The organism is Streptomyces sp. SudanB52_2052 (assembly GCF_964272415.1).
In the GTDB taxonomy this organism is placed as follows: domain Bacteria; phylum Actinomycetota; class Actinomycetes; order Streptomycetales; family Streptomycetaceae; genus Streptomyces; species Streptomyces olindensis.
Map to the genome: position 1 here is coordinate 8,234,803 of NZ_OZ186796.1, position 230,686 is coordinate 8,465,488.

The 230,686-nt window shown below is 71.5% G+C and carries 182 protein-coding genes and 5 pseudogenes (2 of these 187 running past the window's edge); 117 read left to right on the top strand and 70 right to left on the bottom strand.

The annotated features are described in order from the left end of the window. The 5 genes from ACSUPV_RS37090 to ACSUPV_RS37110 form a co-directional block, all read right to left on the bottom strand. Positions 1–69: the 5' end (the start) of a CBM35 domain-containing protein gene (locus ACSUPV_RS37090; RefSeq protein ID WP_436949448.1), read on the bottom strand. 2,397 nt of this gene lie to the left of the window's left edge; 69 of the gene's 2,466 nt are visible here — the first part of the coding sequence; it begins with the start codon at positions 67–69; the stop codon falls past the left edge of the window. A 100-nt stretch (positions 70–169) separates the two neighbouring features. Continuing rightward, positions 170–994, bottom strand: a complete 825-nt coding sequence (locus tag ACSUPV_RS37095) for a carbohydrate ABC transporter permease (protein WP_359794288.1) — start codon at positions 992–994, stop codon at positions 170–172. Then, complete coding sequence (locus tag ACSUPV_RS37100) at positions 991–1,911, bottom strand: carbohydrate ABC transporter permease (protein WP_382611814.1); 921 nt, start codon at positions 1,909–1,911, stop codon at positions 991–993. The genes ACSUPV_RS37095 and ACSUPV_RS37100 overlap by 4 nt, the downstream gene beginning before the upstream one ends. Positions 1,912–1,913: 2 nt before the next feature. Next, a complete protein-coding gene (locus tag ACSUPV_RS37105) occupies positions 1,914–3,239 on the bottom strand; it encodes an ABC transporter substrate-binding protein (protein ID WP_436949449.1) in 1,326 nt (441 codons plus the stop codon). Positions 3,240–3,311: 72 nt separating this feature from the next. Beyond that, a complete protein-coding gene (locus ACSUPV_RS37110; protein WP_382611808.1) occupies positions 3,312–4,349 on the bottom strand; it encodes a LacI family DNA-binding transcriptional regulator in 1,038 nt (345 codons plus the stop codon). A 105-nt stretch (positions 4,350–4,454) separates the two neighbouring features. On the opposite strand from ACSUPV_RS37110, the gene ACSUPV_RS37115 reads away from it, so the two are divergent. Together ACSUPV_RS37115 and ACSUPV_RS37120 are read left to right on the top strand one after the other, a co-directional pair. Next, positions 4,455–6,587 (top strand): alpha-galactosidase, encoded by a 2,133-nt coding sequence (locus tag ACSUPV_RS37115; protein WP_436949450.1) that lies wholly within the window; start codon positions 4,455–4,457, stop codon positions 6,585–6,587. A gap of 447 nt (positions 6,588–7,034) precedes the next feature. Next, positions 7,035–7,277 carry a hypothetical protein gene (locus tag ACSUPV_RS37120; protein WP_436949451.1) on the top strand — a complete coding sequence of 81 codons (243 nt, stop codon included), beginning with the start codon at positions 7,035–7,037 and terminating at the stop codon, positions 7,275–7,277. Between the two features lie 22 nt (positions 7,278–7,299). Here the strand turns inward: ACSUPV_RS37120 and ACSUPV_RS37125 are convergent, their stop codons facing one another. After that, positions 7,300–8,280, bottom strand: a complete 981-nt coding sequence (locus tag ACSUPV_RS37125) for an NADPH:quinone reductase (protein WP_436949452.1) — start codon at positions 8,278–8,280, stop codon at positions 7,300–7,302. Positions 8,281–8,300: 20 nt separating this feature from the next. Beyond that, entirely contained in the window at positions 8,301–8,861 is a 561-nt protein-coding gene (locus tag ACSUPV_RS37130; RefSeq protein WP_436949453.1) for a PadR family transcriptional regulator, read from the bottom strand. A 91-nt stretch (positions 8,862–8,952) separates the two neighbouring features. Between ACSUPV_RS37130 and ACSUPV_RS37135 the strand changes: the two genes are divergently transcribed. The 3 genes from ACSUPV_RS37135 (at position 8,953) to ACSUPV_RS37145 (ending at position 11,617) form a co-directional block, all read left to right on the top strand. Beyond that, positions 8,953–9,372, top strand: a complete 420-nt coding sequence (locus ACSUPV_RS37135) for an ester cyclase (protein ID WP_382611798.1) — start codon at positions 8,953–8,955, stop codon at positions 9,370–9,372. Next, positions 9,369–9,548, top strand: coding sequence for a hypothetical protein (locus ACSUPV_RS37140; RefSeq protein WP_436949454.1), 180 nt, complete (start codon positions 9,369–9,371; stop codon positions 9,546–9,548). The genes ACSUPV_RS37135 and ACSUPV_RS37140 overlap by 4 nt, the downstream gene beginning before the upstream one ends. An 830-nt stretch (positions 9,549–10,378) precedes the next feature. After that, complete coding sequence (locus tag ACSUPV_RS37145; protein ID WP_037762208.1) at positions 10,379–11,617, top strand: PP2C family protein-serine/threonine phosphatase; 1,239 nt, start codon at positions 10,379–10,381, stop codon at positions 11,615–11,617. Here ACSUPV_RS37145 and ACSUPV_RS37150 read toward each other — a convergent pair. The 3 genes from ACSUPV_RS37150 to ACSUPV_RS37160 all read right to left on the bottom strand — a co-directional run bounded on the left by ACSUPV_RS37150 (position 11,604) and on the right by ACSUPV_RS37160 (position 15,820). Beyond that, positions 11,604–12,770: an acyltransferase family protein gene (locus ACSUPV_RS37150; RefSeq protein WP_436949455.1), complete on the bottom strand. Its 1,167-nt coding sequence runs from the start codon at positions 12,768–12,770 to the stop codon at positions 11,604–11,606. The genes ACSUPV_RS37145 and ACSUPV_RS37150 overlap by 14 nt on opposite strands. 218 nt (positions 12,771–12,988) lie before the next feature. Beyond that, a complete protein-coding gene (locus ACSUPV_RS37155) occupies positions 12,989–14,626 on the bottom strand; it encodes a cellulase family glycosylhydrolase (RefSeq protein WP_436949456.1) in 1,638 nt (545 codons plus the stop codon). A gap of 93 nt (positions 14,627–14,719) precedes the next feature. Then, a complete protein-coding gene (locus tag ACSUPV_RS37160) occupies positions 14,720–15,820 on the bottom strand; it encodes a GDSL-type esterase/lipase family protein (protein WP_436949457.1) in 1,101 nt (366 codons plus the stop codon). A 246-nt stretch (positions 15,821–16,066) separates the two neighbouring features. Here ACSUPV_RS37160 and efeU point away from each other — a divergent pair, with 246 nt between their 5' ends. The 7 genes from efeU (at position 16,067) to ACSUPV_RS37195 (ending at position 26,493) form a co-directional block, all read left to right on the top strand. Continuing rightward, complete coding sequence (efeU, locus tag ACSUPV_RS37165) at positions 16,067–18,445, top strand: iron uptake transporter permease EfeU (protein ID WP_436949458.1); 2,379 nt, start codon at positions 16,067–16,069, stop codon at positions 18,443–18,445. 95 nt (positions 18,446–18,540) lie between these two features. Continuing rightward, positions 18,541–19,815 carry an iron uptake transporter deferrochelatase/peroxidase subunit gene (gene efeB, locus ACSUPV_RS37170; protein ID WP_031120660.1) on the top strand — a complete coding sequence of 425 codons (1,275 nt, stop codon included), beginning with the start codon at positions 18,541–18,543 and terminating at the stop codon, positions 19,813–19,815. A gap of 222 nt (positions 19,816–20,037) precedes the next feature. Next, complete coding sequence (locus ACSUPV_RS37175; protein WP_037762214.1) at positions 20,038–20,892, top strand: ABC transporter permease; 855 nt, start codon at positions 20,038–20,040, stop codon at positions 20,890–20,892. Beyond that, on the top strand, positions 20,889–21,776 hold the full coding sequence (locus ACSUPV_RS37180) for a carbohydrate ABC transporter permease (protein WP_037762217.1): 888 nt from the start codon (positions 20,889–20,891) through the stop codon (positions 21,774–21,776). Before ACSUPV_RS37175 ends, ACSUPV_RS37180 begins: the two co-directional genes overlap by 4 nt. 17 nt (positions 21,777–21,793) lie before the next feature. Beyond that, on the top strand, positions 21,794–23,443 hold the full coding sequence (locus ACSUPV_RS37185; protein WP_436949459.1) for an extracellular solute-binding protein: 1,650 nt from the start codon (positions 21,794–21,796) through the stop codon (positions 23,441–23,443). Between the two features lie 31 nt (positions 23,444–23,474). After that, complete coding sequence (locus ACSUPV_RS37190; protein WP_436949460.1) at positions 23,475–24,542, top strand: LacI family DNA-binding transcriptional regulator; 1,068 nt, start codon at positions 23,475–23,477, stop codon at positions 24,540–24,542. Positions 24,543–24,564: 22 nt separating this feature from the next. Then, the gene (locus ACSUPV_RS37195; RefSeq protein ID WP_436949461.1) at positions 24,565–26,493 is read left to right on the top strand and encodes a DUF2264 domain-containing protein; all 1,929 of its coding nucleotides are present in this window, start codon (positions 24,565–24,567) and stop codon (positions 26,491–26,493) included. A 5-nt stretch (positions 26,494–26,498) separates the two neighbouring features. On the opposite strand, the gene ACSUPV_RS37200 is transcribed toward ACSUPV_RS37195, so the two are convergent. From ACSUPV_RS37200 to ACSUPV_RS37210, 3 genes are read right to left on the bottom strand one after another with little or no spacing between them, the layout of a single operon-like run. Continuing rightward, on the bottom strand, positions 26,499–27,992 hold the full coding sequence (locus ACSUPV_RS37200) for a tripartite tricarboxylate transporter permease (RefSeq protein ID WP_031120668.1): 1,494 nt from the start codon (positions 27,990–27,992) through the stop codon (positions 26,499–26,501). A 1-nt stretch (position 27,993) separates the two neighbouring features. Then, on the bottom strand, positions 27,994–28,533 hold the full coding sequence (locus ACSUPV_RS37205; protein WP_031120669.1) for a tripartite tricarboxylate transporter TctB family protein: 540 nt from the start codon (positions 28,531–28,533) through the stop codon (positions 27,994–27,996). Beyond that, positions 28,530–29,513, bottom strand: a complete 984-nt coding sequence (locus ACSUPV_RS37210) for a Bug family tripartite tricarboxylate transporter substrate binding protein (RefSeq protein WP_037762332.1) — start codon at positions 29,511–29,513, stop codon at positions 28,530–28,532. The genes ACSUPV_RS37205 and ACSUPV_RS37210 overlap by 4 nt, the downstream gene beginning before the upstream one ends. A gap of 251 nt (positions 29,514–29,764) precedes the next feature. Between ACSUPV_RS37210 and ACSUPV_RS37215 the strand changes: the two genes are divergently transcribed. Beyond that, positions 29,765–30,505, top strand: a complete 741-nt coding sequence (locus ACSUPV_RS37215) for a response regulator (protein WP_436949462.1) — start codon at positions 29,765–29,767, stop codon at positions 30,503–30,505. A 204-nt stretch (positions 30,506–30,709) separates the two neighbouring features. On the opposite strand, the gene ACSUPV_RS37220 is transcribed toward ACSUPV_RS37215, so the two are convergent. Continuing rightward, positions 30,710–30,910 carry a hypothetical protein gene (locus ACSUPV_RS37220; RefSeq protein WP_436949463.1) on the bottom strand — a complete coding sequence of 67 codons (201 nt, stop codon included), beginning with the start codon at positions 30,908–30,910 and terminating at the stop codon, positions 30,710–30,712. 341 nt (positions 30,911–31,251) lie between these two features. Here ACSUPV_RS37220 and ACSUPV_RS37225 point away from each other — a divergent pair, with 341 nt between their 5' ends. The 8 genes from ACSUPV_RS37225 (at position 31,252) to ACSUPV_RS37260 (ending at position 38,454) form a co-directional block, all read left to right on the top strand. Continuing rightward, positions 31,252–32,376 carry a Gfo/Idh/MocA family protein gene (locus tag ACSUPV_RS37225; RefSeq protein ID WP_359792958.1) on the top strand — a complete coding sequence of 375 codons (1,125 nt, stop codon included), beginning with the start codon at positions 31,252–31,254 and terminating at the stop codon, positions 32,374–32,376. Then, complete coding sequence (locus ACSUPV_RS37230; protein WP_359792956.1) at positions 32,373–33,299, top strand: PmoA family protein; 927 nt, start codon at positions 32,373–32,375, stop codon at positions 33,297–33,299. Before ACSUPV_RS37225 ends, ACSUPV_RS37230 begins: the two co-directional genes overlap by 4 nt. Beyond that, positions 33,293–34,054 (top strand): cupin, encoded by a 762-nt coding sequence (locus ACSUPV_RS37235; RefSeq protein ID WP_436949464.1) that lies wholly within the window; start codon positions 33,293–33,295, stop codon positions 34,052–34,054. Before ACSUPV_RS37230 ends, ACSUPV_RS37235 begins: the two co-directional genes overlap by 7 nt. Before the next feature lie 69 nt (positions 34,055–34,123). Then, a complete protein-coding gene (locus ACSUPV_RS37240; protein ID WP_436949465.1) occupies positions 34,124–35,407 on the top strand; it encodes an ABC transporter substrate-binding protein in 1,284 nt (427 codons plus the stop codon). Then, positions 35,404–36,342 carry a carbohydrate ABC transporter permease gene (locus ACSUPV_RS37245; protein WP_037762232.1) on the top strand — a complete coding sequence of 313 codons (939 nt, stop codon included), beginning with the start codon at positions 35,404–35,406 and terminating at the stop codon, positions 36,340–36,342. Before ACSUPV_RS37240 ends, ACSUPV_RS37245 begins: the two co-directional genes overlap by 4 nt. Continuing rightward, a complete protein-coding gene (locus tag ACSUPV_RS37250; RefSeq protein ID WP_037762235.1) occupies positions 36,339–37,205 on the top strand; it encodes a carbohydrate ABC transporter permease in 867 nt (288 codons plus the stop codon). The genes ACSUPV_RS37245 and ACSUPV_RS37250 overlap by 4 nt, the downstream gene beginning before the upstream one ends. Before the next feature lie 5 nt (positions 37,206–37,210). After that, complete coding sequence (locus tag ACSUPV_RS37255) at positions 37,211–37,804, top strand: hypothetical protein (RefSeq protein ID WP_436949466.1); 594 nt, start codon at positions 37,211–37,213, stop codon at positions 37,802–37,804. A 197-nt stretch (positions 37,805–38,001) separates the two neighbouring features. Further along, complete coding sequence (locus ACSUPV_RS37260) at positions 38,002–38,454, top strand: phospholipase (RefSeq protein ID WP_359792947.1); 453 nt, start codon at positions 38,002–38,004, stop codon at positions 38,452–38,454. A gap of 67 nt (positions 38,455–38,521) precedes the next feature. Here ACSUPV_RS37260 and ACSUPV_RS37265 read toward each other — a convergent pair whose 3' ends face one another. The 4 genes from ACSUPV_RS37265 to ACSUPV_RS37280 all read right to left on the bottom strand — a co-directional run bounded on the left by ACSUPV_RS37265 (position 38,522) and on the right by ACSUPV_RS37280 (position 43,113). Further along, on the bottom strand, positions 38,522–39,223 hold the full coding sequence (locus ACSUPV_RS37265) for a phosphatase PAP2 family protein (protein ID WP_037762240.1): 702 nt from the start codon (positions 39,221–39,223) through the stop codon (positions 38,522–38,524). A 134-nt stretch (positions 39,224–39,357) separates the two neighbouring features. Continuing rightward, positions 39,358–40,431 carry a FecCD family ABC transporter permease gene (locus ACSUPV_RS37270; RefSeq protein ID WP_037762242.1) on the bottom strand — a complete coding sequence of 358 codons (1,074 nt, stop codon included), beginning with the start codon at positions 40,429–40,431 and terminating at the stop codon, positions 39,358–39,360. Beyond that, positions 40,428–41,489, bottom strand: coding sequence for an iron ABC transporter permease (locus ACSUPV_RS37275; protein ID WP_051851589.1), 1,062 nt, complete (start codon positions 41,487–41,489; stop codon positions 40,428–40,430). Before ACSUPV_RS37275 ends, ACSUPV_RS37270 begins: the two co-directional genes overlap by 4 nt. Then, a complete protein-coding gene (locus ACSUPV_RS37280; protein ID WP_037762244.1) occupies positions 41,479–43,113 on the bottom strand; it encodes a (2,3-dihydroxybenzoyl)adenylate synthase in 1,635 nt (544 codons plus the stop codon). The genes ACSUPV_RS37275 and ACSUPV_RS37280 overlap by 11 nt, the downstream gene beginning before the upstream one ends. A 130-nt stretch (positions 43,114–43,243) precedes the next feature. Here ACSUPV_RS37280 and ACSUPV_RS37285 point away from each other — a divergent pair, with 130 nt between their 5' ends. The 10 genes and pseudogenes from ACSUPV_RS37285 (at position 43,244) to ACSUPV_RS37330 (ending at position 66,697) form a co-directional block, all read left to right on the top strand. After that, positions 43,244–44,587 (top strand): salicylate synthase, encoded by a 1,344-nt coding sequence (locus ACSUPV_RS37285; protein WP_031120686.1) that lies wholly within the window; start codon positions 43,244–43,246, stop codon positions 44,585–44,587. A gap of 8 nt (positions 44,588–44,595) precedes the next feature. Then, on the top strand, positions 44,596–45,885 hold the full coding sequence (gene entS / locus ACSUPV_RS37290) for an enterobactin transporter EntS (protein ID WP_436949467.1): 1,290 nt from the start codon (positions 44,596–44,598) through the stop codon (positions 45,883–45,885). A 23-nt stretch (positions 45,886–45,908) separates the two neighbouring features. Beyond that, positions 45,909–46,721 carry an alpha/beta fold hydrolase gene (locus ACSUPV_RS37295; protein WP_382611760.1) on the top strand — a complete coding sequence of 271 codons (813 nt, stop codon included), beginning with the start codon at positions 45,909–45,911 and terminating at the stop codon, positions 46,719–46,721. A 67-nt stretch (positions 46,722–46,788) separates the two neighbouring features. Beyond that, positions 46,789–47,220, top strand: a complete 432-nt coding sequence (gene panD, locus ACSUPV_RS37300; protein WP_382611758.1) for an aspartate 1-decarboxylase — start codon at positions 46,789–46,791, stop codon at positions 47,218–47,220. A 3-nt stretch (positions 47,221–47,223) separates the two neighbouring features. Further along, positions 47,224–47,442: an MbtH family protein gene (locus ACSUPV_RS37305; RefSeq protein WP_031120690.1), complete on the top strand. Its 219-nt coding sequence runs from the start codon at positions 47,224–47,226 to the stop codon at positions 47,440–47,442. After that, on the top strand, positions 47,442–50,720 hold the full coding sequence (locus ACSUPV_RS37310) for an amino acid adenylation domain-containing protein (RefSeq protein ID WP_436949468.1): 3,279 nt from the start codon (positions 47,442–47,444) through the stop codon (positions 50,718–50,720). The genes ACSUPV_RS37305 and ACSUPV_RS37310 overlap by 1 nt, the downstream gene beginning before the upstream one ends. Next, positions 50,717–53,820: pseudogene (locus ACSUPV_RS37315) on the top strand (amino acid adenylation domain-containing protein); the annotation flags it as partial. The gene ACSUPV_RS37310 and the pseudogene ACSUPV_RS37315, both read left to right, overlap by 4 nt. 132 nt (positions 53,821–53,952) lie before the next feature. Further along, positions 53,953–55,269 (top strand): condensation domain-containing protein, encoded by a 1,317-nt coding sequence (locus ACSUPV_RS37320; protein WP_436949979.1) that lies wholly within the window; start codon positions 53,953–53,955, stop codon positions 55,267–55,269. Continuing rightward, positions 55,266–63,113 carry an amino acid adenylation domain-containing protein gene (locus ACSUPV_RS37325; RefSeq protein WP_436949469.1) on the top strand — a complete coding sequence of 2,616 codons (7,848 nt, stop codon included), beginning with the start codon at positions 55,266–55,268 and terminating at the stop codon, positions 63,111–63,113. The genes ACSUPV_RS37320 and ACSUPV_RS37325 overlap by 4 nt, the downstream gene beginning before the upstream one ends. A 110-nt stretch (positions 63,114–63,223) precedes the next feature. Next, on the top strand, positions 63,224–66,697 hold the full coding sequence (locus tag ACSUPV_RS37330; RefSeq protein ID WP_436949470.1) for an amino acid adenylation domain-containing protein: 3,474 nt from the start codon (positions 63,224–63,226) through the stop codon (positions 66,695–66,697). Between the two features lie 70 nt (positions 66,698–66,767). Here ACSUPV_RS37330 and ACSUPV_RS37335 read toward each other — a convergent pair whose 3' ends face one another. Together ACSUPV_RS37335 and ACSUPV_RS37340 are read right to left on the bottom strand one after the other, a co-directional pair. Continuing rightward, entirely contained in the window at positions 66,768–67,778 is a 1,011-nt protein-coding gene (locus ACSUPV_RS37335; protein ID WP_031120701.1) for an iron-siderophore ABC transporter substrate-binding protein, read from the bottom strand. A gap of 126 nt (positions 67,779–67,904) precedes the next feature. Then, positions 67,905–68,857 (bottom strand): annotated as a pseudogene (locus ACSUPV_RS37340) (methionyl-tRNA formyltransferase). Positions 68,858–68,941: 84 nt separating this feature from the next. On the opposite strand from ACSUPV_RS37340, the gene ACSUPV_RS37345 reads away from it, so the two are divergent. Next, positions 68,942–70,273 (top strand): lysine N(6)-hydroxylase/L-ornithine N(5)-oxygenase family protein, encoded by a 1,332-nt coding sequence (locus tag ACSUPV_RS37345; protein WP_436949471.1) that lies wholly within the window; start codon positions 68,942–68,944, stop codon positions 70,271–70,273. Positions 70,274–70,282: 9 nt separating this feature from the next. Next, positions 70,283–70,939 (top strand): class I SAM-dependent methyltransferase, encoded by a 657-nt coding sequence (locus ACSUPV_RS37350; protein WP_436949472.1) that lies wholly within the window; start codon positions 70,283–70,285, stop codon positions 70,937–70,939. Between the two features lie 12 nt (positions 70,940–70,951). Here ACSUPV_RS37350 and ACSUPV_RS37355 read toward each other — a convergent pair whose 3' ends face one another. Together ACSUPV_RS37355 and ACSUPV_RS37360 are read right to left on the bottom strand one after the other, a co-directional pair. After that, a complete protein-coding gene (locus ACSUPV_RS37355) occupies positions 70,952–73,201 on the bottom strand; it encodes a heavy metal translocating P-type ATPase (protein WP_436949473.1) in 2,250 nt (749 codons plus the stop codon). Between the two features lie 2 nt (positions 73,202–73,203). After that, the gene (locus tag ACSUPV_RS37360) at positions 73,204–73,416 is read right to left on the bottom strand and encodes a heavy-metal-associated domain-containing protein (protein WP_031120706.1); all 213 of its coding nucleotides are present in this window, start codon (positions 73,414–73,416) and stop codon (positions 73,204–73,206) included. 191 nt (positions 73,417–73,607) lie between these two features. Between ACSUPV_RS37360 and ACSUPV_RS37365 the strand changes: the two genes are divergently transcribed. Beyond that, positions 73,608–74,567, top strand: a complete 960-nt coding sequence (locus ACSUPV_RS37365; protein ID WP_436949474.1) for a hypothetical protein — start codon at positions 73,608–73,610, stop codon at positions 74,565–74,567. Between the two features lie 20 nt (positions 74,568–74,587). Here ACSUPV_RS37365 and ACSUPV_RS37370 read toward each other — a convergent pair whose 3' ends face one another. Both ACSUPV_RS37370 and ACSUPV_RS37375 read right to left on the bottom strand, forming a co-directional pair. Next, positions 74,588–76,405, bottom strand: coding sequence for a glycoside hydrolase family 15 protein (locus ACSUPV_RS37370; RefSeq protein WP_359792918.1), 1,818 nt, complete (start codon positions 76,403–76,405; stop codon positions 74,588–74,590). 75 nt (positions 76,406–76,480) lie between these two features. Continuing rightward, positions 76,481–77,260, bottom strand: a complete 780-nt coding sequence (locus ACSUPV_RS37375) for a DeoR/GlpR family DNA-binding transcription regulator (protein ID WP_359792916.1) — start codon at positions 77,258–77,260, stop codon at positions 76,481–76,483. A gap of 118 nt (positions 77,261–77,378) precedes the next feature. Between ACSUPV_RS37375 and ACSUPV_RS37380 the strand changes: the two genes are divergently transcribed. Then, positions 77,379–78,260, top strand: a complete 882-nt coding sequence (locus ACSUPV_RS37380) for an SIS domain-containing protein (RefSeq protein ID WP_359792914.1) — start codon at positions 77,379–77,381, stop codon at positions 78,258–78,260. A 270-nt stretch (positions 78,261–78,530) separates the two neighbouring features. Next, positions 78,531–79,389: pseudogene (locus tag ACSUPV_RS37385) on the top strand (class II fructose-bisphosphate aldolase). On the opposite strand, the gene ACSUPV_RS37390 reads toward ACSUPV_RS37385, so the two are convergent. Beyond that, on the bottom strand, positions 79,379–80,509 hold the full coding sequence (locus ACSUPV_RS37390) for a methyltransferase (protein WP_436949980.1): 1,131 nt from the start codon (positions 80,507–80,509) through the stop codon (positions 79,379–79,381). The pseudogene ACSUPV_RS37385 and the gene ACSUPV_RS37390 sit on opposite strands and share 11 nt — an antisense overlap. 87 nt (positions 80,510–80,596) lie before the next feature. Between ACSUPV_RS37390 and ACSUPV_RS37395 the strand changes: the two genes are divergently transcribed. Then, positions 80,597–81,238 carry an alpha-ketoglutarate-dependent dioxygenase AlkB family protein gene (locus tag ACSUPV_RS37395; RefSeq protein WP_436949475.1) on the top strand — a complete coding sequence of 214 codons (642 nt, stop codon included), beginning with the start codon at positions 80,597–80,599 and terminating at the stop codon, positions 81,236–81,238. 36 nt (positions 81,239–81,274) lie between these two features. Then, positions 81,275–82,510 carry an ROK family protein gene (locus ACSUPV_RS37400; protein WP_436949476.1) on the top strand — a complete coding sequence of 412 codons (1,236 nt, stop codon included), beginning with the start codon at positions 81,275–81,277 and terminating at the stop codon, positions 82,508–82,510. 15 nt (positions 82,511–82,525) lie between these two features. On the opposite strand, the gene ilvY is transcribed toward ACSUPV_RS37400, so the two are convergent. Further along, the gene (gene ilvY, locus ACSUPV_RS37405) at positions 82,526–83,425 is read right to left on the bottom strand and encodes an HTH-type transcriptional activator IlvY (RefSeq protein ID WP_436949477.1); all 900 of its coding nucleotides are present in this window, start codon (positions 83,423–83,425) and stop codon (positions 82,526–82,528) included. A gap of 83 nt (positions 83,426–83,508) precedes the next feature. Between ilvY and ACSUPV_RS37410 the strand changes: the two genes are divergently transcribed. The 3 genes from ACSUPV_RS37410 to ACSUPV_RS37420 all read left to right on the top strand — a co-directional run bounded on the left by ACSUPV_RS37410 (position 83,509) and on the right by ACSUPV_RS37420 (position 86,430). Beyond that, the gene (locus tag ACSUPV_RS37410) at positions 83,509–84,981 is read left to right on the top strand and encodes a ketol-acid reductoisomerase (protein WP_436949478.1); all 1,473 of its coding nucleotides are present in this window, start codon (positions 83,509–83,511) and stop codon (positions 84,979–84,981) included. A gap of 117 nt (positions 84,982–85,098) precedes the next feature. Next, entirely contained in the window at positions 85,099–85,989 is an 891-nt protein-coding gene (locus tag ACSUPV_RS37415) for an NAD(P)-dependent oxidoreductase (RefSeq protein WP_359791744.1), read from the top strand. 18 nt (positions 85,990–86,007) lie between these two features. Continuing rightward, positions 86,008–86,430, top strand: a complete 423-nt coding sequence (locus tag ACSUPV_RS37420) for a PPOX class F420-dependent oxidoreductase (RefSeq protein ID WP_031120719.1) — start codon at positions 86,008–86,010, stop codon at positions 86,428–86,430. Between the two features lies 1 nt (position 86,431). Here the strand turns inward: ACSUPV_RS37420 and ACSUPV_RS37425 are convergent, their stop codons facing one another. From ACSUPV_RS37425 to ACSUPV_RS37435, 3 genes are read right to left on the bottom strand one after another with little or no spacing between them, the layout of a single operon-like run. After that, entirely contained in the window at positions 86,432–87,343 is a 912-nt protein-coding gene (locus ACSUPV_RS37425) for a phosphotriesterase family protein (RefSeq protein WP_436949479.1), read from the bottom strand. Next, positions 87,340–87,918: a DUF4865 family protein gene (locus ACSUPV_RS37430; RefSeq protein WP_436949480.1), complete on the bottom strand. Its 579-nt coding sequence runs from the start codon at positions 87,916–87,918 to the stop codon at positions 87,340–87,342. The genes ACSUPV_RS37425 and ACSUPV_RS37430 overlap by 4 nt, the downstream gene beginning before the upstream one ends. 10 nt (positions 87,919–87,928) lie before the next feature. Further along, positions 87,929–88,492 (bottom strand): TetR/AcrR family transcriptional regulator, encoded by a 564-nt coding sequence (locus tag ACSUPV_RS37435; protein ID WP_359791736.1) that lies wholly within the window; start codon positions 88,490–88,492, stop codon positions 87,929–87,931. Between the two features lie 180 nt (positions 88,493–88,672). Between ACSUPV_RS37435 and ACSUPV_RS37440 the strand changes: the two genes are divergently transcribed. The 4 genes from ACSUPV_RS37440 (at position 88,673) to ACSUPV_RS37455 (ending at position 92,674) form a co-directional block, all read left to right on the top strand. Beyond that, entirely contained in the window at positions 88,673–88,960 is a 288-nt protein-coding gene (locus ACSUPV_RS37440; protein WP_436949481.1) for an SHOCT domain-containing protein, read from the top strand. Between the two features lie 286 nt (positions 88,961–89,246). Further along, positions 89,247–91,625: a glycoside hydrolase domain-containing protein gene (locus ACSUPV_RS37445; RefSeq protein WP_382611714.1), complete on the top strand. Its 2,379-nt coding sequence runs from the start codon at positions 89,247–89,249 to the stop codon at positions 91,623–91,625. A gap of 9 nt (positions 91,626–91,634) precedes the next feature. Continuing rightward, entirely contained in the window at positions 91,635–92,009 is a 375-nt protein-coding gene (locus ACSUPV_RS37450) for a hypothetical protein (protein WP_031120726.1), read from the top strand. Beyond that, positions 92,006–92,674 (top strand): hypothetical protein, encoded by a 669-nt coding sequence (locus tag ACSUPV_RS37455; protein WP_436949482.1) that lies wholly within the window; start codon positions 92,006–92,008, stop codon positions 92,672–92,674. The genes ACSUPV_RS37450 and ACSUPV_RS37455 overlap by 4 nt, the downstream gene beginning before the upstream one ends. A 77-nt stretch (positions 92,675–92,751) precedes the next feature. Here the strand turns inward: ACSUPV_RS37455 and ACSUPV_RS37460 are convergent, their stop codons facing one another. Continuing rightward, entirely contained in the window at positions 92,752–93,285 is a 534-nt protein-coding gene (locus ACSUPV_RS37460; RefSeq protein WP_359791725.1) for an ATP-binding protein, read from the bottom strand. 183 nt (positions 93,286–93,468) lie between these two features. Beyond that, a complete protein-coding gene (locus ACSUPV_RS37465) occupies positions 93,469–93,792 on the bottom strand; it encodes a hypothetical protein (protein WP_031120729.1) in 324 nt (107 codons plus the stop codon). 482 nt (positions 93,793–94,274) lie between these two features. Between ACSUPV_RS37465 and ACSUPV_RS37470 the strand changes: the two genes are divergently transcribed. Further along, positions 94,275–95,399 carry a PLP-dependent cysteine synthase family protein gene (locus tag ACSUPV_RS37470; protein ID WP_436949483.1) on the top strand — a complete coding sequence of 375 codons (1,125 nt, stop codon included), beginning with the start codon at positions 94,275–94,277 and terminating at the stop codon, positions 95,397–95,399. A gap of 78 nt (positions 95,400–95,477) precedes the next feature. On the opposite strand, the gene ACSUPV_RS37475 is transcribed toward ACSUPV_RS37470, so the two are convergent. Further along, positions 95,478–95,945, bottom strand: coding sequence for an SRPBCC family protein (locus ACSUPV_RS37475; protein ID WP_436949484.1), 468 nt, complete (start codon positions 95,943–95,945; stop codon positions 95,478–95,480). Positions 95,946–96,007: 62 nt separating this feature from the next. Further along, positions 96,008–96,844, bottom strand: a complete 837-nt coding sequence (locus ACSUPV_RS37480) for a DeoR/GlpR family DNA-binding transcription regulator (protein WP_031120732.1) — start codon at positions 96,842–96,844, stop codon at positions 96,008–96,010. A 290-nt stretch (positions 96,845–97,134) separates the two neighbouring features. Between ACSUPV_RS37480 and ACSUPV_RS37485 the strand changes: the two genes are divergently transcribed. Next, a complete protein-coding gene (locus ACSUPV_RS37485; protein ID WP_436949485.1) occupies positions 97,135–99,471 on the top strand; it encodes a hypothetical protein in 2,337 nt (778 codons plus the stop codon). A gap of 8 nt (positions 99,472–99,479) precedes the next feature. On the opposite strand, the gene ACSUPV_RS37490 is transcribed toward ACSUPV_RS37485, so the two are convergent. The 4 genes from ACSUPV_RS37490 to ACSUPV_RS37505 all read right to left on the bottom strand — a co-directional run bounded on the left by ACSUPV_RS37490 (position 99,480) and on the right by ACSUPV_RS37505 (position 104,230). After that, positions 99,480–101,915: a right-handed parallel beta-helix repeat-containing protein gene (locus ACSUPV_RS37490; RefSeq protein WP_037757924.1), complete on the bottom strand. Its 2,436-nt coding sequence runs from the start codon at positions 101,913–101,915 to the stop codon at positions 99,480–99,482. Positions 101,916–102,144: 229 nt separating this feature from the next. Beyond that, positions 102,145–102,750, bottom strand: coding sequence for an Rv1733c family protein (locus tag ACSUPV_RS37495; RefSeq protein ID WP_031120739.1), 606 nt, complete (start codon positions 102,748–102,750; stop codon positions 102,145–102,147). A 174-nt stretch (positions 102,751–102,924) separates the two neighbouring features. Beyond that, a complete protein-coding gene (locus ACSUPV_RS37500) occupies positions 102,925–103,752 on the bottom strand; it encodes an MOSC domain-containing protein (protein WP_436949486.1) in 828 nt (275 codons plus the stop codon). Positions 103,753–103,798: 46 nt separating this feature from the next. Beyond that, positions 103,799–104,230, bottom strand: a complete 432-nt coding sequence (locus tag ACSUPV_RS37505) for a DUF6643 family protein (protein ID WP_359791713.1) — start codon at positions 104,228–104,230, stop codon at positions 103,799–103,801. 296 nt (positions 104,231–104,526) lie between these two features. Between ACSUPV_RS37505 and ACSUPV_RS37510 the strand changes: the two genes are divergently transcribed. Then, on the top strand, positions 104,527–105,798 hold the full coding sequence (locus ACSUPV_RS37510; RefSeq protein WP_051851598.1) for a TerD domain-containing protein: 1,272 nt from the start codon (positions 104,527–104,529) through the stop codon (positions 105,796–105,798). A 16-nt stretch (positions 105,799–105,814) separates the two neighbouring features. Here ACSUPV_RS37510 and ACSUPV_RS37515 read toward each other — a convergent pair whose 3' ends face one another. Continuing rightward, a complete protein-coding gene (locus tag ACSUPV_RS37515) occupies positions 105,815–107,008 on the bottom strand; it encodes a glycosyltransferase (RefSeq protein ID WP_436949487.1) in 1,194 nt (397 codons plus the stop codon). 39 nt (positions 107,009–107,047) lie between these two features. Between ACSUPV_RS37515 and ACSUPV_RS37520 the strand changes: the two genes are divergently transcribed. Together ACSUPV_RS37520 and ACSUPV_RS37525 are read left to right on the top strand one after the other, a co-directional pair. Then, positions 107,048–107,833, top strand: a complete 786-nt coding sequence (locus tag ACSUPV_RS37520; RefSeq protein ID WP_031121193.1) for a glutamate racemase — start codon at positions 107,048–107,050, stop codon at positions 107,831–107,833. Between the two features lie 111 nt (positions 107,834–107,944). Next, positions 107,945–108,514: a hypothetical protein gene (locus tag ACSUPV_RS37525; protein WP_037757931.1), complete on the top strand. Its 570-nt coding sequence runs from the start codon at positions 107,945–107,947 to the stop codon at positions 108,512–108,514. An 80-nt stretch (positions 108,515–108,594) separates the two neighbouring features. On the opposite strand, the gene ACSUPV_RS37530 is transcribed toward ACSUPV_RS37525, so the two are convergent. After that, positions 108,595–109,668: an O-antigen ligase family protein gene (locus ACSUPV_RS37530; RefSeq protein WP_436949488.1), complete on the bottom strand. Its 1,074-nt coding sequence runs from the start codon at positions 109,666–109,668 to the stop codon at positions 108,595–108,597. A gap of 275 nt (positions 109,669–109,943) precedes the next feature. Here ACSUPV_RS37530 and lnt point away from each other — a divergent pair, with 275 nt between their 5' ends. The 4 genes from lnt (at position 109,944) to ACSUPV_RS37550 (ending at position 115,092) form a co-directional block, all read left to right on the top strand. Beyond that, complete coding sequence (gene lnt / locus ACSUPV_RS37535) at positions 109,944–111,563, top strand: apolipoprotein N-acyltransferase (RefSeq protein WP_436949489.1); 1,620 nt, start codon at positions 109,944–109,946, stop codon at positions 111,561–111,563. A gap of 68 nt (positions 111,564–111,631) precedes the next feature. Further along, positions 111,632–112,111, top strand: a complete 480-nt coding sequence (locus ACSUPV_RS37540; protein WP_436949490.1) for an NUDIX hydrolase — start codon at positions 111,632–111,634, stop codon at positions 112,109–112,111. Between the two features lie 54 nt (positions 112,112–112,165). Then, positions 112,166–112,966, top strand: a complete 801-nt coding sequence (locus tag ACSUPV_RS37545; protein ID WP_436949491.1) for a 3-hydroxybutyrate dehydrogenase — start codon at positions 112,166–112,168, stop codon at positions 112,964–112,966. A 74-nt stretch (positions 112,967–113,040) separates the two neighbouring features. After that, positions 113,041–115,092, top strand: a complete 2,052-nt coding sequence (locus ACSUPV_RS37550) for a helix-turn-helix domain-containing protein (protein WP_436949492.1) — start codon at positions 113,041–113,043, stop codon at positions 115,090–115,092. A gap of 46 nt (positions 115,093–115,138) precedes the next feature. Here ACSUPV_RS37550 and ACSUPV_RS37555 read toward each other — a convergent pair whose 3' ends face one another. Beyond that, a complete protein-coding gene (locus tag ACSUPV_RS37555) occupies positions 115,139–116,524 on the bottom strand; it encodes an MFS transporter (RefSeq protein WP_037757939.1) in 1,386 nt (461 codons plus the stop codon). Positions 116,525–117,053: 529 nt separating this feature from the next. Between ACSUPV_RS37555 and ACSUPV_RS37560 the strand changes: the two genes are divergently transcribed. Further along, positions 117,054–119,894 (top strand): carbohydrate-binding protein, encoded by a 2,841-nt coding sequence (locus ACSUPV_RS37560; protein WP_436949493.1) that lies wholly within the window; start codon positions 117,054–117,056, stop codon positions 119,892–119,894. Between the two features lie 29 nt (positions 119,895–119,923). Further along, positions 119,924–121,636 (top strand): ThuA domain-containing protein, encoded by a 1,713-nt coding sequence (locus tag ACSUPV_RS37565; protein WP_436949494.1) that lies wholly within the window; start codon positions 119,924–119,926, stop codon positions 121,634–121,636. A gap of 75 nt (positions 121,637–121,711) precedes the next feature. Here the strand turns inward: ACSUPV_RS37565 and ACSUPV_RS37570 are convergent, their stop codons facing one another. Together ACSUPV_RS37570 and ACSUPV_RS37575 are read right to left on the bottom strand one after the other, a co-directional pair. Next, entirely contained in the window at positions 121,712–123,205 is a 1,494-nt protein-coding gene (locus ACSUPV_RS37570; protein WP_037757942.1) for an arabinofuranosidase catalytic domain-containing protein, read from the bottom strand. A gap of 71 nt (positions 123,206–123,276) precedes the next feature. Beyond that, a complete protein-coding gene (locus ACSUPV_RS37575) occupies positions 123,277–126,831 on the bottom strand; it encodes a ThuA domain-containing protein (RefSeq protein WP_436949495.1) in 3,555 nt (1,184 codons plus the stop codon). A gap of 533 nt (positions 126,832–127,364) precedes the next feature. On the opposite strand from ACSUPV_RS37575, the gene ACSUPV_RS37580 reads away from it, so the two are divergent. The 6 genes from ACSUPV_RS37580 to ACSUPV_RS37605 all read left to right on the top strand — a co-directional run bounded on the left by ACSUPV_RS37580 (position 127,365) and on the right by ACSUPV_RS37605 (position 135,367). Beyond that, on the top strand, positions 127,365–128,885 hold the full coding sequence (locus tag ACSUPV_RS37580; protein ID WP_436949496.1) for a sugar ABC transporter ATP-binding protein: 1,521 nt from the start codon (positions 127,365–127,367) through the stop codon (positions 128,883–128,885). After that, on the top strand, positions 128,882–129,853 hold the full coding sequence (locus tag ACSUPV_RS37585) for an ABC transporter permease (protein WP_037757947.1): 972 nt from the start codon (positions 128,882–128,884) through the stop codon (positions 129,851–129,853). Before ACSUPV_RS37580 ends, ACSUPV_RS37585 begins: the two co-directional genes overlap by 4 nt. Position 129,854: 1 nt before the next feature. Then, positions 129,855–130,826, top strand: a complete 972-nt coding sequence (locus tag ACSUPV_RS37590; protein ID WP_436949497.1) for an ABC transporter permease — start codon at positions 129,855–129,857, stop codon at positions 130,824–130,826. A gap of 22 nt (positions 130,827–130,848) precedes the next feature. Next, a complete protein-coding gene (locus tag ACSUPV_RS37595; RefSeq protein ID WP_436949498.1) occupies positions 130,849–132,045 on the top strand; it encodes a substrate-binding domain-containing protein in 1,197 nt (398 codons plus the stop codon). A gap of 4 nt (positions 132,046–132,049) precedes the next feature. Beyond that, positions 132,050–132,928 carry a sugar phosphate isomerase/epimerase family protein gene (locus ACSUPV_RS37600; RefSeq protein ID WP_436949499.1) on the top strand — a complete coding sequence of 293 codons (879 nt, stop codon included), beginning with the start codon at positions 132,050–132,052 and terminating at the stop codon, positions 132,926–132,928. Between the two features lie 138 nt (positions 132,929–133,066). Further along, positions 133,067–135,367 (top strand): RICIN domain-containing protein, encoded by a 2,301-nt coding sequence (locus ACSUPV_RS37605; RefSeq protein WP_436949981.1) that lies wholly within the window; start codon positions 133,067–133,069, stop codon positions 135,365–135,367. A 57-nt stretch (positions 135,368–135,424) separates the two neighbouring features. Here the strand turns inward: ACSUPV_RS37605 and ACSUPV_RS37610 are convergent, their stop codons facing one another. Further along, complete coding sequence (locus ACSUPV_RS37610) at positions 135,425–136,195, bottom strand: FadR/GntR family transcriptional regulator (protein WP_078650618.1); 771 nt, start codon at positions 136,193–136,195, stop codon at positions 135,425–135,427. Between the two features lie 158 nt (positions 136,196–136,353). Between ACSUPV_RS37610 and ACSUPV_RS37615 the strand changes: the two genes are divergently transcribed. The 9 genes from ACSUPV_RS37615 to ACSUPV_RS37655 all read left to right on the top strand — a co-directional run bounded on the left by ACSUPV_RS37615 (position 136,354) and on the right by ACSUPV_RS37655 (position 148,174). Next, entirely contained in the window at positions 136,354–137,625 is a 1,272-nt protein-coding gene (locus tag ACSUPV_RS37615; RefSeq protein WP_436949500.1) for an ABC transporter substrate-binding protein, read from the top strand. A gap of 187 nt (positions 137,626–137,812) precedes the next feature. Next, complete coding sequence (locus tag ACSUPV_RS37620; RefSeq protein ID WP_436949982.1) at positions 137,813–138,613, top strand: carbohydrate ABC transporter permease; 801 nt, start codon at positions 137,813–137,815, stop codon at positions 138,611–138,613. Further along, positions 138,613–139,440 carry a carbohydrate ABC transporter permease gene (locus ACSUPV_RS37625; protein WP_359791674.1) on the top strand — a complete coding sequence of 276 codons (828 nt, stop codon included), beginning with the start codon at positions 138,613–138,615 and terminating at the stop codon, positions 139,438–139,440. Before ACSUPV_RS37620 ends, ACSUPV_RS37625 begins: the two co-directional genes overlap by 1 nt. Positions 139,441–139,443: 3 nt before the next feature. Beyond that, on the top strand, positions 139,444–140,646 hold the full coding sequence (locus ACSUPV_RS37630; protein WP_436949501.1) for a mandelate racemase/muconate lactonizing enzyme family protein: 1,203 nt from the start codon (positions 139,444–139,446) through the stop codon (positions 140,644–140,646). After that, positions 140,643–140,954: an SDR family oxidoreductase gene (locus ACSUPV_RS37635; RefSeq protein ID WP_436949502.1), complete on the top strand. Its 312-nt coding sequence runs from the start codon at positions 140,643–140,645 to the stop codon at positions 140,952–140,954. Before ACSUPV_RS37630 ends, ACSUPV_RS37635 begins: the two co-directional genes overlap by 4 nt. Positions 140,955–141,022: 68 nt before the next feature. After that, positions 141,023–141,904, top strand: coding sequence for an RNA polymerase sigma factor (locus ACSUPV_RS37640; RefSeq protein ID WP_382611653.1), 882 nt, complete (start codon positions 141,023–141,025; stop codon positions 141,902–141,904). 413 nt (positions 141,905–142,317) lie between these two features. Then, positions 142,318–143,766, top strand: a complete 1,449-nt coding sequence (locus ACSUPV_RS37645) for an RICIN domain-containing protein (RefSeq protein ID WP_436949503.1) — start codon at positions 142,318–142,320, stop codon at positions 143,764–143,766. A 170-nt stretch (positions 143,767–143,936) separates the two neighbouring features. Beyond that, positions 143,937–146,858 carry a glycosyl hydrolase family 95 catalytic domain-containing protein gene (locus ACSUPV_RS37650; RefSeq protein WP_436949504.1) on the top strand — a complete coding sequence of 974 codons (2,922 nt, stop codon included), beginning with the start codon at positions 143,937–143,939 and terminating at the stop codon, positions 146,856–146,858. Then, complete coding sequence (locus ACSUPV_RS37655) at positions 146,855–148,174, top strand: ricin-type beta-trefoil lectin domain protein (protein WP_436949505.1); 1,320 nt, start codon at positions 146,855–146,857, stop codon at positions 148,172–148,174. Before ACSUPV_RS37650 ends, ACSUPV_RS37655 begins: the two co-directional genes overlap by 4 nt. 242 nt (positions 148,175–148,416) lie before the next feature. Here ACSUPV_RS37655 and ACSUPV_RS37660 read toward each other — a convergent pair whose 3' ends face one another. Together ACSUPV_RS37660 and ACSUPV_RS37665 are read right to left on the bottom strand one after the other, a co-directional pair. After that, the gene (locus tag ACSUPV_RS37660) at positions 148,417–149,925 is read right to left on the bottom strand and encodes an MFS transporter (RefSeq protein ID WP_436949506.1); all 1,509 of its coding nucleotides are present in this window, start codon (positions 149,923–149,925) and stop codon (positions 148,417–148,419) included. A 22-nt stretch (positions 149,926–149,947) separates the two neighbouring features. Then, a complete protein-coding gene (locus ACSUPV_RS37665) occupies positions 149,948–151,252 on the bottom strand; it encodes an oxygenase MpaB family protein (protein ID WP_436949507.1) in 1,305 nt (434 codons plus the stop codon). A 211-nt stretch (positions 151,253–151,463) separates the two neighbouring features. Between ACSUPV_RS37665 and ACSUPV_RS37670 the strand changes: the two genes are divergently transcribed. After that, positions 151,464–152,129: a TetR/AcrR family transcriptional regulator gene (locus ACSUPV_RS37670; RefSeq protein WP_436949508.1), complete on the top strand. Its 666-nt coding sequence runs from the start codon at positions 151,464–151,466 to the stop codon at positions 152,127–152,129. 131 nt (positions 152,130–152,260) lie between these two features. On the opposite strand, the gene ACSUPV_RS37675 is transcribed toward ACSUPV_RS37670, so the two are convergent. From ACSUPV_RS37675 to ACSUPV_RS37690, 4 genes are read right to left on the bottom strand one after another with little or no spacing between them, the layout of a single operon-like run. Beyond that, positions 152,261–152,929: a response regulator gene (locus ACSUPV_RS37675; RefSeq protein ID WP_389622262.1), complete on the bottom strand. Its 669-nt coding sequence runs from the start codon at positions 152,927–152,929 to the stop codon at positions 152,261–152,263. Further along, the gene (locus ACSUPV_RS37680) at positions 152,926–154,245 is read right to left on the bottom strand and encodes a sensor histidine kinase (protein ID WP_436949509.1); all 1,320 of its coding nucleotides are present in this window, start codon (positions 154,243–154,245) and stop codon (positions 152,926–152,928) included. Before ACSUPV_RS37680 ends, ACSUPV_RS37675 begins: the two co-directional genes overlap by 4 nt. Positions 154,246–154,269: 24 nt before the next feature. Next, complete coding sequence (locus ACSUPV_RS37685; protein ID WP_436949510.1) at positions 154,270–155,103, bottom strand: ABC transporter permease; 834 nt, start codon at positions 155,101–155,103, stop codon at positions 154,270–154,272. Continuing rightward, entirely contained in the window at positions 155,103–156,032 is a 930-nt protein-coding gene (locus ACSUPV_RS37690) for an ABC transporter ATP-binding protein (RefSeq protein WP_436949511.1), read from the bottom strand. The genes ACSUPV_RS37685 and ACSUPV_RS37690 overlap by 1 nt, the downstream gene beginning before the upstream one ends. 327 nt (positions 156,033–156,359) lie before the next feature. Between ACSUPV_RS37690 and ACSUPV_RS37695 the strand changes: the two genes are divergently transcribed. The 6 genes and pseudogenes from ACSUPV_RS37695 (at position 156,360) to ACSUPV_RS37720 (ending at position 162,041) form a co-directional block, all read left to right on the top strand. Continuing rightward, the gene (locus ACSUPV_RS37695; RefSeq protein ID WP_436949512.1) at positions 156,360–156,893 is read left to right on the top strand and encodes a 2,4'-dihydroxyacetophenone dioxygenase family protein; all 534 of its coding nucleotides are present in this window, start codon (positions 156,360–156,362) and stop codon (positions 156,891–156,893) included. Positions 156,894–156,923: 30 nt separating this feature from the next. After that, on the top strand, positions 156,924–158,273 hold the full coding sequence (locus ACSUPV_RS37700) for an MFS transporter (protein WP_436949513.1): 1,350 nt from the start codon (positions 156,924–156,926) through the stop codon (positions 158,271–158,273). Continuing rightward, positions 158,270–159,433 (top strand): 2,3-butanediol dehydrogenase, encoded by a 1,164-nt coding sequence (locus tag ACSUPV_RS37705; RefSeq protein WP_436949514.1) that lies wholly within the window; start codon positions 158,270–158,272, stop codon positions 159,431–159,433. The genes ACSUPV_RS37700 and ACSUPV_RS37705 overlap by 4 nt, the downstream gene beginning before the upstream one ends. A 238-nt stretch (positions 159,434–159,671) precedes the next feature. Then, positions 159,672–160,628, top strand: coding sequence for a helix-turn-helix domain-containing protein (locus tag ACSUPV_RS37710; protein WP_436949515.1), 957 nt, complete (start codon positions 159,672–159,674; stop codon positions 160,626–160,628). A gap of 135 nt (positions 160,629–160,763) precedes the next feature. Beyond that, a pseudogene (locus tag ACSUPV_RS37715) lies at positions 160,764–161,264 on the top strand (D-arabinono-1,4-lactone oxidase); the annotation flags it as partial. A gap of 150 nt (positions 161,265–161,414) precedes the next feature. Continuing rightward, the gene (locus ACSUPV_RS37720) at positions 161,415–162,041 is read left to right on the top strand and encodes a TetR/AcrR family transcriptional regulator (protein WP_436949983.1); all 627 of its coding nucleotides are present in this window, start codon (positions 161,415–161,417) and stop codon (positions 162,039–162,041) included. A gap of 16 nt (positions 162,042–162,057) precedes the next feature. Here ACSUPV_RS37720 and ACSUPV_RS37725 read toward each other — a convergent pair whose 3' ends face one another. From ACSUPV_RS37725 to ACSUPV_RS37735, 3 genes are all read right to left on the bottom strand, one after another. Beyond that, on the bottom strand, positions 162,058–162,975 hold the full coding sequence (locus ACSUPV_RS37725; protein ID WP_436949516.1) for a LysR family transcriptional regulator: 918 nt from the start codon (positions 162,973–162,975) through the stop codon (positions 162,058–162,060). A gap of 102 nt (positions 162,976–163,077) precedes the next feature. Continuing rightward, complete coding sequence (locus tag ACSUPV_RS37730; RefSeq protein ID WP_436949517.1) at positions 163,078–164,013, bottom strand: dihydrodipicolinate synthase family protein; 936 nt, start codon at positions 164,011–164,013, stop codon at positions 163,078–163,080. 30 nt (positions 164,014–164,043) lie between these two features. Then, positions 164,044–164,829, bottom strand: coding sequence for an SDR family oxidoreductase (locus ACSUPV_RS37735; RefSeq protein WP_436949518.1), 786 nt, complete (start codon positions 164,827–164,829; stop codon positions 164,044–164,046). A 248-nt stretch (positions 164,830–165,077) separates the two neighbouring features. Here ACSUPV_RS37735 and ACSUPV_RS37740 point away from each other — a divergent pair, with 248 nt between their 5' ends. After that, positions 165,078–166,181 (top strand): zinc-dependent alcohol dehydrogenase, encoded by a 1,104-nt coding sequence (locus ACSUPV_RS37740; protein WP_436949519.1) that lies wholly within the window; start codon positions 165,078–165,080, stop codon positions 166,179–166,181. Beyond that, positions 166,171–167,349, top strand: a complete 1,179-nt coding sequence (locus ACSUPV_RS37745; RefSeq protein WP_436949520.1) for a DUF3500 domain-containing protein — start codon at positions 166,171–166,173, stop codon at positions 167,347–167,349. Before ACSUPV_RS37740 ends, ACSUPV_RS37745 begins: the two co-directional genes overlap by 11 nt. Positions 167,350–167,517: 168 nt before the next feature. On the opposite strand, the gene ACSUPV_RS37750 is transcribed toward ACSUPV_RS37745, so the two are convergent. Further along, positions 167,518–168,540, bottom strand: a complete 1,023-nt coding sequence (locus ACSUPV_RS37750) for a LacI family DNA-binding transcriptional regulator (RefSeq protein ID WP_436949521.1) — start codon at positions 168,538–168,540, stop codon at positions 167,518–167,520. 144 nt (positions 168,541–168,684) lie between these two features. Between ACSUPV_RS37750 and ACSUPV_RS37755 the strand changes: the two genes are divergently transcribed. Then, on the top strand, positions 168,685–169,506 hold the full coding sequence (locus ACSUPV_RS37755) for a hypothetical protein (protein ID WP_436949522.1): 822 nt from the start codon (positions 168,685–168,687) through the stop codon (positions 169,504–169,506). Between the two features lie 75 nt (positions 169,507–169,581). Here ACSUPV_RS37755 and ACSUPV_RS37760 read toward each other — a convergent pair whose 3' ends face one another. Both ACSUPV_RS37760 and ACSUPV_RS37765 read right to left on the bottom strand, forming a co-directional pair. After that, complete coding sequence (locus tag ACSUPV_RS37760) at positions 169,582–170,730, bottom strand: GH12 family glycosyl hydrolase domain-containing protein (RefSeq protein ID WP_436949523.1); 1,149 nt, start codon at positions 170,728–170,730, stop codon at positions 169,582–169,584. Between the two features lie 374 nt (positions 170,731–171,104). Then, positions 171,105–173,972 (bottom strand): glycoside hydrolase family 48 protein, encoded by a 2,868-nt coding sequence (locus ACSUPV_RS37765; RefSeq protein ID WP_436949524.1) that lies wholly within the window; start codon positions 173,970–173,972, stop codon positions 171,105–171,107. Between the two features lie 809 nt (positions 173,973–174,781). Between ACSUPV_RS37765 and ACSUPV_RS37770 the strand changes: the two genes are divergently transcribed. Continuing rightward, the gene (locus ACSUPV_RS37770; RefSeq protein ID WP_436949525.1) at positions 174,782–176,509 is read left to right on the top strand and encodes a glycoside hydrolase family 6 protein; all 1,728 of its coding nucleotides are present in this window, start codon (positions 174,782–174,784) and stop codon (positions 176,507–176,509) included. Between the two features lie 268 nt (positions 176,510–176,777). On the opposite strand, the gene ACSUPV_RS37775 is transcribed toward ACSUPV_RS37770, so the two are convergent. The 4 genes from ACSUPV_RS37775 to ACSUPV_RS37790 are packed head-to-tail and all read right to left on the bottom strand — an operon-like array spanning position 176,778 to position 181,447. Further along, complete coding sequence (locus ACSUPV_RS37775) at positions 176,778–178,103, bottom strand: amidohydrolase family protein (RefSeq protein WP_436949526.1); 1,326 nt, start codon at positions 178,101–178,103, stop codon at positions 176,778–176,780. After that, positions 178,100–179,692, bottom strand: coding sequence for an FAD-dependent oxidoreductase (locus tag ACSUPV_RS37780; protein ID WP_436949527.1), 1,593 nt, complete (start codon positions 179,690–179,692; stop codon positions 178,100–178,102). Before ACSUPV_RS37780 ends, ACSUPV_RS37775 begins: the two co-directional genes overlap by 4 nt. Next, entirely contained in the window at positions 179,689–180,594 is a 906-nt protein-coding gene (locus tag ACSUPV_RS37785) for an alpha/beta fold hydrolase (RefSeq protein ID WP_436949528.1), read from the bottom strand. The genes ACSUPV_RS37780 and ACSUPV_RS37785 overlap by 4 nt, the downstream gene beginning before the upstream one ends. Before the next feature lie 19 nt (positions 180,595–180,613). Next, a complete protein-coding gene (locus ACSUPV_RS37790) occupies positions 180,614–181,447 on the bottom strand; it encodes an alpha/beta fold hydrolase (RefSeq protein WP_436949529.1) in 834 nt (277 codons plus the stop codon). A gap of 500 nt (positions 181,448–181,947) precedes the next feature. On the opposite strand from ACSUPV_RS37790, the gene ACSUPV_RS37795 reads away from it, so the two are divergent. After that, positions 181,948–182,556, top strand: a complete 609-nt coding sequence (locus tag ACSUPV_RS37795; protein WP_436949530.1) for an FAD-dependent oxidoreductase — start codon at positions 181,948–181,950, stop codon at positions 182,554–182,556. Positions 182,557–182,631: 75 nt separating this feature from the next. Here ACSUPV_RS37795 and ACSUPV_RS37800 read toward each other — a convergent pair whose 3' ends face one another. Continuing rightward, complete coding sequence (locus tag ACSUPV_RS37800) at positions 182,632–184,425, bottom strand: helix-turn-helix domain-containing protein (protein ID WP_359785218.1); 1,794 nt, start codon at positions 184,423–184,425, stop codon at positions 182,632–182,634. A gap of 159 nt (positions 184,426–184,584) precedes the next feature. On the opposite strand from ACSUPV_RS37800, the gene ACSUPV_RS37805 reads away from it, so the two are divergent. The 9 genes from ACSUPV_RS37805 to ACSUPV_RS37845 all read left to right on the top strand — a co-directional run bounded on the left by ACSUPV_RS37805 (position 184,585) and on the right by ACSUPV_RS37845 (position 194,368). Further along, complete coding sequence (locus ACSUPV_RS37805) at positions 184,585–185,667, top strand: sugar ABC transporter substrate-binding protein (protein ID WP_359785215.1); 1,083 nt, start codon at positions 184,585–184,587, stop codon at positions 185,665–185,667. A 38-nt stretch (positions 185,668–185,705) separates the two neighbouring features. After that, on the top strand, positions 185,706–187,199 hold the full coding sequence (locus tag ACSUPV_RS37810; protein ID WP_436949531.1) for a sugar ABC transporter ATP-binding protein: 1,494 nt from the start codon (positions 185,706–185,708) through the stop codon (positions 187,197–187,199). Further along, positions 187,196–188,176: an ABC transporter permease gene (locus tag ACSUPV_RS37815; RefSeq protein ID WP_436949532.1), complete on the top strand. Its 981-nt coding sequence runs from the start codon at positions 187,196–187,198 to the stop codon at positions 188,174–188,176. The genes ACSUPV_RS37810 and ACSUPV_RS37815 overlap by 4 nt, the downstream gene beginning before the upstream one ends. Next, positions 188,176–189,216, top strand: coding sequence for an ABC transporter permease (locus ACSUPV_RS37820; protein ID WP_436949533.1), 1,041 nt, complete (start codon positions 188,176–188,178; stop codon positions 189,214–189,216). The genes ACSUPV_RS37815 and ACSUPV_RS37820 overlap by 1 nt, the downstream gene beginning before the upstream one ends. Next, on the top strand, positions 189,213–190,061 hold the full coding sequence (locus ACSUPV_RS37825) for an SMP-30/gluconolactonase/LRE family protein (protein WP_436949534.1): 849 nt from the start codon (positions 189,213–189,215) through the stop codon (positions 190,059–190,061). Before ACSUPV_RS37820 ends, ACSUPV_RS37825 begins: the two co-directional genes overlap by 4 nt. Positions 190,062–190,145: 84 nt before the next feature. Then, complete coding sequence (fabG, locus tag ACSUPV_RS37830) at positions 190,146–190,904, top strand: 3-oxoacyl-ACP reductase FabG (protein ID WP_359785200.1); 759 nt, start codon at positions 190,146–190,148, stop codon at positions 190,902–190,904. Further along, on the top strand, positions 190,898–192,550 hold the full coding sequence (locus tag ACSUPV_RS37835; protein ID WP_436949535.1) for a long-chain fatty acid--CoA ligase: 1,653 nt from the start codon (positions 190,898–190,900) through the stop codon (positions 192,548–192,550). Before fabG ends, ACSUPV_RS37835 begins: the two co-directional genes overlap by 7 nt. Positions 192,551–192,579: 29 nt before the next feature. After that, positions 192,580–193,758, top strand: coding sequence for a thiolase family protein (locus tag ACSUPV_RS37840; RefSeq protein WP_436949536.1), 1,179 nt, complete (start codon positions 192,580–192,582; stop codon positions 193,756–193,758). 34 nt (positions 193,759–193,792) lie between these two features. Continuing rightward, on the top strand, positions 193,793–194,368 hold the full coding sequence (locus ACSUPV_RS37845; protein ID WP_436949537.1) for an ATP-binding protein: 576 nt from the start codon (positions 193,793–193,795) through the stop codon (positions 194,366–194,368). Here the strand turns inward: ACSUPV_RS37845 and ACSUPV_RS37850 are convergent. The 3 genes from ACSUPV_RS37850 to ACSUPV_RS37860 all read right to left on the bottom strand — a co-directional run bounded on the left by ACSUPV_RS37850 (position 194,305) and on the right by ACSUPV_RS37860 (position 197,786). Then, positions 194,305–195,051 carry an EthD domain-containing protein gene (locus tag ACSUPV_RS37850; RefSeq protein ID WP_436949538.1) on the bottom strand — a complete coding sequence of 249 codons (747 nt, stop codon included), beginning with the start codon at positions 195,049–195,051 and terminating at the stop codon, positions 194,305–194,307. The two genes, ACSUPV_RS37845 and ACSUPV_RS37850, sit on opposite strands and share 64 nt — an antisense overlap. Before the next feature lie 35 nt (positions 195,052–195,086). After that, entirely contained in the window at positions 195,087–196,373 is a 1,287-nt protein-coding gene (locus ACSUPV_RS37855; protein WP_436949539.1) for an MFS transporter, read from the bottom strand. 459 nt (positions 196,374–196,832) lie between these two features. Then, the gene (locus ACSUPV_RS37860) at positions 196,833–197,786 is read right to left on the bottom strand and encodes a LysR family transcriptional regulator (protein WP_359785182.1); all 954 of its coding nucleotides are present in this window, start codon (positions 197,784–197,786) and stop codon (positions 196,833–196,835) included. A 196-nt stretch (positions 197,787–197,982) separates the two neighbouring features. Between ACSUPV_RS37860 and ACSUPV_RS37865 the strand changes: the two genes are divergently transcribed. Genes ACSUPV_RS37865 through ACSUPV_RS37905 form a run of 9 tightly spaced genes read left to right on the top strand, consistent with a single transcriptional unit; the run spans position 197,983 to position 206,082 of the window. Further along, entirely contained in the window at positions 197,983–199,518 is a 1,536-nt protein-coding gene (locus tag ACSUPV_RS37865) for a carotenoid oxygenase family protein (protein ID WP_436949540.1), read from the top strand. An 8-nt stretch (positions 199,519–199,526) separates the two neighbouring features. Beyond that, positions 199,527–200,183 carry an MBL fold metallo-hydrolase gene (locus ACSUPV_RS37870; RefSeq protein ID WP_436949541.1) on the top strand — a complete coding sequence of 219 codons (657 nt, stop codon included), beginning with the start codon at positions 199,527–199,529 and terminating at the stop codon, positions 200,181–200,183. Continuing rightward, a complete protein-coding gene (locus ACSUPV_RS37875) occupies positions 200,183–200,971 on the top strand; it encodes an SDR family NAD(P)-dependent oxidoreductase (protein WP_436949542.1) in 789 nt (262 codons plus the stop codon). Before ACSUPV_RS37870 ends, ACSUPV_RS37875 begins: the two co-directional genes overlap by 1 nt. A 33-nt stretch (positions 200,972–201,004) precedes the next feature. Beyond that, entirely contained in the window at positions 201,005–201,613 is a 609-nt protein-coding gene (locus ACSUPV_RS37880) for a carboxymuconolactone decarboxylase family protein (protein WP_436949543.1), read from the top strand. Next, positions 201,610–202,482, top strand: a complete 873-nt coding sequence (locus ACSUPV_RS37885) for a fumarylacetoacetate hydrolase family protein (protein ID WP_436949544.1) — start codon at positions 201,610–201,612, stop codon at positions 202,480–202,482. Before ACSUPV_RS37880 ends, ACSUPV_RS37885 begins: the two co-directional genes overlap by 4 nt. Beyond that, on the top strand, positions 202,479–203,327 hold the full coding sequence (locus tag ACSUPV_RS37890) for a fumarylacetoacetate hydrolase family protein (RefSeq protein ID WP_436949545.1): 849 nt from the start codon (positions 202,479–202,481) through the stop codon (positions 203,325–203,327). Before ACSUPV_RS37885 ends, ACSUPV_RS37890 begins: the two co-directional genes overlap by 4 nt. A gap of 11 nt (positions 203,328–203,338) precedes the next feature. After that, the gene (locus ACSUPV_RS37895; RefSeq protein ID WP_436949546.1) at positions 203,339–204,124 is read left to right on the top strand and encodes an SDR family NAD(P)-dependent oxidoreductase; all 786 of its coding nucleotides are present in this window, start codon (positions 203,339–203,341) and stop codon (positions 204,122–204,124) included. A gap of 45 nt (positions 204,125–204,169) precedes the next feature. Next, positions 204,170–205,630 (top strand): aldehyde dehydrogenase family protein, encoded by a 1,461-nt coding sequence (locus ACSUPV_RS37900; RefSeq protein WP_436949547.1) that lies wholly within the window; start codon positions 204,170–204,172, stop codon positions 205,628–205,630. A 56-nt stretch (positions 205,631–205,686) separates the two neighbouring features. Further along, the gene (locus ACSUPV_RS37905) at positions 205,687–206,082 is read left to right on the top strand and encodes an SRPBCC family protein (RefSeq protein WP_436949548.1); all 396 of its coding nucleotides are present in this window, start codon (positions 205,687–205,689) and stop codon (positions 206,080–206,082) included. A 246-nt stretch (positions 206,083–206,328) separates the two neighbouring features. On the opposite strand, the gene ACSUPV_RS37910 is transcribed toward ACSUPV_RS37905, so the two are convergent. Continuing rightward, the gene (locus tag ACSUPV_RS37910) at positions 206,329–206,985 is read right to left on the bottom strand and encodes a TetR/AcrR family transcriptional regulator (RefSeq protein WP_436949549.1); all 657 of its coding nucleotides are present in this window, start codon (positions 206,983–206,985) and stop codon (positions 206,329–206,331) included. Positions 206,986–207,118: 133 nt separating this feature from the next. Here ACSUPV_RS37910 and ACSUPV_RS37915 point away from each other — a divergent pair, with 133 nt between their 5' ends. From ACSUPV_RS37915 to msrA, 14 genes and pseudogenes are all read left to right on the top strand, one after another. Further along, positions 207,119–208,264: a VOC family protein gene (locus ACSUPV_RS37915; protein ID WP_436949550.1), complete on the top strand. Its 1,146-nt coding sequence runs from the start codon at positions 207,119–207,121 to the stop codon at positions 208,262–208,264. A gap of 35 nt (positions 208,265–208,299) precedes the next feature. Continuing rightward, the gene (locus ACSUPV_RS37920) at positions 208,300–209,238 is read left to right on the top strand and encodes a fumarylacetoacetate hydrolase family protein (RefSeq protein ID WP_436949551.1); all 939 of its coding nucleotides are present in this window, start codon (positions 208,300–208,302) and stop codon (positions 209,236–209,238) included. Positions 209,239–209,250: 12 nt separating this feature from the next. Continuing rightward, a complete protein-coding gene (locus ACSUPV_RS37925) occupies positions 209,251–210,834 on the top strand; it encodes a bifunctional 3-(3-hydroxy-phenyl)propionate/3-hydroxycinnamic acid hydroxylase (protein ID WP_436949552.1) in 1,584 nt (527 codons plus the stop codon). Next, positions 210,834–212,801: an acetoacetate--CoA ligase gene (locus ACSUPV_RS37930; RefSeq protein ID WP_436949553.1), complete on the top strand. Its 1,968-nt coding sequence runs from the start codon at positions 210,834–210,836 to the stop codon at positions 212,799–212,801. The genes ACSUPV_RS37925 and ACSUPV_RS37930 overlap by 1 nt, the downstream gene beginning before the upstream one ends. Continuing rightward, complete coding sequence (locus ACSUPV_RS37935) at positions 212,798–213,151, top strand: DoxX family protein (RefSeq protein ID WP_359785144.1); 354 nt, start codon at positions 212,798–212,800, stop codon at positions 213,149–213,151. Before ACSUPV_RS37930 ends, ACSUPV_RS37935 begins: the two co-directional genes overlap by 4 nt. Positions 213,152–213,236: 85 nt before the next feature. Next, the gene (locus ACSUPV_RS37940; protein ID WP_436949554.1) at positions 213,237–215,390 is read left to right on the top strand and encodes a SpoIIE family protein phosphatase; all 2,154 of its coding nucleotides are present in this window, start codon (positions 213,237–213,239) and stop codon (positions 215,388–215,390) included. 261 nt (positions 215,391–215,651) lie between these two features. Then, a complete protein-coding gene (locus ACSUPV_RS37945) occupies positions 215,652–216,836 on the top strand; it encodes a cytochrome P450 (RefSeq protein WP_436949555.1) in 1,185 nt (394 codons plus the stop codon). Between the two features lie 42 nt (positions 216,837–216,878). Then, the gene (locus ACSUPV_RS37950) at positions 216,879–217,076 is read left to right on the top strand and encodes a ferredoxin (protein WP_359785136.1); all 198 of its coding nucleotides are present in this window, start codon (positions 216,879–216,881) and stop codon (positions 217,074–217,076) included. After that, a complete protein-coding gene (locus ACSUPV_RS37955) occupies positions 217,073–218,230 on the top strand; it encodes an NAD(P)/FAD-dependent oxidoreductase (RefSeq protein ID WP_436949556.1) in 1,158 nt (385 codons plus the stop codon). Before ACSUPV_RS37950 ends, ACSUPV_RS37955 begins: the two co-directional genes overlap by 4 nt. A gap of 398 nt (positions 218,231–218,628) precedes the next feature. Beyond that, a pseudogene (locus ACSUPV_RS37960) lies at positions 218,629–219,039 on the top strand (fumarylacetoacetate hydrolase family protein); the annotation flags it as partial. Beyond that, positions 219,036–219,785 (top strand): SDR family NAD(P)-dependent oxidoreductase, encoded by a 750-nt coding sequence (locus ACSUPV_RS37965; protein ID WP_359785131.1) that lies wholly within the window; start codon positions 219,036–219,038, stop codon positions 219,783–219,785. The pseudogene ACSUPV_RS37960 and the gene ACSUPV_RS37965, both read left to right, overlap by 4 nt. A 72-nt stretch (positions 219,786–219,857) precedes the next feature. Further along, the gene (locus ACSUPV_RS37970; protein ID WP_031119290.1) at positions 219,858–220,475 is read left to right on the top strand and encodes a TOPRIM nucleotidyl transferase/hydrolase domain-containing protein; all 618 of its coding nucleotides are present in this window, start codon (positions 219,858–219,860) and stop codon (positions 220,473–220,475) included. 101 nt (positions 220,476–220,576) lie between these two features. Continuing rightward, positions 220,577–221,368 carry a GNAT family N-acetyltransferase gene (locus tag ACSUPV_RS37975; RefSeq protein WP_435850349.1) on the top strand — a complete coding sequence of 264 codons (792 nt, stop codon included), beginning with the start codon at positions 220,577–220,579 and terminating at the stop codon, positions 221,366–221,368. A gap of 142 nt (positions 221,369–221,510) precedes the next feature. Continuing rightward, entirely contained in the window at positions 221,511–222,026 is a 516-nt protein-coding gene (msrA, locus tag ACSUPV_RS37980; protein WP_359766535.1) for a peptide-methionine (S)-S-oxide reductase MsrA, read from the top strand. A gap of 57 nt (positions 222,027–222,083) precedes the next feature. Here msrA and ACSUPV_RS37985 read toward each other — a convergent pair whose 3' ends face one another. The 4 genes from ACSUPV_RS37985 to ACSUPV_RS38000 all read right to left on the bottom strand — a co-directional run bounded on the left by ACSUPV_RS37985 (position 222,084) and on the right by ACSUPV_RS38000 (position 227,586). Next, entirely contained in the window at positions 222,084–222,647 is a 564-nt protein-coding gene (locus ACSUPV_RS37985) for a CGNR zinc finger domain-containing protein (protein WP_436949557.1), read from the bottom strand. Positions 222,648–222,660: 13 nt separating this feature from the next. After that, the gene (locus tag ACSUPV_RS37990) at positions 222,661–224,385 is read right to left on the bottom strand and encodes an ABC-F family ATP-binding cassette domain-containing protein (RefSeq protein ID WP_436949558.1); all 1,725 of its coding nucleotides are present in this window, start codon (positions 224,383–224,385) and stop codon (positions 222,661–222,663) included. Positions 224,386–224,464: 79 nt separating this feature from the next. Next, positions 224,465–226,099 (bottom strand): ABC-F family ATP-binding cassette domain-containing protein, encoded by a 1,635-nt coding sequence (locus ACSUPV_RS37995; RefSeq protein WP_436949559.1) that lies wholly within the window; start codon positions 226,097–226,099, stop codon positions 224,465–224,467. 254 nt (positions 226,100–226,353) lie between these two features. Further along, the gene (locus ACSUPV_RS38000) at positions 226,354–227,586 is read right to left on the bottom strand and encodes a cytochrome P450 family protein (RefSeq protein ID WP_436949560.1); all 1,233 of its coding nucleotides are present in this window, start codon (positions 227,584–227,586) and stop codon (positions 226,354–226,356) included. A 282-nt stretch (positions 227,587–227,868) separates the two neighbouring features. Between ACSUPV_RS38000 and ACSUPV_RS38005 the strand changes: the two genes are divergently transcribed. Beyond that, positions 227,869–228,408 carry an AAA family ATPase gene (locus ACSUPV_RS38005; protein ID WP_436949561.1) on the top strand — a complete coding sequence of 180 codons (540 nt, stop codon included), beginning with the start codon at positions 227,869–227,871 and terminating at the stop codon, positions 228,406–228,408. 72 nt (positions 228,409–228,480) lie between these two features. Here the strand turns inward: ACSUPV_RS38005 and ACSUPV_RS38010 are convergent, their stop codons facing one another. Both ACSUPV_RS38010 and ACSUPV_RS38015 read right to left on the bottom strand, forming a co-directional pair. Next, on the bottom strand, positions 228,481–229,026 hold the full coding sequence (locus ACSUPV_RS38010; RefSeq protein ID WP_436949984.1) for an AAA family ATPase: 546 nt from the start codon (positions 229,024–229,026) through the stop codon (positions 228,481–228,483). Positions 229,027–229,194: 168 nt separating this feature from the next. Continuing rightward, on the bottom strand, positions 229,195–229,974 hold the full coding sequence (locus ACSUPV_RS38015; RefSeq protein ID WP_436949562.1) for a LysR substrate-binding domain-containing protein: 780 nt from the start codon (positions 229,972–229,974) through the stop codon (positions 229,195–229,197). Here ACSUPV_RS38015 and ACSUPV_RS38020 point away from each other — a divergent pair. Continuing rightward, positions 229,964–230,686 carry the 5' portion of an aminotransferase class V-fold PLP-dependent enzyme gene (locus ACSUPV_RS38020; protein ID WP_436949563.1) on the top strand. 372 nt of this gene lie beyond the right edge of the window, so 723 of the gene's 1,095 nt are visible here — the first part of the coding sequence; its start codon is at positions 229,964–229,966; its stop codon lies off the right edge, out of view. The genes ACSUPV_RS38015 and ACSUPV_RS38020 overlap by 11 nt on opposite strands.

A 230,686-nucleotide genomic window follows, 5' to 3' on the forward strand; every position in this document is an offset into this window, starting at 1 on the left:
GAGGTCGACGGTGAGGCGCTGGGGACCGGCCGCGGCGGCGGGACCGGCCGCGGGAAGGGTGCCTGCCATGGCGGCTGCTCCAAGGAGTGCTGTGATCAGGGCGGTTCTGGTTCGGGATCTCGTGCGGACTCTCGTGCGGGCGGGGGTGATCACGCTGCTGGACCTCCAGTCACTTGACGGCTCCACTGGTGATTCCGGACACGATCTTTCGCTGGCCGACGAGGAACACGGCGACCATGGGCAGGCTCATCACCACGACGTACGCGAAGACGAGGTGCCAGTTGTTCAGGTAGAGCTGGGCGCTGGCGACCTGGTAGAGGTTGAGCGGCAGGGTCGCCCGGTCTCCGCCGCCGAGGACGAAGAACGCGTAGAAGACGTCGCTCCAGGCGTAGAGCATCACCATGATCGTCGCGGTGGCGATCACCGGCCGGAGCAGGGGCAGCACGATCCGCCAGAAGATCCGTGACGGTGACGCCCCGTCCATCCGGGCGGCCTCCTCCAGTTCCATGGGGATGGCCCGGATGAACCCCGTCATGAAGAAGATCGACGTGGACAGGTACATGCCGGTGTACACGGCGATCATGCCGGGGCGCGTGTTCGCCAGGCCCAGCTGCCGCAGCTCCATCACGATGGTGATGACGGCGGGCGGCAGCAGCAGCCCGCTGATGCAGAGCGCGTACGCCGCCGATACCAGCTTCGACGTGCGGCGCGCGAACACCCAGGCGGCGCCCGCGCCCAGGAGCAGCACCAGGACCACCGACGGCACCACGACCAGCAGCGAGTTGAGGAAGCCGCGCAGCATCTCGCCCTCGCCGACGGCGTCCGCGTAGTTCGTCGCGGGCTGCCAGTGCCGGGGCAGGTCCAGGTTCGGCTTGATCGCCTCCGCCTGCGGTTTGGCCGAGGTGACGGCCACCAGCCACAGCGGCACGCCCACGGCCAGCGCGGCAAGCAGGACGACGAGGGAGGGGCGGCCGTACCGCCACACCGCGGTCACAGCAGCTGCTCCCTTCGTCGCAGCCCCACGACCAGCGGGATCGCCACCGCGACCACGACCAGGAACAGCACGAGGCTCATCGCGGAGGCCTGGGCGTACAGGCCCTGCCCGAAGATGCGGAACATGTAGATGTTGAAGACCTCGGTGGAGGCGGCGGGGCCGCCGCCCGTCGTGGCCTGCACGATGTCGAAGGTGTTCATCGAACCGATCAGCGCCGTGGTGACGTTGAAGGTGACGGCGGGCGCGAGCATCGGCCAGCGCACCGACCAGAAGGTCCGCCACGGCCCGGCGCCGTCCATCCGGGCGGCCTCCAGCATGTCGCCGGGGATGCCCTTGAGCCCCGCCAGATAGATCAGCATCGACAGGCCCATCCACTTCCAGCCGTGGATGAGCGTGACGATCACCAGCGTCCAGGTCGTCGACCCCAGCCACGGGACGTCCGTGCCGAGCACGGCGTTGAGGGCCCCGTCCTGGTCCAGCAGCGCCTGGAAGACATAGCCGGTGGCCAGCGCCGATATCAGCACCGGCAGGAAGAAGACGGCTCGGAAGAACCGGTTGAAGCGGCTGTCGTCCTCCAGCAGCAGCGCCAGCGCCAGCCCGAAGCCGTTCTGGAACAGCGCCGCCAGCAGCGCGTACACCAGGGTCGTCCGGATCGCCCGCAGCAGCGAGCCGTCGTCGGCGATGGTCCGGAAGTTGTCCAGGCCCGTGAAGGCGATGTCCGCGTGGTACGAGGACCAGTCGGTGAACGGGTAGTAGAAGTTCAGCAGGTTCGGCACCAGGAAGAAGCCCGCGAAGACGACGATCGCGGGCAGCGCGAACCACCAGGGGTGGTGCACGGCCGCGCGTGGCAGCCGCCCCACCTTCTTCGGCGCGCCCCTCACCGGCGCGGGCTCGGTACGTACGGCCGTGTCCGCCATCGTCAGAACCCGGGTGCGCCCTGGGCCTTGGCCACCTGCGCGAACTGGTCCTGGATCGCCTGCGCGACCTGCTGCGGGGTCTTCTTGCCGAAGATCATGTCGGCCAGGTACAGGTGCGTGTCGGGGGCGACGATCGCCTTGGCCTGGAAGACGCCGATGGCCTTCGGCAGGGCCGAGACCTGGGCCTTGGACGTCTCCGGCAGGCCCTCGGGGGTGGGCACGGACGGCTGCACCGACGGGATCTTCATCGTCTTGATGTAGTCCGGGTAGTCCGGCCCGAGCCAGAAGGCGAGGAACTGCCGGGCCGCGTTCTGCCGCTTCTCGTCACCGGTTTTGAAGGCGACGACCCCGTTGGTCTGGTCGGGGGAGTACAGGCCGGTGGCCGAGGAGTTGGCGACGGGGAACCAGCCGATCTTCTCGTCGATCTCGGCGGTGGAGTACTTGGCCTGCAACTGGCTCTGGAAGGAGGTGACGTTGAGGACCATCCCGGCCTCGCCCTTCCACAGCGCGTCGGCCTGCCCGGTGAACGTGCCCGTCCGGTAGTTCTTCTGGGCGAGCCCGGCGTCGAGCAGCTTCTCCTTGTACTTCTTGATGGCGCCGACGACGACCGGATCGGTCCACCTCTTCTTGTTCTGGTTCAGGTCGGCCCACCACTGCCGGTCGAGGTCGGTGAGCTGGACCTGCATCTGCCACTGCAGGGGCCACTTGTCGCCGCCGGCCTCGTAGAAGGCGGCCGCGTCGGTCTTGTCGACCACCTTGTGGCCGAGGGCGAGCAGGTCGTCGTAGGACTTCGGGAAGTCCTTCTCGGTCAGCCCGGCCTGCCTGAAGACGTCCTTGTTGTAGTAGACGCCGAGCATGGCGGGGCTGGTGACGATCGCCGCGTACCGCTTGCCGTCGATGACGCCGAGGGACTTCTCGGTGTCGCCGAGCTCGGACACCCACGGCTCGCCGTCCAGGGTGAGCAGGTTCTGCTTCGGCTGGACGAACGGCAGCGTGGAGATGGACGGCTGCCAGAACATCAGATCGGGGCGGTCGCCGGAGGCCAGCTTCGTCGGCACGTTCTGCTCGTAGAGGTCCGGGATCGCCTGGGTGTCGACCGTGGCGCCGGTGGCCTTCTCGAAGGCGTCGATGACCTGCCGCGGCGCGTTGACCGTGTTCTGCGCGGTCCACATGGTCAGCTTCACGCCGTCGAGGCGGGCGGTCGGGTCCACCGCCGTCTGCTTGGCGTCGTCCGAACCGGAGTCCCCGGCGGTCGGGTCACTGCACGCGGTGGCGGCCAGGCCGGCGGCGCATATCAGCGCCAGGGCGGGGAGAGCTCTTCTCTTCATCACGTGCCTTTCCGAAAGCAGGCGGTTCGATCAGGGAGCGGGACTCACAACTGCTGGGCTGACCAAGGGCGTTCAGCGACCGGCGGGCGGCGGGCCCGAGCTCTCCCGCACCACCAGTTCCGGGACGGACACCGGGTGCGGGGCGACCGGCGCCGACTCCTCCAGCACCCCGTGCAGCAGGCCGAACGCGGCCCGCCCGAGGCCGGTGAAGTCCAGGCGTACGGTCGTCAGGGACGGGGTGAGGAACGCGGCGTGCGGGGCGTCGTCGAAACCGGCCACGCTCACCTCGCCCGGCACCGGACGGCCAACCTCGTGCAGGGCCCGGAGCACACCGAGCGCGAGATCGTCGTTGCCGCACAGGATCGCGCTGACGGACGGGTCCCGCGCGAGCTTCAGGCCCGCGGCGTGCCCGCCCGCCGGGCCCCAACTGCCCTGCACGGGCCGGGGCTCGGGTGCGCCGGCCTCCTTCAGTGCCTGCCGCCAGCCGCTGGTGCGGGCGCTGGTGCGGCGGGTGCTGGACGGGATGGCGACGTAGTGCACGGTCTCGTGGCCGAGGGCGAGCAGATGGCGGGTCGCCTGGTAGGCGGCCTCGCGGTCGTCGGCCCAGACCCAGGGGCTCCCGCCGGCGGGCGGGCTCGCCGGGGTCTCGACCACGCCGACGACCGGCAGCCCCGCGGGCACGGCGCCCAGCGCCCGCACACCGGCCGGATCGTAGGCGATCACGATCAGTCCGCCGCCCGCGTCCGCCGCACGCTGCACCTCCGCGGCGACGGCCGCGTCCTCGGCGGACTCCAGGACCCCGATCCCCACCGCGTACGACGCGGCGCGGGCCGCCTCCTCGATGCCTTGCAAGATCGAGGCGTAGCCGTAGTGGGTGGTGTTCGCGGTGAGCACGGTCACGGCCCGGCTGCGGCCGCTGGCCAGGGCGAGGGCGGTCGCGTTGCGGCGGAAGCCCAGTTCGTCGATGGCGGCGAGCACTCGCTCCCGGGTGGACGGCCGGACGCTGGGATGGCCGTTGATCACCCGCGAGACGGTCTGGTACGAGACGCCCGCGGCGGTCGCGACGTCCCTGATGCTTGCCGGGCGCCTTGTGTGACCGGTCACATTCATGCGAGGATTGTGACCGGTCACACTTGGGTCGTCAAGAGACCGTAACGAGGGATTCACGCGGACCGCCGCTCCCGGGAACGGGGCGGGGTCAGGAGGGGGAGCACCTTGACCGGCACGGCGGATGCGGCACACAGGGACTCCGACCAGCGGCAGGACGAGTTCACTTGGGGACACGAGGCGCTCGGCGCCCGGTTCGCCGTGGCCGCCGACGGGACCCTCCGGCTGGTCCGGCTCGCCCGCCCCGGCGACGAGCGGCCCGCCGACCCGGCCGCCGCCCTCCCGCTCGTGGAACTCACCGCCCTCGGCCACGGCAGCGGCTGGTCCGGCCCCCGCTTCACCGGCACGGCCTTCGGGTCGCGGCTCGCCCACCGGACCCACAGCAGAGGCAGACGGGACGGCTGGGAGTGGCTGACCGTCGAACTCCACGACCCGGACAGCGGGTTGACGGCGTTCACCGAGCTCACGTCACCGGCCGGGCTGCCCGTCCTCCGCTCCCGCGTCCGGCTGCGCAACGACGGCCCCGAGCCCCTGGTCGTCCAGTCCGTCAGCAGTCTCCTGCTCGGCGGACTGCCCGCTGCCGATGCCCTCGACGTCCACCGGGCCCGCAACGACTGGCTCGCCGAGTGCCGTTGGTCCACCGAGCCGCTGCGCGCGTCCGTCGCCGACATCAACACCGCCGTCCACGAGCACGACAGCCGGGCCGCCCTCGTCCTCACCGGGCGCGGCAGCTGGCCCACCGACGGCCATCTGGCCATGGGCGCCCTGACGGAGCGGCAGGGCGGCCGGGCCTGGGTCTGGCAGGTGGAGTCCCCGGCCGGCTGGCGCTGGGACCTCGGCGAACGCGCCCACGGCAGCTACCTGGCGCTGAACGGACCGACGGACGCGGAACACCAGTGGCGGGTCCGGCTCGACCCCGGCGAGGAGTTCACAACCGTGCCCGGCGCCCTGGCCCTCGGCCCGGACCTCGACGCCGCGATGGGCGCCCTGACCTCCTACCGCCGGGCGATCCGCCGCCCGCACCCGGACCACACCGCCCTCCCCGTCGTCTTCAACGACTACATGAACACCCTGATGGGCGACCCGACCACGGCCAAGCTGCTGCCGCTGATCGACGCCGCCGCCGACGCCGGAGCCGAGTACTTCTGCATCGACTCGGGCTGGTACGACGACGACACCCGGGGCTGGTGGGACAGCGTCGGCACCTGGCAGCCCTCGCCGCGCCGCTTCCCCGACGGCGGCATCCAGGCGGTCCTGGACCGGATCCGGGAGCGCGGGATGGTGCCCGGGCTGTGGCTGGAGCCCGAGGTCGTCGGGGTGCGCAGCCCCGTCGCGGCCGAGCTGCCCGCCGAGGCGTTCTTCCAGCGCGACGGAGTGCGCCTCACCGAGCAGGGCCGCCACCAGCTCGACCTGCGGCACCCGGCCGCCCGCGCCCACCTCGACAAGACGGTCGACCGGATCGTCGGCGACTGGGGCGTGGGCTACCTCAAACTGGACTACAACATCGTCGTCGACCCCGGCACCCAGGCCCCCGGCGACCTCGCGCCGGGAGCGGGCCTCCTCGGCCACGCCCACGCCTACCTCGACTGGCTCTCCGGCGTCCTGGACCGCCACCCCGGGCTGGTCGTCGAGAACTGCGCCTCGGGCGGCATGCGCATGGACGGCGCCACGCTCGCCGTCGCCCAGCTCCAGTCCACCAGCGACCAGCAGGACCCGCTGCGCTACCCGCCCATCGCGGCCGCCGCGCCGACCGCGGTCCCGCCGGAACAGGGCGCCGTCTGGGCCTACCCGCAGCCCGGGTTCGACGACGACCTCATCTCGTGGACCCTCGGCGGGGCACTGCTCGGCCGCATCCACCTCTCCGGCCACCTCAACCGCATGGCGGACCACCAACTGGCACTCGTACGGGACGCGGTGGAGGTCTACAAGTCGATCCGCGGGGACCTCGCGCGGGCCCTGCCGTTCTGGCCGCTCGGCCTGCCCGGCTGGACGGACGAGTGGCTGGCTCTTGGCCTGCGGGTCCCCGGTGACGGGGTGACGTACCTGTCGGTGTGGCGGCGCGGCGGGCCGTCCGGGCTGCGCCTGCCGGTCCGGCACCTCGCGGGCGGGGCCGCCCGCGCGGACGTCCTGCACCCCTGCGCCGCCCTGGCCGACCAGGCCGTGTGGGACGGCGAGGCCCTGACGGTGAACGTGCCGGGCACACCCGGCGTGCTGCTCGTCCGGCTCACGTCGGAGGCGTAGGCCGGGTGCCTCGACCGGTTCTCCGGCCCTGGGGTGTCCGGCCTTCGGTTACGGCTCCCGGTCCTCCGGTCTCCGGTCGCGCGGTCGGCTCGACCGGCGGGCGTGCCGGGAATTCGTTCGCCGGCGCTCGGGGCCTTGGCCGGCTTCCCGCGCGTGGGCACCACCGATCCCAAGGACCTGGTCCGGCGGGTACGACGCGGTCTCCCGGCGCTACGACGAGGTGGAACGTGTCCTGCTGGTCAGCCCCGAACTCGCCGACGTCCTGAGCGCCATCGTCACCCGCATCCGCGACCCACGTATTCGGAGCCGTCCCCCGCGTCGTCGCTTACGACTACAACGAGCGCGTGTGGAACCCGCCGGTGCCGCTGCTGTTCCAGTACGACCGCAGCGGCCTGCGCACCCCGCATCGCCCAGGTCATCGCCGGACACGCCGACATCGACACCACCATGGGCTACAACGCGGTCTACCCGGTCGAAGCCATCGCAGCCCATCGCGCGTTCATCGCCCGCCGCCGCTCCCTGCGGCCCAGCGAGGAACACCGCACCCCCGCCGCAGAGGGATGGGATGCCTTCCTCAGCCACTTCGAGCGCCGCAAGCTCTCCATCGGCATCTGCGCTCGCGCGTTCGGTACCTCGTGTGCCGGAGCCCGGGACGAGCTCGCTCAGCTGGATGCCCCGCGGCCCGAGTGATCAGCCCTCGTGCCGGCACAGTTCAGTTGGGAATGGTCACCAGGACGCGACCTCGGCCGCCGGTATCGACACGGTCTTGCGCTTGAGCGATCTTCTCCAGCGGATACAGGTCGCCGATGGCGACGGTCAGCATGCCGACCGCGGCTGCGGCGGTGAGGTCGCGGGCCGCCTGCCGTTTCGCCGTTTCGGCGAAGTCGTCGCTGCCGAGCATGCGCAGCGTGACGTTGTTGAACAGCATGGGCCAAAAGGGAAGTAGGGGCCGGTCGTCCCGGGTGGCGTAGGCGGCGATCACCGCGCCGTTCGCGGCGACGGCGTTGTCCAGGTCCGCATTGTCGGACAGGGCCACCTCGATGATTCGGTGCACGCCGTCGGGAGCGTGCGCGCGGATCGCGGCGGCGGGGTCGTCCCCGTCGAGCGCCACGGCGTGGGAGACCACGGCGGGGTCGAGGCGGTTCAGGTCGCTGCCATGGCGCACGGTCCCGATCACGGTCGCGCCGCCCCACCGGGCGAGCTGCGCGGCCAGGGAGCCGACGCCGCCGAGCACTCCATGCACGAGCACGAGCTGTCCGTCGACGGGGCCGTCGCTGAACACGGTGCGGTGGGCGGTGACCCCAGGGATGCCCAGGCCTGCACCGAGTTCGTCGCTGAGGTGGTCGGGTAGCGGGACGGCCAGATCCGCAGGCACGACGGTGTACTGGGCTGCGGTGCCGAAGGGGCGGTAGGACTGGGCGCCGTACACCCATACCCGTTGTCCCACGCGGTGGGCGTCGACTCCGTCGCCCACCGCGTCGATGACTCCGGCGGCATCACTGTGCGGGATCACCCGCGGGTAGGGCATCGAGGAGCCGAGCCAGCCGCGCCGCTTCTTGGTGTCGCCGGGGTTGACGCCCGACACGGTGACGCGGACGCGGACCTCGCCGGGGCCGGCGGTGGGGTCGGGTAGTTCGCCGACGTGCAGGACATCGGCGGCAGGGCCCTGTTCGTCGTACCAGGACGCAAGCATGGATGTACCTCCAGGGCCGGTCAGCTCGCGGGTTCGTCGAGCGGGAAGGGAGTGCTCTTGGTGGGCTCGTCACCGTCCAGAACAGCGTGTAGCCAGGCGCGTTCGGCGCTGCTGATGGCACGGGCGGTGAGCAGCATGCCGCGCCGGTAGGGGTCGGCCACCTCCTCGGCCCGCAGCGGCCTGTCACCGTCGTAGAAGAAGCTCGCCGGCTCCTCCAGGAACTCAAGCCGTCTGCGCAGCACCGCGTGCTGTTCGGACACCTCGGGCAGGTGCGAGAGGAACGCCAGGATAGTGAAGAAGCGGGTGAAGTCGGTGATCTCGTGGTCGGCCGGCTTGCGCAGCCGCTTCAACAGTTCGGTGCGCCCGGCGCCGGTCAGGCTCAGTACGTACCGCGCTGGGCCCGCAGCCGGGTCGGCGCGCCGCTCCAGCAGGCCCGCCCTGGTGAGCCGGTTGATCGCCGGATACAGACTGCCGTCGCTGACCGGCCGCGTGTACCCGGTCAGCTGCGAAACCCGCCGGCGCAGCTCGTGCCCGGGCAGAGCACCCCCGGCCAGGAAGCCCAGTATCGCTAGTTCCAGCATGCCCTCAGCATCCCACAATCACATCGAAACGATGTACACATCGAATCGATGTTACCTTGAGGCGGAACACCATCGCTATGAGGAGAGGAACATGCCGCCCGAAGCCGTGAAGTCGCTGATGAACCGCTTCGTCGAGTTCATCAACACAGCCGATGAGGATCTTGGCCGCGAGGTCATCTCTCCCGACGCGGTGTTCCACGCACCGAGTCATCCGGAGCCGCTTCGAGGTCCCGAGGGCTACATGGAGGTCATCGGCATGATGCGCAGTGGATTCCCGGACGTGCAGTGGAGCCTGGAGGAGATGATCGGGGAAGGCGACACGGTGGCTGCACGGTTCACCATGCGCGGCACGCACGACGGTGAGTTCTTCGGCATCCCGGCAAGCGGCAACAAGGTCTCGGTGCAGGCCATGAACTTCTACTACCTGGCCGACGGCCGGATTGTCGGCGAACGAGGTCAACCCGACCTCCTTGGAGTCATGCAACAGATCGGTGCGGTACCGGCACCATGAAGCAGCAAGGAATATCCGGCCTCGAACTGGTCGAGCGACGAGGGGGCAAGTGCGCTCGCTGCTCGGAGCCGTGCAAGAAGTACGGCTCCAAGGCCAACCCGCTGTGCCGGAACTGCTTCGCTGCGGTCGCCGCAGAGCGGGGGCCGGGCGTGCGGCAGAAGGGCTGCAACGCCTGAGACCGTCTCGTGCTGGGCGAGCAACCCGACTGGTACACCCTTCTGCTCGGCGTATGCGACCACGTCCGCTGTCGGCCCACGAGGATCTCACTGCCGGCCTGGTGTGCCTCGGAGGTGGACTCGGTCATGCCGGTTTCGTGGACATCGGCGGCGCTGCTGTACAGCCCGTCGTAGACGGGGTGGTGCCACTCCGGGAGGCTCTCGCGGTACTTGGAGGGGGGCAGGGCCACTTCAAGCCGCCCGCCGCGGCTCGGGGAGCCGACCGGGCCGGGCTGGCATCTGCCCGTCTGACCACGGCAGACGAGGTGGCCCCGGTCTCGGGGAGAAGACGTCGGCCTGCTGACGACGGCCGGCCGCCGGCCGTCGTCGTGCCCCCTGGGCCCTCGGAGCGATGGCGGCGAACGCATCCGGGGTGTGGCCCCTCTCGCCGCCGCAGTCGCGGAGGCTGTCGACGGGATCAGCGGGAAGGACCGCCGGCCCGGGTCTGAGGACCTGGCGGAATGGAGCACACGTCCCTTCGTGTCAGCGCGTCGGACATGCGGGTGCAGGACGGCCGACGGGCCGTGAGGCGTGGCGGCGCCTGTTGCGCCGGCCCCCCGGTTGATCACCCGGGCCGGTCTCGTGATCGAGCGTGAGGAGTTCCTCCCGGAGGGCGTGGGCGGTCACGCCCTGTGCTGGGCCCACCGCCCCGACGGCCCGCGCTGACCGCGTCCGACGCGGGGAGCGGCCCCGGCGTCCGGCCGGAGCGGTCGACGACGGGCCCGGACGGCGGATCGCTCGTAGATTGGTAGGGGCGGGCAGCCGCGCTCGCGGACCGAAGAGAGCGCGCCATGGCAGCGGACATCGACTTCACGGCCTTCTTCGACGCCACCCCGAGCCCGTACCTGGTGCTGGACCCGGACCTGGTGATCCGCTACGCCAACCAGGCCTACCTGGAGGCCACGAACCGGACCAGGCCGGAACTGATCGGGAAGTACTTCTTCGACGCCCTGCCCGCGAACCCCGGCATCGCCGCCGACGCGGAACGCAACCTCAAGGCGTCCCTGCGCCGGGTACTGGACACCGGGGCCCCGGACACCCTGGTCCTGCAGCGGTACGACATCGCCGCCCCCGGCCTGCCTAGCGGGTTCGAGGAGCGGTGGTGGTCCAACATCCACACCCCGATCCCGGCCCCGGACGGCACGGTGGCCTGGATCGTCCAGCGCTCCGAGGACGTCACCGCCTTCATCCGGTCGGGCCGGGCCCGCCGGCTCACGGAGGAGTTCACCGAACGGGAGAAGGGCATGGCGGCCGAGCTCTACGTGCGCGCCCGCGAGCTGCACCGGCTGAACCAGGAACTGCGCGAGGCCCACGACCGCGAACGCCAGGTCGCGGTCGCCCTGCAGGAAGCCATGCTCCAGGACCGCGACCTGACCCGGCACGACGACAACATCGCCGTGCGCTACCTGCCCGCGACGCGCTCGCTCAACGTGTGCGGCGACTGGTACGACGTCGTCGACCTGCCACCCGACCGCTACGCCGCGGCGGTCGGCGACGTCGTCGGCCACGGCCTGCAGGCCGCGGCCGTGATGGGCATGCTCCGCAGTGCCCTGAGCGCGGCCATCCGGGCCATCCCCAGCCCCGCCCAGGCCCTGGAGGTCCTCGGCCTCTACGCCCGGTCCGTCGACGGTGCGATGGCGGCGACCGCGGTCAAGGTGCTCATCGACACCCGCAGCCGGCTGATCATCTACAGCAACGCCGGCCACCTGCCCCCGGTCCTGCTCCACGCCGACGGGTCCTGCGAGCTGCTGGACCAGGCCACCGACCCGCCGCTCGGCGCCCGCCCGTACCACGTCCCCCGACCCCAGGCCGGCCTGCCCTACACGCCCGGCGACATCCTCGTGCTCTACACCGACGGACTCGTCGAGCGCCGCGACGAGGACATCGACGTCGGCCTGGAACGCCTGACCGCGGCCCTCTCCCAGCACGGCGGCCTCGCCCCGGACCCCCTGGCCGACGCCGTGCTGGAGCGGCTGGGTGTCACCAGCGGAGCGCCGGACGACATCGCCCTGATCGTCATCCGGCTGTGACGCCGGGGGACCTCCGGCCGGCACTCCGCTCCCGGGCCTGCTCCCGGGCCCGCTCGCGCGCGTCCCGGCGGAACGCCCACGCCGCCTCGGGCTCCACCACCCAGCGCAGCGGCCGCCGCACCGGCGGGGTGCACAGTGCCGTCACGAGCACGGCGGCGACGACCGTCACGACGATGACGCCCACCGGCCGGTGCACCCACGCCGGGTCGTACCAGCCCCCGTACTTGGACCCCTGGGCGACGAAACCGTGCAGCAGGTAGCCGTACAGCGTGCCCGCGCCCAGCACGGTGAACCAGGCCCGGCGCCCCGGCACCCAGGCCAGGAAGCAGGCCACCAGGACCAGCGAGCAGCCGAAGGTCACCAGTGTCATGACGGGCCCGTACCAGGACGGCGCGGCGAGTTCCTCGGCGCTGTCGCGGTGGTAGAACCAGGCGCCGGTCATCCGCGGCACCGCCCAGTAGGCCACGGCGACCGCGCAGGCGAACACCGGCACGGCGAGGACCCGCACCGCGCGGCGGCGCACCAGCTGGAAGTGCTCCGGCCTCAGCAGCAGGCCGAGCACGAAGTACGGCAGGAACTGCAGCGTGCGCTGCAGGTCGAGGTCGTTGCCGATGGACGGGGAGAGCGTCGCCAGCATCGCGATGACGAGGGCGAGCGGCAGCGGCCACCGCACCTGCCGCCACACCGGCGTGGTCAGGCGCCAGATGAACAGTGCGGCCAGGAACCAGGTCAGGTACAGCGGGTCCAGCAGGCTGACCGGGCGGTCGGGCTCCTGGTCCGTCCACCGGGTGAACAGGGTGTACGCCGTCTCGAACACGACGTACGGAACGGCGAGCCCGGTGACCAGACGCCTGATCCGCCCCGGGCCGGCGTCGAAGGAGCGTGAGAAGTAGCCGGAGACGATGATGAACGCCGGCATGTGGAAGGCGTACACGACCATGTAGAGCGCGCTGACCGCGCGGCTGCCGTCCCGCAACGGCTCCCAGGCGTGCCCGACGGCCACCAGCACGATCGCCAGGTACTTGGCGTTGTCGAAGAAGGCGTCCCGCTGCCCGGACGGCTCCCTCGCGGGCTGCTCCGTCCGTTCCGCCGCGGAGGCGGAGCCGGAAGCGGAAGCGGTGGCGGGGCGCATGCGCAGGGTGTCCTCGCTCATCGGGCCCCCTGAGCGGTGTGCGGGGAACCCGGGCGGGTGGACACGCGTCTTGCCGGAGATACGGCTGCGGGGTGCCGGTGCGACATCCCCGCCGCCTGACCACTGCGGGGCGGTGTAAACCGCTCACCGGGGTGGGTGTAGCGCGGATCACACGGATGGCGGGGGTGCCGCCGGGTGGGGAGCGGGCAGGGCCCGGCGGCACCGTCGCAGGTGCGGTGTCAGCTCACGGAGCAGTCGGCGCCGTTCAGGGTGAAGGCCGTCGGGCTGGGGTTCGCGGTCGCCCGGGTGGCCGTGAAGCCGAGGGTGACCGAGCCCCCCGCGGGGATCGTCGCCGTGTACGAGGCGGCCGCGACGCTCACCTCGGAGCCGCTCTGCGTGGCCATGCCGCCCCAGAGGTTGGTGATGCGCTGGCTGTCGGGGAAGGTCCAGCGCAGCGTCCAGCCGTTGATCGCCGACGTGCCGGTGTTGCGCAGGGTGATCTCGCCCTGGAAACCACCGGGCCAACTGCTCGTCACCCGATAACCGACGCCGCAGGCCGACGGGGAGCCGCCGGGCGAGGTCGTGACCGTCACCGTGCCCGAGCGGGGCGAGCGGTTGCCGGCGGCGTCGCGGGCGTAGACGGCGAAGGTGTGCGCGGTGGCGGGGGACAGGCCGGTGACGGTCGCCGTGGTCGTCGCCGTGGTGGTGGCGGCCGTCTCCGTGCCGCCGCTGATCCGGACGACGTCGTAGCCGGTGACGCCCGTCGCGTCGGTGGCGGCCGCCCAGGTCAGGGTGACGGACGAGGACGTCACGCCGGAGGCCCTCGGGGTGCCGGGGGCCGTCGGGGGAGTGGTGTCGCCTCCGCCGGAGGAGTAGATCGCGGCCTCCTTGGCGGTGGCGGCGATGCCGTTCGCGCCGTTGAAGAGCCGCTGACCCCAGGGCGTGAGCTGGTTCGGGTCGAAGTTCGTGACCATGTCCAGGTACTCGACCCCGCCGCCGTTGCCGCTCCACGACCAGCCGAGATAGCCGAGGCGGAGCTGCTGGGCGACGGCCAGGATGGTGTCCTCGTCCGGGTTGCCGTCCGAGTGGTCGTGCCCGAACTCGCCCACGACGATGGGGAGTTTCGCGGTGACGAAGCGGTTCAGGTAGTCGGTGATCTCGGCGGCGGTGTCGAAGACGCCGTACATGTGGATCGAGAACACGGTGTTCGCGTCCGGGTCGGCGGCGAAGACCGAGGCGGCGTTGTCACGCATGGTGAAAGCCCAGTCCTGACCCCAGTTGGGCGCGTCGACCATGATCGTGTGGTCGAAGCCGGCGCCCCGCAGCTTCTGGATCGCCGCCTTGGTGTCGGCCGTCCACGCCGCGTAGTTGGTGTTGCCGTAGGGCTCGTTGCCGATGTTGACGATGACGTAGTCCTCCTGACCGGTCAGCGCGCTCCGCACGCTGATCCAGTAGTCGGCGGCCCGGGAGAGCGTGACGGCTCCGCTCTGCTCTCCGTATCCGGTGGTGTCGTGCACCTCCAGCACGCAGATCAGCCGGTTCTGCTTGCACTGGGAGACCACGTTCGCCACGTCGGCGGTGTCGTTGCGGGTCCAGCGGTCACCGCTGGAGAGGACCACGCGGACCGTGTTGGCGCCCTTGGCCTTGATGTGGGCGAGGGAGCTGATCCGGTCCGCGTACCAGGTGTGCGCGTGGTTGACGCCGCGCATCACGAAGTCGTTCCCGGAGGCCTCCAGCAACCGGCCGTTCTCGACGCGGAAGCCGGTGCGGGCCGCCTGCGCCGGGGTGCCGAGGGAGAGGAAGGAGAGGAGCAGGGCGAGGAGCGAGACGGCGACGGCGGCCGTTCGCCGGGCGGAGGGTGCGGTCTGGCGTCTCATGGCGGCTCCGGGTGTGGGGTCGGTGGGGCCTGAGTTGTGATGGCCGGCCGGGTTGTTTGCCGGCTTGCCGGGTGCGATCGGTCCGGGCCGGTGTCAGGCGGCCGGGGTCTTCGCCGTGCACGTGACGGTCGCCGCCGGGGTCCCGGCCGTTGCCGGGGCGGTGGCGACGAAACCGAACGTGGCGCTCGCGCCGGGGGCCAGCGCTCCGTTCCACGCCGCGTTCGTGACGGTGGCCGTGCCGTCGGCGGCCGTCGTGAGGCTGCCGTTCCAGGCCTGGCCGAGGCGCGCGCCGCCCGCCGGTACGACGGTCACCGTCCAGCCCGAGACGGCGGTGGCGGACGTGTTCGTCACCGTCACCTCGCCCTGGTAACCGCCCTGCCAGGAGGAGACGGCCCGGAACCGCGCGGTGCAGGCGGCGGGGTTCTCGCCGGGGCCGCCCGGGTCCTGCGGGACGCCCGCGTCGAGGACGGCCGCCAGGGCCGGGAACCAGCGGGCGGCGATCTTCGCGTCGCCCGAGGCGTTGGGGTGCACGCCGTCGTAGGTGTCGGTGGCCGTGCTGAAGCCCGTCCACTGGTCGACGACGGTGACGGGGGAGCGGTCGGTGGCCGTCGCCCGGGCCCAGTCGGGAATCCGCGCGTTGAAGTCGACGACCCGCTGCGCGCAGGCCGCGCAACTGCTCGGGTTCATCGGGATGAGCTGGGCGACGAGGATCCGCATGTCCGGGTTGGACGCCCTCATCTGCGCGACGAGCTTGGTGTAGGCGGTGAGAATGCGGTCGGGGGCGATGCTGCTCCACACGTCGTTCGTGCCGAAGTGCATGACAACGATGTCCGAGCGGGTGGCCGCCAGCCGGCCGGGCAGCAGGTTCTGGTCGGCGACGTTGGTCACCAGCTCGCCGCCGTGCCCCTCGTTGTCACCGTCGTGCGCCTGTCCGCAGCCCTGCGGCGGGAGCGTGCCGACGAAGTCGAGGTTCTTGTAACCGCTGTCGACGAGCCGGTTCCACAACACCGCCCGCCAGCAGCCCGGCGAGCCGGTGATCGAGTCGCCGAGCGGCATGACCCGGACGGGGTCCGCGGCGGGGGCGGCCGTGGCGTGCGGGGCGAGCGTCAGGCCGAGGGGGAGGAGCAGGGCGGCCAGGAGGCCGAGGAGCGGGACGAGCCGTAAGCGCGAGGACGAGCGGCGGGTTCTGTGCATGGTGGTCCCTTCCCTGGGTGAGGTGGGAGCGCTCCCATCACATCAAGCCATTGTTGTCATTGACGCGTCAAGAGGGATGGGGGTGGAACCGATGTCAGGCGGCGTCGCGGACTTTTGCCGGGCCATGAGGCATTCATGACCGGATGCCCAGAGTTCCGAGGTCATGATGGTCCGCGTCAGTAAGGCATGCCTTGGCTAAGTCATCTGAGGGTGGGTCGGGGCTCGGGGCCTGGAGGGTCGCGGTTCATGTGGGACGACGCGTTTCCGAGTTTCCTGATCGGGCTCCGGGAAGGACTGGAAGCCGGCCTCGTCGTCTCGGTGCTGGTCGCCACCCTCGTGCGGGCGGGCGCCAAGTCCCGGCTGCCGCAGGTGTGGACCGGGGTGCTGGCCGCGATCGCGTTCTCCCTGAGCTTCGGCGCGGTCCTCACCTTCACCGCCGCGTCCCTCTCCACCACCGCCCAGGAGGCCTTCGGCGGCACGCTGAGCGTCGTGGCCGTCGCCTTCGTCACCGCGATGGTGTTCTGGATGCGCCGCTCGGCGCGCAACCTCGCCGGCGAGATCAAGGAGAAGGTCACCGAGGCGCTGGCCATGGGCGCGGGTGTCCTGGTGCTCACCTCCTTCCTGGCGGTGGGGCGCGAAGGCCTGGAAACCGCGCTGTTCCTGTGGACCACGGCCCGTGCGGCGAACGAGTCGGCCGGGCCGATGACCGGCGCGGGCGTCGGCCTCGTCCTGGCGGGCGGCCTGTGCTGGGCGTTGTACCGGCGGGTGCTGCGCATCAACCTCACCCGCTTCTTCACCGTCACCGGCGCCGTGCTCGTCGTCATCGCCGCCGGCGTGCTCGGCTACGGGCTCCGTGACCTCCAGGAGGGTGGCGTCCTGCCCGGCGGGACGGCCTACGCCTTCGACCTGAGCGGCAGTGTGGACGCGGGGTCCTGGTACAGCACCCTGCTCCAGGGCGTGCTCAACCTGACGCCGACGATGACGTGGCTTCAGGTGGCCGGGTACGGCGGGTATCTCGCCGTGGTGATGACGCTGTTCGTGCGGGGAGTGGCGGGGGTGCGGGCGGCCCGCGGCGCGGGGGAAGCGGCGGGTGCGGGGGATGTGCCCGGAGGGCGGGCGGGGGTCGCGACACCGGCTGGGGCCGATGGCGGGGCGCGGGCCGGGGCCGGGTCCGTCGCGCTGGGGCCTGCCGGGTCCGCCGCGCCAGGCCCTGCCGAGGGCGCCGCGCCGGCTGCTGCCGAGGCCGCCCGGCTCCGGTCTCGGGGCGCTGTTCCTCGGACCGACGCCCGGGCGGCGCCGGTTCGGCCGCAGGCTGTCGCGTCCGTGGGGAGCGGAGGTGGCGAGCCGCTCGCGGCCCGGGGCGCCGAGTCGGGGGAGAGCGAGGCCGCCGAGTCGCCCGAGTCACGGTCCGCTGTGTCGGCGGGAGACGGAGTCGGCGAGCCGCTCCCGCGCCGAACCCCCGCCCGCCGTCGCCCCGCCTGGCTCCTGCCCGTCGCCGTCGTCGTCGTGCCCGCCGTGCTGGCCGGGGCCGTCGTCGCCCTGGCGCGGCCGAAGCCCGGTGGCGGCGAGACCGTCGCCGTCTCCGAGAGCGACTGCGGTCAGGGGTTCACCGCTCCCCGGCCGGGGCGGCAGACCTTCCGGATGCACAACACGGGGGCCGAAACGGCCGAGGTGTACCTCATCGACCCCGCCACCCACGCGGTCTACGGCGAGGTCGAGGGCCTCGCCCCGGGCACCACCCGGGAGCTCGTCGCCACCGTGGCGGGCGGCAGCTACGCCTGGCGCTGCGTGCCCACGGACGGCCACGCCGTCACCTCCAAGGCGGTGCGGGTCGGCGGTGCCGCCGGCGACACGGCCGTCGTCCCCGTCTCCGAGCGGGACCTCGCCGCGCCGCTCACGGCCTACCGGGCCTACGTGGACCGGGGGTTGGCCACCCTCGTGCGGCAGACGCGCAGGCTCGACGACGACATCCGCTCCGGCCACCTGGACTCCGCCCGCACCGACTGGCTCACCGCCCACCGCACCTACGCCTCCCTGGGCGCCGCCTACGGCACCTTCGAGGAGTTCGACCAGAGGATCGACGGCCGGCCCGACGGCCTGCCGGGCGGGGTGCGCGACAAGGACTTCACCGGTTTCCACCGGGTCGAGTACGGGCTGTGGCACGGCCGGTCGGCGGCCTGGCTCAAGGGCCCGGCCCAGCAGCTCGCCGACAGCGCCGAGGGGCTCCGGAAGGCCTTCCCGCACCAGGACTTCGACCCCTCCGACCTGCCCCTGCGCGCCCACGAGATCCTGGAGAACACCCTCCAGTTCGAGCTGACCGGCGACACCGACCAGGGCAGCGGTACCGGACTGGCGACCGCCGACGCCAACCTCGCCGGCACGCGTGAACTGCTCACCGTCCTCAGGCCGTTGCTCACCACCCGCGCCCCGCACCTGCTCCCCACCGCCGACGCGGACATCGCGCGCCTGCAGGCCCTGCTCGACGCCGAGCACCGCGCGGGCCGCTGGACCCCCGTCGCACGGCTCGACCGGACCGCGAAGGCCCGGATCGACGGGGCCACCGGTCAGCTCCTCGAAGACCTCTCCCCGGTACCGGACCTGCTCGAGATCAGGAAGTCCGCGTGAGCACCGACCGCCGTCCTCACCGCCCCGCACACCCCGCACACCACGAACATCCCGAACACTGCCAACGCCCTGAACACCCCGAAGGGAACGTCCCCATGCCGTCCGCCGACACGCCTCCGCCGGGCTGCCCCGCCCACACCGGCCGCCGTTCCTTCGTGAGGACGGCCCTCGGCGCCGGGGCCGCCGGGGCCGTGCTGGCCGGGGGCGGGTTCGCGCTCGCCGGGAGCGGCGGCGGTACGGCCCGGGCCGCCGACGGGGCGGACGCCGGTCCCGTGGCCTTCCACGGGTCCCACCAGGCGGGGATCCTCACCCCTCCACAGGCGGCCGCAGCCTTCGTCTCCTTCGACGTCATCTCCGACGACCGCGAGGAACTCGCCGAGCTGCTGCGGACGGTGACGCAACGGGCCCGTTTCCTCACCTCCGGCGGCACCCCCGTCGACCTCGGCGTCGGCTCCCCGCCGTCGGACAACGGCATCCTCGGCCCGGTCGTCCCCGCCGACGCGCTCACGGTCACGGTCGGCGTCGGCGCCTCCCTGTTCGACGACCGCTACGGACTCGCCAAGGCCAGACCCCGCCGGCTCACGCCCATGCGGACCTTCCCCAACGACAACCTGAACCCCGCCGAGTGCCACGGCGACCTGTCGCTGCAGATCTGCGCGGCCCGGCAGGACACCGTCCTGCACGCGCTGCGCGACATCGCCAAGCACACCCGCGGCGCGATGCAGATCCGGTGGCGGGTCGACGGCTTCCAGAACGCGCCCCGGCCCAGCGGAACCCAGCGCAACCTGCTGGGCTTCAAGGACGGCATAGCCAATCCGGACGTCGCCTCGGCCCGGGAGATGGACCACCTCGTGTGGGTCGGCGAGGGGCAGGGCGAACCCGGCTGGGCGACCGGCGGAAGCTACCAGGTCGTCCGGATCATCCGGATGCTCGTCGAGTTCTGGGACCGGGTCTCGCTGAACGAGCAGGAGCTGATGTTCGGCCGGCGCAAGGACACCGGCGCCCCGCTGGACGGCGCCCAGGAGACCGACACCCCCGACTACGCCAAGGACCCGCACGGCACCGCCATCCCGCTCGACGCGCACATCCGCCTCGCCAACCCGCGCACCGCGGCGACCGACGACTCCCGCATCCTGCGCCGCGGCTACAACTACGACCGGGGCGTCGACAACGTCGGCAACCTCGACATGGGCCTGGTCTTCTGCTGCTACCAGCAGGACGTACGGCGCCAGTTCGAAGCGACCCAGACCCGGCTGATCGACGAACCCCTCGTCGACTACATCTCCCCGACCGGCGGCGGCTACTTCTTCGCCCTGCCCGGCGTCCGGGACTCCTCCGACTGGCTGGGCAGAGGGCTGTTCTCGGCCTGACCCCACGTCACCCGCGGCGAATCCCCGTGTGTGTCAGAAGTGTTGACCACACAGTGAAAGCGTTTTAACTTCCCCTCACCGGACACGCCGAGGTGAGGGGGAGCCGTGGCAACTGCCTTACGGAAACCAGCAGGTGTGAAGGGGGTGGACCCGGATCGCCGTCGCCCCGCACGGACGAAGCGCTCGCGTAAAGGTTTTCAGAGCCGGACCCTGTTCCTGCTCATGGTGCCCGGACTCGCCTACTTCCTGCTCTTCCACTACGGCGCCCTCGTCGGCAACGTCATCGCGTTCAAGGAGTACGTGCCGTTCGACGGCCTGTGGGGCAGCCCCTGGGTGGGGCTCGGCAACTTCCAGCGCATGGTCGAGGACGGCGCCTTCTGGGACGCGGTCCTCAACACCCTCTGGATCGCGGTCCTCCAGCTGGTCTTCTACTTCCCGGTGCCGCTGGGCCTCGCCCTGCTGCTGCACACGCTCACCTGGTCCTCGGTGCGCCGGTTCGTGCAGTCGGTGGCGTATCTCCCGCACTTCATCTCGTGGGTGATCGTCGTCGCGCTCTTCCAGCAGGTGCTCGGGGACACCGGCCTGCTCAACAGCGGTCTGAGCGGGGCCGGTCTGCACACCGTCGACATCATCGGCAACCCCGACGCCTTCGAGCCGCTCGTCGTCGCCCAGGTCATCTGGAAGGACGCCGGCTGGGGCACGATCATCTTCCTCGCCGCGCTCGCCCAGGTCGACGAGCAGCAGTACGAGGCGGCCGCCATCGACGGCGCCGGACCCTGGCGCCGCTTCTGGCACGTCACCCTGCCCGCCATCCGCCCGGTGATCGTGCTGCTGCTCATCATGCGGCTCGGCGACATCCTCTCCGTCGGCTTCGAGCAGATGCTGCTGCAACGCGACGCGGTCGGACCCCAGGCCGCCGAGGTCATCGACACCTTCGTCTACCACCAGGGCATCGTCGGCGGCGACTACGGCTTCGCCGCCGCGGCGGGCCTGTTCAAGGGGCTCGTCGGTGCCCTCCTCGTCTACGCGGCCAACAAGGTCGCCCACCGCCTCGGCGAACAGGGGGTCTACCGGTGAGCGCGTCCGCCCGTCCCGGCTGGATGGAGCGGCCCCGGCCGCTCACCCAGGCCGCGAAGGCCCTCGCCCTGGCCGCCGTCGTGCTGCTGGTGTGCGTGCCGTTCCTGGTGATCGTGTCGACGTCCCTGGCGTCCACCCAGGAGGTCGTGGACAACGGCGGCTGGGTGCTGTGGCCCGGCGAGCCCACCCTCGACGCCTACCGCGACATCTTCGACGGCGGCATCGTCACCCACGCCCTCGGCGTGAGCGCCGGGGTGACGATCGTGGGCACCCTGCTGAGCCTCGCCTGCACCGTGACCCTGGCCTACGCGCTGTCCCGCCCCGGCGTCTTCGGCGGCAGGCCCGTGCTCCTGCTGGTGCTGTTCACGTTCCTCTTCCCGCCCGGCATGATCCCGAGCTTCCTGCTCGTCAAGGAACTCGGCCTGCTCGACTCCTACGCCTCGCTCGTCCTGCCCGTCCTGGTCAACGTCTTCAACCTCGTCGTCCTGCGCGGCTTCTTCCAGTCGATCCCCGAGGAGCTGTACGAGGCGGCCCGGCTGGACGGCGCGGGGGACTGGCGGGTGCTGGTGTCGGTGGTGCTGCCGCTGTCCAAGGCGGCGCTCGCCGTCGTCGGCCTGTTCTACGCCGTCGCCTACTGGAACTCCTGGTTCTACGCCTCGCTGTATCTGGAGAGCGACCACTGGCCGCTCCAGCAGGTGCTGCGCACCTATGTGGTGGCGGGCGCCGGACTCACCGACGCGACCACCGGCGAAGCGACCGTCACCGCTCCGCAGACCGTGCAGATGGCGGTGCTCGTGATCGCAACCGTGCCGATCCTGCTCGTCTACCCCTTCCTGCAGAGGTACTTCACCAAGGGCGTGCTCACCGGCGCCATCAAGAGCTGACACGAGGTGGTTCACCCATGCCCCGCATGTCCCGACGCACCCTCCTGCGCTCCATGGCGGCGGGCGGTGCCGCCGTCACCGCCCCCGGTCTGCTGACCGCCTGCTCGTCGGAATCCGGTGACGGTGACGTCTCCAACGCCGGGAAGAAGCTCGCCCCCTGGCCGGCCCACCGGCCCACGACCGGCCCCGAGCCCGACCTCGCCCCCACCGACGCCGGTGTCCAGGCCGGATACACCTCCTACCCCTCCGACCTGGTCAAGTCGGTCTCCCGCACCCCGGGCGACGGCTCCACCGTCCGCGTCATGACCGTCTCCTTCGGCACCCCGCCCAAGCCCGCCTCGCAGAACCGGTTCTGGGCCGCCGTCGAGAAGGCCCTCGGCGTCAAGATCGAGTACACGATCATCTCCCAGGCCGACTACCAGAAGAAGATGGCGACCGTCATGGCCGGCGACGCCGACGCCCTGCCGGACATCATCAACATGTTCTCCGGCTTCACCCTGCCCCGCGAGGCCCAGTTCGTGCAGCGCCGCGCCCAGGACCTCACGCCCTACCTCTCCGGTGACGCCATCACCGAATACCCCAACCTCGCCAACATCCCCACCCACGCCTGGCGAGACATGGGCCGCATCGGCGGCCGCATCTACGGCATCCCGCTGGAACGCCCACTGCCCGGCTCGACACTGTGGATCAACCAGGACATGTTCGCCGACGCGGGCATGACGGAGGACTGGACCGGCGAGGACTTCACCGCCGTGGCCCGACGCGGCACCCGCGGGAAGACGTACATGCTCGGCGCCGCGACCGGGTCCCTGTTCGGCAACGGCTACCACTCCGCCGCCCACAACGCGCCCCAGAGCTGGGCCGTCACCGAGAACGGCACCTTCCTCCCGGCGGCGGCCGACGAACGCTACAAGGCGTCGATCGCCTTCCGGGCGCAGCTGCGCAAGAACGGCTCCTACCACCCCGACGCCACGTCCATCTCGCAGATCGACCTCACGACCCTCTACTACAACGGCACCGTCGGCTCCATGCAGGACGGTTTCGGCGCCTACCTGCCCAAGTACCGGGAGTCGCAGGGCAAGATGACCCCGGCGGCGGCCCTGCCGTACAGCGTGGGCGGCGAGCCCGGAGGCATCGTCGCCGCCCGCCGCTCCTTCGGCTACACCGTCCTGAAGCAGGCGAAGAAGGAGCGCGTCGAACTGCTGCTGCGCATCCTCGACTACCTGGCCGCGCCCTTCGGCAGCGAGGAGTGGGAACTCGTCCACTACGGCGTCGAGGGCGTCCACTTCACCCGCGCCGAGGACGGCTCACCCGTACCCACGAGGCTCGGCGAGGTCGAGAACAACACCAACCTGCCGCTGAAGTACCTCGCCGAAGGCCCCCAGGTGCTGTTCGTGCCCGGCATGCCCGACGCCGTGCGCGCCCTGCACGCCTGGCAGCGGAAGGTCGTCCCGCACGCCGTCCGCGATGCCTCCTTCGGGCTCCAGTCCGCGACGAACAACGCCCAGGGCGCCACCCTCAAGACCCTCCTCGACGACACCGTCACCGGCATCATCGCCGGACGCCTGCCCCTGTCGGAGTGGGACGCGACGGTGAAGAAGTGGCGGAGCCGCGGCGGCGACAGAATGGCCGAGGAGTACGCGAAGGACTACGCGGCCAACACCTGAGCGGCGGTGGCCGGAAGAGGGGATGCGGGGGATGGGGAACGACATGGTGTCCAAGGGACGGGTCACGATCCGCGAGGTCGCCGAGCGGGCGGGCGTGTCCACGGCCACCGCCTCCCGCGCGCTCAGTGGCAACCACCCGGTGCCCGCCGCGACCCGGGCCCGGGTCCTGCGCGCGGCCCGCGACCTGGACTACGTGGCCAACGCGCACGCCCGCGCCCTGGTCGGCGGCGGCCGCAAGATGGCCGCCGTCGTCGTCCGCCAGGTCACCAGCCCCTTCTACGCGCAGGTCGCCGAGGGCGTGGAGGCCGAGGCCGCCGACCGCGGCTGGCTCTGCGTGGTCGGCGCCACCGGCGGCGACGCGCAGCGCGAGATGGAGTTCGTGCAGCTCATGCGCGAGGAGGGGGCCCGGCTGGTGATCCTCGTCGGCGGGGTCGTCGAGGACGACGCCTACCGCGAGCGCGTCGCCCACTACGCCCACGCCCTGGACTCCTCCGGCGCCCGGCTCGTGCTCTGCGGCCGGCCCGCGCCCGACCCCGGCATCCCCGCGCTGGTCGTGGAGTTCGACAACGAGGCCGGCGCACACGCCGTCACCGGCCATCTGCTCTCCGCCGGGCACCGCCGGATCGTCTTCCTCGGGGGTCTGCCCGGCAACACCGCCCTCGACGCCCGCGTGGCCGGCTACCGCGCCGCTCTCGCCGAGCACGGGCTGCCGCCCGAGGCCGCGCACGTCGTCGACTGCGGCCTCGGCCGCGCCGCGGGCCACCGCGCCATGACCGAACTGCTGAAGCAAACAAGGGAGTTCACGGCCGTCTTCGCCGGGGACGACATGGTCGCCGCCGGCGCCCTGCGCGCCCTCGCCGACACCGGGCTGAGCGTGCCCGGGGACGTCTCCGTCGTCGGCTACAACGACATCCCGCTCGCCGAGGACTTCAACCCGCCGCTCACCACCGTCCGCACCCCTGCCGAGGAACTCGGCCGCGCCGCCGTGCGCATCGCGCTGCGCGATCCCGAGCACGCCGCCGGGGCGCACCACCTGCTCGGCACCCACATCGTCGTCCGCGACAGCGTCGGCCCGCCCCCGACCGGGCGCGCCCTGTGACCCACGGAGGAACCACACCCGCATGAGCGCGCCGCACGTGTCGCTCCCCGACCCGGCCCACCTCCCCCAACTGCCGCCGTCCGACCCGCTGACCTCGCCGGTCACCGGCTGGACCCGGGCCCACTGGGAGGCGATCGCCGACCGCCTCCTCGACGCCCTGACCCCCTACGCCACCCGGGGCCTCGCCCAGTACCGCCTCCCCGGACCGCCCAGCCACTCCGGGCCCTGGTCCGACGGACTGGAGGGCTTCGCCCGCTCCTTCCTGCTGGCCGCCTTCCGCATCGCCGGGTCGGGCGGACGGCGGCCCGACCTGGTCGAGCGGTACGCCGTCGGACTCGCGGCCGGCACCGACCCGCACGGCCCCGACCGCTGGCCGCCCATCACCGACCGCGGCCAGCCCATGGTCGAGGCCGCGTCCGTCGCGATCGCCCTGCACGAGACGCGCCCCTGGATCTGGGACCGGCTCGACGACCGCGTACGGCAGCGGATCGCCGACTGGCTGGGCGGCTTCGTCGGAGCGGTCGTCAACGACTCCAACTGGCGGCTGTTCCAGGTCATCACCGAGGAGTTCCTCGCCTCCGTCGGCGCCCCGCACAGCCGCTCCGAGATCGACGCGGGCCTGGCCCGCCTGGAGGACTGGTACCGGGGGGACGGCTGGTACACCGACGGCGACGGCCGCAAGTTCGACTACTACAACGCCTGGGCCCTGCACCTGTACCCGGTCCTGTGGGCCCGCATCGCCGGGCCGCGTGCCGATCCGGGGCTGGTGGCGGAACACCGGGCGCGCCTGCGGTCGTTCCTCCACGACCACCAGCACTTCTTCGGCGCCGACGGCGCACCGGTCCACCAGGGCCGCTCCCTCACCTACCGGTTCGCCACGACGGCGCCCCTGTGGGCGGGCGCCCTCGCCGACGCCACCCCCCTCCCGCCCGGGCGCACCCGCCGCCTCGCCTCCGGCGCGCTGAAGCACTTCGCCGAGCGCGGCGTGCCGGACGCCGAGGGACTGCTCACCCTCGGCTGGTACGGGCCCTTCCTCCCGGTCACCCAGCGGTACTCGGGCCCGGCCTCCCCGTACTGGGCGAGCAAGGCCTTCCTCGGCCTGCTCCTGCCCGCCGATCACCCGGTGTGGACCGCTCCCGAGGAACCCGGCCCGGTCGACTCGGGCGACGTGCGCCGCGCGTTACCGGCCCCGGGCTGGCTGCTGCACTCCACCGCGGCCGACGGGATCGTACGGCTCGTCAACCACGGCAGCGACCGGCTGCCGCCCCCGCCCGCCACAGCGCAGGACAGCCCGCACTACGCCCGGCTCGCCTACTCCAGCGCGACGGCGCCCGAGACGCCGGGGGACCGGGCCCCCGACAACCACATCGCCCTGCTCGCCCCCGACGGCACACCCAGCCCGCGCGGCCGCATCCACCCCCTGGGCGTCGAGGGCGACCGGGCCGCGTCCTGGCACCTGGCCGTGCTCCCGGGCGGCGCCGAAGGCCACCGCGTCGAGACGGTCAGCGTCGTGCGCGGCCCGTGGGAGGTGCGGGTGCACCGGGTCGACGCGCCGCCCGGCACGCCCGTGCGCGAGGGCGGCTGGGCCGTCGCCGACGACACCGGGCCGCCCGCCGCGCGCACCGGCCCCGGCTGGGCGCTGGCCCGGCGCGCGGACGGACTGACCAGCACGATCGTCGGACTGCACGGGTGGCGGGACGCCGGGACGGCCGTGGCGCACGCGGTCGGCACCAACGCCCACGGCCACCACTCGGCGACCCCGCACCTCACCCTGCCCGCCCACCCGGGCGGCACCCACCTGCTGGTGACCCTCGTCGTGCTGAGCGCCGACCCGGAGGTGAACGACGGCGACCCGCACGCGCGCGGTTCAGGAACGCGCGTACGGGTCACCGGGGCCGGAGAGGTGGAGATCCGCTTCCCGGACGGCACCCGGGAGCGGGTGCCGCGTTGACCGGGTCAGGCCGCGGCGCGGCTCCGGATCACCGCCTTCTTCAGCAGCGGCCAGGCCAGCAGCAGCACGATCACCGCGTACACGATCACCGCGAACGGCGTGTTGACCAGCCCGGTGACGCTCCCGTCGCTGATCTGCAGGGCCCGCCGCAGCTGCTGCTCGGCGTTCGGGCCGAGGATCACGCCGATGACTGCGGGCAGCACCGGCAGCCCGTAGCGGCGCATGCCGAAGCCGATCAGGCCGATGATCAGCAGGATCACCAGGTCGATCACCTCACCGCCGACCGCGTACGCGCCGACCGCCGCGAAGAACAGGATGCCCGCGTACAGGTACGGCCGCGGGATGCGCAGCAGCTTCGCCCAGACCGGCGCCAGCGGCAGGTTGAGCGCCAGCAGCAGCACCATGCCGACGAACAGGGAGGCGATCAGGCCCCACACCAGGTCCGGTTCGCGCTCGAAGAGGAGCGGGCCGGGCTGGATGCCGTACTGCTGGAACGCGGCCAGCATCACGGCCGCGACCGCCGTGGTCGGCAGGCCCAGGGTCAGCATCGACACCAGCGTGCCCGCCGCCGAGGCCGACGCCGCCGACTCCGGCCCGGCGACGCCCTCGATGGCGCCCTTGCCCCACTCGTCCTTGTGCTTCGACAGGCGCTTCTCCGTCACGTACGACAGGAAGGTCGGGATCTCCGCGCCGCCCGCCGGGATCGCGCCGAACGGGAACCCGATGAACGGGCCGCGCAGCCACGACTTCCAGGTCCGGTTCACATCCCCGCGCCCCAGCCACGGCCGGCCCACCGGAATCGGCTCCGGCGGCCTGCGCCGCAGGTGCGCGGCGACCCACAGGGCCTCGCCGATCGCGAAGAGACCGACCGCGACGATGACGACGTCGATGCCGTCGGCCAGTTGCAGCGAGCCGAAGGTGAGGCGCTGCTGCCCGGTCATCTGGTCCAGGCCCACCAGGCCGAGCGTCAGGCCGATCAGCAGGGACGCCATGCCCCGGACCCGGGACGAACCCAGCACCGACGTCACCGCGATGAACGCCAGCACCATGATGGCGAAGTAGTCCGGCGCGCCGATGTCCACGGCCAGTTCGGCGACCGTCGGCGCCAGCGCGACCAGCAGGATCGTGCCGACCATGCCGCCCGCGAAGTGCCCGATCGCCGCGGCCGCGAGGGCCTGGGCGCCGCGCCCGGACTTGGCCATGGGGTTGCCCTCCATGGCCGCCACCACCGCCGCGCTCTCACCCGGGGTGTTGAGCAGGATGGAGGTGGTGGAGCCGCCGAACATCGCGCCGTAGTAGATGCCGGCGAACATGATGAACGCGCCGATCGGGTCGAGCCCGTACGTCACCGGCAGCAGCAGCGCGACCGCCATCGCCGGGCCGATACCCGGCAGTACGCCGATCGCCGTGCCGAGCAGCACCCCGATCGCGGCCCAGAGCAGATTGACGGGGGTGAGGGCCGTACCGAACCCGTCGATGAGGGAGTTGAGGGCGTTCATGTCACAGCACTCCCATCAGCGGACCGCCGGGCAGGGGCACTCCGAGCAGGTTGTTGAAGACGGTGTAGGTGACCAGGGAGAGCCCGGCCGCGATGAGCGGGTCGCGGTCGATCCTGCGGCTGCCGAGCGCGAACGCCGCGCCCCAGAACAGCAGGGCGCCCGCGACGGGGAAACCGAGCGGCTCGATCAGGACGGCCGCGCCGAGGAACACCCCGGCGAGCAGCAACACGGTGCGCCAGTCGGCGGGCTCCGACAGGTCGACGTCCTCGCCGGTCTCGGCCTGGCCCCGGCCGCCGCGCAGCACGTCCACGGCGAGCAGAGCGGCGATCAGCAGCAGTCCCGCGCCGACCACGACCGGCACCGTCTTGGGGCCGACGGGGCCGCGCTGGGCGATGTCGACGTCCATGGTGAGCGCGTCGGTGAGGACGAGCACGCCCAGCGCCAGCAGCAGCGCGCACACGCCGAGCTCGGAGTGCTCCCGCAGCCACGAGCGCTTCTCGCTGCCCTGCGCGGGCGGAATGTCGGTGGTCTGCGTCGTCACAGTCCCAGCTCCTTCAGCACCGAAACCACGCGCTTGTCCTCGGCGTCGAGGAACGCGCCGAACTCCTCGCCCGTGAGGAAGGCGTCGTCCCAGCCGTTCTGCTCCAGGGACTTCCGCCACTCGTCCGAGTCGTGCAGTTCCTCGATCAGCCGCACGAGCTTGTCCCGCTCGCCGTCGGTCAGGCCGGGCGGGGCGACGATGCCGCGCCAGTTGGTGAAGTTCACGTCGTAGCCCGCCTCCTTCAGCGTGGGCGCGTCCAGCCCCTCGACGCGCTCCGGGCCGGTGACCGCGAGGAGGCGCAGCTCGCCCGCCTTGATCTGGTCCAGGTACTCGCCGACGCCGGAGACACCGAAGGCGACCTTGTTGCCGAGGATGGAGGCGAGCAGCTCGCCGCCGCCGTCGAAGGGGATGTAGTTGACCTGCTTCGGCGGGATCCCGGCGGCCCGGGCCATCAGCATCGGCGCGAGGTGGTCGGGCCCGCCGGGCGAGGAGCCGCCGCCGACCGGCAGCTTGCCCGGGTTCTCCTTCCAGGCGCCGATCAGGTCGTCGATCGTCTTGTACGGGGAGTCCTTCGCGACCACGACGACGTCCTGCTCCTCGGTGAGCCGGGCGATCGGCGTGGTGTTGCCGAGTGTCTTCGGCGCGTCGTTGGACCGGACGGCGCCCACGACCCCGAGGCCCATGGACATGGCGAGCTTGCCGTTGCCGTGCTCGCTCACCAGCCGGCTCAAGCCCACCGTGCCGCCCGCGCCGGGCAGGTTGAACACCTCGATGTTGTGGGTCAGTCCGGCGTCCTCGGCGTTCTTCGCGGCCGTCCGGGCCGTGATGTCGTAGCCGCCGCCGGGCGTGTTGGGGACCATGAAACGCAGGCCCGGGATCTGAGTGCCGGTCTCGGTGCCGCTGCCGGTGGTCACCAGCGGCGGACCGACGAGCACGAGCACGGCGGCCCCGAGCAGGGCGAGGGGAGTGCGCAGGCGCACGAGTGCCACCACCTGTCGGTACGTCGATGCGGGTAGGTAAAGGCCCTGTGGGGGAGGGTGAGGTGGGCCACATGCTGCACCGGACGCCGACGGGCTGTCTCTCTTGCGGAACCAACGGAGGTTTTGGTCTTTGCGGTCGCCGGCAGCGGGGGTGTCCTGCCCGGCCGGCGGGCCCCGCCGTGCACGTCTCTTTCCTTCACCGCAGGTGGACGCCATGATGGGCGGCCCCGGCGCGGAAGGAGCGGACCCCGATGACCAGCGAGCCCGGGACGTCCGGGATGATCGACGTCCTCGTGGTCGACGACGACTTCATGGTGGCCAAGGTCCATCGCGCCTTCGTCGAGCGCGTGGAGCCGTTCCGCGTCGTCGGCGTCGCCGGCAGCGGGGAGCAGGCCGTCACCGCCGTCGACGAGCTGCGCCCCGACCTGGTCCTGCTCGATCTCCATCTGCCGGACATCTTCGGCCTCGACGTCATCCCCCGGCTGCGGGCCGCCGGCCACGACTGCGACGTCATGGTGGTCAGCGCCGCCCGGGAGGCCGAGACCGTCCGCGGCGCCGTCCGGCACGGCGTCGTCGACTACCTCCTCAAGCCCTTCGACTCCGAGGAGCTGCGCGCCCGTCTGGAGCGCTACGCCGAGCGGCGCGGCCGGCTGCTGGGCACGGTCGTGCGCAACCAGGCGGACGTCGACCGGGTGCTGGCCGGAGCGGCCGGACCGCCCTCGGCGGCCCCGGCCCTGCCCAAGGGCATGAGCGTGGAGACCGCCGAGCTGGTCGAGCGGGCCCTGCGCGCGGCGGACGACACCCTGTCCGCGACCGAGTGCGCGGCCCTGACCGGCGTCTCCCGCGTGAGCGCCCGCCGCTACCTGGAGCACTTCCACACCGTCGGCCGGGTGGAGGTGTCCCTGCGCTACGGCGTCGCGGGCCGGCCCGAACGCCGCTACCGCTTCCGCGACCGGCCCACCGCTCCAGGACGGGGCGAGGCACGCGCGTAGGGCCTGCCCGGCGACAGACCCCACGGCGTGCCGGGCGCCAGACCTCACGGTGTGCCGGGCGGCGGACCCCACGACGTGCCGGGAGAGCGCCGTGCCGGTGTACGGCTCCCCGTCGGGTGCCGTGCCGGTGTGCGGCTCTGCGTCACGCGCCGTGCCGGTGTGCGGCTCCGCGTCACGCGCCGTGCCGCGTGCGCGCGGCCCGGGTCACCCGCGGGCGCGCGCCGCGCAGTCCACGTCCCGGGCCGGCAGGCGTCCCGTGGCCAGGCGCTGCTGATGGTAGCGGGCGAGGGGGTCGGAGCCGGGGGCTCGCTCGGCGGCCGTGGCGGGCGGCGCCGTGGACGCGAGAGCCCTGGCTGTGAGGGCGAGGGCGGCTCTCCTCGCGATTCCCGGGAGGCGGGACAACACGTGGGTGTCCTTCCTGTCGCGGATACCCCCGACGGCATGGCAGGGACATGTCGATGAAGGGGGTGTGTGCGACAGAAGGGTAGGGAGGGGCCCACCGCCTGATCACTCCGGCTGGCAGCCACTTCCCTTGTGGGGTATACCCCCGCAGGAAGGCGGGGGAACGCTGTTTCCCCGGCCGCGGCGCCCACCGGAATATCCGCCCCAAGCTGGGAGAACGCACGGGCAGACCTTGTGCAGGTCCGTGCAGGGGGGTTGTCCAGACATTCTCTCCCGCCTAGGGTCACCTTCCGAGTGCAAGCGCTTTCCAAGCGTGAGTCCGCCGGCCGTCCGAGGAGCGCCGCATGTCCGTGTCCCCAGGGTCTCCCACCCGCCGCCGCGTGGCCGTCGTCGGCACCGGAGCCATCGTCGGCGGCAGCCACCTGCCCGCGCTGCGGGCCCACTCCGACCGGGTGGAACTGGTCGCCGCCGTCGACGTGGACCAGGAGCGGCTCGACGCCTTCCGCGAGCTGGCCGGCGAGCAGGTCGCCGGGTACACCTCGATGGACGCGATGCTGGACGCCGTACGCCCCGACCTGGTCCTCATCGGCACGCCGCCCTCCCTGCACCGGGACCAGACGGTGGCCGCGCTCAAGGCCGGTGCCTGGGTGCTGTGCGAGAAGCCGCTCACCCTGTCGCTCGCCGAGTACGACGAGATCGCCGCCGCCGAGGAGGCCACGGGCGCCTACGCGGCGGTCGTCTTCCAGCACCGCTACGGCTCCGGCGCCGTGCACGCCCGCGAGCTGATCACGAGCGGCGAGCTGGGCGCCCCGCTGGTCGCCCACTGCCAGACCACGTGGCACCGGGACGCCGCCTACTACGCGGTGCCGTGGCGCGGGAAGTGGGCCAGCGAGGGCGGCGGACCGACCATGGGCCACGGCATCCACCAGTACGACCTGCTGCTGCACCTCCTGGGCGAGTGGGAGGAGATCCGGGCGATGGCGGCCCGGCTCGTCCACGACACCGAGAGCGAGGACGTCTCCACCGCCCTGGTCCGCTTCCGGAGCGGCGCCCTCGCCACCGTCGTCAACAGCGTGCTCTCCCCGGACGAGGTGAGCCGCATCCGCATCGACTGCGCGGACGCCACCGTCGAACTCACCCACCTGTACGGCCACAGCAACGACAGCTGGGTCTACACCCCGGCCCCGCACGTCGCCTCCGACCGCGCCATCGCCTGGCGCACCCCCGCGCACGACGTGCCGAGTTCGCACACGGCCCAGCTCGGCGCGCTCCTCGACGCCTACGACAGCGGCACCCGACCACCGGGCAGCGGCCGGGACGCCCGCGCCACCCTCGAGTTCGCCGCCGCCCTGTACAAGGCGGCGTTCACCGGCCGATCCGTGCACACGGGGGAGATCGGCCCCGGCGACCCGTTCTACGAGGCCATGCACGGCGAGTACCCCGACTGGGCCCCCAAGGAGCGCGTATGAGCATCCGCGTCACCCACACGCACGGCGAGGACATCGCCGTCACGGCGGCGAACGGCACGGAGATCCTCCGTTACGTCTACCGCCCCGACCCGGATCCCTTCGAGTCCCGCAAGCCCTACGCCCATCCCGTCCGCACCCTGTCCGGCCGCACGGTCACCGGCTACCGCCCGAACGACCACCGCTGGCACAAGGGCCTGCAGATGACGGCGAGCCATCTGTCCGGCCAGAACTTCTGGGGCGGCAACTGCTACGTCCACGGCCAGGGCTACCTCCGCCTGCCGGAGCGGGTCGGCTCGATGCGGCACGACGGCTTCTCCGCCTTCACCGTCGAGGACGACCGCCTCTCCTTCACCGAGGACCTCACCTGGATCGAGAACGGCGGCCAGGAGTGGGCGCGCGAAGTGCGGGGGCTGACCGTGCACGGGGTGGACGAGGAGACCGGCGCCTGGGCCCTCGACTGGTCGATCCGCCTCACCAACACCCGTTCCGAGCCCCTGGCCTTCGGCTCCCCGACCACGGCGGGCCGCGAGATGGCCGGCTACACGGGACTCCAGTGGCGCGGCCCGCGCGACTTCACCGGCGGCACGGTCTTCGCCCCGGACACCGACGCCGACGCGGGCAAGCTGATGGGCACCCAGGGCCCGTGGCTCGCGTTCACCACCGAGCACGACGACGTCGACGGCCACTCCACCCTGGTCTTCGCGCACGCGCCCGAGAACCTCGACGAGACGTCCGCGATCCACGAGTCCCACTGGTTCGTCCGCTCCGAGCCGTTCCCGACGGTCGCCTTCTCCTGGGCGTTCTTCGAGGAGTTCGAGCTGCCGCCGGGCGAGTCCTTCGCGTACCGCTACCGCATCGTCGTCGCCGACGGCGCCTGGGACCGCGACCGGGTCGGCACCTACCTGGGGGGCCTGCCGTGGTGAGCGAACCGAAGCCGGCGCTCCCGCACCCGCTGCCCGGAGCGGTCGGCCTGTCCCATCTGAGCGCCTACGACTGGGAGGCCGCCGACGGCGTCTGCGGCGGCAGCCCCCATCTGCACCTGGTGTGCACCGAGGCGTACGTCGTCACCGGCGGCCGGGGCGCGGTGCAGACGCTGAGCCCCGACGGCTACCGGGACATCCCCCTGGCGGCCGGCTCCGTCGCCTGGTTCACGCCGGGCACCGTGCACCGCATGGTGCAGGGCGGCGACCTGCGCATCACCGTGCTGATGCAGAACAGCGGCCTGCCCGAGGCGGGGGACGCCGTGTTCACCTTCCCGCCCGAGGTGCTCGCCGACCCGGAGAGGTACGCCGCCGCGGCCGCCCTGCCGCCCGGCACCGGACCGGAGACGGCGGCGGCCGCCCGCCGCCGCAGGGACCTCGCCGTCAAGGGCTACCTCGCCCTGCGCGAGTCGCTCGTCGCCGGGGACGACGGCCCCTACCGGGAGTTCCAGCGCGCCGCCGCCCGCCTGGTGCGCGACAAGGTGCCCACCTGGCGCGCCCTGTGGCAGGCCGGCGCCCTGGCCACCGCCGAACGCACCGGCGCCCAGCTCGACGCGCTGGCCGCCGGCGAGCCCGCCTACCTCGGCGAGGCCACCGCCCACGAGGCCGCGCCCACCCGGCTCGGCGGCTTCGGGATGTGCGGCCGCCGCGACGAGTACGCGCTGCCCGGCACGACACTGCCGTACCAGGCGGAGTAGCCGCACGGGGATCCGGGGGGGGACTGAGGGGGGCTCAACCACAACTCCGAGGAGAGGAGTGACCTCGGCATGCCCGGACACAGGACAAAGGGGTTCTGCGCGTCGGCCGCCGCACTGGCACTGTGCGCCGTGCTGGCGGGCTGCGGAGGACCCGGCGAGTCCGCCGGCGGCGGCAAGGTCGTGCTGCGCTACACGTGGTGGGGCAACCCCGACCGCGCGGAACGCACCGAGCAGGCCGTCGCGCTGTTCGAGAAACAGCACCCGGACATCGACGTGACGACGTCGTTCTCCGGCTACGACGCCTACAAGCAGAAGCTCGCCACCCAGGCCGCCGGCGGCGACGCCCCGGACGTGATGCAGCTGGACTACCGCCAGATCGACCAGTACGCCTCCGGCGGCGTCCTGCTCGACCTGGGGAAGCAGAAGTCCGTCCTGCGCACCTCCGAGATCGATCAGGGCCTGCTCGCCACCGGCCGCGTGGACGACGTCCAGTACGCGATCCCGCAGGGCCGCGGCACCGAGACCGTCGCCTACGACGTGCAGACCTGGAAGAAGTCGGGCGTGCCCCTCCCCGGCGACAGCTGGACATGGAGCGAGTGGGCCGACACCATGCGCGCCCTGGCCGAGAAGACCGGCAAGCCCGGGGCGACCGACCCCGGCCAGAGCGAGGACGCCTTCGAGGTCTGGCTGCGCGGCCAGGGCAAGGCCCTCTACACGAAGGACGGCGGACTCGGCTTCACCGCCGACGACCTCACCCACTGGTGGACCTTCACCGACGGGCTGCGCCGCGAGGGCGCCGTCTCGCCCGCCGAGCAGACCACCCAGCTCGACGGCTCCGTCGAGAACACTCCGCTCGGGCGCGGCAAGTCCGTCACCGACGCCAACTGGGACGCCCCGGCGAGCGGTTTCCTCGCCCTCGTCCCGACCGGCGTCGCCCTCGCCCCCATGCCGACGGGCGAGGACGGCACACCCGGCCAGTACTTCAAGCCGTCCATGTTCCTCGGCGTCTCCGCCGACACCGCCCACCCGGAGGAGGCGGCCCGGCTCGTCGACTTCCTGATCAACGACCGGCGGGCCGCGAAGATCCTCGGCGCGAGCCGCGGGATCCCCGTCAACGAGACCATCCGCGACGAGATCGGCCCGCAGCTCAAGGACTTCGACAGGACCATCGCCGACTTCCAGGCGTCCCTGGAGGGCAAGCTCAAGGACCCGCCCCAGGCCCCGCCCTCGGGCGACAACGCCCTGCAGAGCACCTTCCAGCGCGACTACGACCAGGTCTCCTACGCGCGCATGTCGCCCCGCGAGGCGGCCGAGAACTACGTCACCGAGGCGAAGGCGGAGCTGAGGTCATGACCACCACCGCGATCCCCGCGGAGGCGGAGCGCGCCCCCGCCCCCGCCCCGAAGCGCCGTCCCCAGCGCGAACGCGAGGGCGCCGCCTGGGTGTTCCTTTCTCCGTGGGTCCTCGGCGCGATCGTCCTGACGCTGCTGCCGATGGCCGTGTCGCTGTACCTGTCGTTCACCGACTACGACCTGTTCACCCCGCCGAAGTGGGTGGGCCTGCGCAACTACACGCAGATGTTCACCGAGGACCCCCGCTACTGGCGCTCGGTCGTGACGACCCTGACGTACGTCGTCGTCGCCGTACCCCTGCAACTGGCCCTCGCCCTCGTCGTGGCGCTCGCCCTGAAGGGCATGAAACGCGGCAAGGCCTTCTACCGCTCCGCGTTCTACGCGCCCTCCCTGCTCGGCGCGTCGATGTCGATCGCACTGGTCTGGCGGGCGATCTTCAACGACGGCGGCACCGTGGACCACCTGTTCGGCACCGGCGGCTGGGTCAACAAGCCCGGCTGGGCGCTGCTCGCCGTCGCCCTGCTGACGGTGTGGCAGTTCGGCGCGCCGATGGTGATCTTCCTCGCCGGGCTCCAGCAGATCCCCGCCGAGCTGTACGAGGCGGCGGCGTGCGACGGGGCCTCGAAGTGGCGGCAGTTCCTGTCGGTCACCGTGCCGATGCTCTCCCCGGTGATCTTCTTCAACCTCGTCCTGCAGACCATCCAGGCCTTCCAGGTCTTCACGCCCGCCTTCGCGGTCAGCGCCGGCAAGGGCGGACCCGCCGACTCGACCCTCGTCTACACCATGTACCTCTACGACCGCGGCTTCGTCGCCTCCCACATGGGATACGCCTCCGCCATGGCCTGGGTGCTGCTCGTCGTGATCGGCGTCGTCACGGCGGTGCTGTTCCGCACCTCGCGCTCCTGGGTCTTCTACGCCTCCGAGGGGGACCGATGACCGCCGTCCCGACCACCGCGCCCCGCAAGCCCGTCCGCTGGGGCCGGATCGCCCTGCACCTCGGCTGCCTGGCCGCCCTGCTGGTGATGCTCTACCCGCTGGCCTGGCTGCTGGCCACCTCGCTCAAGCCCGCCGACGAGGTCATCGCCAGCCTGAACCTGCTGCCCAGCCACCTGGAGTGGGCGAACTACCAGACCGCCCTGGAGGGCGTGAACGACGTCTCCATCTGGCGGCTGCTCGGCAACTCGCTGCTCATCGCGGGCGGCGCGGTCCTCGGCAACGTCATCAGCTGCTCGCTGGCCGCCTACGCCTTCGCCCGGCTGCGATTCCGGCTGCGCGGGCCGCTGTTCGCCTTCATGATCGCCACGATCATGCTGCCGCACCACGCGGTGCTGATCCCGCAGTACATCATCTTCAACCAGCTGGGCCTGGTGAACACCTACTGGCCGCTGATCCTGCCGAAGTTCCTCGCCACCGAGGCGTTCTTCGTCTTCCTCATCGTGCAGTTCATGCGCGGCCTGCCGCGCGAGCTGGAGGAGGCGGCCCGGATCGACGGCTGCGGCCCGTTCCGCAGCTTCTTCCAGGTCGTGCTGCCGCTCACCCGGCCGGCCCTGATCACCACCGCCATCTTCACGTTCATCTGGACCTGGAACGACTTCTTCACCCAGCTCATCTACCTCTTCGACCCGGACAAGTTCACGCTGACGCTCGCCCTGCGCTCCTTCGTGGACGCCTCCAGCACCTCCGCCTTCGGCCCGATGTTCGCCCTGTCGGTGATCGCGCTGCTGCCGATCGTGCTGTTCTTCCTCGCCTTCCAGCGGTTCCTGGTGGAGGGCATGGCCAGCTCCGGACTGAAGGGGTGAGCGGGATGCCGACACGTGAGGCCGGCGAGGTGTTCGGGCCGCGCATGACGCTGTTCGCGGACGTGCTGAGCGTCGGCCTCGTCACCTCGGTGGCGTGCCTGCCGCTGGTGACGGCCCCGGCCGCGCTGTCGATGGCGTGTGCCGTGCTGCGCGGGGCCGGGCAGGACCGGCCGGTCACGGCCGGACGGTACGTCGCCCTGCTGCGCGAGCGCCTGCGGGCCGGTGACCTGCTGGCGGGAGCCGTCGCGCTGGCGGGCCTGCTGCTGCTCGCCGCGGACCTGGCGCTGGCCGGGGCGGGGCTGCCCGGGGCGCCGCTGTTCGCGGTGGCCGCCGCCGGCATCGGCGCGTGCGCGGCGGTCGTCGGCCTGCGCGCCTGCGGGCGCCCGGAGTCGGTCACCGACTGGCGGGCGGCGCTGCGCGGGGCCGCCCGGGACGCCGTGGCGGACATCGGCGGCAGCGGCCTGGTCCTGCTCGCGGTGGCGACGGCCGCGCTGTGCGCCTGGATGCTGCTGCCGCTGGCCTTCCTGGTCCCCGGGCCGCTGGCCCTGGCGCTCACAGCCGTCGACATCCGGCGGTCCGCCGCCGTTCCCCTTCCCTAGTCACCGTTCCCTTCCCTGGCCCACCGTTCCTCATCCCTGGCCCGCCGTTCCCTTCCTTCGCCCGCCGTTTCCCTTCAACCGTCAAGAATTCAGGGGCTCTTGGGGCAGGTCGGGTGTGAGCGCCCCGAGGAGGTGGTCATCCTCTTGTCATGAACCTGCGGCTCGATGGACGGGCCGCGGCCTCATGGAGGTGTGGGATGCACCGAAGACTCTCCACCGGTCTTGCCGCCTCGACCCTGGCCCTCGTCACCGTCGTCGGCACCGCGACGACCGCGAGCGCCGCTCCCGCCGACAAGCCCCAGGTGCTCGCGAGCTGGACGCAGACCAGCGCGTCGAGCTACAGCGCCTGGGCCGCCGCCCGGGCGAACCGGGCCGCCTGGTCCGCGTACGCCTTCGACTGGTCGACCGACTACTGCTCCTCCTCGCCGGACAACCCGTTCGGCTTCCCCTTCTCGATGTCCTGCGCCCGTCACGACTTCGGCTACCGCAACTACAAGGCCGCGGGCACGTTCGACGCCAACAAGTCCCGGCTCGACAGCGCCTTCTACGAGGACCTCAAGAGGGTCTGCGCCGCCTACGCCGGCGGCACCAGGACCTCCTGCGACGGCACGGCGTGGACGTACTACCAGGCCGTGAAGGCCTTCGGCTGACGGCCCGTCAGCGCGAGGGGGTGCCGGGCGCGGGGCGATGCCTCCCCGCGCCCGGCCGACCCGCGGCTCACCGGCGCAGGGAGTCGGTGATGCTGATGCGCGGCCACGAGCGGGCCGCCGTGAGAAGCGCCTGTGTCCTCGCGGAGGGAGTGGCCGCTGCCGCCGCCAGCGCCGCCGCGGCGCTCGCGATGCCGAGGACGGCGCCCGCGGCCACGTCGCCCGGGTAGTGCACGCCGGTGTGGATGCGGGAGTAGCCGACGGCGCTCGCCAGCGCCCCGAGGGGCACCGCCGCCGGGGGCAGGACCACGCCGACGGCGGTGGCGAAGGCGACCGCCGACGCGGTGTGCCCGGAGGGGAACGAGGCCGACGTCGGCATCGGGACGTGCCGGTCCACCGTCACCCGGGCGGCCTCCCGGTCCGGCCGGGCCCGGCGCACCAGGCGCTTGCCGAGCAGGTTGGCGGAGGCCGAGGCCACGGCGATCGCGCCGACGCCGGCGAGGGCGGCCCTGCGCGGTCGCTTGCCGGCCAGTGCCAGGGCGGCGGCGATGGTGAACGAGATCTTCGAGTGGTCCGCCGCGTGCGACAGGTGGCGCAGCGTCCGGTCGAGGGTGGGCGTGGGGGTGGCGGCGACCGCCGCGTACAGGGCGCCGTCCACGGCCCGGAGATCGCCCATGACGGCACTCAGGAGCCGACCGGGCCCGCCCGAGGGCTTCCCGTCCTTCGGGAGCGGACGGAGGGCGTCCGCGTCTGTGGTCGTCGGATCGGTCATGTGCTTCTCCCCGCAGTGGCCTTCCCAGCAAGGTACCGGCTCACGCCGGGCGCACGCTCGGCGCCCCCGCGAGCCGGTACCTCCCGAGTGCCCAGGCGGCGGCGGGCCATCCGGTGAGCCGGGCCACGACGCCCTCAGATGCGCCCGGCGCGTCGTTGCCGGCGCAGGAGGAGGCCCAGGTACAGACCGCCGACCACCGCGGTCACCACGCCGACCGGGAGCTGGGCCGACTCGTGGAGGTGCTGGGAGGCGAAGTCCGCGGTGACCACGAGGAGCGCGCCGGTGCAGGTGGCGGCGAGGAGGTTGGGGCCCGGTTGCCGGGTGAGGCGCCGGGCCAGCTGGGGCGCGATGAGGGCGACGAACGGGATCGGTCCGGCCGCGGCGGTGGCGACCGCGCAGGCCGCCGTGGCGAGGACCAGCATCACCAGCCGGGTGCGCTGCACCGACACGCCGAGCCCGCCCGCGACGTCGTCGCCCATCTCCAGGATCTTCAGCCGGCCCGCCACGCACGCGATCAGCGGCAGGACCACCAGCAGCCCGAGCGCGGCGGGCCGCACGTCCTGCCAACCCCGGCCGTTGAGGCTGCCGTTCAACCACACCATGGCCTGCGCGGCCTCGGTGAACCGTGCCTTGGCCAGCAGATAGGCGTTGACCCCCTGGAGCAGGGCGCTGACGCCGATGCCGACGAGGACGAGCCGAAACCCGTGGATGCCGTGCCGCCAGGCGAGGACGTAGACCAGAACGGCCGTCGCCAGGCCCCCGGCGACCGCCCCGAGCGCCACCTGGCCGCCGGTGCCGCCCGCGACCAGCACGACCAGCAGGCCGCCGGTGGCCGAGCCGTAGGTGAAGCCGACGATGTCGGGGCTGCCGAGCGGGTTGCGGGACAGGCTCTGGAAGAGCGCGCCGCTCACCCCGAGGGCGGCCCCGACGAGGATGCCGGTCAGCAGCCGCGGCAGTCGCAGTTCGCCCACGACGAAGTCGGTCCGGCGGCTGCCGTTGCCCAGCAGGGTCCGGACCACGTCCGCCGGGGAGATCGCGTACTCGCCGGTGCCGAGGGCGAGGACGCCCACCCCGGCCGTGGCGGCCAGTACGAGCAGGCAGACCGTCAGGGCGCGCACGTCCAGCCGCAGGGACAGGCGGTGGGAGCGGCTCCGTACGACGTGGGTCCGGGCGGGGAGCCCGGCGGGCGCCGGGGTCTGCGTCGTCATGCGGCCACCACCCTGCGGTGCCGTACGAGCGCGATGAACACCGGCGCCCCGACGACCGCCGTGACCACGCCCGCGTCGAGTTCGTCGGGGCGGACGGCGACCCGGCCGAGGACGTCCGCGCACAGCAACAGGGCCGGGGCCAGCAGCAGGGACAGCGGGAGCGTCCAGCGCTGGTCGGCGCCGACGAGCATGCGGGCCATGTGCGGGACGGCGAGGCCGACGAACACCAGCGGGCCGACGGCCGAGGTCGCCGCGCCGCACAGCAGCGTGACGGCGAGCAGCCCGAGGAAGCGGGTGCGGTGCAGATGGGCGCCGAGCGAGCGGGCGGCGTCGTCGCCGAGGGCCATCGCGTTGAGCGGCCGGACCAGGCCGAGCGCCAGCACCAGGCCCACGGCGACGAACGGCGTAATGGTCGTCAGCGTGGCGCTGTCGGCGCGAGCGAGCGAGCCCACGCTCCAGAACCGCAGCTGGTCCAGGGCCTGCGCGTCGAGCAGCATCAGGGTCTGGCTGATCCCGGTGAACACCGCGGCGATCACCGCGCCGCCGAGCGCGAGCCGTTCGGGCGTGGCGCCGCCGCGTCCCCCCGAGGCCAGCGTGTACACGAGCAGGCCCGCCACCACCGCGCCCGCCAGGGCGAACCACACCGACGCCCACAGGCTGGTCAGGCCCAGCACGGTGAGGGACAGGACGACGCCGGTGGCCGCCCCTGCGTTGACGCCGAGCAGGCCGGGATCGGCCAGCGGGTTGCGGGTGAGCGCCTGGATGAGCGCGCCCGCGACCCCGAGGGCGGCACCCGCGGCGATGCCGGCCAGGGTGCGCGGCACCCGCACGTCCCAGACGACGGAGGCGGCGGTCGAGCCGTCGTCGTGCCGCAGCGCGTCCACGACGACGGACACCGGCAGCGACCGCGACCCGATGGCCAGGCTGAGCAGGACGGCCACGAGGAGCAGCAGCAGGGCGCCCAGGACGGCGAGGGTGCGGGTGGAGGTCCGGCGGCGGGCGGGGGGCGCCGGGGAGTGCTTCTCCGGGCGGGCCGGAGCGGTGGTCTCAGCCGGCACCGCTGCCCTCCGCGCGCAGTCGTGCGGCGATCCTGCGGCCCAGCTCCTTCTTGTCGATCTTGCCGACGGAGGTCCTGGGGAAGACGTCGGCCACCTCCACCCGGTCGGGCAGCTTGTAGGCGGCGACGCCCCGTTCGGTGAGGAACGCGGCCAGGTCCCGCTGGGTGGGAGCCGCCCGGCCGCCGCGCAGCACGAGGTAGGCGCAGGTGCGTTCGCCCATGGTCGCGTCGGGCATGCCGACCACGGCCGCGTCGTGCACCGCGGGGTGGGCGAGGAGGTGGTTCTCCAGCTCCTCGGCGGAGACCTTGTCGCCGCCCCGGTTGATCTGGTCCTTGGCCCGGCCCTCGACGACGAGGTGCCCGGAGGGCAGGACGCGCACCAGGTCGCCGGTGCGGTAGTAGCCGTCGTCGGTGAAGGAGCGGGCGTTGTGCTCGGGCGCGCGGTAGTAGCCGCGCAGGGTGTAGGGGCCGCGGGTGAGCAGCTCGCCGGTGCCGCCGGGCGGCACGTCGTGGCCGTCCTCGTCCACCACCCGGATCTCGTCGGCCGGGGACATCGGGCGGCCCTGGGTCTCGGCGACGAGTTCCGGCGGGTCGTCCAGGCGTGTGTAGTTGAGCAGGCCCTCGGCCATGCCGAAGACCTGCTGGAGGGCGCAGCCGAGGGCGGGTCCGACCCGGGCCGCGGGTTCGGCGCCCAGCTTGGAGCCGCCGACCTGGAGCAGCCGCAGGGACGACAGGTCGGCCTCCTCCCACTCCACGGCGTCCAGCCAGAGCAGGGCGATCGGCGGGACCACGGCGGTGACGGTGACCCTCTCCCGCTCGATCAGCGCGAAGGCGTCCTCGGGGCTCGGGGTGGGGGAGAGGACGACGGTGCCGCCGACGTACAGCGTGCCGAGCAGCCCGGGGCAGGCGAGCGCGAAGTTGTGCGCGGTCGGCAGGACCACGAGGTAGACGGTGGAGCTGTCGAAGCCGCAGACCTCGGCGCTGGCGCGGACGTTGTAGGCGTAGTCGTCGTGGGTGCGCGGGATGAGCTTCGGCTTGCCCGTGGTGCCGCCGGACAGCAGCAGCACGGCCACGTCCGAGGGGTCGGGCACGGCCAGGGGGACCGGGTCGGCGTCGACGTCGCCGAGCGCGGTGAACTCCGCGGGATCACCGGCCACCAGGACGTGCTCCACGCAGGGCACGGCCTTGCGGACGGCCCGGGCGAGGGCACGGTGGTCGAAGTGGTCGTGCGTGTCGGGGATCGCGTACGCCTTCGCGCCGGACGTCTCGGCGACGTGGACGATCTCGCTCTCCCGGTGCGCGGGCAGCGTGAGCACCGGTACCGCCCCGGCCCGCAGCAGCGCGAAGAACAGCACCACGAAGGCGTCGGTGTTGGGGAGTTGGACCACCACGCGGTCCCCGGCGCCGATGCCGAGCCGGCGCAGTCCCGCGGCCTGACGGTCGGCGCGGGCGTCGAGTTCGGCGTACGACCACCGGTCGCCCGCCGCGTCCACGAGCGCGATGCGCTCCGGGTCGCGTTCGGCCCGGTCCCGCAGCAGCCGGTCCAGCGGCCGGCCCTCCCAGAACCCCTCGGCCCGATACCTCTCGGCGACCTCTTCCGGCCAGGGCACCCAACCGTCGAGCATCCTCAACTCCCGCCTGCTGTTTAGGAAAGGCTTCCCTAATGGAAGATCGGGGTCAAGCCTGGACGAGACTTCGGCGCGGAGGCTAGGGTCTTGCCTTAGGTTAGGTTAACCTAAGCTCGGGAGGTAGTCGTTGCTGCGGTACCGGAGCGCGCGGACGGAACTGCCGGGAGACCCCGTCCTGCTGGCCGCCAGGCTGGCCGAGTCGGGACTGTTCGACCAGTACGTGGTCTACGAGAGGGAAGGCGAGTGGTGGTTCGCCGGAGGAGCGCTCGGTGAGGTCGTGGTCGACCGCTCCGAGGTACGCGGCCGCAGGCTCACCGAGGACGCCGCGGTCCCGCTCGGCCCGCACCCCCTGCGCCAAGTCCAGGAACAGCTCGACCGGATGGCCGTCGAGGGCTGGCACGCCTACGGCTGGATGGCCTACGAGTTCTCGCACCTGAACGCCGGCCGCCCCGACCGGGCCGGGGACGGGCGGCTCCTCCACCTCGTCGTCCCGCACAGCGAGGTGAGGCTCCGTCAGGGCGAGGCCGAGGTGCGCAGCACCGACCCGGAGACCCTGGAGGCGTTACTCCGGGTGCTGGCCGAACCCGTCACCCGGGCCCCCGTCGAGGCCCGGCCGATCGACGTCGCCGACGCCGACGGCACCTACCCCGAGCTGGTGGCCCGCGCCATCGACGAGATCCGGGCCGGCGACCTGCAGAAGGTCATCCTCTCCCGGACCGTCCCGGTGCCGTTCCCGGTCGACTTCACCGCGACCTACGTGCACGGCCGGTCCCACAACACCCCCGCCCGCTCCTACCTGATGAACCTCGGCGGACGCCGGGTCGTCGGCTTCAGTCCCGAGACCGTCGCCGAGGTCGGCGCGGACGGCCGGGCCCTCACCCAGCCGCTCGCCGGGACCCGCGCCCGGGGCTTCGGCGAGCAGGAGGACGAGCGGCTGCGCGCCGAACTCCTCGCCGACCCCAAGGAGATCTCCGAGCACGTGCTCTCCGTGAAACTGGCGGAGGAGGAGATGGCCACCGTCTGCCGCCCGGGCACCGTCTCCGTACGCGACCTGCTGAGCGTGCGCCGGCGCGGCAGCGTCCAGCACCTCGGCTCCAGCGTGCACGGACTGCTCGCCGAGGGCGCGACCGCCTGGGACGTGCTGCGCGCCGTCTTCCCGGCCGTGACCGCCTCCGGCATCCCCAAGGCACCGGCGTACGACTGCATCGCCCGGCTGGAGAAGGAGCCGCGCGGCATCTACAGCGGCGCCGTCCTCATGGCGGGCAGCGACGGCTCGCTCGACGCGGCCCTGGTCCTGCGCAGCCTCTTCGAGGAGGACGGCCGCACCTGGCTGCGGGCCGGCGCCGGCATCCTCGCCGGGTCGACGCCCGCCCGGGAGCTGGAGGAGACCTGCGAGAAGCTCCGCAGCGTCGCCCCGTACGTCGTGCCCGCGCAACCGGCGCCGCTCGCCGCGCCGTCCCTGAGGGGCTAGGTGCGAAGGTGCGACTGGGAGAAGTCGTCGTCGACGTCACGCCCCTGAGAGCGAGCAGGGACTTCCGGCTGCTGTTCGCCACCCAGGCGATCTCCATGCTGGGCACGCACCTCACCTCGGTCGCGGCCAGCATCCAGGTCTACGAACTGACCGGGTCCTCGGTCCAGGTAGGCCTGATGAGCCTGTCGTTGGGGCTGTCGCTGCTGGTCGGGCTGGTCGCGGGCGGTGTGCTCGCCGACCGGGTCGACCGGCGCCGGATCGTGCTCGTCACCCGGGCCGCGACCGCCGTGGTGATCACGGGTCTCGCGGTGAACGCGGCCCTGCCCGACCCGCAGTTGTGGTTCGTGTTCGTGGCGGCCGTCCTCGCGGGCGGCGCCAGTGGACTCGGCGGACCCGCCCTCATGGCCGCCGCCCCCGCCCTGGTGGCCCCGGGCCAACTCACCGCCGCCGGGGCGCTGATGACCCTCACCGCTCAGCTCGGCGCCATGGCCGGGCCCTCCCTCGCGGGCGTCATCGCGGCCGGGCCGGGCGTCGCGCTGTGCTTCGCGGCCGACGCCGTCATCTACGTCGTCGGTCTGGCCCTGCTCGCCCCGCTGCCCCGCCTCGCGCCCGAGGGGGCCGGGGAGCCGCAGCACCCGCTGAAGGCCATGGGGGAGGGGCTGCGGTTCCTGCGCGGCAACCAGGTCGTGGCCGGGCTGCTGCTGATCGACGTGTGCGCCGTGGTCTTCGCCATGCCGTACGCGCTGTTCCCGGAACTCGGCACCGAGCACTTCGGCGGCGGACCCTCCACCGTCGGCCTGCTCTACACCGCCCCCGCGGTCGGCTCGTTCTGCGGGGCCCTGGCCAGCGGCTGGACCGGCCGGATCCACCACACCGGACGAGCCCTGATCGGCGCGGTCGCGCTGTGGGGCCTGGCGATCACCTGCTTCGGCCTCAGCCCCACCCTGTGGACCGCACTGGTCTTCCTGGCCCTCGCGGGCCTCGGCGACACCGTCTCCGAGATCCTGCGCCGGGCCCTGCTCCAGCACTACACGCCGGACCGCCTCCAGGGCCGGGTCGGCAGCCTCTGGCTCGCCCAGGCCACCGCCGGTCCCTCCGTGGGCAACGTGGAGGCGGGCCTGGTGGCCCGGGCGCTCGGCTCGTCCGCCGGTGCCGCCGTCGTCGGCGGAGTCGTGTGCCTGGCCGGCGTGGCGGCGGTCGCCCTCGCCCTGCCGGGGTTGCGCAAGGCCACCCTCCAGGGGCCGCCCGCCGGTGAGGGGCGGGCGGCGCCCGCCGAGACGTCACCGGCCACCGACTGACCCCGCGCCCGAGAGGAGGGGCCATGCCGAGCACGACCATCGACGGAGTCCGGATCCACTACGACGACACCGGCCACGGCGAGCCCGTGCTCCTGGTCATGGGCCGGGGCGCCCGAGGGCGCGCCTGGCACCTCCACCAGGTGCCCGCCCTGGTCGAGGCCGGACACCGCGTCGTCACCTTCGACAACCGGGGCGTCCCGCCGAGCGACGAGTGCCCCGAGGGCTTCACCATCGACGACCTCGTGGCCGACACCGCGGGCCTCGTCGAGCACCTCGGCCTCGCGCCCTGCCGCGTCGTCGGCGTCTCCCTGGGCGCGTACGTCGCCCAGGAGCTGATGCTGCGCCGGCCCCGGCTCGTGCGGCAGGGCGTGCTGATGGCCACCCGGGGGCGGACCGACGCCCTGCGCTCGGCGACGGCCGCGGCCGAACGCGCCCTGTACGACAGCGGGGTGGAGCTGCCGCCCGCCTACGCGGCCTGCACTCGGGCCCTGCGGAACCTCTCGCCCGCCACCCTCGACGACGAACGGCGGGTCCAGGACTGGCTGGAGCTCTTCGAGCTGTCGCCGGAGCCCACCGGACCGGGTGTCAGGGCCCAGCTCGACCTGGAGGTCCCCGAGGGGCGGCTCGACGCCTACCGGGCGATCGACGTGCCCTGCCTGGTGATCGGCTTCGCGGACGACCTCGTCCTGCCGCCCCGCCTGAGCCGCGAGGTCGCCGAGGCCGTCCCCGGCGCGCTCTACCAGGAGATCAAGGGCTGCGGCCACTACGGCTATCTGGAGCGTCCGGACGAGGTGAACCGCGTGCTTCTGGAGTTCTTCCGCAACTGTTCCGTGTAGCCGTTCTTCCGGACACGACGATGTTGATTTAGGTTAGCCTAACCTAAGTGCTACTCCTCAGGGGGTCATGGTGCAGCGCACCTTGCTCAACGGCAAGATCCACCGAGCCACCGTCACCCAGGCCGATCTGCACTACGTGGGGTCCCTGACGATCGATCAGGACCTCATGGAAGCCGCCGACATCACCGAGGGCGAGCAGGTCCACGTGGTCGACATCGACAACGGCGCCCGGCTCACCACCTACGCCATCACCGGCGCTCGCGGCACCGGCGTCATCGGTGTCAACGGCGCCGCCGCCCATCTCGTCCACCCCGGCCACCTCGTGATCGTCATGTCGTTCGCCGTGCTCGACGAGTCCGAACGGGCCGCCCACCGGCCCCGGGTCGTCCACGTCGACAAGGCCAACCGGATCGTCGCGCTCGGCGCGGACCCGGCCGAGCCGGTGCCCGGGGCGCCCGACCAGTACGCGGGAGCCTTCACCCAGCAGGAGAGGAACTGAGCCATGGCCAACCCGTTCGACGACGACAGCGGCGTCTTCCGTGTCCTGGTGAACGACGAGGGCCAGTACTCCCTGTGGCCCGACTTCGCCCCCGTCCCGGCCGGCTGGGAGAGCGTGCACGGCCCGGACACCAGGACCGCCTGCCTGGAGCACATCGAGCGGAACTGGACCGACATGCGCCCGCGCAGCCTGGCCGAGGCCATGCGCGGAGCCGGCGACTGATGGCGCCCCGGCCGGTCGTGGAGGACGTCCTCCCCCTGTCGCCGACGCAGGAGGGCATGGTCTTCCACGCCCTGTACGACGAACACGCCCGGGACGTCTACACCGGACAGCTGGTCATCCGGCTCGAAGGACCGCTGGACCAGGGCCGGTTGCGCACCGCCGCCGACGCCCTCCTGGCCCGGCACGCCAACCTCCGGGCCGCGTTCCGCACCCAGCGGTCCGGCCGGCGGGTGCAGGTGATCGCCGGCGGGATCCGGACGCCCTGGCGCGCCACCGACCTGTCCGGCCTGCCGCCGGCCGAGCGGCAGACCGCGTTCGAGGACCTGCTCGACCGGGACCGCGAGGCCCGCTTCGACCTCGCCCGCCCGCCGCTGCTGCGCGTCCGGCTGGTGGTGTTCGGGGACCGGGACCACCGGCTGCTGATCTCCTCGCACCACCTCCTGTGGGACGGCTGGTCCGCGCCCGTGCTGGTCCGCGAGCTGTTCCGGCTCTACACCTCGGGCGGCGACCCGGCCGCCCTGCCCCCGGTCCGGCCCTACCGCGACTATCTCGCCTGGCTGTCCCGGCAGGACCGCGCCGCCGCCGAACAGGCCTGGCAGGCGGCGCTGCACGGCCTCGACGAACCGTCCCTCATCGCCCCCGAGGCACGGGACCTCCCCGCCGGGCAGCCCGGGCGGCACGTCGTGGAACTCTCCGAGCGGGAGACCACGGCCCTCACCGCCACCGCCCGCGCCAACGGAGTGACCGTCAGCACGGTGCTCCAGGGACTGTGGGCGGTGCTCCTCGCCCGGTACACCGGCCGGCTGGACGTGGTCCTCGGCGCCACGGTCTCCGGCCGCGACGCCGACGTCCCCGGCATCGAGTCGATGGTCGGACTGTTCATCAACACCCTGCCGGTCCGCGTGCGGTTACGCCCCGACGAGCCGCTCGCCGACCTCCTCCGGCGCGTCCAGTCCGAGCAGGCGGCACTCCTCGGCCACCAGCACCTCGGGCTCGCCGGCATCCAGCGGGCCACCGGGCAGGGCCTCCTCTTCGACACCCTGCTGGTCTTCGAGAGCTATCCCATCGACGACGAGGGCATCGCCCGCGCCCTCGGGCCCGACGGCCCCCGCATGACCGAGGTGTCGGTCCGCGACGCCACCCACTACCCGCTCACCCTCACCGCCCTCCCCGGCGACCGGCTGACCCTCACCTTCAGCCACCAGCAGGCGGCCCTGGACCACGCGGCGGTGACCGGCATCGCGGCCGGGTTGCACCGGCTGATACGGGCGTTCACGGAGGAGCCCGACCAACCGGTGGGACGGCTGGACACCGCCCCGCACGACGAGCGCCGTGCTGCCGCTACGGGCGAGCGGCATACCGCCTCGGACGATGGGCGTCGTGCTGTCGCTGCGGGCGAGCGGCACACCACCGTCCGCGACCTCTTCGAGGAACAGGCCGCCCACACACCGCGGGCCCCCGCCGTCCATCACGGCGACACGACCCTGACCTTCGCCCGACTCGACGCCGCCGCCGACGGGTTGGCCGCCGCCCTGCTCGCCCGCGGTGCCGGGCCCGAGTCCGTCGTGGCCGTCGCCCTGCCACGCGGTACCGACCTCGTCACCGCGCTGCTGGCCACCCTCAAGGCCGGGGCCGCCTGCATGCCCGTCGACCCGTCCTACCCGCCCGAGCGCATCGCCCTCATGCTCGGGGACGCGCACCCGCGGCTCGTGGTGAGCGACCAGGAGACCGCCCGGCGACTCGCCCTCGACCCGGAGTCGGTCTGCGACCCCGGCGAGACGGCCCCCGCCGTACCGCGCCCGCCGCTGTCCCCCGACCACCCCGCGTACGTCGTGTTCACCTCCGGTTCCACCGGCCGCCCCAAGGGCGTGCTCGGCACGCAGCGGGCCCTGGCCAACCGGCTCGCCTGGGGCCGGACCTTGACGGAGGGCCCGCCCGGCGTCCGCGTCGCCAAGAGCCCGATCAGCTTCATCGACGGCCTGACCGAACTGCTCGGCGCGCTGGTCGCGGGGGAGGCCGTGGCCCTCGCCGACGACGACACGGCCGGCGACCCCACCGCCCTCGCCGCGCTGGCCTCCCGGCACCGGGCCACCCTGCTCACAGCCGTCCCCAGCCTCTACACCACCCTCGTCGAGTCCGCCCCGCCCGGCGGCTTCGGCTCGGTCCGCACCTGGATCTCCAGCGGCGAACCCCTCACCACCGACCTGGCCCACCGGATCACCGCACGCTGGCCGACCGCCCGCCTCGTCAACCTCTACGGCTGCTCGGAGGCGGCCGGCGACAGCCTCGTCCACGTGTACGCCGACGACGAGAACGGGGTGGGCGGCCGGGACACCGCCCCCGCGGCGGGGCAGAAGCAGACCGCCGGCACCGTCCCGCTCGGGCGGCCCATCGCCGGTACCCGGGTGCATGTCCTCGACCCCTTCCTGCGCCCTGCCCCCACCGGGGCGGCCGGTGAGCTGTATCTCGCGGGCGACGGACTGGCCCGCGGGTACCTGGGCCAACCCGGCCGCACCGCCGAACGGTTCGTCGCCGACCCCTTCGGCCCGCCGGGCAGCCGCCTCTACCGCACCGGCGACCTGGCCCGGCTGCGCCCCGACGGCACGGTGGAGTTCCTGGGCCGGGCCGACCAGCAGGTCAAGATCCGCGGCTTCCGGGTCGAACCCGGCGAGATCGAGGCGGCGGCCCGAGCCCTGCCCGGCGTGCGCGCGGCCGGGGTCGTGGCCCGGGAGGACGGGACGGCGCCCCGGCGGCTCGTGGCGTACGTCGAACCGGACCCCGGTGCGGGCGGCGGCCCGGATCCGGCCGGCCTGCGCCACGCCCTCGCCGAGCGGCTCCCCGCCCACCTCGTACCGGCCGCCGTGGTGGTCCTGGAGGCGTTGCCGCTCACCCCCAGCGGCAAGCTCGACCGCCGCGCGCTGCCCGCCCCCGACTTCACGCGGGCGAGCACCTTCGACCCGCCGCGCACCGAACCGGAGAAGGCGCTGTGCGGCCTGTTCGCCGAAGTCCTCGGCGTCGAACGGGTCGGCGTCCACGACGACTTCTTCGCCCTCGGCGGCGACAGCATCGTCTCGGTCCGGCTGGCCGACCGGGCCCGCAGGGCGGGACTCGCACTCTCCCCCCGGGACGTGTTCACCCACCGCACCCCGGCCGGTCTCGCCCGCTGCCTGCCGGACGGCGCCGCCCCGGAGGAGGAGTTCTCGGCGACCGCGGAGCCGCTGGTGTCGCTCAGCCGGTCGCAGCTCGACAACGTCAAGGCGAGGTGGAGGAGCCGATGAGCACAGAGCCCGCCGGCGCGGCGGACGACGGGTCCCTGGTCGAGGACGTCCTGCCGCTGTCCCCGCTGCAACAGGGCCTGCTGTTCCACGCCCTGTTCGACGAGGGCGCCCAGGACGTCTACACCATGCAGTCCCTCGTGGAGATCGAGGGCCCGCTCCGCCCCGAGTTGCTGCGCACCGCCGCCGAGGAGCTCTTCGCCCGGCACGCCAACCTGCGCAGCGCCTTCCTCCACGAGGACGACATGGACGAGCCGGTGCAGGTCGTCCTCAAGCAGGTCCCCGTCGACTGGCGGGAGGCCGACGCCGCCGACGAGGCGGAGATCGAGCGGCTCGTCGCCGCCGACGCCGCCGCCCGCTTCGACCTGACCGACCCCCCGCTGCTGCGCCTGACCCTGATCGACCGGGGCGACGACCGCCGGCTGCTCGTCCTCACCAACCACCACCTCCTGCTCGACGGCTGGTCCGTGCCCCTGCTGGTGCGCGAACTGCTCCAGCTGTACGCCGCGCAGCTCGCCCCCGGCCGCTCGGCCCCGCTGCCCGCCGTACGGCCGTACCGCGACTTCCTCGCCTGGCTGGCGAGCCGGGACCGGGAGGCCTCCGGCCGGGCCTGGCGCCAGGCACTGGCCGGGGCGACGCCGACCCTGCTGGCCCCCTCGGCCGCCGGCCTGGTCCCCGTACCGCCCGAACTGCACACGCTGCGGCTGTCCGAGGAACTCACCGCCGACGTGCAGCGGACGGCCCGCGGCCTGGGCGTCACCGTCAACACCGTCGTCCAGGGCCTGTGGGCCCTGCTGCTGGCGCGCCTGACCGGCCGGGACGACGTGGTGTTCGGCGCGACCGTGGCCGGGCGCCCCGCCGCACTCGCCGGCGCGGAGTCGATGATCGGCCTGTTCATCAACACCGTGCCCGTGCGGGTGTCGGTACCCCCGGGGGAGCCGGCCGCCGCCTTCCTGCGCCGTGTGCAGGACGAGCAGTCCCGGCTGATGGACCACCAGTACCTCGGCCTCACCGAGATCCAGCGCCTCGCCGGGACCGGCGACCTCTTCGACACCTTGCTGGTCTTCGAGAACTACCCGATCGACCGGGACGCGGTGGCCCGCGCGGAGGTGGAGTCCGGACTGCGGATCCTCGACGTCAAGGGGTCCGGCGCCACCCACTACCCGCTGACCCTCGCCGTGCTCGCCGAACAGCGGCTCGGCGTCGTCTTCGAGTTCCGGCCCGACTGCTACGACCGGGCCACCGTGGAGCGGCTCGCCGGGCGTTTCGAACGGCTCGTCCGCGCGGTGGTCGCGGAGCCCGGCACCCCGCTCGCGGCGCTCGACGTCCTCGCGCCCGAGGAACGGGCCGCACTGTCGGCGCGCGGGGCGGCGGAACCGCTGCCCACCCCGTACGCCACGCTGCCCGAGGTGCTCCAGGCGCAGGCCGCCCGCACACCGGACGCGGTGGCCGTCGTCGGCGGCGAACAGCGCCTCACCTTCGCCGAGTTGAACGCGGGCGCCAACCGGCTGGCCCGGGTGCTCACCGAGTCCGGTGCCGGGCCGGAGCGGATCGTCGCGCTCGCCCTGCCGCCCACACCCGACACCATCACCGCGCTGCTCGCCGTCCAGAAGGCGGGCGCCGCCTATCTGCCCCTCGACCCCGCCTGGCCCGAGGAGCGGATCGCCGGGATGCTCGCCGACGCCCGGCCCGTCGCCCTGGTCGCCACCACCGGCACCGCGCCGGCGCCGGACACCCTCGGCGAGGTCCCCGTCCTGCTGCTCGACGACCCCGGCACCCGGCAGCGCCTCGCGGACGCGGACGGCACCGATCTGACGGACGCCGACCGCGGCGGCGCGCTGCTCCCCGAACACCCCGCTTACATCATCTACACCTCCGGCTCCACCGCCGCCCCAAGGCCGTCGTCGTGCCGCAGCGGGCCATCGTCAACCTGTTCGCCGCCCACCACGCCGCCCTGCACACCCCGGCCTCGGCGGCGGCCGGCGGCCGGCCCCTGCGCGTGGGCCACGCCTGGCCGACGGCCTTCGACGCGTCCTGGCAGCCCATGCTGTGGATGTTCGCCGGACACGAACTGCACCTGGTGCCCGAGGAGATCCGCCGCGACCCGGACGCGCTGCGCGGCTTCCTCGCCGAGCACCGCATCGAGTTCATCGAGCTGTCCCCGTCCCTGCTCGCCGAGGTCGTCGCGCGCGGCGGCGACTGGCGGGCCGGGCTGAAGGTGCTGGGCGTCGGCGGCGAGGCCGTACCGCCCGACCTGTGGCGCACCCTGCGCGAGACCGACGGACTGGCCGCGCACAACCTGTACGGGCCCACCGAGTGCACCGTCGACTCCGCGGACTGCGACCTCGCCCTCAGCGACCGGCCCGCGATCGGCCGCCCCGTGGCCGGCGCCACCCTGTACATCCTCGACGGGCACCTCAACCCCGTACCGACCGGCGTCGACGGCGAGCTGTACATCGCCGGCGAGGGACTGGCCCGCGGCTACCTGGGCCGGCCGGCGACCACCGCGAGCCGCTTCGTCGCCGACCCGTTCACCACCCGCCCCGGCGCCCGCATGTACCGCACCGGCGACATCGCCCGGTGGACCGACGACGGCCTGGTGGAATGCCTGGGACGGATCGACGACCAGGTCAAGATCCGCGGCTACCGCATCGAGCCCGGCGAGATCGAGGCGGTCCTGCTCGGCCACGAACTCGTCGAACGCGCCGCGGTCGTCGTCCGCGAGGACACCCCGGGCGTGCGCCGCCTGGTCGCCTACGTCGTGACGGCCCCGGCCGCTCCGCCCGCCGAGGAGACGGCGGAGCTGCTGCGCCGGGCGGCGGCGGCCGCCCTGCCCGACTACATGGTGCCGTCGGCGTTCGTCCCGGTCGACGCGTTCCCCCTCACCCTCAACGGGAAGCTGGACACCGCCGCGCTCCCCGCCCCGTCCCGCACCGCCGGGCCCGCCGCCCAGCCGCCGCGCAACGCGGCCGAGGAGCGGCTCGCCGCGCTGTTCGCGCAGGTCCTCGGGCTGGACTCGGTCGGCGTGCACGACAGTTTCTTCGCGCTCGGCGGTGACAGCATCGTCTCCATGCGGCTGGTCGGCCGGGCCCGCGCGGCCGGTCTGGCCCTCTCACCGCGCGACGTGTTCGAGCGGCCGACCGTCGCCGCGCTCGCGGAGGCCGCCGGTACCGCCCGGAGCCGGGCCACGGACCCGGATCCGGACGCGGGCGTCGGTGACATCCCGCTCACGCCCATGCTCACCCGGCTCGTCGCCCAGGGCGGCACCTTCCGCACACTCAGCCAGGCCCGCTTCCTGCGCACCCCGCCCGGCATGGAGCTCGACGGGCTGCACCGCACGGTCCAGACGGTCCTCGACCGGCACGACCTGCTGCGCTCCACGCTCACCCGCGACGAGGACGGCACCCTGCGCCTGCGGGTGGCTCCGGCGGGCACCGCCCGCGCCGCCGACCGCGTACGCCGCACCGACGCCGCATCGCTGGACCACGCGACGATCGCCACCCTCGTACCCGGCGCCTTCGAGGACCTGGCCGCCGAACTCGACCCCGCCGCCGGGACGGTGGCGCGGTTCCTGTGGTTCGACACCGGACCGGACCGCGAGGGCCGGCTGCTGGCCGTCCTGCACCACCTGGTCACCGATGCGGCCTCCTGGGGCGTCCTCACCGCCGACCTCGCCGCGGCCTGGCACGGCACACCGCTCCCGCCGCCGGGCACCACCTTCCGCGAGTGGGCCCGGGCGCTGCGCTCCGAGGCCGTGTCGGAACGCCGCACGGCCGAACTCGCCCACTGGACGGCGGTGGCGGACCGGCCGGAGCCGGCCCTGGGAGCCGGAGCGCTGGACCCCGCCCGGGACACCCACGCCACCGTGCGCCACCACTGGACGGCGCTCGGCCCGGACCTCACCGCACTCCTCACCGCCCACTCCGTGCGGGACGTCCTGCTGACCGCGCTGGCGCTCGCCGTGCCGGTGTGGCGACGCGAACTCGGCCGGCCCGGCCCGGACGACTCCGTGCTGATCGCCCTGGAGGGCCACGGCCGCGAGGAGAACCTCCTGCCGGGCGCCGACCTGTCGGGCACCCTCGGCCTGTTCACCAGTGTCTTCCCGGTCCGCCTCGACCCCGGCGGCGCGGCCCCCGCGGAGCAGCTGCGGCGCGTCCGGGAGCAGCTCGCCGCCCTGCCGGACAGGGGCATCGGGCACGGCCTGCTGCGGCACCTCAACCCGGACACGGCCGCCGTCCTCGCCCGGCTCCCGGAGCCCCAGATCGCGGTCAACTACCTGGGCCGCATGACCCTCGGGGAGCAGGCGGAGGACGCCGCGTTCACCAGCGCCCCCGAGACCGGGGCCCTGGGCGCGTGGGCCGACCCCGGGGCACCGGCCCTCTACCCCTTGGTCGTCGACGCGGTGATCGACGAGGGGAAGGACCCCGGCGGCCCGGTCCTCACGGCGTGCTGGCACTGGCCACAACGGCTCTTCACCCAGGCGCGGATCGAGCGGCTGGGCGAGCTGTGGACCGCTTCCCTCGAACGGCTGCTGAAAGGCGGACACCAGTGACCGAGACCCAGGCGGACCGGCCCGGCGACCTCGCGGCACGCAAGCGGGAACTGCTGCGCCGCAGGCTGGAGAGCGCGGGCCTCGCCCACACCCCCGCCCGGGCCGAACGGATCCCGCCCCGGGCCGCGGACACGGCCACGCTGCCGCTGTCGTACGCCCAGTCCCGCATGTGGCTGCTCCAGCAGCTCGACCCGGCCAGCCCCGCCTACAACGTGTGCCTGGCCATCCGGCTGCGCGGCCCCCTCGACGCGGACGCGCTGCGCACCGCCCTGGCCGGGCTGCTCACCCGGCACGAGGTGCTGCGCACCCGCTACCCCACGGCCGACGACGGAACCCCTCACCAAGTGGTCGACGAGCGAGCCGAGTTGGCCTTCGAGAAGACCGACCTGCGCGGGCACCCGGCGGACGAACAGGACCGGTGCGCCGCCGAACTCGCCCGAGCCGCGTCCGCGACCCCCTTCGACCTGGCCGCCGACCACCCCCTGCGGGCCCTGCTCGTCCGGCGCGCCGACCAGGACCACACCCTCGTGCTGACGGTGCACCACATCGCCTGGGACGGCGGCACCTTCAACGCCCTGTCCCGCGATCTGAGCGCCCTCTACCGGGCCGCCGCCACCGGAGCGGACGCCGGGCTCGAACCCCTGCCCGCGCAGTACGCCGACTTCGCCCTCTGGCAGCGCACCACCTTCACCGACGAACGGCTGGCCGGCCACCTCGACCACTGGCGCACCGCCCTGGTCCCGCCACCCCGCCCCCTGGACCTGCCCACCGACGCACCCCGCACGCCCCAGCCCACCGCGCACGGCGACCGCCGCTTCCGTACCTTCGCGCCCGAGGTCACCGACCGGCTCACCGCCTTCGCCCGCACCGCGGGCGCCACCCCGTTCATGGTGCTGTTCGCGGGCCTGGCCGCGCTGCTCCACCGCATCACCGGAGCCACCGACGTCCCCATCGGCTCGGCCGTGATGAACCGCGACCTGCCCGGACTCGACCGGCTCATCGGCAACTTCGGCAACACCCTGGCCCTGCGCGCCGACCTCGACGGCGACCCCGGCACCGCCGAACTCGTCGAACGCGTACGCCGGCTGTGCACCGACGCCTACGCCCACCAGGACATGCCGTTCGACCTGCTCGTGGAGCGGCTGCGGCCGGAGCGGCACCCGGGCCGGGCCGTCTGGTTCGACGTCATGCTGCTCTTCCTCACCCAGGGGCTCCAAGGACCCCGGCTGCCGGGGGTGAGCGCCGAATGGGAGACCGTCCACAACGACACCACCCAGTTCGACCTGTCCCTGGAGGCCTTCCTCACCGACGGGCGGCTGCGCATCGAGGCCACCTACCGCAGCGGCCTGTTCACCCCGGAGACCGTCGACCGGCTGCTGGCCCGGCTGGAGACGCTGCTCGCCGCCGGACTGGCCGACCCCGAACAGCCCGTGTCACGGCTGCCGTTGATGTCCGCGTCCGAGGAACACCAGGTCCTGGGCGAGTGGAACACCACCGCCCACCCGGTCCCCGGCACCACCCTGGCCGACCTGCTCGCCGAGCAGGCGGCCCGCACCCCCGACGCGCCGGCGCTCACCTTCGAGGACCTCACCCTCGGCTACGCCGGACTGCACGCCCGCGCGGCCCGCCTGGCCCGCCTGCTGGTCCGTCACGGCGTCGGCCCGGAGCAACGCGTGGCCGTGGCCCTCGACCGGGGACCCGACCTGGTCGTGGCGCTGCTCGCGATACTCCAGGCGGGCGCCGCCTACGTCCCGCTGGACACCGGCTACCCCGCCGAACGGCTCGCCGTGATGATCGAGGACGCCGCCCCGGCGCTCGTCCTGACCTCCGGTGCCGCCGCGGACAAGGTCCCCGCCTCGGCGGCACCGACGCTCCTGCTCGACGACCCCGCCCTGCGCGAGCGCCTGGCGGCCCTGGACCCCGCCGCCCTCTCCGACGGGGAACGCCTCGCGCCGCTGCGCCCCGAGCACCCCGCGTACGTCATCTTCACCTCCGGCTCCACGGGCCGCCCCAAGGGCGTCGTCGTCCCGCACGCGGCGATCGTCAACCGGCTGCTGTGGATGGCGGACACCTACCGCGTCGGGCCCGGGGACCGGGTGCTCCAGAAGACCCCGGCGAGCTTCGACGTCTCCGTCTGGGAGTTCTTCCTGCCGCTGATCACCGGAGCGGCACTGGTCCTCGCCCGCCCCGGCGGGCATCGCGACCCCGCCCACCTCGCCGAGCTGATCCGCGAACAGCGCGTCACCACCGCCCACTTCGTCCCGTCGATGCTGCGGGTCTTCCTCGACGACCCGGCCGCCGAGCGGGCCCGGGGCGTTCTGCGCCGGATCGTGTGCAGCGGCGAGGCCCTGCCGGCGGACCTCGCCGAACGCTGCACCCGCCTGCTGGACGGCACCGCACTGCACAACCTCTACGGCCCGACCGAGGCGGCCGTGGACGTGACCGCGTGGCCGTGCGCCGACGGCACCCGCTCCGCGTCGGGCTCCGTGCCGATCGGACGCCCGGTGTGGAACACCCGCACCCTCGTGCTGGACGCGTCCCTGCGCCCGGTGCCGCCGGGCGTCCCGGGGGAGCTGTACCTCGGCGGGAGCCAGCTCGCCCGGGGCTACCTCGGCCGGCCCGCCCTGACCGCCGGACGCTTCGTCGCCGACCCCTACGGCCCGCCGGGCGCCCGCCTCTACCGCACCGGCGACATCGTGCGCTGGACCGCCCACGGGGCGCTGGAGTTCCTGGGCCGGGCCGACGACCAGGTGAAGATCCGCGGCTTCCGGGTCGAGCCGGGCGAGACGGAGGCCGCGGCGGCCGCCCTGCCCGGGGTGTCCCAGGCCGCGGTGACGGTACGTCAGGACACCCACGGCGATCCGCGGCTGGTCGCCTACGTCGTCCCGCACCCCGGCGCCCGCCCGGAGCCGCAGCAGCTCCGGCGGAACCTGGCCGGCACCCTGCCCGGCCACCAGGTGCCCTCCGCCGTCGTCGTGCTGGACGCCCTGCCGCTCACCCCCAACGGCAAACTCGACCGCGCCGCCCTGCCCGACCCCGACCTGTCCGCGCTCACCACCGCCGACGCGCCCCGCACCGAGGCCGAGGCGACCCTGTGCCGCCTCTTCGCGGACCTGCTCGGACTGCCGTCCGTGGGCGTCCACGACGCGTTCTTCGCGCTCGGCGGCCACTCCCTCCTCGCCACCCGGCTCGTCGCCCGCGTCCGCGCGGAACTGGGCGTCGCCCTGCCGCTGCGGGCCGTCTTCGACACGCCCACCGCGGCCGCCCTCGCACCCCTGCTGGAGACGCCCGCCCAGCGGCGGCCCCCGCTGGTCCCGGCCCGGCGCCCCGACCCCGTGCCGCTGTCCTTCGCGCAGGCCCGGTTGTGGTTCCTGTACCGGCTGGAGGGGCCGACCCCCACCTACAACATCCCCACCGCCGTCCGCCTCGGCGGACCGCTCGATCCCGAGGCCCTGGGCGCGGCGCTCCAGGACGTCGTGGACCGGCACGAGGCACTGCGCACCGTCTTCCCCGACGACGACGGCGTCCCCCGGCAGGAGATCCGCACGGACACCGCCGTCCCCTTCGAGACCGTCACCGCGTCCGCCGACGACCTCGACGCGCTGCTGAGCGAGGCCGCCGCCCACTCCTTCGCCCTGGACCGCGAGATCCCCGTCCGCGCCACCCTGTACGCCCTCGCCCCCGACGACCACGTCCTGCTCCTGCTCGTCCACCACATCGCCACCGACGGCTGGTCGGCCGAACCGCTGCTGCGCGACCTGGAGACCGCCTACACCGCCCGACTGCGCGGCACACCCCCCGCGTGGCCGCCGCTCGCCGTGCAGTACGCCGACCACACCCTGTGGCAGCGGGACCTCCTCGACGAGGAGTACACCGCCGAGGAGGTGCGCCACTGGGCGCGGCGCCTGGACGGGCTGCCCGAGGAACTCCAGCTGCCCGTCGACCGGCCCCGCCCACCCGTGCCCGGTTACCGGGCCGGGGCCGTGGACTTCACCCTCGATCCGGAGACTCACCGGGCGCTGCGGGACCTGTCCGCCGAGGCAGGCGGCACCGTCTTCATGGCCCTCCAGGCCACCCTCGCCGTCCTCCTCGGCCGGCTCGGCGCCGGCGACGACATCCCCCTGGGCACCCCGGTGGCCGGGCGCGGCGACCCCGTCCTGGACGACCTCGTGGGCCTGTTCGTCAACACCCTCGTGCTGCGCACCGACGTCTCGGGCGCCCCGACGTTCCGCACGCTGCTCGCCCGGGTGCGCGAGGCCGACGTGGACGCCTTCGCCCACCAGGACCTGCCCTTCGAACGGCTGGTGGACGCGCTCGCGCCCACCCGCTCGATGGGCCGGCACCCGCTGTTCCAGGTGATGCTGGCCCACCAGCAGGCCCCGGCCGACCGCCGGGACTTCGCCGGTCTCACCCTGACCGAGCGACGCGTCCCCTTCTACACCGCCAAGACCGACCTGGCCTTCCACGTGTTCGAGCGGTCCGACGCCGGCGGCATCGACGGCACCCTGGTGTACAGCCGCGACCTGTACGACCGGGACACCGCGCGGGAGATGACCGAGCGCCTCGTCCGCCTGGCCGGCGAGCTGGCCCGGCACCCCGACCGCCCGGTGACGGCCGCCGACGTCCTCACGCCGCGCGAGCGGGACCTGCTGCTGGGGGAGTGGAACGACACCGCGCGCACCGTGCCGGCCACCACGCTCACCGCCCTGGTGGAGGAACAGGCCGCGAAGACCCCGCACCTGGTGGCCGTCGAGTACGGCGTCCCCGGCGGCCCGGCCCTCACCTACGGCGAGCTCGACGCCCGCGCCAACGGCCTCGCACGGCGGCTCATGTCCCTCGGGGTGGGCCCGGAGCACCGCGTCGGCATCCACCTGGAGAGGTCCGCGGAGATGGTCGTCGGGCTGCTCGCCGTGCTGAAGGCGGGCGGGGCCTTCGTCCCGCTGGAGCCGTCCTGGCCGGCCCGGCGCATCGCCGAGGTGTGCCGCGGCGCGGCCCTGACCGCCGTACTCGGCCGGCCCGGTGACGACGGCCTCCTGGGGGAGGACGCGCCGCACGTCGTCGAGGTCGCCCTGGACGGCCCCACCGCCGAGAGGCCGCCGGTGGACGTCGACCCGGAAGGCCTCGCCTACGTCATCTACACCTCCGGCTCGACCGGCGTCCCCAAGGGCGCGATGATCCGCCACCGGGCCATCGCGCACCGGCTGTTGTGGCAGCGCGGCCTGCTCGGCTTCGGCACCGACGACGCGGCCCTGTTCAAGGCGCCGCTCGGCTTCGACATCTCCATCAACGAGATCTTCCTGCCGCTGGTCAACGGCGGCCGCGTGGTGATCGCCGAACCCGGCGGCGAACGGGACGTCGACTACCTCCTCGACACTGTCGAACGGCACCGGGTGACCTTCACCTACCTGGTCTCCTCGATGCTCGACCTGCTCCTCGAACTGGACGGCTTCGCCCGCCGCGCGGCCTCGCTGCGGCACGTGTGGTGCGGCGGCGAGGTGCTCACCCCGGAACTGTTCGCCCGCTTCCGCGCCGCGAGCGAGGCCGTGATGTACCACGGCTACGGACCGGCCGAGGCCACCATCGGCGTCAGCCACGTCGTCTACCGCACGGGGGCGATCCGCAGCGCCGTCTCCATCGGCCGGCCCAACTCCAACACCCGGCTCTACGTCCTGGACGACCGGCTCCAGCCCGTCCCGGTCGGCGTGCCGGGCGAGCTGTACGCGGGCGGGGTCTACCTCGGCCGCGGCTACGTCAACGACCCGCGCCGCACCGCCGACCACTTCGTCGCCGACCCGTTCGGCCCGCCCGGTGAACGCCTCTACCGCACCGGCGACCTGGTCCGCTGGCAGCGCGACGGCACCCTGGAGTTCCTCGGCCGCGCCGACAACCAGGTGAAGATCCGCGGCATGCGCGTCGAGCTGGAGGAGATCGAGGCGATCCTCGAGCAGCACCCGGGCGTCCGGCGCGGCGTGGTCGTCGTCCGCGAGGACGCCCCGGGCGTCAGGCAACTCGCCGGATACTGCCTGGCGGACCCCCGGACCCTGCCCGCGCTGCGGGACTGGCTCCAGGAGCGGTTGCCCGAGCACATGGTGCCGCGCACCCTGACCGTCCTGGACGCCTTCCCGCTGCTGCCCTCCGGCAAGGTGAACCGGGCCGGCCTGCCCGCCCCCGAAACCGCCACCGGCTCCGGCCCCGCCCGGGAGCCCGCCGACGAACGCGAGCGGCGGCTCTGCGCGCTGTTCGCCACCGTCCTCGGGCTCGCGCGGGTCGGTGTCGACGACAACTTCTTCGAGCTGGGCGGCGACAGCATCGTCTCCATCCGGCTCGTCACCCTGGCCCGCAAGGCGGGCCTGGCCCTCAGCCCCCGGCAGGTCTTCCAGTCCCCCACCCCGGCCGGGCTGGCGGCGGCCGCCGCCGCGACCGGCTCCGCCGGGACGGAGCATCAGGCCGACGATCCCGTGGGCGAGGTGCCGCTCACCCCCGTCATGCGGTGGACGGCCGGCCCCGACGGCTCCTACGGCGGCCTCGCCCAGGCGGTCCTGCTGGTGACGCCCCCGGACCTGAGCGAGGACGACGCCGCCGCCGCGCTGCAGGTGCTCCTGGACCGGCACGACATGCTGCGCGCCCGCCTGACCGACGACGGCAGCCACCTGGTGGTCCCCGCCGAGGGCACCGTACGGGCGCGCGACCTGCTGACCCGCGCCCAAGGGCCGGACCTCGACCGGCACGTGAAGGACGCGGCGGCCCGCCTCGACCCCCGCGCCGGGCGCATGCTCCGGGCGGTCCTGTGCGGTACCGACCGGCTGCTCCTGGTCGCCCACCACCTCGTCGTCGACGGCGTGTCGTGGCGGATCGTCCTCTCCGGGCTGGCCGACGCGTGGCAGGCCCTGCGGTCCGGACAGACCCCGCGCCCGCGCCGCACCGGCCCCTCGTTCCGCCGCTGGAGCCACCTCCTGGCCGAGGAGGCCCGCTCGACGGAACGCCTGCGCGAACTGCCCTATTGGACCGAGACGCTGGAGCGGGCGCGGCCCCTGCTGGACCGGGCCCCGGACCCCGTCCGCGACACCGCGGCGACCGTGCGGGAGGAGACGCTCGTGCTCCCCGAGGACGTCACCGTCCCGCTGCTGACGACGGTGCCCGCCGCGTACCGGGCCGCCGTCCCCGACGTCCTGCTGAGCGCCCTCACGATCGCCGTGGCCGTCCGGCGGGAGGAGCGCGGGGACCTCGCCGGCCGCTCGCTCCTCGTGGGACTGGAGGGCCACGGACGCGAGGAGGGCATCGCCGAGAACGTCGATCTCTCCGCCACGGTGGGCTGGTTCACCACGTTCCACCCCGTAGCCCTCGACCCCGGCCCGGTCGACCTCGACGAGGCCCTGTCCGGCGGCCCGGCCGCGGGCACGGCCCTGAAACGCGTCAAGGAACAGTTGCGCGCCGTACCGGACCACGGCCTCGGCTACGGCCTGCTTCGGCACCTCAACCCCGACACCGCCGCCGAACTGGACAAGCGCCCGCATCCGCAGATCGTCTTCAACTACCTCGGCCGTTTCACCGCGTCCGCCTCCGGCGACGAGCCCTGGGAACTCGCCCCCGAGGCTCCGATGCTCCGCGTGCCGCCGGACGGCGCGCGGCCCGCCGCCGGGCTGGAGATCAACACCGTCGCCGTCGAGGAGAGCGGCGGCGTCCGGCTGCACGTCTCCGCGTCCGCCCCGCGGGCCTTCCTCGCACCCTCCGAGACCGCAGCCCTGCTCGCGCTGTGGGAGCGGGCCCTGCGCGGCCTGGTGCGGCACGCCGAGGACGCTCGTGCGGGCGGACTCACCCCGTCGACCTGCCCTTGGTGTCCCTGACCCAGGACGACATCGAGGACTTCGAGAGCGCCTTCGACTTCGACCACGACAGCGACGACTTCGACGACTTCGACGACAACGATGGCTTCTGAGCGACAGCGGAGGAACCGGTGACGCAGCACCCCCCGACCGCGGACGAGCTGCTCCGTACGGTCACCGACACATTCGGCCCGGACACCCCGCCGGGCGAGGACGACAGCCTCATCGCCTGGGGCCTGGACTCGATCACGCTGATGAGGATCGCCGGCTCCTGGCGCAAGCAGGGCGTCAAGGTCGGCTTCGCCGAACTGGCCCAGGAACCCACCCTGCGCGCGTGGCGCGCCCTGCTCGCGTCCCGGGCCCCGGCCCAGGCCCCCGCCCCCGCTCCCGCCGAGCCGGCCGTCGAGGCCCCGGTCCCCGAGACCGGCGAGCCCTTCCCGCTCGCCGTGATGCAGCACGCCTACTGGATCGGCCGCGGCGACGACACCACCCTCGGCTCCGTCGCCGCGCACCTGTACGTCGAGTTCGACGGCTCGGGCGTCGACCCGGACCGGCTCGACACGGCCGTACGGGCCCTCGTCCGGAGGCACGGCATGCTCCGGGCCCGCTTCGGCGACGACGGCCGCCAGCGGATCCTGCCCGAACTCACCCGCCCGGCCACGGCCGTCAACGACCTGCGCGCCCTCGATCCCGAGACGGCCGCGGCCAAACTGGAGGACGTCCGGCACTCCTCCTCGCACGCCCGGCTCGACGTGGGGGCCGGCGAGGTGTTCTCCGTGCAGCTCTCCCTGCTGCCCGACGACCGCAGCCGGCTCCACGTGGACGTCGACATGCTCGCCGCGGACGCCCTCAGCTACCGCGTCCTGCTCTCCGACCTCGCCCGGCTCTACCGCGACCCCGACGCCGCGCTGCCCCCGATCCGCACCAGCTACCCGGCCTACCTGGCGGAACGCAAGGAGGTGCGACGGCTGAGCCGCGAGCAGGCGCGGGCCTGGTGGCAGCGCCGGGTCCCCGAGCTGCCCAGCGCGCCCGACCTGCCCCTGGTCCCCGAGGCGGAGCGGGCCGACCCCACCCGCGTCACGCGGCGGCACCACTGGCTGCCGCCGGAGGAGAAGCGGCGCCTGGCCGCCCGGGCCCACCAGCACGGGCTGACCCCCGCGATGGCCGTCGCGACCGCCTTCTCCGAGGTGCTGGCCGCCCACAGCGGTCAGCCCCGCTTCCTGCTGAACGTCCCCATGTTCGACCGCCGCGGCTCCCACCCCGACACCGACCTGCTCGTCGGCGACTTCACCAGCTCGGTGCTGCTCGACGTCGACCTGGCCGAGCCGGCGACGTTCACCGAGCACGCCCGGCGGCTCCAGGACCGCATGCACACCGACGCCGCCCACGCCGACTACTCCGGCGTGGAGGTACTGCGCGACCTCACCCGGCACCACGGCGAACAGGTCCTCGCCCCCGTGGTGTTCACCAGCGCCCTCAACCTCGGCGAGCTGTTCGACCAAGGAGTGCGGGACTCCTTCGGGCAGCCGGTGTGGATCATCTCGCAGGGCCCGCAGGTTCTGCTCGACGCCCAGGTCACCGAGGTCGACGGAGGGCTGCTCGTCAACTGGGACGTGCGCGAGGACGCCTTCCCCGCCGGACTGGTCGACGCGATGTTCGCCGCGTTCCACGGCCTGGTCACCCGGCTCGGCACCGAGGACGAGGTCTGGGACCGGCCGGTGCCCGCCCTGCTGTCCGCGGAACAGTCGGCGGTCCGCGAGGCGGTGAACACCACCGACGGGCCGCGCAGCCACCGGCTCCTCCACGACGGCTTCTTCGCCCACGCGGCCGAATGGCCCGAAGCTCCGGCCCTGCTGTGGGGCACCGAAGGCGCCCTCACCTACGGTGAGCTGGCCGACCGGGCCCTGCGGTGCGCCGGGGCGCTGGCGGACCGGGGCGTGAAGCCTGGGGACACCGTCGCGGTCAGCCTCCCCAAGGGACCCGACCAGATCACCGCCGTCCTCGGCGTGCTGGCCGCGGGCGCCGCGTACGTCCCGGTCGGCGTCGAGCAGCCGCCCGCCCGCCGCGACCGCATCCGCGCCACCGCCGGCTTCCGCGTCACCCTCACCGACGGCCGTACCGTCGAGGGCGGCCTCCCGGTCCAGGAGGCGATCCGGCACGCCCCGCTGCCCGCGCCCCGGCCGGTCGACGAGGAACAGGTCGCCTACGTCCTGTTCACCTCCGGCTCCACCGGGGAGCCCAAGGGCGTGGAGGTGCCGCACCGGGCCGCCATGAACACCGTCGACGACCTCGACGACCGCTTCGCCGTGGGCCCGTCGGACCGCTGCCTCGCCCTGTCCGCACTGGACTTCGACCTCTCCGTCTACGACGTGTTCGGACTGCTGAGCGCGGGCGGCGCGGTGGTGCTGGTCGACGAGGCGGACCGGCGCGAGGCCCGGCCGTGGGCGGAGCTGGTGCGCAGGCACCGGGTGACGCTCGTCAACTGCGTCCCGCCGCTGCTGGACATGCTGCTGCTCGCCACCGGGCCCGGCGAACTGGCCGGTCTGCGCGCGGTGCTGCTCGGCGGGGACTGGGTCGGCACCGACCTGCCCGGACGGCTCGCCGAACGGGCACCGGGCTGCCGGTTCGCCGGCCTCGGCGGCACCACCGAGACCGCGATCCACTCCACCGTGTGCGAGGTGCCGGACGCCCGGGTGCCCGCGCACTGGCGGGCCGTGCCGTACGGCACCCCGCTGCGCAACGTCCGCTGCCGGGTCGTCGACCCGCGCGGCCGGGACTGCCCGGACTGGGTGCCGGGCGAGCTGTGGATCGGCGGGGACGGTGTGGCCCTCGGCTACCGGGCCGATCCGGAGCGCACGGCCGAGAGGTTCACCGAGGCCGGCGGCGTGCGCTGGTACCGCACCGGCGACCTCGCCCGCTACTGGCCCGACGGCACGCTGGAGTTCCTCGGCCGGCGCGACCACCAGGTGAAGGTGCGCGGTTTCCGCATCGAACTCGGCGAGGTCGAGGCGGGGCTCGCCGGGCATCCGGCGGTGCGGCGCGCCGTCGCCGGTCTGACCGGCGGCCCCGGCGTGCAGCTGGCGGCCGCGGTGGCCGCCGAGCCAGGGACGACGGAGGAGGAACTGCGGCAGTGGACGCGTTCGGTGCTGCCGCCCCACATGGTCCCGGCCCGCGTCGCCGTCGCCGCGGAGCTGCCGCTCACCGCCAACGGCAAACTCGACCGCCGCGCCGTCGGCGCGCTGTGGGAGACGCGGGAGCCGGGGGAGGGGGAGCAGCGGACGCCCGGCAGTGCCCTCGAGACGGTCGTCTCCCGCGTGTGGGCCGACGTCCTCGGCGTCGAACGGGTCGGCCTGGACGACGCGTTCTTCGCGCTCGGCGGCGACTCGGTGCTCGCCACCGTGATCGTGAGCCGGCTGCGGGAGGCCCTCGACACCTCCGAGGTGTCGGTGCGGGCCCTGTTCGCCACTCTCACGGCGGGCGGCATGGCCAAGCGGCTGGCCGCCGAGGAGCACACCCCGGGACGGCTGGAGCAGGTCGCCGCGCTCCACCTGGAGATCGAGGACATGTCGGCGGAGGAGGTCGACTCGGCCCTGCGCGACAGCTGACGGACGCCGGAGAGGCGGGGCGCGTCACGCGCCCCGCCTCTCCGTTCCACCTCGAAGGTCCAGGCCGGGACTACTTGTCCAGCTTGGCGAACCCGGCCTCCAGGTTGTCCAGCGCCCACGGGATGCCCAGCACGGACGGGCTGCGGAGCTGGCTGATGGTCGCCACGTCGGTCACGACGTAGCGGTCCTCCTTCACCGCGGACATGTTCTTCACCAGCGCGCTGGACTCGAAGGCCTTCTTCAGCTGCGGCGTGGTGAACGCGATCACGACCAGGTCCGCGTCGAGCTTGTCGAGCTGCTCGAAGGACAGCTCGCCGGTGGGGCTGCCGCTGACCGTCTTGATGTTCTTCACCGACGGGGTCAGGCCCAGCCCGACCTCGCTCATCAGCTTCGCCGCGAAGTCGTCCTCCGAGGCGATGGTGAAGATCTTGGCCGGGGTGTTGCCGATGGACAGGCTGTAGGTCTTGCCCTTCAGCCCCGGGTGCTTGGTCCTCACCTCGGCGATGCTGTCCTCGGTGTCCTCGATGGCCTTCGCGGCCTGCTCCTGTCGGCCGACGGCCTTCGCCACCACCTGGACGTGCTCCTGCCAGGTCTGCTTGCCCCACGCCGTCTCGTAGCCGATGGTCGGCGCCACCGCCGAGAGCTTCTGGTAGTTCTTCTCCAGGGTGAAGTCGGAGGTGGCCAGGATCAGGTCGGGCCGGAGGGCGGCGACCTCCTCGAAGTCGACCCCGTTCATGGTGTCGAGGAGCTTGGTCTTCTTGGTGTCGACCCGGTCCTTCAGCCAGGGGTGGACGCCGTCGGCCGCGAAGGCGTCCTTGGAGACGGCGACCGGCGTGACCCCGAGGGCGTACAGCGCGTCGACGTCGTCCGTGCCGCCGTCGCCGATCACCACGACCCGCTTCGGTTCCTCGGTGATCTTCGTGCTGCCGAACTTGTGCTTGATGGTGACGGGGAAGGCGGACGAGGCGTCCGCCTTCGTGTCGTCGGAGGGGGCGTCGGAGTCGTCCTTGACGGAGCCGCAGGCTGCCAACCCGGCGGCCAGGGTGACGGTGAGAAGGGTGGTGAGGAGCTTTCTCGGCATGCGCGTCCCTTGTCGCCGGGGTTCAGGCAGGATTCGTACGGCCGTCAGTAAAGCAAGGTAAGGCTTACCTCAGCAACGGTTTCCGGACAATCTCCGCCCGCTCATGATGACTTGACGGAGCGTCAGTCACGGACGCGCCGTCAGGTAGCCGCCCATCGTGCGGAAGTAGTCGGTCGCGGCGTACTCCGTGTCGTCGTCCGTGCGCAGCCGCCGGATGACGAGCCCCGGGCAGCGGCCGGTGTGCGCCTCGGGGCCGGCCACGATGACCACGCCGTCGCCCTCGCGGATGAAGATCCGCCCGGGTGTGCCGCCGTAGTGCCCCTCGGACACGGCGGCCGAGATGATCCTGAGTCGCTCCCCGCGGTGGAAGGTGTACGCGTTCGGATAGGGATCCGACTGCGCGCGCACGAGCCGTTCCAGGCGCTCCGCCGGCCAGGTCCAGTCGATCCGGCTGTCCTCCGCGGAGCGCTTGTGGAAGAAGCTCGCCCGGGAGCGGTCCTGCGGCTGCCACTGCCCGGCGTCCCGGCCCGTGGCGATGAGGTCGAGGGACTCGCGCACGATCGGGGTGATGAGGTCGACGGTCCGGTGGAACAGGTCGGTCGCGGTGTCGGCCGGCCCGACCGGCACCGCGCGCTGCACGAGGACGTCGCCGGCGTCGAGTTCGCCGTTCATGCGGTGCGCGGTGACGCCGACGCGCTCCTCGCCGTTGATGAGTGCCCAGATGATCGGCGAGAAACCGGCGTACGACGGCAGCAGCGAGTCGTGGATGTTGAGGGTGCCGTGCGGCGGGAGGTCGAACACCTCCGGGGCAGCCAGGTGCGCCAGTTGTTGGCGACGATGAGGTCCGGCCGCGCCGCCCGCAGGGCGTCGAGGAGTTCGGGGTCGTCGGGACGGTTGCGCAGGAGGACGGGGACGTCGTGTTTCTCGGCGAGTTCGGCGACGGAGTCGTCCCAGATCTTCTCGTAGGCGTGGTCGCTCTTGGGGTGGGTGACGACGAGGGTGACCTCGTGGTCGGAGTCCAGCAGGGCCTGGAGCGTGCGGTGGCCCCAGGTCTGGTAGCCGAACATGGCGACGCGCATGCGGTTCTCCCTCTCCGGCGGCTCCATTGCAAGGTAAGGCTAACCTTATCTAACATGTGGCTGCCTGAGGGAGGCGATGCCACGGTGAACTCACCGCTCACGGGATCGGACACCACGGACACCACCTACGACGTCCTCGGAATCGGCTTCGGGCCGTCAAATCTGGCCCTGGCCATAGCGATCGAGGAACACAACGCGGGTGCTGCGCCGGAGCACCGGCTCAACGCTCTCTTCCTGGAACGCCAACCGCGCTTCGGCTGGCACCGGGGCATGCTCATCGACGACGCCACGATGCAGGTGTCCTTCCTCAAGGACCTCGTCACCCTGCGCGACCCGGCCAGCGACTACAGCTTCCTGTGCTTCCTGCGCGAACGCGGCCGGCTCGTCGACTTCCTGAACCAGAAGACGCTCTTCCCGCTACGGGTGGAGTTCCACGAGTACTTCGAGTGGGCCGCCGCACGCGTAGGGCACCTGGTGGCCTACGACCGGGAGGTGACCGCCGTCGACCCGGTGCGCGACGAGTCGGGCACCGTGACGGGATTCGACGTGGTCTGCGGCACCTCCGGGGAGACGTACCGCGCCCGGGACCTGAGCGTCGCCGTCGGCCTGGAACCGCATGTGCCGCCCGGCGTCGAACTCTCCGAACGCGTCTGGCACAACAGCCAGTTACTGCCCCGCGTCACCGAACTGCTCGACCGGCGCACGCCGGTGCGCCGGGCCGTCGTCCTGGGGGCGGGGCAGAGCGCCGCCGAGACGGTCGACTACCTGCACCGCTCCTTCCCCGAGGCCGAGGTCTGCTCGGTCTTCGCCAAGTACGGCTACACCCCGGCCGACGACAGCCCGTTCGCCAACCGCATCTTCGACCCGGAGGCGGTGGACGTGTACTTCACCGCGCCCTCCGAGGTCAAGCAGTCCCTCTTCGACTACCACCGTTCCACCAACTACTCCGTCGTCGACATGGACCTCATCGAGGCCCTGTACGCGACCTCCTACCAGGAGAAGGTCACCGGCCGGGAGCGGCTGCGCTTCCTCAACGTCTCCCGGATACGGGACGTCCGCTCGCGCGCCGACGGCTCGCTGGACGTCGTCGTGGAGTTCCTCCCCACCGGGGAGCAACGGGCCCTGGAGGCCGACCTGCTCGTCCACGCGACCGGCTACCGGCCCCGGGACCTCACCACCCTGCTCGGCGAGGCGGCCAAGGTCTGCCTGCGCGACGACGAGGACGCGATCCGCGTCGGCCGCGACCACCGCGCCGAGACCGCCCCGGACGTGACGGCCGGCATCTACCTCCAGGGCGGCACGGAACACACGCACGGCCTCACCTCGACGCTGCTGTCGACGACGGCGATCCGCGCGGGCGAGATCCACCGCTCCCTCCTGGACCGCAGAGCGGAGGGTGTCCGACCCGTCTGCTGAACTGAGGGCATGACGCCCCCGCCCCACCGCATCCTGCGCGCCCTGGACCGCTTCCACGCCGCCCGCCCATGGGACCACAACGCCCTCTTCCACCCCTGGATCCTGCGGCAGCTCCCCGCGCGGGTGGGGAGCGCCCTGGACGTGGGGTGCGGCAGCGGCGACCTCGCCCGGCTGCTGGCCGGCCGGGCCGGGCGGGTGCACGGGATCGACGCGGACCCCGCGATCACGGCCCGGGCCCGCGAACTGACCCCCACGACGGCCCCGGTGACGTACACGGTGGCCGACGCGCCGGCCGGGCTGCCCGACCGGTCCCACGACGTCATCACCTGCGTCGCCACCCTGCACCACCTGCCGCTCACCGAGGCCCTGGAGGCCTTCCGCGACCGGCTGGCCCCCGGCGGCACCCTGGTGGTCGTCGGTCTGCACCGGGCGCGGACGCCGGTCGACCACCTGCTGGGCCTCGCGTCGGTCCCGCTCAACATCGTCATGGCGCTGCTGAGGAACCGGGGCCGCCGGGCACCGCGCCCCGTCTCGCTGTCCGCCCCCACCCGGCCGGCGGACCTGACCTTCGCCGAGATCGCCAGCGAGGCGCGCACCGTCCTGCCCGGTGCGCGCCTGCGCCGACGTCTGTTCTGGCGCTACACGCTGGTGTGGCGCCGCCGTTGACCGGCCTCCGCGTCAGCTCGCGGCCCGGAAGGTGCGCAGCCGCAGGGAGTTGCCGACCACGAAGACCGAGGAGAAGGCCATCGCCGCCCCGGCGATCATCGGGGTGAGCAGGCCGGCCGCGGCCAGCGGCAGGGCCGCCACGTTGTAGGCGAAGGCCCAGAACAGATTGGAGCGGATGGTGCCGAGGGTGCGGCGGGCGAGCCGGATGGCGTCCGCCGCGGCCCGCAGGTCGCCCCGGACGAGGGTCAGGTCGCCGGCCTCGATCGCGGCGTCCGTGCCCGTGCCCATCGCCAGACCGAGGTCGGCCTGGGCGAGGGCCGCCGCGTCGTTGACCCCGTCGCCGACCATGGCGACCGAACGGCCCTCGGCCTGCAGCCGCTTGACGACCTCGACCTTGTCCTGCGGGAGCACCTCGGCGATGACCTCCTCGATGCCCACCTCGCGGGCGACGGACTCGGCGACGGCCCTGTTGTCGCCGGTCAGCAGGATCGGCGTGAGCCCCAGCGCACGCAGCCGCCCGACCGCCTCCGCGCTCGTGTCCTTCACCGCGTCGGCGACCTCCAGCACCGCCCGCGCCTCGCCGTCCCAGGCGACCGTGATGGCGGTGCGACCGGCGTCCTCGGCCGCCGCCCGCGCCCGGGCCAGGCCCTCCGGCAGCTCCATCGCCCATTCGGCCAGCAGCCGCTCCCGCCCGACGAGCACGGCGTGGCCCTCGACGACGCCCTGGACGCCGAGCCCGGGCACGTTGGCGAAGTCCTCGGGCGTGGGCAGCCCGCCCAGCTTCGCCAGGGCTCCGTCGGCGACGGCCCGGGCGATCGGGTGCTCGGAGGAGTGCTCCAGCGCCCCGGCCAGCCGCAGCACCTCGGCCTCGTCGGTGCCGTCGGCGGTGTGCACGGCCAGCAGCGTCATCCGGCCGGTGGTGACGGTGCCGGTCTTGTCGAGGACGACGGTGTCGACGCGGCGGGTGGACTCCAGCACCTCCGGCCCCTTGATGAGGATGCCCAGCTGGGCACCCCGCCCGGTGCCGACCATCAGCGCGGTCGGGGTGGCGAGGCCCAGGGCGCACGGGCAGGCGATGACGAGGACGGCGACCGCGGCGGTGAAGGCGGCCGTCAGACCGACGCCGTTGCCGAGCCAGAAGCCCAGCGTGCCCAGCGCCAGGGCGATCACGACCGGCACGAACACCGCCGAGATGCGGTCCGCGAGGCGCTGCGCGGCGGCCTTGCCGTTCTGCGCGTCCTCCACCAGCTTCGCCATCCGGGCCAACTGCGTGTCGGCGCCGACCCGCGTGGCGCGCACGACGAGCCGCCCGCCGACGTTGATCGTGGCGCCGGTGACCGGGTCCCCCGCGCCGACCTCCACCGGTACCGACTCACCGGTGAGCATCGAGGCGTCCACCGCCGAGGAACCCTCGACGACCGTCCCGTCGGTGGCGATCTTCTCCCCGGGCCGGACCAGGAAACGGTCCCCGACCCGCAACTCGCCCACCGGCACGGTCTGTTCCCGGCCGTCGTCCCGCAGCACGGTGACGTCCTTGGCGCCCAGTTCCAGCAGCGCCCGCAGCGCCGCACCGGCCTTGCGCTTGGCGCGGGCCTCGAAGTACCGCCCGGCCAGGATGAAGGCCGTGACGCCCGCCGCGGCCTCCAGGTAGATGTTCCCGGCACCGTCCGTGCGCTCGATGGTCAGCTCGAAGGGGTGCGTCATGCCCGGGGTGCCCGCGGTGCCGAAGAACAGCGCCCACAGCGACCACAGGAACGCGGCCGAGGTGCCGACCGAGATCAGCGTGTCCATGGTGGCCGCGCCGTGCCGGGCGTTGACGAAGGCCGCCTTGTGGAAGGGCCACGCTGCGTACGTCACGACGGGGGCGGCCAGGGTGAGCGACAGCCACTGCCAGTACTCGAACTGGAGCGCCGGGATCATGGCCATGGCCACGACGGGGACCGCCAGCACCACGGCCGTGACCAGCCGCTCGCGCAGCGGCCGCAGTTCGTCGGCCTCGGCGGCCGGCTCACCGGGCCCCTCGGGCGGGGCGGGCTCCTGCGCGGTGTACCCGGTCGCCTCGACGGTGGCGATCAGGTCCCGGACGGAGACCTCGCCCGAGTAGCTGACCTTCGCCTTCTCGGTGGCGTAGTTGACGGTGGCGGTGACCCCGTCCATGCGGTTGAGCTTCTTCTCGATGCGCGCCGCGCAGGAGGCGCAGGTCATGCCGCCGATGGCGAGTTCCACCTCGGCGCCGGTGCCGGTCGTGGTGCCCGTACTCATGCTCAGACCCTCCCGGTGAGCTCGTAGCCGGCCTCGTCGACGACCTCCGCGATCGCGGCGTCGTCGGGCTCGGCGGCACTGGTGACGGTCACGCGGCCGGTGTCGAGGTCGACCTCCACGCCGCTGACGCCGTCCAGCTCGCCGATGACCTTGGTCAGCGTGGCCTTGCAGTGGCCGCAGGACATTCCGGAGACGGCGTAGGTGGTGGCGGGCATCGGAGCCTCCCTGAGGATTCGTGTGGGTATACAGGGCGGGGGTATCCCCGCGCCGAGTTCATGTATACCCCCGGGGGGTATGAGATGCAAGCGCGGGAACAACTTGACTTGGTACCCCCTGGGGGTATGGTGAGCTGCATGGAGGCCCCGCATCCGAGCGGCAGGCCCGCTACCAGAAGGAGCCGAAGGCCATGAAGACCGGACTGAAGATCACCACCTTCGCCGCCGCCCTGGCCGCCACGTTCGGCACGGCCTACGGGGTCGGCCAGGGCATCGGCCCCGTCGTCGCCGACGACCCGCCGAAGCACGGGAAGGACCACACCCGGCCCTCCTCCGCGCCGACGGAGGGCGACGGGCACGCGGGACACGACACACCCCCGGCAGGTGGCCTGCAGATCTCCGAAGGCGGCTACACCCTCGACCTGAAGACCCCGACCGTCACCGCCGGCCAGCGCGCCGACCTGCGCTTCACCGTCCGGGACGGCAGCGGTCGCGCGGTCACCGCCTACCAGCGCGAGCACGACAAGGAACTCCACCTCATCGTGGCCTCACGCGACCTCGTCACCTACCGCCACCTGCACCCCACCCGCGCCGCCGACGGCACCTGGAGCACCCCCGTCGACCTGCCCCGCGCGGGCGGCTACCGCGTCTTCGCCGACTTCACCCCGGCCGGGAAGAACACGAAGAACCTCACCCTCGGCGCGGACCTCGCCGCCTCCGGCCCCTACCGGCCGAAGGAACTGCCCGCACCGAGCACCACGGCCGAGACCAACGGCTACGACGTCGAACTGGCCGGCGCCCTGAGCCCCGGCAAGGCGAGCGAACTGAGGCTGAAGGTCTCCCGCGACGGCAAGCCCGTCACCGACCTCCAGCCCTATCTCGGCGCCTACGGCCACCTGGTCGCCCTGCGCTCCGGCGACCTCGCCTACCTGCACGTCCACCCGAACGGTGAACCCGGCGACGGCACCACCAAGCCCGGCCCCGACATCTCCTTCACGGCCACGGCACCCAGCGCCGGCTCCTACCGCCTGTTCCTCGACTTCCAGCACGACGGCAAGGTCCACACGGCGGCGTTCACCGTCCGGGCCGGGGGAGCGGCAGCCGGGTCCGGTACCCCCGAGGGGCATGCGGACGACGGCCACGGGCACTGAACGGCCACGGGCACTGAGCGTCAGCCGAGGGCCCGGTCCAGGTTGAAGGCCGCGCTGATCAGCGCCAGGTGCGTGAACGCCTGCGGGAAGTTGCCCTGCTGCTCCCCGGTGTGGCTGATCTCCTCGGCGTACAGGCCGAGGTGGTTGGCGTACGTCAGCATCTTCTCGAAGGCGAGACGCGCCTCGTCGATCCGGCCCGCGTGCACCATGGCCTCGACGTACCAGAACGAGCAGATGGAGAACGTGCCCTCGTCGCCGCGCAGTCCGTCCGGGCTCGCCTGCGGGTCGTAGCGGTACACCAGCGAGTCCGACACCAGCTCCTCGGTCAGGGCGTCCAGCGTCGACAGCCACTTCGGGTCGGTCGGGGCGATGAACTTCGTCAGCGGCATCATCAGCACGGCCGCGTCCAGCACGTCGCCGTCCTCGTGCTGGACGAAGGCCCGCCGCTGCGCGGACCAGCCGCGGCTCATGATCCGCCGGTAGATCGTGTCGCGGCACTCCCGCCAGCGCGGCAGATCGGCGGGCAGGCCGCGCCGGTTCGCCATCCGGATGGCCCGCTCGATCGCCACCCAGCACATCAGCCGCGAGTACAGGAAGTTCTTGCGCCCGCCCCGGGTCTCCCAGATCCCCTCGTCGGGCTGGTCCCAGTGGTCGCACACCCAGTCCACCAGGGCGCACACGTCGTCCCACTGGTCGCTGGAGACGGGCTTGGCCCACTTGTCGTAGAGGTAGATGGAGTCGATCAGCGCGCCGTAGATGTCGAGCTGGAGCTGGTCGGCCGCCGCGTTGCCGACCCGGACGGGCGCCGAGCCCTGGTGGCCCTCCAGATGGTCCAGCTCCCGTTCGGGCAGTTCGGTGCGACCGTCGATGCCGTACATGATCTGCAGCGGCCCCGAGGGCTTGCCGTCGCCCGGGCTGATGTGCCGGGTCACGAAGTCCATGAACGCCTCGGCCTCGCCGGTGAAGCCCAGCCGCAGCAGGGCGTAGACGCAGAACGCCGCGTCGCGCACCCACACGTACCGGTAGTCCCAGTTGCGCTCGCCGCCGAGCCGCTCGGGCAGGCTCGTCGTCGGCGCGGCCACGATCGCCCCGGTCGGCGCGTAGGTGAGCAGCTTCAGCGTCAGGGCCGAGCGGTGCACCATCTCCCGCCAGCGGCCCTTGTAGCGGGACGCCGCCAGCCAGCGCCGCCAGTACGCCACCGTCGCCGTGAACTGCTCCTCCGCCTCCGTGCGCGCGCACCGGCGGGGCGTGACGTCGCCGCCGACCTTGTCCAGCGCGAACACCGCCGACTCGCCCTCGGCGAGCTTGAAGTCCCCGCGGACGTCCGGCCCGTCGGCCTCCAGCGGCACGGTCGCGGTCAGCGCGAGCGCCATGCCCTCGGCCTCGAAGACGGCCGTGTCACCGGCCAGGCGGACGGTGTGCGGCCGCGTGCCGTAGTCGAAGCGGGGGGCCACGCGGGTACGGAACGGGATCGAGCCGCGGACGCACACCACCCGCCGGATCAGCCGGTGCCGCTCGGCCTCCACCGAGTCGCTGTCCACCGGCATGAAGTCCTGCACCTCGCCGACGCCGTCCTCGGTGAAGAACCGGGTGATCAGGACGTTGGTGTCGGGGAAGTAGAACTGCTTGGTCCGCGCCGGCACGGCCGCCGCCAGTTCGAAGCAGCCGCCGCGCTCCGCGTCCAGGATCGAGGCGAAGACGCTCGGCGCGTCGAAGGCCGCGCAGCAGTACCAGTCGATCGTGCCGTCGGTCCCCACCAGGGCCACACTGCGCAGATCGCCGATGAGCCCGTGCTCGGCGATCGGCAGATACCGCCGGCCGTCCGCTGTTCCCTGCATGGCAGCCTCCCTGACCCGGCGGGCTCTCAGCCCCAGCTTAGGCGGGAGGCGGCCGGAAGGGACCGGGACCGTGGATCACACCGTGACGACCCGCAGCCCGGCCTCCTCGAACCGCCGTACCGTCGCCGCGTCGGCCGCCGCGTCCGTGACCAGCGTGTCCACCGCCTCGGCCGCGCAGATCCGGGCGAAGGCCCGCTGTCCCAGCTTGCTGGAGTCGGCGGCCACGACCACCCGCTCCGCCCGCTCGCACAGCAGCCGGTTGATCGCGGCCTCCGCCTCGTCGTGCGCCGCGGCGCCGTGCGTCACGTCGAAGGCGACCACGCCGAGGACCGCCACGTCCACGGTGATCTGACCCAGCACCGCGTCCGCGAGCGGCCCGACCAGCTCGTACGACTGGGCCCGCGCGACGCCGCCGGTCAGCACGATCTTGAACTGGGGCCGTACGGCCAGCTCGTTGGCGATGTTCAGCGCGTTCGTCACCACGGTCAGCGCGGGCGACCCGGATGCCAGGTCCCCGCGCACGGCCAGGGCCCGCGCCACCTCCGTGGTGGTCGTGCCGCCCGTCAGCCCGACCGCCTCACCGGGCGCGACCAGGTCCGCCACGGCCTTCGCGATGCGCTGCTTCTCCGAGGCGTTGCGGGCGGTCTTGTAGCGCAGCGGCAGCTCGTACGACACGCCATGCACGACCGCGCCGCCCCGGGTGCGCACCAGCATCTGCTGCTCGGCGAGCCGGTCGAAGTCCCGGCGGATCGTCGCCGCCGACACCCCGAGCTCCCCGGCCGCCTCCTCGACGTCCAGCCGGCCGCGCTCGACGAGCAGTTCCAGCAGCGCCTTCCAGCGGGCGTCACGCGACATCCGCACCTCCCTGTCTCGATCCCGGGCGACCCTAGCGCACCGGCTTCTCCCCGCAGTGCTTGATGATGCTCGAAAGGTGGCGATATCTTGCAGGAACAATCAGAGCGGAGGGTGCGGTATGACGCATGTCGAGGACGAGCTGAGCAGCCAGCCCGAGTGCTGGGCACGCGCGGCGGCGGAGGCGGCGGGTCATACGGAGGCGCTGCCGGCGCCGGGGGAGCGGGTCGCGATCGTCGGCTGCGGCACCTCGTACTTCATGGCCAGGGCGGCCGCGGCCCTGCGCGAGGGCGCGGGCCACGGCGAGACCGACGCGTTCGCCGCCTCGGAGTTCCCGTACGGCCGCGCCTACGACCGGGTCGTCGCCCTCACCCGCTCCGGCACCACCACCGAAGTCCTGGACCTGCTCGGCCGGTTGAAGGGCCGCACGCGCACGACCGCGATCACGGCCGACCCGGACACGCCCGTGCCGACGGTCGCCGACCGGGTCGCCGTCCTCGACTTCGCGGACGAACGTTCCGTCGTCCAGACCCGGTTCGCCACCACGGCGCTCACCCTGCTCCGCGCCCACTTCGGCCGCCACCCCGCCTCGGCCGTCGACGACGCCCGCACCGCACTCGCCGAGCCGCTGCCCGAAGGGCTCGTGGAGTGCGCGCAGTTCACCTTCCTGGGGCGGGGCTGGACCGTGGGCCTGGCAGACGAGGCCGGGCTGAAGATGCGGGAGGCCGCGCTGGCCTGGGCGGAGGCCTACCCGGCGATGGAGTACCGGCACGGGCCCATCAGCGTCACCACGAGCGGCACCGCGACCTGGATGTTCGGGGACGCGCCGGACGGACTCGCCGAACAGGTGCGCGGCACGGGCGCGTTGTGGATCGCCGGAGACCTGGACCCGCTCGCCGAACTCGTCCGCGCCCAGCGCCTCGCGATCGCCGTCGCCGCCGCCCGCGGCCTCGACCCGGACCAGCCGCGCCACCTCACCCGCTCGGTGATCCTCGCGCCCTGAGCCGTCGGGGAGCGCGCTGCCGTCGCGTGCCGTCGAGGGTCTCAGCGGGCCGCGCCGAGGCCGAGCGCGCGTCCCGGCCGCCCGCCGCCGCCCGGCCAGCCCTGCCGCTGCCGCCCGTGCCGCCCGCGCCGTTCGGCCCGCCCATGCCGCAGCCGCCCGCCGCCGTCCGCTGCCGCCCGGCCCCTCCCCACCGCCGGTGATCGTCGGCCCTCGCCGCAGGTGCCCCGGCCGCCCGCCGCCCCGCCCCCCCGACCCGACCTTGGAGACACCGTGCCCCTCACCACCACCGGCGAGCTGATCACCCGTGCCGTCCGCCCGTTCGGCCGTCGCCTCGTTCAACGTCATCACGCTGGAGCACGTCGAGGCCGTCATCGCGGGCGCCGAGTCCGTGGACGCCCCCGTCGTGCTCCAGGTCAGCGAGAACGCGGTCCGATTCCGCGGCGGCCGCCTGCTGCCCCTCGCCCGCGCGGCCGTCGCCGCCGCAGAACACGCCGCCGTCCCGGTCGCGTTGCACCTCGACCACGTGCAGAGCGACACCCTGCTGCACCAGGCCGCGGAGGCCGGCTTCAGTTCCGTGATGTACGACGCGGCCCGGCTGCCCTACGAGCAGAACCTCGCGGTGACCCGCGCGGCGGTCGACTGGGCCCACGCCCAAGGGCTCTGGATCGAGGCCGAGTTGGGGCAGATCGGGGGCAAGAACGGCAGACCCCCGCTGGACGCGCACGCCCCGGGCGCCCGCACCGACCCCGACGAGGCCCGGGCCTTCGTCGCCGACTCGGGCGTGGACGCCCTGGCCGTCGCCATCGGCAGCGCCCACGCCATGACCACCCGCACCGCCACCCTCGACCACACCCTGCTCACCCGCCTGTCCGCCGCCCTGGACGTCCCCCTCGTCCTGCACGGCTCCTCGGGCGTCCCGGACCACGAACTCACCGCGGCGATCGCCGGCGGCATCGCCAAGGTCAACATCGGCACGGCCCTGAACATCGCACTGACGGGGGCGATCCGGGAGTTCCTCGCCGACCGCCCCGAGGCCGTCGACCCCCGCGGCTATCTGACGGCCGCGCGGGAGGCCATGACCCGGGCGGTCGCCAGGACCCTGAAGACCCTCGGCCCGGCTACCGCTTGACGGCCTTCAGCACCACGAACTTCGGGTCGCTCGCGACCAGCCGGCTGTTGCCGAACACCTTGCGCAGCTTCACGTGGTAGCCCAGGTGGCGGTTGCCGATCACCCACAGCTCACCGCCCGGCCGCAGCGCGCGCCGCGCCCCGGTGAACATCCGCCAGGCCGTGGCGTCCGTCGTCGCCTGGTGGGCGTGGAACGGCGGGTTGTTGAGGACCAGGTCGACACTGCCCGACGGCACGCCCGCCAGCCCGTCACCGACCCGGAACTCGGCCTGCCCCGGCACGACGTTCGCCTGGTACGTCGCCTCCGCCGAGGCCACGGCCTGGAACGACTCGTCCACGAACAGCACCTCGGCCGACGGATCGGCCAGCGCCACCGCCGTACCGACCACGCCGTTGCCGCACCCCAGGTCCACCACCCGGCCGCCCCGCCCGCCCGGCAGGTGCCGCAGGAAGAACCGCGTGCCGATGTCGAGCCGGTCGGCGCAGAAGACCCCCGCGTGGTTGACGACGGTGCGTCCCGAGGCCGGGCCGATGCCGTCCGGGAGCGTGTAGACGTACGGCCACGGGCTGGCGGGCCGCTCCAGCGCGGGGTCCGGCGTGCAGAAGATCAGCCGGGCCTTCTTCTCGGCGAGCGAGGTGCGCGTCGGGCCGAGGATCCGCTCGAACAGCTTCAGCGTCGAGGTGTGGATCTCCTTCACCATGCCCGTGCCGACGACGACCGTCCCGGTGTGCACCGCGGGCGCCAGCCGCAGCAACTGGTCCTCCAGCAGCGCAAGGCTCTTCGGCACCCGCACCAGCAGCACGTCGATCCGCTCCGGCGGCGGGTCCTGCGTGGTGAGCAACCGTACGGCGCCCGGCTCGGCCCCGGCCCGCGCCAGGTTCGCGCGCGTCGCCTCCTGCGCCAGGTACGAGTCGGTGATCTGCACCGGCCGGTGCTCCGCGAGCGCCGTGACGAGCGCGCCCCAGCGGTCCCCGACCACCACGACCGTGCCCGACAGCGGGACCTCTTCCGCGGCCAGGTGCCGCAGCAGGTACTCGTCGGAGGCGTCCCAGGCGCGCAGCCGGTCGCGCGGGTCCTCGGGGAAACGGGTCAGCGCGAGCGCGCCCCACGGCGTCGTCATACGGTCGTTCATCGTGCGTCCAGGCTAGCCGAGCCGCAGCTCAGCCCCGGTCGGGCAGGACGGGAAGCGTCGGGCAGGATGGGAAGCATGGACGGCGAGCTGTTCCCCAGGGCCCGCACCGAGGTCGCGCCCGGCGCGGTGCACGTGCCGGACTGGCTGGGCCCCGAGGAGCAGCGCTCCCTGCTCGACGCCTGCCGCGCCTGGGCCCGTCCGCCCGCCGGACTGCGCACGGTCCGCACCCCCGGCGGCGGCACCATGACCGCCCGGCAGGTGTGCCTCGGCTGGCACTGGTACCCCTACGGCTACGCCCGCACGGTCACCGACGGGGACGGCGCCCCGGTCAAGCCCTTCCCGGACTGGCTGGGCGACCTGGGCCGCCGGGCGGTCCGGGACACCCTCGGGGGCCCGGCGCCCGCCTACGACATCGCACTGATCAACTTCTACGACGCCGACGCCCGCATGGGCATGCACCGCGACAGCGACGAGACGTCGGACGCGCCGGTGGTGTCGCTGAGCCTCGGCGACACCTGCGTCTTCCGCTTCGGCAACACCGAGACCCGCACCCGGCCCTGGACCGACGTCGAGCTGCGCAGCGGCGACCTGTTCGTCTTCGGGGGGCCGTCCCGGCTCGCCTACCACGGGATGCCCCGGGTGCACGCGGGCACGGCACCGCCCGGGCTGGGCCTGAGCGGACGGCTCAACATCACGCTCCGGGTCAGCGGCCGGTAGGCCGCCGCTCCGGCGGATCATGGGAGACTCGCCCTCATGAGCGGGAAGGCGGACCCCCGGCCGGGGGATGGGAGCACGTCGAGGACACGGCTGGACCGGGGGCGCGGAGCCCTCGGACCCGCGCTGGAACTCGTGCACACCGGACGCGCGCCGACCCGGGCCGTGCTCACCGCCGAGCTCGGTGTCACCCGGGCGACGGCCGGCGCGGTCGCCGCCGAACTGGAGGCGCTCGGCCTGATCCGGGTCGACGCCCGGCCCGGCGCGGCGGCGGGCTCGCAGGGCCGGCCCTCGCACAGGCTGGCCGTCGCCGAGGACGGTCCCGTCGCCCTCGCCGCGCAGGTGCACGCCGACGGGTTCCGGGCGGCGCTGGTCGGTCTGGGGGGTCGGATCGTCGCCACGGCGCCCGGCTGCGAGGTCGTCGACGCCGACCCGGCGAAGGTGCTCGCCTCCGTCGTCACGGCGGGCGCCGAGCTGCTCCGCGAGACCGGACGCAGATGCGTCGGCGCGGGGCTGGCCGTCCCGTCCGCCGTCGCCGAACCGGAGGGCCTCGCCCTCAACCCCCTGCACCTGGCCTGGCCCGCGGGCGCACCCGTGCGGGACATCTTCGCCGAGCAGGTGCGCGCGGCCGGTCTCGACGGACCCGCGTTCGCCGCGAACGACGTCAACCTCGCCGCGCTCGCCGAGCACCGGCACGGCGCCGGACGCGGCTCCCGTGACCTGCTCTGCGTGGCCACCGGCCACCGGGGCGTCGGCGGCGCGCTCGTCCTCGACGGCCGTCTGCACCGCGGCAGTTCGGGTCTCGCGCTGGAGGTCGGCCACCTCACCGTGCACCCCGAGGGCCGCCCCTGCCACTGCGGCAGCCGCGGCTGCCTCGACGTGGAGACCGACCCGCTGGCCTTCCTGACCGAGGCGGGACGCGAACCCGGCCCCGAGGTGTCCCTGCTCCAGCAGTCCATCGACCTGGTCCGCCACCACTATGACGACCCGGGCGTCCGCGCCGCCGCCGAGACCCTCATCGACCGGCTCGGCCTCGGACTCGCCGGCCTGGTCAACATCCTCAACCCGGACCGGATCATCCTCGGCGGCCTGCACCGCACCCTGCTGGACGCCGACCCCGACCGGCTCCGCGCGGTCGTCGCCGACCGCAGCCTGTGGGGCCAGAGCGGCGGCGTGCCCATCCTGCCGTGCACCCTCGACCACAACAGTCTGGTCGGCGCCGCCGAACTGGCCTGGCAGCCGGTCCTGGACGATCCGCTGGGAGCGCTCACGTAGCCGCCCGCAGCGACGTCACTCCCGGGTCGTGACCTCCGGGTCGTCACCCCCGTTTTTTCGTCGTTCCCGCGTCGTCAGGCTCCACAGCGCCGCCACCACCGGCCGCCGCAGATCGGCCCGCCGGACGCACAGCCCGATCGGGAACGGCTCCGGCGCCGGGTCGGCCGGGAGCACCGCGAGCCGGTCCCGCACGGCGCTGTGCTCCAGCACCGGGCGAGGCACCACCCCCGTGCCGCAACCCAGCGCGACCAGGGTCAGCAGCCCTTCGTGGCCGTCCGGTTCACACGCCACGTCGGGTACCGCGCCCCGGCCGCGGAACCAGCGGTCGGCGGCATCGCGGACCAGGCCGCGCTGGGGGAGCACGAACGGACCGTCCAGGCCGGGATCGGGGCGGTCCCGGGCCGTCACCAGGACCAGCTCGGTGACCGCGACCGTGCGGCTCACCAACGGCTCCGGCAACCTCGGCGGGATGCCCGCCACGGCCGCGTCGACCTCGCCCTCGTCCAGCCGGGCCAGCGCCGCCGCCGCGTCACCCGTGCGCAGATCGAGCCGCACCTGCGGATGCGCGGCACGGAACGGCGCCAGCAGGTCCGGCAGCAGCGCCTGACACGCCGTCACCGTGGCGAAGACGGCCAGCCGGCCGGTGAGCAGCGCCGGATCCGGATCCTCCTCGCGGTAGGCGCGCCACAACTCAAGGGCCCGCACGGCGTACGCGCGGAACCGGTGCCCCTCCGCCGTGAGGGACACCCCGCGCGGCCCCCGGTCGAACAGCCGGTGCCCGAGGTCCGCCTCCAGCCGCTGCACGGACCGGGTCAGCGTGGCCGGGCTGACGTGGCAGTCCAGGCTCGTCCGGCCGAAGTTGAGCGTCTGCGCCAGATGCAGGAACAGCCGCAGCTCCCGGTGATCGTCCCGCATGGCCTGGCCCTTTCATCTACTGCAACAGGGCGCTGCACAAGTTGCGCTTGCCGCAACGCTCCGGGCGAGCCTACAACTCGACCATGACCTCGACGACCACGTACACCTCCCGCGTCTTCCCGCTCGACACCCTGGAGGTGCCGGGCGGCACCGAGACCGTCCTGCCCGGCGGGCGGCACCTCTTCCCGCTCCTCCCGCGGGCCTTCGGCGGCGTCCGGCGGGTCGGCGTCCTCGGCTGGGGACCCCAGGGGCGGGCGCAGGCCCTCAACCTCCGCGACTCCCTCGCCGGCACGGACGTCCGGGTGGCGGTCGGACTGCGCCCCGGCTCCGGTTCCCTGGCCGACGCCCGCGCCCACGGCTTCACCGAGGACGACGGCACGCTCGGCGACTGGCTCACGGTCGCCGCCGACAGCGACCTGGTGATCCTGCTGATCGCCGACGCCGCGCTCGCGGCCCACCACCGGGAGATCTTCGCTGCCCTGAAGCCGGGCGCCGTCATCGGTCTCTCGCACGGCTTCCTGCTCGGCCATCTCCGGGAGACGGGCGGTGAGTTCCCGCCCGGGCACGGGGTGATCGCCGTGTGCCCCAAGGGCATGGGCGACTCCGTGCGGCGGCTCTACCGGCAGGGCGCGCACGTCAACGGCGCCGGGATCAACGCGAGTTTCGCCGTGCACGCCGACCCGGACGGGCGGGCCGTCGACCTGGCGCTCGGCTGGTCCGTGGCGCTCGGCTCGCCGTACACCTTCCGCACCACGCTCGACAGCGAGTACCGCTCGGACATCGTCGGCGAACGCGCCGTCCTGCTCGGCGCCGTCCACGGCATCGTCGAGAGCCTGTACACCCGGTACCGCCTGGCCGGCGACGACGAGGTCACGGCGTACGAACGGTCCTGCGAGAACGTCACCGGCCCGATCGCCCGCACCATCTCGCGGTCCGGGCTGCGGGCCGTGCGCGAACACCTCGACGCCACCGGGCGGGACGTCTTCGACCGGGCGTACACGGCGACGTACGCCCCCGCGCGCGAGATCGTCGCGGAGATCTACGACGAGGTCGCCGACGGCACCGAACTGCGCAGTGTGATCCTCGCCGAACAGCGGCTCGGCGCCCGGCCGATGAGCGGGATCGGCGGCTCGCCCATGTGGTCGGTGAGCGACCGGGTGCGGGCCCGGCGCGGCAGCCGTGACCTGGCGGTCGACCCGTTCACCGCCGGCGTGTTCGTCGCCACCATGATGGCCCAGGTCGACGAGTTCGCCGAGCGCGGCCACCCCTGGTCGGAGATCGTCAACGAGTCCGTCATCGAGGCCGTCGACTCCCTGCTGCCGTACATGCACGCCCGGGACGTGGCCCACATGGTCGACAACTGCTCCCGCACGGCCCGTCTCGGCGCCCGCCGCTGGGGCCCGCGCTTCCAGGCGGCGTACGAGCAGATCGCCTACCCGGCGGCCGCGAACCCCGCGGACCCGGACCTGGTGGCGGCCTTCGGCACCCACCCGGTGCACGAGGCGCTGGCCGCGGCGGCGAAGCTGCGGCCGTCCGTGGACATCTCGGTGACCTGAGCCTGACCCCACGGGTATCAGGCTTGCGTGCGCCGCTTCCGGGCAGGCGAGCCGCTGAGCGGGCAGGCTGGTCGGCAGACAGCACGTCCGCACCGCACCACCGAGGAAGTTGACGCAATGACCGACAAGCTCACCGTGAGCGTCCTGGGCACCGGCATCATGGGCGCCGCGATGGCCCGCAACCTCGCCCGCGCCGGACACACCGTCCGCGCCTGGAACCGCACCCGGGCCAAGGCGGAGCCGTTGGCTGCCGAGGGCGCCCAGATCGCCGAGACCCCCGCGCAGGCGGTCCAGGACGCCGACGTCGTCCTGACCATGCTCCACGACGGCCCGGCCGCCCTGGACACCATGCGCGAGGCCGCCCCGGCCCTGCGCCCCGGCACCGCGTGGGTGCAGTCCACCACCGCCGGCATCGAGTCCCTCGGCACCCTGGCCGCCTTCGCCCGCGAGCACGGCCTGGTCTTCTACGACGCCCCCGTCCTGGGCACCCGCCAGCCCGCCGAGGCCGGGCAGCTGACCGTGCTCGCCGCCGGCCCCGCCGAGGTCCGGGACCGGGTGACGCCGGTCTTCGACGCCGTCGGAGCCCGCACCGTGTGGGCCGGCGAGGACGGGGCGGCGGGCGCCGCCACCCGACTGAAGCTGGTCGCCAACAGCTGGGTCCTCGCCGCCACGGCGGCCGCCGGTGAGGCCCTCGCCCTCGCCAAGGCCCTGGACGTCGACCCGCACGGCTTCTTCGACCTGATCGCGGGCGGCCCGCTCGACATGGGCTATCTGCGCGCCAAGTCCGACCTGGTCCTCGACGGCCGGCTCACGCCGCCCCAGTTCGCCGTGAGCACCGCCGCCAAGGACGCCCGCCTGATCGTCCAGGCCGGCGCGGACCACGGCGTCCGCCTGGACGTGGCCGAGGCCGCCGCCGCCCGCCTGGAGCGCGCCGCCGCCCAGGGCCACGGCGACGAGGACATGGCCGCCGCCTACTTCGCCAGCTTCGACGACACCCCGTCCGCCTGACCTCCAGGAGGTTCCCTCATGTCCAAGCCCCCGCTGCCGCCCGAGGCCGAAGCCCTGCTGAGCCGGCCCAACCCGTGCGTCATGGCCACGGTGCGTTCCGACGGCGCACCGGTCTCCACCGCCACCTGGTACGCGTGGAAGGACGGCCGGGTGCTGATCAACCTCGACGCGGGCCGCGTCCGCCTGAAGCACCTGCGCCGCGACCCGCGCGTCACCCTCACCGTCCTCGCCGGCGACGACTGGTACACCCACGTCACCCTGATCGGCCGCGTCACCGAGATGTACGACGACGAGGGCCTGGCCGACATCGACCTCCTCGCCCGGCACTACACCGGCAAGCCCTACCCGGAGCGCGCCCGCCCCCGGGTCAGCGCCTGGGTCGAGATCGACCGCTGGCACGGCTGGGGCGCGATGAAGGACAGCGACCAGGCCTCGACCTGAGTCAGCTCCGCCACTCCACCGCGAAGGCCCGGCCCGGGTTGTCCCTGAGGATGCGCCCGACCAGCTCCTCGCCCACGGCCTGGGCGAGCCGGGGCCGCACGCGGCGCAGCAGATACGGCATCCCGGGGCCGCCGTCCACCGAGCGGGCGGCGGCCGTCGTGGTGTCCGCGCCCAGCAGCAGCCGGTCGCCGAACCCGGCGTCGGCCAGGGCCCGCACGGCGTCCGGCATCCGCCAGTCCGTGGCGTGGTGGGCGCGCGACGGCCCGTCGAAGGCCAGATAGCAGCCGGACTCCGCGGCCTGCCGGTGCACCACGAGGTCGGGGGACCGGTTCAGATGCCCGAGCACGACCCGGTGCGGCGGCACCTCCCCCTCCCCGCACAGCAGGTCCAGGACGTCCAGCGCACCGGTGCCCAGTTCCAGGTGCACGGCGATCGGCGCGCCCGTCGCGCGGTGCGCCTCGGCCGCCGCCCGCATGGTCCAGCGGGCGTGCGCGTCCAGGGCGTGGAACCCTCCGGCGACCTTGACGAGCCCCGCCCGCACCCCCGACGTCCCGATGCCGTCGGTGAGTTCGGAGACGAACACGTCGGCGAGCCGTCCCCGCAGCCCGGCGAGGGTGTCCTCGTCGTAGTGCACGGCCTGGTGCAGACCGGTCGCCGCCACCACGTGCACGCCGCTCTCGCGGGACAGCGGCGGCAGATCGGCGGCCCGCCGCCCGAGCCCGTACGGCGTCCACTGCACCACGGCCCCGCCGCCCTGCTCCCGGAACGCGGCCAGCTCCGCCCGCGCCGCCGCCACGCTGCGCAGCTCCTGGCCCGGCAGCCGGGGACTGCCGAAGAACACGTGGTCGTGGGCGTCGCACACCCCCAGGTCCCCGGGCGGCACGTCCCCCAGCACCGTACGGATGGCGCTCACCACTGCCGCCCCCGGGGCAGCCGGTCCCGGCCCGGCGCCGACAGGTGCAGCACCTCGTACACCTCACCGTCGGCCCGGGGCGCGTCATGCTCCCAGAGGGAGAAGTGGACGAGCTCCCAGCGGCTGGTGTCGACGGCGGCGGCGGCGAGCAGGGCCCCGTCCCGGGCCGCCAGCCGCCGGACCTCGCCCACCGCGTCCTCGACGGCGTCGGCCAACAGCACGCCTTCCGGCACCGGTTGACGCCGCCGCACCGCGCACCGCGCCCGCGATCCCTGCCCCTCCTCGTACGCGAGCCCCGTCCACTGCCGTGCGGACGGCCGCCCGAAGTCGTCGCTGAGGCCCTGGAAACCGCCGCCCCACAGGAAGGAGTTCATGCCTTCCACGGTGTTCCACAGGTAGAAGGGCGCGTACTGGTGGACGGGCGAGCCGTACCGTCCGCGCTCGCGGATCAGATAGGCCTTGAGACCGAGCCCGTCCCAGTCGTCGAGCAGCTTCCCCACCCGGTCGACGCGGTCGCGGATGACGCCCATGTCGTAGTCCGCGGGCAGGGTGAGCTCGTACTGCATGGCGTGCATGAAGGTCTCCTCAAGGGGTCCGGGGTGCCAGCAGCGAGAGCAGCCCCCGCACCCCCGCGTCGAACGCGGCGGGAGAACCGGAGGCCCGGGCGAGGACGTAACCGCCCTGGACGGTCGCGACGACCGCGGTCGCGATCTCCCGGCCGTCCAGACCGGGCGCGAACTGGCCCTGTTCCTTGCCCTCTTCGACGATCGCGGCGATCCGCTCGCGGAGCCAGTCGAGCGTCTCGTCGACCGGGGCGCGCAGCTCGGCGCTCGCGATCACGTCCGGGTCCATGGTCAGCCGGCCGACCGGGCAGCCCCGCAGCACGTCCCGCTCGCGCCGCAGATACGCGGCGATGCGCTCGTACGGCGTTCCGGGGCCGTCGAGCACTGCCGAGGCCGTGGCCCGCATCTCCTCGGCGGTCCGCCGGATCGCGGCCAGCGCGAGGTCGGGCTTGCCCTTGAAGTGGTGGTACATGCTGCCCTGCCCGGCGCCCGCGCGCTCCAGGATCGCCTTGGGGCTGGTGCCCACGTAGCCGCGCTCCCACAGCAGCTCGCGGGTGGATTCGATCAGCCGTTCCGAGGTGCTCATGTCCGCACTGTACATACCAGTAGTTACAAAAGTCGAGCCCCCGGGGAGCGCCCGTCACCCGGCCGCCTACTCCCCGTGAGGTAGGCACGCTGCCGCCGGCCGTACGACGACGGCGGTGCCTCGCGCGACGACCCTCGAAAGCACAGGAATTCCCGCACGGCGACCGAGGAGTTGGACGACATGCAGACCCTGGCGAACTACGGCGACGGCGGCCCCGGACCCTGGATCCTGTTCCTTCCGGTGATCTGGGCGCTGCTCATCGGGGGCGGCATCGCGCTGCTGCGCCGCACGGTGTGGCGCGGACGCCGCGGCGGTCCCTGGCGGCAGCCCCCCGTCGGGGAGGACTCGCCCATCGCCGTGCTCGGCCACCGCTTCGCCTCCGGCGAGATCGACGAGGACGAGTACTGGCGCCGCCTGTCCGTGCTGAACGAGGAGTTCGGGCACACCGCCAAGGGGGGCGGCGTATGAACGATCCGGCCGAATAAAGGCCGCCTGGCGCGTTTTCACCCTCGGAATTAAAGCTTCCGGGGGTGAAAACGGCACAACTCCCTCTCTGTTCCCGGAGGCCGACCGCCCTAGGGATTTCCCCGCTTGACATGCCACTTCGGTCGGCGTCTATGGTGATCGCCGCACAGACGGACAACGACCGGGGAAGTCGTTCTGTGGGGGGATCCGAACTGTTTGTGCTTATCCGCTCTGCCTTCTTCAGCGCCCCCTGCTCCGCACAGGTCTTTTTCTCAGGAGGGGCTGCCGCATGGCAGATGAGAAGGTTCTCGCCGCGCAGAAATGGGTCAACGCCACCTACGGCGGTGTGTCGGGCTATGCGAGATGCCCGGAAGACGGAAAGACCGGCTGGCCGGTCATGTACTCGCTGACGATGGGGTTGCAGCACGAACTCGGCATCAGCCCCGTCGTCGCCAACTTCGGTGCCGGCACGCTCGCCAAGGTCCAGGCCCTCGGCACCATCGGCATCGGCTGGCAGAAGAACAAGAACATCGTCAAGATCCTGCGCCACGCCCTGTTCTGCAAGGGGTACTGGGGCGGGGACACCGGCGTCGCCTCCTTCGACTCCGTCGCCGCCGCGTCGGTCGACAAGATGAAGGAGAACATGGGCATCGAGCAGGACGGCGGCGTCGTCCAGCCCAAGGTGCTCAAGGCGATGCTCAACATGGACGCCTACGCCGTCCTCGCGGGGGGCACGGACAAGGTCCGGTCCATCCAGCAATGGCTCAACGGGCGTTATTGGAAGCGCAGCAATTTCTCCATCGGCCCCACGGACGGTCACTACTCGCGTGATGTCCAGCAGGCCTTGATGAAGGCGATCCAGCTGCAGATCGGAATATCCGAGGCGGACGCGACCGGCAACTTCGGGCCCGGCACGCAGGCCGGTCTGAAAGCCAATACCGTCGGTCCCGGTTCGTCGGGCATCATCATGCAGTTGTTCTCCGCGGCGTGCGTCTTCAACGAACCCATCGCGAGTTCTCCCGAAGACGACCAGCGGACCCACTTCACCGATGTCTGGGACGGCGACATATCGGGGTGGCTGAAGGGATTCCAGAAATTCTCCGCCCTGGAAGTGACGGGCGTCGGCGACTACCGGACGTGGGCCCAGCTCCTGGTGTCCATGGGCGACCCGGACCGGCCCGTCAACGGATCCGACACGGCGTACACGATCACCCCGTCCAGGGCGTCACGCATGTACGCGGACGGGTACCGGTATGTCGGCCGGTACCTCAACGAGGCGTCCGCCGGCGGCGGTTCGAAGATGATCGAGGAAGGCGAACTCGCCACCATCTTCGCCGCCGGGATGCGCGTGTTCCCGATCTTCCAGGACCACGGCCGCAGCCTCGCCGAGTACAACTGGGCCAACGGCCGCAAACACGGCCAGTGGGCCCACGACCAGGCCGTGCACTTCGGCTTCAACCGCGGCACCGTCATCTACTTCGCGGTCGACTACGACGCCACCGTCGAGGACATGCCGCGCATCCTGGAGTACTTCCGCGGCGTCACCTCCGGCCTGTCCTCCAAGGGCAAGCGCTACCTGCACGGCGTCTACGGATCCCGCAACGTGTGCGCCCAGGTCACGCAGGCCACCGACGCCGCCTACTCGTTCGTGTCCGGCATGTCCTGGGGCTTCTCCGGCAACCTCGGCATGCCGCTCCCGCAGAACTGGTCGTTCAACCAGATCAAGGAGTACAAGGTCACCAACGGCTCCGACGTCTTCTACCTGGACCGCGACGCGCACCGGCCGCGCTCCGACGAGGGCCAGAAGAGCGTCAACCGCGTGGTGTCCCCGGCCGCGGGCTTCATCGCGAACATCGAACGGCTCCACACCCTCGCCAAGAACTACGGCAAGGGCGACCCGAACCGGCTCGTCACGGACTACTACCGGCAGAAGCGGTACGCCGGCACGCAGTGGAAGCTGCTCATCAGCGACATCGACCGGTCCTTCGTCGAGTACGCGGACGACAACGGCGCGGAACTGCTCGACGCCTTCACCGACCCGTTCACCGGCGACTCCCTGGACCCGCAGCACCTCCTGGCCACCGCGGCCGGCCACCTCATCAAGCCCAGCCCGGCCGCCGCGGGTTCGGCCAACGAGGGCGACGTGGCCGGCTGGGCCGGCGACCTCATGACCTTCTACGGCGAGTGGCGCCGCGACAGCGACAGCATCGCCTCCGGCCACACCTACTGCGTGCAGCGCCTCGGCCAGAACGGCGTGGTCTCCTCCTTCGGGCACAACGACCTCGTCGAGGACGCCGACGGATACCTGCTGGCCGCCCAGATGCGGAGCGGCAAGTCCATCGCCGCCGCGGTCCGCGCCCACTACGAGCAGACCGGCGGGGTCACCCGCTTCCGGGACTTCTTCGCCAAACGGTTCGGGAGCAAGGCCGCCACCGCCACGGACGCCGCGTTCGACATCCTCACCACCCCGCACAACCTCATCGCCGCGGGCCGCACCTACCTCGTGCTCACCACGGCCGAGGAAGGCGTGATCCTGCCCAACATCCTCCCGACGGACCGGCTCAAGGAATACTGCCGGGGGTTCGCGGACGTCCTGGTCGCCCGCGCCGGCCTGGAGCGACGCAGCCAGGCCCGGTACCTCGCCAACCACAAGAGCCTGTTCCGTTAGGAGCCGTCCATGAGCTGGGTCGTCCCCCTGATCATCGCGGGCCTCGGCCTGCTGTGCCTGAGGCTCCCCGGGGGACGGCGCGGCCGCAACGCATGCGTCGGGAGCGTGGTCGTCGGCGCGCTGTCCTACCTGTGGGGCGCCGCGCAGGTGGTGTTCGCCGACCCGGCCCGCATGTGCGACACGCCTTCGTGGCCGCGGGCCGACTGGGACCGGTTCGAGGAACGGTTCCTGCCGCCGCGCGCGGCCTGCCACTGGGACGACGGGCGGACGCAGGATCTCGTCTCGCCCTGGGTCGTTCCCGCCCTGTCCATCAGCTTCGGGCTGGCTGTCGCGTGCCTGGTCACGCTGGCCGTCGCCCGCCACCGGAAGGAACACAAGCGTTGAGCGACACCGCTCCCGGGCTCACCCGCCGCCAGGCGCTCGGCATCACCGCCGGCCTGACCGCCGGAGCCCTCCTCGTCCCCGCCGCCGGCACGGCCGCGGCCGCGCCCGCCGAAGGCGTCTGGCGGGGCGCCACCACGCAGAACGGCTGGCTGGTCATCGACCGGGCGGTCACCCACCGCGTCGAGGGCACCGGCGTCGACGTGCCCCTCGCGCAGGGCGACGTGGCCACCGTCCTGCTGCACGTCGCGCGACGCTACGCGTACGAGATCGACATGCTGCGTCCGCGCGAGATCCAGGGACACACGGCCGACCGGCACATCGGGGCGCCCTTCGAGTCCAACCACCTGTCCGGCACCGCGATCGCCGTGCGCCCGCTCTTCTACCCGCTCGGCGCGGACGCCTCCACCGGCATGACCGGACAGGAGCGCACGATCGTGCGGGACATCCTCGCCGACTGCGAGGGCGTCGTCGTCTGGGGCGGTGAGCTCGATCCGGTGAAGGAGTCCCACTTCCACATCGCCGTCGCCCCGGGCGACAGCCGTCTCGGCCGCCTGGCCCGGCGCATCCGGGGCTGGGACGCCGCACCCGGCCAGGGCGCGGGCAGCATCGACGCGTTCGCCCCGGCCCGGATCCGCCGTGCGGAGAAGGCGGCGGCCGGCCGCTGAGCCGTCCCTGCCGAGCCGTGGTCGCCTCCGGGCATACCCCGGAGGCGACATCCGTGCGAAGGGTGGTCACCGCCCGGTCAACCGGCAACGGCGGACCGGGCGGGAGCATGGTCGGGCCGGAGCCCGTCGGCGGAGTGCCCCACCTCGGCGAACCGGCGCGCGGCCTTCTCCTGGACCGCGCGCCGCGACCGGTGCGACGGCGCCGCCACCGCGGGGGAGGACGTCGGCAGCGTGAACCACACGACCTTGCCGGACTCGCCGTCCGGCCGGACGCCCCAGCTCTCGCTCATGGCGGCCACCATCGCGAGCCCGCGACCGCAGGTCGCCAGTGGCTCGGCGTCGTCCACCACGGGCATCCGCGGGTCGTGGTCACGCACCGACACCGTGAGCCGGTCGAGCAGCAGCTCTATCTCCACGGTGCAGGTCTTGTCGGGCTGGGCGTGCCGGTGGACGTTGGACAGCAGTTCCGTCACACCGAGCGAGGCCCGGTCGATCAGGGCGTCAAGATGCCAGTAGCGCAATTGTGCAGAGACGATTCTGCGGACCTGGCCGATCCGCGACGGCAGGGCTTGGAGCTCCACCGTGCAGTGCCTGCTTGGGTAGCTGATCACGGCTGCGACTCCCCGACGTGAGGTCCGGAAGAACACGGAGTTCGGATCCAGCAGGGCGCCTTCGTGACACTGCCGCCCGCTGTCGTGGCCGGCGGGCTGGTTCGCAGCGTTATCGCCGGTAAACCCAGAGTGACGTGAGACCAGAGTGACGCAGGGGGTGGGGTACCGCAACTCGCGGACATCTCAGTCGCCGCGCCCCGCCGCCCGGCGCACGGCCTCGATGAAGCGCCGCGCGGCCGGCGGGCCCGGCTCGCCCGGGGCGGGGTCGTGGTCGCCCAGGGTGAGCAGGTACCGATTGCCGTTGAGATCCGCCGTGGCCCGGTCATCGGGGCCGAACCAGGGCCTGGAGGCGCGCACGGCCTGCACCGGCGCGCTGTCGATCTCACTGCCGTAACTGGTCAGCAATTCGAGCCGGCCGTCGCTGATCCGGACCTGGCCGGCCCGGGTGAGCGAACGCAGCCGCTTCCCGATCCGCACGCCCGTGGCCCTGAACTCCGGCTCCGCCATGCCACCCGCCCCCCTTGTGCGCGTCGGTGTACCCGCCCGCCCCGCCGATGCCGGTTCGGGCGCTTGTCCTGATCCAGTCTGCCCCGTCCCGAGGCCCGGTCCCGCCGGGCGGCGTACCCGTGCTCGCGGACGGCGCGCCGTGCCCTGCCGGAACCACGGTCCCGCCTCGGCCGGAAGCGTTGTCCCGGCGGTGCGTCCCACCCCGCCGCCGCCCCGCCCGGAGCCTCGGTCCCGCGGTGCAGTCTGCCCCCGCCCGGCGTCGAGCACCAGTCCATGCGACCCCCTCGCCGGGGGGCGCCCGCAGCACACACACGAATGCGCCCCCGGGACCGCGCGCCCCCTTGCCCCGGCCTCTGCCCCAGGGGGCGCTTTGGGGGGCTCAAAGGCGCGTTTATGCAGGTGAGAAGCGTGCGCCGGGTGTTTATGATCGGGGGTGCCGGCCGCGCGCCCCGTCGTCGGCGCGCAGCGTTAGGAGCCCCCTCGTGAGCACTCCCCAGCAGACCCGGACCGGCGTGACCCTCGACGTCGACCACAGTGACACCGGATACCGCGCGTGGCTGAAAGAGGCCGTCCGCAGGGTCCAGGCCGACGCCAACCGCTCGGCCGACACGCACCTGCTCCAGTTCCCCCTGCCGGAGCGCTGGGGCATCGACCTGTACCTGAAGGACGAGTCGACCCACCCCACCGGCAGCCTCAAGCACCGGCTCGCCCGCTCCCTGTTCCTGTACGGCCTGTGCAATGGCTGGATCCGGCCGGGCAGACCGGTGATCGAGGCCTCCAGCGGCTCGACGGCCGTCTCCGAGGCCTACTTCGCGAAGCTGATCGGCGTGCCCTTCATCGCCGTCATGCCACGCACCACGAGCGCCGAGAAGATCCGCCTCATCGAGTTCCACTCCGGCCGCTGCCACTTCGTGGACGACCCGCGCACGATGTACGAGGAGTCCGCCCGGCTCGCGGCGGAGACCGGCGGCCACTACATGGACCAGTTCACCTACGCCGAACGGGCCACGGACTGGCGCGGGAACAACAACATCGCCGAGTCCATCTTCCGCCAGCTGCGCCTGGAGCGGTTCCCCGAGCCCGCGTGGATCGTCGCCACGGCGGGCACCGGCGGCACCTCCGCGACCCTCGCGCGCTACGTCCACTACATGCAGTACGACACCCGCGTCTGCGTGGCCGACCCCGAGAACTCGTGCTTCTTCGACGGCTGGACCACCGGCGATCCGGACGTCACGTGCGACTGCGGCTCCCGCATCGAGGGCATCGGCCGCCCCCGCATGGAACCCAGCTTCGTACCGGGTGCGATCGACCGGATGATGAAGGTGCCCGACGCGGCCAGCGTCGCCGCCGTACGGGCCCTGGAGCGCGCCATCGGCCGCAAGGCGGGCGGCTCGACCGGAACGGGCCTGTGGAGTGCGCTGAAGATCGTCGCGGAGATGGTGGCCGAGGGGCGGCGGGGGAGCGTCGTGACCCTGCTGTGCGACCCGGGGGACCGGTACCTCGACAAGTACTACTCGGACGCCTGGCTGGCCGCCCAGGGACTGGACGTCGCGCCCTACACCGCCGCGATCGACACGTTCCTGGAGACGGGCGCCTGGCCCGGCTGAGGCCCGGGCCCGGCCTTCGGCCGCCGCAGGACGACCGGGACTCGTGGACTCGCGCGTGCGGACGCCGCAGCCCCGGCCTCAGGCCGTGAGCCGCCGCTCCAGCGCCGTCACGGCGTCCCGGAACGCGCGCGCCTGACCCGCCCGGAACGCCTTCATGAACAGCCGGTACGCCGCCGTCCCGTCCGTCGCGAAGGTCCACCGCACCCGGGTGCCGCCGCCGGCCGGCGTGAGCCGCCACTCCTCGACGATCGCCCGCACCCCGGGCGCGTTGGTGACGTCGACGCGGTAGGCGTACACCCCGGGCTCCTCCGCGGCGAGGACCGTCTCGCGGAACCGCACGCCCGCGCTGAGGGTGATGTCGCGCCCCGCGCCGGCGTCGACCGCCCGCGCGGCCTTCACCTGGGGAAACCAGTCGGCCCAGCCGGGCACGTCCGCCAGCGCGCGGTAGACCGCCTCCGGCGGAACCGACATCTCTCGGGTGAAGACGTGCCGCACGGGCGCGGTCCCGGCGAAGTCGAGCCCCACCGGGCGCAGACGGTGAGCCATGGACGTGGCCCTCCCTGACGGAAGCGGGCGATGACGGAAGCGTCACCCTAGCTGGCGGCCCGTCAGATGTCTGCACCCTCCTCGGGCTCGGGCTCCCCGGCCACGACCAGCCGCCGCAGATGCTCGGCGATCACCCCACGCGCCTCCTCGGGCAGACCGGCGTCCGTCACGAGCGTGTCGATCCGCTCCAGCGAGGCGAACGAACTCAGCCCCACCTTGCCCCACTTGGTGTGGTCGGCGACCACCACCACGCGCCGCGCCGACTGCACGAGCCGCCGGTTCGTCTCGGCCTCCGCGAGATTCGGCGTCGACAGGCCGGCCTCGACCGATATGCCGTGCACCCCGAGGAACAGCAGGTCGAAGTGGAGCGCCGCGATCGCCTGGTCGGCCACCGGCCCCACCAGCGAGTCGGAGGGCGTGCGCACCCCGCCGGTCAGCACGACCGTGGCCGCGCCCTGCCGCGGGCCCGAGGTGCGCTGCGCCGCGTGGAAGACGTCGGCCACCCGCACCGAGTTGGTGACCACCGTGAGGTCCGGGACGTCCAGCAGCTGGTGCGCCAGCGCGTACGTCGTCGTACCGCCCGACAGGGCGATCGCCGCGCCCGGCGCGACCAGCTTGGCCGCGGCCCGCGCGATGTCCTCCTTGGCGGTGAGCTCCAGGCCCGACTTGGCCTCGAAGCCCGGTTCGTGCGTACTCGCCTCGACCACGGGGACCGCGCCGCCGTGCACCTTCTCCAGCACGCCCTGGCGGGCGAGCGCGTCGAGGTCGCGGCGGACCGTCATGTCCGACACGCCGAGCTTGCGGGTCAGCTCGTTGACCCGCACTCCGCCCCGGCGGCGGACCTCGTCGAGGATCAGGGATCGCCGCTGCTCCGCGAGGAGGTTCTGATTCTCGCTCACGTACGCTCCGGTCCTTTCGCCTCAATGCCGTCCGACACGCCCTGCGCACCCGCCCCAACCGGGACATTTCTCCCGGCTCCGGTGCGCGGACGTCCCATCCTCGCATGTCGCGGGGCGGACGGCGCCATCGACCGCTCGTCGCGCACATGTCACCCAGGGCTCATCCGTCGCCTCCTCGCATCACGGATCGGGGAGATTCCGTGACAGGAGGTGTGCGGCGCCGCGGAAGTGGAGATCCTTGTGCCCGCACGGACAGAGCCGACGGCGTGTCACGGGGGAAGTGCGAATCAGTGGAACGTGCGCAGGAACATGCGTCGACCGGCGGACCGGACGGTCCCGCCACGCGGCCCGGCGAGACCGGGACCGCCCTGGAACTCCTGGTCCACGGCGTGGGGGGCACCACGCCGCAGGAGATGCTCAACGACCCGCGGACCGAGCGGATCACCGGCGACGACATCGCGGCCGTCTTCCGGCGCGCCGACGACGTCGACGCGGAGAACAGCACCGACGCCCGCCACCGGGGCGGGCCGGTGCCCGAGGCCTACGTGTGGTGCAACCTCACCTCCGGCAACGGCACCCGCGCCCTGTGGCTGCTGCTCCTGCCGTTCATGGTCGTCAACCTCGCCCACTGGATGCGCCCCAGCGCCCACGGCCGCCGCCGCACCGTGCGCCTGTACGGCCTTCTGGTGCGGCTCGCGGGGCTCACCCTGACGGTCCTGCTCGTCGCCGCGGCCTGCGAGGTCGCCCTCGACCTGGCCGCCTGGCAGTGCGCGGGCACACCCACCTGCGCCGACCGCCACTCCTGGCTCGGCTTCCTCTCACCCACCGTCTCCAACGGCGGCTGGTGGAGCAGCCCCGGCCGCAGGCTCGCCCTCGCCTCCCTCGTCCCCACCGCCCTGACGGTCCTGCTGTGGTACCTGTCCCGGCGCACGTGGAGCGACTACGAGTCCCAGCAGCCGATCGTCCGCGACCCCGAGCCCGACGAGGTCCCCGGACCGACCGCCCTCGGCCGGCCCGGCTTCTGGTACGGACGCCGGCTGGTGGCCCGGCTGCGCGCCGCGCACACCGCCGCCGGACTGCTGACGGTCGCCGCCGCGGTCGGCAGCGCCGCCGCCCGCCACGACCGCGAGCCCGGCGGCCCCGCCGTACTGGACACCCTCGGCCTGCTCCTGGAAGCGGCCCTCGCCGCCTGCGCCGTCGCCGTGGTCTGGGTGGTGTGCCGCCGGGGCCGCAGCGAGAAGCGCCTGGACCGGGAACTCGACGAGCGCTTCGTACGGCGCCTGCCGCTCGTCGCCCTCGTCCTGCTCGCCCTCGCCCTGCTCTACGCCGGCTGGGAGCGGCCCGGCTGGCAGTCGTCCGGGCGCCTGCCGGGCGACGCGACCTTCGGCGGCCTCGCCCTGGCCCAGGGCCTGCTCGTGATCGTCCTGGCCGTCGTCGCCCACGCCCTGCACCGCACCGACCCCGACCGGCGGGCCGTGCTGCGCGGCCTGGGCGGTCCGGCCGTGGCCATGCTGGGCTGCGCCCTGGGCGGGGTGATGTCCGGCGGCGTGTCCCAGCGCGTGTCCGACTGGCTGGACGGCACCGGCGCGTCGATCGCGGGCCCGCCGGTCCTGCTGACCTGGCAGGCGTCCGTGATCCCGCCGCTGCTCGTCGTGCTGCTGGGGCTCTTCGGCTGGCTGGCCCACCGCGCCTGGCAACTCGCCCGCGCCGAACGCGACGCCGTGGCACGCGACTACCCGGACGAGGCCATGGACCCCGCCCGCACCCGCCGCATCGCCTACGCCCGCGCCATGGCCGCCCTCACCGACCGAGGACCCCGCATCGTCGCCGTCACCTCCGGCGTCACCCTGCTGCTCGGCGCCGGAGCCCTCGTCGGCGCTCTGACCACCGACGAGACACCCGGCGAGGCGGCGCACGGCACCTACCCCGTCCTGCACGGCGCCGCGGAGACCGCCCAGGCCCTCGGCTCCTGGCTGATCGGCCTCGGCTTCCTCCTCTTCGTCACCTGGGGCCGGCGCGCCTACAAGGACGCCGCCGCGCGCCGCACCATCGGCATCCTGTGGGACGTCGGCACCTTCTGGCCGCGCGCCGCCCACCCCTTCGCCCCGCCCTGCTACGCCGAGCGTGCCGTGCCCGACCTGACCTGGCGGATGGCGACCTGGACCCGCGTCACCGGCGGACGCCTCGTCATCTCCGGCCACTCGCAGGGCAGCGTGCTCGCCGCCGCGGCGGCCTGGCAACTCGCCCCCTCCGCCCGCAAGCGCGTCGCACTGCTGACCTACGGCTCCCCGCTGGAGCGCCTCTACGGCCGTTGGTTCCCGGCGCACTTCGGGCCCGCCGCGCTCAGCTCCCTGCACCGGGACGTCGACTGCTGGCGCAACCTGTACCGGCTGACCGACCCCATCGGCGGCCCGATGCGGCTGCCCGGCGACCAGGTCGACCACCCGCCCCTGAAGGACCCCCTCGCCTACGGCCGCACCGACCTGCTGCCGCTGCCCGCGCCGATCCTCGGCCACTCCGACTACCAGGCCGACCCGGTCTTCGCCGAGGAACGCCGCATGCTGCTGGCCCGGCTCCGGCCCGGGGTGCCCTCACCCCGGGACACACCCGAACCGCCCGCGGCGTAGGCGGATCCTCAGAGCAACTCGGGGAGGTCCTCGGCGTAGAGCAGTGTCAGATCGTCGGTGCTCGGCTCGGCGAGCTGGGCGACCCGGCTCGCGTGCCGCTCGACCATGGCCTCGAAGGTCTGCCGCGCGGTACGGCCGTTGCCGAACGCCGGGCCCTTGGGGAGCTCCGTGAAGTACGTCCGCAGGGCCTCCGGCGCGCCCGGTGCCAGCCGGTACTCGTGCTCCTCGGCCTGCTGCTCCACGATCCGCAGCAGGTCCTCGGGGCCGTAGTCGCTGAAGGTGATGGTCCGTGAGAACCGGGAGGCCACGCCCGGGTTGACCGACAGGAAGCGCTCCATCTCGGCCGTGTAGCCCGCGACGATCACCACGACCGCGTCCCGGTGGTCCTCCATCAGCTTCACCAGCGTGTCGATGGCCTCCTTGCCGAAGTCCCGGCCCGCGTCCTCCGGGGACAGCGCATACGCCTCGTCGATGAACAGCACGCCGCCGCGCGCCTTCTCGAACGCCTCCTGCGTACGGATCGCCGTCGAGCCGATGTGCTCACCGACCAGATCCACCCGGGACACCTCGACCAGGTGGCCCTTCTCCAGCACGCCGAGGGAGGCGAGGATCTCGCCGTACAGGCGCGCGACCGTCGTCTTGCCCGTGCCCGGGGAGCCGGTGAAGACCAGGTGCCGCTTCACCGACGCCGCCTTCAGACCGGCCTGCTGCCGGCGCCGGCCGACCTCGATCATGTCCGTGAGGGCGCGCACCTCGCGTTTGACGCTCTCCAGGCCCACCAGCGCGTCCAGCTCACCGAGGACGTCCTTGGAGGTGCGGACCGGCTGCGCGGGCTCCGCGACCGGGGCCGGGGCCGGTGGTTCGGTGCGCTGCTCCGGTACCGCGCCCAGCAGACCGGGGGAGTGGCCCACCGTCTGCACGGCCGTCTCCCGCGCCGCGGGCGCCCGCAGCCCCGCGCTCTCGTCGCTCGTGCAGTCCTCGACGAGGGGGCCTGCCCCGGACGCCGCGTCCGCGCCGCTGTCCGCGAACTCGTAACCCCCGCGCGCGCACCGCTCCGTGCGGCACTTCCTGAGCGTCGTACGGCTGCCGTCGATCACGTGGAAGCCGTAGCCGCCGCTGCCCGTCACCCGGCAGTTCAGGAAGCTGCCACGGCCCCCGGCCGAGACGTAGACGCCCGCTTCCGCCGGGGAGTCGACCGTGCAGCGCTCCACCGTGGGGTCGGCGCCCTTGGTGACGATCACGCCGGTCTGGGTGCCGTCCAGCGTGCAGTTGCTGAGGGTGCCTCCGCTGCCGTGGTCGCGGAACCAGGCGCCCGTCGCCGCGTCCCGGATGCGGCAGTCGTCGAGCTGCGCCGTCGCGCCGTCGCTCACCGACACGGCCGTGTTGCGCACCTGCGACAGGTCGCTGTCCACGACGTCCGCGCGCGAGCCCCGGTCGAGGACGAACAGGGCGTCCGGCACGTCGTGCACCCGGCAGGAGTCCAGGACGGCGGTGGCGCCGTCGCTGACCCACACCGCGGGGTAGTCGCCCGTGCTGTCGAAGATCTCGCACTGGTTGGCGTCCACGCGCGTGCCCGGGTCCCACACCGACAGGCCGTTGCGGCCGAACTGCCGCACCGTGGTGCGGGTCAGCGTGAGGACGGAGCGGGAGCGCAGGTCGACCGCGTTCTCCGGGATGTCGTGGATGCGGCAGTCGGCCAGCGTCAGCACGGCGTCCGTGTCGAGCGTGACCCCGTCGGCGGTCGTGCGGTGCACATCGCAGTCGGTGAGGTGCGCCGTGGCCCGACCGGTGATCTGCACCCCGCTGCCCCGCACCTCGTAGACCTCGCAGCCCACCGCCTCCAGCGCGGAGTTCTCCCCGGTCGCCGACAGGCCCGATCCCGAGGTGTGGTGCACCCGGCAGCGCTCCAGCCGCGGGTGCGCGCCGCCGCGCACCGCCACGCCCGCCTGGCCGGCCGCGACGACCTCGCACTCCTCGAACACCCCGCCCGCGCCGTCCAGTACGGCGATGCCGATGCCCGCCGGGTTGTCGACCGCGCAGCGCCGGACCGTGGGCCGGGCACTGCCGCGCACCTCGATCCCGGCCGCCGACCGCGTCACGACGCGCACGTCCCGCAGCTCCGGGGTGCCCTCCTCCACCAGCACGGCCGGGGCGGCCGCGTCCTGGCCCTCCACGTGCAGGTCCTGGACCACCGCCGAGGCGCGCACGGTCAGCGGCACCCCGTCCACGGGCGCGATCCGCACCGAGCCGGGGGAGCCGTCGGGGCCGCGCAGGGTCACCGCGCGCTGCACCACGAGGTTCTCCCGGTAGGTGCCGGGGGCGACGGTGAGGACGTCTCCGTCGGCCGCGGCCTCCAGGGCGGCGGCGAGCGATGCGTACTCACCCGTGCGGCGCCGCCACCGCGACGTGCCGGTGTGCGTCACCTGGACCGTGCCCTGTGCCATGGTGTAGCTGTGCCCCCACCTCGGTCGTACTGATGGCTCGTTCGCCCTCGGGACGCTGCGGCCGGTGCCGGGGCCGCTGCCGTGCCCGGCCCCCGGGGCCTGCGCGCGCACGCGGCATCGACACCCGGCGCGTCCCTCCTGCTCGCTCGCGCGCGGGTTGTGCCGAACGGTTCGGCCGGACCACCGTAGCGTGCGCGCGGGTGGTGGGTTGACCAGAGCCGGAAGGCTGTCAGCTGCCGGTGCCCGTCCTGCCCCAGTCCGGGCCCGCCTTGTCCCATGCCTGGTCCCAACGGGCGTACCGGACGCGGACCATGCGCCAGACGATCAGCCGTCTGCCGCCCTCGACGAGCCCGCCCACCGCCAGGGCCGCGCCGAAGCCGGCGAGGACCGCGTGCGTCGACGCCGTCGCGGAGTCCAGGGGGCGGGCCACCATCCTGCCCTGCCGGTCGGTCCATATCCGGAACTCGTCGCCCCGCTGCGGGTCCTTGAGGCTCGCCAGGACCGGGCCCTGGTGGTGCGTGCCGTCCGGCGCCGTCCAGTCGGCGAGGACGCGGTTGCGCAGATCCCGGCCGGTGGAGGTCTCCGGGTCGGCGTCCAGCGGGGAGGGGTCGAGCTTGCGGACCACGGTGGCCGTCACCGAATGCCGCGTCTCGTGCTGCTCCCGGACGGAGCGCTGCAGGGCGTCCTGGGCGGCGCCCCCGACGAGGAACCCGGCCACCGGCGCGATGAGGAGGATCAGCAACAGGGCCGCGAGGGCCACCCAGGCCTCGGCCAGGTCGGTCGCGCGGCACAGTGGGTTGCGCCGCCAGCGCCAGAGTCCGCTGATCGCTCGCACCGCCTGCACCCCCTTCCCGCTCCGTGATAACCCCCGGCGGAGCCGTCCACGCGGGGACCCGGCGAAGAGAGAGCGAAATCACCACTCTCCGGGGCCTCTCATGAACTTCTCACATAGGCCAACGCCCGGGCCGCCGACGCGGTTCCCGCCTCCGCGGGAGACCCGGTGCGTGCGCTACTCGAGGATCCTGACCGGGTCCCCGACCCGGATCGTGCCGCGGGACAGGGGCACCAGGTTCTGCCCGAAGACCAGCTTGCCGCCGAGCCGCCGGTGTCGCCCCAGGCTGTACAGGGGCTCACGGCCGCGCGCACTGCTGTCCTGGTCGGTGGTGGTCACCACGCACCGGCCGCAGGGCTTCGCGACGCGGAAGGTCACCTCCCCGACGGCGAGGCGCGACCAGTCGTCCTCGGCCCAGGCGTCGGTGCCCGTCACGACCACGTTCGGCCGGAAGCGGTTCATGGGGAGCGGGCCCTCGTCCGCGTGATCGCCCTGCGCGATCAGGGCGTTGAGGGCGTCGAGGGAGGCCGTCGTGGTGAGCAGCAGCGGAAAGCCGTCGGCGAAGGAGACGGTGTCACCGGCCCGCGCGTACTCCGGGTCGACGGGCCGGCGCGTGGCCGGATCGTCCAGGAACACAAGTCGCGCGCCGATGCCGAGGTACGTGCTGCACCAGACGTGCGCGGAGTCGCCCTCGGCCGGGACCGCCTCGACCTTGTCGCGGAAGATCTGCACCGGCACCGTACCGGCCGATCCGGGGACGGGCACCGTCAGCGGTTCCATGCCGGGCGCGGACAGCCGGACACCGCCGTCGGGCAGCAGCTCGGCGGCGGCCCGCGCGAGGCGCGGCAGCTGGCGTTGCGTGACGACCTTTCCCCCGTCGTCGATCAGCATCCAGCGCCGGTCGCCGGCCAGTCCCCAGGGCTCCACGACGGCTTCCCGGGGCGCCTGGCCCCGGACCGCCTTCACCGGATGGACATGAATCGCGTGCAGGTGTGCGTTCCCCATGGGGCCATCGTGCCAGTCGGCACCGACAGCCCCGGGGGGCGGCGGCTCAGTAACCGCGGTACTGCTGGTTGTTGTACGGGTCCTGGTAAGGGGCCTGGGCGGGTCGGGGAGCCGCGGGGCGCATCGCCTCGTACCCCGCGCCGGGCGCCGCCGGGCGCGGCTGCTGGGGCTGGGGGCCCGGATAGCCGCGCGGTGCGGTGGCCTGCTGCGGGATGTACGCCGCGGGCGCCTGCTGGAGCGGGGCGGGTTGCGGCGCCTGCGGATATCCGTAGGCGGGCTGGGACGGGGCCGCCGGCAGCGCGGGCAGCGCCGACGGGAGGGCGGGCAGGTTGCCGACCGGCATGTCGTACTGCGCGGGGACCCGGATCGGGGCGATCTGCGGGGTGCCCCGCTCGGCGACGAGCTTGTCGTAGATCGGGGTGTCCGGGAAGGAGGCGGAGTAGTAGCCGCCGCCATAGGTGGAGCGGGGGGAGGTCATGGCACATAAGTTAAGCCCACGATGTGCTGGTTGGGGAGACCGATAAGAGGGTTGTTTTCCGTGTCCGCAGTGACCCGGTATCCCCAATGCGAGCGAACTCGGCAAAAAGGGCGGCGAACCGGGGCCTGATCGCGTAAAGGCCGAGTTCCGGGCGGGTTACCAGGGGTTGGCCGCCGGTCTTCGGGTCGTCGTGCATGGGAGTTCGCCGCGCGGAGGAATAGGTTGGGCGAACGGAACTCGTCCGGACGGCCGGGATGTGCCTGGCGCGGTGACACGCAATGGGGGCGGACATGAACATGCTGAAAGGTTCAAACACTTCTGTGCCCGCCGCGGCGCTGCGTGTGGAATTGGGCTGGCGTACCGGACCGGGCGTGCCCGACGCCGACGCCTCCGCTTTGCTGCTGGTGAGTGGAAAGGTGCGTTCGGACGCGGACTTCGTCTTCTACAACCAGCCCGCGCACTCCTCCGGAGCGATCCGCCATGAGGGCAAGCGGAACGCCGACGGCCGCGTCACCGACACGCTCCTCGTCGACCTCGCGCGCGTGGAGCCCGCCATCGAGACGATCGTCCTCGCCGCCTCCGCCGACGGGGGCGCCTTCGGGCAGGTCCCGGACCTGTACATCGAGGTCCAGGACGCCGCCCAGGGCACCCCGGTGGCCCGCTTCGACAACCCGGGCGCCGGCACCGAAACCGCTTTCGTGCTCGGCGAGTTCTACCGCCGCCAGGGCGCCTGGAAGTTTCGCGCCGTCGGCCAGGGCTACAGCAGCGGACTCGAAGGCCTGGCGACGGACTACGGCATCACGGTGGACGAGCCGCAGCGGACGGCCCCCACCGCGGCGCCCACGCCGCCGGCGTACACGCCCCCGCCGACGACCCGGGCGGCCGTCCCGCCGCCCCCTGCCGCGCCCCCTGCGGCACCTCCCGCACCCGTCCGCCTCACCAAGGTCACGCTCACCAAGGCGGCCCCCTCCGTCTCGCTCGCCAAGCAGGGCGGCACCTCCGGTGCCCTGCACGTGAACCTCAACTGGGAAGTGCGCAAGCAGTTCTCGGGGTGGAGCAGCAAGTTCGGCCGCCCGGCCGCGCTGCACTCCGATCTCGACCTCGACCTGTGCGCGCTGTTCGAACTCACCGACGGCAGCAAAGGCGTCGTGCAGGCCCTCGGCAACACCTTCGGGGCGCTGCACCAGCCGCCGTACATCCACCTCGACGGCGACGACCGCACCGGCGCCGTCGCGGCCGGTGAGAACCTCACCGTCAATCTCGACCACAAGAACGCCTTCCGGCGCATCCTCGTCTTCGTCACCATCTACGAAGGCGCCCGCTCCTTCGCCGACCTGCACGCCACCGTCACCCTCCAGCCGCAGCACGGCGCCCCGATCGAGTTCTCCCTCGACGAGTGCACGGTCCCCTCACCCGTGTGCGCGCTCGCCCTGATCACCAACACCGGCGGCGACCTGGTCGTGCAGCGGGAGGCCCGTTACCTGGTGCCCGAGCGCGGGGTGAGCCCGCAGCGGACCGTCGACCAGGCCTACGGATGGGGCATGAACTGGACACCCGGCAGGAAATGACGTCCTCCGGCCGGGGTCAGCCCTCGTCGGGCACGGCCTCCGGGCGCGCGTAGGTGCGGCCCTTCCAGGCCGCACCGCGTCCCCGGTAGTGCTGCACGGCCGAGTCGACCGTCATGAGGAGGTAGAGGAAGGCGGTGAACGGCAGCAGCGGAGCGAGCCACGGCGGCTGCCGGTAGTAGCGGAGCATCGGGACGTACGTCCCCGCCATCACGAGCCACGCGAGGCCCCCGGCGACCGCCGCGGCCGCGCTGCCCGCCGCCAGGCCCGCCGCGAGCGCCACGGGCGGCACCAGATACACCAGCGCCAGCCCCGCGACCGTGCCGGCCAGCAGCAGCGGGTTGTGCCGCAGTTGGGCGTACGCGCTGCGGGACACCATCCGCCACAGGTCGCCCAGCCGCGGATACGGCCGCACGCTGTCCACCCGGTCGGCCAGCCCCAGCCAGACGCGCCCGCCACCCCGCTTGACGGCCCGGGCGAGCGCCACGTCGTCGATCACCGCGTGCCGGATCGCGTCCGGGATCCGCGCCCGCTCGGCCGTCTCCGCCCGCAGCAGGACGCAGCCACCGGCGGCCGCCGCGGTCCGCGTCCCCTCCCCGCCGATCCGGCGGAAGGGGTACAGCTGCGCGAAGAAGTAGACGAAGGCCGGTACGACGAGCCTCTCCCACGTGCTCTCCACCCGCAGCCGCGCCATCTGCGACACGACGTCGAAGCCACCGGACCGGGCCGCCGCCACCAACTCCCGCAGACTGTCCGGCGCGTGCGCGATGTCGGCGTCGGTCAGGAGCAGGTACTCGGGACCACGCGCGCGTGCCAGGCCGATGCCGTGGCGCACGGCCCACAGCTTGCCGGTCCACCCCGCGGGCGGCTCGCCCGGCGAGGACACGGTCAGCGGCAGCCCGCCGTGCCGGCCGGCCAGGTCACGCGCGAGATCACCGGTGCCGTCCGCACTGCCGTCGTCGACGAGGAAGACCTCCGCCCGCCCCGGATAGTCCTGCCGGAGCAGCGACGGCAGCGCGGCGGGCAGCACCGCCGCCTCGTCGCGGGCCGGGACGACGACGCACACGGACGGCCACGCGTCCGGCTCCCGGCGCGGGGGCAGTCGCACATCCGTGCGCCAGAAGAAGCCCTGGCAGAGCAGCAGCCACAGCCAGGAGAGAAGTGATCCAGCGGCAGTCCACACAACGGCGCTCACGCGCGCAGTCTGCCCCACGGGACCGGCCCGGGACCGCTCATCGTCTATCGTGATCGGGTGAAGATCGCGCTCATGGACTCCGGAATCGGTCTGCTGGCGGCCACCGCCGCGGTACGGCGGCTGCGCCCCGACGCCGATCTCGTGCTCTCCCTGGACCCCGACGGCATGCCATGGGGACCGCGCACCCCGCAGGACCTGACCGAGCGCGCCCTGGCCGTCGCCGAGGCGGCAGCCAGGCGCCGCCCCGACGCCCTGATCGTCGGCTGCAACACCGCGACCGTGCACGCGCTCACCGCCCTGCGCGCCCGCCTCGAACCGGAGCTCCCGGTCATCGGCACGGTCCCGGCGATCAAGCCGGCCGCGGCCGGCGGCGGCCACCTCGCCATCTGGGCCACCCCGGCCACCACCGGCAGCACGTACCAGCGGACCCTGATCCGGGACTTCGCCGGTGGCGTGCCCGTCACCGAAGTGCCCTGCTGGGGACTCGCCGAGGCCGTGGAGCGCGCGGACGAGGCGGCGATCGACGCCGCCGTGAGCGCGGCCGCCGCCCTGACCCCCGAGGACGTGACCACCGTCGTCCTCGGCTGCACGCACTACGAACTGGTCGCCGAGCGCATCCGCACCGCCGTCCAGCGCCCCGGCCGCCCGCCCCTCGTCCTGCACGGATCCGCTGGCGCCGTGGCCGCCCAGGCCCTGCGCCGGCTCGGCGAGCAGCCCGCGCCGGGAGCCACGCCGCACGGAACCCTGACCGTGCTGCTGAGCGGCCGCGAGGGGTCGCTGCCCGCGCCGGCCCTGGCGTACGAGGAAGGCCGGCTGCTGCAGGCGGTCACCCCGGCCGGCTGACCGCACCGTCCTGACGGCCGCCGGCGCGGCGGGACGGACCGACGCCCGGCCGGCCCAGTCACGCTCCGCCACCGGCTACCAGCGGAGCGAAACCTGAGTACTCTCATATGCATGAGGGACCACCGCCACGGCGAGAACGCCTCTGCCGCGCATCCCGACGTCTCGCATCCGGACGTCTGGACCGGCCGTGCGACCAACCGGGTCCAGTGGCTGCTGGCGCTCGTCGGCGCGGCCTGCATGGCGCTCGGCATCGAGCTCGCGGTCGACTCGGCGTGGACCTCCGGCACGGCTCCGCTCATCATGGCCGTCGTCGGGTGCATCGCCGCCGGGCTGCTGGTCCTCTTCGGAACCCTCGCCTTCGTGCACGTCGCCCTGCGGGTCGACGAGGATCACCTCGAGGTGCGCTGCGGCCACATCGGCCTGCCCCGCCGTCGTATCCCGCTCTCCCATGTGGCGGGCGCCACGTACACCTCCCACGTCACGCCCCGCCACTGGGGTGGCTGGGGCTACCGGTGGCGGCCCGAGAAGGGCACCGCGGTGGTCGTGCGCCAGGGGGAGGGCGTCGTGCTGGAGCTGTGGGACGGACACACCTTCACCATCACGGTGGACGACGCGGAGGCGGCCGTGCAGGTGATCAAGGCCCGGCTGCGGCCCGGGAAGCCGGGCGCTCCCGCGCACTGAACCGGGCCGGCGCCACCGACCTGACCGGACCGGCCCGACGTGCTGCGGCTCCGCTCGTACGCGCCCCCCGTGCCCCCTTTTCACCATGCGGGAGTGCGGCCGGCGTCCCGCGGGTGCGGGTCCGGTGCGCGGCTCGACGGCTCGTCGGCGAGCGGGCGGGCCGTGGCCATGCCCGCCAGCAGCCCGGCGCCCACCGACACCGCCGTGAAGCTCAACGCGTTGCCGATCGCGGCGATGGCGGCGAGCACCGTCAGGGCCGCGCCCGCGGTCAGCACCACTGGCGTCGGGCGCGGGCCGCGCCACAGCGCGTACAGCACCCAGCCGAAGGCCGCCGCCAGCAGGGCCAAGCCCACGAGGCCCTGCTCGGCCGCCTGCTGGAGCGGTGCCGAGTGCGGTTTGCCGTCGGACAGCAGCGACTGGGCGGACGTCGCGCTCAGCTCCCCGAACCGGCCCGGTCCCACCCCCAGGGCGGTGTCCCCGCGCAGCAGGTCCCCCGCGTCCTGCCACAGCTGGACGCGGTGCGGCGTCAGACGTCCTTCGAGGGCGGTGCTGAACCCGGTGGGCACCGCCCGCGCGGCGATCGCCCAGGTCAGGCCCGTCACCACAACGGCGACCGTGGCCATCGCGGCGAGAGCGGCGCCGCGGCGCCGGACGCGACCGGCGGCCAGTGAACACAGCAGCACCGCCACGCACGAGACGCAGCCGGTGGCCGAACCGAGCACGGCCGCCAGCACCGCGGTCCCGGCGGCCACCAGGCGCAGCGCGAACCGCAACGCCGGCGCGGGAGCGGCCCAGGCGGCACAGCACGCGGCGCCCGCCGACAGCGTCAGCACGGCAGCCGTGGCCCCGGCATGCCCCAAGGGCGCCGTGATCTGCGGGCCCGGAGCGAGATGCGGAACGGCCACCGTCAGCCCGATGCCGGCCAGCGCGCTGGCGCAGGGCGCGGCGACCGGCAGCAGCGCCCCGCCGATCCGCCCGGCGGCGTACCCGGCCGCCACGGCCAGCACCGCGAGGAGCACACCCTCGGGCCTGCCGTCACGCACGGCCGCCGTGATCAGGGACCAGCCGGCGCAGGCGCCCAGCACCACGACGCCCGCCGCGTCCGGAACGATCCGTCTCTCGCCGTCCGCGTCCGGCCCGGACGCAGACGTCATCCCACTGGCACCCACCCCGCCCCCCCCCGCACCCCGTCGCCCCCGACCTCCGAAGACCCCGCCGCACGGACCGCCGACGGCCGCACGACGGAGACTTCGGCACACCGTAACGGCTGGTGGGCGGTTTGGGGATGTGTCGTGACGAAATGAGCAGGAACGTTGCTGCGGGGCGGGGGGCGAAGCGGCCGTCGTCCCGCGCCGGGCGGCCGGAGCCCTGTCGCCGCCCCCGTGGACCGCGCTGTCGGCGCCCAGGGCGCTCGACTTACACTCCGGGAGTGACCGTCACCGCAACCTCCGTCGACGAGTCGGACCAGCTGAAGCCGCGGATCGCGTCCGGGACACGGGCGGCGTGGGCCCGGCGGCTCGTGCGCCTCCTCCCGGCCGCCGCTGCCGCGCTCTCCGGCCTGCTCCTCTACGTCAGCTTCCCGCCCCGCACCCTGTGGTGGCTCGCCCCGCCGGCCTTCGCCGCCTTCGGCTGGGTGCTGCGCGGCCGCGGCTGGAAGGCGGGGCTCGGCCTCGGCTACCTCTTCGGCCTGGGCTTCCTGCTGCCGCTGCTGGTGTGGACCGGTGTGGAGGTCGGGCCGGGCCCCTGGCTCGCCCTGGTCGCGATCGAGGCGCTCTTCATCGCGCTGGTCGGCGCCGGTGTGGCGGTCGTGTCGAAGCTGCCCGGGTGGCCGGTGTGGGCGGCGGCCGTGTGGATCGCCGGCGAGGCGGCACGCGCGCGCGTGCCGTTCCACGGCTTCCCCTGGGGGAAGATCGCGTTCGGGCAGGCGGACGGCGTGTTCCTGCCGCTCGCGGCGGTCGGCGGCACTCCCGTGCTCGGCTTCGCGGTGGTGCTGTGCGGCTTCGGGCTCTACGAGGTCGTGCGGCTGGCCGTGTCGTGGCGGCGGACCGGGACGGTACGGCGCGCCGCGGCGGCCGTGGGTCTGCTCAGCGTGGCCGTGCCGGTCGTGGGTGCGGTGGCGGCCCGGCCGCTGGTGAGCGACCAGGCCGAGGACGGCAGCGTCACCGTCGCGGTGATCCAGGGCAACGTGCCCCGCGCGGGCCTGGAGTTCAACGCCCAGCGGCGGGCCGTGCTCGACTACCACGCGCGCGAGACGGAACGCCTGGCCGCCCAGGTCAAGGCCGGCAAGGCCGCGCGGCCCGACTTCGTGCTCTGGCCGGAGAACTCCTCCGACATCGACCCCTTCGCCAACCCCGACGCCCGGACCGTGATCGACACGGCGGCCAAGGCCATCGGCGTGCCCATCTCGGTCGGTGGCGTCGTCGAACGCGACGGCAAGCTGTACAACGAGCAGATCCTGTGGGACCCGGCGAAGGGCCCCGTCGACACCTACGACAAGCGCCAGATCCAGCCGTTCGGCGAGTACCTCCCGCTGCGCTCGCTCATCGGCGCGATCAACGAGAACTGGACGGCGATGGTCCGCCAGGACTTCAGCCGGGGCACCCAGCCGGGCGTGTTCTCCATGGACGGCGCCAAGGTCGGCCTGGTCACCTGCTACGAGGCCGCCTTCGACTGGGCCGTGCGCTCCGAGGTCACCGACGGCGCCCAGATGATCTCCGTGCCGAGCAACAACGCGACCTTCGACCGCAGTGAGATGACCTACCAGCAGCTCGCCATGTCCCGCGTCCGCGCCGTCGAGCACAGCCGTACTGTGGCCGTGCCGGTGACCAGCGGTGTCAGCGCCTTCATCATGCCGGACGGGAGGATCACCCAGCGGACCGGCATGTTCGTGGCCGACTCGCTGGTGCAGAAGGTGCCGCTGCGGTCCTCGCTGACCCCCGCCACGCGGCTCGGCGTGCTGCCGGAGATCGCCCTCGTGCTGGTCGCGGCGGGCGGACTGGGCTGGGCCGTCGGCGCCGGACTGCGCGGGCGACGCGCCGGTGACGTCTAGTCGTACTCCGGTCGCACGCTGCCTGAAACGAGCCGGGGTGTCCTGACCGGCCCCTTAGGGTCGACGTCATGGCTACTCCCGACTTCATCCGTGCCCTCCGTGCCTCCGCCGGGCATCAGCTGCTGTGGCTCCCCGGAGTCACCGCCCTGGTCTTCGACGACGAGGGCAGAGTCCTGCTGAACCGCCGGTCCGACACCCGCAAGTGGTCGGTGATCGGCGGCATCCCGGACCCGGGGGAGCAGCCCGCGGCCTGCGCCGTGCGGGAGGTCTACGAGGAGACGGCCGTGCGCTGTGTCGCCGAGCGGATCGTCCTCGTCCAGGCGGGGGACCCCGTCACGTACGACAACGGCGACACCTGCCAGTTCCTGGACATCACCGTCCGCTGCCGGGCCACCGGCGGCGAGGCCCGGGTCAACGACGACGAGTCACTGGAGGTGGGCTGGTTCGACGTCGACGCCCTGCCCGAGCTGAACGAGCACTGCCTGTTCCGGATCAAGCAGGCCATGTCGGACGGTCCCACATGGTTCGACCCCACTGCCTCCGGCTGAACTATGGGGGCAGACCATATGGGGTGGGGGAGGGGCGCTGCCTAGGGTCGAGGCATGACCGCGCCCCGTGTCCTTCCGGCTCCCCACGGCTCCCCGCTCGACCTCGGCGGCCGCACCGCGCTCGTCACCGGCGCCGCCGGCGGCATCGGCCGCGCCTGCGCGCTGCGGCTCGCGGCCGCCGGGGCCAAGGTGAGAGCGGTCGACCGGGACGCCGCCGGCCTGGAGACGCTCGCCGAGCAGGGCCGTGACCTCGCGGGCACCGTGGAACCGCACGTCCTCGACCTCACCGACCTGGACGCCGCCGAGCTCGCCGCGGCGGGTACGGACGTCCTCGTCAACAACGCCGGGCTCCAGCTCGTGCGCCCCATCGAGGAGTTCCCGCCCGACGTCTTCCACATGGTGCTCACCGTGATGCTGGAGGCACCGTTCCGCCTCATCCGCGGTGCCCTGCCCCACATGTACGGGCAGGGGTGGGGCCGCATCGTGAACGTGTCGTCCGTCCACGGGCTGCGCGCCTCGGCCTACAAGTCGGCCTATGTGGCCGCCAAACACGGTCTGGAGGGGCTGTCCAAGACCACCGCCCTCGAAGGCGCGCCCCATGGCGTCACCTCGAACTGTGTGAACCCCGCCTATGTGCGCACCCCACTGGTCGAGAAGCAGCTCGCCGACCAGGCCCAGGCGCACGGCATCCCCGAGGAGCGGGTCCTGTCCGAGGTGCTCCTTCAGGACAGTGCCGTCAAGCGGCTCATCGAACCGGAGGAGGTCGCCGAGGCCGTGGCGTATCTGTGCGCTCCGCAGGCGTCTTTCGTGACCGGCACCTCGCTCGTGCTCGACGGCGGCTGGACCGCCCACTGAACAGCGGGGCCCGTCGGCCGGGGAGTTATCCACAGGGCTGACGGGACGGCCGGGTCATGGTGAATCCTGTGGGCATGTCCAGCGATCACGTTCAGTCAGCCGGGCGTTTCGCCGGTGCCGCCGAAGCGCCGTCGGTGCGCGCCGAAGGGCCGTCGGCTCGAGCGGAGGCGCCATCGGCTCGAGCGGAAGCGTCTTCGATGCGCGCGGAGGCTCCGTCGGTGCGCGCGGAGGCTCCGTCGGCGAGTGCCGAGACGCCGTATCTCGAGCTCCTGGCCCGGGGCGCGTCCGCCGACGCCTACGAGCAGCCGGTGCTGCTGGCACGCGCCGAAGGGCGGTCGGCGGAATGGATCGCCGCGCTCCAGCGGGCCAAGCCGCTCGCCCTGCGCGTGCGCGCGGAGCTGGAGGGACGCCGCCGCCGCGAGGCCGAGCTGTCCGCCCTGTTCGAGACCGCCCACGACCTGGCCGGGCTGCGCGACCTGGACGCCGTGCTCCAGGCGATCGTGCAACGCGCCCGGTCGCTGCTGGGCACGGACGTCGCGTACCTCAGCCTGAACGACCCGGAGCGCGGTGACACCTACATGCGGGTCACCGAGGGCTCGGTCGCGGCCCGCTTCCAGCAGCTGCGGCTCGGCATGGGCGAGGGACTCGGCGGCCTGGTCGCGCAGACCGCGCGTCCCTACGTCACCGACGACTACTTCAAGGACGACCGCTTCCAGCACACCCTCACCATCGACGCGGGCGTGCGGGACGAGGGGCTCGTGGCCATCCTCGGCGTGCCGCTGACCCTCGGGCACCACGTCATCGGGGTGCTGTTCGCCGCGGACCGCCGGGCCCGGGTCTTCGAGCGGGAGCAGATCGCCCTGCTCGGTTCCTTCGCCGCCCTCGCCGCGGCGGCCATCGACGCCGCCAACCTGCTCGCCGAGACGCGCTCGGCGCTCGCCGGCCTGGAGCGGGCCAACGAGATCATCCGGGACCGCAGCGGTGTCATCGAGCGCGCCTCCGACGTGCATGACCGGCTCGCCGAGCTGGTGCTGCGCGGCGGCGGGGTGCACGACGTGGCCGCCGCCGTCTCCGAGGTCCTCGACGGCACGGTCGAGTTCGCCGAGGCCGCCGCGGCACCGGCCGAGGCACTGGAGGCCTCCCGCGCGGACGGGCACGCGGTGCGGCACGGGGACGACTGGATCGCCGCCGTGGCCGCCGGCGGCGAACTGCTCGGCGCACTGGTGCTGCGCGGGCACCCTGGGCTCGACCCGGTCGACCAACGCACCCTGGAGCGGGCCGCCATGGTGACGTCCCTGCTGCTCCTGGCCCGCCGGTCCGCCGCCGAGGCCGAACAGCGCGTGCGCGGCGAGCTGCTGGACGACCTCCTGGACGCCCGCGACCGCGATCCGCGCCTGCTGCGGGAGCGCGCGGCCCGTCTCGACGCCGACCTCGACGCCGTCCATGTGGTGCTGGCCACGCGGTTGGAGGGCGGCGCGGCCGACGCCGACCAGGAGGCGGACGCCCGCAGACGCCTGGCGGCCGCGGCGTCCCACCTGGCCGCGACCCGGCACGGCCTCGCCGCCGCACGCGACGGCGGCACCGTCCTGCTGCTGCCCCTCAGCCCCGGCGACACCGCCACCGACCTGGCGCGCACGGCCGCCCGGCAGCTGGGCACGGCGGTCCACGCGTCGGTCACCGTCGGCGCCTCCGCACCCGCCGAGGACCTGTCCACCCGCCCGGACGCGGTGGCCACGGCCTACGCGGAGGCCCGGCGCTGCCTCGACGCCCTGGGCCTGCTCGGCCGCTCCGGGGACGGGGCCGCCGCGGAGGACTTCGGCTTCCTCGGGCTGCTCCTGGCCGGCGACCGGGACATCCCCGGCTTCGTCGACCGCACCATCGGCGACGTCGTCGCCTACGACCGGCGGCGCGGCACGGAGCTGCTGCGCACCCTCGACGCGTACTTCGCCTGCGGCATGAGTCCCGCCCGCACCAAGGAAGAACTGCACGTCCACGTGAACACCGTCGCCCAGCGCCTGGAGCGCGTCGGCCGCCTCCTGGGCGACGACTGGCAGAGCCCGGCACGCGTCCTGGAGATCCAACTCGCCCTGCGGCTGCACCGGTTGTCGGCACCCGCACGGCACTGACCCCCGTGCGCGGAAACGCACGGGGGCCTGCCGGACCGGCGGATGCTCAGGGAGTCCGGGCGTCCGCCGCCGGGGCCGTGGCCCGGTCCGGGGCGGCGGCGGGGGCGACGTCGGACAGGTCCCGGTGGCGGGTCTCCTGCGCCGCCGCCACGGCGACGACCGTGAGGAGGGAGGCGGCGACGACATACAGGGCGATCGGTGTGGAGCTGCCGTAGTCGGAGAGCAGCGCGGTGGCGATCAGCGGAGCGGGCGCGCCCGCCGCGACGGATGCGAACTGGGCGCCGATGGACGCGCCGGAGTAGCGCATCCGGGTCGCGAACATCTCGGAGAAGAACGCCGCCTGGGGCGCGTACATCGCCCCGTGCAGCACCAGCCCCACGGTGACCGCGATGATCAGGTTGCCGAAGCCGCCGGTGTCGATCAGCGAGAAGAACGGGAACATCCACAGCCCGACACCGACCGCGCCCACCAGGTACACGGGACGGCGGCCGATTCGGTCCGACAGCGCGCCCCACGCCGGGATCACCGCGAAGTGCACGGCCGAGGCGATCAGTACGGCGTTGAGCGCGACCTGCTTGGAGACGCCGGCCGAGGTCGTGGCGTAGACGAGGATGAACGCGGTGATGACGTAGTAGCTGATGTTCTCCGCCATCCGGGCGCCCATCGCGACCAGGACGTCACGCCAGTGGTGCCGCAGCACGGCGACGAGCGGCAGCTTCTCCGCGTCCGCGGACCGGGTCGCCTTGCGGGCCTCGGCCTGCGCCAACGCCTGCTTGAAGACGGGGGATTCATCGACAGACAGACGAATCCACAAACCGACGATCACCAGCACACCGGAGAGCAGGAACGGAATCCGCCAGCCCCAGCTGCCGAACGCGGCGTCCGACAGCAGGGCGGTGAGCAGCGACAGCACACCGGTGGCGAGGAGCTGCCCCGCCGGCGCGCCGGTCTGCGGCCACGACGCCCAGAACCCGCGCCGCCGCGCGTCTCCGTGCTCCGACACGAGCAGGACGGCGCCGCCCCACTCGCCGCCGAGCGCGAAGCCCTGCACCAGCCGGAGCACGGTGAGCAGGACCGGCGCGGCCGTCCCGATGGTGGCGTGCGTGGGCAGCAGCCCGATCGCGAAGGTGGCTCCGCCCATCAGCAGCAGACTCAGCACCAGCAGCTTCTTGCGCCCGAGACGGTCGCCGTAGTGCCCGAACACCAGCGCGCCCAGCGGCCGGGCCGCGAACCCGACCGCGTACGTGAGGAAGGACAGCAGTGTGCCGACGAGCGGGTCGGAGTCCGGGAAGAACAGCTTGTTGAACACGAGCGCGGCGGCGGAGCCGTAGAGGAAGAAGTCGTACCACTCGATGGTGGTGCCGATGAGGCTGGCGGCGACTATGCGCTTGAGGTTGCCCGGGGGCGGGGGAGCGGTGGTTGCGGAGGCCATGTGCGCCACTTCCTCGTGTGCGGTGGGGACGGGTACGTGTTGGCACACCGTAGGAACGTGCAGGTCAGGGGCACATGTGGTGGGGCAACATAGTCTGGGGCGTGGCTATGCGTGGGAACACCATGCCCGCTCGTGGAGGGGCGGCTGAGAGGCTTGGAGGGCCGGGGGTGGTCGCGGGCGGGTTGGCCGCATCACTGGCTTCGGCCGGGCCGGCGTAGCGAAGGCGTGGCCGGACCCGGCCGGGTTGCCGCGCGGGCGGCGGCGATCACGCCTGGTCTGGAGGGAAGTATGGACGTATCGAGCCGAAGCCCTCTAGCCTTGTCGGCGTACCGTCACGATCGTCGATGTGACCCGACAGCGCGGTAACCATCGACTTCTCCTGTTTCCGAGCTGTTGCCCCCGCTCGGCGTAGTGGCCTGCTGAAGCACACCTGGCGGGCCGAAGTGGCGACATCCCGCTACGGCATCGGCGCGGCAGCGCGCGCCCCAAGTCTGGCAGCCACCTGTTCGGGAAGGGGAATTGCATTGTCATGTTCATGAAATTCATGCGGGCTCCCGCGCGTTGGCCGGCCATCGGTTCGGCTCTGCTCCTGGTCGCGGCCGCTCTCGTCGCGGCCTTGTCCAGTGCGACCCCGGCCTCGGCACACCCGATCAACCCCGCCGACTTCCAGCAGGTCCAACTGGCCCGCGGGGTCGCGGAAGTCGGTGAGCCGATGTCGCTGGCCGTACTCCCCGACCGGTCGGTGCTGCACACCGCTCGCAACGGGACCGTGCGCCGCACGGACGCCGGCGGCACCACCACGGTGATCGGCACCGTCCCCGTGTACACGCACGACGAGGACGGCCTCCAGGGCATCGGCATCGACCCGGGCTTCGCCACCAACCGGCACATCTACCTCTACTACGCCCCGCCGCTGTCCACACCGGGTGGCGACGCACCGACCACCGGCAGCAACTGGTCGGCGTGGCAAGGGGTCAACCGGCTCTCCCGGTTCACGCTCAACGCCGACTTCACGCTCAACCAGTCCAGCAGAGTGGACATCCTCGACGTGCCGGCCGACCGAGGCATCTGCTGCCACGCCGGCGGAGACATCGACTTCGACGCGGCAGGCAACCTGTACCTGTCCACAGGCGACGACACCAACCCGTTCGAGTCCGCCGGATATGCCCCACTCGACGAACGGACCAACCGCAACCCGGCGTTCGACGCCCAGCGCACCGCCGCCAACACCAACGACCTGCGCGGCAAGATCTTACGGATCAAGGTGAACGGGAACGGGTCGTACTCGATCCCGTCAGGCAACCTGTTCCCGCCCGGCACGGCCAGGACCCGGCCGGAGATCTACGCGATGGGCCTGCGCAACCCGTTCCGGATGAGCGTGGACAAGGCCACCGGCATCGTCTACGTCGGCGACTACGGCCCCGATGCCGGCGCCACCTCGGCCCGCGGTCCGCAGGGCCAGGTCGAGTTCAACCGCGTCACGGGCCCGGGCTTCTACGGCTGGCCGTACTGCACCGGCACGAACACGAGCTCCGAGACGTACGCCGAGTGGGACTTCGCCACCAACACGGCAGGCGCGAAGTACAACTGCTCGGGCGGGCCGACGAACAACTCGTTCCGCAACACCGGCTTGAGCACGCTGCCCCCCGCCAAGGCCGCCTGGATCCGCTACGGCGGCGAGGCCGGCAGCCCGCCGGCGTTCGGCGGCGGCTCGGAGTCGCCGATGGCGGGCCCGGTGTACCGGTACGACGCCAACCTCAGCTCGCCCACGAAGTTCCCGCAGTCCTTCGACGGGCAGTTCTTCGCCACGGAGTTCGGCCGCGGCTGGATCAAGCCGATCCACCTCAACGCCGACGGCTCCCCGGGGACCATCGACAGCTTCCCCTGGACCGGCAAGCAGGTGATCGACTCGGCATTCGGCCCGGACGGCTCCTACTACGTGCTGGACTACGGCTCCGGGTACTACCAGGGCGACCAGTACTCCGCCCTGTACCGCTTCGACTACGTCGGCGCCGGCAACCGGGCGCCCACGGCGGTGGCCGGCGCCAACCGGACCTCCGGCGCGGCACCGTTGACCGTGACCTTCTCCTCGGCCGGCTCGTCCGACCCCGAGGGCGGGGCACTGACCTACGCGTGGAGCTTCGGTGACGGCACCAGCTCCACCGCCGCCAACCCGACCAAGACGTACAGCACGAACGGCGAGTACACGGCCAGGCTGACCGTGCGCGACCCGCAGGGCGCCACCGGCACCGCCGACGTGCGGATCACCGTCGGCAACACCGCTCCGACCGTGACCATCAACAGCCCCGCCGCCGGGGAGATCTTCGCCTTCGGCGACACCGTGCCGTACAGCATCACCGTGACGGACCCGGAGGACGGCACGGTCGACTGCGCCAAGGTCAAGCTGACGTACATCGTCGGCCACGACAGCCACGGCCACCCGATCACCTCGAAGACCGGGTGCTCCGGCACGATCGCCATCCCGGTCGACGGCGAGCACGACGATGCGGCGAACATCTTCGGTGTCTTCGACGCCGAGTACACCGACAGCGCCGGGCTCACCACGCACACCCAGCACATCCTGCAACCGAAGCACCGGCAGGCCGAGCACTACAAGACATCGTCCGGCATCACCACCTTCGACAAGTCGACCGCCGAGGGCGGCAAGTCCGTCGGTGACATCGAGAACGGCGACTGGATCGCCTTCGAGCCGTACAAGCTGAGCAACGCCACGTCGTTCAGTGCCCGGGTGGCGTCAGCCGGCGCGGGGGGTACGTTGCAGGTTCGGGCCGGTTCGCCGACCGGCACCGTCCTCGGCTCCGCCACCGTCCCGGTCACCGGCTCGTGGACGAACTTCACCACCGTCACCGGCTCGATCTCCGGTGCGCCGGCCGGCACCACCACGCTCTACCTCACCTTCGCCGGCGGCTCCGGATTCCTCTTCGACGTCGACGCGTTCACCTTCAACCCCGGCGGCGGTCCGACACCCGGCGTGGGTCCGGTCGTGGGGCTGGCGGGGAAGTGTCTGGATGTCCGTGACGGCGGTTCGGCGGATGGGACGGCGGTGCAGATCTCGTCGTGTACGGGCTCGGCGGGGCAGCGATGGACGGTGACGCCGGGGTCGACGGTCAAGGCGTTGGGCAAGTGCCTGGACGTCAGCGGCAACAGCACGGCGGACGGGGCGAAGGTCCAGTTGTGGTCCTGCAACGGTGGCGCCAACCAGAACTGGCAGGCGTCCTCGGACGGGTCGCTGCGGAACCCGCAGGCGGGCAAGTGCCTGGACGTGTCGGGCGCCAGCTCCTCCGACGGCACCCTCGTTCACCTGTGGACCTGCCACGGCGGAGCCAACCAGAAATGGACCCTGCCCTGATTTCTGTCACCGAGAAGAGAGCGACGGACATGCGCAGAAAACCCCGAATCCTGCTTGGTGGGGCGGCCGCGACACTCACCGCCCTGGCCCTCCTCGGGCAGCCCAGCCCCGTCAATGCCGCGGACACGGCCTACGACGTCCTCGTGTTCTCCAAGACGGCCGGTTTCCGGCACGACTCGATCCCGGCAGGGATCCAGGCCGTCCGCGACCTCGGAGCGGCGAACAATTTCACGGTGACGGCCACGGAGGACGGCAACCACTTCACCGCCGGCAACCTGAGCCGTTACGAGGCGGTGATCTTCCTCAACACCACCGGCGACGTCCTGAACGACGCCCAGCAGTCGGCGTTCCAGTCGTACATCGGCTCGGGCGGTGGCTTCGTCGGCGTCCACGCGGCCGCGGACACGGAGTACAACTGGCCGTTCTACGGCGAGCTGGTCGGCGCCTATTTCGCCTCGCACCCCGCCATCCAGCAGGCCAACGTCAAGGTGGAGGGGCGGGCGCACGCGGCAACCGCGCACCTGCCGCAGACCTGGACCCGCACCGACGAGTGGTACAACTTCCGGACCAATCCCCGTACCACCGCGCGTGTGCTCACCACGCTGGACGAGTCGTCGTACTCGGGCGGCTCGATGGGCGCCGACCACCCGCACACCTGGTGCAAGACCTACTCGGGGGGCCGGTCCTTCTACACCGGCGGCGGGCACAGCCAGGCGTCGTACGCGGAGCCGGCGTTCCGGGCGCACCTGCTCGGCGGCATCCGGTACGCGGCAGGCCGGACCAAGGCCGACTGCCGGCCCGAGACCGGCTATACGAGCCTCTACAACGGCTCGACCACCGGCTGGTCGCAGGCCGGCCCGGGCGGCTTCACCAACTTGGACGCCACCCTCGCCTCGCACGGCGGCATGGGCATGCTCTGGTACAGCGCCCGGCAGTTCACCAACTACTCGCTGAAACTGGACTGGAAGATGCCCGGCGACGACAACTCCGGCGTGATCGTGGGCTTCCCACCGTCCAGCGACCCGCAGTCGGCACTGAACAACGGCTACGAGGTCCAGATCGACGCCACCGACGCGCCTGACCGCACGACCGGCTCGATCTACGCCGTCAAGGCCCCGGACACGGCTGCCCGGGACGCGGCGCTCAACCCACCGGGCGAGTGGAACACCTTCGAGTTGCTGGTGGAGGGCGAGCGGCTCCAGGTCTGGCTCAACGGTGTGAAGATCAATGACTTCACCAACACCGACCCCGCCCGCTCGCTCGCCGGCCACGTCGGCATCCAGAACCACGGCACGGGGGACGACGTGTCGTTCCGCAACGTCCGGATCAAGGAGCTGGGCGGCACCCCGCCACCCACGCCCGGCGTGGGTCCGGTCGTGGGGCTGGCGGGCAAGTGTCTGGATGTCCGTGGTGGCGGTTCGGCGGATGGGACGGCGGTGCAGATCTCGTCGTGTACGGGCTCGGCGGGGCAGCGGTGGACGGTGACGCCGGGGTCGACGGTCAAGGCGTTGGGCAAGTGCCTGGATGTCAGCGGCAACAGCACGGCGGACGGGGCGAAGGTCCAGTTGTGGTCCTGCAACGGTGGCGCCAACCAGAACTGGCAGGCGTCCTCGGACGGGTCGTTGCGGAACCCGCGGTCGGACAAGTGCCTGGACGTGTCGGGCGCCAACTCCTCCGACGGCACCCTGGTGCACCTGTGGACCTGCCACGGCGGAGCCAACCAGAAATGGACCCTGCCCTGAGCTGACGCGGCACGCCGGAAGGGCCACCTGCGACTGTGCGGTGGCCCTTCCGAGTTCCCAGACGGATGTAGCGACTCAGCGGTAGCCCGCGGCGACGATGTTGGCGTGCACCGCGTTCTCGGTCGCGTCGGACGGGTATCCGGACACCATCGCGCCCTCGTAGAAGGTGCCGGCGCTGAGGTTCGCGCCGCCGCCGGGCTTGCAGCAGTCGCCACCGCTGCCGAGGATGATGGCCCCCTGCTTCTTCATGGGGCTGTAGCCGGGCGGAAGCGCGCCGTCCCAGAGTGTGGTCAGGCTTCCGGTCTGGGCGTTGCCACCCTTGAGCGCGAAACGACTCGTCCCGTTGTTCTTCAGCATCGCCGTCACGAACTTGCTGGTGAAGGCCCGCTGGTTCGCGTTCCAGGTCTGACTGCCACCGGAGTAGAGCCCCCATTCGAGGTCGGCCTGGACCCATGGGCCGGTGCCGACGCACCCGCCGAACCAGCACTGGGTGCTGAAATTGATCGCGTCCATCGCCCCGGCCGCGTCGGCCGCTCGGGTCGTCTCACTGTTGCCGTAGTCGAAGCAGCAGCCGCCGTTGACATGGGTGCCGCTCGTCACCATGTACATGCCTTCGGGGGCGCTGCCGGTCGGCACGCCGGTCAGGTGGCCGTCCCGCCAGTAGCTGTTGCCGGGGTTGATGTAGAGCGAGTAGGCCTTGCTGCCGCCGACCGCCAGCGACTCCGACGTCGCGATCGCCGGGCGGCTCTGGCTGGAGCCGGGAACCACACTCGATCCCTGGTACCACAGGTCGTTCCCGCGGCCGGACTGGTCGTAGATGACGGTGATGACACAGGTGGTCCCCGCGCAGAACGAGTCCTGCGTCGTCGCGTCGGCGGTTCCACCCGCGCTCAGGACGCCGATGTTCCGGGTCGTGCTGTCGGACGAGCGCCGTACCTGGTAGAGGTTGCCGCTGTAGGTGCCGTAGAGCGCTCGTACGGTGCTGTGGGCGGCGATGCAGGGGGTGCCGCCCGAGGCGTAGATGTCGCACGTGCCCGCGCCGCCCGGAACCGGCGGGTCCGGCGGCGGGGTCGGCGAGTCCCACTGCTGGTTGGTGCCGCCGTTGCAGGACCAGAGGGTGATCCTGGTGCCGTTGGCGGTGCCGCCGGCGTTGGCGTCGAGGCACAGTCCGGAGTGGACGCCGGTGATGGTGCCGTTGGGGTTGACGTTCCATTGCTGGTTGTTCTGGCCGTTGCAGTCCCAGATGATGACCGGGGTGCCGTTGGTGGTGCCGCGTCCGCTGGCGTCGAGGCACTTGTTGCCTTGGACGGTCAGTTGTTTGCCGGCGGTGTAGGTCCAGGTCTGGCCGACCGCGCCGGTGCAGTCCTGGAGTTGGGTCTGGGTGCCGTTGGTGGTGCCGGCGCCGGGGACGGTCAGGCAGCGGCCGGACTGCGCGCCCACGATGGAGGCGCTGCGTCCGGGCTCGATCGGTGCCGCCACCGCGGTGGCACCGACGGCGACCAGCGCCAGGACGGTGCCCAGCGCGGACAGCCGTCCGTAGCGGCGGGGCCGGGGTATGCGAAACACCATGGCGGTTCCTCACCTGTTCGTAGGGTGGGGTGCCCGGCGCGTAACCGCGCCGGGCACCCCGTCCGGACGGGCTATACGGCGGTGAACCGCCACTGTTGGTTGGTGCCGCCGTGGCAGCTCCACTGCAGGAGTCGTGCGCCGTCGGCCGCCGAGCCGCCGTTGACGTCGACGCACAGCCCACTGGGAAGGCTCTTCACCGTGTACACGCCCACCGTGGTGGTCGGTGTGACGAGGAACTTCTGTGCGTTGCCGTTGTCGCAGGTCGACTGCTGCAGGAACGCGCCCTGGGCGGTGGACCCGCCCGTGACGGCGAGGCACTTGCCGCTGTGCACCGCCTTCAGGTGGACGGCGCCGCCACCGGCGTCGACGGCCTGCCACTTCTGGTTGTTGCCGCCGGTGGCCGGCCACTGGACGATCTGGGCGCCGTCAGCGGTCGAGGCTTCGTTGACGTCCATGAATTTGCCGCTGTGCTGCGCCGCGACCGTCCAGGTGCGACCGGCCACGCCGCCACCGCCGCCGCTGCCCGGTTCGCCGACCCCGTTGCCGCCGAAGGTGAGCGAGTCGAGGTCGAACCAGTTGTTCGAGGTGCCCTTGAACACCAGGTAGAGCTGGTGCGAGCCGGAGAGATCGGCGGTGTTCACCGCCGACGTGGACTGGTAGTTGTTCCAGCCGCCGGTGCTCGGCACCGGTGTCGTGGCCAGGAGTGTGCCGGTCGGGGAGTCGGCGCGCAGTTCGATCGATCCGCCGCCGCTCGGCGACGACAGGCGGTACTTCACGCTCGTGATGCCCGACAGGCTCATCGGGTTGAACGCGATCCAGTCGCCGTCGGAGATGTTGCCGACCCGCTTGCCGCTCTCCGCGCCGGCCTGCTCGACGACCTGCACACCCGACTGGTCCGTGTAGAACTCGGCCTGCTTGTGCTTGGGCTGGAGGATCGTGTGGGCGTAGCCGGTGAGCGGGGCCACACCGCCGGGGCCGCCGTCGTCGGTGTAGCGGGCGTTGAGGACGTAGTACAGGTTGGCGCCCTCGGGGTGCCCGCCGAGCAGCTCCGTGTCGATGGTGCCCGAGCACCCCGGGTAGTCCGTGGTCTCATGCTGGTGGTCGTCGTGGCCGAGAGCGGGGTTGACGAAGACCTTGGTGCAGTCGATGGGCCCGCCGCCGGGGTCCGAGACGGACACCTTGTAGGAGACGCGGTCGCCGAAGTCCAGCATGCCGCCGTTGGGCGGGATCGTGATGGTGACGACCGGTGCGGTGTTGCCCACGGTGATCGGCACGTTGGCGAAGGCTGTCTTGCCGGTGTTGTCGGTGACCTTGAGCTGGGCGGTGTAGTTGCCGTTGGCGGTGTAGGTGTGCGACGGGTTGGCCGCCGTGGACGTGGCGCCGTCGCCGAATGTCCAGTGGTAGCTGAGCGTGTTACCGGGATCCGGGTCCGTGGACCCCGCGCTGCTGAACCGCACGGTCAACGGCGCGTTCCCGTTGGTGGGCGTTCCGGAGGCCTTGGCGATCGGCGCCCGCCCGCCCTGGTTGTAGTCGATGCGGTAAAGCCCCGAGTCGTTGTTGCCACCGCCGAAGTTGGTGCCCCATTCGAGCAGGTACAGCGAGCCGTCGGGCCCGAACTCCATGTCCATCGGCTTGAGGAACTTGGCGGCGGGCATGAAGGGGTTGGTCCGGGTGACCGCGGTCGCGGAGTCGAAGTGGACCTCCTTGACGGTGTGGCGCGACCACTCGTAGAAGAAGTGGACCCCGTCGTAGTAGGGCGGGAACTTCGTCCCGGACGGGTTCGCGGCGTCGTAGCGGTAGACCGGCCCGCCCATCGGTCCCGAGCCGCCGGAGCCGAGTTCGGGGAAGTTCGGCGAGACGCCGTAGCCGTACCACATGTTCGGCGCGACGATCGGCTTGAGGCTGGTCAGGCCGGTGTTGTTCGGCGAGTTGTTGACCGGCGCGTTGCAGTTGAACTTGGGGCCGACGACGCGGGTGTCCGGGTTGTAGGGCGCGTACGCCTGGTTGTCGCCGTGGCAGAACGGCCAGCCGTAGTTGCCCGGGGCCTTGATGACATTGAGCTCGACGAGCCCTTCCGGGCCGCGGTTCGTCGCGGGAGGGTTCCGGTCCGGGCCGTAGTCGGCGAGGTAGACCCAGCCGTTGGCCGGGTCGATCGAGAAGCGGAACGGGTTGCGGAAGCCCATCGCGTAGATCTCCGGCCGCGTCTGCGCTGTGCCCTGCGGATAGAGGTTGCCGGACGGGATGGTGTAGCCGCCGTCCGCCGACGGCCGGATGCGCAGGAGCTTGCCCCGCAGGTCGTTGGTGTTGCCGGCGGTGCGGGCGGCGTCGAGGTTGGCCTTGCCCGGCCGCCAGTCCAGCGGGGCGTAGCCCTGCCAGTTGGAGTCGAGGTTCGGTGGGACGTCGTCCCCGGTGCCGATGTAGAGGTTCTTGTCGGGGCCGAACTCGATGTACCCGCCGGTGTGCCCGGGCTCGGCGAACGTGCGGTCCCGGGTCGCGGGGATGTCGATGATCGTCACCTGGCTCGACATGTTCAGGGTGTCGCCGGTGAGCGTGAACCGGGAGACGCGGTTGATGTCGTTCGGGACTCCGGCCGGGGAGTGGTACAGGTACACGTAGCCGTTGTCGGCGAAGTCGGGGTCGAGGGCCAGTCCGGTGAGGCCGTCCTCGCCGCCGGTGTAGACGTTGAGCGTGCCGGCTGTCACGGTCCTGTTCGTGGTCGGTTTGAAGATCTTCAGCTGCCCGCCCCGCTGGACGTAGAGCACCCTTCCGTCCGGGGCGACCGCGAGGGCCATCGGATCCGCGGTGTTGTCGTCGAGGGTGCGCTTCTCGAAGTTGCTCCACACGGTGCCGCCGCAGTCGCCGGGCTCGTTGCCGGCCGCCCACTTGACGCCCCCGAGGACGTGGTTGCGGAAATGGGTCTCGCTGTAGGCCGCGCTGGTGTGCCCCATGGCGGTGGCCCACACGCGGCCGCCGCCGGTGTTGCGGCACCAGGAGATGGGGTGGTCCGGCCCCATGGCGCGGGGGCCCGGGTTGTACGTGCGCTCGTCCGCGGTGACCAGGACATGGACGTCGCCGCGGGGGTTGCGGTCGAAGTTGTACCACTCCTCGCTGCGGTTCCAACGGTCCGGCAGGCCGGCCGTCGACGGGTGCTTCTTGTCCGCGACGACGGCGGTGCCGGACAGCACACCGGGGGAGTGCTCCGGCATGTGCGCCCCGCCGTTGATGGTCTGGTCCCACCACGGGTACTCGTTCTCGATGCCCATGTCCGTGGCGTTGTGGATCGCGACGATGCCCTTGCCACTGGCGAGGTAGCCCTCCACCGCCTGACGTTGGGCCGCCGTGGTCCACACCATTCCCGAGGTCTGGAACATGATGAGCACGTCGAAGGTGGCGAGGTTCGCCGGGGTGAAAACGCTCGAGTCCTCGCTGTGGACCAACTCGAAGTTGTTGGCCGCCGCCTGCTCCCGGAACATCGCCAGGCCGGCCGGGATCGAATCGTGCCGGTAACCGGCCGTCTTCGTGAAGACCAGGGCTCGGAAGGCCGGCGCCGCTGACGCCGGTTGGGCGACGACGAGCGACAGGAGCACGCTCGCGATCGCCCCGAAGATGAAGATGATGCGACGCAATGCCGTCTCCTATTTCGGCGGAGCAACGATGGCATGACCACGGGCACGCGCCGGCCGCACCTGAAGATGCGCCGGAGTACCCGAGCGCGTCGTAGGCACGCGTGTGCCGTCAGTTCGTCGTCCCGTCCGCCGTGACGGGCAGTCAAGTCCCTACGGAAGCAAGGGGAGTCACACCAGATGCGACCGTCTCCCGTGGTCTGCCGGCCAGCATGCAGCGGCGTATCGCAACAGTCAATATGAATCGGGGTGCGGCCGATTCCATAACACATTTTGCGCATCAATCGTTGTGGTTCGGCGCGCGACTGTGGTCGGGCCGATTCGATAACACATTTTGCGCAACAGTCGTCGTGGTTTGACGTGCGACTGTGGACGGGGCGATTCGATAACAGATTTTGGCGTATCAATCGCTGATGTCCGCTGGTATTGCCAGGAACTCATCCAGGCATTTACCCTCGGGGCCGCGATGTTGCCATCGCGTCCGGCGAAAGTTCGCAGCTATTCGACCTGACGACGCGAATGCAGAGGTTTCCACGATGTCTGGCCTGCTGCCGTCGCCGCTGCTCGCTCTGCGAGGCATCGGCAAGTCGTTCCTCGGCGTGCGGGTGCTCGACGGCGTCGACCTCCAGGTCCGGCCGGGCGAGGTGCACGCGGTCGTCGGCGAGAACGGCGCCGGCAAGTCCACGCTCATGAAGGTGGTCGCCGGCGTCCACCAGCCCGACGAGGGAACGGTCGAGTTCGCCGGCGCACCTCGGACGTTCCGCAGCCCGCGTGAGGCCCGACAGGCCGGAATCGGCATCGTCTACCAGGAACTGACCCTGCTGCCCGAGCGCACCGTCGCGGAGAACGTCTGTCTGGGCCGCGAGCCCCTGCGCCGCGGGCTCGTCGACCGCAGGGCGATGCTCAGCCACACCGCGGAGCTCCTCGCCTCGATCGGGGAGGGCTCGATACCGCCCGACACACGCGTGGGACGACTCGGCGTGGCGCAACAACAGGTTGTCGAGATCGTCAAGGCGCTCGCCCTCGACGCGCGGCTGCTCATCATGGACGAGCCCACCGCGGCTCTCGCCGACCACGAAGTCGACCAGCTCTACGCGCTCGTGCGGCGCCTGCAGGAGCAGGGGATAGGCGTGCTGTACGTCTCGCACCGCCTCAAGGAGGTCTTCGACCTGTCCAGCCGGATCACCGTGCTCAAGGACGGCCGGGCGGTGGCCACCTTGGACACCGCGGACACCAGCGCCGATCAGCTGGTGCGCCACATGGTCGGCCGCGAGCTGTCGAGCTACTACCCCGGCCGGGCGAAGCCGCAGGAGCTGGGCCCGGTGCGGCTGACCGTCCGGGGCGCAGGCAACCGGAAGCTGCGCGGCATCGACCTGCGGCTGCGCGCCGGCGAGGTGCTCGGCGTCGGCGGCCTGCAGGGCTCCGGCCGGTCGGCGCTGGCCCGCGCACTGTTCGGCGCCGCACCGTTCAGCACCGGCGAGGTGACCGTCGACCGAGCGCCGGTCCGGCTGCGCTCGCCCCGCGCCGCGATACGGGCCGGTATCGCCTACGTCTCCGAGGACCGCAAGGGCGAGGGGATCGTCGCCGAGCAGTCAGTGCTCGACAACGCGCTCTTGGCCGTCCGCGCCGTCCGCGCCGTCGGCCCGGGCCGGGCCGGCCGCGGTGCCCGGACCGCGCGGGTCCGGGAGCTGCTCGCGGCCGTTGAGCTTCGCGCCGCAGGGGAGGACCAGGAGATCCGTTTCCTGTCCGGGGGCAACCAGCAGAAGGTCGTGCTGGCCAGGTGGCTCGCGCTCGCCCCGAGGATCCTCCTCTTCGACGAGCCGACCCGCGGCATCGACGTGGGCGCCAAGTCGGCGATCCACGATCTCGTCCGCCGGCTGGCCCGCGACGGCGCCGCCGTGCTGATGGTCTCGTCCGAACTGCCCGAGTTGCTCGGCATGAGCGACCGCATCATCGTCATGCGCGACGGCCGGATCGCCGGAGAGCTACCCGCCGGCGCGAGTGAGGAGGATGTCGTCGCCCTGGCGGTCGGCACCGCGCGGGAGGCGGCCGGATGAGCGGCGCGCTGTCCCTGCCCGCCCGGCGGACCCCGCCCGGTGTGTTCGTCGCCCTGGTCCTCACCCTGGCGATCGGCTGGATCGTCGTCACGGTCGACGGCGGCCGGCTGTTCAGCGTGCCGACGACGGTGAGCCTGCTGCACGTCGCCGCCGGTCTGGGCCTCGTCGCGGTCGGCCAGACGCTGGTCGTCATCGGGGGCTCGCTGGACCTGTCCGTGGCGTACGTGGTCAGCCTGAGCACCCTCGTCGCCGCCGAGACCATGGCCGGTGACGACGGCGCGCTGTTGCCGGCGATCGGCCTGACGCTCGCCGTCAGCGCCGCGATCGGCCTCGTCAACGGCCTGCTCGTCACCACAGCGCGGATCAACCCCTTCATCGCGACCGTCGGCGTCGGACTGCTGCTGAAGGGATACCTCGACAACGGATACGACGGCCCGGCCGGCAAGACCGCACCCGCCCTGGTGCAGAGCCTGGGGTACCAGCGCGTCGGCCCGGTGCCGCTGTCGTTCCTGCTGCTGCTCGCCGTCGCCGCCGCGGCCTGGTTCGTGCTGGCGCGCACCCGCTTCGGCCACCACCTGTTCGCCGTGGGCGGTGACCCGGAGGTCGCCCGGCTCTCCGGCGTGCGGGGCAGCCGGGTCCTCGTCACCGCCCATGTGCTGTGCGCCCTCTGCGCCGGCCTCGCCGGGGTCTACCTCGCCAGTCGGCTCGGCGCCGGCGCACCGAGGGTGGGCACCGAGGGACTGTACGACCTGGAGTCGATCGCCGCGGTGGTGCTCGGCGGCACCGCCCTGGCCGGCGGGCGCGGCGGCGTCGTCGGCACGGTCGGCGGCGTGCTGCTGCTCGCGAGCATCGACGCCATCTTCAACCAGCTCGAGGTCGACGTGTTCTTCAAGCAGGTGATCCGTGGCGTGATCATCATCGCGGCGGTCGCCGTCTACGCCCGCCGGGCGATGCGAAAGGCGTCATAGCATGCGGATCGCACGCCCACCACGGCTCCTCAAGGTCCGTTCCGGCGGTCTCACGCCGATCATCGTGATCCTGGCGGTGTTGCTGGTTCTGCTGACCGCCCGCCAGCCGGACTTCCTCTCGCCGCCGTCGCTGATGTCGTTCCTCGGCCGCTCCGCGCCGGTCGTCCTGCTCGCCGCAGGCCAGTACTTCGTGATCGTCTCCGGCGAGCTGGACCTGTCCGTCGGCTCTCTGGTCACCGCGCAGGTGGTCATCGCCGCCCGGCTGATCGACGGCGATCCGTCGGCCGGCTGGCCCGTCGTCGTGCTGCTGCTCGCGTTCGGCATCGCCGTCGGCCTCGTCAACGGCCTCGTCACCACGCTGCTGCGGGTGCCGTCGTTCATCACGACCCTCGGGATGTTCCTGATCCTCGTCGGTGCCGTGTACCTGTGGTCCGACGGTGCCCCGAAGGGCAGCCTCTCCGAGGAGTTCCGCCGGCTCGGCCGGTCGGCGTTCGAGGACGTGCCCGCGCTGGGCCGGATGCCGTACGCCCTGGTCGTCCTGCTGGCGGTGGCCGCCGCGGCGCTGGTGCTGACGCGTTCGGACTTCGGCCGCACCCTGGTCGCCGTCGGCGGCAACCCGCGGACCGCCGAGCTGAGCGGCGTGCGCGTGTGGCGCGCCAAGACCATGGCGTTCGTCCTCAGCGGACTCGCCGCCACGCTCGCGGCGGTCCTCATCGGCGGGTACAGCGGAGTGTCGTTCCAGGCCGGTGCCGGCCTCGAGTTCGGTGCGATCACCGCGGCGGTCCTCGGCGGTGTCGCTCTGGGCGGGGGCCGCGGTTCGGTCGTCGGCGCGATGCTGGGCGCGCTGACCCTCGAGACGCTCTTCACGCTCATGAACTTCTACGGCGTCTCCGGCGCCCTCGAACCGACCGTCCAGGGCGCGATCATCCTGCTCGCCGTGGCGGCGGCGTCCTTCCGCGTCCCGTCCAGATAAAGGGGATTCAGTGAGGCATTCCATGACGGTGCTGGCCGTGAGCGCCTTACTGGTGCTGGCCGCCTGCTCCACCGACGAGCCCACCACCGGCGCATCGGGTTCACCCTCCGGGAGCACCGGGTCGGGCACCGGACCGGCCACCGGGTCGGGCACCGGGGAGCAGTCGAAGTTCTTCGTGCAGGCCGACTACGACCAGCAGCTCGCGCTCCTGGACGCCGCGCCCACCGGCCCGGCCGACAAGCCCTGGGAGCAGGCGCTCAACCCGGAGATGGTGGAGACCGCGAAGTTCAAGAAGCCCGGCCCGTACAAGATCTGCTTCTCCAACGCGGGGCTGAACAACCCCTGGCGCCAGGTCGGTTTCAAGACCATGCGGGCCGAGGTCGACACGCACCGCGGCCGGATCTCCGAGTTCGTCCACGTCGATGCCGAAGGCAAGGACCAGAAGCAGATCGCCGACATCAACGACCTGCTCGGCAAGGGCTGCCACGCGCTCATCGTCTCGCCGAACACCACCGCGACGCTCACCCCGGCCGTGGAGGCCGCCTGCCGGAAGGGCCTGCCGGTCATCGTCTTCGACCGCGGCGTCGACACGACCTGCCCGGTGACGTTCATCAACCCGATCGGCGGCTACGGATTCGGCCACGTCGCGGCGGAGTTCGTCACCCAGAAGATGAAGCGGGGCGGCAAGGTGCTCGCGCTGCGCATCCTGCCCGGCGTCGACGTGCTGGAGACCCGTTGGTCCGCGGCGAAGGTCGCCTTCGACAAGGCGGGCGTCGACGTCGTCGGCGTCGAGTTCACCGACGGCGACCCGGCCAGGACGAAGAAGATCGTCAACGACTACATCCAGCGGTACGGCACGATCGACGGCGTCTGGATGGACGCCGGGGCGGTCGCGGGCGCGGCGGTCGAGGCGTTCGAGGACGCCGGCAAGCCCGTGCCGCCGATCAACGGCGAGGACCAGCTCGACTTCCTGAAGCTGTGGAAGGAGAAGAAGCTCACGGCGATCGCCCCGACCTACCCGACCTACCAGTGGCGCACCCCGATCATCGCCGCGCTGAAGATCCTCGACGGCGAGCGGGTGCCGAACCCGTGGAAGCTGCCACAGCCGACCATCACCCAGGACAACCTGGACGAGTACGTCGACCCCAGCATGCCGCCACTGCACTACGCGATGTGCGGCTGCACCGACCTGCCCGGCTACCCGAAGCGCTGGAAGTAGCCCGGTGTACACCATCGGTGTCAACCCGTGGGTCTGGGCCTCGCCGGTCGACGACGAGGCCTTGGCCGAGCTGGTGCCGCGGATCGCCACGTTCGGGTTCGACGCGGTCGAGCTGCCGATCGAGCAACCCGGCGACTGGGACCCGGCCCGCACCCGGGACCTGCTGGCTGCGTACGGCCTGCGCGCGGTCGGCGTCTGTGCGGTCACCTCACCCGGACGTGATCTCGTGAACGCCCCGCCGGAGGCCGTCGCCTCCACCGTGGCGTACCTGAAGACGTGTGTGGACAGTGCGGTGGCCGTCGGCGCGCCCTGCGTCGGCGGCCCGGTCTACGCCGCGGTGGGGCGGACCTGGCGCATGTCACCGGTTGAGCGCGCGGCCTGCTACGCGGACGTCCGCCGCGCCCTGCGGCCAGTGGCCGACCACGCGGGGGAGCGGGGCGTGAGCATCGGTGTGGAGGCCCTCAACCGCTATGAGACGAGCGTCGTCAACACGGTCGAGCAGGCGGTGGAGCTGATCGACGGCCTGCCCGCGAACGTCGGTCTCATGATCGACACCTATCACATGAACATCGAGGAGGCCGACCCCTACGGGGCGCTCGTCACGGCCGGTGCGCACATCAAGCACGTCCAGGTCAGCGGCACCGACCGCGGCACCCCGGGCGCCGACCACTTCGACTGGTCACGCTTCCTCGCCGGCCTGGCCACCACCGGCTACGGCGGCGCGGTGTGCATCGAGTCGTTCACCGCGCAGAACGAGGCCATCGCCACCGCGGCCTCGATCTGGCGGCCGCTCGCCCCGTCGCAGGACGCCCTCGCCCGTGACGGGCTGTCCTACCTCCGGACTGTCCTGCGCGGACTGGAAAACGCTCCCTCCACCGGGTGACAGCGGATGGGGTCGCTCTTGCCGTCATCCCCTTCGGCCCGGGAACCCCCACAAGGAGAAAACGTGTTCAGAACTCTCGCGATACCAAGGCGGCTGCTGGCCGGAGCCGCCACAGTCGGTCTGACCGCGACCGCCGTGATGGCGCTTCCCGCGCCCGCATCCGCGGCTCCCCGCACCCTGTACGTCTCGCCGTCCGGCACTGGCACCGACTGTTCCAGCGCGCAACCGTGCTCACTGACAGCCGCACAGACGGCGGTGCGCTCGCTCAACGACGCCATGTCGGACGACATCGTGGTGCAGTTGGCCGACGGTGTGTACCGGCTGGCCCAACCCTTACGGCTGACGGCGGAGGACTCCGGCTCAAGCGGCCACAGGGTCGTGTGGCAGGCCGCCCCGTCGGCGCGCCCGGTGATCACCGGTGCCCGGGCGGTCACCGGCTGGACGCTGGCCGACGCGGCCAAGAACATCTGGAAGGCCGACGTGCCCGCCGGTCTCGACGCCCGGCAGCTCTACGTCGACGGCGCCGTCGCCACCCGGGCACGCACACAGGTGAACAGGGCCGATTTCACGGCCACCAGCGCCGGAATGAGGTTCTCGAACGGTGCGCTGAGCTATCTGAACAACCTGGCCAACCAGAGCCGGATCGAGGTGGAGAGCGTCAACTCCTTCACCGACCGGTACTCGCCGGTGCAGAGCATCAGTTCGAACTTCATCACGATGCAGCAGCCGGCGTGGAACAACAACAACTTCGGCTACGACACCCTCATGCGGCCCCACCGTGCCGGTCCGTTCTACCTGTCCAACGCGTACGAGTTCCTGGACTCGCCCGGCGAGTGGTACCTCAACCCCACGGCTGGATCCCTGTACTACATCCCCCTGGCCGGGCAGAACATGAGCACCGTCGGCGTGGAACTGCCGAGGCTGCAGTCGCTGGTGAGCGTCGGGGGCACATACAGCGAGCCGGCGCACCACATCACGTTCAGCGGGATCACCTTCACCGGTACGAGCTGGCTGGGCCCCAGCAGCAACCAGGGTTACGTGGACCAGCAGACCGGCGCGTACATCTCCGGCAACTGGAACTGGCCGGGCTTCGACTCCTGCCACAACGGCTGCACGCAGTTCGAGGCCGCCCGGCCGCACTGGCAGCAGATGCCGGCCGCCGTGCAGGTCTCCGCCGCCAACACCATCACCTTCAGCGACTCCCGGTTCGTCAACCTGGGCCAGACGGCGATCGGTATCGGCAACGACGCCAACGCGCACGCCAGCGGCGTCGGTCTGGGCGCCCGCGACATCACGGTGACCCGGTCGGAGATCGCCCGGAGCTCAGCCGGCGGCATCCTCGTGGGCGGCGTGCGCGCCGACGCCCACCACCCCGGCGACCAGCGCATGGTCAACAGGGACATCACGATCAGCAACAACCGCATCCACGACCTCGGGGCGGACTACCGGGGCATCGTCTCCGTCCTGACCACGTACGTCACCAACAGCACCGTCGCCCAGAACGAGGTCTACAACATGCCGTACTCCGGCATGTCGATCGGGTACGGCTGGGGCGCCAACGACGCGGGCGGCAGCACCCACTATGCCAACCGCGGCCTGTACAACTACCAGCCGCGCTACACGACGCCGACCACCGCGTCCAACAACCGGCTCATCGGCAACTACATCCACGATGTCATGCAGCAGATGAACGACGGCGGCTGCATCTACACCCTCGGATGGAACCCGAGCGCGCAGATCAGCCGGAACCACTGCCAGCGGACCAACGGACACTTCGGGCTGTACTTCGACGAGGGCTCGAAGTACTACACGGCCACCAACAATGTCTTCTCGAACACCGGTACGTGGGCGACGGCCAACTACTGGGGTGGCGAGAACATGGGGAACTGGACCGTCACCAACAACTGGTCGACCAACGGCAGCACGAACATCACCAACGGGGATCGAGGCAACGTGGTCTCCGGCAATGTCACGGTCACCAATGGCAACTGGCCTTCCGGTGCCCAGGACGTGATGGCGTCCGCCGGACCGCAGGGCACCACCCCGCCGCCCACGGGTCAGCAGATCGTGGGTGGGCAGTCCGGCCGCTGCCTGACCGTCCCCGGCGCCGGCACCACCAACGGCACCCAGACCCAACTCCAGGACTGCACCGGCGCGGTCGGCCAGACCTGGACCTACACCGCCGGCAAACAATTGACCGTCCAAGGCGACAAGTGCCTCGACGCCAGCGGACGCGGCACCACCAACGGCACCCCGGTCATCATCTGGGACTGCAACGGCCAGAACAACCAGCAATGGAACGTCAACCCCAACGGCACCATCACCGGCGTCCACTCCGGACTGTGCCTCGACGCCAACGCCGGCGGCACCGCCAACGGCACCAGGATCACCCTCTGGTCCTGCAACGGCGGCACCAACCAGCAGTGGGCACTGCGCTAGCGGAATGCGTCGGCCTCGCTCGCGGCAGGACCCGTAGGCCCTGAGCGAGGCTCGCCTCTAACGCCGCAGCGGGGTCGGCTCGCCCGGCCCCCTGCGGCGCACCACCCACGCCTCGGTGATGTGGGTGAACATCGCTTCGGCCGCACCCTTGGGGTCGTGCGCGGCGATCCGCTCGTAGATGCGCCGATGGCCGTGGTTGGACGCGACGCAGAAGGCGCGGCCGGTTCGGCCCATGTAACGGGCAGAGTTGATGACCTGGCGCTCCAGCGAACGGACCACGGCACGGCCGATGCGGTTCCCCGACGCCTGCATGACGGTGTCGTGGAACGCCCGGTCCTCTTCGTGGTATGACGCGGGGTCGTCGACGAGCTCGTCCATCCGCTCCACCAGACCGCGCAGCTGGTCGATCACCTCGGCGTTCGCCAGGCGGGCGGCGACGTTGGCCATGTCGGACTCCAACGCGCGGCGGGTCGCGACGAGGTGATCGAGGATGGCCAGGCTCTCGTCCTCGGCGATGGTCGCGCCGAGGACCAGCTCGTCAAGCATGTTCCACATCGCCGGCGGGGTGACCATCGTGCCGGCGCCCTGACGGACCTGCACCAGCCCCTTCTCCTGAAGAATCTTCACCGCCTCGCGCACCACGGTGCGGCTGACCGAGAAGGTCTCGCAGAGCACGGGCTCGGGGGGCAGCGGCGAACCGGACGGATGGACTCCACGGACGATCCGCTCCACCAGCTCAGCCGTGACCGCGGCGGCAAGGTTCGCCGGGCGCCGGCTCCAAGCGGGAGCCCCGGAGGCCCCTGCGGATGACTGCGGTACTGCCGTCATGACACCCCCCGGGACCCGTGCCGTACCACGGATACCGGCCTACTATACGGCACACGGTTGACGTCATACGTCATACGAGTTACATACGTCATACGAGTTGCGTTCCTCCTCAACCTCAATCGCCGGACAGCCGGCCACCTCAGGAGTGTGGGGCAGCAATGAAGCAGCGAACACTGTGGTCGGCGATCCTGGTCGCCGGGCTCGTTGCCTTAGCCGGCTGCGGAAGCGCCTCCGACCCGGATTCGGCGCCCGGTGGTTCGAAGGGCAAGCTCGTCGTCTGGGACTGGAAGTCCGGTGACGCCACAGCGTCCTCGTACGTCAAGAAGGCCAAGGCCGACTTCGCTCAGCAGCATCCGGGCGTGACGGTCGAGTTCGTCGCGCAGCCGTTCGAGCAGTACTACACCCTGCTCGGGGCCGCCATCCAAGCCGGCAAGGGGCCGGACGTCATGCTCTTCAACGGCGGCGGGCAGATCCGTGACCGCGCGGACTCCCTTCTGCCGTTGGACGAGTATGTCCGTGATGACAAGAAGCGGCTGGCCGGGTGGGAGGCCTTCACCAAGGACAACAAGACCTACGCCGCTCCGGTGACCTTGCAAGGTCACCCGATCTACTACAACAAGTCGCTCTACCGGAAGGCAGGGCTGGACCCGGAGCAGCCGGCCACCAGCTGGGACGAGTTCGTCGCCAACTGCCGGACCATCACCAAGGCGACCGGTGCCAGGTGCTTCGCGCAGGGCAACAAGGAGGGCATCGGTATCCAGTTCTTCCTGTCCGGGCTCGGCTCGGGCGTCCTGTCGCCCACGGAGTACGACGACTGGATCGCCGGCAGAAGAGACTGGTCTTCGCCGACGGTCAAGCGGGTCTTCTCGCTCTGGAAAGAGGCCAACGACAAAGGGCTGAACAACGACGGGGCGAACTCGACGGCGATGTTCAACGACGCGTTCGCGGTGTTCCAGTCCAACAAGGCCGCCCACGTCATCGGGTTGATGTCGGACGTCGGGCACTGGAAGGACTTCGCCGAATTCCTCGACGCCGACGATGTCGGCGTCATGAAGGCGCCGGTCGTCACGGCCGGCGCCACGCCGCGCCTTCCCTACGACGGCGGCATCGGCTACGCCGTCGCGAAGTGGACCAAGGACCCCGAGGTCGCCGCCGACCTGGTGCGCTCCCTGACCTCGACCGACGCACTGAAGTCGTTCCACGCCGACGCGGGCGCCATCGCGGCCGACCGCACCGTGGACGTCTCGAGCGCCGGCCCGGCCGTCGCCACCATCGTGTCCGAGATCGACCGTGGCAAGCCCGCCCTGCACGTGGCGCTTTCGTCCAAGACCGTGGACCTGATGGGACGGCTGTCTCAGCAACTGCTGAGCGGATCGGTCACGGTCGATTCGGCGGTCGAGCAGCTGGCGGCATCCGACCGGGCGGGCTGAGGCCATGTCACCCATTGGTTCATCGGGCCGCGTTGCTCAAGCAGGGCGGCCCGACGGGGCGTTAGCAGGTGAGGCGGCGGTAGATGGCCGCGGCCCTGCGTCGAAATCTCCGCGAGTCCGGAACGGCCGGCGCGCCGAACGCCTCGCCCCCTACGTCCTGGTCGCTCCCGCCGTCCTGATCATCGTGGTGCTCCGGCTCTGGCCACTGGGACTGGGTGTCAACTTCTCCTTCACCGGTGACGGCGAACGCAACGGCGCCACGGTGGGGTTCGACAACTACGCGGAGCTCATCGACGACCCGCTGTTCCGCACCGCGCTGCGCAACGTCGGATGGCTGGTGCTGCTGCTGCCGGTCGCGGTCGCGATCCCGGGACTGCTCGCCACCTTCATCTACCTGCGGGTGCCAGGACACCAGATCTTCCGGAGCGTCTACTTCTTCCCGGCTGTGCTCTCACCGGTGATCGTCGGCGCGATCTTCAACCTGCTCCTGGCCTTCGACGGCCCGCTGAACGCCGTGCTCGGCGGCTCGGGGCTCGGCCCGGTGGACTGGCTCGGCGATCCCGACGTAGCCATGTTCACCGTCGTCGGCGTGCACATCTGGGCGACGTCAGGGATGGCGCTGGTGGTGTTCCTGGCCGGGTTCGCGACCCTGGACTCCGCACTGCTGGACGCCGCCCGGGTCGACGGCGCCTCGCTCGCGCGGATGATCTGGCACGTCATCATCCCGGGTCTGTCCCGCACCATCCAGTTCGTCGTCGTCACCACGATGATCGGGATGCTGACCTCGATGTTCGGGCTGCTCTACGTCATGACCAGTGGTGGCCCGGAAGGGTCGACCTACCTGCCGGAGTACTACATCTGGGTCCAGCAGGGGCAGATGAGCCGCCCGGCGCTCGCGTCGGCCGCGTCCACAGTCCTCTTCCTCGTCATGCTGGTCGTGGGCGTGCTGCAGGTCGGCCTGCTGCGCCGGGCGGGGAGGGAGGACTGATGTCCCGCCTGGGACCGAGCAGATGGCTGGTCGCCGTGCCGATGACGCTCCTCGCCCTGGCGACGATCTACCCGCTGCTGTTCACCGCCAACGTCGCGATGAAGACCCGCCGGGAGTACATCCTCGACCGGTTCTCCCTGGCAAGCACTCTGAGGTGGGACAACCTCAGCACCGCGTGGAACAGCGACGGCATGGGGCGGTACTTCCTCAACTCCGTGATCGTGGTGGCCTGCGCCGTGGCGCTGTTGCTGCTCATCGGGTCCATGGCCGGGTTCGCGCTGGCCCAGGTGCGGTTCCGTGGCTCGTCCACGCTGACTCTGGTCTGCCTCGCGGCACTGTTCATCCCCTTCCAGGTGATCATGGTGCCGCTGGCCAGGATCATGGCCGACGGCGGTCTCATCGACACCTATCCGGGGCTGGTCCTCGCCTACGTCGCGCAGTTCCTGCCGTTCACCGTCTTCTTGCTGACGAGCTACTACCGAGCGGTGCCCACCGAGCTCGTCGACGCCGCACGGATCGACGGCAACACCCTGTACGGCGTCTACCGGCGCATCATGCTGCCGATGGGTGCTCCGGCACTGCTGTCGGTGGGCATCCTCGACGCGCTGTTCTGCTGGAACGACGTGCTCATCTCGCTGCTGATGATGCCGTCGGCCGACCATCGCACCCTGATGGTGGGCATCACCTCACTGCGCGGCCAGTACTCCGCCGACATCCCCACCTTCGCAGCCGGTGTCCTGATCGCCGGGCTACCCGTGTTGGTGACCTACCTGTTCCTGCAGCGCCAGATCGCCGACGGCGTGACGGCCGGCGCGACGAAGGGCTGACGCATGCGCATCACCGGGTACAGAACCCTGACGACGGCACAGCGATGGGGTCGATCCGTAGGTGACGCCAACGGCGTCTACTCCGACGGCGTCGTGCCCGTGCCGGTCGTCATCGTCGAGACCGATGAGGGGATCACCGGAGTCGGCCTGGGACCGCACGTGGAAGCCGAGGCGATCTTCGCCGCCATCGACGGCCAGGACCCGCGCGCGGTGACCGCCCTCTACGACCGCATGCTGCGGCACACCTTCAAAGCCGGGCATGCCGGCGTGGTGTTCGGCACGATCGGCGCGTTCGACACGGCGTTGTGGGACATCAAGGCACAGGCCGTGGGCGAGCCGCTGTGGCGGTTGCTCGGCGGCAACGACCGCATGGTCCACGCCTACGCGTCCGGCCTGGACATCGGCCTTACCGACGACGAGCTCGTCGCCACCTACCAGGTCTACGCCGAACGCGGGCTGAGGGCGGCGAAGCTCAAGGGCGGCCTGGACATCGAGCGTGACCGTCACCGGCTGTCTCTCGTACGCGAGGTGCTGACCGAGGCCGCGCACGGGAGGCGGCCAGGGCTCATGCTGGATGCGAACGAGTCCTGGAGCCGCAAGCAGGCGGTACGCCACGTCGGTGAACTGGAACGCACACTCGACCTGACCTGGATCGAGGAGCCGGTCCGGCGCTGGGACGCCGACGGCCTGGCCGCGGTCAGCCGTGGCGTACGGACGGCGGTCGCCACCGGGGAGAACCTCACCGGCCTCGAGCAGTTCCGCCCGCTGATCGCAGCGGGAGGCGTCGACATCGTCCAGACGGCCGCGGTCTGGGGAGTCACCCACTTCCTGCGTGTCGCCGCGCTGGCGCACGCCTACGACCTGCCGGTCAGCCCGATCGGCAACACGCCCGTCGCGCTGCTGCACGCCGCGACGTCGGTGCCCAACCACCTCGTCAGCGAACTGCAGGGCCTGCAGCCGCCGATCGGCGTCGCGATGGACCTGCACGTCGAGGACGGCGCCTTCGTGCTCGGCGACACGCCGGGCCTGGGCATCCGGATCGACGAAACGGTGATGACCGCGGCCCGTCAGCGAACGGCACACGCATCCGCAGGACCGCACATTCGGCCGGAGCAGGCCGGCCGGCGGCTGCTCGCGGCCACCCCTGGACCATGCCCATCCACCGCGGAAGGGACGTTCGACACCATGAGGATGGAGGACCGATGAAGGCAGTTGTCCACCGCGGGGCCCGCACCCGCGAGATCGAGAGCCGGGCCGCCGAGGCGCCGGCCCTCGGGAGGGAGTGGCGCGGGCGCGACGTCAACGTCGACGCACCGGGCCGCATCGCCACCGACGACACCGAGGCGTTACGCGCGGACCCCCAGCGCGACCAGACGATCCTCGGCCGGATCCCGGCCGGTCGTTGCAGACGCGCCGGCGATCTCGCCCGGGCCACGGTGTTTTTCGCCTCCCCGGCGTCGGACTACGTCAACGCCACCGTTCTGCCCGTTGACGGCGGATGGCTGGGGCGATGATGGGCCGCCAGGCATTACCAGTCGGCCGCACCCGAGTCGATCGTGCCTGCGATCCCGAGGGGGGCGACGTGCGCGGCACCTGGGGCGGCCCTGCCCGAGGCAACGTGTACGGGCTCGGGAAGCGAGCCGGCCGAGCCGACGAGCCGAACCTGGTCCTCGCCGCACAGGCCGGCGATCCACGAGCGCTCGACGACCTGGCCGCGACGTACCTGCCGCAGGTGTACGCGATCGTGCGCAGGGCACTGGGCGAACTCGCGGACGTCGACGACGTGGTGCAGGAGACGATGCTGCGAGTCCTTCCCGAGCTGCGCACGTTGCGCGCCCCGGAGTGCTTCCGGCCCTGGCTGGCCACGATCGCGACACGACAGATCAGCACCCATCTGCACCGGCGGCAGACGGACGCCGAACGGACGGCCCCCCTCGACGAGATGACCGACCCGCCGGACGCCGACGCCGAGAACCTGGCCCTGATCCACATCGAGCTGTCCGGTCATCGCCGAAAGGCCGTACGCGCCAGTCGATGGCTCGACCCGGACGCCCGGGCGCTGCTGTCGCTGTGGTCGCTGGAGACCGCGGGCCGGCTGACGAGGGCGGAGCTCGCGGCGGCGCTGGGAACGAGCGTGGCTCACGCGGGTGTGCGCGTCCAGCGGATGCGCAATCAGCTGGAGCTGAGCCGGTCACTCGTCGCCGCGCTGGAAGCCAGCCCCCGGTGCCCACAGCTGACCGCTGCGCTGGGGGGCTGGGACGGCGTACCGAGCACGCTGTGGCGTAAGCGCATCACCCGGCACACCCGATCCTGCGCGGACTGCGGCCGGGCCGCCGGCGAAGTGGTACCCCTTGAGCGGCTGATCGTCGCCTTGGCGTTGCTCCCGTCCCGTCGGCGCGGTCGGCCATGGTGTTTCGGCACTACGGCGAATGCGAATGCGACTGTTCAAGCCGGTCGCCGATAACGAAAACCGCCGCGATTCACACACGTCTGTCACTCCAATTCGCCGTCTGAAAACGTTATGCGGGGTGGCCGTCAATAGTCCCGCTTCTCCGGTTGGTTGCACGACGGCTCAAGCCCGCAATTATCGACGGTTCCCTCTTGAATGGACCATGTCAATCTGTCAATCTTTTTCACGGATTGCAGGCGCCAACACAGTGATGTGGCTCCGACTGCGAAAGGTCGAACGAGGTTTTCCGGGCGCCACGGCAGCGACATGACGCTGACATGCTCGCTGCGCGAGCGATCTGGGAGGGGGCCGGCGTGGAGAGGGCAAACTCCGCGCCGGCTCGCCCGGCTGCCGGCAGGCGGCGGCCGACGTCGACAGATCCCGCACAGCGCAGACGTGACAACACCGCCGACCGGGAAGGCACGACCATGCCCCACACCCATCGCCGGCGCCACCTCGCCCGGGCGCTCGCCTGCATCCTGACCGCCCTCGGCGCGCTCGCGGTCGTCGAGCCCCGGAGCGCCTCGCCGGCCGCCGCCGCCGACACCGCCCAGTTCCGCGGCGTCAACTGGGCCCGGCTCGGTGACAACTTCCACGGTGGACCGCTGGTCCTGCACGGGTTGAGCGGCTCCGACAGCTACCAGACGGTCGTGGCGAAAGCCAACGCCGTATACACCGGCTTCGAGACCAACCTCGGCGCCAACACCGTCCGGCTCCCGATCAACACCTACACAGTGGGGACGAGCTGGTGGAGCGCGTACACGGGCGCGATAGACGCGGCCACCGCGAAGGGATTCAAGGTCGTCCTCTCCTATTGGGAGGACGGGGTGGCCGCCCGCGACGGTCGCATCGTCAACCCGGGCGCCTTCGACACCATGTGGAACACCGTGCTTGCCCGGTACGGCACCAACAGCCTCGTCTACTTCGAGCCGATGAACGAACCTGCCGGGCACAGTGCCGGCGAGTGGGCGAACGTGGTGAGCAACTGGATCAGCAGCCACCCGTCGATTCCGCGGAACCGCATCTTCGTCAGTGGCGCCGGCCTGAACACCGACATCAAGTCCATGTGCGCCGACCGCCGCCTCGACGGGACGTTCCTGTCGCTGCACCACTACACGTTCTTCAGCGGCGCGAAGACCTACGACCAGTGGGTGGCGTACCTGCGGAACGCGATCGGCTCCTGCGCCGACCGCACGGTCGTCGACGAGTTCGGCGCGCCGATGGACACCGGGCTCAACTACCACGACGCCGGCAGCACCGACAACTTCGTGCGCTACTTCCGGGCCACCACCACGGTGCTCCGGGAACTGCGGATCGGCTCCATCTACTGGCCCGGGCTGGGCGGGAAGATACGCGCCGGTCAGGATGACGACTGGTATGCCATGCAGAAACTGCACGGCACCGGTACCGACCTCACGCTCAGCACCCCCAGCGCCAGCGGCCGCGAGCGCCTCCGGTACGGCTGGGGCCTGGACGGCGACGCCCCGGCCCCGACCAGCCTGCTGCGCAACGTCGGCACCGGGCGCTGTCTGGACATCCCGGGCGGGAGCACGGCGAACCTCCAGGTCCAGGTGGCCACCTGCGCCGACTCGGCCGGCCGGCAGTGGACCTCGACGGCCGGCGGACAGATCACAGCACTCGGCGGCCAGAAGTGCCTGGACGCGTACAGCAGCGGGACGACGAACGGCACCGTGGTCGGCACGTGGGCGTGCAACGGCGGCGACAACCAGAGGTGGACGGTGGGCGCTGACGGCACCATCCGCAGCGTTCACTCCGGCCTCTGCCTCGACGTGAACACCGCCACCTTCAAGGCGCAGCTGTGGGCGTGCTGGGGCGGCGACAACCAGAAATGGCAGATCCAGCACTCTGACGCGTGACGCGACGCCCGACTCGGCGGACACGGTCGACGGTGACCGCCTCCACGGCCGAGCCGATGGCAACGCCTGCGGCTCGTCGGAGCAGCCGGCGTGCGGCCGTCGCCTCTCTCACCGGCGGTTTGTCATCACCCAAGTCAGTGACCTGCTCCAGTCCGTGAAGGGAGTACGACATGTCCGAGGTGACACGCAGACGGTTTCTCGCCGCCGGGGCGGCGGCTGGTGCAGGGATCGTGCAGGGTGGGTGGACGGCCGCTGCCAGGGAGGGCTCGGCCGCGCCGCGGAGGGTTCTGGCCGCCAACGACCTCGCCCTGTGGTACGACGAGCCGGCCGGCGCGGACTGGCTGCGGGCACTGCCGATCGGCAACGGACGTCTGGGCGCGATGGTGTTCGGCAACGTCGACACCGAACGGCTGCAGCTCAACGAGGACACCGTCTGGGCCGGCGGTCCGTACGACTCCGCCAACCCCCGCGGCGCGGCCAACCTCGCGGAGATCCGACGGCGGGTCTTCGCGGATCAGTGGGGGCCGGCGCAGGATCTGATCAATCAGACGATGCTGGGCAGCCCAGCCGGACAATTGGCCTACCAGCCGGTCGGAAACCTTCGGCTCGCCTTCGGCAGCGCCACCGGTGCGTCGCAGTACAACCGGACGCTGGACCTCACCACCGCCACGGCCGTCACGACCTACGTGCTGAACGGCGTGCGGTACCAGCGTGAGGTGTTCGCCAGCGCACCCGACCAGGTGATCGTGACCCGGCTGACGGCCGACCGCGCCAACTCCCTGACCTTCACCGCCACCTTCGACAGCCCACAACGCACCACGGTGTCCAGCCCGGACGGGACCACGATCGCCCTCGACGGCACCTCCGGCACCATGGAGGGCATCGCCGGGCGGGTCCGGTTCCTCGCCCTGGCCCACGCCGCCGTGACCGGCGGCACGGTCAGCAGCTCGGGCGGCACGCTGCGGGTCTCCGGCGCCACCAGCGTGACGGTGCTGGTGTCGATCGGCTCCAGCTACGTCGACTTCCGGAACGTCGGCGGCGACTACCAGGGGATCGCGCGGCGCCACCTCGACTCCGCCCGCAACGTCGGCATCGACGAACTGCGCAGCCGGCATCTCGCCGACTATCAGGCGCTGTTCAACCGGGTGTCGGTCGACCTGGGACGTACGGCGGCGGCCGACCAGCCGACCGACGTACGGATCGCGCAGCACGCGCAGGTGAACGACCCGCAGTTCTCCGCCCTGTTGTTCCAGTTCGGCCGGTATCTGCTCATCTCGTCCTCGCGGCCGGGCACCCAACCGGCGAACCTGCAGGGCATCTGGAACGACCAGATGGCTCCGTCCTGGGACTCGAAGTTCACCATCAACGCCAACCTGCCGATGAACTACTGGCCCGCCGACACGACGAACCTGTCCGAGTGCTTCCGCCCGGTCTTCGACATGATCAACGACCTGACCGTGACCGGCGCCCGGGTGGCCCAGGCGCAGTACGGCGCCGGCGGCTGGGTGACGCACCACAACACCGACGCGTGGCGGGGCGCCTCGGTCGTCGACGGAGCGCAGTGGGGGATGTGGCAGACCGGTGGCGCCTGGCTGGCCACCCTGATCTGGGACCACTACCTGTTCACCGGTGACATCGACTTCCTCCGCTCGAACTACCCGGCCCTGAAGGGCGCCGCCCAGTTCTTCCTCGACACCCTGGTCGCCCACCCGACGCTCGGACACCTGGTCACCAACCCGTCGAACTCTCCGGAGCTCGCTCACCACGCGAACGCCACCGTCTGCGCGGGGCCCACCATGGACAACCAGATCCTGCGCGACCTCTTCAACGGCGTCGCCCGCGCCGGCGAAGTCCTCGGCGTGGACGCCGCCTTCCGCGCTCAGGCACTGGCGGCCCGGGACCGCCTGGCGCCGACGCGGGTCGGCTCCAGGGGCAACATCCAGGAGTGGCTGGCCGACTGGGTGGAGACCGAGCGGACTCACCGGCACGTCTCCCACCTGTACGGTCTGCATCCGAGCAACCAGATCACCAAGCGCGGGACACCCCAGTTGCACGAGGCCGCGCGGCGGACGCTGGAGCTGCGCGGTGACGACGGGACGGGATGGTCGCTCGCGTGGAAGATCAACTTCTGGGCACGGTTGGAGGACGGCGCCCGGGCCCACAAGCTGATCCGGGACCTGGTGCGGACGGACCGGCTCGCGCCCAACATGTTCGACCTGCACCCGCCGTTCCAGATCGACGGCAACTTCGGCGCCACCTCGGGCATCGCGGAGATGCTGCTGCAGAGCCACAACGGCGAACTGCACGTGCTGCCGGCGCTGCCGGCCGCCTGGCCCACCGGGCGCGTGAGCGGGCTGCGCGGCCGCGGCGGATACACCGTCGGCGCCGAGTGGAGCAGCGGCCGGATCGAGTGCGTCGTCACACCCGACCGAACCGGTGCCGTCCGGGTGCGCAGCCGGATCTTCGCCGGCGACTTCACGCTGAAGGACGAATCGAGCGGCGATCCGGTCCAGCCGAAGCGGCTCGAGGCGGATCTCATCGAGTTCTCCGGCCAGGCCGGCCGCACCTACCGCGCGTCCGCACTCATGTCCGGGCCGGTGGAGACCGGCGTGGCCTATCGGCTGGTGGCCCAGCACAGCGGCAAGGCCGCCGACATCAACGGTGCGTCCACGGCCGCCGGCGCGCGGCTGATCCAGTGGCAGATCACCGCCGGTCCCAACCAGCACTTCGAGTTCCTGCCCTCCGACGGCGGGCACTACAAGATCCGGCTCGGGCACAGCGGTCTGTTCCTGCAAGCCGCCGGTAGCGGCAGCGGCGCCGACATCACCCAGCAGCCGGACACCGACACCACCGCCCAGCAGTGGCGGACAGTCGACCACGGCGGTGGCGTGATCAGTCTGGTCAACCGGCAGAGCGGCCTCGCACTGGACGTGTGGGAGGCCTCCACCGCCGACGGAGCCCGCATCTCCCAGTGGGCGGCCACCGGCAGCGCCAACCAACGATTCCAACTCCACCGCGTCCAGCCCCAGGGCGAACTGCGGCCCGACCGACCAGTCAGAGCCATGTCACCGAGCAGCGAGGGAGTCGCATGATGTCGATCCACAGATGGTTGTTCGGGCGAGCCGTGTTGGCGGCATTGCTCGTTCTGGCCATGGCCGGCGTGGCAGGAGTCAGCGTTGCGGCCGGCACGTCGCCCACCGCCGGGGCCACCCTCGCGGGGACCGCCGGATGCGGACGTGCCCCCACACTGACGAGCGGTACGCACACGATTCAAAGCAACGGTAAGAGCCGCTCCTTCATCCTGAGCATCCCTGAGAACTACGACAACACCCGCCAACATCGACTGGTCTTCGGATTCCACTGGTTGGGTGGCACCGCCGGGCAGGTCGCCGGCGGCGGAAGCGATGGCGATGTCTATGCCCACTACGGACTCCGCCGACTGGCGAACAACAGCGCGATCTTCGTTGCTCCGCAGGGCCTCAACAACGGCTGGGGCAACTCCGGCGGCGAGGACGTGACCTTCGTCGACGACATGATCAGGCGTATCGACAACGACCTCTGTGTCGACACCACGCAGCGCTTCGCCCTCGGGTTCAGCTACGGCGGAGCCATGAGCTACGCACTCGCATGTGCCAGGCCGAACGTCTTCCGTGCGGTCGCCGCGATAGCCGCCCCCGGGGGGATCAGCGGCTGCAGCGGGGGCACCCAGCCCTTCGCGTACATGGGAATCCACGGCATCAACGACAACATCGGCGCCGGTCGCGGGATGCGGGACAGGTTCGTCAGGAACAACGGCTGTACTCCCCAGAACCCGCCGGAGCCCGCGCAGGGCAGCCGCACCCACATCACCACCGCCTACTCGGGCTGCCGAGAGGGGTATCCGGTCGTCTGGGCCGCGTTCGACGGGGGTCACCAGCAAGGCCCCGTGGACGGGTGCGCCGGCTGCGAGAGCGGCGCCAGGAGCTGGGTCAAGGGAGAGATCTGGAGCTTCTTCACGGGCGCCGGCCCGAACCCGACTCCTCCGGACCCGACCGCATTCCGGCTGCGGAGCCAGTCCGCCGACCGATGCCTGGACGTCAGCGGTGCCAACTCGTCCAACGGCGCCCAGATGATCATCTGGGACTGTCACACCGGCACCAACCAGCAGTTCACTCAGTCCGGACAGACCCTGCGCGTGATGGGCAGATGCCTGGACGTCCCGAGCAACGCCGCCTCCGGCACCCGAGCACGGATCTGGGACTGCACCGGCGGCGCGAACCAGCAATGGAATGTGAACACCGACGGAACCGTCAGGCACGTCCAGACCGGACTCTGCCTGGACGTCAACGGCGGTAGCACCGCCAACGGCGCTGCGGTGATCGTGTGGAGCTGCCACACCGGTGTCAACCAACGCTGGACCCGAGCGTAAGCAGAGGTGTGAAGGCGGCCGCAGCAGTCGCGGCCGCCTTCATCTCCAGTCGGCCCAGCCCCTCGGGAGTGCATTCGGGCCGCGACGGGCACCGGACCCCGATCGTCGGCGATCGTCGGCGCGACGGGAGTGAGGACTCGCCGACAGATCTGCTGCACGGCCGCGGAGGACCGGCGACGCCAGGGTGCCGAAAGGGCCGAACCGACCCGGTGCAACGGGTCGGTTCGGCCCCTGCTCGGACGTCACATGTGTACGACGGGGGCGGCGTCAGGGTCCTGCTCCGGTACGCCGCGTCGGTAGAGGATGACGCTGATGACCAGGCCGACGGCGAAGAATACGGCCGACCACCAGTAGGCGGTGGAGTAGGCCTCCAGGCCCGCATGGGCCTGCACGGCGGGGTCCCTGGGGTCCTTGCCGGTCAGATAGTCGGTGGCGGCGCTGGTGGCGAGGGTGTTGAGCAGGGCGGTGCCGATCGAGCCGCCGACCTGCAGCATGGCGTTGACGGTGGCGGAGGCGACCCCGGAGTGCTCGGCGTCCACGCCTGTGACGGCCAGGCTCATGCCAGGGGGCATCACCAGGCCGAGGCCGAGACCCACCACGACCAGAGTCGGCAGGATGCCCGTGACGTAGGAGCTGTGCAGGTCGAGGGCGGTCATCCAGACCATGCCGGCGGCGGCCAGGCCCATGCCGAGGGGGACCACCGGCTTGGGGCCGATGCGGGGGATCAGTACGCTGGTGGCGAGGGTGGAGCTGATCACCAGCGCGCCGGTCATGGGCAGGAAGGCCAGCCCGGTCTCGATGGGCGTGTAGCCGAGGCTCTGCTGCAGGTAGTAGGTGAGGAAGAGGAACACCCCGAACATGCCGGCGCCGCTGATCAGCACGGCGATGAAGGAGGCGCCGCGGTTGCGGTCGAGCAGCACGCGCAGGGGCAGCAGGGCGTGGGAGGACCTGGTCTGCCACACGGTGAACGCGGCGAGCAGGACGACTCCGGCGACCAGCCAGCCCCATGTTTGCGGCGAACTCCAGTCATGGCTCTCGGCGTTGGCAAAGCCGTAGACCAGGCCGAACAGGCCGCCGCCGACGAGGATGGCGCCGGGGATGTCCAGGCTGGTGGTCTTGTCGCGGTGGGAACGGCGCAGAAGGAGGGCACCTCCGAGGAACGCCACACCGGCGAAGACGAGGTTGACGTAGAGGGTCCAGCGCCAGTCGAGGTGCTCGGTGAGCACACCGCCGAGCAGCAGGCCGATGGCACCGCCGGCGCCGGCGATGGCGCCGTAGACCCCGAAGGCCCTGGCGCGCTCCTTGGGGTCGGTGAACGTCGTGGTCAGCAGTGACATCGCGGCCGGTGCGAGCAACGCCCCGAACAGGCCCTGACCGACGCGCGCGGCGACCAGCATCTCGAAGCTGTTCGCGGCGCCGCCCAAGGCGGAGGCCCCGGCGAAGCCGACCAGTCCGACCAGGAAGGTGATCTTACGGCCGAACAGGTCGGCTATGCGTCCGCCGAGCAGCAGCAGGCTGCCGAAGGCGAGGGCGTAGGCGGTGACGACCCACTGCCGGTCGCCGTCGGAGAAGCCCAGGTCCTTCTGGGCCGAGGGCAGGGCGATGTTCACGATCGTCGAGTCGAGCACCACCATGAGCTGAGCTACGCCGATGACGGTGAGAATCCACCAGCGATGGCGAGGCGGCGCGCCGGAGGACGGGAGCGGGGACACGGTGGCCGTGGCCGGTGTGTCGAGGGACGTTTGCGACATGACGAAGTCTCCAGAGAAGTGGTCAAGGAGCAGAAGGTGCGGTGATGTGATGCGGACGGCTGCTTCGTTGGAGCTCGTCACGTGATGCGGTCGGTGATCGCGTAGCCGTCAGGCCGCCGGCGTACCTGGGCGACGGACTCCTGCACGGCGCTGAAGAGCGACACCGAGGGGGAAGAACAGCCGCGATCGGTTGCGATGCGGGCCCGGGCTCTTCGGCGGCCTGTCGGCGGGCTGCCTGCGCCGAGGCGGGGGAGAAGGTCTGCCAGTAGCGGGCCTGCCGGTTCAAGGTGCTGATCAGCGGCATCAGGTCGCTCGCGGCCGGGACGTCGGGGATGCCCAGCCGGTCTGCTGCCGTGTTCCCGAGGGACCGCCGCAGCACGCAGTGGATGAGGTCTTCCAGCTGCTTCTCGGACAGGACCGCGCCCGGCGCGTGAGCCGTCGCACGGGCCTGTGCGTCGATCATGGCGGCTGTCGCAGCGCGTGAGGTGGCATCGGGTGCGGCCGTCATGGTGTTCAGCAGGTCCTGCAGGCGGCGGGCACCGGCGTGGTCGGCGACGTCCTTGTACAGGCGCTCGTCGAGCCCGAGGAGATGGGCCACGTAGGACCAGTACCGGTAGAGGTGGCTCTCCTCCTCGGCAGTGATGTCGATGCCGACGGCCGCCAGGGCCTGGCAGGCGGTGAGGGTGAAGCCGAGCCAGGTGCGTGCCGTGTCGAGCTGACCGATCGGCAGACCCGGGACGCCCATGTCCCAGTCCGTGAGGGAGGTGGCCCGCATGCGGGCGTGGCGCAGCCGGGCCTCGACGGTGGCCACGTACCCGGGCCCTCCGCGCAGCAGCCCGCCCGGCCGGATGATCCGCCGCGCCCACACCCCGGTGTCCGCGAGCCGGCGCGAAAAGGTCGGCGTCGGCCTGTCGGTTCGGATCAGCAGCCGTGCGGTGGCCGGGGAGGCGTAGGTGTGGGCGAGCGCACCGGTGATCACGCAAAGGCCGAACCACAGGGGCGGGACGGACAGGCTCACGGTGTCGCCGCGGTGGAGCAGCAGAGGGTCGACCCAGGAAGGGGGCGTCTCCACCTGCTTCAGCAGCGCGGCGACGGCTTCCGGGGGCCGCTCGTCGAGACCTGCCAGCCCTTTCCTCAGGCCGGCGTCGAGAGCCTGCCGCGCCTTGGGGCCGTAGAGGTCCAGTTCGGCGATGACGGCGTCGGCGAGCGGATCTCCGGCGGTGAGCAGCGACGCCATGCGGTCGGCCTTCTTGGAGGGCCGGCGTCCCACCGCTTCCAGGGCGATCACTGGTTCGGAGGGTGAGTGGGGGGTGTGGTTCGCGGTCATGTGGCTCTCTCACTTCCGAGAAGGTGCGACCAGGGCGTCGGACGCACTCAGTTCCCGAGCCGATCGGGGAGGTGGGGATGTCCGTCACGAATAACGTCTGACAGCTGTCAGATTAGAGGTAATCTGACAGCTGTCAAGTAAGCTTGGTTCTCGTGAGCCCAGGGTCGGCTGCGGGTGACCCACGCACGAACCAGCAGTCATGGAGGCAGTGATGGAAGTACGAAGCGAGTCCGTCAGGCGGCCGGGGCGCCCAGGGGCCGGCACTCCGGCGGTGCCCGGGGAGGAGAGCATCCTCCAGCGGGGCCTCGAGGCCTTCGCGGAGCTGGGCTACGACCGTGCCTCCGCACGTGAACTGGCCCGCCGCCTGGGCGTCAGCCACAACTTCATCAACGACCGGTACGGGTCGAAGGCGGCCTTCTGGCGTGCGGTCATGGACCATGCGCTGGGGCCGCAACTGGAGCGCCTGCTACAGGCGGATCCCGGGATCGACGACGCCGAGCGGCTGCGCCGGATCGTCACCGGCTTCTACCGCGCCGCGGCGGACACGCCGTTGATCGGACGCGTCTTCGTCGACGAGTCGTCCCGGGACACCGAACGGTTGGACTACCTGTACGAGCGCTTCGTCGCTCCGACCCTTCAGCTCATGACGCCCAGCATCGAGCGGCTCGTCGCCTCCGGACGCATGGCGCCCATTCCGCAGGACGTGCTGTTCTTCGCTGTCATCCCGCCCGTCGCGGGAATGGTGGAGGGCCCTCTGGCGCGGCGCCTCGGCCGACCGGAATCCGCCTCGTCACAGCAGCTCACGGACACGGCGGAGGCGCTGGCGACGCTCGTGGTCAACGGACTCCTCGCGACGGGTACGCAAAGGGACCGGTGAGCTCGGCCGGGGGCCCGTCCGGCCGTCGACGGCCGGACCGGCGTGCTGATCCTCGCGACCTCCAACACGTCGGGCACCGCCGTCATGTAAGGATGTCGACCTCCGCTCCGGCCCGTGGCAGGCTCGGCCGACTACGACTTGGCTCTGACCAGACCGGTGTCGTACGCCGTGATGACGGCCTGGATGCGGTCGCGGGCGCCGATCTTGGCGAGGACGCGGCCCACGTGCTTCTTGACGGTGGATTCGGTCAGGACGAGGCGCTCGGCGATCTCGGTGTTGGTCCAGCCCTGGCCGATGGCGACAAGGACTTCGCGTTCGCGGTCGGTGAGGGTCTTCAGGCGGGGATCCTCGGCGGGTGGCCTGTCCGCGGGGGCCAGGACCCGGTGGGTGTAGGCGTCCAAGAGGCGACGGGTGAGGCGGGGGGAGACGACGGCGTCGCCGGTGGCGACCGCGTGGATGCCGGCGACGAGTTCCTCGGGGCGGGCGTCCTTGAGCAGGAAGCCGCCGGCGCCGGCGCGCAGGCCTTCGTAGGCGTACTCGTCGAGGTCGAAAGTGGTGACGATGAGGACGCGGGTGCGGCCGCCGGCGGCGATGATGCGACGGGTGGCCTCGATGCCGTCCATACCGGGCATGCGGATGTCCATGAGGACGACGTCGGGGCGCAGTTCGGCAGCCAATCGCACGGCCTCTGCGCCGTGTTCCGCCTCGCCGACCGGGGTCAGGCCGGGGGTGCCCTCCAAAAGCATGCGCACGCCCATGCGTTGCAGTGGCTGGTCGTCGGCGATGAGGACGGTGGTCATGGCTGATGATCTCCTGGGGGTACGTCGAGGACGACGTCGACGAGCCAGCCGTGGCCGGCGGCACGCGGGCCGAGGATGACGGTACCGCCGTACATGGCGGCCCGCTGGCGGATGCCGACGAGCCCGTGCCCGGCGTCGCCGGACCGCGCGCCGGCGGCGGCTGCGCCGGTGTCGGCGACCTTGATGTGCACGGTGTCGGTGTCCTTGGCGACGGCAATGTCGGCCGTGGCGCCCGGACCGGCGTGCTTGAGGGTGTTGGTGAGGGCTTCCTGCACGATGCGGTACACGGTGAGCTGAACGCCGCTGCCGAGGGCGTCGAGGTCGCCCGTCGTCCGGTAGGTCACGGGCAGCCCCGCCGCGCGCACGCGCGTCAGCAACGCGTCCAGGTCCCGGATGCCGGGCTGCGGGCCGAGCGGCCGTTCGTCCTGTTCATGTCCCCGCTCCTCGCGCAGCACGCCGAGGACGCGCCGGAGTTCGCTCATCGCCTGGCGGCCGGTGTCGGCGAGGATGCGCAGGGCGTCGGCGGACGTCTCGCCGCGGTTGGTGGCGAGGGTGGCGGCGCCGTCGGCAACGCTGACCATGACGGAGAGGTTGTGGCCGACGATGTCGTGCATCTCGCGGGCGATGCGGGTGCGTTCGGCGGCGGTGGTGAGCCGGATGCGCTGGTCCTGCTCGATCTCCAGGCGTGTGGCCCGGTCCTCCAGTGCCGCGAGGTAGAGGCGGCGGATCCGCAGCGTCAGGCCGATGGCGATGGCCGCCGTCGCCGTGCCCATCAGGAAGAAGAGACCGAGGAAGGGGTGCTCGACGGGGGCCAGCAGCCCGACCGCCAGGGTCAGTTCGGCCGCGGTGAGAGCGGCGGCCCAGCCGAGTGCGCGCAGTGATCCGTGCAGGGCAAGGCTGTAGAGGGCGATGAGCGCGGCCATGCCGGGTTGTTGCCATACCCCCAGCGACCACTGGGCCACTGACACCGCGGAGATCACGAAGTACGTGACGGCCGGGGCCCTGCGGCGCCACCACAGCGGCACGACGAGTGCGACGGCGAAAGCGACCAGCACCGGCATGGGCAGGTGGCTGCGGTCCGTCGTGTCCCCGAAAGGGCCGTGCCGGCTGGGGGACAGCAGGTCGGGAAGGCTGAGCAGGGCGACGACGAGGACGACCGCGGTGTCGAGCACCCACGGATGCCGCTGGTCGAGTCGGCGTCGGGCGCTCTGACCGCGCACCATGCAGCGCAGCAGCGGGTGCGCCCAGACATCGGCGAGACCGGGGGACGGCGCGGTGGCCGTCCCCCGGGCGGTGGTCGCGGGGGCCTGTCTCATGATCCCACTGTCTCGCACCGCCTTTCAGGCGTCGCTCTTGAGGAGCCGCCAGGCGGCTCCGGCGAGGGTGAGGGCCACCCATCCGGCGAAGACGGCGAGTCCTGCTCCGGGGGAGAGGGCGTCGGAGGACTCGTGCAGGGCGTACATCGCCGAGCCAGCGTTGCTGGGGAAGTAGGGGTTGATGTTGTCGTAGAGGGAGTCGGGCAGGAGGGAGGCCAGGCCCGGGAGGATGAGCAGGACGCCGACCAGGACCGCGATCGCTCCGGCGCTGGAGCGCAGCAGGATGCCCAGGGCGACACCCGCGACGGCGACCAGGGCCAGGTAGAGGCCGGCACCGGCCAGGCTGCGCAGCACACCGTCGTCGCCCAGGGACAGGGCGATCTTCTCGCCGTCCAGGCCCAGGGTGCCCAGCTGGAACGCGGTCAGGGCGCCGAGCGTGGTCAGGACCAGGATGACGGGGCCGATCACGGCTGCCTTGGACCACAGGACCGGCAGGCGGCGGGGAACGGCGGTGAGGGTGGAGCGGATCATGCCGGTGGTGTACTCGCCGGCCGACAACAGGACGCCGAGCACACCGACGGCCAGCGACGCGAAGGTCACCCCGAGCAGGGCGAGGCTGACCGCGTCCTGCTCGCCGGAGCCGGGTCCCGGCGGTCCGTCCTGGGTGGCCGCGTCGGGGCTGTAGGTGGCGGAGGCGATCGAGCCGAGGGCGATCAGCAGGACCACGGCGACGGCGAGGGTGATCCAACTGGAGCGCAGCGACCAGAACTTGGCCCACTCCGCGCGCAGCACCCGCGGACCGGTGACCTTGTAGGCCCGGGTGCCTGCCCGGGCGGGGGAGAGTTCGGTGACGGTCATCAGGCTGCCTTTCGCTCGGTCTCGACGGGATGGCTCTGGTACTCGACGACGTCCCTGGTCAGGTCCATGAACGCCGCCTCCAACGAGACGGCCTGCGGGGTGAGTTCGTACAACGCCACCCCGTGCTCGGCCGCGATCCGCCCGATCTCCCGGGCGTCGCGTCCAAAGACCAGGAGTTCCTCGGCGGACGAGGAGGAGATCGTCATGTCCGGCCCCGCCAGCAGCGAGCGCAGCCTGTCGGCCTCGGCGGAGGCGACCTTCACGCCGCCGCCGCTCGCCTCCCGGGTGAAGTCGTCGACGGTGGTGTCCGCGAGCAGCCGCCCACGGCCGATGATCACCAGATGGTCCGCGATCATCGCCGTCTCGCTCATCAGGTGCGAGGAGAGCATCACCGCCCGGCCCTCGTCGGCCAGCGAACGCAGCAGATTGCGCACCCACAGCACGCCCTCGGGGTCGAGGCCGTTGACCGGCTCGTCGAGCATGACGATCGCGGGGTCGCCGAGCAGGGCCGCCGCGATACCGAGCCGCTGGCCCATGCCGAGCGAGAAAGCCCCGACCCGCTTACCGGCCACGCTGGTCAGCCCGGCCAGGTCGATGACCTCGTCCACCCGGCGCCGCGGAATGCCGTGCGTGTACGCGAGCGCCATCAGATGGCTGAACGCGCTGCGGCCGGGGTGGACGGACCTGGCCTCCAGCAGGGTGCCGATCTCGTGCAGCGGTGCCATGTGCTTCGCGTACGACTTGCCGTTGACCGTCACCGAGCCCTTGGTGGGGGAGTCCAGGCCGACGATCATGCGCATGGTGGTGGACTTGCCGGCACCGTTGGGGCCGAGGAAGCCGGTGACCTCACCGGGCTTGACGGTGAAACTCAACTCGTCGACGACGGTCTTGTCGCCGTACCGTTTGGTCAGCTCACGCGCTTCGATCACGGGTGTGGGCCTTTCCCTCGGACTCGGCCGGGCGAGCGCCGCGGCCTGTGCACTCGACGTTAGAAGCGCGGCCGGCCCGAGCCCTGGGACCACGGGGGACACTTGACCGCCCGAGTGGTACGGCGGTGCCACTCGGCGCTGATCACCGGTACGCCTCAGGTATGACACGCCGACGGTAGGCGGGGGAGTCGGCCCACCGCCGCGCACTCGACGGCGTGGAGACGGCGCATGTCCCAAACAGGCAATTCGCCATGTCTCCCACGGGAAAGACCTGGCCACGGCTCTGAGGGTTCACTGTCGGCCACCTCGACGAAAAGGAGCCGAAACATGCCCGAGGAAGCCAGGTCGGAATTCTGGAAGGGCCTCAAGCCGATCACCGACTCGGTGAAGCCCGACGCGCAACCGGAGGTCTATCTGTCCCAGGTGGCCACCGACGACGACCGGTACTACGCACCGCTCAGCGAGACCGTCGGCTCGCGCCCGCTGTGGATCAACGTCAAGGACAACTCCTGGGCCGACATCCTCTGCGCCAAGCAGGCCGGACTCGTCAACCGGCACTACCACCCGCACGAGGTCTTCGCGTACACGATCTCCGGCAAGTGGGGCTACCTGGAGCGGCCCTGGACCGCGCGGGCCGGTGACTTCGTCTACGAGGCCCCCGGCGAGGGACACACGCTGGTGGCCTACGAGAGCGACGAGCCGATGAAGGCGTTCTTCATCGTCAAGGGTCCGTTGATCTGGCTGGACGAGGACGGCAACACCACCGGCTACTTCGATGTCCACGACTACATCGAGCTGTGCAGGAACCACTACGAGAAGGTCGGCATCGGTGCCGACTACGTCAACTCACTCTTCCGGTGACCCCGGTCCTACCGCTCGAACGAGGTTTCGATGCCACGTATCCGTCCCCGCATGCGGCCCGAGGCAGAAGCGTCCGCGGCCACCGGCACCACTGCCCGCCGCTATGAGAACCGGCTGCTGCTGATCCTTTTCCTGGCCTTCGGATTCGTCTTCTTCGACCGCCAGGCGTTGCCGTTCCTTGCCCCGTTCATCAGCAAGGAAATCCATCTGTCCAACACCGAGCTGGGCACACTGTCAGGAGTGCTGGCACTCACGTGGGCACTGTCCGGGCTGGTGGCCGGCCATCTGTCGGACAAGCTCGGCAGACGCAAACGCATTCTGATCGCCGCGGTGGTCCTCTTCTCCTGCTTCTCCGCGGCGGGCGGGCTGATGACCGGCTTCCTCGGTCTCCTCGTCGCCCGGGCCCTGATGGGCTTGGCGGAGGGAGCCGTGCTGCCGCTGGCCCAGTCACTGATGGTGGAGGCCTCCCGGGAGAGCCGTCGCGGTCTCAACATGGGGCTGCTCCAGGGCTCGTCGGCAGGACTGATGGGCGGGATCCTCGCCCCGCTGGCGGTGGTGTGGCTGGCCGAGCTCCATGGCTGGCGCACCGCCTTGCTCGTGACGATCGTGCCCGGTCTGCTCATCGCGGCCTGGATCGCGAAGTCGGTCAGGGAGGTGCCTCCCGGCGGCCGGGTCCAGGTCGCCGCCGCCGATGCAGAGGTCATCCCCGAGACGACGGCCGGCCCCAAGCCGTCGGTGCGGGAGGTTCTGCGACACCGCAACATCGTCCTGTGCATGGCGGTCGCGTGCTGCTACCTGACCTGGTTCATCGTCATCGTCACCTTCACCCCTACGTACCTGCTGACCGTCAAGGGCTTCTCCCCGAGCACCATGAGCGGCGTCATGACCTGCCTGGGAGTGGGGTGGGTACTGTGGGGGTTCCTCACCCCGGCCGTCTCCGATCGCGTAGGCCGCAAGCCGACCATGATCGCCTTTTCCGCGACAGCGGCCCTGTGTCCGCTCGCGATTGTGTACGTCAGCGATCCGGTGGTGCTGGGCCTGGTCATCGTGCTCACCTACACCGGGCTCGGCTGCTTCACCCTGTTCATGGCCACCATCCCCGCCGAGACGGTGCCCCGTGGCGCGCTGGCCACCGCGCTCGGGCTGGTCATGGGAGTCGGCGAGCTGGCCGGTGGCTTCCTCGCTCCGGTGATCGCCGGGCGCGCGTCGGACGTCTGGGGCCTGCAGACGGCCATGTTCATCTCCGCCGGCGGCGCCGTCGCCGTCGTCCTGCTCTCCCTCGGCCTGCGGGAGACCGCGCCGGGCGTGCTGCGCCGGCGGGCCGAGCGGGCCGAGGCTGCGGTCGGCCCGGGCGCAATGGTGGCGGGAGCGGCCGAATGAGGGCCGACACGCGGCGTATGCGGGCCGCTGTCTGGTACGGAGCCAGGGACGTCCGGATGGCCGAGGTGGACGTGCCCACACCCGGGCGCGGCGAGGTGCTCATCGAGGTCGCCTACTGCGGCATCTGTGGCAGCGACCTGCACGAGTACGTCGACGGACCACACGCGATCCCCGTCACGAAGCCGCATCCGGCTTCCGGCGTCACAGCTCCGCTCGTCCTCGGCCACGAGTTCTGCGGGACCGTAGTGGCCCTCGGGCCGTCGGTGACCGACCTGACGATCGGCGACCGGGTGGCGGTCGAACCGAACTATCGGTGCGGGACATGCCCACGCTGCCGGGCAGGCGAGTACAACATCTGCCGGCACTTCGGGTTCGCCGGGCTGATGGGGAACGGCGGCATGGCCGAGTACGCGGCCATCCCCGCCTACATGGCGCACCGCCTCCCCGAGACCGTGTCGCTGGAGCAGGCCGCGCTCTTCGAACCGGCCTCGGTCGCCCTGCACGCCCTACGGCGCGCCGGGGCCCTGCCCGAGACAGTGGCGGTGGTCGGCCTGGGCCCGGTCGGGCTGCTCACCGTCCGGCTCGCCGCGGAACGCAACGTGCGGCGCATCGTCGCCGTCGACGTTTCCCCGGCTCGCCTGCACCGCGCCGCCGGGCTGGGCGCCACCGATCTGGTCGACGCCGGCGTGGGGGAAGGCGCCGGGGAGCGTATCCGTGAGCTGACCGGCGGAGAGGGCGTCGATGTCGCGTTCGAAGCGGTCGGCTCTGAGAGCGCCCTGCGCACCTGCCTGGCCGCGACTCGGCGCGGCGGCCGGGTCGTCCTCGTCGGTCTGGCCCCTCAGGTGTCCCTGGACACCTTCGCCCTGGTCAACAACGAGCAGTCGATCGTCGCCAGCGTCGGCTACCGCGACACCTATCCGGAACTCATCCGGCTCGTCGCCGAGCGGGGGCTGGACCTGACACCGGTCGTCACCTCGACCATCGCCCTCGACGCTCTGGTCCCCCATGGCTTCGAGGCGCTGCTGGACGGTCCGGGAAACCAGGTCAAGATCCTGGTCGACCCCGCCGCACACCGTGACCGCCTCGACCACCTCGTCCCCTGCGCGGCATCAGCCGAGACCGCGACGCACACGACCTCGGACCGCGGGAGGAGGTGCTGAGCCTGGCCTCCGCGATCGTGCAGGCGTGGCTCGGGACGCCGTGCCCCCGCCTGCGCGACCCGTGACGCGGCAGCGCACTGGGGGTACTCTCGCCCGGAGACAGCACCAGGCACCTCCGACGGCCCCGCACGTCAGAGCACGAGGCCCAGCCCAGCGGCCGCATCGACTCCCTTTCGTCACGGCAATACAGTCCTGCACCACAGCCATCAGGGAGGCACGGGCCGGAAAGGAGATTCAGGTGAACCTGCCTATCGTCTCCCGCGTGTCCACGCAGTCGGTCGATCCGGCGGACCGCATCGACTTCTGGGAAGAACACAACCGCCAGGCTCTGGTGGGCTTGACATGCTCGTCGTACTCGCGGGAGGGCCTGCTGGCCACGGAGACGAACGTCGAGCTGGGAGACTTGCGGCTGGCCGAGATCGCCGGCAACGAGCACGTCATCGAACGGACCCCACGGACCTGTCGGACCCTGCCGAAGGACTCGATCTTCGTCACGCTGTTGACGGCAGGCAGTGGGGTGTTCTTCCACGAGGGCGGCTGCGTCACCCTGCAGACGGGCGACCTGATTCTCTACGACACGAGGCGGCCCTATCTGTTCGGGTTCCCCTCTCCCATGCGTCAGTTGCTGGTGGACATCCCGCCTGAGGTGTTCGCCGCGCAGTGTGCCCCCGGCGAGGTGACCGCACCGATACTGCTCGGCAGGGGGTCGGCCGCCGAAGGTGCCCAGGCTTCCGCACTGGAGGCGGTACTGGCCGACTGGGTCACGGGGCAGGGCGGCGAGGACTCGGTCAGCACCCAGGCCACCGTGCTGGACCTCGTCCGTACGCTGGCCGCACCGCGGCTGGGCGGTTCCGCGTCGCCCGCCATGCTCTCCCAACTGGCGGTGGCCAAGGACTACATAGCCCGGCACCTTACCGACCCCGGGCTGAGCTCGGGGATGGTCGCGGAGGCGATCGGAGTGTCCGCGCGGCACCTGAGCCGTATCTTCCAGCCGACCGGGGTGAGCCCCTCCCGATACATCCTCGAACAGCGGCTCGGCAAGGCCCGGCAGGTCCTCGCCGATCCGAGCTCCCGCCATCTGACGATCGCCGAAGTCGCCCACTGCTGGGGATTCGCCAGCCAGGCCCACTTCACCCGGGTCTTCCGGAGCCGCTTCGGCCGCACTCCCGGAGAAACGCGCCCGTTCAACAGCTGAACCGGTGTCTGCGGGACAGTGTGCGTGCACCCATCGGACGGACCGAACACCCGTCGCGGTCGCCGACCTGACGCGACCGCCGTTCACCCTCAGTCGCATGTTGGTCGTCCGTCCAAGACACTGCGCTACGGTATGGGTGAATACGCGTCTCGATCACACAACCGCACGGCCGGCCCGCACGCCCCGTTGGGCCGACTCAGGAAGTGGTTCGACGACGAGTTCCTCTCCAAAGGCGTCTTCCAGGCGATGAACTCAGTGGGACGAACCGTGCCCGCGACCATCCCGGCGATGGCGCGGGTCGCCACCCGCGGCCTCTCGACCCGCACCTACACGGACATCCCCGTCCGCACCACCCCCGCGGACGACATCACTCTGTCCACGGCATCGGAACGCGACAGCGCCTACATGGCGGTGCACATGTACAGGGGCACGTCGTACCAGCGCTACTTCACGCAGGCGGAGCGCATCTTCGTCGCCCATGAGGGGCGTCCCCACCGGGGCAAACTCCACACCCGCGACGCCGAACACCTCGCCGCTGCCCATCCTCGCTTCCACGAGTTCCCTGCACCGCGCGACCGGCTCGACCCCGACCGGCGCTTCACCGATCCGTATCTGCGCAGGGTGCCGGGGGAATGATCAAGCGCCTCGTCCGACGGGCGATCTCGTATCGGCTACGGCGTTGCTGTTATGGTGCTGGCGGAGGAGGTCGGACGTTCCATGGCAGAAACCGGTCCTGCGCGAGCAGGCACGAGCGCATCGGCTCGGCGTTCGCCGGGGCGGCCGCCCGTGCCGTTGGAGCGCATCGTCGCCACCGCACTGCGGATCGTGGAGGAGGAGGGCTCCGACGCTCTCTCGATGCGGACACTGGCCCAGCGTCTGGGCTCGGGCACGGCGACGCTGTACCGGCACTTCGACAACCGGGCAGCTCTGGTCGCTCATGTCGTGGACCGCATGTTCGGCAGCGTGGAGCTGAACGGTGACGAACTCCTCGCGCTGGGCTGGGAGCGGGCGCTGCGGACGGTCGCGCACACCATGTTCGACGCCTTGGCCCGGCACAGTAACGCGGCACGCCTGCTGGTCGAGCAGATTCCCATGGGACCGAATGCCATGGCATTGCGGGAGCGCTGTGTCGCGGTGCTGCTCGACAGTGGTTTCCCGCCGCGAGTGGCCGCGTACGCGTATGCGACTCTGGCCCGCTACGTCCTCGGGTTCGCCGTGCAGGTCAACGGGCATGGCGGCGCAGGACAAGCCGACGACGCAGAGTCGGCGGCCGTCTTTCAGAGCGTGGATCCCGACCTGTTCCCGGCCACCGTGACCGTGGCCGGGGTGATGCCGGTTCCGATCGAGGACGAGTTCTCCTTCGGCCTCGAACTTCTTCTCAGCGGGCTTGCCCACCTGCGCGACGACGCCTGACCGAGCGACGTGATCACTAGGACAGGTTCTGGAAACGGACCGCTCCCTCCGGCAGATCCCGCTCCGTGGTCAGCGGCAGCTCCACAGAAGTGAGCATGTCCCGGTAGCGTTCCGCCAGTTGGGAAGGCTGCTTTCTGCTGAAGACCACCAGCTCCCGGAAGTAGCCGGTCCCGATCCGCCGTGCATGGCGCGACCAGCGCAGAGGCACCGCGTTCTCCGGTGCCACCGTCACGCCGATCCCCTCGACCGCGAACAGGAGCGCCGCCGACACCTGACCGGTGCGCGCCACGGCGCGCGGAGTGAAGCCGAAGTGGCCCACCAGTCGGTCCACCACTTCGCTCATGCCCTGTTCCTGCTCGTAGAGCACCCAGTCGGCAGCAGCCAGTTCGGCAGGGCTCGCCGATGCGTCCGACGGGTACTCGGCGGAGCCGATCAGCACCATCTCCTCGTACCCGAGGGAATGGACGGGCCCTTCCCACAGGTGGGGTCGCGGACCGACCGCGATGTCGCCCTGTCCGCTGCGCATGGCCTCTTCGAGGTCCCGGCGGTGTGAGTAGTCGTGCAGCCGCAGCACTGTCGAGGGATACGTCGAGTGCCAGCGGGCCGCGGAGGGCGGCAGGATGCCCGAGGCGACTGACCGTACGGTCAGGACGTGGACGTCGCCTTTCCGGCCCTCGACCACCTCGCGTACCGAGTCCCGGGCGTCCTGGACGACACGGAGGACGTCCTGCGCCCGCGGCAGGAAGACCCGGCCGGCGGGTGTCAGCGTCACCCCCTGCCGGCCACGTTCCAGCAGAACCGCACCCAGCTCTTTCTCCAGAGCACCGATCTGCTGGGAGAGCGAGGGCTGAGTGACATAGAGCCGCGCGGCCGCTCCGCTGAAGGAGCCCGCCTCCCACACCGCGAGGAAGTACTCCAGCTGACGTAGCTGCATCTGATCAAGCTACTGGAGCGGGCGCCGCCCGCCCCGCATGCGGCGAGCCGACAGCGCCCGGCGAGGTGACGCGGAGCCGTGCGGCCGCGCTGCTGACGGGGGTCATGCCGTGACCACGACCCTGCTGTCCTTGCGGGCCAGTCGGGTCAGCAGGTAGTCGACTTCGCCGCGGGCACGCGCAGACAGTGCCGCCCCGGGCTTGCGCTGGGTGTCGGAGGCCAGAATCCCGCGGCGGTTCATCACGTACTTGCGTACGGCCAGGCCGACGCCCGGTTGCTGTTCATAGCGCAGCAGGGGCAGGTGGGCGTCGAAGACGTCATGGGCGGCGTCCCGGTCTCCGGCGGCGGTGTGGCGTACCACGTCGACGAGGAGTTCGGGCACGCAGTAGCCCGTCATGGCACCGTCGGCTCCGCGCTCCGTCTCGAAGTCCAGGAAGAGTCCGCCGTTTCCGCACAGAATCGACAGCCGGGGCATCGCTCCGTCGGCCTGCAGCTGCCGGAGCGTACTGATCTTCTCCAGGCCCGGCCAGTCCTCGTGCTTCAGCATCACGCATCCGGGCGCGGCACCGGCGATGCGGGCGATGACGACGGGGGACATGACGACGGAGAACGAGAGCGGATAGTCCTGGATCACGAACGGCACGTCCTCGCCGATGGCGGCCGAGGCTCCCTCGTAGTAGCTCACGATCTGGTCGTCGGTCCGCAGCGTGTTCGGCGGGGCGATCATGACACCGTCGGCACCGGCTGACATGACGTCAGCCGTCAGGGCCCGCATGGCGGCGTAGCCGGGTGCGGAGACGCCCACGACGACGGGCAGGTCGGTGCGCTTGATGACGTACTGGACGATGCGCACGCTCTCTTCGTGGGAGAGCTTGGGGGCTTCACCCATCTGGCCCAGCAGGGTCAATCCGGTGACACCGGTGGATGCGTAGAAGTCGATCAGCCGGCTGAGTGAATCGAAGTCGATCGCACCCGATTCATCGAAAGGCGTCGGTGCGATGGCGTAGACGCCGGTGGTGTCGCGGGACAGCGCTGCCATTTCTGCCTCCTTGAATTCCGATGCCTGCTTTCAGAGGCTCGCGATGAGACCGCCGTCGACACGAATGACCGAGCCCGTGATGTAAGAGGCCTGACTGCTTGCGAGAAAAGCAACGGCAGCGGCGTATTCGCGCGGTTCACCGTAGCGGCCCACGGGGATCGAAGCGACACTCTCGGCGGAGATCTCCTCGACGGACCTCCACTCCCGCTCGGCCTTGGCCTGGTCCAGGAACTTCGTCCGCTGGGTGCCGATCCGGCCGGGAACGACCATATTGCAGGTGACGCCGTCGGCCGCTACTTCCCGGGCCAGCGTCTTGGACCAGCCGAGCAGGCTGCCACGCAGGGCGTTCGACAGTCCGAGGTTGGGTATGGGGGCGATCACGCCGGAACTGGCGCTGGTGATGATCCTGCCCCAGCCGCGGCTCCTCATCAGCGGCGCGACCCGGTCGGTGATCGCGATCACCGACATCACCATGGACCGGAAGTGCTGCAGCCAGATCTCCGGGTCCTGCCCGCCCACCGGCGAGGGCGGCGGTCCTCCCGTGTTGTTGACCAGGATGTCCACAGGGCCGAGAACCCCCTCGACCGTCGTGATGTGCCGGTCGATCGCGTCCAGATCCCCGAGGTCCCATTCCAGGGACACGGCCTTTCCACCCGGGCCGGCCACCGCTTCGACGGTGCGCTCGGCAGCCTGCGGACTGATGTCCGCCACGGCGACACCGGCGCCCTCCGCGGCGAGGGCCTGCGCGATGGCGCCGCCGAGACCCCCACCTCCGCCCAGCACCAGTGCGGTCTTGCCTGAGATTCCCAGATCCACAGCTTCACTCCTCGGGCGGGGCCCCGTTCCTCGGCCGTACGGCCGACGGCGATGTGCTCCGTTTCCGGACGACTCTGCCATGGGCCTGCGGTGAGCCTCCAATAGGAATTCATCGCGATGCGTATAAGGGATGCCTATGCGTCGGGGATGGGAAATCGGCGTTGCCGACGTGCACGATGGTGTGGGGAAAGAATGGTCTCGATTCGCCGATTCCCGACGCATGCCCATGGCCGTGACTGGAGGCCCCTATGTCCTTGCCGAAAACCATGCGGGCCGCGGTGCTGGGTGCACCCGGCACCCTCGCGGTCACGACGCTGCCTGTGCCGCAGGTGGGGCCGGAGGATGTCCTGGTGCGGGTCCGCAGGGCGTCCCTGTGCGGAACGGACCTGAAGATCCGAAGCCGGCACTTCTTCAAGGACGGCGGCCCCGCTGCGGGCGAGTTCGTCCCGGGCCACGAATACGCGGGCGTCGTGGCCGCGGTGGGCAGCGCCGTGAACGAACTCCGCGTCGGGGACCGCGTCGTGACGGAGGCTCACCGCGGCTGCATGCGCTGCGCCAACTGCCTGGCCGGGGCCTACACGGACTGCCTCAACTACGGCCTGCGGCACACCGGGCACCGAGCGCAGGGGATGACCGTCAACGGCGGCTTCGCACAGTACGCGCTCAATCACGTGGCCACCCTCCACCGGCTGCCGGACACAGTCGACTTCGACGAGGCGGTCGTCCTCAGCACCGTGGGTACCGTGATGCACGCATTCGACGTGCTGGACAGCCTTCTCGTCGGATCCACCGTCGCCGTGCTCGGTCCCGGGCCCATAGGTCTCCTCGCGACACAGGTCGCGCGTGAACTCGGCGCGAGGACCGTCGCCCTGGTCGGCACCCGGGAAGCGAGACTGGCCATCGGCAAGTCCTTCGGCGCGGACCTGGTCGTCAACTCCCGGGAAGAGGACGCCGTTGCCGCCGTCCGGGAGGCGACCGACGGGATCGGTGCCGACATCGTCCTGGAATGCTCGGGCGCCCCGAGTGCGGTGGACGACGCCCTGCGCATGGCCAAACGGTCGGGGAAGGTCGTCCTGGTCGGGTTCTTCGAGCAGCCCGTGCAGGCCGACCTGAACCACGCCGTGATGAACGGCATCTCGATCCAGACGGTCCGAGGGGAGGGCACTGGCTCGCTGGCCCGCGCCGTGGCCCTCGCGGCCCGCGGTCGGCTCCGCACTGCGGAACTGGTCACCCACCACTTCGCGTTGGGCGACGTCTCAGAGGCGTTCGACACCTACGCCGAGCGCCGGGGCAACGCCATCAAGGTCATGCTGGACATCTCCGAGGACCCGGAGCCCGTCCGTGCCCGGTGACGGAGCAGGCCCGGCGCCCGACGTCCCGGCAGCCGGGCGGGAGAAGGCTGCGACCGCGATGGCCGAGGCCGCCGCAGCCTGGCTGGGCAGCCTGAGCGAGGACCAATGGCCGCTCGCCGCCTACGACTCTCCGCTCCACCCTGATGCGGAGGCCGAGCGGTTGCGCTGGTTCTACACCCCCACGGAACACGGCGGGCTCGCCATCCGGGACCAGAGTGCCCGCCAACAGAGCCTGGCCATGCGACTGGTGGCCACCGGACTGTCCATCGCGGGCTACGCCACGGTCACCACCGTGATGGGTCTGGAGAACGTACTGGACCGGCTGGAAGGATGGACCGCTCACTGGGGCCGCCCGCGCGGGCGGGACCCCGGCCTGTACTGGCTCAGGGTCTTCGGCCGCCCTGGCGGACGCATATGGGCATGGCGACTCGGCGGCCACCACATCTCCCTGAACAACCTCGTCGTCGCCGGCCGGCTCGTCTCCACAACCCCCTGCTTCATCGGCGCCGACCCGGCCACGACCGAGCTGATCGGAGGCACCCTGCGCCCCCTCCAGGGCCCCGAGGACACCGCGCGCCAACTTGCCCGCAGCCTCGACGCGGACCAGTTCCAACAAGCTCTGCTCCATCCTTCCGCCGTGTCCGACATAGTCTCCGGCAACCGGCCACACGTCCGACACGGCGACACGATGATGCACATGCAGGACCTGTGGCGGGGGCAGTTCGAAGATCCTGACCTGGACCGGCTCGTCAACGACATCGACCGTCGGGCGGAGGCGGGCAGCGGGTACACCGAGAGCGACCATGCGCGCGTGGCCATCACGATTCCCCCCAAAGGCATCAGCGGCCGCGATCTCAACGAAGAACAGCGGCACCTGCTGCGCCGTCTCGTGGCCCTCTACACCGGACGGGCACCCGAGTTCCTCGCCGACGCCTACGACACCCACTACGCCTCTGACACGGTCCTCGACCTGGTCCACTTCGGCTGGGCGGGCAGCACGGAGGTCGGGGAGCCGCACTACTACCGGGTGCAGGACTCCCGCATCCTGATCGAGTACGACAACACGCAACGCCACGCGAACCACGCTCACTCGGTGTGGCGTGACCTGGCCTCCGACTTCGGACTGGACGTGCTGGCCGAACACCGGGCACACATCGCACACGAGTGAGGCGTGCTCGCGGAGCGCCGTACGCCCCTCGTGCCGCCGCGCTCCATCAGCCCGCGAACACCTTCGTTCACGCAGGACGGCCCGGGATCCGTTACTCGGCAGAGCGGCGATTGGGAGCGCTCCCGAAACTGCCTGCAACTCGGGTCACCCGGCGGACACCGACGCTCTTCAGGCCGAATCACGGACCTGCAACTCCGTACGGAGGATGACGTGGCGGTAGGCCACCGACGGCTCGTCCATGTCCTCCAGGAGCAGTCGGATCATGGCCCGGCCCATCTCCTCCAGCGGCTGACGCACGGTGGTCAGGGGCGGATCGGTGCGCTGAGCCAGCGGAAAGTCGTCGAAACCGATCACGGCGACATCCCCCGGCACGCGCCGTCCCACCGCACGCAGTGCTTGCAGTGCCCCCGCTGCCGTGGTGTCCGACGCGGCGAGTACGGCGTCGATGTCGGGGTGCCGTTCGAGGAGTTCGGTCATGGCGCGGCGCCCGCTGTCCTCCGTGAAGTCGCTTTCGGCGACCAAGGACTCCTCGTACCTCAAGCCGGCCAGCGTCAGAACATCCTGGTAGCCACGCAGCCGGCACTGGGAGACGTGCATGTCCAGCGGCCCCGTGATGGTGGCGATCGCTCTGCGGCCCCGCGCCAGCAGGTGGGAGACGGCGCTGCGGGCACCGCCCACGTTGTCCGCGTCCACGTAACTGACGTACTCGTCGCCCGAGCGGCGCCCCAGCATCACGGTCGGCAACCGTGCCTCGGCGAGCATGTCCGGCAGCCGGTCTCCCGCGCGCACGGACAACAGCAGGACTCCGTCGACCCGGCCGCCGCGGGCGTACTCCAGGAAGCGCTTGCGCTCGGTGTCCGAGCGGACCAGGGTCAGCATCAGTTGCATCCCGGTGTCCGTCAGCGCGTCCCCGAGTGAGCGGACGATCTCCGAGAAGAACGGCTCGGAGAACACCCTCCAGTCGGGCTCCGTCAGAACGAGAGCGACGGCATCGGTGCGCCGCCCGGCCAGGGAGCGGGCCGCGAGATTGGGAACGTACCCCAGTTCCTCGATGGCTCGCTGCACGGCTTCGCGCGTCGACTCCTTCACACCGGCCGCGTTGTTGATGACGCGGGAGACCGTGCCCCGCCCCACCCCGGCGCGAGCGGCCACCTCTTCCAGCGTTGGCGTATCGGGGCGTCGCCTGCCCATGACCACCTTCCCCACGAGATCATCCGATCTTACGGGGCGAAGGAAGGGGGGCACACGGCTTCCAGGCGTGACCTGTGCTTTCTCGGCCAAGAGGCGGTCGAGGTGCCGACTCGGCAAGGAGCCGCGGTCTGAGACGATGGCGTCATGGGTGCCGATGGCCTGCGTTTCCCTGATCCTCCGGCTCATGAGCCTGATTTCGAGGACGACTTCAGCGTTCCGCAGCTCAGGAAAGACCGCTGGGTCGATCACTATCTGCCCCACTGGACGTCACCCGAGCGGTCTCGGGCACGCTACGACATCGACGATTCGGGGCTGCGGCTGCGTATCGACGCCGACCAGCCGGACTGGCGCGAGGAAGACGCTCCGCTTCGTGTGTCCAACGTGCAGACCGGGGTCTTCTCCGGTCCGGTGGGTTCTCACCGGGGTACACACCGACACCGTTCCGACGGACTCGTCGTCCGCACGGAGACCCCCGAGCGGCTGCTGTGGGCGCCCACCGCCGGGCGTGTGGAGGTGACGGTGAGCGCGAGCGTGGATGAGGGGTGCATGCTCGCGGCGTGGCTCGTGGGGACGGAGCATCTGTCGGAGGGGGAGAGCGGTGAGATCTGTGTCTTCGAGATCGACGCCGACGCCGTCGGCGAGGAAAAGAGCCATGCCCGGTGCGGGGTGAAAGCGCATTCAGACGGGCGGTTGACAACTGACATGACGGAAGTCGTCCTTCCCCTGGACGCCTCGAAACCCCACACCTGGACGGCTGTGTGGGGGCCGTGGGGCACGATCATCGGTTGCGAGGGCGTCATGGTGAAGCGGATGCGCCAGTCTCCCGCCTACCCGCTCTTCTTGATGATCGACCTTTTCGAGATCGGTCCTCGCTCGGACTCCGAGACCGTCTACCCGAAGACCGCTCGCGTCCACTGTGTGCGTGGGTGGGATGCACTCGACCAGCCGGATACGGACGCCTCGTGAGAAAGGCGGGACCCGCCCCTCCGGCACAAGGGCCTGGTGGGCGGGTTCCGGGTGGGCGGATGCGTCCTGAATACGTCACGCGGTGGTGCAGGAAGTGCCGTTCAGGCTGAAGGCGGCCGGCTTGGCGAAGCTGCCGCTGTAGGAGGCCTGGAAGCCGAAGGAGACCTGGCCGCCGGGCGCAAGAGACGCGTTGTGTGCCAGGTTGCCGGCCGTGACCGCTCCTGACGACGGAGAGATTCCGGCGTTCCACGCGCTCGTGATCGTCTGCCCCGCGGGCAGCGTGAACGCGAGATTCCAGCCGTTGACCGGCGAGGAACCCGTGTTGGTCAAGGTGACATCGGCGGTGTAGCCGCCCTGCCACACGTTGGTGCTGTAGGCCACCTTGCAGGCCGCTGGTCCGCTGGGAGTGCCGGGGCCGCCGGGGGTGCCAGGGGTGCCGCCACCGAGGTTGACGGTTGAGGAGAACGAGTTCACCGCCAGTCCCGCGCCGTTCCGCCACGGCTCGAAGCCTGCCTGGACGCTCGTCAGGTACCAGTCGTTCTGCGCGAGTCCGCGGGAGACGGCCTGCCGGACGAAGTCCATCGCGTCGAAGCTCCAGCTGTCGATCGCCGACGGGGCGACGAAGGACAGCACGTCGTTGGAGCCGTTGCTGCCCGACCACACCTGCCAGCTGCGTCCGCCCACGCTCGCCGTGCCGACCTGGGAGCCGATGGGCTGGATCGGGCCCACCTTGTTGAACCAGATCATGATCTCGGTCCGGTTCACGCCGTCGGTGCGGGGCGTCGGGTCCAGCCAGATGTCGTACGAGGCGTTGTACGCGACGTCGCCGCCCACGTAGCCGTAGGAGATGCTCGTGGGAGCGTCGGTGATGGAGCTCAGCCGCGCCGGGAGCTTCGTGCCGGGGGAGCAGTTGGTGTAGTGGCAGCCGTTGTACACGGACGGGTAGGACTTCGGGGCGCCGTTCGTCGGGACCGAACCGTCGGCCTGGGCAACCCTGAAGCCCGAGTCCGTGACGGTGATGCACTGGGGCTGGCTGGTCCCCCAGCGGTTGTTCTGCACGACGTAACGGCCCTGGATGGTCGTGGAGCCGAATGGCTCGCAGATCGTCGTGTCGGCGTGCGACGTCGAAGCGCCGGTGAGAAGCGCTGCCAGCGCGACGAGTGAGGTGAGCAGCGCACCGGACAGGGCGCGCACCCTGTGGGCTTGCTGACGTGATGGTTGCATGCGGCTCCTCCGCAATGGATGTGGGGGAGAAGAGCACCCACGAATGGGAGCGCTCCCAATTCTTTCTTGGAAGGGGACCGTAAGGGGCGGATCATGTACCTGACAAGACGATGGGTGTGGGCCTCTCAAGCGGTCCCGGAACTGCAGGTCGTTCGGGCGGAGGGCAACTCGATGGCCTTCCGGCGCTCGGCCTCGCGCTGCGACGCGTCGTTCTGGCCGGGTCTCATCCATGCCGCTGCCGTCCGATGCTGTCTGCTGTTGCGAAGGCGAAGAAATGGGTGGTCACCGGGCGGCCCCCGTATGGGTGGGGGCCGCCCGGCGGGTGACCCCGTCTCCTGGTGACGGGGTCGCGCACGCGGAGCCTCAGCGGGGGGCTATTCGAGGAGTTCCGCGTACGAGCCCATGGCCAGTGCGATGTCCGCCTGGGCCCAGAACCGGTGGTACGTGAAGGACGGCGCCGCTCCGCCGGCGAGATAGCTCTCGATCTTCGACCAGGCGGGGTCGTCCTCGTAGAAGGAGCGGATCGAGTCGAACGTCGACGACGAGTTGATCGCGTCACCGTTCGGCATCGTGCCCGTCCAGCCGCTCGGGACGTAGACCGGGTCGTCGAAGCGGTTGTAGTCGGCGCGGGTCTCCGGGACGGCGATGCCGAGATCGGTCTGGTGGTTGTCCCACATGCCGTCCAGCAGTTTCTTCGCCGCGGACGCGGCCTCGGTGTCACCGGAGCGGTCGGCGTAGTACGTCAGGGTCTTGGCGTACGCGGCCGCCACACCGACGTCGTTGGTGTAGTCGGTGACCGTGACGTGCAGGCCGTTGTTCGCGCTCGGACTCGACGGGTTCCAGGTGTCGGGCTGCCCCGACCACTGGAGCGTCGAGGGGATCCGGAAGGTGCCGTCGGGGTTGAAGGTGGTCTTGGACAGCGCCCAGTCGACCCACTTGTCCAGGACGGCCTTGGCGGTCGCGTTCCCCGTCTGCTGGTACAGCTCGGCGACGCGCTCCATGGACCACGCCTGGAAGCCGAACCACTGGTTGGACGGCGGGTCGTGGTAGACGGGCTTCTCGTCGTAGTACATGCCGTAGAAGGTCGACTTGCCGGCCGGCGGGGTGGCGTACCGGCCCGCCCAGCTGTTGGTCGCACCACCGGCGATGGCGCCCTCGTTCGACTGCAGCCAGCGGTAGAACTCCAGCTGCCGGTCCATCGACTTGGCCCAGTCCGCCTGCCCCGTCGCCGACTTGGGCTTCAGTGGCGCGTAGTTGGCGAGTGCGTGGGCTGCGAGGGGGTTCTGGTAGCCGCCGTGGGCGTGGCTGGAGCCGATGCGCCAGGACCAGCCCGCCGAGGTGTCGGTGGCACCGCCCCAGGCGTAGTACCAAGAGAGCAGGTACATCGAGGAGTCCTTGCCAGTGCCCGCCGGGCAGGTCGACGGGCCGACGCAGTTGCCGACCTTCTTGAAGTACTTGTCGAACATCGCGTAGCGCAGGTAGTCGCCCATCTTCGCGGCCTTCGCCACGGTCGCGGAGATGTCCGACCCCTTGCCCTGCTGCTTGGCCCAGATGTCGGCCCAGTAAGCGGCCTGCACGGCACGTGCGTCGGCGTCCGGGGCGTTGGTGAACTTCCACTGCTTGGCGTAGGAGGCGTCACCCGTGAACAGGTCCAGGTAGCCGTTCTTGCCGCCGTACTTGAAGGCATCGCAGGTCGGCTGCGGCACCGTCTCCCACACCGACTCCTGCGCGCCGCGCTGGAAGGTGTTGATGTACGACGGACCGGTGTCCGACGGACCCGCCTCGCACTTGCCCGGCGAGTTTCCGAATCCGTAGACGTTGTCGACGTCCTGCAGCCAGTGCATGCCGTAGACGTCGTCCGTGCCGTACGCCGACTTCAGCTCGCCCGCGATCGGATCCCGACCGGCCGCGACGGACGGGTCGAGTTTGGCCGGGTACTCGTTCGGGGTGTCCAGCTCGGGTGCGTACGTCGCCGGCTTGGAGGGGTTGTAGAAGGAGTTGGTCGGCTGGTCGGCCTTGGTGGGGATCATGTACTTCTCCATGATCTCCCAGGCGCCGTTGAACTTCGACCAGTCACCGGTGACCTTGCCGTACATCGCCTGCAGCCACAGGAGGTAGCTGTAGGCCTCCGACGTGGTCTCATGGCCGTGGTCCGGCGCCTCGACGATCAGCGTCTCGACCGAGTGGTACGGGATGCCCTCGGGGGAGAAGTAGCCGTTCGCCGGGTTGGTGATCTTCCCGTACAGCTCCAGGAAGCGGGCGTCGTAGTCCTTCGTCGCTCCCAGCTGTGTCACGGTGACCGAGGCCTTCGCGTGGCCGGGGGCCGTCGATTCGAAGGTCGCCGCGCCCGTACCGGAGCTGTCGGCGGTGATGGTCACCTTCTGGGCGGTGTTCCAGTTCGTCGGCGTGAAGGTCAGTGAGGCGCCACCCGTCACCGAGAGGCCCGAGTTACCGCCGGCGCGAGCGGTCGCAACCGTCACGTTCGTGCTCGGCTGCTTCGACAGCTTCACCTCGTACGTGCCCGTCTTGCCCTGCTGGATCCCCAGTTGGGTGGGCGTGGCGACCACTGTGGGCCCGGAAGCGACGGTGATGCCGACGGGCGTGGACGATGCCGACGCGCCCATGCTGTCGTAGGCCTTCGCGACGAGCGAATGACTGCCCACGGTCAAACTTGAGACCGAGAGCGAGTACGGCGCCGACGTGTCCGTGCCCAGCAGCGTGGTGTCGTCGTAGAACTCCACCTTGCTGATGGTGGCGTTGTCAGCGGCCGCGGCGGTGGCCGCGAGCGGGACGGCGTTGCCCTGCGAGTAGACGGCGCCGGCTGTCGGACTGGTCAGCACGGTGATGGGAGGCTGGTGGGCGCCGGTGCAGCTGGTGCCGTTGACCGCGAAGTTCGTGGGGGCGGCGTTGGAGCCGCTGTAGCTGAACTGCGCACCGGTGCTGACGGCGGCGCCGGCGGCGATCCGCCCGTTGTAGCCGGCGTCCTTCACGGTGATGTTCTGGCCGGACTGCGACCAGGTGCCGTTCCAGCCGTTGCTCAGCTTCTGGTTGCCCGAGTAGCTGTACGTCAGGGTCCAGCCGTCGATGACGTCCGTACCGCGGTTGGTGATCGTCAGGTCCGCGGTGAAGCCGGAACCCCAGTCGTTCGTCTTGTAGTCGACGCTGCACTGAAGCGCCGCTGCCTGGGCGGGAGCCGAACCCGTGGCCAGCAACGACAGGGGCAGGGCTAAAGCGGTCGCCACGGCGGTCCATACCCGCCGAACGGCTCTGCGTTTGCGTCCATGAACTGGTTCCTCCTAGCGGCTTGCGGCTCGGGGAAGGACAAGTCTTGGCCAGTGGGAGCGCTCCCATCATGGGGACGCGGGTGGTGGCGGTCAAGACGCTTGAAGAGTCGAAGGCTCAAAGCGGTTTAGTTCAAAGAAAGTTCAGCGGCACCTCTGGGCAACCGCGCCACTCGGCGCTACCTTCCTTCGCACCAGTGGGAGCGGTTCCAACCAGGCGACGCGCCGGTCACGGCGCGCTCAACTGCAAGGAGTCGCTCATGCGACACCCCCCACCTTCGTTACTTTCAGCCGCTGCGGGCGCCGACGCGCTCGTCGCCACCGCGGTCGTCCCGATGGTCTTGGCCCAGGGAGCGCTGCGTCCCCGGCCGAGGGAGCACACCGTCGGCGACCAGCGGGACACCGGCTTCCACGGATCAGCGAGAAGCACCGAGAAGTCCGCGGCGTCGCACCATCGGACACGCCGTCCGGCCCTCACCGACAGTCAGAAACCCACCCGGGACCGGAACACCGTGTGAAGGACCGTCGATTCGGCCTGTCGCCGGTGCGCACGGTGCGCTCCACAAGAGCAGCTGACGTGATCCTTGCGAGTGGACCGGCATGCTCCGGCGACCTCGGTCATCGACTGGCGCACGAGCCCACCGACCCGGCGGGCAATCCGGTCACTCCCAGTGCGTCCACGGCTTCAGCACCCGCACCGACGAAAGCCGGCGGACGCCTGCGTGGCCGCGATCAGTAGAAGCATCTCGAAGGAGAAGGAACCCACACTCATGAGTCGCACCAGGACCTCACTGCTCGCCGCCCTCGCGCTGCTCACCGGAAGCTCAGGGGCTGCGCTTCTCACGGCACCGGCCGGTGCCGCCACCGCCTCCGTACCCTGCACCGTGGACTACAAGGTGCAGAACCAGTGGGACACCGGTTTCACCGCCGCTGTCACCATCACCAACAGCGCGGCTGCCAAGTCGGGTTGGTCGGTGAAGTGGTCGTACGCCGGAAACCAGAAGATCACCAGCGGCTGGAACGCGAAGCTCAGTCAGAGCGGGACCGCCGTCACCGCCACCAACGAGGCCTACAACGGCACGCTCGCCACCGGCGGCTCGGTCAGCTTCGGCTTCCAGGGCACCTACAGCGGCACCAACGCCGTTCCGGCCACGTTCACCCTCGACGGTGTGACCTGCAACGTCGACGACGGAGGCGGCTCGGGCGGCGGAGGCGACAACGGCGGGGGCGGCGGTGGCAACGGCAGTCGTGTCGCCAACCCCTACGTCGGGGCCAAGGCCTATGTGAACCCCGAGTGGTCGGCCAAGGCCGCCGCCGAGCCGGGCGGCAGCCGCATCTCCAACCAGCCCACGGCCGTCTGGCTCGACCGGATCGCCGCGATCAACGGCGTCAACGGCGGCATGGGCCTGCGCGCCCACCTCGATGAGGCCCTGAAGCAGAAGGGCTCCGGCGAGCTCGTCATCCAGGTGGTCATCTACGACCTCCCGGGCCGTGACTGCGCCGCCCTCGCCTCCAACGGCGAGCTCAAGCCCGACGAGATCGACAAGTACAGGACCCAGTACATCGACCCCATCGCCTCGATCCTCTCCGACTCGAAGTACGCGTCCCTCAGGATCGCCACCATCATCGAACCCGACTCCCTGCCCAACCTGGTCACCAACGCCGGCGGCACCAACACCACCACCGACGCCTGCGTGACCATGAAGAACAACGGCAACTACGAGAAGGGCGTCTCCTACGCCCTGGACAAGCTCGGCGCCATCCCGAACGTCTACAACTACATCGACGCCGCACACCACGGCTGGCTCGGCTGGGACACCAACCTCGGCCCCGCTGTGCAGCAGTTCCACAAGGTCGCCACCACCAACGGCGCGAGCGTGAACGACGTGGCCGGGTTCATCGTCAACACCGCCAACTACAGTCCGACCAAGGAGCCGTACCTGAAGATCACCGACACGGTCAACGGGCAGACCGTGCGTCAGTCGAAGTGGCTGGACTGGAACCAGTACGCGGACGAGCAGTCGTTCGCCCAGGCGATGCGGGACAAGCTCGTCGCGGCCGGCTTCGACTCCGGCATCGGCATGCTCATCGACACCTCCCGCAACGGCTGGGGCGGCACCGCCCGGCCCGCCGGCCCGGGACCGATGACCTCCGTGGACGACTACGTCAACGGCAGCCGTATCGACCGGCGCATCCATGCCGGCAACTGGTGCAACCAGAGTGGAGCCGGCCTCGGCGAACGACCCACCGCGGCACCGGCCGCCGGGATCGACGCCTACGTGTGGGTGAAGCCGCCGGGGGAGTCCGACGGCTCCAGCGCCGCCATCCCCAACGACGAGGGCAAGGGCTTCGACCGCATGTGCGACCCGACCTACGGCGGCAACCCCCGCAACGGCAACAACCCCACGGGGTCACTGCCGAACGCGCCGGTGGCCGGGCACTGGTTCTCCGCCCAGTTCCGGCAGCTGATGCAGAACGCCTACCCGCCGCTTCCGTAACCCCTTGACGCGGTGATCGTCCGCCGGGGTCGGTCGGCCCTCCCTGAGAGGCAGGCCTCGGCGGATCGCGTTCTGTACCGGCAGCGCGGCTTCTTCGAGGTTTTCCCGAACCGGTCCAGTCAGCAACGTTCGTGCTGAACGGCAAGAAGCCGTACCTCGGGCATGCTCAGGTTCTCGATGCCTCCCTCGTCACGGGACGTGCGCGCCGTGGGCGTCGTGGTGCTGTGCCCGTCGGCGCGCGGTTCCTGCTCGAAGGCTGCTGCGGGTATCAGCCCTGGTTGCCTGTGGGCCCGATGCTGCGCAACAGCCGCTCTCCGGACTCGCGGAGCTGGTCCTTGACCTCGTCGAGTCGCGACACGAGCAGGGCGTGATCTCGTTTGCGCCAGGTGCCGGCGACCATCACGGCTTCGATGTTGGCGATGTCGGCGTGCAGGGCCGTGGCGACCGGGTCGTGTGCCGGCCACAGGTTGAGGGCCCGGGCGTCGACGGCGACCAGGTCGGCCTGCATGCCCACCTCGATCCGGCCCACCCGGTCGGCGAGGCCCAGGGCCTTCGCTCCTTCCACCGTGGCCCAGGCCAGTGCCTGCTTGGCGCTGACCGAAGCAGTGTTGGCGTGCATGCCGGTCGTCTGTCGGTGCTGGGCGTGGTCCAGGCTGCGCTGGTGGGCCAGGGCGATGCGGGCGGCCGTGAGGAGCTTGCCGGGTACGGCGGTGTCGATGTCGGTACCCAGGGAAGGCGCCGCGTCCAGGCGCAGCAGGGACCCGGTGATGGGTGTGCCGTGTCCTTGGCCCAGTTCGTTCTCCGGGGTGCTGGTGAAGGTGACGCCTGCTTCGACGAGCGTCTTGATCCAGTCGTCGGGCAGGTCGACCCCGTGCACGATGTTGGTCAGGGGGCTGAACAGCCCGGCGGCGCGCACGGCTTCCCAGCCGGGGGAGGGTTCTCCGCCGCTTTGGTGCATCGAGACGACGAGGCCGCGTTCCGCGCCGGCTCGGAAATCGGCCACCGCGGTGTCGGGCGAGGAGTACTGCGGCCCCTGCAGTGCCATGCCCAGGGTGAGGAGGGCGCGGTCGCGGACGGAGCCGTCGAGCAGCCGGTCGATCTCGGTGAGGGGGTGGGGAGTGTCCGGCGACCGGTAGGCCGTGCCGTGCAGGAAGACGGCGCGGATCCCGGCGTGGGCCAAGCCCTCGACGGCGGCGTCGGCATGTTCGGGCGAGAGGGCGTTGTGGCACCAGTCGCCGAGGGTCGTCGTTCCGCAGTTGAGCTGGTTCAGTGCGCCGGCGAGGTTGCTGATGTGCATGTCGGCCGGGGTGTAGTGCCCGACGCACTCGCCGTGGAGGTGGGTCAGGTACTCCATCAGCGTCCAGTCGGCGCCCACGGAGCGCAGCGCGGTCTGCCAGGTGTGCAGGTGGGCGTTGACCAGGCCGGGGATGAGGATGCGGCCGGAGAAGTCGACGACTTCGGCGTCGGGCGCCTCGATGTTCTCGTCCACGGCGGCGATGCGGTCGCCGTCGACGAGGATGTCGAGGTGCTCGGCGTCCGGCCGGCCCGGCGTCATCGTGATGACTCGCGCTCCGCGCAGCAGTGTGCGGCTCATGCGGTGGCCCCCGAACCGGAGGAGGGGTGGCTCTGCTGGGGCATGGTGCGGCTCCTTGCCTGCGGGGTCATCGCCCGGACGGCGGTTTGTGTGGTGCTGAGGAAGTCCCGGGTGGCGATGTGCCCGATGTAGCCGTCGGGACGGATCAGCAGCAGCGTGTCGCCGGTCAGGCCGTAGGCACGCCGCAGTGTGTTCCCGGGGTCGGAGAAGGTGAGGCCGTGGGTGGCGGGCGGGCCGACGGTGAGCCGTTTCAGCTGGGCGCCCGCGGTCGGCCAGGCAAGCTGTTCGAGGGTTCGGGCGGCACCGGGGCCGTAGGCGAGGGCGGTGAAGTCCGGCCCGCGGAGGACCTCGAACAGCCGGGTCTCGGCGCCGTCGGCACCGAGCAGTCGGGCGTCCGGGGCGCGGTCACCCACGCGCAGTGTCCCGGTGCGCATGCCGTCGGCGGGGGCGAGCGGGCCACCGTAGTAGGTCAGGGTGAGCTGCTGCTCGTCCTTGCCCCGCTTCATGCTCGACGGGTCGAGCTTGGCGATGCCGCCCCACTTGTCCGTGGACAGACCCAGGACCCCGGCGGCGATCGGCTGCCGCTCGGCCTCGTAGGTGTCCAGCAGCGCCGGGTCCGCCCCGGCGAGGACCTGGCCGAGCTTCCAGCCGAGGTTGTAGCCGTCCTGCATGCCGGTGTTCAGGCCCTGGGCGCCGGCCGGGGTGTGGACATGCGCGGCGTCACCGGCGAGGAAGACCCGCCCTCGGCCGTAATTCTCCGCCAGGCGGATGTTGGGCCGGAACACCGACGTCCAGTGGATGTCGTGCAACCGGATGCCCCGGTTGCGGGTGTGCTGGTGGATCCGCTGGACGATGTCGTCCTTCTTGGCAGGCGGTTCCTCGTCCGGCGTGAGACGGATCATCCACTGGAACATGTCGCTGTGGGGGAGCGGGCAGGCGCCGATGAACCTGCCGCCCCGGCCGGGCCACATGTGCCACCGGTTGCGGGCCAGACCGGTCACCGAGGCGTCGACGATGAGCATCCGGTCGCTCTCGTCCGTGGTGCCGACGAAACCGATGCCGAGCTGCTTGCGCACCACACTGGAACCACCGTCGGCGCCCACGACGTACCGGGCGACGATCTCCTCCGTGCCGTCCGGGCCCGCCACCTTCGCGACCGCCGTGTCCTCGTCCTGCGTCAGCTCGGTCAGTTCCCTGCCGAACTCGATCTCATGGCCGAGCTCGCTGAGCCGGGCGTGCAGTGCGCGGTCCGTGCGGAACTGCGGGATCAGCCAGGTGTTCGGGTAGGGAACGTCCGGAGTCGCCTCCCTGTGGGTGAACATCTTCCACGGCACGGCCAGGGGGCCGGCATGGATCCCGAGCTTGGGGTACGTGCTGCCGCCTGCCAGCACGTCGGGCAGGGCACCGAGGTCTTCGAGGACTTCGAGGCTGCGGGGCTGGACGCCCTTGGCGCGGGAGCCGTCGAAGGCATGGGGAGACCTGTCGACGATCCGTACGTCGAGTCCCCGGCGTACGAGGTCGATCGCCAGGGCAGATCCCGAAGGCCCCGCACCGACGACCAGTACGTCGATGACCTGCGGGTCGTTCATGAGTCGAGCCTTTCGGCGCGTGCGGCCACGAACGGGACGATCTGATCGGCGACGTGGCGCGGACGTTCGAACGGGGCCATGTGACCGCATTGTGGAATCACGTGATGCTCCTGGGGCTTCAGGAGGGCACGAGCCGCGGAGAGGTGGGTCAGGGGCGTGACGTTGTCCTCGTCGCCCCACAGGAGCAGTGTGGGAATGCCCAGTGCGCCCGTCTGCCGGAAGAGGTCGTCACGGCCGGAGAGCGGCAGGTGCTGCAGTGTGTCGAAGACCGCATACAGTGACCCCTCGAAGCGGAAGGCTTCGAGGACCATGTCCGTCAGTTTCGCCCCGAGTTCGGGGTCGCGGACGTTGTGCCCGAGGTGTCCCTGGAGTATCTGGCGGCCGCGCATCCGGGCCACGACACCGGCCAACAGATCGTTGCGCAGTAGCCGGTGGGGGTCAGTCGGTCGCGGTTCTGCGAGACCGGCGGGCCCGACGATCGTGAGGGTGGACACCCGTGCTGGGTGCTGGGCGGCGTAGGTCATGGCGACGAGGGCTCCCATGGAGGTGCCGACGATGTGCAGTGGCTTCGTCGTCAGACCCAGGCGTTCGGCCAGTTCGGCCAGTTGCCGCGCGAGGAGGGTCTCGTCGTATCGCGCCCGCACCCGGTCCGAGTAGCCGCGGCCGTACGCGCTGCAGGTCAGGGTGCGCAGCCCGCGGGCGTGCAGCTCGGTGACCAGGCCGTCCCAGTAGAAGAGCGGGATGGTCAGGCCGCCCGCCATCACGACCAGCTCCCCGTCCTCGGGGCCTTTCAGTTCGTAGTGCGTGAGGCCGTCGGAGAGTTCGATGAAACTGCCGCGCAGGGCTTGCCGCGATTCGGTGGTGAGCCGTCGGTCCTCGCCGGAGGCGACGAAGTACTTCATGAATCGGGTCTCCTTGACCTCAGTGCGTGGGGGTGTCGGTGGAGGAGAGGAGGAACTTCGCGATCGCGTCCGCGACCCACTGCGGTTCCTCTTCGGGCAGCAGGTGACCGCCATGGGGGTGCACCATCTCCCTGGCTCCGGGGATGTCGCGGCTGAAGTGCTGGCCGTCGATGCTCGCGCTGCGCAGGACGAGCGTGGGCGTCGTGATGCGGGGGATCCGCGCGCTGCGGTCGGGCTGGTCGGTGTTGCAGAAGTCGACGAAGGCCGAGCGGTTCCCGGGCCGGTTCATGAGCTGGTGGGCACGGTCCACCATGGCGTCGTCCACGATCGTCGAGTGCGGGCCGACGCTCGAACGCAGGTTGCGCTCGATGGCGCCGCGCGGCATCACGCGCCGCAACACGGGCCGTAGCAGCGGGTTGCGGGTCAGGCGCATGCCCGCCGGGATCTCCTTCTCCGGGTACCCCGTGGCGTTGACCAGCACCAGGCCGGTCAGCCGCTCCGGATGGTCCAGGGCGAGGTTCCAGGCGATGTTGCCGCCCAGCGAGTTGCCGGCCACCGCATAGCGAGGCACCTCCAGCGCCTCCAGGAAGGCCGCCACCGTCGCCGTGTAGGTCGGGATGCGGTAGTCGCGGTCCTTGCGAGGGCCGGTCAGGCCGAACCCCGGCAGGTCGGGGCGGATGACGTCGAACGACTCCGACAGCAGGGCCGCCGCACGGTCGAAGTGCTGAAGCGACGAAGCGCTGCCGTGCAGCAGAACGAGTGCCGGGCCGTGCCCGGCGCGTTTGTAGTGGATCCGCGATCCACCCACCGCGACGAACCGGGAATCGGGCTGCGGCTCAGACCAGGTGCTCATAATGGATACACTGTTACCGATAAGGCGGGCGTGTCAAGTGCAGGCCCCCCCCGGAAGTCACGGCCTGGCGGCCTGAGGTGTCGAGCACGTGCTGCGGTAGCGCGCGCCTCGCCCCGGGCGCGCGGCCGGAGTCGCATGGGAGTTTGATCCGGGGGTGGCCTCGGGCTGCCTCGGCCGGCGGTCAACCAGCGTGTTCGGCGGCTTGAGGCCGCAGCCGGGCGGCAGCTGTCGCCCGGCTGCGCCGGGCGGTCGATGCCGTCTTCGGGTTCCTATGGCGATGGCGCAGAGAACCCGGGCCGGGCCCTTGGCGAGCTGGACCAGTCGGGCACGAACAAGTCGTCGTTCACCAGGGCCCGGCAGTAGCTCGGGGTCGCACCATGCGGGTCAGCCCCATCGGGGTTTCGGCAGGCTGGGTGGTGAGGGTGTCTGATCGTTGACGCGACCTCGATTACGTCACCGCTGACCTCGCCGCAGGCCGCACCCTCGGCCTGCGGGTCACGGTGGTCGACCGGGAGCCGCCCCTGCACCGGGTGCTCGGGCCGGTGCTCGCCGAGGTGATCGCGGCTGCCGCGTGTGCGTACGGAGTGGTGCTCAGGACGGTGCCCGGCGGCGTCCGGCTGGTCGGATCCCACACGCTGGAGGGCGTCGACGCCGACGGTGACGTTCTCACAGCCGACGGGATCGTGTCGGCGGTCGGGGACGTACCCGCTGTCGACTGGCTCACCGGTTCCGGCCCGACGCTCGACGGCGGTGTGGTCACCGACTCCCGCGGCCGCGTCGCGGACGGCATCGTCGCGGCCGGGGATGCGGCGGTGGTCCGAGGGGCTTGCCGCCGTCCGCACTGGACCAACGCGGTGGAACAGGCGCGGGTGGCGGCGGCCGCCCTGCTGGGGGAGGACGTGGCCGGGGCGGCGCTTCCCTCGTACTTCTGGACCAACCAGTTCGGCGTCGACGTGAAGGTCGCCGGCGAACCGGCCGGACTCGGTGAACCGGATCAGGTCGATGCCGACGGCAGCTCGATGCTTCTGCGCTGGTCGGGCGGCGCGGCAGCGACCGTGAACCACACGATGCCGGTCCGCAAACTCCGTCAGCTCGCCTCCGCCCCGTGACAGGTCGCGAGGGGCGGCCGCCCGCGCTGTATCCGCACTGCGGACAACATCACCAACAGAGACACGGCGTTGAATCTAAACGCCCACTGAGACGCGCAGTTGGTGCATACGGAGCGCGAGTTGGACGTCAAGGGCCTCAGGCCCCCGCCAACCGTCGCCGAGTACGGAGTCGATGCGGTCCAGCCGCTTGAGCAGCGTGTTGAGATGGACTCGGAGGGCCCGTGCGGTCTGAGCCAGGCTTCCACGGTTCGCGAAGTAGGTCACAGCAGTGGTGACGAGGTCGGTTGAGCGCTGAGCGTCGTAGGTGAGGAGGGGACCTAGCGTGGCTGAGATGAAGCGGTCCAGTTCGTTGATGCGGTCGGGGGCGAAGAGGAGCGAGTAGAGCGCATAGTCACTTGTCGTCGCGCCGTGGTCGGTCTTGCCCAGAGCGAGTGCGAGGTCGAGGCACCGGCTCGCCGTCGCGAATGCGCGGGCCCAGTCGCGGTCCTGAACGTGTTCGCCTATGAGATTGACGTCGCGGTCGAGCTGCCGGCGTATGGCACGGTGTCCGTCGGCGACAGCCTCATCGGCGTTCTCGGCATGCAGGAGCATCGTGGCCCGGCCGAGGTATTCACCGGCCAGGCCCGCGTGGTTCTGCGCGTATGCGTGGAGCTGGCGTGACAGCTCAACAGTGGCCACCGTCGTGGAGTCGGCGACCACGAGGAGATTGAGCGCGTCGACATCGATGCCGCGGGCGCGGGTACGTGCCCGCTGCGCTGCGCTGACATGGGGGCTGTTGACCAGCAGCTCTGTCATCAGCTCACCGCTGAGCCGCTCGGCCGCGTCGGCGACCGCGTTCTCCTTGAGGATCATCAGAGCGACGATGTGTGTGGCTCTCTCGAGCATGCGCAGGTCAGCCGGGCTCGGGCTGGCAGGCTGACTCCACACGAGGGCCCCGAGGTAGCTGTCTCCGGCCTGGACGACGGCGACACTGTGCGTGGTGGCGGATGCGTCCTGCCGGGTCATGCAGCGTCCCGTGCGACGCGCGCCCTCAAGGGCTTGCTCGATGCCGGGCCACGCCGGACTGTCGCTGTCATGGAGCGTCTGGTCGACGCCCGCGCTCGCCAACAGCGCGTTGTCGCGACCGAGAAAGATCACCGATCCACCCATCTGATCGGCCAGGTGGCGTGCGACGTCCTTCGGTCCGCCGCCGGTGAGGACGACATCGGTGAGCGCCTCGTGAACGGCTTGCGAGCGTTCGATTGTGGCAACGTGCTCTTCGATGACGCGGTAGGCCGCCTGCAGTTTCTCGAGGGCGGTGCGGCTTTCGTCGTACAGACGAGCATTGTCGAGTGCGATCGCGGCGTGATCTGCGAATGCGCTGAAGAGCGCAATCTCCTCCGAGCTGAACGACCTCTCCGAGCGGTCGGCGGCGAACAGGGCACCGACCGCCCGGCCGCGGACGAGCAAGGGCACCCCGAGCAGCGCGACCAGGCCTTCTCGTGCGACGAGTTCGTCGAATTCGTGGACGTGATTGAGTTCGTCGGCGACGAGGTAGTTGCTGACCCAGATCGGCTTGCGCCGCTCGATCACCTGCCCGCCGAGTCCGGTGCCCGGAGGAATGCCGGCGGCAAGGAAGTCAGCGGAGATGGTGCCTTCCGAGGCGCGCACCGACAGTGCGTTGTCAGGGCCGAGCAGGGACAGGTACGTGAAATCCGTGCCGATGAGTCCGTGAGCGTGGCGCACGATCGACCGCAGCACGTCATCGAGCTCCCCCAGCGCAGTGAGCGACCTGGCAGTCGCATAGAGCGACGAGAGCTCACGCTTGCGCCGGAGGTGATAGGCCTGCGAGCTCTCGTCGGCGGGAAAGGGCGACGCCGTCGACGTCATCTCCCTCACATCCTCCCGTCACACCACCGTCACCGAGTGGTGTGGGAAACATGCACCGCGTGGCGCATAGGAGTGGATTTTTCATACCTCTTCTACCGAAGGAACTGTACCTAATGTGACACACGGCTGAACACATCGAGGTGCCCACCAGGAGACACAGTGAAGCGTGCAACGCGCCTGGCCACAGGCGGAAAGACCACCCTCGGAAAGACCGGCCGCCGGCGGACGAACAAGATCGCTCTGGCCGGATCTCTGGTTGCCATGGCGACACTGGCCGCCGGTTGCGCCGGCTCATCGCCGACAGCCGCCGGATCGTCGGGCAGCACCACGGGGAACGGCGGCAGCGCCGCGGGGAAGACCGTCCACTTCATCGGCTACGGCAACACCAACCAGTGGGGTGCGTACTTCAACAGCGTCTTCGAGAAGAGACTCAAGGCCGCCGACGTCAAGCTCAAGGACCTGACCACCATGGACGCGGGTACAGCGGTCCAGAACTTCAACCAGGCGATCGCGGACAAGCCCGACCTCATCGTGACCGCACTGCTCGACACGAAGTCGATGGCGGTTCCGATCGCCAAGGCGAAGCAGGCCGGTGTGCCGGTGCTGGTCTTCGACGGCCGCCCCGATCCGAAGGTCGACGGTGACGTGCTTCAGGTCGTGAGCGACAACGTCGCACTCGGCAAGGCCGCTGCCGAGAACATCATCGAGGGCCTCAAGGCACAAGGGCGCGAGTCCGGCAACGTGGTCGTCATCACCGGCACCGCTTCCTCGCTGGTGACCCAGGACCGTATGAAGGGCTTCAACGCCGAGATGGCGACCGCTCCCGGCTACAAGGTGATCGAGACCCAGGACGGCAACTGGGACCCCAAGCTCTCGGGCCAGATCGCGACCCAGCTGCTGGCGAAGCACAGCTGCGACAAGATCCAGGCTGCCTACGGCATGGCGGACTACATGGCACTCCCGATCATCGCCTCGGCCCAGCAGGCGGGCTGCAAGGTCGGTGGGAAGAACGGCCTGATCGTCACCAGCAGCAACTGCTTCAAGGCCGGCATCGACGCGATCAAGCAGGGCACCCTCTACGGCACGGCGACCGAGGACCCCGGCACGATCGCGAACCAGACGGCGGCCTACGTCCTGGAGTACCTCAGCGGCCAGAACCCTCCGCGGAAGCAGACCGTCAAGGAGGAGCGGATCACCGCAGCCAACGTCGACCAGTACGCCGCACAGTGCAGCCACGCATGAGCACCCGGCCTTACCACTCCCCGGCCGGCCCTCCCCTGGTGAGCCTCACCGGCCTGCGCAAGACCTACGGCGACACGGTGGCCGTGCACGGCGCCGACCTCATGCTTCGGGCAGGTGAGGTCCACGCCCTGTGCGGGCACAACGGCGCAGGCAAGAGCACGGTCGTCAAGATGCTCTCGGGACAGGAGAGCCCTGACGCCGGCACCATCAGCATCGCAGGCGAGGTCGTCGCGCTGCGCAACCGGGGCAGCGCCCAGCTGGCGGGCATTGCGCTGGTTGACCAGGAGCTCAGCGTCGTTCCGGCCCTGACAGTGGCCGAGAACCTCTTTCTCGGCGATCGCAGCGCCGGGTGGGTTCACCGGCCCCGGCAGGAGCGAGCTCGCGCTCGCGACATGCTCGACGAGATGGGGCTCGCGCACGTGCACCCCGACCAGCCACTCGGTTCGCTGGGGCTCGGCGAGCGACAACTGGTCGAAATCGCCAGGGCCATGGGCCAGCGTGCCCGCGTGGTCATCCTCGACGAGCCGACCGCGACGCTGAGCGATGTCGAGAGTGAGCGGGTCTATGCCGCCGTACGCCGCGTAGCCGCCACCGGCTGCTCCGTGCTCTTCGTCTCCCACCGGCTCGGCGAGGTGCTCCAGCTGTGCGACCGGGTGACGGTCATGCGCGACGGCCGCGTCGTGACCGTGGCCGACACAGCGGAGCTCACCGTCCAGAGCCTGATCAGGCACATCCTCGGCGAGACGCCGGAGAGCAGTCTCAAGCGGCCGGCGAACGTCGGCGAGGTGGCTCTGCAGCTCCACGCGATCTCCGTGCCCGGACGGTTCGAGAGTCTGTCCCTCGACGCTCATGCCGGGACTGTCTACGCCCTGGCAGGCCAAGTGGGCTCAGGGGCTTCCGAGGTGTTGCGCGGCATAGCCGGTCTTGAGCCGGCGATGCGCGGGCGCGTCAGCGTCAAAGGACGGTATCTGACCGTCGGCGATCCCGTTGCCGCATCGAGTGGCGGCATCGCGTTCGCCTCCAACGACCGCAAGTCCGAGGGCCTGTTCCTGCGACGCCCGGTCGGCACGAACCTCATGGCCACGAGGATCCCGGCCTTCACCCGAGCCGGCGTGGTCCGTAGCCGTGCGTGGCGGACATGCGAGCGCCGCCTTGCGGCGTCCTGCGGACTGCGGGAGCGCCTGGGGGTCGCGGTCGGTGACCTCAGCGGTGGCAACCAGCAGAAGGTCTTCGTCGCACGGGCGCTGGGACGCCCGGACGTGAAGGTGCTGCTCCTGGACGAACCCACCCGCGGCGTGGACGTGGGCGGGCGGGCGGCCATCCACCGGCTCGTCCGCCAAGCCGCGGCCGATGGGATGACGGTCCTGTTCGCGTCCACCGAGCTCGACGAGCTCGTCGAGCTCGCCGACGTCGTCGTCACGTTCCACAAGGGCGAGGTCGTCGCCCGGCACGACAGTGTGACCTCCGGGGACGCGCTGCTCTTCGAGATGACTCACGGTACCGCCGTGCACGAGGCGGGAGGCGCCCGGTGAACACTGTGCAGACACCCCTGGACACCGCGGCCACGGCCGGCGGTGGCACCCGGCGCGCGGTCGCCTGGAGCGATGCGGTCGCCGCCCTCGCTCTCGTCGCCCTGCTGGTACTCGGCGCGGCGACGGACCGCTTCTACACCTTCGACAACCTACGCGCGGTCCTCACCTCCGCCAGCCTCGTCGGCATCGCCGCTCTCGGGCTGACCCTCATCGTGATCGCCGGGACGTCGGTCTCCCTCGCGATCTCCGAGACCGCCTCGGTGTGCGCCATGGTGTTCCTCGCGACCCAGTCGTGGGGTCTGGTTGCCGCACTGCTGGCCACGCTCGCCGCCGGCGCGGCGATCACCGCGCTGCAAGGCCTGGCAGTCGGATACGGCGAGGCCAACCCCATCGTCCTGAGCATCGCTGCCGGCTTCGCTCTGGTCGGCGTGGCGACCTGGGTCACCGGAGGAACCTCGGTCGCTCCTCAGGGCGCCGGTTACATCCACCTCAATGCGACGCCGGGCGGCATCGCGCTGAGTGTCTACGTACTCGTGGCCTTCACCATCCTGCTCGAGCTCCTGCTCCGCCGGTCAGGCTTCGGCAGGACCCTCTATCTCACGGGTGAGAACCGGCGCGCGGCCACTGCGGCCGGCCTTGCCGTCGGACGCACCATCACCATCGCCTGGCTTCTGGCCGGCGCCCTGTTCGCGGTAGCGGCCTCCTTCAGCGGCGCTTTCAACACCACCGCGAACATCAACCTCGGAGGCACCCTGACGTTCGACGCGATCGCCGCTGTCCTCGTCGGTGGGACCCCGATCGCCGGAGGAAGCGGCTCAGCAGCTCGCACACTGTGCGGAGCCGTGCTGATCGCCGCCCTCTCCGACCTCCTCCTGCTGCGCGGCTACAGCACCGGGGCACAGGTCCTGGTCAAGGGACTGATCGTGCTCGCCATCGTGGTCGTGGTCCACCTCCGGTCCCGCAAAGGAGCCCGATGATGTCCCAAACCCGTTTCGTCCGGGCCTTCCTGAGCAGACCTCAGCGCCTGCTGCCGACCAGCGCACTGGGCATCGCCCTGCTGGCCTACCTGGCACTGCCCCTCTACTCGGGCGAGCCGCTGGTGGCCTTCGACACCTTCAACGCACTGCAGTTCTTCGCCCGCCTCGCCCCACTGGTGCTGGGCCTGGGGCTCACGATGTTCGCCGGAGAGTTCGACCTCTCGATCGTCGGTACCTACGCCCTGGGTGGCATGCTCGCGGTGCAGTACGGCGGCGCCCACTGGGTCACCGGCATAGCTGTCGCCCTCACGGCCGGCGCGGTGATCGGCGCTGTCCAAGGCACTGTCGTCGCCCGGTTCAACATCCCCTCGATGCCGGTCACCCTGGGGACCTACATCGCACTCCTGGGCCTGACCAAGGCGATCTCCGGCGGGCTGAGCAAGACCTACGACAACATCTCGGTGACCCTGTGGGTCGACAGGCAGATCGCCGTGATCCTTTCGCCCCGAAGCCTGCTCGTGCTCGCTGCCTTCGCGGTCGTCGGCCTGATCCTCGGCTGCTCACGCTGGGGACGGGAAATCCGCGCCATCGGATCGGACCGCCGCGCCAGCCGGGTCTCCGGGGTACGCGCCGACCGCCTGCTCATCGGACTGTTCGCCACCTCGGGTGTGCTTGCCGCGGCCTCCGGCGCCCTGCTCAACTTCAGCCTGGGCGCGGCCAACCCCGATCCTGGAACACAACCGCTGATCCTTGCCGTTGTCGGCGCGCTGCTCGGCGGTGTCTCACTGGCCGGCGGACGCGGCAGCGTCGCCGGCCTCCTGGCCGGGGCACTGACGGTGTCCCTGCTCGCCCAGATCGTCACCGCGGCCGGCCTGCCGGACTACCTGGCGCAGCTCTTCTACGCCGCATTGCTGCTCCTCATCGTCGCCGTCGAAGCGCCGGGTCTACGCCGGGCCTGGACCCGATCCTCCGTCAGGCTGCTTTCACGCCACCCAGCGGACCTCGCCAGGGCGACCGAGTCGAGAAAGGTCGCATCATGACCACACTCACCCGGCTCTATACGGGCTTCCGCTTCCCCGAAGGAGGCCGCTGGCATGACGGCCGGCTCTGGTTCTCCGACATGCACACCGGAGAGATCTTCCGTGCCGACCCGGACGGCGACCAGCCACCGGAAGTCGTCACCCGCATCGACGACCAGCCCTCCGGCCTCGGCTGGCTGGCCGACGGAGCACTGCTGATCAGCTCGATGCTGCGCCGGGTCGTGCTCAAGGACGACCTGAACGGCAGTCAGCGTGTGTACGCCGATCTGTCCGCCATGACGGACGCACCCATCAACGACATGGTCGTCGACGAGTCCGGCACCGCCTACCTCGGAGGTTTCGGCTACGACCTGTACGCCGGTGCGCCGCAGACAACCGGCCCCATCTTCGCGATCCCACCCACGGGGGAGGCGCGCGTGGCGGAATCCGACATGGTCTTCCCCAACGGCTCAGTGATCCTCCCCGGCACCAGGACCCTCGTGGTGGCCGAGACCTGGGCAGCACGCCTGACCGCCTTCGACATCGACGAAGACGGCAATCTGAGCGGGAAACGTCTGTGGGCACCGCTGCCCGCGGGCTCCACGCCCGACGGCCTGTGCGTCGATGTCGAGGGCGGCGTGTGGGTCTCGTGCATCGTGAACGGCCGCTTCCTCCGCGTCCTGGCCGGCGGCGAGGTCACCGATGTCGTCGACGTGCCAGGCCGTTGTGCGGCTGACTGCGTACTCGGTGGCCACGACGGGCGCAGCCTCTATCTGCTCACCTCCAACAGCTGGCAGCCCGCGGACACCGAGGAGCGGCAGGGCCGGATCGAGACCGTCCGCGTCGACGTCCCCGGCCGGCAGTAGCCCTCGTATCCCTGATCACCGTCCAGATGTCCATCCATCCGTGCCGTGTTTCGGGAGTAACCCCGTTGACCGAAAGAGATACCCATGCCTGACCAGTCCCGCGTCGCGATCGTGACCGGAGCCGCCCGCGGCATCGGTGCAGCCGTTGCCCGACGCCTCGCCGGAGACGGCCACCGCGTAGCTGTGGTCGACCTCGATGCCGCCTCCTGCGCACCGGTTGTCGACGCCATCGTCGCCGCCGGCGGTTCCGCCATCGGGCTGGGAGCCGACGTCAGCGAGGAGGCGGCTGTCAACTCGGCGGTCGAGGAGTGTGCGGAGCGGCTCGGTGCACCCACGATCCTGATCAACAACGCCGGCATCACTCGCGACAACCTCTTGTTCAAGATGACCACCGCGGACTGGGACAGCGTGATGAGTGTCCACCTCCGTGGAAGCTTCCTGATGAGCCGGGCGGTACAGCGCTGGATGGTCCAGGAGCGGTGGGGACGGATCGTTTCCATGTCGAGCACCTCGGCCCTCGGCAATCGCGGTCAGGCCAACTACGCGGCGGCGAAGGCCGGTCTGCAGGGCTTCACCAAGACCCTCGCCATTGAGCTAGGGCCCTTCGGGATCACCGTCAACGCGGTCGCCCCCGGATTCATCGCCACCGACATGCTCGAGGCCACCGCAGCACGCATGGGCAAGTCCTACGACGAACTGCTAGCCGAGTTCGCCGCCGACATCCCGGTCGGCCGCACGGGCACGGTCGAGGACATCGCCGCAGCAGTGTCCTTCTTCGTGAGGGACGAGGCATCCTTCACCACCGGTCAGATTCTCTATGTCGCGGGTGGTCCCCGATGCTGACCCCGGACGACATCATCGGCCTCAGCGACGTGATGACGGGACTCATGCAGCCGCGCCCACTGACCATCGCACACATCCTGGAGCGCGCCGAGCTCCTCTACTCCCACAAGCTCGTCGCCAGTGCCGGCACCGAGCAGCTGACCTACGCCGATGTCACCGACCATGCTCGGCGCCTCGCCACCGTGCTGGAACAGCTTGAAGTGCCCCGCGGCGCCCGGGTCGGGACCTTCGCCAGCAACAACCGGCGCCATCTCGAGCTCTATCTCGGCGTGCCGGCCACCAAGCGGGTCCTGCACACCATCAACATCCGGCTCAGCCCCGAGCACGTCGAGTTCATCGTCAACCATGCCGAGGACGACGTGATCTTCGTCGACCGGGCGCTCCTGCCACGGATCTGGCCCAGCGCCGAACGGATGCCGAGAGTGCGGCACTGGGTCGTGCTCCCGGACGGCAGCGATGTCGCGATTCCCTCAGACCCGCGCGTCTGTGACTATGACGAGCTGATCTCCGGTGCTGCTGCCTTCTCGGGCTCGTTCGAGCAGGCCTTCACGCTCGCTGACGAGCACCTTGCCTCAGGCCTGTGCTACACCTCCGGTACCACCGGACCGCCCAAGGGCGTTCTCTACAGCCACCGTTCGACGGTCCTGCACTGCCTGGGCACCCTCGCGGCGGGCTTCATCGGCCTGAGTGAGAACGATGTCGTCATGCCGATCGTGCCGATGTTCCACGCCAACGCCTGGGGTCTGCCCTACGGCGCGATGATGGCCGGAGCCTCGCTCGTGCTGCCGGGACCGTCAGCGGAACCCGGGCATCTGCTCCAGCTCATGGAGACCGAACGCGTCAGCGTCGCCGCGGCGGTGCCCACCGTATGGACCAGCCTGACTCCTGAGCTCTCGGCTCACGACCTGAGCGCCGTGCGGTTCCTCCTGGGCGGCGGCTCGGCGGTCCCGGACTCGCTGTCGGAGGCGTATCGCACTGCCGTCGGCGTGCCCATCACACACTCATGGGGGATGACCGAGGTCAGCCCCGTCGGCGCCGTCGGCGGCACTCGCAGCCAGCACCGACAGCTCGGCGCCGAGGAACAGACCGCTGTGCGTGCCGCCCAGGGCCAGCCGCTCCCGCTGGTGAGCATGCGGCTCCTGGACGTCGAGACGGGCAGGAAGCTGCCCCGTGACGGCCACGCCGTCGGTGAGCTGCAGGTCGCCGGGCCCTGGGTGGCAGATGGCTACTTCCGTGTCGAGGCAGACGACAGCTTCACCGAAGACGGGTGGCTGCGCACAGGCGACCTGGCCACCATCGATGCCGACGGCTACCTCCGGCTCGTGGACCGGATGAAGGATCTGATCAAGTCCGGAGGCGAATGGATCTCCTCGGTCGAACTCGAGACTGCCATCGCCTCCCACCCGGACGTCGTCGAAGTCGCTGTGATCGCCCGACCGGACCCGCGCTGGACCGAGAGACCTGTCGCCTACGTCTCCCTGTCCGAGGGCAGCACCACCAGCGCTGAGGACCTGCTGCAGCACATCTCTCCCATGGTGGCGAAGTGGTGGCTGCCCGACGAGTTCGTCTTCATGACCACCCTGCCGAAAACCGGCACAGGCAAGCTGTCGAAGACGGCCCTTCGAGCCTCGACCCGCATCACATGAGCCGGATCCGTCACCGGAAAGGAGGCGCCATGCAGGACGAGCGGATCGTCATCCTCAACGGCGCACGCACACCCATCGGAAGTTTCGGCGGCGCCCTGAGCCCAGTCCCCGCCCACGAACTCGGAGCAACGGCCGCTCGCGAGGCGCTGCGTCGCAGCGGCGTCGATCCCGCCGAGATCGACGAGGTCGTCATGGGCTGCGTCGGCCAGGTCGGCGCCGACACCTTCAACGCCCGCCGCGTCGCCATGGCCGCCGGCCTGCCCACCCACGTGCCGGCGTACACGGTCAATCGACTGTGCGGCTCGGGCTTGCAGGCAGTGTGGTCGGCCGCGATGCAGTTGCGCTGCGGCGACGCCGAGATCGCGCTCGCGGGCGGGGACGAGTCGATGTCGCGCATGCCGTTCTACGACTTCGGCGCCCGCAGCGGCTACAGGCTGAGCCACCGCGAGCTCACCGACGGCACGCTCATGATGCTCACTGACCCCTTTCACGACATCCCCATGGGAATCACCGCCGAGAACGTCGCCGAGAAGTACCACGTGTCCCGGCAGGAGCAGGACGAGTTCGCCGTCGAGTCGCAGCGTCGATGCGCCTCCGCCTCGGCGAGCGGCATCTTCGCCGACGAGATCGTTCCGGTCGAGATCGCGGGCCGGAGGACACGGGTCGTCGACCAGGACGAGCACCCCAGGCCCGGAACGTCTCTCGAGACCCTGCAAACGCTCCGTCCGGCCTTCCGCGTCGGCGGCACCGTCACTGCGGGCAATTCTTCAGGCATCAACGACGGTGCCGCCGCGCTGGTCGTCGCCCGCGAATCCGCGGCGATCACCCGCGGCCTACGCCCCTTGGTCGCACTGGAAGCCGTCGCGACTGCGGCACTGGAACCCGAAATGATGGGCTACGCGCCTGTACTGGCGCTGCGCAAGCTGTTCGAGAAAACCGGCACAGCACCCTCCGACATCGACGTATTCGAGGTCAACGAGGCCTTCGCAGCGCAAGCTGTCGCCTGCATCCGCGACGCGAAGCTCGACCCCGGACGAGTCAACCCCCACGGCGGTGCGATCGCGCTCGGCCATCCGGTCGGCGCCACCGGTGCGATCTTGACCTTGCGGATCACGCAGGATCTGGTTCGCCGCGACCTCGAGCTCGGCGTCGTCACCCTGTGCATCGGTGGCGGGCAAGCCCTTGCCGCTATGTTCCGCCGGTTGTAACAAACCGGCACACCACGCCAGGAGGTGGCCCATCATGAATGCTTCGGCCGAACAGCGAAGGCCCCCCATTACCGTCGAACACGTCTTCATGCTGCTGCACACGCCCGAGGCCTTTCGATCCATGCGCCACCGCGCGCGCACGTTCCTCGAAGCGGAGGACCTGCCGGAGGACACCGCCCACGACGCGCTCCTGGTGATTTCCGAACTCACCACGAACGCCCTCCGCCACGCGCTGCCGCCCGCCTACCTCCGCTTGTCCGTGCCGGTCGCCGATGGGTGCCGAACGGTGCGGATCGAGGTCACCGACTCGGGTCTGGCCGATCGTCCTCGCCGGTCCTTGGGCCACAAGGACCCCGAGGAACACGGGCGCGGCCTGGAAATCGTCAACGCTCTTTCCACGCGGTGCGGCAGCCGCGTCCACCGCAGTTGGAGCGTCCGGTGGGCCGAGCTGACCGCACCGCTGGACTCGCCCGCTGCAAAGGCTCCTTCCGGTCCGATCGCAGGGGTCAAGCCACGGCTGTTGCTCCTGGAGGGACACGCTTCCGGTCATGGCTGCTCGAAGATCGTCACCTCGCGGCAATACAGAACGAACGAGTGGGACGGGTCGTAGAAGCGACCCCTTTCCGCCGATGGCTCGCGCAGCGACCGCTCGTACGCCGGGAAGTGGGTCAGGGCCTCGTCCGCGGAGTTGTAGTACAGGGCGGTGACCGCCTCGTACCCATGCTGATCCTGACCGCCGAAGTGGCGCAGACCCTGCTCGGCTCCCGGTACCTGCACGTGGTGGACGTGCGCGCGTACCGCCTTGGTGTGTGGCTCGTCCCGGGAGAGGGCGACCTCGTGGGCGCCAAGCGACCGTCCGGTGAAGCCGTCCAGGCTCACGCCGTCCGCCCTGCTCAGGAAGTGCAGCACCTTGACCCGTCCGTCGGCCTCGGACGGCGGTGGCGGGGTGACTGCCACGGGCCGGGCCAACAGGGCCAGGGCCGAGGGCATGTCGTTGAAGTGTGCGCCGTCTGGGCCGATTACCTCGCGCGTGTACGGGTCGGACATCGTGGCGGCCAACGCGTCCTTGTCGTGGAACTGCAGTTCGGTGACGGCGTCCCGGCCGAACTCGGTCAGGTGCGCCGCGTCGCCCTCGGTACCGAAGGACGCGTCGAAGACGTGGTTCTGGACGTATCGCCGAACCCCGAGAGGCTTCGCGGCGGCCAGAGGGCCGTGCACATGGTGGAGGTAGCGCACGAACGCCTGGTGCGTCATGCCCGGCTTGCGGCGGACGGCGGCGATCAGGGTCAGCATCCTGTGGCTCCGTGGGGTCGGGGTGCGGCGCTGGATCAGCCCGCGATCTGCTGGACCGGCGCGGGGGCGGTCCCCGCACGGTGGCGCCGTGCGGCGAGGCCGAGTGCGGCGCTCGCGACGACCCCGGAGAGAGCCAGTACGCCCATGGATTTCGCGGTGGAGCCGACGACGGAGGTCAGCGCGAGCACAACCAGCGGGCACAAGAACTGACCGAGGAAGAAGGACCCCGTCCACAGGCCGATGCCACGACCGCGGTCGGCGAACTCCAGCTTGGACATGGCGAGGGTGAGCAGGCTCGGCAGCATGATGCCGCCACCGAAGCAGTTGATCACGGCGCCGATGGTCAGCAAGACGGGGTTGGGAGCGAGCCAGACGACGGCGAAGCCGGCGGCGCACAGGCCGAAGGCGGTGGGAAGCCAGGCTTGCGGGGTGCGGCCGGTCTTGGTGAAAACGACGGAGCCGACCACGATCGCGGCACTGGTGATGGCGGCGGCCAGTCCAATCATGCTGGTCCCGGTCACGCCCATGTCGTCCAGAAGGAACGCCATTTCCACCTGGAGGGTGTAGAACAGGACGGCGCCGAAGACCGTCAGCGCGCAGGTGCCGACCAGCGGACGCCAAGGGAAGGGCCGCCTGCCCATGGGGCCGGAGACAGTGGGGGAGAGTGCCTTGGCGCGGTCGTCGGGTCGAGGCTGGGGCAGGAAGGCGGCCATGGCGGGGGCGAGCAGCAGGCTCACGGCGTAGGCCCAGAACGGTGCGCGCCAGCCGGCCGACCCGGCCGTGCCGCCCACGATGAGGAAGGCCGTCGCGGAGATCGCGGCGCACATCGTCTGCATCGCAAGGTAGCGGTCGCGTTGCCGGCCGGTGTAGTAGTCGCCGATCAGTGTCGTGCAGCACGTCATGATCGCGGCTTCGGTGACGCCCACGAGAGCGCGACTGGCGACGATGGCGCCGAGGGAGTCCAGCCACAGGGGCGCGGTGCCGAACAACGCGTATACCACCGTCGAGACGATGAGCAGCCGCTTGCGGCCGAGCCGGTCGACGACGACGCCGGCGAACGGGGCCAGCAGGGCCAGCGACAGAGCGGGGATCGTCAGGGCCATGGGGACGAGTGCGTCGACCCCCGCCACGTGGGCGAAGTGATCGTGCATTTTCGGCAGGACCGGGGCGATGAGCACGGCCCCCAGGATGGGCAGACAGGCACCGGCCATCAGCAGCGTGAGGCGAAGCCGGTGTCCGGGACCGGACACGACCTGCTCGGACGGGATGTCCGCCTCCGCCGTGGACGGCGGAGGCGGGAGCGGGGGCACGGGTGCAGGCATGAGGGATCTCCACGTGGCGTGTCGGGAGGGGACGGGATGGTTCGGCCGCGGTGGCCGGGCCGCCCGGCACCCGTGGCAGGCTCGCGACAGCGGTGCCGATGACCGCCGGACGTCGCGGCGGGCCGTCCCGCCGCGACGTCCGGCGTGCTCCCGGCAGCGGCTGACGGTGCGGCTCCGACGTCGGGTTGAGACGACTATCGGGCAACGGGCAGGGCCTGCCTAGCCCTCGTCCGATCGAGATCGTTGATGCGGATCATCCAGTTCCTGGATGCCGGGCACGTGGGGGGACCCGCCTTCCGGCAATACTCCGGCGACGGGGCCGGGCCCTGGTCCGGAGGTGTCCCGGTGCCGGCCAGGCAACGGCTGTCGAGGACTGCCGTCGTCGTGCGGACGAGCGGTCACCGCCGCCTACGGCACACTGCCGTCGAGGCCCCGTCGGACGGCCCGGACAGCAGCCCGTCACCGCTCGCCGGACAGGGCCGAACCCGGCACCTCCTCCAACCCGGGTGCTCCCGGCCCGGGCAGGCGCGTGAGCGCGAGACGCAGGAACGCCTGCGCGGCGGGTGAGGCCGGAGCAGGGTCGCGATGAGCGAGGGCCAGCGGCTGGAGCGCCTGCGGGTCGTCGAGGCGCAGGACGCAGTCGGCGTGGTCGCCCGGGATGATGGCGTCGGCCACCGGTCGGGGCACGATGGTCACCCCGATGCCCTCCAACGCCAGTGAGGCGAGGTCTCCCGCGCTGCGCAACGCGCAGACACTGCGGCGGCGGGCGCGCGCCCGGTCGAACGCGGCGTCCACCTGCATGCGTAGTCCGGTGTCCGGACTGCATTCGAGGAAGCGCTCGTCGGACAGTTCGCCCAGATCCATGACGCCGGTTCCGCGCAGCCGGTGCCTGCGGCCCACGACGGCCACGAGCGGCGCCAGACTCAGCAGGTGGTACGCGATGCCCTGGGGCAACTGGTGTTCGTGCAGGGCGGTCACGGCGACTTCGAGCTTGCCGGTCAGGAGCTGCGTGGTGGCTTCCACACCGTCCGCGTCGGAGACGATCACCTCAACCGCGGGGTATGCCTCCTGATACTCCCTCAGCAGGCCGAGATGGTCGATCTTCCCGGCCGTGAGCGTCAGCGAACCGATGCGCAACCGTCCTCGCACAGGCCCGTCGAGCGAGGCGATCTCGGCCTGCATCTCCTGGACCGCGTGGAGCACCCGCCGCGCGCAGGCGACGAAGGTCTGGCCGGCCTGGGTCACGCGGACGCTGCGGCTCGTCCGCTCGAAAAGCCGGGCACCGACCTCCCGCTCGAGCTGGGTGATCTGGTGGCTGAGTCCGGACTGCCCGATGCGGCAGCGCGCCGCGGCCCGGGTGAAGTTGAGCTCGTCGGCGATGGCCACCGCGTACTCCATCTGCCGCAGATCCATCGCATTCTCCGATCATTTCATGCGTGTTTCAGTGTTGGACGCCGAAGACGTCCCGAGGACATGATGGTCAGCACCAGCCGATCGGCTCGGTTTCACCAAGATTCCACTGCGCCCCTTCTCGTACCAGAGCGCTGCCAGCCAAACGGAATCAATCACATTCTTCGCTTGATCCGACCTTGCCACAGGGGAGAGAGCCATGGCCACTGCAACGACGCAGCCCGACGGGACACCCGGGCAGCAGCCCGTGGGCACCCAGCCGCCCCCGGAAACCATGCAGTTCCCGGACACGCCGAAGTTCCGGGGGTTCTTCGCCCCGTCGCGGATCGAGGCGGACGTCTACGACCTCGAGGTCGAGGGCTGTATACCTCCCGAGCTGAACGGTGCGTTCTACCGTGCCGCCGCGGACACCCAGTACCCGCCGCGGTTCCCGAACGACGTGTACATCAACGGCGACGGCATGATCCACATGGTGCGGTTCGACAACGGCCACGCGGATCTGAAGACGCGCTATGTCCGCACCCAGCGCTTCCAGCTCGAACGCGCCGCTCGCCAGGCCCTGTTCGGCGCCTACCGCAACCCCTACACCGACGATCCTTCCGTCGCCGGCATCGACGACGGCAACGCCAACACCTCGATCATCTGGCACGCGGGCAAGCTGCTCGCGCTCAAGGAGGCGGCGCTTCCGTACGAGCTGGATCCGGCGACGTTGGAGACCAAGGGTGTCTACGACTTCTCCGGCCAGATCCCGGGCCGTACCTTCACCGCGCACCCCAAGCACGACCCGCGCACCGGCGAGCTGATCGCCTTCGCGTACAACGCCAGCGGTCTGCCGGACAAGCAGATCCACATCCACGAGATCTCCGCGGACGGCAAGGTCACCCGTTCCCAGACCTTCGAGGTGCCGTACTCCTCGATGGTGCACGACTGGCTGGTCACCCGGGACCACTTCGTCTTCACGATTTCGCCCATGGTCGCCGACCCGGAGCAGATGAAGACGGAGGAGCAGTACTTCGTCTGGGACCCGAACCAGGGGACCTACGTCGCGATCATCCCGCGCGACCAGGGGGTGAGCGGCATCAAGTGGTTCCGCAGCGAGCAGCTCATGGAGACCCACACTCTGAACGCCTGGACGGACGGCGACGCCCTGATCGGCGACCACTTCACCACCAAGTCCGGCTGGTTCTCCCAGTTCCCGAAGACGACCGTCGGCTTCCTGCCCGAACAGCCGCCGTTCCTGCACCGCTGGACTTTCGACCTCACCCAGGGTGCCTCCCACTGGGACGACGCCACCGACACCTACCGCAGCGAGCAGCTCCTCGCCTCGCCCGGTGACATGCCCCGGGTCGACCCCCGTGTGCTGATGGAGAAGAACCGGCACTCCTGGGTCGGCGGCATGCACCCCGATCTGCCCATGCCCGAGTTCGGTCCCATGGGCCCGCCCTTCAACTCCCTCATCCACCGCGACGAAAGCACCGGTGCGACGGCCATCTGGGCCGCCGGCGAGCACGCCGCGCCGGAGGAACCGGTGTTCATTCCCAAGTCCGCGGACGCCGACGAGGGCGAGGGCTATCTGCTGGCGCTGGTCGGCCGGCGCGACCAGATGCGGCACGACCTGGCCATCCTGGACGCCCTCGACATCGCCGCCGGCCCGATCGCCACCGTGAAGATCCCCTTCCGGCTCCGGTACGGCTTCCACGGCACCTGGGTGCCCGCCAGCGAACTGGGAAGGTGAGCACACTCATGAGGCTTACCAGGTGCGGCCACGCCTGCGTCCGGCTGGAGCAGGACGGCGTCGTCATCGTCATCGACCCCGGCAATTACTCCGACCCGCACGCGCTCGAGGGTGCCCACGCCGTGCTCGTGACCCACGAGCACGTGGACCACTTCGCAGAGCCCGTACTGCGCGCGGCGGCCGAAGCCGATCCTGCCCTGCGGATCTGGGCCAACCGATCCGTGGCGGACCAGCTCGCCGGGCTCGGCGGCGGCCGGGTCACCGTGGTCGGCGACGGGGACGCCATCGACATCGAGGGCATCGGCGTCGAGGTGCACGGAGAACTGCATGCCGTGGTCCATCCGGACCTGCCGCGGGTCACCAACGTCGGCTTCCTCGTGGGAGACACCGACGCAGCCACCGTCTTCCACCCGGGCGACGCGTTCACCGTGCCGGCGCGCCCGGTGGACACCCTCCTGCTGCCCGTCCACGGCCCGTGGTCCAAGACGGGCGAAGTCATCGACTACGCCCGCGAGATCAAAGCCCGCAGCGCTCTGTCGATTCACGACGGCGGTCTCAGCGAGAGCGGGAACGCGCTGGCGGACCACATGCTGGAAATGTGCCTGAAGGACGTCGGGACCGATTACCAGCGGGTGGCGGCCGAGGCCGGAATCGAGCTCGCGTGATGGCTGCGTCGAGACAGATACAGAGGCCGCCGGTCGGGTGGCTGAGCCTCGAGGGGCGCGGCGCGCTCGTCATCGGGGCCGGAGGACTGGGCACCGCCTGCGTCCGGGGCCTGGCGGCAGCGGGAGCACGGCTGACGGTCGTCGACGCGGACGAGGCCCGCCTCAAGGCCCTGCGCGACGATCCGGCCTGTGCGGCCGCCGTCGTACGGACCCTCACCGCGGACCTGACGTCGTCCGAGGCGTGCGAGCGGGCGGTCGCCACGGCGGCCCGCGAGCTCGGTGGCCTGGATGTGCTGGTGCACGCCGTGGGCATGAACGACCGCCGTCCCGTGGTGGACACACCCGACGAGCTGTGGGACCGGATCATCACCCTGAACCTGTCGACCGCGTTCTGGACCGGACGCGCCGCAGGCCGGCTGATGCGCGAGGCGGGCCACGGCAGCATGGTGTTCTTCTCCTCCGTCTCCTCCCTGCTCGCCCACCGTCACCACGGCCCGTACGCCGCCTCGAAGGGCGGCTTGGACCAGTTGGTGAAGGTCATGGCCCGTGAATGGGCCACCGACGGCGTCACCGTCAACGCCGTCGCCCCGGGCTACTCGGAGACCGAGCTGACCCGCGCGTACCTGGCAAAGCCCGGAATACGTGAGGAGCTGACCAGCCTGGTCCCCGCCGGGCGCCTGGGACAGCCGGAGGACGTGGTCGGAGCCGTGCTGTTCCTCGCCTCCGCCCGCGCCGCGTACGTCACCGGTCAGGTGCTCTACGTGGACGGCGGCCGCACGCTCGTATGACGCCTCGTCCCTCTGCCCCAGAAGGGAGTGCTGATGAACGCACGCCTCGCCGGCCAGCTGCCCGGCGAACTGGACGAGCCGCAGGCCGAGGTCTACCGAGCCATCACCGGCGGTGCCCGGGCCACCGGACCGCAGGCGTTCGCCCTCACCGACGAGACCGGCCGACTGCGCGGCCCGTTCAACGCCATGCTGCTCAGCCCGCCTGTCGGGATGGCCGTGCAGGCGGTGGGCGCGGCGGTGCGCTACGAGTCGGTCCTGACCGACCGGGTGCGCGAGATGGCCGTCCTGGCCGTCGCCGCCCACTGGAACAGCACCTTCGAGCGCGAGGCCCACGAGGCGGTCGGCCGCGCCTGTGGCCTCACCGACTCCGAGCTGAGCACACTGCGCGCCGGCGGACTGCCGGACCTTGTCGACCCGGCCGAGCGCGCCGCGCTGTGCGCGACAGCCGCACTGGTGGGAGTCGGCGCTCTGAACGACCAGGAGTATGACGACACGGTGGCCGAGTGGGGGGAGCGAGGCCTGTTCGAACTCACCACCCTGGTCGGCTACTACGCCCTGCTCGCCCTGCAGTTGCGGGTCTTCGCGGGAGAAGGCCCGAAGGATCCCTGCGACACACCACAGACCGAAAGCGGGACACCATGAAGCTGGTCACGTTCGACGACGGACGCGTGGGAAGGCTGGAACTCGAAGAGCGGTTGGTGCTTCCGCTGGAGGTGGCGAGCACACGCGAGTACTTCGAGTGTGACGGCCGCGTCGCGGAGAGCGGGGAACGCCTCGCCCTGGACGACGTGACGCTGCGCGCACCGATCGTGCCGAAGAAGTTCTTCCACACCTCCGGCAACTTCCGTGAGCACGAGGACGAGTCGAAGAACGTCGACTGGTCGCACCCCATGCACAAGGGCATCGTCTTCTTCCAGAACGTCGACGCGATCGTCGGCCCCGACGAGCCGGTGATCCACCCCGAGCACCTGACGAGCGAACTCGACTACGAGCTGGAGATCGCCGTCGTCATCGGCAAACCCGGGAAGTTCTTCGGCGTGGACGACGCGCCCGACCACATCGCGGGATACGTGGTCTTCAACGACATCACCGCCCGCGACATCCAGCGCCGCGAGATGGAGTCCGGCGTCTTCTCCTTCTGCAAGGCCATCGACACCTTCTGCCCCGTCGGCCCGTACATCGTCACGGCCGACGAGATCCCCGACGCGCAGAACCTCGACATGGAACTGCGGGTGAACGGCGTGGTCCGGCAGAAGTCGAACACCAACCGCATGTCCGTCTCCATTCCGCACCTGGTCGCCTATCACTCCCCGCAGGGCTACAGCGCGGGGGATCTGATCACCACCGGCACCGTGCAGGGCGTCGCCGGCTTCAGCGGCAACCCGGACATGTACCTCAAGCCCGGTGACGTCGTCGAGGCGGAGGTCGAACGGCTCGGCGTCCTGCGCAACCCCATCGTCAGCTGGCGGCAGGGCCACGGCACGCCCGTACCGAAGAAGGTGGACTGGTGAGGTTCGGCGTACTGGACGGACGGGCCGTCGTGGTCCGCGGCGACCTGGCCGCGGACGTCCGCCGGGCCTCGAAGGGGCGGCTGCCCACCGATCCGATGATCCTGCTGGGGGAGTGGCCACGACTGCGCGAGTGGGCGGCCGGACTGCCCGACCGGGCCTACGACATCCCCGTCGACCCCACCGCACTCGGCGCACCGGTGCCCCGCCCTCGGCAGGTGTTCGCCATCGCCCTCAACTACCCGCCGCACGCCGCCGAAGCCGGCTTCACCCCGCCTGACGAACCCCTCGTCTTCACCAAGTTCCCGGCCTGCGTCACCGGCCCGCACACCACCGTCGCCCTTCCGCCGGGCAAGGTGGACTGGGAGGTCGAACTCGTCGCCGTCATCGGACGGGAGACGTACCGGGTGAGCGAGGACCGGGCCTGGGAGGCCGTCGCCGGTCTGACGGTCGGCCAGGACCTCTCCGAACGTGTGACCCAACTGCGGGGCGCGCCCGCACAGTTCAGCCTCGGCAAGTCGTTTCCGGGCTTCGGCCCCACCGGCCCGGTCCTGGTCACCCCGGACGAGTTCGCCGACCCCGACGACCTGGAGATCACCGGACTGCTCAACGGTGCGGCCGTCCAGCACGACCGCACCAAGTCGCTGATCTTCCCGGTGCCGGAGCTCGTCGCCCGCCTGTCGGCCGTAGTGCCGCTGTTCCCGGGCGACCTGGTCTTCACCGGCACCCCGGCCGGGGTCGGCAACCGCATGGACCCGCCCCGCTATCTCACCGAGGGCGACGAACTCGTCAGCCGTATCGAGGGCATCGGAGAGATCCGCCAGCGCTTCACGGCCGTACACCCCTGAAGGGACGTCTCATGACAGAGCAGAGCATCCCCCGCCGCTTCGAAGGCCGTACCGTCCTGGTCACCGGTGCCGGCACCGGCTACGGCGCCGAGATCGCCGTACGTGCCGCCCAGGAGGGCGCCCGGGTCGCCGTCCACTACCGCAGCTCCGCGGCGGGAGCCGAGAAGACGGTCGCCCGGATCAAGGAGGTCGGCGGCGAGGCGTTCACGGTGCAGGCCGACATCGCCGTCCACGCCGACGTCATCCGCATGGCCGAGGAGGTCTTCGGCCGCTTCGGCGGCCTGGACGTGCTGGTGAACAACGTCGGTGACACGGCGGGCGACCAGATGTCCTGGCGGGAGCTCACCGAGGAGTCCATCGACCACGTCCTCGCGGTGGACGTCAAGGGAACGATGCTGTGCGTCCACGAGTTCGGCTCCCGGATGCTGGAGCAGGGGCACGGTGCGATCGTCAACATCGGCTCCACCGTGATCGTGCGCGGCAGCGCCCGCGCTCCGCAGTACGCGGCCGCGAAGTACGGCCTCCTCGGCATCACCAAGTCCTACGCCCAGGCGTTCGCCCCCGCTGTGCGGGTCAACACCTTCGCCCCCGGATTCATGGAGACCGAGATGCTCCTCAACCGTGCGGACTGGAAGTCCGGCCGCCGCGCGGACATGATCGCCAAAACCCCGATGGGCCGCATCCCGGGCCCCGCCGAACTCGCGGGCACAGCCCTCTTCCTCGCCACCGACGACGCCGCCCACATGACCGGCGCCTACCTCAACGCCGACGGCGGCTTCAACATGATCGGCGCCTGACCTGCAGGACGCGCACCGGCCCGAGCAACCAAGAAGGACGACCCCGTGCCAGTTGACCGTAATCTTCTGATCGGCGGCAAGGAGACCCCGGCCGTCTCCGGCCGGACCACCGCCGACATCAGCCCTTGGACCGGTGAGCCCTGTGCGTGGGTCGCTGCCGCCGGCCCCGAGGACGTGCGAGCCGCGGTGGACGCGGCGGATGCCGCCTTCGCCGAGTGGGCGGCGCTCGCACCCTTCGCCCGGCGCAAGATCTTCCTGCGCGCGGCGGACCTCATGGAAGAGCGCCGTGAACAAGCCGTTGAGGTGATGGCCGCCGAGACGGGCGGAACCCGGGGGTGGGCGCTGTTCAACGTCGCGGTGGCCGCCAACATGCTGCGCGAGGCCGCCGCCGCGATCACCGCCCCGCGCGGGGATGTGCTCACCACCCAGGAGCCGGGCGGGCTGAGCCTTGCCGTCCGCGAACCCCTCGGTGTCGTGGCCGCGTTCGCACCGTGGAACGCGCCGGTCATCCTCGGCACCCGGGCGGTCGCCGCTCCGCTCGCGGCGGGCAACACCATCGTGGTCAAGGCGAGCGAGGACGCCCCGATCGCGTGCGGCCTGTTCGTCGCCGACGTGCTGCGCGACGCGGGACTACCCGACGGCGTCCTCAACGTCATCACCAACGACAAGGCGGACGCCGCGGGCATCGCGCGGACACTGATCGCGGATCCGCGGGTTGGTGCCGTCAACTTCACCGGCTCGACCGGCGTCGGGCGGATCATCGGTGCCCTGGCCGCCGAGCACCTCAAGCTGGCCGTGCTCGAACTCGGCGGCAAGAACTCCGTGATCGTGCTGGAGGACGCCGACCTCGACCATGCCGTGAACGCCGCCGCGTTCGCCGCGTTCATGAACTCCGGCCAGATCTGCATGTGCGCCGACCGTGTGCTGGTGCACACCTCACTCGTCGGCGAGTTCACCCGGCGGTTCGCCGCGAAGGTCGCCGGTCTGCCGAGCGGCGATCCGGGCCTGCCCGGCACCGTCATCGGCCCGCTGGTGGACGAAGCGGCCGCGCGGCGGGTCGCCGCCCTGGTCACGGACGCGGTCAGCAAGGGCGCGCGCGTCCTGACCGGCGGTGGCGAGCCGGAGGGGGCCGTGTATCAGGCGACCGTGCTCACCGACCTGCCCGAGGACGCGGAACTGCACCACGCCGAGGCCTTCGGACCGGTCGTCGCCATCAGGGCCTTCGCGGACGACGACGAGGCGGTGGCCCTGGCCAACGACACCGAGCACGGCCTCAGTTGCGGCATCCTCACCGAGAACGGCACCCACGGCCTGAAGGTGGCACGCCGCATCCGCACCGGCATCGTGCACGTGAACGACCAGTCGGTGGCGGACGAACCGCAGGCACCCTTCGGCGGGTTCGCGGCCTCGGGTTACGGCCGCTTCGGCGGACGCTGGGGCATCGAGTCCTTCTCGAACACTCGCTGGGTCACCCTCTCCACGGAGCACTCCCGCTACCCCTTCTGATCCTGCCGCGTACGGCGCCTGCCCGGAGCCGTCATCACCACAACCAGGGAGCCCCCATGGCAACGTTCCGTTTCGACACCCGAGTCGCACAGGACCCTGACCGCGTCTGGGCCGTCCTCACCGACGTGAGCATGATCCCGCAGTGGTTCCCGGCCGTGCAGGAGGCCCACTTCGACGGCACGCACCGCCACCTGACCACGGCCGAGGGCACGCTGAAGTCCCTCGTGGTGACGAAGGACGACGCACTGCGCCGCTTCCAGTACCGGTTCGTCGAGGGCATGCCCCAGCCCATCGACTTCCACCTGGGCACCATCGACGTGCTTCCCGACGGGGACGGTTCACGGGTGGTCTACAGCCAGGAGATCCTTCCCGAGGCCCTGGCAGCCATCGTCGAGGGAGCCGTGAGCGAGGGGATCGCGGGCATCGCCCGGCACTTCGCCGCACGCCCCTGACGCGGGAGGGGCGCACGAGGTGCGAGCCGGGCCGGCGGTGACACGGCGGGACACAGCGCACCTCCGATGATCACCACGTAGAGGGCTGCGGCGCCCACACTCGGTGAGGTTGCTGTGCCCGGAGTCGCCGGGGTGCGCCCCACCCCATTGCGAGAAGTGCCCCACCTGCGCGCCGTCACCCCCGGCGCGATGCGATCGGCGCCGACTTCGCCGGCCGCTCGGCCACCTTCCGGCCGAGCTCGTCGCTCATCGCGCAGGAGTGGCCGGTGAGGCGGAGTCGGGCAGGGGGCGTCGGGCGACCTCGTGGGCGTCGTCCTGTGGTACGCCCAGCATGCGCAGGACCATCTCGGCGAGGTTCACGGCGGCCTCGTCGCCGTCCAGGTCGGGGCGGGCGAATCGCATCTCCACCAGGGACAACAGGGTTCCGCCCAGTGCGGTCAGGGCGACCGCCGGGTCGGCGGGGGTGAAGCGGCCGGACGTCAGGCCGGCCTCAAGGTCTCGCAGTGCCCGCCGGGCCAGGCCGTTGTCCGAGTGGATGTGGCCCATGCCGCGGCGGCGCAGGACCTGCATCAGCTCGGGGTGGGAGTCGGCCATGCGGGCGCTGAGCCGGAAGCCCGCCGCGACGAGTTCCGCGGGGTCGTCGATCCCCGTCAGGCGCTCATCGAAGTTCTGGCCGAACTCCTCCAGCGCGTCCACCACGGCTGCCTCGAACAGCTCCGTCTTGGACTCGAAGTGGTTGTAGAAGGAGCCGAAACCGACGTCCGCGCGCTCGGCGATCGCCTGGATGCTGGCGCTGGTGTCCCCGGTCTCGGCGAGTATCTGCCGGGCCGCGCGGACGAGCGCCCGACGGGTCTCGGCGCGGCGCCGCTCGAAGCGGTTGCTGGGCGGGGCTGACGTAGACATACGCAGAGTCTACCCGCCCGGGCGATGACGATAGCAGCTCTGATGAGTTCATCATTCCTGCCGCGAACATCTTGACGACGGAACTGTCAAACCTGATGATTCCCTCATTAAGCAATGTTGCTCGGAGGGCACCATGTCTGAAACCCGCGTCCACGGGCCCGACGTCAAGACGGCCCACCAGGACCTGCACAGCGAACAGGGCGCCCTGCGCGGTGAGCATCCCGGTCGCTCCCGCAATCCCGTGATCAAGGTCGCGGACCTGGCCTGGCTGGAGTTCGAGAAGCCGGACTTGGAGCGGGCGGAGGTCTTCGCCCGTGACTTCGGCTTCGGCATCGCCGCCCGCACGGAGAGTGAGCTGTGGCTGCGGGGCAGCTTCGCGGGCTCGCCCTGCATGGTGATCCGGCGCGGTCGTACGTCTCGTTTCATCGGCCCGGCGTTCCGCGCGGCGGAGCGGGCCGACCTGGACCGGCTGGCGCGGGCCACCGGCTCCGATGTGCGGGACGCGGACGTGCCCGGTGGTGGCAAGGTGGTCGGCCTGCTCGACCCGTCCGGCTTCCCGGTGCGGGTGGTGCACTGCGGCGAGCAGCTTCCCGCGTTGCCGGAGCAGCGGCCGCTGCTCCTCAACTTCGGCACGGATCACCGCCGTACGAACACCACGCAGCGCCCGCCGCGCGAGCCGTCCCGGATCCAGCGGCTGGGACATCTGGTGCTGGAGACAAGGGTGTTCGCGCAGGCCCTGGACTGGTACCTGGACACCCTCGGCATGATCGTGTCCGACTTCCTGTTCCTGGACGGCCAGCGCGACCGCGGCCCGACGATGGCGTTCATCCGCTGCGACCTGGGCAGCGTGCCGGCCGACCACCACACGCTGGCCATGCATCTGGGCCCGGGCACGGGCTACGTCCACTCCGCCTACCAGGTCACCGACCTGGACTCCATCGCCGCCGGCGGCGAGTACCTCAAGGAGCGTGGCTACAAGCGCAGTTGGGGCATCGGCCGGCACATCCAGGGCAGCCAGCTGTTCGACTACTGGCGCGATCCCGACCGCTTCATGCTGGAGCACTTCGCCGACGGCGACCTGTTCTCCTGCGACGTCGAGCCCGGCTGGGCGCCCATGTCGACCAGCGGGCTGGCCCAGTGGGGCCCGCCCGCCACCCGGGACTTCCTCGGCGCGAGCCCCTCCCCCCAGCGGGTCCGCGACGTCATCCAGGCCCTGCGCGGCGGCAACGAAGTGGACCCGGCACGACTGTTCGGCCTGCTCAAGGCAGCCAACTCCTGAACCCTTGCCCGCAATCCCCTCACAAAGGCACTGACATGAGCACCAATGTCCTGCGCACCGCCGACGGCTGGTGGGTCGTCCGAGGTGACCGAGCCGTCCCGCTCGAGACCAAGGCCGCGACCACCGCTGAGCTGCTGGCCGACCGCGCCGCGGTCCACGAGGCCGCCGGCTCCGACGAGTCGGGCACTCCGGTTGCCGACCTGGTCGCGCTCTCGCCGGTCACCACGCCCTGCCGCGTGGTCGCCCAGATGGTCAACTACCGCAGTCACGCCCGCGATTCAGGCTTCACCGGAGACATCCCGCCCGCCTTCTTCCGCAAGGCGTCCGGCTCGGTCAGCGGCCCCGGCGAGGCCGTCGTCCGCCCCGCACACGTGAAGTTCCTCGACTACGAGATCGAGTTGGGCCTGGTCATGGGCGCGTCCCTGCCCGTCGGCACGGTGGTCGAGGAACGGGACCTGCCCGCGTACATCGCCGGGCTCGTGATCACCGACGACATCAGCGCCCGCGAGGTGCAGCTGACCAAGACGCAGTTCTACGAGAGCAAGTCGTACCCGACCTTCACCCCGACCGGGCCGTACCTGGCTCTGCTGGAGCCGGAGGACTTCGCCCATCTCCTGGACCTGCGGCTGAAGCTGTCCGTCAACGGCGAGCTGCGTCAGGACCGCACCCTCGCCGACATGATCGTCCGCCCGGCGCAGGCCCTGACCCTGCTGGCCCGGTTCCAGACCCTCGACCCCGGCGACCTGCTGCTGACCGGCACGCCCGGCGGTACGGCGCTGAAGGCCCCGCCGAAGCCGGTGGAGAAGATCGGCGCGCTGCTGCCGCCCGCCGTGAAGTGGAAGGCGTTCTTCAAGAGCCAGGCGAAGAACCCGCACTACCTCAGCCCGGGAGACGTGATCACGGCGACGATCGCGACTCCGGACGGCCGGATCGACCTCGGCGAACAGCGCACCCCCGTCACGGACGCGAAATGAGACCCGAAGCACATGATCTTCGAACGTAACGGGGCAGACGTACCCGTGGTGATCGTCGGCGCCGGGCCCGTGGGCGTGACCGCCGCCCTCCTCCTGGCCCGGCGCGGAGTCCGCAGCGTCGTCCTCGAACGCCACCGGGACATCTACCCGCTCCCGCGCGCCGCCGCCACCGACGACGAGGTACGCCGGATCCTCCAGGCCGCGGGCGTGGGAGAGGAGTTCGACGCGATGGCCCGCCCGGCGAACGGGCTGCGGCTGCTGGACGCCCGGCACCGCGTGATGACCGAGTTCCGGCGCACCGAGCACGGCCTGCACGGCTACCCGCAGACCAGCATGTTCGACCAGCCCGAGCTGGAACGCGTACTGCGCGACGCCCTGGCCCGGCACCCGGAATGCGAACTGCGGGGCGGAGTGCAGGTCACCGGCATCGGCCCGGACACCGAGGGCCCCGTGCGCGTGACCTACCGGGACGACGACGGTGAGCATCACCTGTGGGCCGACGCGGTGCTCGGCTGCGACGGCGCGAACAGCCTCACCCGCGAGGCGATCGGCGCCGTATGGGAGGACCTGCGCTTCGAGGAACGCTGGACCGTCATCGACGTCCGCACGACGGCCGGCGTGCGCTGCTGGGAGGGGGTCGACCAGGTCTGCGACCCCGACCGGCCGGCGACCTTCGCGCGCATCGGAGAAGACCGTTACCGCTGGGAGTTCCGGCTGCGCGAGGGGGCGGAGCAGCCGGTCCGCGAGTTGGTCGCTCCGTGGCTGCCGGCCTCGCACGAGGCGGACTTCGAGATCATCCGCGAGGCGCAGTACACCTTCCGGGCACGCCTCGCCGACCGCTGGCGCAGCGGACGGGTCTTCCTGCTCGGCGATGCCGCCCACCTCACCCCGCCGTTCATCGGACAGGGGCTGTGCGCGGGCCTGCGGGACGCCTACAACCTCACCTGGAAGCTCGCCCGCGTGCTCCGACAGGGCGGTGACGAGCGGCTGTTGGACACCTACGAGAGTGAACGCAAGCCGCACGCCCGGCATATGATCCGGCTCGCGGTCGCCGTGGGCTGGGCCATGACCGGCGGCCAGGACAGTGCCGCCGCGATCCGCCGCGGGGCCCTGGCCGCGGCCTGCCGCATACCCGGCCTGACCGAACTGGCCGGCCGCGACCTCAGCCCGCCCCTGACCAGGGGACTCCTCGTACGCCGCCGCCTCCGCAAGGGCCTTGCGGGAACGCACTGCCCCCAACCATGGATCACCGCCGACGGACGGCGCAGCCGCCTCGACGAGGTGCTCGGCGACTCCCTCACCATCCTGACCATCGCCGATCCCTGGCCCTCGCTGAACGCCCTCGCCCACGCGCTCGGTGTCCGGGCGATCCCCGTCACCGGCCTCGGCGACGACGGCACGCTCGCCGCCTGGCTGCGCGCCGGCCGTGCGGACGCCGTGCTGTTGCGCCCCGACCGCGTCGTCATGGACGTCGTCCCCGCCGGGGGCCGGGATTTCACCGGCACCGCCGCCTGGGCGCCCCTTCTGCACAGCGCCCGCAGTCCCCACCCGCCGCGACGAACCGTCGACAACAGCCTGCTGAGGAGCGTCACCTGATGAGTGTGCCCGAGCCTTTCATGACGCCGGATCCGCAGGCCGTCGCGGACAGCAACCTCATGGACTTCGCCCGCCATGTCGGGCTGTCCGGCGCCGACTACGCCGACCTGTACCGCTGGTCGGTCACGGACCTGGAGGGCTTCTGGGGGGCGGTGTGGGAGTACTTCGACATCGACGCGGACACGCCGTACGAGCGGGTGCTGGCGGAGGAGAGGATGCCGGGCGCCCGCTGGTTCCCTGGTGCCACCCTCAACTACGCCCACCACGCCCTGCGGAACCTCGCCGACGATGCCGTGGCGGTCATCGCCCTGGACGAAACCGGCTCCTGCTACGAGGTGACCGCGAGCCGCCTGCGCGCCCAGGTCGCCTCGGTCGCGGCCACCCTGCGCGAGCTGGGCGTGGGGTCAGGCGACCGGGTGGTGGGCTATCTGCCCAACACCCCGCACGCGATCGTGGCGTTCCTGGCCGCCGCGAGCCTGGGCGCCGTGTGGTCGGTGTGCGGCCAGGACTACGCCCCCGAGGCCGCCGCCGACCGCTTCGCCCAGCTCGAACCCACCGTCCTGATCGCCGCCGACGGCTACCTCTTCAACGGCACCACCCACGACCGCCGCGACGCCACCCTTGAACTCGCCCATGCGCTGCCCACCTTGAAGGCCACTCTGCTGGTGGACCATGTGGGCCTGCCCTGGCCGTCGAGGGCGTACCCCTCGCTGGTGCTCCCGTGGGAGGAGGCAGCCACCCGCACCGAGGAACTCACCTGCACCCCGGTGCCGTTCGACCACCCCCTGTGGGTCGTCTTCTCCTCCGGCACCACCGGTCTGCCCAAGGGAATCGTCCACGGCCACGGCGGCGTCCTGCTCGAACACCTCAAAACCCTGGGCCTGCACTGCGACCTGGGTCCCGACGACTGCTTCCTGTGGTACACCACGACCCACTGGATGATGTGGAACCTCGTCGCCTCGACGCTGCTGACGGGCGCTACGACCTGCACGTACGACGGCAGCCCGGCACCCCTCACCCAGCCCGACATCCTGTGGAAGCTGGCCGCGCGCCACCAGGTCACCGTCTTCGGCACCAGCCCCCAATACCTGCTGGGCATGGCCAAGTTCGGCATCGACCCGTCCGTACACGACCCGTCGTCGATCCGCGTGGTCGGCTGCACCGGCTCCGCCCTGCCGGCCTCCGCCTACCCCTGGGTCCGCGACCACGTCGGCGACCGCGTACTGCTCGCGTCGATCAGCGGCGGCACCGACGTCGTCTCCGGCTTCGCGGGCAGCGCGCCCAACACGCCGGTCTGGGCAGGGGAGTTGTCCGCACCCCATCTGGGCGTGGCGCTGGCCGCCTATGACGCCGAGGGCTTCCCGGTTGTGGACCGGGTGGGCGAGCTGGTCGTCACCCGTCCCATGCCGTCGATGCCGCTGTACTTCTGGAACGACCCCGACGGCACCCGCTACCGCGACGCGTACTTCTCCTTCTACCCCGGTGTCTGGCGGCACGGCGACTGGATCACAGTTACCGGCCACGGCTCAGTGATCGTCCACGGCCGCTCCGACTCCACACTCAACCGCAACGGCGTCCGGCTCGGCAGCGCCGACATCCATGGCGTCGTCGAACGCCTTCCCGAGATCGCGGAAGCCCTGGTCATCGGCGTGGAGGAACCCGACGGCGGCTACTGGATGCCGCTGTTCGTGGTGCTCGCCGCCGGGGTGACCCTGGACGACCCGCTCCGCCAGAAGATCAAGGAAGCCATCCGGACCGGGGCCTCGCCCCGCCACGTCCCCGGCGAGATCATCGAAGTACCGGGCATCCCGCACACCCGCACCGGCAAGAAACTCGAAGTCCCCGTCAAACGCCTCCTCCAGGGCGCCCCGGTCGAACAGGTCGTCAACCTGGCCACCGTGGATGTCCCCGGACTCATCGACTACTACGTCCGCCTGGGCGCTGAACGCAGGGAACGATCGGCATGACAACCGTACACACCACGATCGCCGTCGCGCTGTCCCTGGTCTTCTTCCCTCTGGGGCTGGCGAAGATCACCGCGGTGCCGTTCATGCGGCAGGCAGCTGCGCACCTCGGCATGTCGCCGGGGCTCTACCGCGTCATCGGCGCCCTGGAAGTGGCGGGAGCCGCCGGGCTGCTGTTCGGCCTGGCGTCGACCCCGCTCGGGGTGGCCGCCGCTGCCGGGCTGGCTGTGCTCATGGTGGCTGCCGCGGTGGTCCACCTGCGCCACGGCGACCCGCCCGTGCGGGCCCTGCCCGCCGCCGTACTGGCCCTGACGGCGGTGGCGTACGCCGGGGCGGCGATCGCCACCGGCTGACGCACCGGGTTGCGCGCCGCACCGGGCAGGACACTGTCGATGCCCGACCGCTCACGGGCCTCCCATGCGGCGTACCGTCGACAGTGTGGAGTACACCGCCGCCAGCCTTGTGTCCCGTGTCGCCGGCGACCTCGGGCCGAAGGCGGACGAGGTGATCGCCGACGTGGTGCGGTGCCTGCGGCGTGAGGTTCCCGAACTGTGGAGCAACCCGGATCTCGTCCGCATGACGTCCGAGAACATCACCGAGCACGTCGTCGGCGTGCTGGCCGGCCTGGAATACGGCATCGAGCCGAGCGAGATGGATCCGCCGGCCGCCGAGCTGGAACGCGCGCGTCGGCTGGCCCGGCACGGCCCGCCGGTCACAGTGCTGTTGCGGGCCTTCCGGTTCGGTCAGGGCATCGTCCTGGACAGACTGCTCGCCGAAATGCCTCGGCTGACGAAGGACGCGGAGTTGATCAGCGCGGCATCGCGCCTCCTGATCGCGATGGCGAACGGATACGTCGACGATGCGTCCGAGCAAGGTGTCACGGCGTTCCAGGAGGAGCGGGACCGGCGACTGCAATGGCGGCTGTCCTTGGTGAACGAGGCCGGTCTGCGCATCGGGACCACCCTGGACATCGCTCGTACCACCCAGGAACTGGCGGACCTCGCTCTCGACCACTTCGCCGACCTGGTCACCGTCGACCTGCTCGACGCCGTGGTCCACGGGGCCGACGGTCCGGCGCCGGGCCCGCTCGAACTGCGCCGGGTCGCCCAGGCGTCGTCGGCGCAAGGCGGCCCGAAGCCGACGGTCGGGTTGGGGGCGGTTCACACCTGCGCGGACGGATCGGTCACCGCTCGCGCCCTGGCCACCGGCCGGCCGTCCCGGCACACGACGCCGACGGATCCGGCCGACGGCTTCGGCACCCATCCTGCCCGCTCGACGCTGGTGGTGCCGCTGAGCGCCCGCGGCGCCACTCTTGGCGTCGCGCGGTTCTGCCGTCACCGCGACCCGGTTCCCTTCGACGACGAGGACCTGTTCCTCGCCCAGGAGATCGCGGCCAGGGCGGCCGTGGCCATCGACAACGCCCGCCGCTACACATACGCCCGTGCCACGGCCCTCACTCTCCAGCGCAGTCTGCTGCCACGGCGTACGGCGGAGCAGACCGCCGTCGATGTCGCCTGCCGCTACCTGCCCGCCGGAGCCCAGGCCGGTGTGGGTGGCGACTGGTACGACGTCATCCCGCTGTCCGGAGCCAGGGTCGCCCTGGTCGTGGGCGATGTGGTCGGCCACGGCATTCACGCCGCCGCCACGATGGGGCGCCTGCGCACCGCGGTGCGTACCCTCGCCGACATCGACCTGCCTCCGGAGGAGCTGCTGACGCACCTGGACGATGTCGTCATCCGGCTGTCCGCCGAAGCCTCGGCCGACCCGGACCCGGAAACGGCCGGGGACGTCGGCGCCACATGCCTGTACGCCGTCTACGACCCCGTCGACGGCCGCTGCTCCCTGGCCCGCGCCGGGCACGTGCTGCCCGCCGTGGTGAGCGGCGACGGAACCGTCGACCTCCTGGATCTGCCGCCCGGTCCGCCGCTGGGCCTGGGCGGACTGCCGTTCGAAGCGGCGGAGGTCGACCTGCCCGAAGGCAGCCTCCTCGCCCTGTACACCGACGGCCTGGTCGAAGCCCGCGACCGCGATATCGAGGCGGGCCTCGCCCTCCTGCGCCAAGCCCTCGCACAGCCCTCCGCCTCCCTGGAGGACACCTGCGACACCGTGCTCCAGGCCTTGCTGCCCGCAGGCCGACCGCACGACGACGCCGCCCTGCTGCTCGCCCGCACCCGTGCCCTCGGGGACCACCAAGTCGCCGCCTGGGACGTGGACGCCGACCCGGCAGCCGTCGCCCGGGCTCGTGCGAGCGCCGTCCGGCAGCTGTCGTCCTGGGGACTGGGCGACCTCGACTTCATCACCGAACTGGTGGTCAGCGAACTGGTCACCAACGCCATCCGCTACGGCCGGCCCCCCATCCGCCTGCGCCTCATCCGTGACCAGTCGCTCCTGTGCGAGGTGTCCGACGCTGGCAGCACCACCCCCCACCTGCGCCGGGCCCGCGCCTCCGACGAGGGCGGACGGGGCCTGCTCCTTGTCGCCCAGCTGGCCGAGCGCTGGGGAACGCGCCACGCCCGGCAGGGCAAGACGGTCTGGGCCGAGCTGGGCAAGGAGAAGCACGCCGGGCTCTGGGAGCCGGCCTCCGTCCTATAGCTTGCGCCGGCGCATGAAGAGAGAACACTCGCAGTTCTGATGAGTTCATCGTTTTCTGTGCCGTAACTCTTGACGCAGCATTCCATCAAGCTTGATTATTTCGTCATTACGGCGTTGTTGCGCTGACGGCACCCGCCCGTGCACGGGATGGAGCGGGAACTCGCCGAGGCTGCGCTCTCGTCAGCTGTCCGCCGACCGCCCGCCCCACACGCACACCCGACATGCCCCCGCTCTCTCACCGCCCCTTCAGGAGGGCTGTTCATGCCCATGCTTGCGGGAATTCCCGTCTACCGCCCCGATCTGTACTCGGCGTCGGCCATCCGCGACACTCATCCGCACTACGCCGCGCTGCGTGAGCTCGGTCCCGTGGTCTGGCTGAGCAGGCACAAGGTCTACGCCCTGCCGCGCTACGCCGAGTGCAAGCAGGTGCTGCTGGACGACGACACCTTCGTCTCCTCGGACGGCGTCGGTCTGAACCCCGTTGCCAACCGTGTGGGTCAGGGCACCACGCTGTGCAGTGACGGTGAGGAGCACGCCCGCCGCCGCTCCCTCCTCGCGCATCGCCTCACGCCCAGGGCTCTGCGCACCATGAAGGACACGGTCGACGAGCAGGCGGCCGCCGTGGTCGCGGCAGCCGTAGCCCGCCGAACGGTGGATGCGGTGGAGGTCGCCACGGCGCTGCCGATGTCGGTCGTCCCCGACCTGGTCGGCTGGCCCCGGCAGGGCCGCGAGCACCTGCTGCGCTGGGCCGGCGCCACCTTCGACGCGCTGGGTCCGTTCAATCGCCAGGCGGTGCGCACCCTCCCCTCGTCCCTCGGCATGCTGCGCTACGCGCGCGCTGTCGTGCGCGACCGGTCCGTCTTGGACGGCAGCATGGGCCACGACCTGCTGCGCGCCGCCGACGAGGGCCGGATCATGCCCGCCGAGTGCGCCACCATGATGATGGACTATCTGGCCCCCTCCCTGGACACCACCATCAGCGCCATCTCCAGTGCCCTGTACCTGTTCGCCACCCACCCCGAACAGTGGCGGCTGCTGAAGGCGGACCCGGAGCTGGTCCCGAAAGCGGTCAACGAGATCGTCCGCTACGAATCCCCGATCCGCGCCTTCTCCCGCACCGCCGCCTGCGACACGGAACTCGCGGGCATCGCCCTCCCCAAGGGCTCCCGGATACTCGTCCTCTACGGCTCCGCCAATCGCGACCCGCTGGAGTGGGACGACCCGGACACCTTCGACATCCGCCGCGACGCCGCCCGCCAACTCGGCTTCGGGCAGGGCACCCACGGCTGCGCTGGCCAGGGCCTGGCCCGCATGGAGACCTCGGCGATGCTCCGCGCCCTGGTCGAACGCGTCGACCGCATCGAGGTGGCCGGGACACCCGAGTGGGCCCTGAACAACGTCATCCATCGCCTCGAGCGTCTGCCGCTCGAACTCATCCCCGCCTGAACCCCGCCGCTCGCCCGTTCGAGGACAGCTGAGGACAGCACCATGAAGATCTCCGTCGACCATCCACGCTGCGAAGGCCACGGCCTGTGCGCCGACCAGGCCCCCGACATCTTCAGCCTGGACGACGACGCCGAACTCACCTACCACTTCGAGGGCACCGACGTCCCCGAGGAGCATCAGCCCGCCGCCCGCGCGGCCGTCAATGCCTGCCCGGTCGCCGCCCTGCGAGTCCTGTCGTGACCGCACCGCGCTCGGTGCTCGTCGTCGGCGAGTCACTCGCCGGCACCACCGCCGCCCGCCACCTGCGCACCCTCGGCCACACCGGACCCCTCACGATCATCGGTGCAGAAGAACACGGCGCCTACTCGCGCCCGCCCCTGTCCAAAGCCGTCTTGAAAGACCCGGCCGCCGACGACACCCTCGGCCTGGCCCTCGACGGTCTCCACGCCGACGTCATCCGCTCGCCCGCCGTCACCGCCGACACCCGGCACCGCACCGTCACAACCGCCGACGGCCGCCAGGTCGGCTACGACGCGCTGATCATCGCCACCGGCGCGGGCGCCCGGCGCCTCGCCGCCCCCGGGCAGCGGGGCGAACTCGTCCTGCGCACCCTCGACGACGCCCGCCAACTCCGCGCCCGCCTGGCCCGCGCCGGCTCGGCGATCGTGGTCGGCGCCGGCTTCCTGGGCATGGAGGTGGCCAGCGCCTGCGCCGCCCGCGGCATCCCGGTCACCGTCGTGGACGCCGACCGCCCGCTGGAACGCATCCTCGGCGACCACCTGTCCGCCGAGATCACCGCACGCGCCGCAGCACACGGCATCCGCTTCATACAGGCCACCGGCTTCGCCACCCTGACCGGCGACCCCGTGAGCGGCGTGGCGCTGCCGGACGGCACCGAGCTCACCGCGGACCTGGTGGTCACCTGCGCCGGAGAAGTGCCCTGCACCGGCTGGCTGACAGGGACGGGCCTCGCCGACCGCCTCGGCGTCGGCATCGACCATGCCTGCGCCACCACCGTCCCCGGCGTGTTCGCCGCCGGCGACGTCACCTACCTCCGCGGCGACGGCACACGGCCCGACCGGCGTGCGCCCTTCTGGTCCAACGCCGTCGCCCAGGGCAGGACCGCGGCGGCCTCCGCCCTCGGTCTCGCCGCGCCGGGGCCACCGCAGGACGACTACTTCTGGACCGAGGTCGCCGGTCTCACCGTCAAGATCGTCGACCGTCTGCCGCTCCTCGGCGAACCCACCACGGTGCAGGGCAGCGTGGCCGACGGACGCGCACTGCTGACCTGGACCCATGCCGACGGAACGTCGACGGCGGTCGCCTACGGAATGCGCAAACCGGTCGCCGCGCTACGGGCCTTGGCCGCCACGTCTTTGCCGCCGTCACCGTGACGGCGGCAGATGAGCGTCGCGACGTAAGGAAGCCACGGGGCACGGGCATCACCGGGGTGCTCTCCCGCGCCGCACCGGCTGGTCAACCCGGGCTCTTGTACGAGCCCGACGTGATCGAGTGCCACGCCTCCCTCGGCGCGCCGAACGCTGCGCGCCGAGGCCCGGACAGCCCGACAGTTCCCCCTCCTCCTTCCAGAGAGCCGCGCGTCATCATGTACATCCAAGACCGTCCGTCCGGTTCCAGAACACCGGAAGCAGCCACTGACCACCTTGCTCTGGAGCACCTGCGAAGGACCTCGGGGCGGCTCAGGGTCCGCCTGCTCGTGCTCAACCTGGCCGCTACGGTCCGCCATCCGAGCCGGTGGTCGTCTCGCTCACCGAATTGCTGGGAGTGGTCGGACACCGCCACCACCCTGGGCCCGTACCTGGTCACCGCCGACGAACTGGAGGAGCACCGCGACGCGGACGGCTTCCTGCGCCTGGCACTGACCGCAGAGATCAACGGCGAGGTGGTCGGCGAAGACCTGCTGTCCAACATGAGCTGGACCTTCGAGGAGATGGTCGCCTACGCCTCGCGGGGAACATGGGTGCGCCCCGGCGACGTGCTCGGCTCGGGCACCTGCGGCAACGGCGGCTGCCTCGCCGAGCTGTGGGGCGTACGGGGCCGGCAGGACCCGCCGCCGCTCAAGCCCGGCGACACGGTCACACTCACCGTCGAGGGCATCGGCGCCGTCTCCAACACCGTGGTGACAGGGCCAGCCCCGGTGCCGGTCCCGGTCGCCCGGCGCCGCCCCCGGGAGCGGCCGTGAGCGACCTTCGGTCCCGGAGACTCCTCGGCAAGCTCGTGGTCGTCACTGGCGCGGCCCGTGGCCAGGGTGCCGCCGAGGTCGAGACGCTGACCCGTGAGGGCGCCCGCGTCATCGCCACCGACGCGACCGAGGCGCTCGGTTGCCGCCGCCTCGATGTCACCAGCGAGAAGGACTGGGCGCGGCTCGCCGCCGAACTACGGGAGGCCTACGGACAGGTGCACGGCCTGGTCAACAACGCGGGCGTCACCTGGCGCGCCCGCATCGACGACGTACGCCCCGAAGACATGGCCCGCGTCCACGCCGTCAACGTCACCGGTCCCCTCCTGGGCATCCAGCACCTGCTTCCGCTGATGCGCGCGGGCGCGTCGATCGTGAACGTCGGTTCGTCCGCGGCGCTGACCGCCCACTACCCGGTCGCCTACACCGCCAGCAAATGGGCGCTGCGCGGACTGTCGAAGACCGCCGCCATGGAACTCGGGCCGCGCGGCATCCGCGTGAACACCATCCACCCCGGCTTCATCGAGACGGAGATGACCGCCTCCGCCGCGCCCGCGTTCCGCGAGGCGAACCTCCGGGGGACGCCCCTCGGCCGCACCGGAACGGTCGACGACGTCACCCCGCTCGTCGCCTTCCTCCTCTCCGACGACGCGTCCTTCATCACCGGCGCGGAGATCCCGGTCGACGGCGGCCTGACCGCGCACGGCGGCGCCAAACCGATCTCGGACGCCCTGCGCGGGGACGCCTGAACCCGGGCCCAAGTCGAGGCAACGCGCGGAAATTCCCTCGCGCTGTGAGGCGAACTGACTGAGACTCGCCCCATGGCTGACATGGGGGCGTTCCGGGACGCGGTCACCGCGTGGGCGGCGGGTGGCCCGGAGGCCCCCGCGTACGAACTGGCCGCGCGGCTGCCCGTCCGGACGGTCGTGCTGCTCGAAGGACTGAGCGACGTCGCGGCGGTCGACGCGCTCGCGGAGAGGCGCGGCCGCGACCTGGCGGCGGAAGGCGTCTGCGTCCTGTCGATCGGCGGTGCGATGAGCGTCGGTCGCTACGCCCGGCTTCTCGGTTCACCCGGTCTGGGTCTCCGCCTCACGGGGCTGTGCGACGAGGCGGAGCGTCCCTACTACGCCCGCGGCTTCGAACGGGCCGGTGCGGCGCCCCAAGGCTTCTTCGTCTGCGCGGCCGACCTGGAGGACGAGCTCATCCGCGCGCTCGGCGTGCCACGGGTGGCGGAACTCGTCCGGGAGCAGGGCGACCTGCGTCCTCTGCGCACCTTCCTGCGCCAGCCGGCCCAGCAGGGCCGCGCCGCGGAGCAGCAGTTCAGGCGCTTCCTCGGAACGAAGAAGGGACGCAAGATCCACTACGGCCGTGTCCTCGTCGAGGCGCTCGACCCCGACCGCGTTCCCGCCCCACTCGGCGACCTGCTCTGCAGCCTCTGAAGACCGACGGGCCGAGTCCGAACTTCCGGCCGGCATGGAGCGTTGTACCGAACGCGGGAGATCGCACACACGACACAGCCAGGGGGTTTGCCGTGACGGACATGACGGCCGCGGTCGAATCGGTGGAGCAGCTCTGCACGGGCTGGCGCGCCATGGTGCTCGACCGGGACGAGAACGCGGACGTGCGGGACCTCCCGGGCATCGCCGTCCGCTGGGCCGACTGCCGCTTCGCGTTCTGGAACGCGGTGACACTGACCGACGTCGGCGCGGACAGGGCATTACTCGAACAGCGCCTCGGCCAAGTGGCGGACATCATGCACTCCAAGGAACAGCCCGGTTTCCTGTGGCTCTTCGAGGATCTGCTCGCGGACGACGCACGCGCGGCGCTGGCCGAGGCGACGGAGCGCGCGGGCCTGGCCTACGCCTTCCCCGGCACGGGCATGGCCGGCGACCTGCTGCCGATCCCGGAGCCACACCATCCCGACCTGACGTTCGAGCGGGTCGCCACCGACGAACAGCTGCGGGCCTACGCGGACATCAATGCGCGCGCCTACGGCTTCCCCCTGGAGGAGGCCCGCGACGGCATCGCGGGCTCCACGCTGTGGAAGAAGGAGGTGTACGCCTACCTGGCCCTGCGGGACGGCGCGCCGGTCGCCTGCGCGGCGACGGTCGAGGCGGAGGGCCGCCTGTTCGTCGTGCTCGTCGCCACCGAGCCGGACGCGCAGCGCCGGGGATACGGCGAGGCCGTGACCCGCAAGGCGCTGTACGAGGGCGCCCGCGCCACCGGACTGACCCGCGCCACCCTGCACGCGACCGCCGCCGGGGCACCCGTCTATCCGCGGATCGGCTTCGAGCCGAACACCCCGATGCGCTTCTACTCACTGGTCGGCTGAGGGGCCGAGCCGCACGCACCGTGCCGACGGCCGGAGGCCCATCACCTGTCAGGATGGTGACAAAGGGCGTGGCCGGCTCCGTGTGCGAGGCTGGTTCCGCTTGGACATACGCCGACATACGCCGAGAGAAAGGTGGCGCGCCATGAGCGACGTCGAGGAGAGGGCGCTGCTGGCGGGTGGCTGCTTCTGGGGCATGCAGGAGCTGATCCGGTCGCTCCCCGGGGTACTGCGCACCCGGGTGGGCTACAGCGGCGACGACGACAAGCCCCGCCCCACCTACCGTGACCACGGCAAGCACGCGGAGTCGATCGAGATCGTCTTCGATCCCACGGCCACCGACTACCGCACGATCCTGGAGTACTTCTTCCAGATCCACGACCCGACCACGAAGAACCGGCAGGGCAACGACATAGGCCTCAGCTACCGCTCCGCCATCTTCTACCTCGACGAGGAACAGCGCCGCGTCGCCCAGGAGACCATCGCCGATGTCGAGGCGTCCGGGCTGTGGCCGGGGTCGGTGGTCACCGAGGTCGTACCGGCCGGCCCGTTCTGGGAGGCCGAACCGGAGCACCAGGACTACCTCCAGCGCTACCCGGACGGCTACACCTGCCACTTCCCGCGCCCGAACTGGCGACTGCCCAAGCGCGAGGAGTCCTGATCATCGGGCGAGGGCGGTGTCGCCGACACCGCCCTCGCCCGATGACGCCCTGCCCGTTCAGCGCTTCGCCGCGGCGGGCGCCGACTTCTTGCGTGCGCGGTAGGCGGCCGCCTTGAACCTGTTGCCGCAGGACGCCATGCCGCACCACTGCCGCCGCATGCCCCGGGACCGGTCGAGGTAGACCCGCGTGCACTCGGGGTTGCCGCACTCCTTCATCAGCGGGACGTCCGGGCCGCCGAGCAGCTCCACCGCCTGCCGGGCGACGGTGGCCAGGGCCTGCTCCGGGGTCGCGTCGGTGTGCCGGCCCGTCCTGGTGAGCTGCGGGGTCACCGGTGTCCTGCGTGCGGCGGCGTTGACCACGGCGAGCGCCTCCCGGTCGTACTCCTCACCGAGGCGGCGGTTCGTGACGAGGCGGTAGACGGCCTCGCGCACGGTGATCGCCTCCCGGACGTCGTCCTCCCCGCCGGGGGTGATCGCGTCCACGAGTCCGGACTCCAGGTACCAGGCGTTCAGCCGCTCCGGCGTCACGAACAGCTCGGACCGCGTCGAGCGACGGGCACCGAGCGTGGCCGCGAAGTCGAGGGCCGGGTGTCCGCACACGAAGACATGGTCACGATGCACATCACCATCCTGACTAGTGACCGCGGTGTGCCGCAAGGAGCGTCACGGCCGCGCCCGCGCCCCCGTCTGCCGTCGCTCGCGTGCCGGACCGCCGGCGCGTGCGGCTGCGGTCACCCCAGCGGTGCTCCAGGCGCAGTTCGCGGCCCCGCCACCGCCGCCGCAGCCAGCGGTCGTGGCTCGCGACCACGATCGCGCCCGGGCCGGTGCCCAGTGCCGCCTCCAGCTCGTCGCACAGGCGCGGCGAGAGGTGGTTGGTGGGCTCGTCGAGCAGCAGCAGGTGCGGCGGGCGGGCCACCAGGAGTGCCAGGGCCAGCCGCCGGCGCTGCCCCACGGACAGGTGCTCGACCGGTTTGCCCAGGTCCGCCTCGTGCATCAGGCCCAGTGAGCCGAGCGGCACCTTCTCCGCCCGCTCCGGGCCGAGCGACAGCTCGTAGGTGTCGCTGACCGTACGGTCGGGCCGTTCGAACTCGGTGTCCTGGGTGAGCAGCCCCACCGTCAGCCGGCGGCGCCGGCGCACCTCGCCCTCGGCGGGGAGGCGCCCGGCGAGCACGGCGAGCAGGGTGGACTTGCCCGCCCCGTTGCCGCCCGTGACCAGCAGCCGGTCGGTCGCCGCGATCTCCAGGGCGTCCAGTGCGAGCCGGCCGGGGACCCGTACGTCCCGCAGGGCCACCAGCGGCTGCGGTGCCTCCTCCGCCCGCGCCGCCAGATCCCCGGCCGCGAAGCGCAGCGGGCGCGGCGGCTCGGGAACCTGGGCGCGCTCCAGTTCCTCCAGGCGCCGGCTGGCGTTGCGGACGCGGCGGGAGATCTGGCTCTGCACCCGGCCCCCTCGGTGGCCGTAGCCCATCTTCTCGTTGTCGCGCGGCCCGCGGTCCGGGGCGACCCGGCGCGCGGTCACCCCCGCCGAGCGGCGCAGGTGCTCAAGCTCCTGCTGCTCCTCGGCGTACCGCCGCTCCCAGCGCTCCCGCTCGGTGCGCTTTTCGGACAGGTAGGCGCTGTAGTCGCCGCCGTAGCGGACCGGGCCGTCCACCGCCGGATCCAGGTCGATCACATCGGTGCAGACGGCGTCGAGGAAGGCCCGGTCGTGGCTGGCGAGCACCACGGCCCCGGGCAGGCCGCGGAGCTGCTCCTCCAGGAAGGCGGCGGCCTCGTCGTCGAGGTGGTTGGTCGGCTCGTCCAGCAGCAGGGCAGGGGGCCGGCGGACGAGCAGCGCGGCCAGGGCCAGGCGGCCGCGCTGCCCGCCGGAGAGCGAACCGAGGGTGCGGTCGTGTCCGAGCGCGCCGAGGCCCAGGCCGTCCAGGACCAGGGCCGCGCGGCGGTCGGCGTCCCAGGATTGCCGGTCCTGGGCCTGCTCCAGCCGCCTGCCGTAGGCGCCGAGGAGTTCCCGGTGGCGGGGATCGCCCTCGGGGGCGCGGGCGAGCTCCTCGCCGAGCCGGTCCAGCTCCGCGAGGTCCTCGCGGGTCTCGCGGAGCGCCTCGTCCAGTACGGCGGCGATGGTCGCGTCGGCGTCGTACGGCAGCTCCTGGTGGAGGAAGCCGAGGCCGTCGGGGCGGGTGACGCTTCCCGCGTCGGGTGCGTCCACACCGGCGAGCACCCGCAGCAGGGTGGACTTGCCGGCGCCGTTCTCCCCGATCAGGCCGATGCGGTGGCCGGGGGAGGCGGTCAGGCAGACGCCGTCGAGGACGCGTCGGCCGCCCAGGTGGCGGACGAGGTCGTGGGCGAGCAGAGCGGGCCGGGGCATGGGTGTCCTTCCTCCGTGGTCGGGGGTCGGCCCGCCGGGCGTACGGCCTCGGACGCGGGCCACGTGGCACGTCGGCGGCTCACACCGCCGGGGCCCCCGTCTCCTGGAGCGTCCCGTCGGCCAGCCGCAGCCGGCGGTTGATCCCGATCTCGGCGAGGAACCGCTCGTCATGGCTGACCACCATGAAGGCGCCCTGGTAGGAGTCGAGGGCGCTCTCCAACTGGCTCACGCCGACCAGGTCGAGGTTGTTGGTGGGCTCGTCGAGCAGGAGCAGGTGGGGAGCCGGTTCGGCGCACAGCACACAGGCCAGGGTGGCCCGCAGCCGCTCGCCACCGGACAGCACCTCGGCCGGGAGGTGTGCGCGGGCGCCCCGGAAGAGGAAGCGGGCGAGCAGGTTCATCCGCTCCGCCTCGGACCGCTCCGGGGCGTACGCGGCGAAGTTCTCCGCCATGGTCCGGTCCAGGTCCAGCAGGTCCAGGCGCTGTGAAAGATAGGCGATACGGCCGTCATGGCGCCTGATCTCCCCGCTGTCCGGGGTGAGTTCGCCGGTGAGCAGCCGCATGAGGGTGGTCTTGCCGGCGCCGTTGGGCCCGGTCAGGGCGATGCGCTCCGGACCCCGGACGGTCAGGTCCACGCCGTCCTCCGCGAACACCGGCCTGCCGCCGAGGCTGACCTGCATGCCCTGGCCGAGGAAGAGGGTGCGGCCGGCGGGCACCCGGGTGTCGGGCAGGTCCAGGGTGAGCCGCTGCTCCTCGCGCAGCGCGCGTCCGGCCTCGTCGAGCCGGGCCTTGGCCTCACCGACCCGGCCCGCGTGCAACTGCCCGGCGCGGCCCGCGGACTCCTGCGCGCCCCGCTTCATGGTGCCCGCGAAGATCCGGGGCAGTCCGGCGTTCTTGAGGTTGCGGGCGGCGTTGCTCGCGCGGCGCTCGGCACGCTCGCGGGCCTGCTGCATCTCCCGCTTCTCCCGCTTCAGCTCCTGCTCGGCGTTGCGGACGTTCTTCTCGGCGACCTCCTGCTCGGCGCGCACGGCCTCCTCGTACGCGGTGAAGTTCCCGCCGTGGAAGCGCAGTTCACCACGCCCGAGTTCGGCGATGCGGTCCATGCGGTCGAGCAGCGCGCGGTCGTGGCTGACCAGGAGCAGACAGCCGTTGAAGTCCGACAGCACGTCGTAGAGCCGGTGCCGGGCCTCCAGGTCGAGGTTGTTGGTGGGCTCGTCGAGCAGCAACACGTCGGGGCGCTTCAGCAGTTGGGCGGCGAGTCCGAGGGAGACGACCTGGCCGCCGCTGAGGGTGTCCAGACGGCGGTCCAGAGCGAGGCCGGTGAGACCGAGACGGTCGAGCTGGGCGCGGGTGCGCTCCTCGATGTCCCAGTCGTCGCCGATGACGGTGAAGTGCTCCTCGTCGACGTCCCCGGACTCGACGGCGTCCAGCGCGCGGATCACTTCCGCGACGCCGAGCACCTCGGCGACGGTGAGCTCGCCGGTGAACGGCAGGCTCTGCGGGAGGTGGCCCAGGGTGCCGTTGACGGCCAACGAGCCGCTGGCGGGCTTGAGTTCACCGGCGATCAGTCCGAGCAGTGTGCTCTTGCCGGAGCCGTTGGGGGCGACCAGGCCGGTACGGCCGGCGGTGACGGTGAAGGACAGGTCGTCGAAGACCGGGGTGTCGTCCGGCCAGACGAAGGAGAGGTTCGAGCAGACGATGGCGGCATCGGACATGGAGGCGACCTCGAAGGAACTGAGGGCAGACAGAGCTCTGCCCCGGCAGACGGGTGAAAAAGGGGTACGACGAACCGGCCACGTCGGCGGCGCTCCTCAGCGCGTCCGGTGGCCGTCAGATCCGGATCTCACCCGGAGATGTCGTCTTCACCCACCACGTCTGTGATTCCTCGGTGCATGGTCAATGCCGCCAACAGCTTAGCAACGGGCCTCGGCGTATGGCCGAAGGGTTCAGGACATTCGTACCCGGGCCGTCAGCCGACGCGGTAGCGCACCGGGAGGGACAGCACGCCGCGGATGATCCCGGAACCGATCCAGCCGAGAGAGTCGACCGGGGCGGCGAGTGCGAGTTCCGGGACACGGGACAGCAGGGTGCGCAGGGCGATGTCCGTCTCCAGCCGGGCGAGAGGCGCGCCCAGGCAGTAGTGGATGCCGTGCCCGAAGGCGAGATGACGGGCGCCCGGCCGCGTCACGTCAAGACCGGCGGGGTCGTCCCCCGTGGCCTGCGGGGCGTCGTGCCCGGCCGAGCCGAGAGCGACGACGATCATGCTCCCCCGGGGGATCGGCACGCCGCCCAACTCCAGGTCCTGCGACGCGTAGCGGCTGGTGGAGCGTTCGACCGAGGTGTCGTGGCGCAGGAACTCCTCCACCGCGCCGGGCATCAGCCCGGGCCGCTCACGCAGCAGCTCCAGCTGGTCCGGGTGCCGCAGCAGGGCCAGCAGGGCGTTGCCCAGCAGGTTCACCGTGCTTTCGTGGCCGGCGACGACCAGCATCATGGCCGTCCCCACGAGTTCCTCCTCGGAGAGCCGGCCGTCCTCCTCGTCGCGCACGGCGACCAGGGCGGACAGCAGGTCGTCCTGGGGGTGCCGGCGCTTGGCGGCGATCAGGTCGGCCAGCAGCCCGTGCAGGCCGGCCAGCGCCGGACGGTGCTCGGGTGAGGCCACCCGGAGCGCCAGTCCCGACCAACGGCGGAAGTCGAGGTGGTGCTCCCGCGGGATGCCGAGGAGTTCGGCGATGACCGTGGCGGGCAGTGGGGCGTTGAAGGCCTCGACGAGGTCGACCTCGCCCGACGGTGGCAGCGCGTCGATCAGGTCGTGGGCGATCTGCTCGATGCGCGGTGCCAGATCGGCGGTGCGCCGGGGCGTGAAGGCGGCCGACGCCAGCCGGCGCAGCCGGGTGTGCTCGGGCGGGTCGGCCTCCAACATCTGCGCCCCGAGGCCCACCTTGGGCTGGTGGAGGACGTAGCCGGCGGCGGCCAGGGCCTCGGCGGCGGGCGTGGCGTCCTTGCGTAAGGCGGGGTGGGTCAGCGCCTCCCGCGCCAGGTCGTAGCCGACGACCACCCAGCCCCTCAGACCCAGGTGGAACTCGGCCGGGTGGATGGGGCCCAGCTCCCGCAGCCGGGCGTAACGCGCCGGGGCGTCCGCCTTGAAGGCGGCATCGATGACCACCCTGCCGTCCTGGTAGGGGCATGACTCGTGCAGGCTCATGATCCGTCTCTCCCGGTCCTGGGGTTGGCGGCCGTGCCGGGGGGGGGAGCCCCGGACAGCACGGTGGGGTCGTCGTCGGGTGAACGAGCCGGGGCCCGTGAAGGTTCATGCGTCCGACACGGCCTCGGTCAGGCGGACGGGGGCTCCCCGGGGCGCCGGGCGTACCGCATGACGCAGGTTCAGTAACGGCATGTAGTTACGCTAACCACCCGTCAGGAGCACGGGGTGCGAAAACGGTTGGGCCGAGGCCGGTTGCTCGGCGCCCGGGCAGGGAGGGAAGCGTTGATCGTCTGGGTGAATGGTGCGTTCGGCAGCGGGAAGACCACGCTCGTGGACGAGTTGCGTACCCGTTGGCCCGAGGCGCTGGTCCACGACCCGGAGCTGGTCGGCTACGTGCTGCGGCAGATCGTGGAGGTGCCGACCGGCGACTTCCAGGACCTTCGGCTGTGGCGCAGGCAGGTCGCCGACCTGGCGGTGGGACTGGTCGAGGAGTACGACCGCCCGGTGCTGGTCCCGATGACCTTGGTCGACCCCGGTTACGCCGGTGAGATCTTCGGCGCGTTGAAGGGCGCGGGCATCGAGGTTCACCACTTCTTCCTCAAGGTCTCCCGGCAGGTCCTGGAAGAACGGATCGACGGGCGGAGCTTCACACCGGACGATCCCGCGCGGGACGAACGTGTCCGGCGCTGGTGCAAGGACAGGATCGAACCGTGTCTGGCCGCGGCCGACGCGCTGCCCGCCGACACGACGTTCCTGGACGGCGAGTTGTCTCCGCGGGAGCCGGCCGACCAAGTGCTGTCCCACGTCCGAGCCGGTGCATGATCGTCCGCCGGACGCGCTCGCCGCCCGACCCGGGAACACACGCCCCTCGCGGAAACGCCGAGCCGTCCCCGGTCAGCGGTCCAGTGGGGGCAGCTGGGCCAGGCCCGTGTCGGACATGATGCGGGCGACGGTCTCGTGCAGGGCGCTGTCGGCGCCGATGACGGTCTCGTGGCCGTCGGGCAGCAGGTCGCCTGGGCGGTACCAGTCGCGCAGTTGCGCCTCGGTGACCTCGTCGGCGATGGGCTTGGTGGCATGCCGGGCGAGGGTTTCGTCGAACGGCACGTCCAGGTAGTAGCCGTGGGTCGGGCCGCGGTGGTCGGCGCGCAGCCGGGCGAGCATGTCGCCGTAGCGGTCGGCGTAGAGGAGGCCCTCGACCACGACGTGGTACCCGGCGTCCAGGGCGTAGCGGGCGGTCAGATCGATCAGGCCGATGTTCGCGGCGCCGGGCCGGTCCCGCTCGCGTAGCACGACGCGGCGGAGGTTGTCCTGGCCCACGAGGGCCAGTCCGCGGCCGAACTTCTCGCGGAGACCGGCCGCGACGGACGACTTCCCCGAGGCGCTGTTGCCGCGCAGCACGACCAGCCGGATTTCTTGGGTTCCCACCCTCACGGCGGTCAGGCTACAGACGTCCGTTGACACTGCTTCACGAACGCCCGCAACGCCCCTGGTGCTTCCGGCCTGGACGGGCAACCCCGTCTTCCGGCCGATCCCGGCCGTCGCCATACGGTGCGGCAACAACTCGGCGGGAGCACCCGGCCGCTGAGCGCCGTCATCCGCTGCTCCCCGTCACCCGGTGCGCGCGGCCCGCGCGTCGATCGCGTGGCGGATCGCAGTGAGGAAGGCCCGGATCAGCGGATGCTCCCCGGCCCCGGCGCGCACGGTCGCGAGCACCGTGCGGACATGGCCCGCGGAGCCGTCGAGGAAGAGGCCGGGCGTGCGGTCGAACCACAGCATGTCGGGCAGGAACGCCACCGCGTGGCCCTCCTCGACCAGCCGTGCGTGCACCAGCATGTCCGCGGACACGTGGACGACGTCCGGCTCGAACCCCGCGGCATGGCAGACGCCGGTCGCCCATGCCCGGGCGGGTGTGCCGGCGGGTTCCATCACCCAGGGGTGGTCGGCCAGTTCGGCGAGCGACCCCACGGGGGCGGGCGCCGCCAGCCGCATGGCGTCCTCGCCCAGCAGATGGTGCTCGAACTCCACGTGGCGGGCCGGCCGCGCATGTCCGGGAAAGGTCTCGTCGATCACCAGGTCGAAGTCCCGGGTGAGCAGACCGGGCAGCGAGGTGTCGGGCTCCGCCTGCGTGGCCTTCACCCTGATCCGGGGGTGGTTCTCCCGCAGCCAGGTCAACGCGACGGGCATCAGCGCGAGCATCGCCGTCTGGAAGGCCGCGACCCTGATCACCCCGGAGGTCTCCCGCAGCGACTCCGCGATCTCCGCCTCGGCGCGCTCCAGCTCCCGCAGCGCCTTCTCCGTACGCGCGACGAGGATCTCCGCCTGCGGCGTCAGCCGGACCCCCCGGCCTTCCCGCTCCAGCAGCGGAGCGCCGACTGAGGTGGAGGCCACGATCGGCGGGTACGAGGCCGCGGACCAGGAACGGGACCGCATCGACGCCACCTACGGGCACCTCGCGCGGCTGGTGGGCGGCACGGCGGACGAGATCGCGCTGTTCGACAACTCCACCCACGCTTGGAACGCCGCGTTCTACGCCATGACGTTCAAGCCGGGCGACCGCATCCTCACCGGCCGGGCCGAGTACGGCAGCGGCGTCCTCGCCTACCTGCAGACCGCCCGGCGGACCGGAGCCGAGATCGTCGTCGTCCCGGACGACGAGTCCGGCCGGCTCGACACCACCGCCCTGGCGAACCTGATCGACGACCGCACCAGGCTGGTGGGCCTCACCCATGTCCCCACCAGCGGCGGCCTGGTCAACCCGGCAGCCGAGGTCGGACGTATCACCCGCGCAGCCGGCGTCCCCTTCCTCCTCGACGCCACCCAGTCCGTCGGTCAGTTCCCCGTGGACGTGGCGGAGATCGGCTGCGACATGCTCACCGCCACCGGCCGCAAGTTCCTGCGCGGCCCGCGTGGCACCGGCTTCCTCTGGGTGCGCACCGAGGCACTCGCCTTCCTGGAGCCGCACGTGATCGAGATCGCCGCGGCCACCTGGGACGGCAGGCGCGGATTCACCTGGAACGACGGCGCGCGGCGCTTCGGGACGTGGGAGGCCGGCTACGCCGGCGTCCTGGGCCTGAGCACCGCCGTCCGGCAGGCCCTGCAC

What these genes read in the sequence shown, in the direction of transcription:
- ACSUPV_RS37100 (WP_382611814.1), bottom strand. Translation starts at nt 1,911, where the DNA reads ATGGCGGACACGGCCGTACGTACCGAGCCCGCGCCGGTGAGGGGCGCG.
- ACSUPV_RS37105 (WP_436949449.1), bottom strand. Translation starts at nt 3,239, where the DNA reads ATGAAGAGAAGAGCTCTCCCCGCCCTGGCGCTGATATGCGCCGCCGGC.
- ACSUPV_RS37110 (WP_382611808.1), bottom strand. Translation starts at nt 4,349, where the DNA reads ATGAATGTGACCGGTCACACAAGGCGCCCGGCAAGCATCAGGGACGTC.
- ACSUPV_RS37120 (WP_436949451.1), top strand. Translation starts at nt 7,035, where the DNA reads ATGGGCTACAACGCGGTCTACCCGGTCGAAGCCATCGCAGCCCATCGC.
- ACSUPV_RS37125 (WP_436949452.1), bottom strand. Translation starts at nt 8,280, where the DNA reads ATGCTTGCGTCCTGGTACGACGAACAGGGCCCTGCCGCCGATGTCCTG.
- ACSUPV_RS37130 (WP_436949453.1), bottom strand. Translation starts at nt 8,861, where the DNA reads ATGCTGGAACTAGCGATACTGGGCTTCCTGGCCGGGGGTGCTCTGCCC.
- ACSUPV_RS37135 (WP_382611798.1), top strand. Translation starts at nt 8,953, where the DNA reads ATGCCGCCCGAAGCCGTGAAGTCGCTGATGAACCGCTTCGTCGAGTTC.
- ACSUPV_RS37140 (WP_436949454.1), top strand. Translation starts at nt 9,369, where the DNA reads ATGAAGCAGCAAGGAATATCCGGCCTCGAACTGGTCGAGCGACGAGGG.
- ACSUPV_RS37145 (WP_037762208.1), top strand. Translation starts at nt 10,379, where the DNA reads ATGGCAGCGGACATCGACTTCACGGCCTTCTTCGACGCCACCCCGAGC.
- ACSUPV_RS37150 (WP_436949455.1), bottom strand. Translation starts at nt 12,770, where the DNA reads ATGAGCGAGGACACCCTGCGCATGCGCCCCGCCACCGCTTCCGCTTCC.
- ACSUPV_RS37155 (WP_436949456.1), bottom strand. Translation starts at nt 14,626, where the DNA reads ATGAGACGCCAGACCGCACCCTCCGCCCGGCGAACGGCCGCCGTCGCC.
- ACSUPV_RS37160 (WP_436949457.1), bottom strand. Translation starts at nt 15,820, where the DNA reads ATGCACAGAACCCGCCGCTCGTCCTCGCGCTTACGGCTCGTCCCGCTC.
- efeU (WP_436949458.1), top strand. Translation starts at nt 16,067, where the DNA reads ATGTGGGACGACGCGTTTCCGAGTTTCCTGATCGGGCTCCGGGAAGGA.
- efeB (WP_031120660.1), top strand. Translation starts at nt 18,541, where the DNA reads ATGCCGTCCGCCGACACGCCTCCGCCGGGCTGCCCCGCCCACACCGGC.
- ACSUPV_RS37175 (WP_037762214.1), top strand. Translation starts at nt 20,038, where the DNA reads ATGGTGCCCGGACTCGCCTACTTCCTGCTCTTCCACTACGGCGCCCTC.
- ACSUPV_RS37185 (WP_436949459.1), top strand. Translation starts at nt 21,794, where the DNA reads ATGCCCCGCATGTCCCGACGCACCCTCCTGCGCTCCATGGCGGCGGGC.
- ACSUPV_RS37190 (WP_436949460.1), top strand. Translation starts at nt 23,475, where the DNA reads ATGGGGAACGACATGGTGTCCAAGGGACGGGTCACGATCCGCGAGGTC.
- ACSUPV_RS37195 (WP_436949461.1), top strand. Translation starts at nt 24,565, where the DNA reads ATGAGCGCGCCGCACGTGTCGCTCCCCGACCCGGCCCACCTCCCCCAA.
- ACSUPV_RS37200 (WP_031120668.1), bottom strand. Translation starts at nt 27,992, where the DNA reads ATGAACGCCCTCAACTCCCTCATCGACGGGTTCGGTACGGCCCTCACC.
- ACSUPV_RS37215 (WP_436949462.1), top strand. Translation starts at nt 29,765, where the DNA reads ATGACCAGCGAGCCCGGGACGTCCGGGATGATCGACGTCCTCGTGGTC.
- ACSUPV_RS37225 (WP_359792958.1), top strand. Translation starts at nt 31,252, where the DNA reads ATGTCCGTGTCCCCAGGGTCTCCCACCCGCCGCCGCGTGGCCGTCGTC.
- ACSUPV_RS37230 (WP_359792956.1), top strand. Translation starts at nt 32,373, where the DNA reads ATGAGCATCCGCGTCACCCACACGCACGGCGAGGACATCGCCGTCACG.
- ACSUPV_RS37240 (WP_436949465.1), top strand. Translation starts at nt 34,124, where the DNA reads ATGCCCGGACACAGGACAAAGGGGTTCTGCGCGTCGGCCGCCGCACTG.
- ACSUPV_RS37245 (WP_037762232.1), top strand. Translation starts at nt 35,404, where the DNA reads ATGACCACCACCGCGATCCCCGCGGAGGCGGAGCGCGCCCCCGCCCCC.
- ACSUPV_RS37250 (WP_037762235.1), top strand. Translation starts at nt 36,339, where the DNA reads ATGACCGCCGTCCCGACCACCGCGCCCCGCAAGCCCGTCCGCTGGGGC.
- ACSUPV_RS37255 (WP_436949466.1), top strand. Translation starts at nt 37,211, where the DNA reads ATGCCGACACGTGAGGCCGGCGAGGTGTTCGGGCCGCGCATGACGCTG.
- ACSUPV_RS37260 (WP_359792947.1), top strand. Translation starts at nt 38,002, where the DNA reads ATGCACCGAAGACTCTCCACCGGTCTTGCCGCCTCGACCCTGGCCCTC.
- ACSUPV_RS37265 (WP_037762240.1), bottom strand. Translation starts at nt 39,223, where the DNA reads ATGACCGATCCGACGACCACAGACGCGGACGCCCTCCGTCCGCTCCCG.
- ACSUPV_RS37270 (WP_037762242.1), bottom strand. Translation starts at nt 40,431, where the DNA reads ATGACGACGCAGACCCCGGCGCCCGCCGGGCTCCCCGCCCGGACCCAC.
- ACSUPV_RS37280 (WP_037762244.1), bottom strand. Translation starts at nt 43,113, where the DNA reads ATGCTCGACGGTTGGGTGCCCTGGCCGGAAGAGGTCGCCGAGAGGTAT.
- ACSUPV_RS37295 (WP_382611760.1), top strand. Translation starts at nt 45,909, where the DNA reads ATGCCGAGCACGACCATCGACGGAGTCCGGATCCACTACGACGACACC.
- panD (WP_382611758.1), top strand. Translation starts at nt 46,789, where the DNA reads ATGGTGCAGCGCACCTTGCTCAACGGCAAGATCCACCGAGCCACCGTC.
- ACSUPV_RS37305 (WP_031120690.1), top strand. Translation starts at nt 47,224, where the DNA reads ATGGCCAACCCGTTCGACGACGACAGCGGCGTCTTCCGTGTCCTGGTG.
- ACSUPV_RS37310 (WP_436949468.1), top strand. Translation starts at nt 47,442, where the DNA reads ATGGCGCCCCGGCCGGTCGTGGAGGACGTCCTCCCCCTGTCGCCGACG.
- ACSUPV_RS37320 (WP_436949979.1), top strand. Translation starts at nt 53,953, where the DNA reads ATGCTCACCCGGCTCGTCGCCCAGGGCGGCACCTTCCGCACACTCAGC.
- ACSUPV_RS37335 (WP_031120701.1), bottom strand. Translation starts at nt 67,778, where the DNA reads ATGCCGAGAAAGCTCCTCACCACCCTTCTCACCGTCACCCTGGCCGCC.
- ACSUPV_RS37350 (WP_436949472.1), top strand. Translation starts at nt 70,283, where the DNA reads ATGACGCCCCCGCCCCACCGCATCCTGCGCGCCCTGGACCGCTTCCAC.
- ACSUPV_RS37355 (WP_436949473.1), bottom strand. Translation starts at nt 73,201, where the DNA reads ATGAGTACGGGCACCACGACCGGCACCGGCGCCGAGGTGGAACTCGCC.
- ACSUPV_RS37360 (WP_031120706.1), bottom strand. Translation starts at nt 73,416, where the DNA reads ATGCCCGCCACCACCTACGCCGTCTCCGGAATGTCCTGCGGCCACTGC.
- ACSUPV_RS37365 (WP_436949474.1), top strand. Translation starts at nt 73,608, where the DNA reads ATGAAGACCGGACTGAAGATCACCACCTTCGCCGCCGCCCTGGCCGCC.
- ACSUPV_RS37370 (WP_359792918.1), bottom strand. Translation starts at nt 76,405, where the DNA reads ATGCAGGGAACAGCGGACGGCCGGCGGTATCTGCCGATCGCCGAGCAC.
- ACSUPV_RS37375 (WP_359792916.1), bottom strand. Translation starts at nt 77,260, where the DNA reads ATGTCGCGTGACGCCCGCTGGAAGGCGCTGCTGGAACTGCTCGTCGAG.
- ACSUPV_RS37380 (WP_359792914.1), top strand. Translation starts at nt 77,379, where the DNA reads ATGACGCATGTCGAGGACGAGCTGAGCAGCCAGCCCGAGTGCTGGGCA.
- ACSUPV_RS37390 (WP_436949980.1), bottom strand. Translation starts at nt 80,509, where the DNA reads ATGACGACGCCGTGGGGCGCGCTCGCGCTGACCCGTTTCCCCGAGGAC.
- ACSUPV_RS37395 (WP_436949475.1), top strand. Translation starts at nt 80,597, where the DNA reads ATGGACGGCGAGCTGTTCCCCAGGGCCCGCACCGAGGTCGCGCCCGGC.
- ACSUPV_RS37400 (WP_436949476.1), top strand. Translation starts at nt 81,275, where the DNA reads ATGAGCGGGAAGGCGGACCCCCGGCCGGGGGATGGGAGCACGTCGAGG.
- ilvY (WP_436949477.1), bottom strand. Translation starts at nt 83,425, where the DNA reads ATGCGGGACGATCACCGGGAGCTGCGGCTGTTCCTGCATCTGGCGCAG.
- ACSUPV_RS37410 (WP_436949478.1), top strand. Translation starts at nt 83,509, where the DNA reads ATGACCTCGACGACCACGTACACCTCCCGCGTCTTCCCGCTCGACACC.
- ACSUPV_RS37415 (WP_359791744.1), top strand. Translation starts at nt 85,099, where the DNA reads ATGACCGACAAGCTCACCGTGAGCGTCCTGGGCACCGGCATCATGGGC.
- ACSUPV_RS37420 (WP_031120719.1), top strand. Translation starts at nt 86,008, where the DNA reads ATGTCCAAGCCCCCGCTGCCGCCCGAGGCCGAAGCCCTGCTGAGCCGG.
- ACSUPV_RS37430 (WP_436949480.1), bottom strand. Translation starts at nt 87,918, where the DNA reads ATGCACGCCATGCAGTACGAGCTCACCCTGCCCGCGGACTACGACATG.
- ACSUPV_RS37435 (WP_359791736.1), bottom strand. Translation starts at nt 88,492, where the DNA reads ATGAGCACCTCGGAACGGCTGATCGAATCCACCCGCGAGCTGCTGTGG.
- ACSUPV_RS37440 (WP_436949481.1), top strand. Translation starts at nt 88,673, where the DNA reads ATGCAGACCCTGGCGAACTACGGCGACGGCGGCCCCGGACCCTGGATC.
- ACSUPV_RS37445 (WP_382611714.1), top strand. Translation starts at nt 89,247, where the DNA reads ATGGCAGATGAGAAGGTTCTCGCCGCGCAGAAATGGGTCAACGCCACC.
- ACSUPV_RS37450 (WP_031120726.1), top strand. Translation starts at nt 91,635, where the DNA reads ATGAGCTGGGTCGTCCCCCTGATCATCGCGGGCCTCGGCCTGCTGTGC.
- ACSUPV_RS37465 (WP_031120729.1), bottom strand. Translation starts at nt 93,792, where the DNA reads ATGGCGGAGCCGGAGTTCAGGGCCACGGGCGTGCGGATCGGGAAGCGG.
- ACSUPV_RS37475 (WP_436949484.1), bottom strand. Translation starts at nt 95,945, where the DNA reads ATGGCTCACCGTCTGCGCCCGGTGGGGCTCGACTTCGCCGGGACCGCG.
- ACSUPV_RS37490 (WP_037757924.1), bottom strand. Translation starts at nt 101,915, where the DNA reads ATGGCACAGGGCACGGTCCAGGTGACGCACACCGGCACGTCGCGGTGG.
- ACSUPV_RS37500 (WP_436949486.1), bottom strand. Translation starts at nt 103,752, where the DNA reads ATGGGGAACGCACACCTGCACGCGATTCATGTCCATCCGGTGAAGGCG.
- ACSUPV_RS37505 (WP_359791713.1), bottom strand. Translation starts at nt 104,230, where the DNA reads ATGACCTCCCCCCGCTCCACCTATGGCGGCGGCTACTACTCCGCCTCC.
- ACSUPV_RS37510 (WP_051851598.1), top strand. Translation starts at nt 104,527, where the DNA reads ATGCTGAAAGGTTCAAACACTTCTGTGCCCGCCGCGGCGCTGCGTGTG.
- ACSUPV_RS37525 (WP_037757931.1), top strand. Translation starts at nt 107,945, where the DNA reads ATGAGGGACCACCGCCACGGCGAGAACGCCTCTGCCGCGCATCCCGAC.
- ACSUPV_RS37530 (WP_436949488.1), bottom strand. Translation starts at nt 109,668, where the DNA reads ATGACGTCTGCGTCCGGGCCGGACGCGGACGGCGAGAGACGGATCGTT.
- ACSUPV_RS37540 (WP_436949490.1), top strand. Translation starts at nt 111,632, where the DNA reads ATGGCTACTCCCGACTTCATCCGTGCCCTCCGTGCCTCCGCCGGGCAT.
- ACSUPV_RS37545 (WP_436949491.1), top strand. Translation starts at nt 112,166, where the DNA reads ATGACCGCGCCCCGTGTCCTTCCGGCTCCCCACGGCTCCCCGCTCGAC.
- ACSUPV_RS37550 (WP_436949492.1), top strand. Translation starts at nt 113,041, where the DNA reads ATGTCCAGCGATCACGTTCAGTCAGCCGGGCGTTTCGCCGGTGCCGCC.
- ACSUPV_RS37555 (WP_037757939.1), bottom strand. Translation starts at nt 116,524, where the DNA reads ATGGCCTCCGCAACCACCGCTCCCCCGCCCCCGGGCAACCTCAAGCGC.
- ACSUPV_RS37560 (WP_436949493.1), top strand. Translation starts at nt 117,054, where the DNA reads ATGTTCATGAAATTCATGCGGGCTCCCGCGCGTTGGCCGGCCATCGGT.
- ACSUPV_RS37565 (WP_436949494.1), top strand. Translation starts at nt 119,924, where the DNA reads ATGCGCAGAAAACCCCGAATCCTGCTTGGTGGGGCGGCCGCGACACTC.
- ACSUPV_RS37570 (WP_037757942.1), bottom strand. Translation starts at nt 123,205, where the DNA reads ATGGTGTTTCGCATACCCCGGCCCCGCCGCTACGGACGGCTGTCCGCG.
- ACSUPV_RS37580 (WP_436949496.1), top strand. Translation starts at nt 127,365, where the DNA reads ATGTCTGGCCTGCTGCCGTCGCCGCTGCTCGCTCTGCGAGGCATCGGC.
- ACSUPV_RS37585 (WP_037757947.1), top strand. Translation starts at nt 128,882, where the DNA reads ATGAGCGGCGCGCTGTCCCTGCCCGCCCGGCGGACCCCGCCCGGTGTG.
- ACSUPV_RS37590 (WP_436949497.1), top strand. Translation starts at nt 129,855, where the DNA reads ATGCGGATCGCACGCCCACCACGGCTCCTCAAGGTCCGTTCCGGCGGT.
- ACSUPV_RS37595 (WP_436949498.1), top strand. Translation starts at nt 130,849, where the DNA reads ATGACGGTGCTGGCCGTGAGCGCCTTACTGGTGCTGGCCGCCTGCTCC.
- ACSUPV_RS37605 (WP_436949981.1), top strand. Translation starts at nt 133,067, where the DNA reads ATGGCGCTTCCCGCGCCCGCATCCGCGGCTCCCCGCACCCTGTACGTC.
- ACSUPV_RS37610 (WP_078650618.1), bottom strand. Translation starts at nt 136,195, where the DNA reads ATGACGGCAGTACCGCAGTCATCCGCAGGGGCCTCCGGGGCTCCCGCT.
- ACSUPV_RS37615 (WP_436949500.1), top strand. Translation starts at nt 136,354, where the DNA reads ATGAAGCAGCGAACACTGTGGTCGGCGATCCTGGTCGCCGGGCTCGTT.
- ACSUPV_RS37625 (WP_359791674.1), top strand. Translation starts at nt 138,613, where the DNA reads ATGTCCCGCCTGGGACCGAGCAGATGGCTGGTCGCCGTGCCGATGACG.
- ACSUPV_RS37630 (WP_436949501.1), top strand. Translation starts at nt 139,444, where the DNA reads ATGCGCATCACCGGGTACAGAACCCTGACGACGGCACAGCGATGGGGT.
- ACSUPV_RS37635 (WP_436949502.1), top strand. Translation starts at nt 140,643, where the DNA reads ATGAAGGCAGTTGTCCACCGCGGGGCCCGCACCCGCGAGATCGAGAGC.
- ACSUPV_RS37645 (WP_436949503.1), top strand. Translation starts at nt 142,318, where the DNA reads ATGCCCCACACCCATCGCCGGCGCCACCTCGCCCGGGCGCTCGCCTGC.
- ACSUPV_RS37650 (WP_436949504.1), top strand. Translation starts at nt 143,937, where the DNA reads ATGTCCGAGGTGACACGCAGACGGTTTCTCGCCGCCGGGGCGGCGGCT.
- ACSUPV_RS37655 (WP_436949505.1), top strand. Translation starts at nt 146,855, where the DNA reads ATGATGTCGATCCACAGATGGTTGTTCGGGCGAGCCGTGTTGGCGGCA.
- ACSUPV_RS37660 (WP_436949506.1), bottom strand. Translation starts at nt 149,925, where the DNA reads ATGTCGCAAACGTCCCTCGACACACCGGCCACGGCCACCGTGTCCCCG.
- ACSUPV_RS37665 (WP_436949507.1), bottom strand. Translation starts at nt 151,252, where the DNA reads ATGACCGCGAACCACACCCCCCACTCACCCTCCGAACCAGTGATCGCC.
- ACSUPV_RS37670 (WP_436949508.1), top strand. Translation starts at nt 151,464, where the DNA reads ATGGAAGTACGAAGCGAGTCCGTCAGGCGGCCGGGGCGCCCAGGGGCC.
- ACSUPV_RS37675 (WP_389622262.1), bottom strand. Translation starts at nt 152,929, where the DNA reads ATGACCACCGTCCTCATCGCCGACGACCAGCCACTGCAACGCATGGGC.
- ACSUPV_RS37680 (WP_436949509.1), bottom strand. Translation starts at nt 154,245, where the DNA reads ATGAGACAGGCCCCCGCGACCACCGCCCGGGGGACGGCCACCGCGCCG.
- ACSUPV_RS37685 (WP_436949510.1), bottom strand. Translation starts at nt 155,103, where the DNA reads ATGACCGTCACCGAACTCTCCCCCGCCCGGGCAGGCACCCGGGCCTAC.
- ACSUPV_RS37695 (WP_436949512.1), top strand. Translation starts at nt 156,360, where the DNA reads ATGCCCGAGGAAGCCAGGTCGGAATTCTGGAAGGGCCTCAAGCCGATC.
- ACSUPV_RS37700 (WP_436949513.1), top strand. Translation starts at nt 156,924, where the DNA reads ATGCCACGTATCCGTCCCCGCATGCGGCCCGAGGCAGAAGCGTCCGCG.
- ACSUPV_RS37705 (WP_436949514.1), top strand. Translation starts at nt 158,270, where the DNA reads ATGAGGGCCGACACGCGGCGTATGCGGGCCGCTGTCTGGTACGGAGCC.
- ACSUPV_RS37725 (WP_436949516.1), bottom strand. Translation starts at nt 162,975, where the DNA reads ATGCAGCTACGTCAGCTGGAGTACTTCCTCGCGGTGTGGGAGGCGGGC.
- ACSUPV_RS37730 (WP_436949517.1), bottom strand. Translation starts at nt 164,013, where the DNA reads ATGGCAGCGCTGTCCCGCGACACCACCGGCGTCTACGCCATCGCACCG.
- ACSUPV_RS37740 (WP_436949519.1), top strand. Translation starts at nt 165,078, where the DNA reads ATGTCCTTGCCGAAAACCATGCGGGCCGCGGTGCTGGGTGCACCCGGC.
- ACSUPV_RS37750 (WP_436949521.1), bottom strand. Translation starts at nt 168,540, where the DNA reads ATGGGCAGGCGACGCCCCGATACGCCAACGCTGGAAGAGGTGGCCGCT.
- ACSUPV_RS37755 (WP_436949522.1), top strand. Translation starts at nt 168,685, where the DNA reads ATGGGTGCCGATGGCCTGCGTTTCCCTGATCCTCCGGCTCATGAGCCT.
- ACSUPV_RS37760 (WP_436949523.1), bottom strand. Translation starts at nt 170,730, where the DNA reads ATGCAACCATCACGTCAGCAAGCCCACAGGGTGCGCGCCCTGTCCGGT.
- ACSUPV_RS37770 (WP_436949525.1), top strand. Translation starts at nt 174,782, where the DNA reads ATGAGTCGCACCAGGACCTCACTGCTCGCCGCCCTCGCGCTGCTCACC.
- ACSUPV_RS37775 (WP_436949526.1), bottom strand. Translation starts at nt 178,103, where the DNA reads ATGAGCCGCACACTGCTGCGCGGAGCGCGAGTCATCACGATGACGCCG.
- ACSUPV_RS37780 (WP_436949527.1), bottom strand. Translation starts at nt 179,692, where the DNA reads ATGAACGACCCGCAGGTCATCGACGTACTGGTCGTCGGTGCGGGGCCT.
- ACSUPV_RS37785 (WP_436949528.1), bottom strand. Translation starts at nt 180,594, where the DNA reads ATGAAGTACTTCGTCGCCTCCGGCGAGGACCGACGGCTCACCACCGAA.
- ACSUPV_RS37790 (WP_436949529.1), bottom strand. Translation starts at nt 181,447, where the DNA reads ATGAGCACCTGGTCTGAGCCGCAGCCCGATTCCCGGTTCGTCGCGGTG.
- ACSUPV_RS37800 (WP_359785218.1), bottom strand. Translation starts at nt 184,425, where the DNA reads ATGACGTCGACGGCGTCGCCCTTTCCCGCCGACGAGAGCTCGCAGGCC.
- ACSUPV_RS37820 (WP_436949533.1), top strand. Translation starts at nt 188,176, where the DNA reads ATGTCCCAAACCCGTTTCGTCCGGGCCTTCCTGAGCAGACCTCAGCGC.
- ACSUPV_RS37825 (WP_436949534.1), top strand. Translation starts at nt 189,213, where the DNA reads ATGACCACACTCACCCGGCTCTATACGGGCTTCCGCTTCCCCGAAGGA.
- fabG (WP_359785200.1), top strand. Translation starts at nt 190,146, where the DNA reads ATGCCTGACCAGTCCCGCGTCGCGATCGTGACCGGAGCCGCCCGCGGC.
- ACSUPV_RS37835 (WP_436949535.1), top strand. Translation starts at nt 190,898, where the DNA reads ATGCTGACCCCGGACGACATCATCGGCCTCAGCGACGTGATGACGGGA.
- ACSUPV_RS37840 (WP_436949536.1), top strand. Translation starts at nt 192,580, where the DNA reads ATGCAGGACGAGCGGATCGTCATCCTCAACGGCGCACGCACACCCATC.
- ACSUPV_RS37845 (WP_436949537.1), top strand. Translation starts at nt 193,793, where the DNA reads ATGAATGCTTCGGCCGAACAGCGAAGGCCCCCCATTACCGTCGAACAC.
- ACSUPV_RS37850 (WP_436949538.1), bottom strand. Translation starts at nt 195,051, where the DNA reads ATGCTGACCCTGATCGCCGCCGTCCGCCGCAAGCCGGGCATGACGCAC.
- ACSUPV_RS37855 (WP_436949539.1), bottom strand. Translation starts at nt 196,373, where the DNA reads ATGCCTGCACCCGTGCCCCCGCTCCCGCCTCCGCCGTCCACGGCGGAG.
- ACSUPV_RS37860 (WP_359785182.1), bottom strand. Translation starts at nt 197,786, where the DNA reads ATGGATCTGCGGCAGATGGAGTACGCGGTGGCCATCGCCGACGAGCTC.
- ACSUPV_RS37865 (WP_436949540.1), top strand. Translation starts at nt 197,983, where the DNA reads ATGGCCACTGCAACGACGCAGCCCGACGGGACACCCGGGCAGCAGCCC.
- ACSUPV_RS37870 (WP_436949541.1), top strand. Translation starts at nt 199,527, where the DNA reads ATGAGGCTTACCAGGTGCGGCCACGCCTGCGTCCGGCTGGAGCAGGAC.
- ACSUPV_RS37875 (WP_436949542.1), top strand. Translation starts at nt 200,183, where the DNA reads ATGGCTGCGTCGAGACAGATACAGAGGCCGCCGGTCGGGTGGCTGAGC.
- ACSUPV_RS37880 (WP_436949543.1), top strand. Translation starts at nt 201,005, where the DNA reads ATGAACGCACGCCTCGCCGGCCAGCTGCCCGGCGAACTGGACGAGCCG.
- ACSUPV_RS37885 (WP_436949544.1), top strand. Translation starts at nt 201,610, where the DNA reads ATGAAGCTGGTCACGTTCGACGACGGACGCGTGGGAAGGCTGGAACTC.
- ACSUPV_RS37895 (WP_436949546.1), top strand. Translation starts at nt 203,339, where the DNA reads ATGACAGAGCAGAGCATCCCCCGCCGCTTCGAAGGCCGTACCGTCCTG.
- ACSUPV_RS37905 (WP_436949548.1), top strand. Translation starts at nt 205,687, where the DNA reads ATGGCAACGTTCCGTTTCGACACCCGAGTCGCACAGGACCCTGACCGC.
- ACSUPV_RS37910 (WP_436949549.1), bottom strand. Translation starts at nt 206,985, where the DNA reads ATGTCTACGTCAGCCCCGCCCAGCAACCGCTTCGAGCGGCGCCGCGCC.
- ACSUPV_RS37915 (WP_436949550.1), top strand. Translation starts at nt 207,119, where the DNA reads ATGTCTGAAACCCGCGTCCACGGGCCCGACGTCAAGACGGCCCACCAG.
- ACSUPV_RS37920 (WP_436949551.1), top strand. Translation starts at nt 208,300, where the DNA reads ATGAGCACCAATGTCCTGCGCACCGCCGACGGCTGGTGGGTCGTCCGA.
- ACSUPV_RS37925 (WP_436949552.1), top strand. Translation starts at nt 209,251, where the DNA reads ATGATCTTCGAACGTAACGGGGCAGACGTACCCGTGGTGATCGTCGGC.
- ACSUPV_RS37930 (WP_436949553.1), top strand. Translation starts at nt 210,834, where the DNA reads ATGAGTGTGCCCGAGCCTTTCATGACGCCGGATCCGCAGGCCGTCGCG.
- ACSUPV_RS37935 (WP_359785144.1), top strand. Translation starts at nt 212,798, where the DNA reads ATGACAACCGTACACACCACGATCGCCGTCGCGCTGTCCCTGGTCTTC.
- ACSUPV_RS37945 (WP_436949555.1), top strand. Translation starts at nt 215,652, where the DNA reads ATGCCCATGCTTGCGGGAATTCCCGTCTACCGCCCCGATCTGTACTCG.
- ACSUPV_RS37950 (WP_359785136.1), top strand. Translation starts at nt 216,879, where the DNA reads ATGAAGATCTCCGTCGACCATCCACGCTGCGAAGGCCACGGCCTGTGC.
- ACSUPV_RS37970 (WP_031119290.1), top strand. Translation starts at nt 219,858, where the DNA reads ATGGCTGACATGGGGGCGTTCCGGGACGCGGTCACCGCGTGGGCGGCG.
- ACSUPV_RS37975 (WP_435850349.1), top strand. Translation starts at nt 220,577, where the DNA reads ATGACGGCCGCGGTCGAATCGGTGGAGCAGCTCTGCACGGGCTGGCGC.
- msrA (WP_359766535.1), top strand. Translation starts at nt 221,511, where the DNA reads ATGAGCGACGTCGAGGAGAGGGCGCTGCTGGCGGGTGGCTGCTTCTGG.
- ACSUPV_RS37990 (WP_436949558.1), bottom strand. Translation starts at nt 224,385, where the DNA reads ATGCCCCGGCCCGCTCTGCTCGCCCACGACCTCGTCCGCCACCTGGGC.
- ACSUPV_RS37995 (WP_436949559.1), bottom strand. Translation starts at nt 226,099, where the DNA reads ATGTCCGATGCCGCCATCGTCTGCTCGAACCTCTCCTTCGTCTGGCCG.
- ACSUPV_RS38000 (WP_436949560.1), bottom strand. Translation starts at nt 227,586, where the DNA reads ATGAGCCTGCACGAGTCATGCCCCTACCAGGACGGCAGGGTGGTCATC.